This is a genomic window from Fibrella rubiginis, assembly GCF_017353185.1.
Classification (GTDB): Bacteria; Bacteroidota; Bacteroidia; order Cytophagales; family Spirosomataceae; genus Fibrella; species Fibrella rubiginis.
The window spans coordinates 57,672-288,357 of the sequence record NZ_JAFMYV010000010.1; the positions used below are offsets into that span (position 1 = coordinate 57,672).

Genomic DNA, 230,686 nt, shown 5'->3' on the forward strand with positions numbered 1-230,686 from the left:
CGCTCGGTCGACTTTCGCGATAAGCGACTACGCACGTCGGCGCACGTGCAGGTGGCGGGCAAGAGTATTGTCATCGACACCGGGCCAGACTTTCGGCAGCAGGTGTTGCGTCTGGGATTGCTCAACCTCGACGCGGTGCTGTTTACCCATGAACACAAAGACCATACGGCGGGCCTCGACGAGGTGCGGGCCTATAATTTCCGGTCGGGGCTGGACATGCCCATCTACGCCCGCCCCACGGTGCTGGCGCAGCTGGAACGGGAATTTGCCTATATTTTCGCTGAATACAAATACCCCGGCATCCCCCGGATCGTGACGAATGTCATTGATAATGAACCGTTTGATGTAGCCGGTGTTCAGGTCATTCCCATTGAAGTGATGCACCACAAGCTGCCTGTTTATGGCTTTCGCATTGGCGACTTCACCTACCTCACCGACCTGAATTTTATCAGCGACGCCGAACTGCAGAAGGTCTACGGAACGCGCATCCTGATCCTCGACGCCCTCCGGCATGAAGAACATCTGTCGCATTTTGCACTCAGGGAAGCCCTTGCGCTAATTGAGCGCATTCAGCCCGAACGGGCTTATCTTACCCACATCAGCCATCAGATGGGGCTTCACCGCGAAGTAAACCTGACCCTGCCGCCCAACGTACGCCTGGGCTACGACGGTTTGCAGATCGACCTGTAGAAACAAGCACTGGGCGGCAAACACGCTAGCTGATGCCCAGTTGGGAAAACTGCCTTTTCACCAGGGTCCAACGCCGCCGTGCCACCGTCAGACATACGCCATTGCTGAGCTGAACTTCCACTACCCTTACCTTTCGGGTGATCGCTTTGATGTGTTGTACGTTGACCGTACAGTTACGATGCAGCCGCACAAACCCGCTGGTGGGCAGCTTACTCTCGTAATATTTCAGCGTGCGGGGCATCAACAGTCGTTGTCCATTGGTCCAGACCAGCCAGGTATAATTGGCGTTAGACTGGAGTAGTACCAGTTCGCAAACAGGCATACGCTGCTGCCCCATGTTGTGCTGGTAGATCTGTAAAGTGGCCTGCGGGGGCGTGCCGGCGATCTTGGTGGGGCCGGGGGCGGTTTGTGAGGCAGTAGTCATTGTTGCTTCTTGTTATGATTTGTCTGGAAGCAAAGGTTGACACTACCGCCGCAACGGACTTTCGGTTTTGAGACAATCTTGTTTGCTGATCGGTCTGCTGCGTGCCGCACAACCAAACCGCCGCCTATGCTGTTAGCTAGTCAAACAGCTTTCCTGTTATGAGTATCGCAATCAAAACCACGCGGGCATTTTCAAACGACCTGCTGAGTGCCCACCGTCTGCTGGGTGATCCTCCCGCCGATGCGGCCATTGCTGCCGTGGCCGAAGGCGGACGTGAAGCCGTGGGGGCACTCATGCACTGGCTGGGCAATGCCACTGAACTGTCGCCCGCCGAACAACCGCCGGTTATCGGGCAGTTTTTCGCTGATCATGCCCACCTGCCCGCCTGGGCCGACGCGAAGCGGATGCAGCGGGGTATGGCGTTTTTTCAGAAACATATGGGCGTTGTTGGCCTTGCGCTGGGTACCTATTCGCTGCCCTACACCTATTTAGGGGCCAATGGCGTACAATTGCTCTGGCTCACCGAACGCATCCGCACCGACACCGCCCGCCGCCTTCAGGAAACGGGGGAGTGGGTATTTGCCGTCAACGACCCAAAGAACTGGAAGAGCAATAAGGCTATTTACTATACGCTGAAAATCAGATTGATACACGCAGCTGCCCGCTGGTTTGCTTACCAGAGCGGGCGGTGGGATACTGCCTGGGGCGTGCCGGTTTGTCAGGAAGACATGGTGGGTACCATTGGGTCTTTCAGCTACATCGTACTACGGGCGCTCCGTAAAATGGGCATCGCCATGACCGAGCAGGAAGAGGAAGATTACCTGCACCACATCAACGTGGTGGGCTACGTCAACGGCGTGATGGAAGACCTGACGCCGCAAAATCTGCGCGAGGCGTTTCATCTCGACAAACTTATTGCGGGGCGGCAGTTTCGTTCGTCGGAGGCGGGTCGGGGCCTGACCAAAGCGCTGCTCGATACCATTGGCGCGCTGGCGGGTACTGAATCAGCGCGGAACCTGGCGGCGGCACAAATGCGTTTTTTCCTGGGCAATGACCACGCCGACGCCCTGGGTATTCCCGACGTTCCTGCCGAAACCCGGCTCATGAGCGTAGTCAGCCGCCTTCCTATTTTCCCGAAATTGATACCGAGTGTAGTTTAATTCTCCCTTTTGATCCATCAACTCCATCCCATTGCGGCGCTGGCCACCGCCCCCGGCATTGGCGCCATTGCCGTTATCCGCGTATCGGGCGAAGGTGCTATTGCACTGACTGACAAAGCTTTCCGGGGAAAACGGCTGGTCGGTCAGCCCGGTCATACAGCCCATTTCGGTACCTTTCGCCATGCCGACCGTGGCAACGAACCGGGCAGCGTTATTGATGAGGTGCTGGTGACGGTGTTTCGCAGTCCTCATTCATTTACCAAAGAAGACGTGGTCGAGATTTCGTGCCACGGGTCGGAGTATATTGTCCGGCAGATTCTGACGCGCCTCACGGAACTGGGTGCCCAACTGGCTAGGCCGGGCGAGTTCACCCAACGCGCTTTCCTGAACGGGCAGTTCGACCTGGTACAGGCCGAAGCCGTGGCCGACGTGATCGCCGCTGATTCGGCGGCCAGTCACCGTGCCGCACTGAGTCAGCTGCGGGGTGGATTCTCCAAACGCCTGAAAGACCTGCGTCAGCAACTTATTGATTTTGTGGCACTTGTGGAGCTGGAACTGGATTTTGGTGAAGAAGACGTGGAGTTTGCCAAGCGTGACCAGTTGCGCAGGCTGATGACCAACATTCAGGGTGTCATTCGCCCGTTGATCGAGTCGTTTGCGGCGGGTAATGTGATCAAAAACGGCGTGCCCACGGTGATCATTGGTAAGCCCAACGCGGGTAAATCGACCCTGTTGAATGCACTGCTGAACGAAGAAAAGGCCATTGTTTCCGACATTCCCGGCACCACCCGCGACGTGATCGAAGATGAGCTGTTCATTGATGGTGTGCGTTTCCGCCTTATCGACACGGCGGGCCTGCGCGATACCACCGACACCATCGAAGCCATTGGCGTGGCCCGCACCCGGCAGCAAATCGAGAAGGCTGCTTTGGTAGTCTATCTGTTTGATGGTCAGTCAACGACGCCCGAAGAGTTACGGGAAATGATTGCCGAACTGGACGAATCGGGCAAGCCGTATATCCTGGTGGGCAACAAAGCAGATCTGATTACCCTACACCAGCAGGCTGCGGTTACGGACGCCATCACTAAGGCGGGCGGCCGGCCTGACGGCATCCACGAGGTCCCGCCCATCCTCTGGATTTCGGCCAAAAACGCGCAGATCGACGAGTTAAAATCGACCTTGTCGGCGCAGGTTCGTACCAATGGTGCTATGCAAACGGGCAGTGCAGTTGTGACCAACGCCCGTCATCTGCAACACCTTACCGCCACCGACGAGGCCCTGGCCCGCGCCGTGGCCGCCGTAGACGCAGGCACCTCCGCCGACTGGATTGCCATGGACCTCCGCATTGCCCTCCGCGAATTAGGTGAACTGACCGGCGAGGTAACAACGGATGACCTGCTGGAGTCCATCTTCAGCCGGTTTTGTATCGGCAAATAAAAATGGGTTTAGCTCTATTCTTAATAAAATAGCTAACGCTGCCTTTTACTGTTTCCAGTGCAGACCGGCAGTTGCGAAGTGTAGCTCGTCAAGGCTGAGGCCGGGGCACTGCACCCGCATCGTCAACCGCTTAGATGATCGAATCTGCCGGATCAGTTGCTGGTCGTCATCGAAGAAAACGGTGCTGCCGCTGCCATTTTCGGCCGCAATCAGCGTGTACGTGACAGCGCGTGCTCCGTCGAAACGAAGCTGCGCCCGGCCACCCTGAAAGCTACTGGTAAACAGGCCTTTTGACGTGGTCAGGTAAGCGTTTGTCCGCCCATTCCGGTTCCTCAGAATCAGCGACACCCTTGACCCGCCCGCATACGGATACGGGAACTGCACCACGTTGGTGGCCGCCAGAATCGCTTTGTCGACCCTTCCACTAATCTGGTCTGACTTGCTTTCGTACTGCCAGGCTGCTTTTGCTGGACGTGGTTGTTCGGCCGCGATAGGGCGGAGAGGTACAGACCAGGTGGGGGCAAGCCGATAGGGAGCAGTCACCACAGCTAACAGATAAACAAGCCGGAAGGAAAATAGCATAAGAGAATGAGCTAACCGATATTATTAAATGAAAACCAGGTCAGAAAGTAGCCACTTTTGCAACTGTGCAAGCTAATGCAAACCGTGTCTGATGTTATCTCGTCAGAGTGACCATTGGCTGATGATTAAAAATAAGCCTATTCCATGTCTCCGCAACAACCAAACAACCCACTTCACGGCAAAACACTGGCTCAGATTCTGGACGAACTGGTGGCGCATTATGGCTGGGACGAATTGGCCGAACGCATTCCGATCAACTGCTTCAAGAGCAATCCCAGCGTGAGATCGAGCCTCACCTTTCTGCGTAAAACGCCCTGGGCACGCGAGCGGGTAGAAGGGCTATACCTGAAAATGCGGCGACTTAACCCATAATAGCATCCTGTAGGGAAGCTCAAACAGGCCCATACGCGCTGAGAAAGGCGTTTTTAAAACAAAATGATAGTATTACTTTCATTTAAGAAATTAATGCTATTACATTTGCTGTCGAAATAAATTCGACCATGCAAGCACAACCTATTACAGTCGCTTACGGGGATGGAATTGGCCCCGAAATCATGCAGGCCACCCTCGACATTATCCTGGCCGCCGGGGCGCAACTCGCCATCGACACCATTGAGATTGGGGAAGCCGTTTATCTGCGCGGCAACACCGCTGGTATTGACCCCTCAGCCTGGGATTCGCTCCGGCGCACGAAGGTGTTTTTGAAAGCGCCCATCACCACACCGCAGGGGGGCGGGTTTAAAAGCCTCAACGTGACCACCCGCAAAATGCTGGGCCTTTATGCCAATATCCGGCCCTGCGTGTCGTATTCGCCTTATGTGCACACCAAGCACCCGGTCATGGATGTGGTGATCATCCGCGAAAATGAAGAAGACCTTTATGCGGGAATTGAACACCAGCAAACGCCGGAAGTGGTGCAGTGTCTGAAGCTCATTTCCCGGCCCGGCTGCGAAAAAATTGTGCGCTATGCCTTTGAATACGCCCGTCGCTATGGGCGCAAAAAAGTGACCTGCTTCACCAAAGACAACATCATGAAACAGACCGACGGCCTGTTCCACCGGGTGTTTGACGAAGTAGGAGTAGAGTACCCGGAACTGGAAAAAGAACACTGGATCGTTGATATCGGCGCGGCTAAACTAGCCGACACCCCAGAGCTTTTCGACGTGATTGTGATGCCGAATCTGTACGGCGATATTCTGTCGGATGTGGCGGCGCAGATTGCCGGGTCGGTGGGGTTGGCCGGGAGTGCCAACATTGGTGAGGAAGTAGCCATGTTCGAGGCCATACACGGGTCGGCACCACGCCGGGCCGGGCAGAACCTGGCCAACCCGTCGGGGTTATTGCTGGGCGCGGTGATGATGCTGGTGCATATTGGGCAGGGTGCTGTAGCCGAAAAGGTGCACAACGCCTGGCTGAAAACTCTGGAAGACGGGGTGCATACGTACGACATTTTCGAGCCGGGGGTGAGCACCGAAAAAGTAGGCACCCGCGAATTCGCTCAGGCTGTAATCAGTCGGTTAGGGCAGTTGCCCACGCAGTTACGGCCCGTAAGCTACGCCGCTGCCAAAGCCGAACCGATGACAATGAAGCTCAAGCAACAGGCTGATCCCAAGATTGATCTGGTAGGCGTCGACATCTTTTTGCACCATAACGACCGCGACGCCAACCAGCTGGGCAATACACTGAAGGCAACCATACAAAGCAAGATGGACCTGTCGATGATTACCAACCGGGGGGTGAAAGTATGGCCCGGCGGGCTGCCCGAAACGTTTTGCACCGATCACTGGCGTTGCCGGTTCAAAGGCCACGACGGACAGTTTGTCAACTACAACGATGTCATTGCCATTCAACAGCAACTGACTGAAGCAGGCTACAGTATTATCAAAACCGAAAACCTATACCACTTCGACGACGTGCCAATGTTTTCGGCGGGTCAGGGGGCGTAGATTAACCAACGACGACAATGAACAACGAAATCAGTTTCCACTTCATTAACGGGCGGTTTTCGTCTGAAGAAAGTCAGCCAATAATCACGGCCATCGCCGAGGCCAAACGCATGCACCATGCCCGTAAGATGCTGGCCCATGCCACTACGGAAGAAGACATGAAGGCATCAGAAACACGCATTAAGGCCATTGAAGCCGAGAGACGCGCGGTATGTGATTTCCTGAAAGCCGTTGCGCAACGCGGCAATACCGTCGATATCGAAGGATCGCTGGTAGTGCGCGAAATCGAGCGCGGCTAGGTGTAGGGGTGCTGGACGTTGGATGCTGGATTCTGGATTCTGGATGTCAGACAATATCCAACGTCCAGTATCCAACGTCATTGCATAAGAATCCACGAAATAGACGTACCTTTGACCGGCAAATAACACCCCCTGCTTATTTGCCATGAGCTTAGACGCCAGCAAGTTCTTGTACGAAGCGCTCACCTACGACGACGTACTGCTTCTCCCCGCTTACTCTGAGGTACTGCCCAGAGATACCAACACCACCGCCCAGCTTACCCGGTCCATCCGCCTGAACGTTCCGCTCGTGTCAGCCGCCATGGACACCGTCACCGAATCAGAACTGGCCATTGCCATGGCGCAGGAAGGGGGCATCGGTATCATCCACAAGAACATGAGCATCGAAAAGCAGGCCGAGCAGGTCCGCAAGGTGAAACGTTCGGAAAGCGGTATGATCATCGACCCGATCACGCTCTCGCAGTCGGCTAAACTGTCTGATGCTCACCGCATTATGCGGGAATTTAAGATTGGGGGAATTCCGGTAATCGACGAGGCGGGTAAGCTGGTGGGGATTCTCACCAACCGTGATCTGCGTTTCCAGCGCGATCTGGGGCGGCCCGTTACCGACATTATGACCCGCGAGAATTTGATCACGGCCAAAGCGGGCCTCTCGCTCGACGATGCCGAGAGTATTTTGCAGGAATTTAAGATCGAGAAACTGCCCATCGTGGATGATGCCTACAAGCTGGTGGGACTGATTACCTACAAAGACATTCTAAAACGCAAAAGCCACCCCAACGCCTGTAAAGACGAGCTGGGCCGGCTGCGCGTGGGGGCCGCCGTGGGCGTTACACCCGACCTGACCCAACGCATCGAAGCCCTCGTCAAAGCGGGCGTCGACGTAATCAGCGTAGATACAGCGCATGGTCACTCGCGGGGGGTGATTGATGCCGTTCGGAACATAAAAACGCAATTTCCCAAGCTTCAGGTTATTGCGGGCAACGTGGCCACCGGCGAGGGGGCCAAAGCCCTGGCCGATGCCGGTGCCGACGCGGTGAAAGTAGGCGTAGGCCCAGGCAGTATTTGTACCACCCGCATCATTGCCGGTATCGGGATGCCGCAGCTTACGGCCGTGTTTGAAGCCGCCAAAGCGCTGGCTGGTACGGGTGTTCCGGTAGTGGCCGACGGCGGCATCCGCTTCTCGGGCGACATCACGAAAGCTATTGCGGGCGGGGCCAGTACGGTCATGATTGGCTCACTGCTGGCGGGCACTGAAGAGGCCCCCGGCGAGGTGGTCCTGTTTGAAGGTCGCCGGTTCAAAAGCTACCGGGGCATGGGGTCGGTGGAGGCAATGGAAGAAGGATCGAAAGACCGATATTTCCAGGATGCCGAAGACGACATCAAGAAACTGGTGCCCGAAGGCATCGTGGGTCGGGTACCCGTAAAAGGCAAAGTGGCCGAGATCGTGTATCAGATGGTGGGCGGCCTGAAGGCAGGTATGGGCTACTGCGGTGCCGCCGACATTGAGGCTCTCAAGCAAGCCAAGTTCGTGAAGATCACCACGGCAGGTTCCAAAGAAAGCCACCCCCACGATATTCAGATTTCAAAAGAAGCCCCAAACTACAGTTCGCGGTAAAAAAGAACGTCTGGAACGTTGTTCTGCACATCCTTTGCAATTTTCCAGACGTTAACTGACATAAACCACCCGGCTCGTTACGCCGTGCATCGACACGGTGATTTCGCGGAGAGCGGGTGGCGTTTTTACCAGTTCCAGGTCGGGCGTGTATGGGTTGAGCTGGATATAAGTTGACGGAGTGATGAGTATCGACGTGTTACCGCGCAGGGTGGTGGTTTCGGTGTGGTAATGGCCACTGATGACCTGGATGCGGCACGGGAGTTCTTCAGTGGTTTCCACCCACCGCGCCTGTTGCCGGAAGGGGTATTTCGTGTCCATAAACAGCGCATCAGCGGGGAGCACGGGGTGGTGGCAGAACACCAGCGCGTTGTGGTGAATGAGGGCCAGTTCTTCGCCCAGCCACTGCCACTGCGCATCTGAAAACGTGCCTTTCGATGAATCCAGAAATAGCGCCGGGTAGCCTTCCAGGGGTATGGCGCTGTATAGTTCGCCGTTCGTAAGGTGGTGGGTCAGGTGCATTTCTTCGGCCATCATCACCGAGTCATCATGATTGCCGGGAATGGCAAACCACTGGCAGGGCAAGTCGCGCAACTGTTCGCGAATCCACCCATAGATAGCGCGGTCGCCCACGTCGAAACACAGATCGCCACCCAGCACCATACAGTCGGGTTTGGTGGTACGCACATAGTCGAGCGTTTGCAGAAAATTGGCCCGCACGTCGACGCCAGCGGGGTGTTCGCCCTCGGCGGCGATGTGTATGTCGGTGATGAACGCGATTTTCATGCCCTAAAGTAAGGCGAAAAGCGGCATCACTACGCCTAACGACCCGTTTTGTGATGTACTACGCCTCAAGTATGCCTGACGTTTTTTTGGCGAACTTCAGTTTGTACCGCCGTACTGTCAAGCCAATGAACCAGCCTCCAATGAGTGATGGGGCAATCCAATATAGAATTTCCAGCCATTCGGGCGCGTTGGCTGGCGCTAATCGGGGGGCGTTGGTGACCACCGCTGCCGTAAATGTGGCAATGTACGACCCACCCATGCGGATGAAGTGCTGGAAAAACCAATGTTGCTTTTGGGCCGGTTGTCCCAACGTGCGCACGTCTTCCAGGGCAAAGCGGCTGGTTAGCACCCCAAAAAAGGTGAACACAATCGGCATGAATTGCAGGCCGTTGAGCACCAGCAGATAAACGCCAAACGCGATCATGCCCGCCCCAACAACCAGGGTTATGTAGGCCAGTACTTTGTCGAAGGGGGCATAAAGGCCTTTTTTGTTTTTCGTAGCCCGCCACCCGGTCATGCAGAGGTAGAAACTGAACACGGCAATGCCCGCCAGAAAAAGCCGGAACATCTTGAATGGTTGCAGTCCACAAAGCAAAATAGCCGTGATAGCCACGATGATCATGCACCAGACATACACCAGCCCGGTGCGACGGTGCAGGCTATTGCCTTTTTGGGAAAACATAGGCACCAACCCCACAAACAGGGCGACGGTACCAACGGCAATATGAAGGACAAGTAGGGCGGTCAACAGCGTTTTCATAGCGATAGTTTGGTTGCATTCGATAGGGCAAACGTAGACCGGTCAACTACGAAAAATACGCTTTTTGGGGCGTTTGGGAAGGTTTGGGGCGAATGGAAGGGGTTGGGCCACAGAGTTGCATCGGTCCGGCGTTCCGGTGCAACTCTGTGGCCAAAAAAACTTTCAAATTCCTTAAAGTAATTCCGCGACCTGTGCGTCATCCTGGTTGAAGCGGCTGATTAACCCGTTTCCGACAAGACAATGAATCGTATGCCTCGTTTTATTCTGCCCGCCGTTTTGTTTGGCGTGGCGCTCGTGGTCTTCTTCCACTTCTTCGTGAAGCTGGCCCTGTTTCTCTTAATCGTCGGCGGTGCGGCTCGCTTTATCCGTAGCCGGATGTTCGGTGGGTCAACCGGCTGGATGGACCGGGGTGGCTGGCAGAGCCGCCGTCTGGAATTCACCGACAAGATTCGCAACATGAGCGACGAAGAATACGCCGCCTTCAAGCAACCCCGCTGGCTGAACAACCGCAACCAGACCGACGAGTCGTTCGGCCGTCATAGTGAACATTTCGTCTTATAAGAAACAAGAAATGAGAAGCAAGAATCAAGAAATAGGGTACTGACAATCAGTGTCTTGACTCTTGATTCTTAGCTCTTGCCTCTCACCTTAATTAACAACAAACACAATGCATCATCACCAACATGGTCGCCAGCACGGTGGCCCATTCGCCCAGTTTATGCGTCCCTTTTTCAATGGCTTCCGTCGGCCTAAGTACAACGTTCCTATGAACGTGGCCGACCACGGCGACCATTACCAGATTCAGGTCTATGCTGTTAGTTTCGACAAGGCCGATATCACCGTTCGGGTGGTCAATGACCAACTCGTGATCCAGGGTACCCGTGCCCACGATCCGGCTAATGACCCTAATTTCCTGTTGCAGGAATATCCGCTCAAATCGTTCGAGCGGGTACTGCCTCTTAGCAACCGCGTTGATACGACGGGTATTGTGGCTAAACAGGAAAACGGCGTCCTGATCCTGACCGTGCCCAAAAAGCCGGAAGTCGTGGTGGAAGTGGGGTAAGAGGGGTTTAAAGTCTGATGTTCAAGGTTTAACGTTGCTTCGCGCATCACAGTAGAACGCGAAGCAACGTTAAACCTTGAACATCAGACTTTAAACCCCTCTTACCCCCTTCCTAATGTAACGGCAAGCTCTTTACCCGTCCGCCCATGACGTCGTCGACGGGGTACTGGATTAGGAAGGCACCGGCGTCGCTGTCGGTAATAATGCTGCGGAGGTGGCTGATCTCCAGGCGGGTCACGACCACATAGAGTACATCGACGGGGCGTTCGAGGGAGCCGCGCTTGCCGTAGCCCTGTTCACCTTTCAGGATCGTGACCCCCCAGCCCGCCGCCGTCACCCGTTCGCGGATGGACGCGTACTGATCCGACACAATAATAACCGCCGTGTATTCTTCAATGCCATGCACAATGAAGTCGATGGTTTTGGAGGCGGCGAAATAGGTGACCATCGAGTATAGGGCCAGTTCGATGGTGAGAAAGAAAGCCGCCGCTCCGAAGATCAGCACGTTGAGCAACAGAATCACGTCGCTGATTTTGAGCGTCGGCACGTTGCGGCTGATCACCAGTGCGGCCACTTCGGTACCATCCAGCACGGCCCCGCCGCGCATGGACAGGCCGATGCCCGCGCCAATGAAAAAGCCGCCAAATAAGGCCGTTAGCAGCAGATCGGGTGTCACGTCGGGGTAGGGAACGAACGTGATGCAGGCCGACAGTCCGGCAATGCCGAGGGTACTTTTAATGGCAAAATCGCGGCCAATTTGCCGGTAGCCCAGCCAGATAAACGGCAGATTGATTACTACAATGCCCACTGCCAGCGGCACCGGCGTCTGCGACGCCAGCAGCATAGAAATGCCGGTAACCCCTCCGTCGATAAACTGGCTCGACAGCAAAAAGCCTTTCAACCCCAGCCCCACGCTGAGGATGCCAGCAATGATAAAGGCCGCGTCGCGGAAGTAGTGGGTTTTCAAGGGAAGTTCAAGGTTTAATGTCTAACGTCTAAAGTTGCTTCGGGCGGGGAGTTACACCACAGCCCGAAGCAACTTTAGACGTTAGACATTAAACCTTGAACTTCCTCTTTAGTTACTGAAATCCACGTCCGGGCGGTCGGTTTTTCGGTCGTTGCGTTTGCGGCCATCCTGGGGTTTGCCTAGGGGTATTTGCAGGACAACTTTGTAGAAACGCACCTCGCGGCGGCTGGTCGTAGCCTGATAAGCAAGGGGTTGGTCGTAGATAGAAACGAACCGACGTGAGTTAAACACGTCGTTAATGATCAGCGAAACGCTGGCCCGGTTTTGCCAGAAACCTTTCCGCACCGCCGCATCCATACCGTTCACATCCTGCCGGTAGCCCTGCAACGACGCCACCCGGGCGTCGCGGTTGGCCGTCACCTGCGCTGAGATGTTGGCAGGGAATTTATACGTCAGGTTGATCTTGCCATTATACGTCCACGACGAGTTCTGCAACGTGGTGGAGGTAACGCTGAAATTGCGGGCGTTGACGTTGACAAAACCACTTAGATTACGCCCCAGCGCAAATTTCAGCGTCTGCTCCACGCCGTATTGAATCTCGTTGGTGATGTTCTGAAACGTGGTAATCAGCACTGTCGGGTCGGTGGGCGAGGGGCTGGTGATGGGCTTGATCGTGTGGTCTTCCAAGATGTAATAGGCCGTGGCGAGCCAGTTCATCTGCCCCCATGAGGTGCTGTAGTTTAGTTCGGCGGTGTTCACAAATTCAGGTTGAAGCTGCGGATTGCCGATGGTGACATTCTGCCGGTCGTTGGCCTGAATACCCGCAAAAATCTGCCGGAAACCCGGGCGACCCACCTTGCGGCTTAAGCTCAACCCGATTTCGCGGGTGGGACTGAGCGTTTTAGTGAGCGAGAACGACGGGAAAAACGCCTTGATCAGGTTCTCGCCGTTCTTGCCGGGGAAATAATAACCAAAGCTCGTGCCATCGAACCGCGACTGTCCGCTCAGGCTCGACTGCTCCAGCCGAAGGCCCGCCTGCATCCCGAATCCACGGCGTAATCGCTTGGTATACTGTACATAAACGGCATTGACGGTTTCGGTAATGGGGGCATTCTGCGAATAGTTGGTGAGCAGGTTATACGTCTGCGTGGCGTTGTCGAACTGATTGAAAAAATACCGCTGATCGCGCGCGAAGGTGAAGCTCCGCAAACCCACTTCCAGCTTCGACGAATCGCTCAGCGGGTGAACGTAATCGAGTTGGGCCAGGTATTGGTTGCCGGTGGTTTTGCCGTTGATCAGGTCGCGTTCGGGGTAGCCCGGCTGCGTCACGCCCGGTAAGGCACCGCCGTCGGTCAGGAACGAGGTGGTGTACCAGTCGGCGGCGTTGTTGATCTGGTTGTGGTTGAACGACGTGGTCAGGCTCAGTTCGCGAGCTTTCTGGGCGAAACTGTGCTTGTAATCGAACTCCAGACCAAGGTTGGTGAAGTTGTTTTGCGGCACCGTCTGGCGGTCGCCGTAGCCGGCCAGCGTGCGGCTGGCCGAATAGGTGTAATAGGGCTGGGTCGTAACTGTATTAAACGCGCCCGCCGCCAGCGTAGTAGCCACCGAAAATACGTTACGGGCGTTGGCCGTATACTCCGCCGCCAGCCGCCCGTTGTGAAACCGGTTGTCCAGATTGGTGAATGTATTTTGCTCAAAGTAATTCAGCGTGTTACCCGCCGCATCGCGGTTAATGCGCCGTACCGAGCCGGTAACGGGGTTTTGGGTGGCATTGAACGCATACAGGGCCGTCAGGTTCCAGGGGCCGCGCCGCCACTCCACATTGGCCGAGGCATCATAGCGGCTGTTGTTGCCCAGCCCCAGTGTGGCCAGCCCCGAATAGCCTGGTGCGCAGTTTTTCTTCAACACCAGGTTCACGATCCCGCCCGAGGTGGAGGCATCGTACCGGGCCGGCGGGTTGGTGATCACCTCGACCGTTTCGATCTGGTTGGCCGGAATCTGCGCCAGCGTCAGTTGGGTAGGTTTACCGTTGATGTAGATCGTGGTGGCCAGGTTGCGCAGGGTGGCGTTACCGCTTTCATCCACCGAAATAGACGGTACGTTTTTCAGCACGTTTTCGGCCGTACCGCCGATGGTGGTGAGGTTCTTGCCTACATCAAACGTGCGTTTTTCCATGCTCAGCGACACCGTGCCTTTCTCGGCCTTTACCTCTACTTCTTTCAGCTGCTTCGCGTCGGGCAGCACCGAAAGGGTTAGTTTAATGCTACGTTCGCTTTCGGTAACCGCCTTATCCTGAGACGTGTAGCCTACAAACGAAACCCGCAAAATCAGCGGACCGTCGGGTAGTTTATCCACCAAAAAATGACCCTTATCGTCGGTCTGGGCACCACCCACGAGGCTGTCTTTCTCGCTGACGTGCTGGTAGGCGGCCACCGTAGCAAAGGGCAGTGGCTGCCTGGTTGCCTCATCCATCACCTGCCCGCTGATTTTACCCGGTATGGTCTGGGCGAAGGCGGGAAGGGTGAATAGGACGGCGGTTACTAAAAGGATGAAGTGTTTCATGGGGAGTCACCCCACCCCCAGCCCCTCCCCTTAAACCAAGGGGAGGGGAGCCACCCTAGAGCAGCTTCGCCAAGCGGAGCCTACGCCAGAGTAGCCCCCCTCCCCTTGGTTTGAGGGGAGGGGCTGGGGGTGGGGTATTAATGGTGCAACTGATATTTCAGAGCCAAATTCACGATGCGGCCTTCCTGCGGTGCCCAGAGTGGCGCGAAGGAGGGGGTGCGTACGTCGCCGGAATAGACGGGGCCGCTGAGGTTGATCTGCTGGACGTTGAAGAGGTTTTCGGCGTTCAGGATGATGTGCAGCGGACCAAACATGCGCTCCACAGCCAAGGCCCAGAAATAATAATTCGGCACCGGCTGGTTGTTATACAGAAACTGATTCCCTACCCAGCTCGACTCGATACCCATCCGCCACTTGCCCTCGATGTCATAGGCTACCGTCAGCGAAAACTTGTCGCGGGGATTGAATGGTATGTACGTATCGGCACCCGTATCGACGCGGCGGGCTTCGGTGTGGTTGTAGCCCAGGTAGAGGGCCAGCGCGTCATATTCCATCCGCAAATACGTGTCGGTGCCGATGCTGCGGTAGTTGAACGGTGCATTTACCAGCCGGGTGGGCGGGTTAGACGCACTGCTAATGGGGTCTACAAACGCCACAACAGGGCTTTCTACCCGCGTGTAGAAAAACGCCTGATCGAGCTGTACCGAAAAATGTTCGCCGATGTTGCCCCGGTAAGCCACGTCCATATTCAGGCCCAGCGACCGTTCCGACTTCACGCTGGCATCCAGCGGCAGCAGGTAGCGGTAGCGGGTGCTGGCGCGTTGGTCGCCCGCCACCACGTTGGCAAAGGCGTTGGGCGTTTTGTAGCCCGTACCAATGCTCGTGCGGATCGTCCAGTGCTCACTGGGTTTGGTGAGGATAGACAGCCGGGGCAGGAAAAAGTCGCCAAATACGTTATGGTGGTCTAGTCGTAGGCCGCCCTGGAGCGTAATGCCCTTGCTGACAGCGTAATCGTCCTGCACAAACGCGCCGACGGTATTGTAGGTGAAATCGGTGAGCGGTGAGCCATCCGTGAAGCCTTTTGTGAACTGTTCGGTGGTCAGGTTCAGGCCCGTTACCATCGTGTGGGCACCATGCCGCAGGTAATCGCTGGCTTCGGCATAGCCCGAAAACTGACTGGCGTTGAACCGGAAACCCGCGTCGTTCTGCCTGCGGTCAAACGAACTGACGGTACCGCGCAGGGTCAGCGTGTGGTTTTCGCCGAAGGTATGGTCGTAGGTAAGGTCGCCGGTGTGGCGGAGTAGTTTGTTGGTCTGGTAATAGGCTCCGGTGCCGTCGGGAACGGTGCCGATGGCCGAAACAAAGCCGCCGTCGCGCTCTTCGGTCACCAGCGCATAACCCACGTTAACGCGGTTAGTGGTGTTGGGCGTATAGAACAGGCGCGGGTGAATGGTGAACTGCTCAATCACCGGCACGTCCGAGACGCCATCGCCGTTGACGTCTACAGCGGGCTGGTTGGTGTACCCGGCAAAGAGCGTAGCCCCAAACTTCTCGGTAAACTGCTTGCTCCCATACACGTTCAGGTTGCTTTCGCGCAGGGTGCTCCGGTTGGCTACCACGGTCAGTTCGGGTTTGGCACCGGGCCGCCGCGATACCAGGTTGATGAGGCCCCCAATGGCCCCGCCGCCGTAGAGCGTAGACGCTGACCCCTTCACGATTTCGACCTGTTTGAGGTCCAGCGGAGGGATTTGCAGTACGCCGAGGTTACCCGAAAAGCCTTCGTAGAGGGGCAGCCCGTCGCGCAGAATCTGGGTGTACTTGGGGTCGAGGCCCTGCATCCGGATGCCCTGGTTGTTGGTGGCCAGTGACGTACGCTGGATGTGGATGATGGAAATGTCGCCCAGGATGCTGCCCACGTTGCCGGGCACCACGGCGGCTTCTTCGTCCATGTCTTCCTGGCCCAGCACTTCTACTTTGATGGGCAAATCTTCAATGCGCGAATTGGTCCGCGTGGAGGTCACGGTTACTTCTTCCAGGATGTCTTCGGCGGTCACTAAACGCACTACAAGGGCCGAATCGGAGCTGCTGAGGGGGATGGTCAGGTTTATCTGACGGGTGGTGTAGCCTACCAGACTTACCTGCACCGTCTGCGGGCCATTGGGTAAACTAAGCTGGGCATTGCCCGCAAGATCGGTGGCGTTGCCCACTACGGGGGGCGTGGTCGTGCGGACGGTAACGCCCACCAGGGGTTGTTGCGTGAGGCTGTCGAGCACCTGAAATCTGACTGGCGACGACTGAGCAAAACCGACGATGGTTGACCCTGCGAAAAGACAAAGCGTGAAAAGTAATTGCTTGAGCATGACGGCTGATTGTATTCAACCGTAAAGCTACCGCCCGAATATGAAGTAAATCTGAACGGGAAAACATTTCGGGGAAGAGCAGCGAGCAAAGCGCCAAAAGCCCAGCGTGTAGACGAGCTACAGGGAGCGGTAAGCCTGTACGCTGTGCTTTTGGCGCTTTGCTCGCTGCTACAATACTTTCCAGACCTGAATAATCACGCCATTGGCGTTGCGGATACCGCGGGATACGAACACAGCTTTGGAGAGCCACTCGTATTTGCCGGGCGGGGCTTCGAACGTGGGAATGGCCCGGAAATAGTATTCTGAAGCGGGTACCTGTTCGTTGTTGGCTAACCGCTGGGCTACCTCCGGCGTGGCCACCCGAATTCCCTTATTATTAACGTAGATAAGGGTGCCGTCGTCGGTCTGGAGGGTATAGATGGCGTTTAGCTCAACCACCCCTTCTTTGTGGGCCATCTGCCAGTCGGCCCCGCCGCTGAGGATGGTGCCCTTCATGGTGGGGCCGCTAAACGTACCGCCTGTGATGGGAATTACACGCCGGATGCCGTTTGGCGTTTCGCCAATGACCAACGCCGGGGCGATGCTGACACGTAGTTCGAGCGCGAACTCCAGTTGAGGGGCTTCAGGAGCAGTCTGGGCCAACAGCCGGTTCGGCCTGACGCACAACAAGATGCACAAAAGCAGTCCTGCTTTGAGGAGAAGATATGGTTTCATACATGGGTTACGGTAGGTAAACGGCTGACAAAGTGAGGAAAAACACGCATAAAGCCTACCTATGCCTGTATAATTAGTAGATAGGCTATAAATCAGGCCAGTACCTCATTGATTATTGCCCCTTTGGTCAGAAAAACTCTTCTTATTTATTGAGATGAAGGTATATCTACCTGCCTGCTCTAAACCCATCACGCAACTCATAGCGTCACGCTGAAACAGTGCTGCCCATCGGCATAGCTGTACCTAATTTTCAGTCCGTATAGTTGCGCGATTTGCTGCACCAACGACAGGCCGAGGCCCGTAGACTCAGGGTGGGCGGGGTTTTTTACGAATCGTTCAAACAACTGATCCGGCGCAAAGGGTAGGGGCGGGGCGGTGTTTTGAATCATAAACTCGTCCGGCAACAGCCTGATCTGCACAGTGGTATAGGGCGCACTATGCCGGACCGCATTTTGGAGTAGGTTACTGAACAGGACCTCGGCCAGAAACGGGTTCATACGCTTCATTACGTCCGGCGTTTCAGTGTATGCCCAACCCAGATCGTGGTGTTCAGCAAAGTCGGCATAGACCGTTACCAGCCGCCCGATCAGTGTGCTGAGGTCCACCGGCTCGTCGGCAAATTGGTGGCTGTCGATACGGGTCAGTAACAACAGGCTTTTGTTGAGCCGTACCAGCCGCTCAAGGCCCTCCTGCGCCCGCCCGATGGTCTCGATCTGTTCCGCCGAAAGGGGTTCCGTGCCCAGCAGCCGGTCCAACTCGTGGCCCGCGATGGTAAGGGGTGTCTGCATCTCGTGGGCGGCATTGTCGGTAAACTGCCGTTGCGCCATAAACTGGCTGTGCAGGTTGCGGCTCATCTCATTAAGCGCACCGCTCAACTGCCTGAACTCGGTCACGTCACTGTCGGCAAAAGGGGCAACCGGCTGCCCGTTGGCCGGTTTTGGGTCCAGCCGGTAGGCGCGAAGCTGATCGGTGAGCTGGTAGAACGGTTGCCAGAGCCGCCGTAACAGCCAGCCGTTGAGCAGCAGCAGCAGTCCCAGCAGCACCACAAACGTGACGGTTACGCTTACCGACAGCAGTTGGATGATCTCATTGAATTCGCCCATAGGCTGACTGATCGTAACGCGGTATTGCCCTGTTGTGGCGGGTAACGTAGCCGTGATCCGTCGGATTGGTTCAAACTCCCGTTCGCGGGGGTCATAAGCCACGGTGTCGGTGAAGACAGGCTGGTTAGTGGCCGCCTGTGGCCCTGTTTCGGGCGTAATGGCCACGCGGATATTGTTGAGACTTTGTGCCGCGAAACCCGGCTTACCTGCCTGTTGCGTAACAAGCAGCAGATCAGTCCGCAACTGCTCGTCAACCTCCGTGCGAATGTTATCGCGAATCAGCCGCTGCAATACCCATACGCCGCCCACAGCCACCGGAACGGCCACCAACAGCAGGTAGATCAGCCACTTATGGAGAAGTTTCATGGGGAAAATGAGTTTAACGTTTGATGTCTAAGGTTTAACGTTGCTTCGCGCTCTGGGGGCTTCGCGCAATAGGCCCTTCGACAAGCTCAGGGTGACAACGACCTTGTCTCAAGTCAAGAAGTTGAATCCATTCCCTTGTCACCCTGAGCTTGTCGAAGGGCCTATTGCGCGAAGCCCCCAGAGCGCGAAGCCCCCAGAGCGCGAAGCCCCCAGAGCGCGAGGCAACGTTAAACCTTAGACATCAAACGTTAAACTTGTTTCTCACTAAACAGATACCCCACACCGTAGCGCGTTTTCAGGTAATCGGGGCAGCCTTTTTCGAGCAACTTTTTGCGCAGATTTTTGATGTGGGTGTACAGGAAATCGTGCGAATTAGCGAGGTCCATATGGTCGCCCCAGACGTATTCGGCAATGGCCGATTTGGTGAGCAGGCGGTTGGGATTAGCCGCGAAAAACAGCAGCAGTTGATACTCCTTTTCGGTCAGCACTACAGCCTGTGCAGCCACCGTAACCTGGTGCGTATGCGGGTTGATGGTGATGGCGCCGAACTGAATGAGCGTTTGCCCGGCAAAGAGCCGCCGCCGCAAAACCGACTTGATCCGGGCGTTGAGTTCGGGCAGATGAAATGGCTTGGTGAGGTAATCGTCGGCACCCAGTTCCAGCCCCATAAGCTTGTCGGGCAGCGAATCCTTCGCCGACACGATGATGATGCCCGCCCCGGACTGCTCTTTTTTCAACTGCCGCACCACGTCCAGACCACTACCGTCGGGCAAGCCAATATCGACCACTACGCAGTCGTAATCATGGTCATAGGCGGTAGTAAGCGCCTGACGTACAGTGGCCGCGACGGTTACGACATAGCCTTCTGCTTCCAGATACGGCTGCATGGTATTCCGCAGCAGCGGGTCGTCTTCAATCAGGAGGAGCTTCACGACTTATTTTTTTACCAGTACTCCGGCTTCGTCAAACAAAATGTCTTTGCCCGCTACTTCGGCTTCATACATTTTTTTGCCGCTGGCATCTACAATGATAGCGGCTTCGCTGATCTTTTTGCCCGGCATGTTTTTCGCCACGTAGGCACGAACGGCGGCGGGCAACTCGGCCACGGTGATGTCGGTTTCGGTTTCCTTCACCATCCCCTTCGCGTCTATTACCAGCGACATCGACTTGCCGCCGTTTTTGAAACTGGCTTCATAATCACCATCTTCCTTATCCCACTTCACGCCCGTAGCGGCAGGATAGGCCTTTTTCAAGGTTGCTTTTGCCGCTGGCGATTGGGCGAAAACACCGATTATGGAGGTGCCCAGCAGGATTGCCACGGCCAGGATAGTTTGTTTCATTGCCATAAGCTTGATTGTCTAACGGAGCGTTGCTCCGTTTTTTTGAAGTAACAAACGGAGCAACGCTCCGTTAGACAGGTCAAACCTACTGCCCAATTCTGATGCAGGTCTGTAGCCAATCACTTTGGCCGGATTAATTGCACCGGGCCATCATTATTCGTCACCAGAAACCAGTTGGCTGCACCCACGGGCAACGTAGCAATGGCCTTTGCGTCACCGTCGATGGCGAGTCCCGTTCGGGTGGGTGGCACCGCCTGGAACCGGTTGGCCGACGATCCTTTTTGGCCCCTATTCAGCAGCACCACCCCCCGACTCGCATCGTAGCGGCCAGTGTAGGTTTCGGGGCCGTAGAAATTACCCACCAAAATCAGGTCGGGGTAGCCATCGTGGTCAATGTCGGTGGGTTGGATGCCCATTACCGGCGACACCTGTGCGGCCACGGGCAGGGGATGCATGACCAGCTTGCCATCGCCCAGATTCTCCAGCCAGCAACTCTGCAACTCGTTCGCTTCCAGCTTGATAGCGCCCGCAAGCTCATCGTTGTCGAAGGCTTCAGCCACGGATTTGGCGGCGTAAGACTGGTACGTTGGAAACCGTTTGCGCGAGAGCGTGGTCATCTGCTCGTTCAGCGCATCGCGGATGCTGGCCATGTGTTCTTTACCCTGCAAGTAGTAGGTCAGCATGGGATCGGTTTTGCCGTTTTTGTCGAAATCAGCCCCGTAGACCCGCAACGGTTCCGTGGCCGACGCCTTAAACCGGCTGTTCAAACCGAGGTTACCCGCCACGTAATCCATGTCGCCGTCGTGGTCCAGATCCGCCGCCGCCAGCGATGACCAAAGCCCGGCAGCGAGGGGGGCGCTTGTGTCAGATTGCCTGGTGAAATGCCCTTTCTGGTTCCGAAACAAGGTTATGGGCATAAATTCACCGGCCAGCAACAGGTCGGGCCAGGTGTCGTTGTCCACGTCGGTGAAGAGGGCAGCGCAGGTCATGCCGACGAGCCGAAGGCCGGGCGCGAGTTGATCCGTAACGTCGGTGAAGTGGGGCGTCTGGCCTTTCTGCGAATCATTCCGTAACAGATAATTGGCGGGGGGGGTGGGGTAATCACCCACGCAAACGCGCCCACTGCGGAAGACGTCCAGATCACCGTCCTTGTCGAAATCACCCGCCACCACGCACCCACCCGACGAGCGCGTAACGGGCAACGCTCCTGGCGCCCGCGTGAAGTGCCCCGCCCCGTCGTTTAGGTACAGTCGGTCCTGGTAGGCCGCGTCACCGTCGGGATGGCCGCTACCACCGCTGACGACATAAAGGTCCTGATCACCGTCATTGTCGGCATCAAAAAAGGTGCAGCCCATGTCTTCCAGGGCGTTGGCTCCCTGAACGATTTCGGTAAACTGTCCGCCCGGTTTCTGAAGGTACACCTTGCGCGTCTGTCCCGGATCGGCCCCCACAAATACGTCGGCCAGTCCGTCGCCGTTTACGTCGCCCACGGCAATGGCTGGGCTATTGCGCGAGTACTGCTGCGGCAACATGGGCGTGTCCTGGAAGTCATTATAGACCGCTTCTACATGCCTGAACAGCAGGCCGTTACCGGTGGCATCGGCGGTGGTGAAGAGCGAAGCGGGCGTAGGACCCGGGTTATGAGTCGTTGCTGGCGTGCTGGGGTTATACGTGATGGTGTGGAGCTGGTCGGCGGGGAGATTGCCGAGATGCTGCTCGGTGCCGTTGGCCCAGCGGATGGTCACGTCGGCAACGGTCTGTTTGCCCATACCCACCAGCACTGTAGGATCAACCGACGACATATAACCCCGCACCGGATGGGCCTCTACAGACTGCATTTGCCCATTATTGCCTGAAACCAGCACCGTGGCCCCTAGTCCGTGAGCATCAGTAGGGAGGCGCAACCGCAGTGAATGATTGGTGCGTTCTGTAATCCCTTGGCCCGATATCTTGCGGTCCGACGTATTGCGGTCCGACGTATCGGTAGGTTGCCCGGTCTGGATGGTCTCGTTGCGATACAGCCCGGCAGGCGAATCCATATTATTAATTACCAGATCAAGATCACCGTCATTGTCGAAATCGGCGTAGGCGGCCCCGTTCGAGAAGTTGGCTTCGCCCAGACCCCACGCCTCTGATACGTCGGCGAAAACGGGTGGTGTGGCGGGGTCACCATTGGTATTGCGGAAGAAATAGTTGTGCAGCTTTACTTCGGGCAGGTCATAGAGTTTCTTCAGCGTTTCGCGTCGGATGTTCGCGTTTTTAATGCCGAACCCCTGAAACTGCTCGTTGAGGTACATCACGTAGTCCAGATTCGTAATGTCGCGGCGGTAGCCATTGGTAATAAACAGGTCTTTCCGCCCGTCGTTGTCGTAATCCTGCAACAGCGGTGCCCAACTCCAGTCCGTCCGAAACACGCCCGCAAGCTGACCTATTTCGGAAAATTGGCCTCCTGTGTTCAACTGTAACACGTTCCTGACATACTCATCCTGATAACCCTGCTGGCGGGCGAGACGGAAGTAGTCCCAGCTTGTTTTCATGAGCATCATCTTCTGCCGTTCGTTGGCGTCGGGCAGCATGTCGACAACCATCACATCGGGCAAGGCGTCGTTGTTAACATCCTGAATATCAACACCCATGCTGTTAAACGACGTGTGTTTGAACAGGCTGGCGGCCTCGTCGCGAAAGCCGGTGTGTTTGCCGTTTTCGTGCTGATTGATCCAGACCAGATCGTTGGAAACGAAGTCATTGGCGCAGTAAATATCCGGCCATCCGTCGCGGTTAATATCGGCAATGGTCAGCCCCAGCCCATAGCCTTCGGTGGTGATGCCTTCTTTGAGGGAGGAAGAGAGGAAGGGAGCGGTCCGCCGTTGCGGAGGGGAGGAAAGAAATACTGCGGTCTTCCCACCGTTCCGCAACGGCGGACCGCTCCCTTCCTCCCTTCTTTCCTTTCCTCCTTTATTTTCTAACAGCACATCATTACTCGGTCCGGTACCGTCGGTTTTTTTGGGGCGGATGGCGTTGCGGCCCTGCCGTTCGAGGGCGTTGCGCAGCACGTAGCAGTCCAGATCACCGTCGCGGTCGTAGTCGAAAAAAGCGGCCTGGGTGTTCATACCCGCCACGTCGAGGCCATAGGCGTGGGCCTCTTCGCGGAAGGTAGGTACGCCGCCCGGTTTACATTGTTGGTTGATAAACAAGAGGTTACGAAATTTGTCGGGGTTACTTTCCCACTTGTCAACCCCCGGCCCCGACACGCAAACGTAGATGTCGGGCCAGCCATCCTGGTTCACGTCGGCGATACTCACGCCCGTACACCATTTGTGGGTTTGTACGCGGGCGCGGTCGGTGACGTCCTCAAACGTGAAGGCGTTGTTGCCCGGCTTGATCCGGTTCAGATACAGCCGTGAGGTGACGTTGTTGGCGGCGAAGAATACGTCCTGAAGCCCGTCTTGGTTGAAATCGCCGATGCCCACACCCGCGCCGTTGTACATGGGGTCGTAGGTATGCGCGTTGAGCGAGTCGCTCTCAAACCGCTGCATCTCGTTATTAAACGCCATTCCCGACTCACCAATGCCGATCCGGGTAAAGCGGGCATCAGACGGAGTGTTGTTATGGCAGGCCACCAGGGTAAGGCCAATAAAGCAGAGGAAGGCGCGTAGGAACATGGTACTGACCAAAGACAAAAAGGGCGATTTTTGACCCTAGTAGCGAGTTGCTCCAGCGTCTTTTGTCATCTCAGCGCTTTTTGTCATCCCGACGTAGGAGGGATCCACTTTCCTCTAATCGAATTGTATATTAGGAAAGTAGATCCCTCCTACGTCGGGATGACAAAGAACGCCGGAGCAACTCGCTCACAAATCACGTTATCTTAGCGAAGAAATCTACTACTAGCATGGGACTCATCAAGCCGATTGGCACGCTCGAAAAGACCTTATCGAAGACCGGCATCGTGCGCCTTGCTGCTGACCATGCCAAACAGATCATCGACAGTGGGCAGTATGATTTGCTGAAAACCTACGTCGAAATGAAGCGGTATGAGGTTTATATCAAGACGATCATTGCCCAGCTGAAAAACCACAGCGTAGCCCAGGCGCAGGAGTTGCGGGCCATCACGCAGCAGCCCACCGTGGCACCCCTCGGCCCCGCTGCTGAGGCTGGTGAAAGCGGCGTTAGCGATTCGTTTGCCAACCTGCCCGTGCCCACCACTTCGGCCACCTCCCTCGATGACACCGACGATGACGGAGCCGATAACCCCATCGTGCGGCAAAACACCATCAACTACAACAGCGGCAGTGTTCAGATCACCAAACGCACCACCTACGATTTCACGCAGGATGCTGAATGGCAACGGCTTACCACCGAAATTGCCTCCCTGAAACTCCAGCTAAAACAGCGCGAAGAATACCTCAAAACCCAGGAAGACACCCCTGCCTTCACCCAGGAAAACGTGTCGGTGCGGTTGTAGGGATTTACGATGGACGACTTACGATGGACGATTTTTGCTGACGCCGGAGTAGACCTGCGCTGGCGTCAGCAAAAATCGTCCATCGTAAGTCGTCCATCGTAAATCCCTACAGGCTCTTCAAATAAGCGATGCTCTGCGGCACTTGCTGGGCGGCGGCCTGGCTTTCGTCTTCGATGTAGAGGTGTGTGATGCCCGATTTGTTGACGGCTTTCAGGACGGCGGGCCAGTCGAGTTGGCCGGTGCCGAGGACCACTGAGTTTTCGTTGGCGAGTTTGCCCTGATCGTTGCCTGGCACCCCCTTGCGGATGTCTTTGAGGTGCATGAGCCGGAACCGTTTCGGGTATTTGGCCAGCAAGGCGGCGGGGTTTTGGCCCGGCAAAAACGTCCAGGCAATGTCCATTTCAAAGGATACGTAGTCGGGGTTGGTCAGGCGCATTAGTTCGTCGTACATAGTTTCCCCAGTGGATGCTGCGGTGCCGTAGGGGGCAAACTCGTAGCCGTGGTTGTGGTAGCAGAACGTGATGCCCTGCTGCCGGGCCTGCTGACCAAAGGTGTTGAATACTGCCGCGGCCTTCCGCACCATCGTAGTGTCGAACGCACCTTCGTGCGGGATCCAGGCCACGCGCACAAACTGTACGCCCAGCGTCTTGGCGTTTTGCAGCACCTCGGCGGGCTTTTTCTGAATGTCGTCGTAGCTCACGCCGTAGCTGCTGCACTTGATACCCCGCGCATCAAGCCAGGTGCGGAACTCAGGGGCGGTCTTGCCAAAGAGGTTGGAAAGCTCCAGGTCGGTGATACCCAACTGCTTGATATGGTCGAGGGTGGCGGGTACGTCTTTGGCAAATTCATCGCGAAACGTGAAGGATACGATACCTGGATATCGACGGACGAGCTTACCAAACGGCTGGGCTGAAACGGCAAGCGTGTGAGCCAGAAAAAGGAGCAATACCAGTGAAAAGCGGAGCATGGTCAGGAGATTGTTTCACCCAAAAGAACCGCGAACCATGAACATACCCACTACCTGGAATTTGTACAGCAACTGATTGTATGACAACCTCTTATAGGGGTGAAGCAAAAGAAGTCAGGACATTTTGGCATAAGTATTCGTAGTCGGAATTGACTATTTCAAAGCAGAATCAGTTATATTGAATATACATTTGCTCAACACCTCTATGCTCTTTTCCGGCGTGTATAACTACTCTACCGACGCCCTCCTTTGGGACGATTTTCTGGCTGGAAATCAGGCTGCATACGCCTGTATGTATGAGCGTTATGCCAAGGTACTCTACAACTACGGCTACAAAATTGCCCAGAACCGGCAGCTTACCGAAGACTGTCTGCAGGACCTGTTTCTGAGTATTCTGGAGACGCGTAACCGCCTGGGGCGCACCGACTCCATCAAGTTCTACCTCATGCGGTCGCTCCGGCGCGAACTGGTCCGCCGCCTGCAGGCCGAGTCCCGTTTCGACGCCGACCCCGATACCATCGAGTTTCGGGTCGAGTTTCATTATGAACCCACCTGGCTCGATGCCCAGGTATCGGCCGATCAGTCGGCGGCGTTGCTCCGCGAACTGAACCACCTGCCTCCCCGCCAGAAGGAAGCCCTCTTCCTCAAGTATTTCGACAACCTCACCTACGAGGAAATTGCCGGGGTGATGGGTATCGAACAGTCGTCGGCCTACAAGGTGATCTACAAAGCCATCGCCGCTCTCCAAAAACGCGTCGACACGGGCGTGTTGCTGCTGTTGCTAATGGTGCAAGACTACTAACTGGCGTAGGTTTTTGGACAGGATTTGCAGGCTTTCGGCGGACGTCGCGCGGGATTAACGGGATTTTTTTATTGCTCTGAAGCAAGTTAGCAGAGCATGAAAAATCCCGTTAATCCCGCGCGACGTCCGCCGAAAGCCTGCAAATCCTGTCCAAAAACCTACGCCAGTCACCAGTCTATTGCTCTCCTCATTAACACAGAAAAACTTGCATTTGCGGGGGATAAAATTGAACGGTGATCTCTTCTGTGGGAAAGCACCGCTTCTATGCCCCACGATTTACCCACCAACTACGCTCAGTTTACCACCCGCGATTTCGTACTCGACGAGTCATTTCGGCGATGGGTGCTGCAACCCGACGAGGCTACGATGTCGTTCTGGCATACGTTCATGCTGCGGTATCCCGCTCAGCAGGCCCATATAGACGAAGCCGCCACCCTGTTGCTCCACCTGCGCACCAACTACGACGACCTCACCGAGGCGAGCTACGAGCGCATCTGGACCCTGCTTGAACAGGCGCACACTAGCCACTCCGACGACCAAACTGAATTGGACGTACCCGTTATGGCCTTGAACAGTCGCCGCAACTGGCCGAACTGGTTGAGTGGCTGGCGCGTAGCTGTCTCAGCCGTGGGTTTACTGGGCCTATTGGCTACGGGCTGGTACTGGCGTGAACAACAGCACAAACACGTAGCGCACACCACCTTCGGCGAAACCACGACGATTACCCTGCCCGACGGGTCGACGGTGCAGCTTAATGGCAACTCAACCCTGACCTACCGCGACGATTGGGCCGAGGGGCAGGCCCGCGAGGTGTGGCTCGAGGGGGAAGGCTTCTTTATTGTGACGAAAAAGGCCGTTTCGGGCCAGGGCCATGCGGGTGTACCCCGGAACGCCGTACCGGTCAAGTTTACGACCCATACCCCCGGCCTCGACGTGCAGGTGCTGGGTACGCAGTTTAACGTAAACACCCGTCGCGGGCAGACCGACGTGACGTTGGTGGAAGGCAAGGTAAAGCTTATCCGGCCCAACAATGCCCAGGCTAACGTGCTGGAAATGAGACCTGGACAGGTCGCTACGGCCCGGCCGGGCATTGAGGCCGTGGCCCTGCAAAAAGCGGATCCTCAGCCACGTACCGCCTGGACGCAACAGCAATACATTTTTGAGAAAACGCCCCTGCGCGACATTGCCCAGCAACTAAGCGATGCGCAGGGCCTGACGCTGGTCTTCGGCGACGATGCCCTTGCCGACCGCCGGTTTACGGGCAACCTGTCGAGCGAAAACCTGGAAACGCTTCTGACTACCCTGGCCGCCACGTTCGACCTGACGGTTGAGCGCGATAGCAACACCGTGTATTTAAGAAAAAGTAAATAAAGTACGTCCCTGCCGGGGGAGTAGCCCGGCGCAGAAAACCCAACACAAACGTTATTAACAACCAAAACCATGAAGAATCAGTACATAGCTGTTTCGGCGGTGGTAGTAGGGCTGAGCCTTTATTCGCTGCCACAGTTGGCGGCCGCTCAGTTGCTCTCCTGGGCCGAAACGCCCGTCCGCCACGAGATGCAGGCGTATGATACCCGCCCCGCCAAAACACGGTCGCTGAAAAAGGCCCTGACCGAGGTGGAGCGGAAGTATCGCGTCAATTTTGCCTACGACGATCAGCTTATCGAAGGCCGCACGGCCGCCATTGAACTGACCGGCAATGCGCTGGAACAAACCCTCGACAACCTGCTGAGTGGACAGGGGCTGCGGTTCCAGAAAATCAAAGAAAACCTGTTTGTCATTTCGGCAGCATCACCGGCTAAAGCGGCACCGGCCCCTTTAGCCAACCCCGCCACGGGCCGTCTCGACGTGGCGGCGCAGGCTCCGGAAGCCGTCGTGAAGCGGATTACGGGACAGGTGACTGACGAGAACAACCAGGCCCTGCCCGGCGTCAACGTGATTGAAAAAGGCACCAACACTGGCGCCACGACCGATGCCAACGGTGTCTACCAGATCAACGTGAGCGACGGCGCTACGGTGCTGACATTCAGTAGCGTAGGTTACATAAAGCAGGAGGTAATCATTGGCAACCAGAGCGTAATAAACGTGAAGATGGCCGTTGATAACCGCACGCTGGACGAAGTGGTTGTGGTGTCGTATGGTACGCAGAAGAAGGCAAACCTGACCGAGGCCGTGAGCATCGTAAACGTGGCCGAAGCGCAGAAAGTACAGGCTGCCTCGGTGGTCGACCAGATTCAGGGCCGGGCGTCGGGTGTGACTATCGCTTCTACGGGCGGTGCACCAGGCTCAACGCCGAGTATTCGTATTCGTGGCTCAAGCACGTTTAACACAAACCAAGACCCGATTTACGTTATTGACGGGGTGATTATTGGCAGTTCAAGCGCCGACTATAATCCCAGCAACATCGAAACGCTGACGATCCTGAAAGATGCCGCTGCTACGGCTCTCTATGGTTCACGTGGCATGAACGGAGCGGTGATTATTACTACCAAACGAGGTAAGGCAGGTAAGCCGCTAATTGAGTACAACGGCTATTATGGGGTGCAGGAAATTGCCAAACGTTTGCCTCTGGCTGGCCGCGACCTGTACATTAAAACCTGGACAGACGCCTACCGCAACGGCGGATTACCAGTGCCGGACTTCGGCGCGGGCAACTACAATACCGACTGGCAGGCAGCCCTGATCAAGCCGGGTGCTATCACTGATCATAATCTGGCTATTTCGGGTGGTACGGATAATGGTGCCAACAAATCGAACTACCGGATTTCGGCGGGCTATTTCTATCAGGATGGTACCATTGTGGGGCCAAACTTCAAGCGGTATTCCACCCAGATTAATTCGGGTGCCACGCGGGGTAATTTCAGCTTCGGCGAGTCGCTCTACCTGGCTTATCTCGATAATAGAAACGTGAATGGGCAGCCCTTTGACAACGTCATCCGGATGTCGCCGACTATTCCGGTATATGATCCCAATAACCTGAGTGGGTATGGCTTTGGTAATGCCAACAACGCTACGTTTGGCACCAATCCTATTGGACAGCAGCTAAAGGACGATAACACCACCCAACAATACAAAATGCTGGGTAACGTGTTTGGGCAGTACCAGATTTTGCCGTGGTTGAACTACCGCCTCAGCCTGAGCCTGGACTTTTCGTACTTCCAGAACAGCTATTTTGCCCGCCCTGGCGCACTAAGTTACAATAGCCCCAACACGCCCTACGGCATTCTGGATACGTCAAACGACCGGTACTTCAACACCATTGTGGAGAATACGCTGAATGCGGCCAAGAGTTTTGGTAAGCACAACCTGTCTGGTTTGCTGGGCTATACTACGCAACGCAACAACCGCACCAACCTCTACGCGCACACAGAAGGCATCACCGGCGATTTTAAGCAGCAGAACGCGGGTACACTTAACCCTCGTACGGGTGGCTTTGAGGAAACAACGGGTCTGGTGTCTTACCTGGCGCGGGTGGACTACAACTATGATGGCAAGTACCTGATTCAGGGGAACATACGCCGCGATGCGTCGTCGGTGTTTCCCAAAAGCAATCAGGTAGCCTATTTTCCGTCGGTGTCTGTGGGCTGGAACATCAGCCGGGAGAGCTTCATGCAGGAGGTTCCGGCCATTGCTGACCTGAAAATCAGGGCTAGCTACGGTACAGTAGGAAATCAGGCCATTGCCCCGTATCGGCTCGACCCGACCATTGCGCCTAACCTCAACTATGTGCTGGGTGGTGGCGATCAGATTGTGGCGGGTGCCGCCAATACGCAGTTGCAGAACGCTAACCTGAAATGGGAAAGCAAAGAGACCGCCGACGTGGGTATCGACGCCAGCTTCCTGAATGGAAAGCTGCAACTGACCACCGATTATTTCCGGTCATTGTCTAAAAACCTGTTGTTTCAGGTGCCCCTACCCATTTCGGCGGGCAACGCCGGTGCCAACCCGTATGACAACATTGGCTCTATTGAAAACAAAGGATTTGAGCTGAGCCTGACCTATCGCGATAAGAAAGGCGATTTTGGCTATAGCATCAACGGACAGTTAACCAGTATTCGCAACAAGGCGCTGGTGTTAGTGCCAGCCAACGGCAACCAGCCTATCTATGGCTATGGCAACTTCCTCCGCACGGAGGCGGGTGGTCCGCTGGCCGCTTTTTATGTGCTGCGACAGAACGGTATTTTCCAGACTAAAGAAGAGATTGCCGCTGGTCCGAAGCAACCTAACGTTAGCCCCGGCGACGTGCGCTACGTAGATTCTAACGGCGACGGGCAGATCAACAATGACGACCGGCAGGTAATAGGAACGCCCTATCCCAAGCTGGAATATGGAGCTAACATCGGGCTGACGTACAAGAACTTCGACTTTACGATGTACTTCCAGGGCGTGTCGGGCAATCTGCTCTTCAACCGCAGCCTGAACTGGACCAATCGCTTCGACGACGTGCAGAACGTACGCACCGACGTGACCTACTGGACTGGTCCCGGCACGTCGGTCACTACGCCCAAGCCCATCAAAGGCGATCCTACGCTGAACCCGGCTTTCAACTCAGACCGGTGGGTAGAAAGCGGTGCCTATGGCCGCATTCGGACCATGCAACTGGGCTACAACCTGCCTGGTACGCTGCTAAGCCGGTTTAAGCTGACCACCGCCCGCGTATACGTAAACGCCCAAAACCTGCTGACTATCACCAAATATTCGGGCTACAACCCCGACGTGGTGGGTAATGCAGGCCAGGCTGACCTCTACAACCGGGGCGTCGACCAGGGCAATTACCCGGTGGCCCGTGTGATTAGCGGGGGAGTGCAGTTTGGTTTTTAATAGTAAGTCAACACGACAAATTTCGTACGACCATGAATAAGAAAACACTGGTATTGACCAGCCTATTAACCGGGGGTATCCTGTTTAGCTGTAGCGAAAGCAAACTGCTGGATCAGGTGAACCCCAACCAGTCGTCGGCTTCGACGTTCTGGAAAAACCAGAATGACGCCCTCACAGGGCTGAATGCCGCCTACAGCGGCGTACAAGACCGCCGTTGGTCGCTCTGGACGCTGTTTTTGACCGACATGCCGTCAGATGAAGGTTATAGCCAAAGTCCCTGGACAGACCTGTCTAATCTGGGTAAGTTCATCATTACGGACTACAACCTGCCCATGAACTTCGAATCGTTTCAGGCGGCGTATCAGGGGCTGTACCGGGTGCATCAGGTGCTGGAAAACGTACCTAACATCAAGATGGACGCGGCCCTGCAGAAGCGCATTCTGGCCGAGGCCAAGGTGATCCGGGCCTATTACTACTACAGCATGGCCAACATCTGGGGCAACGTGCCGCTGGTGCTGAATTCGCAGGGGCTGGGCGACCGACCCAAGCAGGCTACGCAGGCGCAGGTATTTGAGCAGGTGATCAAAGATGCCACCGAAGCCGCCGCTGATCTGCCCGAAGCCTACACGGGAGTAGACGTGGGGCGGTTCCACAAGTACAGTGCCATTGCGCTGATCGGGAAAGCATACATGCAGCAGCGCAAATGGACCGAAGCCGCCGCGGCACTGAAGCAGATTGTCGACGTAACGCCTGCGCGGTTTGACTTGATGCCCAACTGGCAGGACAACTTTACCACGGCGGCAGAGAACAACAAGGAGTCGATCATGGAGATTCAGTACCACGAAGAAAACCGCCTCGGCTTCCCCAACTACGACGTGGCCGGTGGCTCTGAATCGTGGGAGCGGGCGCAGTTTTTCGGCCTCCGTAACACGCCCGGTTTCAGCGGCGGCGGCTGGTGCGACGGTCAACCCACGAAGTGGCTGGAACTGGAATTTTTGAAAGAGAAAGACAAAGCCGGCAATCAGGACCCCCGTATGGATTACACCCTCTTCTGGGCGGGTAGTAAATTGAAGCCCTATGGAAAAACATACGACGAATTTACCCAAACTGCCAACGGTAAAGATTTTGTACCGGGTCGGGATAGGTTCTGGATCAAGTACACGAACTACTACAAAGCCAACGATAGCTACTTTTCGGGCATCAACAACCGGGTTATTCGTTTGGCCGACATTTACCTGCTCTATGCCGAAGCCCTGAACGAACTGGGCCAAACGCCCGCCGCCATTCCCTTTGCCAACAAGGTACGGGCGCGGGTAAACATGACCCCGCTGGCCCTCACGCTGAGCCAAACGGCTTTTCGTGATCAACTGCGCCATGACCGCGTGGTGGAACTGGCCGGGGAATCGCAACGGTACTGGGACATGAAGCGCTATGGTATTGTAGGCCCCGAAATAGCGGGCTCGGAAACGAAACCCGCCAACGAAGCCAATACTGATACTGAATTCAAGACGTTCGTGAAAGGCAAAAGTGAGTTCTACCCGCTGCCCCTTTACGAAACCGACGCCAACCCCAACCTGAAGCAAAACCCAGGCTGGTAAGAGAGTCTAAAGTCCAATGTTTAAGGTCCAATGTTGCTCCGCCTGCTTCTACTGGCGGAGCAACATTGGACCTTAAACATTGGACTTTAGACCTTTAACCCCCTTTATCCTGCTCAACTATGAAAAACACGCTTTTCTTCCTCGTCCTGCTGGTTCAACTGGGGTGCAAATTGGGAACACCGAACAGCAGTCCGACGCCCACGCCCGTGGTGGTGACCGATACGGCAACCACGTTCAAAAACCCGCTGCTCACCGTTGGCCCTGATCCCTGGGTAGTCTACAGCGATGGGTTTTACTACGTCATGCACACCACCGGTAGCGACCTGCGGATTTATAAGACGGCCAAAATGAGCTTGTTGGGTTCGTCAACGTACAAATCGGTCTGGTCGCCGCCCGCCACACCCGCCACGCGTGACGTGTGGGCACCGGAGCTACACCGGATCAACAACCGATGGTACATCTACTACTCTGCGGTGGTGGCGCCGCGTGTGAATCACAGGATCTGGGTGCTCGAAAACGAATCGCCCGACCCGATGGCGGGTACGTGGGTGCCGCGCGGACAAGTGCAGCTACCCGACGATAGCTGGGCGATTGATGGTACGTCGGTGGTGATCAATGGGCAGCAGTATTTCGCCTGGTCGGGCTGGGAAAACGAGACGACTGATAAAACGCAGAACATCTACCTCTGCGCCATGAAAGACCCCCTGACGCCCACCGGACCCCGCATCCGCCTGTCGCAGCCTACCCTCGACTGGGAGAAAAACGGCTTCCCCGTCAACGAGGGACCGGAGTTTCTGGTCCACAATGACAAGACATTTCTGATCTATTCGGGCAGTTTCTGCGGCACCGACTACTATGCGCTGGGGCAGCTAACGGCCTCATCAACCGCCGATCTGACCAACGCGGCTTCGTGGAAAAAAACACCCACGCCCGTCTTCGGACCCAGCATGGCCAATGGAGTATATGGCCTGGGCCACAACGGCTTTTTCACCACCCCCGACGGCAAGCAAAACTGGATTCTGTACCACGCCAACCCGCAAGCCGGGCAGGGCTGCGGCGATCAGCGGTCCATTCGAATGCAGCCATTTACCTACAACCCCGACGGCACACCTAATTTCGGGCAACCCGTGCCTATCACGCAGTTGCTAAAACGGCCTTCGGGCGAGTAGATGACCAGCTGGTCAGTTGTGGTTTGTAGTCAATGGCTGTCTACTGTTTCGCTGCCAACTGACTCACCCACCGCCGGCGGGGCAACGCCCGGCTCTATGAACATTTGCCTGATGTCGGGCATCTCCGTACGCAGCGTGTTTGAAATCCGGTGGATAGCGTGGCTGATTAAATCGGCGGTGAGGGCCGGGTCAAAGGCCACACGCTGCATCAGCACGATTTCGTTGGGCGACATGTAGATCGTATGCAGAAACAGCACCGACGTCACAGCCGCATCGGCTTCGGTCAGGTCAACAAGCCGGTTTTTGGTCATTTCGTCTACGCCCTCGCCCATGAGCAGGCTCTTGCTTTCCCGCGCCAGCACCACCGAAATACCAACCAGCAACAACCCAATCAGGATAGAGGCGATGCCATCGAAATAGGGATTGTCGAATACCTGTCCCAGCACCACACCCGCCAGCGCGATGAGTAGTCCCAGCACGTCGGCGGCGTCTTCAAACAGCACCGTAAAGGTGGCGGGGTCTTTGCTGTCGATCACCGCCTGCCAGAAGGGCTGCTTACCACGTTGCGTGTTGAAAGCCGTTAGCGCGGTGTAGAGCGAGTAGCCGTCCAGCACCAGTGCCACCCCCAGCACAACGTAGTTCCAGATCGGATTTTCGACCTGCTCCGGATGCTGCAGATGGGTGACTCCCTCATAAAGCGATACACCCCCGCCCACCGCAAAAATGAGTAGCGCCACGATGTAGGACCAGAAAAACAACTCGCGCCCATAGCCGAAAGGACGTTTGGCGTCGGCTGGTTTCTGGCTCCGGTAGATTCCCAGCAGCAGCAGCAATTCATTGCCCGAATCGACCAGCGAATGAATGCCTTCCGAGATCATCGCCGAGCTGCCGGTGATGCTGGCGGCTACAAATTTGGTGGCCGCAATACCCAGGTTGGCGAAGAGGGCAGTGTAGATAGGACCTTTGGCAATAGACATCGTGCGGAGAACAGAAAGAGTATATGTTGCGCTATAAAGCCGGACAGACACCAAATGGTTAGAATAGCCTACCGAACAACAGCCCCCGATTTGATGGCTACCGCCGAGCCATCGGCCAGAAAAACCGAATGTGGTGCCTGCTCGAAAAACGGCGCAAACAGGGGCCCGTATAGTTTGGGAACGTCGCAGTTAACGTCGTAGTCCGTGACGGGGTAGATGGTCCATTGTGGATGCACCACTTCATACTCCGACGTGCGGCCCGGTCCCCGCCCGGTGTAGCCCCAGTAATGTTCGGTGATGAATGCCTCCTCCGTGCCCGGCACCAGCGCATGACCTTCGCGGTTGGCCGTGATCCGGATGTGGTTCCAGTTGCTGCCTACTTTCCATTCATAGCCAATGCGCTGACTATCAGCGTCTACTGATTCGCTGTGCCGCATGGGGTGGGTGGCGTAAGGTTCACCGTACAACGTTCTGGCTACTACCACAATAGCCCGTTTGGGTACAATCTCTTTCACAAAAACAACGCCTCGTTTCCAGCCCGTGTCGGTTTTGCGGCGCACATAGAACCGCAAATTGAATTCTTCGAATTCGGTGTGCAACGGCACCGCCACCCGGCCAAACATGCGCACTTTCTGAAAATAAAACCCGACCAGGCTACCGTAGCAAACGCCCTCAAACTCATCAAGCTCGGTACCATAAGGCACTAGTGGTTCCAGCACCCGACGGTCAATGGCATAATTGGCAAAAATGAGATTGCGCCATTCGGCAGTCAGAAACGTAATAGTCATGTGATAGTAACGACGCCGGCGGGGGATGGTTTTAGCTGCCCGCATCAAACGCACCTGGACTACAAGTTGCTCTTAGGTCGGTTTACTTTAATGCCAAACTTGTGACTCGGTTAGGGCAAATAACTTTTTGTAGAGGGCCGTCAGCCCGTACGTACCCAGTTGACCATAATCGACAATGCGTTTTATCTGACCATTAGCGTAGTTAATTGTAGTGGTACTGGTAGCATGATCTGTTGCTCTTATTTCATAGTTATCGTTAAGATGTGCAAAATCAATATAGTTTACTAGATCATGAATTTCCTTGAGTTTGACAGCATCTAGGGTTGTCTTAAATTTTCCCTCTTTTTTTGAATAATACGATGCGTCATAGTAGGCTGATCTATCCTGATTTATAATCAATTTAAACGTTGGACAGCTTCCTAAACAACCGGTAGCTTGATAAGTAATCGACCTAATATCCTGCTTCGATGGGTTGGGATTATATTCAATAAAATTATCGAACTTATATATCAGATTTTTAGACTCCACATTCTCAAGTGTATCATTATCAATCCAGTTTCTCTCTCGTAGACCAACATAATTTAAGTAAGTTGCTGAGTCCTTTTTTACAACAAACGGAAAAGAGCATTCTCTATATTTTCTTGTCAGTCGCTCTACAGAATAGCCCTTCTCGCCAAAATCCAGTATACAGTAGATATGGTGTCCATACCAATTACTGGTAATCAGCAAATCAGTATATCCGTTGCCATCTACATCCACTTTTTCGTAGGGCTTCACTTTCAATGAGTCTGCAAGGCGTTGGCATTTTTGTTTCTCGAATATTAACGATGTATTGACTTTAAATTGGGTATACTTGTCCTGATAACCAGTATAAGTTCGCTTAAATAGATCAACAACCTGTGCCGCATTCGTAATGCCATCAATTGGAATTGAAACAGTGTTTTCAGTTTGCGCATGTGTCGCATTTGCAAAGGCTACTATGAAGATGATAGCTGATAAATAACGGTTCATGTAGCGTGTAGTTGGTAGGAAGATAGATTTGTGTTAAAGGCTGGATCAATTTGTGGCTGACCCCAGATGATGTACAGCCTAGCCCATCGACTGATAATAAACGTTAAACTGGTGACGAATTGACATAGACAATCAAAACGTGGCGACTAGAAAACCAGCCGCCACGTTGCATTCTTTATCGCTTCCGCTCTTTATTTCACCAATTTCATCACCGTCACGCCCAGCGGGGGAATAGTCAAACTCAATGACTGCTCCTTGCCGTGCAGGGGTTGGTCTTCGGTGGTGAGGGGAGAGGCGTTCAACAGGCCACTACCGTAGAATTCGGTGGCATCGGAGTTGAAAATCTCGCGGTACTGGCCCTTAACGGGTATACCAATGCGGTAGTTCTGGCGTGGTACCGGCGTCATGTTCAGTACCACAACTACTGTCTCCTCGGGGGTATCGCCGCGGCGGGCGTAGCTCAACACGCTGTTTTCGCGGTCGGTGGTGTCGATCCATTCAAAGCCGCTCGCCTCAAAGTTGCGCTGGTACAGGGCCGGTTCGGTGCGATAGAGCTTATTGAGGGCTTTCACGCAGGCCGCCATACCTTTGTGCGGGGCGTAGTCGAGCAGGTGCCAGTCCAGACTTTGGTCGAAATTCCACTCCGTTGTCTGACCAAATTCGCCACCCATAAACAACAGTTTCGTGCCGAAATGGGTGAACATATAGCCAAATAGTAGCCGCAGGTTGGCAAAACGCTGCCACTCGTCGCCCGGCATCTTGCTCACCAGCGAATGCTTGCCATAGACTACTTCGTCGTGGGAGAGGGGCAGACAGAAATTCTCCGAGAAACCGTATACTGTGCTGAATGTCAGCTCGTCCTGATGGTATTTGCGGTTGATGGGTTCACGCTCGAAATACCGGAGTGTATCGTTCATCCAGCCCATCATCCACTTCTGGCCAAAGCCCAGCCCGCCGGTAAATACGGGTCGCGACACACCCGGAAACGCCGTTGACTCCTCAGCAATGGTTTGCACGTCGGGGAAGTCGCGATAGACGGCTTCGTTGATTTCTTTGAAAAGCGAAATGGCATCGAGGTTTTCGCGGCCACCAAACATGTTAGGCTCCCACTCGCCCGCGTTCCGCGAATAGTCGAGGTAGAGCATCGACGCTACGGCGTCAACGCGCAGGCCATCGGCATGGCATCGGTCGAGCCAGAACAGGGCATTGCTGAGTAGAAACGAGCGCACTTCGGGCCGGCCGTAGTTGAAAATATACGATTTCCAGTCGGGGTGGTAGCCTTTGCGGGGGTCGGGGTGCTCATAGAGGTGCGATCCGTCGAACTCATAGAGGCCATTGGCGTCGCCGGGGAAGTGGGCGGGTACCCAGTCCAGAATCACGCCCACGCCCGCCTGGTGCAGTCGTTCCACCAGTTTCATGAAATCCTGCGGCGCACCAAAGCGGCTGCTCGGGGCGTAGTAGCCCGTTACCTGGTAGCCCCACGAGGGCGGGTAGGGGTAGTGCATCACGGGCATGAACTCCACGTGGGTGAAGCCCATATCCTGCACATACGGCACCAGGGCGTCGGCAATTTCGCCGTAGGTAAGCTCCCGCGTGGGGTCAGATGGGTCACGTTTCCACGACGACAAATGCACCTCGTAGATAGACTGTGGAGCATTCAGGGCGTTTTTGGCCCCCCGGTTAGCCATCCAGTCTCCGTCGTTCCATTCGTAGTAGGTATCCCAGACTTTGGTGGCGGTTTGGGGCGGCACTTCCCAGAAGTGGGCGTAGGGATCGCCTTTCTCCATTTCGCGGCCACCTTCATGCACAATAAAATACTTATAGGTCTGTCCGTTGCCGATGCCCGGAATAAAGGTTTCCCAAATCCCCGATGAATCCCAGCGGACGTTCATAGAAGAAGCTCCCCGGTTCCAGCCGTTGAAATCACCGATGACAGCAACGTACCTGGCCGAGGGTGCCCACACGGCAAAATAGGTGCCCTGCACGCCATTGTGTGTCACCACGTGCGAGCCGAATTTGTCGTAGAGTTTACCGTGTTTACCCTCGCGGAAGAGGTGGATATCCAGGTCGGAAAAGCGCGAATAGGCGCCGCCGAATTCGGTTCCGGGGGTAGATTCATAGGCCGTTTCGGGGGCGGCGGGTGGGGTTGGTTCGGTACTTGGGGTGGTGGCATCTGCCACATTAGTCGTCTTGCGCTTGGCCATACATCAATAAATACGTCTCGTAAACGAAACCGCGAAGTGGCCGGAAAGTTAGCAAAATAAAAAGCCCCGTTGTGGCGGGGCTTTTCATAGGGTACTCATTACACCTGTGCTCGTTTGGCGCAGCAGCCAGTGCCGCCGGTGCCTTTTTCGCACTGCTTTTCGCAGTTTTCGGTCCTGGCTTTCTCCTTATCCTTCTTGCTTTTCTTGGTATCACCCGCCTGCGCGGCTGTGGCTAATGTGGCAAGCAGGGCCAGACCCAATAGTGTTTGTTTCATAAGTAGCGGTCGGTTTGGTTCAGGCAGGTAAGCTACAAAAGTCAGGCCAGACTTATGACTTTATCTCCAGATCCCAGGTGATCTCGGCCGTAGGGCGCAGCTGAGCAGTTGCCGAGCAGTATTTGTTCATCGACAGGTCAATGGCGCGGCGCACTTTCGCCTCGTCAAGGTCGCCGGTTAATAGATAAGTAATGTGAATGGATTTGAAGGGAGCAGGGTTAGCACCGGCTTCGCGCTGACCATCTACTTTCAGGCGAAAATCGCGGATGACCTGTTTCTGTTTGTTCAGGATCACGATCACATCAATGGCGCTGCAACTGGCCAGGCCCATCAATAGCATTTCCATGGGCCGTGCGCCCGCATTATGACCCCCAATGGCCAGTGACCCATCAATGTCGAGCGTAACGCCCGATACGCCGGTGGCGGCGAAGTGGAAGGCGTCGTCGACCCGATTCAAATCAACGGTCATGGTGTCGTAAGTAGGTGTTACCGGGGCAGTTGTCATGGCAATTTGGGTGAAAGTGTGTATCTTCACTACTCGTTAGTTAGACAACAGCCATGTCTGAAAAAGTTTCCGGCGATTTATTTGACCTTAAAAACGACCCCCGGTTGAGCATGTATCTCTACCGGGCGGGGTTTGGCTGTTGGCTATTGTATATTATGGCCGGTGCGCCATTTCTGGGCATACTGCGCTATTACCGCACCGATCTGGGCATCCTGTGCTTTTTCATGATGGTAGCGGGGCTCTCAGCCTCAATGGTCTACGACTATTACCACAACGCCTCTCTCTACGAGCAGAAAAAGAAGTGGCTCGCCATTGGCTATGCCGTGCTGGCTGCGCTGATCTATTTCGTGGTGCTCGACCACGCCCCCGCCGAAGTGGTGCGCTGGCTGGCGCATTGAACCGGTAAATCACTGACATACAAATTTAAGACGTTCGCATACGAACCCCTTCGGTTGGCCGATAAAGCGAGTGACATGTCTATCTTAAGTTGACATATCCGTATAGCTTTGACTCATCTACTGAACGAACCTCTTAAACTGTTAACTTCAATGTCAACTGCATCTACTGCTTCATCCGCCCGTGCCAATGCCGAAGAATTACAGAATCTGCGCCTCTACCAACGCGAAGTAGGCCAACAATCTTTCCCGGTAGCTAACCTGGTGTTCCTGCAGTCAGAGACCAACTATACCTGGCTCTACTGGCAAGATGGCAAGCGAATGCTCATGCCCCGTACGCTGAAGTTTTACGAACCTAAACTGCCCAAACAGCATTTCTTCCGGCTGCATCGCAACTGCGTTGTCAACGCACGCTACATCGTTGCTATCGAGCGCGAACAGGGAGGCATTTTTGTGGTACTTACCACCGGCGAACGGCTCGCTATCTCGCGCCGCCGCTGGACTGCCGTGAAGCAGTTCATTCATCAGTATAAGTTGTCGATGGCCAACTAGTGAGCGATACGTTTAACGGCTATTGCCTGAATGGCAACGTTGGCTGACGCTGGAGTACCCATGCGTCAGCCAACGTTGCCATTCAGGCAATAGCCGTTAAACGTATCGCTCACTCTTTCAACACCTTCGTGATCTCATTCAGCCTGTCCATCTTGGCCTGAAAATCACCGGTGAGTTGCTGCCGGATGGCCGTCAGGTTGTCGAGGGTTTCCTGTAACGTATCGGGCAGCATGGCTTCCAGCACCTCGCGGAAGCGTTTGGCAAACGTAGGCGATTTGCCGTTGGTTGAAATGGCGATTTTCAGATCGCCTTTTTTTACCACCGAACTAAGGTAGAAATCGCAGAGTGCCGGGGTGTCGGCTACGTTCACCAGAATCTTGCGGGCTTTGCAATCGGCCTGCACCTGCCGGTTGACGGCCTTGTCGTTGGTACCGACAATAACCAGGTCGTTGCCCGTCAGAAGAGCCGGGTCATACGCCGCCTGTATTAGTTTCACCGACGGGTGCAAAGCGACCAGTTCATGAATTTCCGACCTGATCTCGGGGGCCACCAGCGTCACGGGTGCCTCGGGTGCATTGGCAAGCACAGCAGTAAGCTTCTCCAGCCCTACGTAGCCCCCACCCACAATGAGCGTGTGTAGCTGCTCTAGTTTAACGAAAATCGGGAAGAGAGTATTCATGCAAAACGGGGGGTTAAACATGCAAATCTGCTTGTTTAACCCCCCGTTTTGGTTTTGAGTTTTCGTTGTTTTAATTGTGCTGTTTGTTGTGGTCGGGATGACAGCAAACAGCACAATCAAAACAACGAAAACTCTAAAACTTAACCCCAACGTTTACGCCCAGTACCCGGCGTTGTGTGTTGGCACTGGCGTCTTTAAGTACGTTCTGGAAACCGTAATGATACACAAAATCAAAAAACAGCGGGCCGGCATCGAAACCAATATTAGCCAGGCCATTCAGCGTGGCATTGTTAAAGCCATTGTTGGTGATACCCACAATGTTGGCGTTTTGGCTTAATGGCAACGACAATTCGGCCCCTACCTGTAGCCGAACGCCCGAAATGCCCCGTTCCGACTGTGCTACCTTCACGCCGATATAGGCCGGTACATGAATGTATTGCTGGTCAACGTTGGCCGTGATGTCTTTCAGGCCATTTACCTTACCATCGCCGGGGCGATAAAACTGTGAGCTGGAAGTGAGGTATTCAGCCCCGATCTGTCCATACAGACGACCACCACCCCGGACGAAAAAGCCAAGCTGGTAGCCCAGCCGACCCGACACGTTGGCGGTGTCGATGGTCTCGCCCTGAAAACGGGTTGAGTTGCCACCGGCATAAATACCAAAGGTGAAGTTCTTGTAATTCTCGCGCCGCTCCTGTTTGCCCTGCTTCTGAAATGACTTCTGACCATCATCAAAACCCTCATCATAAGCCTTGCTCAGGTCATCGATGTTGTATTGCCTCGATGAGTTTCTGTTACGAAAATCATTGTCGTACTGTGAGTCGCGCTCTTCTCGGCGGCGCTGATCGCGGCGATTGTCGATTCGCTGGTCTACGTCATCGTTGCGGCGGTCATCACGACGCATCTGCCGGTCATTGCTGCGCATATCATTATACCGGCTGTCGTCATACCGGTTATCCATCCGGTTGTCATCATAGCGTTGCTGGGCTACGGCGGCAGTTGTCGCCATCAGCGACACGGCCATCAACGCTATGGCCCGAATTGAAGTTTTCATGAGTATCGTTGAGATAAAGAATGAGTAGTATGAAAAATCCCGTGGCAGTGCCGGGTATCTGGGCAACACCACGGGATGTACTGAATTCTGGCGGAGGCAGCGATTGCGCTACCCTGCCGTTAGAATTTGAAGCCTAGGCTGGCACTCAGGATGCGGCGCTGTGAACCGGCAAAACCAGTGTTCTGCTCAATCGCGTTCGAGAAGCCGTGGTGATAAGTCAGGTCAAGAAATACCGGACCGGCATCGAAACCAATCTGGCCAAGACCATTGAACGTGCCGCTCTTCAGTTGGAAATTGTTGAGGTTACCAAACTGATTGGCCGTTGAGCCGATCTGATTGGCGTACTCAAGACCTACCTGTACCCGTACTGCCGAAAGACCGCGGTCCGACTGTGTCAGTTTATAACCAATGTAAACGGGAACCTGAATGTATTTGATGTCGATCCTGTCTTTGATGCTGGTAGCAGTTGTGGTACCCGAACCAGGTGAGGTCGTAAAATAGTTAGAGCTTGACGCAAAGTACTCAGCCCCGATCTGACCGTACAGCCGGCCACCGCCCCGTACAAAAAAGCCCAGCTGATAACCCAACCGGCCAGTCAGGCCCGAAGCAGCCCCGTTGGCATCAAACGACTCACCCTTAAACCGGGTGGTGTTCAAACCTGCGTAGATGGCGTACGTGAAGTTTTTGTAGTCTTTGGTCATCCGCGGACTTGTTGTCGTCGTTGTTGCCGTCGAATACGTTGTGTTGGTACTTGTGGTGCCCGCGCTGTTGTAGTTGCCGGTGGTAGACGGTGTAGTCGTAGTAGCACCGTTGGCACCTGTTGTGGTGTTGTAGTTGTTCGTGCCTGATGGCGTCACCGACGTTGAGTTGTTATAAGTACCGTTGGTCGTGTTGCCGGTAGTGCCCATTGTGCTCGAACTATCCGATGATGATCCGGTAGGCTGCGTAGTGCTGCTCATGTCTGTGCTGGTAGTAGACGGCGTAGTGCTGCCCGTACTCATGCTGTTCATGCTACCGGTTCCTGTGCTATTCATGGTACCTGTGCCGTTCATGCTACCCGTACCGCTGGTACTGTTCATGCTACCGCTTCCAGTGGTGCCGTTCATGCTGCCCGTACTCATGCTACCCGACGTGCTTGTGCCGTTGGTGCTGCTGTTCGTGCCTGACGTGGCGTTCTGGCTGTTGTAGTTGTTCGTGTTCGAGTTGTTGTAGCTCGATGTGCTGGTCGTCGTCGACGACATTTTGGTCGTCTTTGCTTTGGTCTGACCTACGGCCACGCCGGCCGACAGGAGGCCGACGAGTAAAAATAACTTGTTCATGTTCATAACGTTTTATGTTGGACACTAAAAAAGGGTGTGACCGAAATCACACCCCATTAACCTATAGATTTATTAGAATGTTTTAGTTTTTTCGCCAAACCTTATACACGTTAATCAGCCCGTTTGTCGAACTATCATGGCTATTCACGGGCGTATCTGCCTCAAGCTCAGGCAAGATTTTGTTGGCTAGTTGCTTACCCAATTCCACGCCCCATTGGTCGAAACTAAAAATATTCCAAATTACGCCCTGCGTGAAAATCTTGTGTTCGTACATGGCAATGAGGCTGCCAAGCGTGTAGGGCGTGATCATTTTCAGCAGAATAGAGTTGGTAGGCCTATTGCCCGAAAAAGCTTTAAAAGGCGCAACCTGCGCGATTTCGGCATCCGATTTCCCGGCCTTCCGCAGCTCGTCGGCGGCTTCCTGTTCGGTTTTACCGTTCATTAGCGCCTCGGTCTGCGCAAAGAAATTAGACAGTAACATCCTGTGATGATCACCCATTGGCCGGTGGCTGATGGCCGGCGCGATGAAGTCGCAGGGAATGAGCTTGGTGCCCTGGTGAATGAGCTGATAGAACGCGTGCTGCCCATTGGTACCTGGCTCGCCCCAGATGATTGGGCCGGTCTGATAAGCTACCGGGTGGCCATCGCGGTCGACCGATTTGCCGTTGCTTTCCATGTCGCCCTGCTGAAAATAAGCCGCAAACCGGTGTAGGTACTGGTCGTAGGGCAGGATCGCTTCCGACTGGGCGCCGTAGAAATTATTGTACCAGATACCCAGCAGCGCCAGCGTGGCCGGGATGTTTTGGTCCAGTGGTGCCGTGCGGAAGTGATTATCCATGGCGTGACCTCCGGCCAGTAGCTCTTCGAAGTTGTCGAAGCCAATGTACAGGGCAATAGACAGACCAATGGCACTCCAAAGCGAATACCGGCCACCCACCCAGTCCCAAAAACCAAACATGTTCTCGGTATCGATCCCAAATTTCTCGACTTCGGCCTTGTTGGTCGAAAGGGCTGCAAAGTGCTTGGCTACGTCGTGCTGTGAGCCGCCGTTATCCAGAAACCACTGCCGGGCCGAGTTGGCGTTGGTCATGGTCTCCTGGGTGGTAAACGTCTTGGATGCTACCAAAAACAGCGTGGTTTCGGGGTTCACGAGTTGCAGCGTCTCGTAAATGTGTACGCCGTCTACGTTCGAAACAAAATGCACCTTCAGCTTATCAGAAGCATAGAACTTCAGCGCCTCTGTCACCATTACCGGTCCCAAGTCAGACCCGCCGATGCCAATGTTGACCACATCCGTAATGGCCTTGCCGCTGTAGCCTTTCCACTCACCCGACCGCACGCGTTCGGTGAACGATTTCATGCGGTCGAGCACAGCGTTTACACTGGGCATCACGTCGGCCCCGTCCACCAGCACGGGCGTGTTGGCGCGGTTGCGCAGTGCGGTGTGTAGCACAGCGCGGCCTTCGGTACCGTTGATTTTGTCGCCGGAAAACATTTTTTCGATAGCGTCTGTCAAACCCGCCTGTTCGGCTAGTTGGCGCAGCAGGGTCATGGTTTCGGCGGTAACGCGGTTCTTCGAAAAGTCGACCAGGATATCATCAAACCGGAGCGAAAACTGCTCGAAACGGTCAGGGTTTTGCGCAAACAGGTCGCGCATGTGCGTCGACTCGGTAGCCTCGAAATGGGCCTTCAGTTGGCCGTAGGCGGGTAGAGTTAAGAAAGCGTGGTTCGTCAGCATGATTGCATTCTAATGATTACGAAGCGGCGAAGTTAATCCAAACAGAGGTCGTTCACTTTATCGGGATCCATCACGAAGGTGTTGAGGTCAACGAAGCCGCGGATTCCGTGCACCCAGCCGCTTTTATTGTGCTGCCAGATATACAGTTTGTCGGCATCATACCGGTCCAGGTCTGACTTCGAATAGTCGGCTATCCAAAGCGGGTACACGTCGAAGTTAGGCTTGATAAAGCGCTTATAAAGACTGGGATTGGTGTATATGATGGGCCGAATGTTGTATTCGGCCTCAATAGCGTCGAGAAAAAGGTGCAGGTCGGCAATGATCTTGTCGTCGGCTACGCCATTGGTCACTTCAAAATCAAGCACGGGGGCCATGTCGCCGGATTTGAGCGACACACGTTTGATAAAGTTGGCCGCCTGCTTGAGGGGGTCGCGGGTAGGATGGTAGAAGTGATAGGCCCCCCGCCGTAAGCCCACCCGCTTTGCTTCACGCCAGTTTTTGGCAAAGGTTGGGTCGCCCAGGGTGGCTCCTTCGGTGGCTTTTATAAACGCAAACTGCATCCTGACGCCGCCCTCGTTCATGGCCACTACCCGGTCCCAGTTGATGTTTCTGTTATGGCGCGACACATCGAGACCATGCAGGGTGTAGCGTGTAGGGAACTTGATGCCGTACCCCTCCACAAACTGCCAGTGCATGGTGTCGGCGGCGGTCCGGCGGCTGGAACCGGTTATCCGCCAGATGAGGAACACCAGCAAAAAAAGGCCTGCGCCCAGCCAAATCAACCGTTTATACTGGCCGTAGATGAACCGGAGCAAGGTAAAGGTTTTCATAAATCAGTTCAACGGAAGAGGTCCGAAGGTTAGACACACTATGCTAAATCCGTCTAAATGGCGAATATGGCATAGCACGCGTAAACTTCGGACCTCGACCACTAAACGATGAACTACTTTTTAGTCCGACCCTTCCAGTTTCACCAGCTTGTTGTATAAGCCGAGAATAAGGATTGGAGCGGCCCACTGACCGATCAACAGGGCTTCGTGACGCTTGCCATTGGCAAAGCTAACTGCAGCGGTGGCTAATGCGCCAAGGCCCCCCCATAAGAAAATATCGGAAGGCAATTTGGCGGTTTGCTGTTCGATTGCCTCGGCTACCGGGCCTTCATCGTGCTGAGGATTCATGTTCTTTGGCATGACGTTGAGAATTTAATTGGTTACGTATGCCTAACGACGAGGGGCAGGAAAGGTTTAAAGCGGAGAGGCTAGAGACAAGAGTCAAGAAACAAGATGGTAAGTTCTAGTTTCCTGGTTTTACTCTCTCATCGCTTATTTCCTGACTCTTATCTCTTGGCTCTCTGCCTACTTATTCGGCTGGGGTGTCTTGCGCAGGTACGGCTTCACGAAGGTGACACCCTTAGGGAATTTTTCCTCCAACTGATCGTTCGGTACGGCAGCCGTCACGATCACATCCTCGCCTTCCTGCCAGTCGGCGGGGGTGGCGACCGAATAGTTGGCCGTTAGCTGCAATGAATCAATTACGCGCAGGATCTCGAAGAAATTGCGGCCCGTGCTGGCGGGGTAGGTTAAAGTCAGCTTTATTTTCTTGTCAGGACCAATAATAAACACCGACCGAACAGTAGCTTTTTCACTGGCGTTGGGGTGAATCATGTCGTAGAGCGTAGCCACCTCGCGGTTTTCGTCGGCAATGAGCGGGAAGTTTACCGTTGTGCTGTTTACCTCGTTAATGTCCTTCACCCATTCGTGGTGCTGGTCGAGCGGGTCAACGCTCACGGCAATTACTTTCACGCCCCGCTTGGTAAACTCGTCGCTGAGTTGCGCTGTGCGGCCCAGTTCGGTGGTGCAAACGGGCGTGAAATCGGCGGGGTGCGAAAAAATCATGCCCCACGAGTTGCCAAGCCATTCGTGGAAATGAATAGGGCCTTCGGTTGTGTTGGCTGTAAAGTCAGGGGCGATGTCGCCAAGGCGGAGTGACATAGGATGAAACGGTTTAATGTTTTTACTCGATTGACTAAATAGGGTAGTGTTAAAAACTGAAAGACCGGCTGTAGACCGGTCTTCTGTTTGTATCTGGATAACGAAAGGCTTCTGAAAAAGGGTTCCTCAGAAAGATGCCGGACGTCGCATATCCTCAATGAGCCGTAGTATCGGCCTTGGCGCGGAACTGAGGAGGGGCGGGAGGGCGAATGCCGCCTATTTTTTGTTGCATTTCGGGCTTTTTGGTTTGGTAGGTGGCCCATTGGTCGGAGGTCAGAATAAGGCGGAGCTTGTCTTCTTTCTCTTCATTATACATCATCATCGCATCTTTCATTTGCTGCGATGCCTCCGGGTTGGTACGCTTACCGTCGGTACCAACAATTTCTTTGATGGCCTCCTGTTGCAGCTTGGCGTATTCGTTGTTGAGGTTTTTTATGTCTTTGGCCTGCTCTTTGGTCATATCGGGCAGGATATCCTTCAACCACTTGGTTTCTTTGGCAGCCATATCACCGGCTACATTAGGAATAGAAGGCTTAAAATTAGCCTGCGGCTGATTCATGCCTCCGCCCATGCCGCCGTAGCCCCGGCCACCATAGCCACCTCCGTACCCCCCGCCATAGCCACCGTATTGGGCAGCGCAGGGCAGCGAAGCAAACAAAATCAGGACAAGTAAACTGAGCCGGGTCGTTTTCATGGAAACAGCGTTACGCGTTAGACCACGAAGTTCGGAAAAGTTGGTCTGTATAGCCAGTCTTCCGGGGGGCATAGCTAAAAAAACGGAGACCTATTGTGCCTTCGCTTTTACGATCAGTTGAACGGTTTTGGGCGTGGGCTCTTTCGTGAAATCAACTGTGCCGCCACTTTTCTTGTCGATAGTAGACAGGGCTATACCACAGGCGAAGGCAACGCCAGCTTCTTCGTCGGTCTGTTTCGCCTTAGACAGGTCCACAGTTATTGTGCCTAGTTCCATGGTGCTACTCGTTAGCGACACAATCTGCCAGCTAGAAGCATCGGCATCGGCATCGGTCAGGGTGAGTGTTTGGTTGTTGTTACTCAACGCCCACTTACCGTTTTTGGTGACCTTATTATCGACGTAAGTGTAGGTGCCGCCCGACAAAATGGTGATCAGGTTGTCGTCGCTGGCTAGCTGAACATTAGTGGGGGGAATCGTATACCGTTTGGCATCGGTCTGCACAAAAATTTCGGAAAAAGCCCATTTGCGGGCTAGTTGGGAAGGTACATCGGCGGGGGAGACGGCATCCGTTGATTTTTTGCAGTTGGCAAGAAAAAGCGAAACGAACAGTAAGGCAATCAGGGTGGACAGGCGGTTCATGATATGTAGTTTGGTTTGATTAACAAGCCAAACCTATCTGCCTTACAGCGAGTAAAGGTGACACCATTGAGCCACTGGTAACAATAGTTGATTTACCGGCAAATACACCTAAACAAATAAGGCAGCGAGGAAAACCATTCCGACGGATGATTTTCATCGCTGCCTTTACAAAGCAGTGTGACGGTAGTGTCTATACTAACTTTTCTTCCACAGCCATGCGCACCAGTTCGGCGGCGTTGCGCACCTGCAGGCGGCGCATCATGTTGGCGCGGTGGTTATCGACCGTGCGCACGCTGAGTTGCAGTTTTTCGGCAATAAGGCGGCTGCTGAGGCCTTCGATGAGGTAGCTCAGGATCTCCTTTTCTTTCTTCGACAGCTTCGAGCGGCGGGCTTTGCCGTTGGTGGCACCCGTATCCTTCCGCATCTGCTGCATGTAGCCGTTCAGGATAATCGTGGCTACGGGCGAGCTGAAGTACTTTTCACCGGTGGCAACGGTCTTAATGGCCTTCATCATCTCATCGCTCGACGAGTCTTTCAGGATGTAGCCAATGGCCCCCGATTCTACCGCCCGCAGGATGTAGTCTTCATTGTTATGCATCGACAGCATCAACACCTTCACCGACTTATAGAGCCGCGTGATATGCTGCGCCGTTTGGATTCCCGACATGCCAGGCAGCGAGATATCAAGCAGCACCACATCGGGGAGGCTGTTGTCTGTGTGATGGGCTTTCAATTTTTCCAAAGCCTCTTCGCCGTCGTTTGCTTCGTCGACAATCTGCAGGCCTTCGCCCTGCTCCAACAATAAACGGACACCATCGCGCACTATGGCGTGGTCGTCAACCAACATTAATTTTATCATAATCGTGAGTTAATTCTTGCGAATGATAGGGTATACTGACCTTGAGTTTAGTGCCTTTACCCGGCACGGAGGTTAATTTGAACGTTCCGTTTACCAATTTTACTCGTTCGTGCATGTTGTGCACGCCCTGTCCGTGTGGCTCTTTACTTAGCCGTTGGGTCTTGAAACCTACGCCATTGTCGGTAATGCTCAGGTGCAGGTAATGATCTTTTTCGAACAAATGAATGCCAATATGAGTGGCTTTGCCGTGCCGAATGGCATTGGTTAATGCTTCCTGCGTTACGCGATACAGCGTAATCTCAACAGGTTGAGCCAGCCGTTCGGCACCAGGGTCCATCAGCCAATGATCGGCCTCCAGCGTAACCATGCCCGGCGCTAACCGGTTATGCTGTTCTGCCAGAACGCGCAAGGCAGGCATAAGCCCAAAGTCACTCAACGCGCTGGGCATTAAATTGTTAGATATGGAGCGTGCTTCCTGAATTGTTTGCGTGATCAGGTTTTTGAGCACCGGCAAATTAGTGTCAGACACACCACTGTTAGCGAGCCGCACATCAAGCCCTTCCACCTGCAACTTAATAGCAGTCAGCATCTGTCCCAGGCCATCGTGCAGTTCACGCGACAACCGCTTGCGTTCTTCTTCCTGCCCCGCCACCAGATAAGCCGTGCGCGATTTCTGCTCATTGATCTGTAACTGAAATTGTTGCTTTGCCGACTCGACCAGTTGTTGCCGGGCTTTGTTCAGCGAACTGTTTACCGACGTGAGCTTGCGGTTGGCTTCTGTGGTACGCTGTTCGGCAGCCACTAGCTGGGCAACCGTAGCGCGCAGACGACGGGCGGCCGGGCGGTACACAAACCAGGCGATGGCGGCCAGTATGGCCAGGGTGAGTATATATAGGTATTGTTCAAACTGCTGAAGGCTGGCTAGCTTATGCCGCAACTCATGGTTAGACCGCTGCACAACGGCGTCAATTCGCTCCAGAAAGGGAGCATCGTTGGCCAGTACGAGTTGTAATCCCTGTTTCCCTACCGAAGAGCTTAATGACGAAGGGCCAGTAAGAGATACCAGCATACGGGTGCCTGCATCCAACCTGTTGAAATAGGGTTCAGCGGCTCGGTAAAGTTGCTGGATGGTGTCACTGATAGGCACTGATGGGCTGTTCTGGGAAAGAACACCTTTTTGGCCCCACACAAAGTGCTGGCGTATCTTGATTTCCAGTTGCCGGAGACTTTCTTGGGTAGCCTTGAACGCATCCAGGTCACGCTGCTCGTGCAACAGAAGGGCTTTTTTGGCTATTTGCTGGCTTTGGTGACGTTGCAGTGCCGTATTGCGGATAAGCAGGATTTCGTCCTGGAACTTATCAAACTGCCACTGCGTAATGAGTTGACCAACGGTCAGCAATACAGCTAGTCCGAGCAGAGTGGCTACGTATAACCGGGTGAGCCGAAGCGGCCCTGTTGTTGAGGAAGCCACGGATGGATTGATAAATTGTCGTTGAGTTGGATTTGGTACGTTAGTGTATTAATTGCTTACGTTCCAGTAAAACTAACGAAGTTTGTAGATTTACTTGTCTATTGTCTAAAAAACTTACTTAAGTATGCAACGTTTGATCCCTCTCTTTTGTCTGCTCAGCGTCGGTTTACTTAGCTTCCGGCCCATCACCCCTGGCGTGGTCAACACCTCTGCAGACCCTGTAAAGCTTTCCTGGGAGTCATTGCGCGATGTTACGTTCAAAAAGAAATGGTACGCTGAAGAATCAGTGTATATGCTGTATCCCACTTTTGGGCAGTCGGTACAAAAGCTTAGTGGTAAACCCGTTGAACTAACCGGTTACGTACTTCCCGTAGATCTGGAATCAAATGTGTACGTACTATCGGCGTTTCCGTTTTCGGCCTGTTTCTTCTGCGGTGGCGCCGGGCCTGAATCAGCAGTGTCGTTGAAGTTCAAGAAGCCGGGCAGGAAGTTCAAAACCGACGAGCGCCGCACCTTCCGGGGCACGCTCAAGCTGAACGCCGACAATATCTACGAGCTAAACTACATCCTGGCCGACGCCGAGATGCTTGATACGCAGTAGTAATTTTGGAAGCCGGGCGCTAGATGCTGTCTATCAATTAGTTGGTTGGATATCCAGCATTCAACGGCCAAAATCCGGCGTCTTTTTCAGCTTACCGCTTGACAGACGTGCCGAAAAAGCCCATCTTTGCAACCGCAATGGGGGATTAGCTCAGCTGGCTAGAGCGCTTGCATGGCATGCAAGAGGTCATCGGTTCGACTCCGATATTCTCCACCCTTCATTGTAAAAGGCCCCATCTGATTCAGATGGGGCCTTTTTGGTTTCAGAATGGCCGCAACGCTTTCACAAACCGGCCTTTGAAATAAGTGGAGTAGAGATTGTCTTCGCGGACACCGCGGGATGAGGAGGCGTGAATGAACCGGATGTCGTTGGGGCCGCGTACTTCTGTGACGATGGCGGCGTGGGAGACGTAGCCTTCTTTACCTGATTCGGGCACGAAAAAGACCAGATCGCCCGGCCGGATCTCTTCCACTTCCACCTCATGCCCCACCTCCGACTGCTGCCATGAGATGCGGGGCATTTTGAGACCCACCGACGAAAACGCGGCACAAATTAGCCCCGAGCAATCAATGCCGTCGTAGGTATTACCGCCCGATACATAGGGGGTTCCGGTATAGGTGCGGGCCTGGTTGATCACCTCGCTCGCATACTGACTGACGTACACATTCGAGTTAACCACCTTCAACGCACTGGCCGTTTTGGTATTGGTGCCGGTTCGGCCACTTGTCCGGCTGGCTGTGGGGCGGCTGACGGTGGTTCGCTTCACGGCGTTACCACCGGTTGGAGCTACGAATTTAGACGGAGCGCACGAGGCGCCGAAGATAATGAAGCTTGCCATCAGGCAGACCTGGATGAGTGGCGTGCGAACGGGATGCCGTTGCATAGGCGATGAGGTAGGTGGGGTACTGGAAGTAACTGACTAGGCTTTGTACTGCAACCTATCCAATTTTCATGGTTAACGCAATACGTTTACGGTTGGTATCTACCTCCAGCACTTTCACCTGAACGGTTTGCTGCACCCGCACTACCTGATTAGGGTCCGAAATGTAGCGGTCGGCCATCTGCGACACGTGAACGAGGCCGTCCTGCTTCACGCCAACGTCCACAAAGGCACCGAAGGCAGTAATGTTGGTCACTACCCCACTCAGCACCATACCCTCGTGGAGGTCGGTGATGGTTTGCACGCGTTTGTCGTACTCAAAAACGGTCAGGGTCTCGCGCGGGTCGCGGCCAGGCTTGGCAAGTTCGGCCAGGATGTCGGTGAGGGTAGGCAGGCCAACCGATGCAGAGACGTAGCGTTCGGGCTTGATTTGCTGGCGCAGGTGCGGCTGCTGCATCAGGTCGGCCACGGTACAGCCCAGGTCGGCGGCTATTTTGGCTACCAGTTCGTAGCGTTCCGGGTGTACCGCCGAATTGTCGAGCGGATTTGACGGCGACGAAATACGCAGGAAACCCGCCGCCTGTTCATAGGCTTTCGGCCCCAGGCGAGGCACTTTTTTCAATTGCTCCCGCGAGGCAAACGCCCCGTGCTGTGCCCGGTAGTCGACCACGTTTTTAGCCAGTTGCGGTCCCAGCCCTGATACGTACTGCAGCAACGATGCACTGGCGGTGTTGAGCGAGACGCCCACCTGGTTCACGCAGCTTTCTACCACGTCGTCGAGGCTCTTTTTCAGGTCGTTCTGATCTACGTCGTGCTGATACTGCCCCACGCCGATTGATTTTGGGTCGATCTTAACCAATTCCGCCAGTGGGTCCATCAGTCGGCGACCAATGCTGACGGCTCCGCGCACGGTCACGTCTTTGTCGGGAAACTCCTGTCGCGCCACCTCCGAAGCCGAATAGATCGACGCGCCCTGTTCACTCACCATCAGCGTGGGAATGCCGAGACTGAGGCTCTGGATGAACGCCTCTGTTTCGCGACCAGCAGTACCGTTGCCAATGGCTATGGCCTCAATCTTATATTGCTTTACCAGTGCGTGTACGGTTTGGGCGGCGCGTTGTTTTTCGCCTTCCGACGCAAACAGGTTCAGGACTGTATGGGTCTGCAAATGGCCCTGCGCGTCCAGACAAACCGTTTTGCAGCCGGTGCGGTAGCCGGGGTCAATGGCCATCACGCGCTTTTGTCCCAACGGCGAACTGAGCAGCAACTGCCGGAGGTTGCCCGCGAAAATGCGGATAGCTTCCTGATCGGCTTTTTCTTTAGAGAGGGCCGCAAATTCGGTTTCCAGGGCGGGCCGGAGCAGCCGTTTGTAGCTGTCCTTGATAGCGAGGCTCATCTGATCCTGACTGGCCACCGTAGCAGCCGCGTAGTTCAGGCCCAGAAACTGCCGGTCGAGTCGTTCCAGCGCGGCGGCTTCGTCAGGGGCGATACCCACGTTCAGTATGCCTTCGGCCTCACCCCGGCGCAGGGCCAGCAGGCGGTGCGAGGGCACCTTCCGGAGCGGTTCGGCAAAATCGAAGTAGTCTTTGTATTTCTGGCCTTCGGTTTCCTTGCCCTTCTTCACCACCGACCGCACGATGGCTTCCCGCTCGAACAACAGGCGGATGCGTTGCCGGGCGTCGGCGTTGTCGCTGATGCGTTCGGCAATGATGTCGCGGGCACCCTGCAGCGCGTCGGCGATGGTGAGGGGAGCCTGCCCCGCCCCGGCGGCGGACAGATGGCGGCGGGCTGTTTGTTCGGGATTAGGATCGCGGAGGCTGAAAATACGGTCGGCGAGGGGTTCCAGTCCACGTTCAATAGCCAGCATAGCGCGGGTTTTGCGCTTCTGTTTATAGGGTAGATACAGATCTTCTAACTCGGCAAGACTGCTGGCCGATGTGAGCTGGCGGCGCAGTTCAGGCGTAAGTTTACCCTGCTCAGCAATGCTGTTTAGGATGGCTTCACGGCGTTTGTCGAGGGCTTGCAGGGCCACGGCCAGATCACGAATGGCGGCAATCTGTACTTCATCCAGCCCGCCGGTGGCTTCTTTGCGATAGCGGGCCATGAAGGGAACAGTGGCCCCTTCGTCGATGAGTTGGAGGGTATTGGCAACAAACCGCCCGGACAAATTCAGGCGGTTGGCAATGGTAGTTTCGTAGAGGTGAGGCATTAAAAAAGTGTACTGTTTTCAGTTTGCCGTTTTCAGTTGCGTTTCGGCCTATTAGCTGACGGGTAGGTTTACATGCTTGATAGAGCCGAATGACCAGGTTACTCACCGGTAAGGATACTTTCCAGCGAGATCACGGTAAGCCCATCAATCGATAAAAAATCGGCGGTATTGTGGGTCACTACGGGCAGGTTATGAATGAGCGCAGTGGCGGCGATAATCGCATCGCCAAGTGAGCGTTTGCGCTGCTGACGGAGCCGGATAGCTAGTTGAATGACATCAGAGGTAATCGAGATAGTCTGCGTATTTGAAAAGAAATCGCTGAAATCTTCTCTGTCACCATCTGCAAGTTTATGATAACCCAGTACCTCGACCTGTGAAATAGCCGATACGCTAAAGGTGACACCTGGCTGTTTTAACCAAGCTATCAGAGAGTCATAGCCGGGTTGATTTGAATAAATAATGATATTGCTGTCCAAAATCATTCTTCCCGACCATCAAGCACCCGATCCCAACTACGTATTTCCCGCTGCCACTCGGAAGCATCGCCAAATGATGAAGCGCCGCCGCGGGCAGCCAACCGTTGCAATGCCGCGAGGGCACGCTGTTTTTTCGCCTCCTGGTCCTCATCTGCCAACGACTTTTGCTGCTCGTCTTTCGCTACCACCCGCCCGTGAACACTAGGTAGCAATTCGATCAACCGTGCTTCGTCTTCGGCTGTTTCCAAGACTATTGTTACAACGACCATAGTTGTCTTTTTTGTGAAGATAACGCTTTTGTCAGCTTGTTGATTACCCCTCTAGTGAAGCTAACCGAATGCTTACGGCGCGTTTGTGGGCTTCCAATGACTCAGCTTCAGCCATTACTTCCACTACCGGGCCAACATGTTTGATTCCTTCTTTGGTGATGTTTTGCACCGTAATTTTTTTGACGAAACTATCCAGCGACACGCCGCTGTAAGCCCGCGCAAAGCCGTTGGTGGGCAGGGTGTGGTTGGTGCCCGAGGCGTAGTCACCCGCCGATTCGGGGGTGTAGTTACCCAGGAAAATAGACCCCGCATTGGTGATCTCGTCAGCCACAGATTCGGCGTTGGCAACGCTGAGAATCAGGTGTTCGGCGGCGTATTGGTTCAGCAGATCAACCGCATCGGCGTGGGTGTCGACCAGGATGGCCTTACTGTTTTCGATGGCTTTGGCGGCCAGCTCGCGGCGGGGCAGCCGGCTCATCTGCGAATCCAAAACGAGGTTCACGGATGCCAGCAACTTCTTGCTTGTCGATACCAAAATCACCTGACTGTCGGCGCCGTGTTCGGCCTGCGAGAGCAGATCGGCAGCTACGAAAGCAGGTACGGCGGTGTCGTCGGCATACACGGCCACTTCACTTGGTCCGGCGGGCATGTCGATGGCCGTGCCTTCTTTCGATACTAGTACCTTGGCGGTAGTAACGTACTGATTACCAGGCCCAAAAATTTTGAATACTTGTGGAATAGTGTCTGTTCCGTAGGCCATTGCGGCAATAGCCTGCGCGCCGCCAATGCGGAAAACCTTGGTGACGCCCACCAGCTTGGCGGCAAAATAGATGGCCGGGTGGTTACTGGGCGAACATAACACCACCTCACGGCAACCAGCCAGCTGCGCCGGGACACCCAGCATCAGCACCGTGCTAAACAACGGAGCCGTACCGCCGGGAATGTAAATACCGACCTTGTCGATAGCCACGCTCTTGCGCCAGCAGGTCACGCCAGGCATGGTCTCGATCTTCTGAACAGGCTGTTGCTGGGCTTCGTGAAACAGCCGGATGTTCCTGTAAGCCTGCCGGATAGCGGCCTTCAGCTCATCGCTGAGTTGTGCTTCGGCGGCGTCGATTTCGTCAGGGGAAACCGCCAGACCTTTGGCCGACAAGTCTACTTTATCGAGGCGGGCGGTGAGCTCAATCAGGGCTGCGTCGCCCCGGGTACGTACCTGTTCCAGAATGGGGGTCACTATACCTTCAATCTGCGCCGATGATTGCATGGGCCGGGCTAATAATCCGTGCCAGTCAGATCGGGCGGGGAAGGGTATTATTTGCATAGATGTAGTTTGTCGTGAGTCAGTAATCGTAGGTCACAAGGGGGCCGTCCTAAAACGGCTTTCCATTAACAGCGCAAGTTGAGCATGAATCGGGCCAGGGCCAAATTCAGCACAGGCGCTGTCGTTGATCAGGCAAAGGCAGAAACTATGGGTTAGGGCCGATCACGCAAGATGCGGCTTCACAGCAGCTTCCAGTTTATGGAGTGGCTGGGCACCCGTTTGCCGCCATACCACTTTGCCGTCTTTGAATAAAATCAAGGTGGGTATGCTCTGAATCTGATACTTATCGGCAGCCGCGCGGCTGCGGTCTATATCAACTTTCACGATTTTGAGCTTATCGCCCGTACGGTCGGCAAGTTGTTTCAGCGTGGGGGCCATCGCTTTGCAGGGGCCGCACCAGTCGGCATAAAAATCAACCAATACGGGTTGACCGCTTTTGATTAGTTCGCTAAAGGGAAGTGGAGCCTTATTCATGTTCGTTGTTTCTAGTAAAACCGGTCCATCCGGGGCAACGTTCATTTTTACGGACCAGGAGTAAAGAGCTAAGAGATGAGAAGCAAGAGGTAAGAAGCAAGAGATGAGAAGTAAGAAACAAGAAGTAAGAAACAAGAAGCAGAAAAGGGTAACCTCTTATCTCTAGCTTCTTGTTTCTTACTTCTCGCTTCTTACTTCTCATCTCTTGCTTCTCATCTCTTCCTTATCCAATTCAACATTTTCTGAAAAATAAACCGACAATGTGCCAACCCTGAAACCTTTTGCGGATCATGATGGTTTACCTGTCATATACCAGCAAGAAGCCCCGGCAGTGACCTGTCGGGGCTTTTTCTATGCTGCATGTTGCGCCCTGCTTTCAACCTAACGCCCGCTGCTCACTTGCGAAGGCTTTCGGTAGCGAACCTGTCTTTTTCTTGAACGCCCGATTGAACGTAGCCTTGGAATTGAACCCACAGTTGAGGGCAATGCCCAACAGACTTAGGTGCTGATTTTGGGGCTTTTTAACCGCCTCCTTAAAGGCTTCAACGCGGTAGCTATTCACAAAATCATTGAAGTTCTGGCCCACGCCCGCGTTGATCACCTGCGAAAGCACCACCGGATTTGTTCGTAACCGCCGGGCCAGGTCAGCCAGCGACAGTTCGGGTTCCAGGTAGGGCTTCTCGATAAGCATGTCGTTCAGCAGCTTTTCATACAGGGGAACCAGCTCAACGGGTAATGCAGTACCACTATCTACCTGGCTATCAGCTAGTTTATTCAGGTAGATGGGCTCCGCTGCAACCGCTAAGACAGGTATGGTTTCGGCTACCACTACGGCTTCTGCGGGGTGAAACAGCAGGTGACGCGTGGTTTGTGGCTGGGCATAGCCTGTGATACTGGCGTAATAAATCAGCACCACCGTGGCCAGGTCGTCCCACCAGTTTTGCCAGTACGACAGGCCATACAACAAACTCAACACAGTCATCAGCAGCGATAATACCGCCGTGACCGTTAGTCCGGTCAGGAAGTTGCGAAACCACCGGAAACTGATAATCTCAGTGTCAGAAAATTGCGTCTTTATCCAGTCCCGATACGCTCTGTATAGCCCCAGGGCCCGGTAGAGGTAGTATAACTGCGAGGCTATACTGGCCACAAACAGCATGTCGCTGATGTAGTAGGGATCATGGACGGTGCGTTCCCAGTAAATGACAAAGTCATGCCCAAACGAAAAGACGACAACCCGGTAGATGGTCTCGATCAGGAAGGGGAGGGCATGGACCAAATCGGCTTTGGTGAAGCGGAAATCGGCATTTACCTGACTTTTGAGGTAGAAATAGCAGAGCGGTGGAAACAGTAATCCCAGCCCGCGGGGCAGGAATTCGAGTTGTCGCCAGAGGATTTCAACGCCACCAAACCCCAGCATATAGTCCCAGATGTTGAAGCAGCAACCTACCAGTACCCACCCCAGCAGGATGTCTGACAGCCGTTCTTCGCGCCGCCCACGTACCCAGAGTAATATGGCGTATACCCACCCCTGCACAAACCCAAATAGCAATGGTACCGAATAGATGTTGAAGTGGAAATCCATGAGGCGGCTTGTTTAGCACGGCGTAACAAGTTAGTCTGCGATGTTGAACGTCTTTCCGGCATCTTCTTTCGTCACGGTAAGAAATGGCTTACCGTTATCGAGACGCTTACCACTCATGACGATATCGACCTGCGCATTGTCGGCCAGGTAAAGTTTGGTGCCTGTCGGAAAATTCTGTCCTGAGTAACCATAAGGTCCCATCATGAAAATGTGGGTGCTGTTGCCTGTTTGGTTGGGTTCGTAAGAAATCAGCGCTACTTTTCTGGGCAGCAGGCTGTTATTGCGCAGCCTGAAGCTAACCATATTGGGGTTGACGGGCTTAACTCGTTCGGTGTACACCGTTTTGCCAGCGTCATTGGCCGTTACCGTCAGGATGTAGCTGTCGTTGGTTTCACCATCGCTGCTGAAATAAAGTTTCGTGCCTACGGGCCAGTTTTTGGGCACCGCCTCGTTGCGGTTCATCGTAAACCCATAGGCAATACCTGGACCGTAGGCCCGGAACATACAATGGCGGCCAGTGGTATTTTTCAACGAAAAAGAAACGCGCTCGGCAGAGGCAGGCAACGGTGGGGGTATCTCAGCCGGTTGGTTTGGTTGTCCCGGCTGAGCCGACGTTGATTGGGCTGGCGCATTGGTGAACAGGGCAAAACACAAGAGTATATTGGCGAGATACAACATGCAGGTTTTCATGGTCTTTGTGCGGTTGGTTTACGTTTAAATCACCGGACAAAGGTGTTTGTCAGAGTGCCACCAGTCGTCGCAAAAGAAAATTGAGACGTATCAGATTATGACGTGAGACGCAAGAAGTAAGACGCAAGAAACAAGAAGGTGTTAGTAATCTACGCTTCTTATCTTACTTCTTGCGTCTCATTTCTATCTATCAAGTGCCTGAATGCGAGCTAGGTAGGCTGTAGGGAGGAGTATACGCTGCACGGCAGATCGAAGCCGGAAGGTATTGGCGAGGCCGTAGAGCCAGAGTGTTTTAGCCAGCAGCGGGCGGGTAGGTAGGTCGAGCAGTTGCCGAACATGGTCGGGTACCAGCAGGGCCTGTGCCTGCCGGAGCAGGTTGTACCGCCAGCCGCCGAGTTCTTCTTCGTAGCGTTGAAACAGCTTGTCGGTGAAGGTGCTGCGGGCTAGATCTGTGTCGAGGTGCCGCGCCCGGTCGGGGAGCCAGTCGGCGTAATTAGTAGGAAGATCGGGTACACCCATACCGAGGCCAACCTGATAAAAGGTGTCGAAGAGTTCGCCGCGTTCGGCGTCGGTGAGGGGGCGGTGTAGCAGTGCGTAGGCCCGCTCCGAATAGTCGATGAGCATATACAGCACGTCGCGGTAGGCCCAGTCGGGAATGGCGTAACCGCGTTTGCTTTCTACCCCGGCATGGATACTAGCCATGCGCCCCACCGCCTGCCGGGCTTCTGCGTCACTCGAAAACACGATCTGCTGCGCGTACTGCACCGTCGAGAAAAGCCGCCCGATGGGGTCTGCGGGTAGTTTTCCGGTGAAAAACAGCCAGTCGACGGCCTTGTTGAGGGCAAACTCCGCCGCCGACCCCGCAAAAATCAGCAGGATGACGTCGGCATCGCCCCAAATACGGCGCACAATGGATTGATGAGGAACGAAGGGTGGCATTGGTGGGGTAGCTTCTTTGTCAAAATAACGCGCCAACTGAATGTGCTGTTACACAGTCGGGTAGTTTTACCAAAAATCTGAATAGGTCTTACCCAATGGGGATAGTCGACTGGTGTTGGTGCCCGGCCTACCGTTGCGGCATGATTGATACTAGCCAACTTCGCCATCTGCTGGCCGTCGTCGGCCTGAGCAGCTTCTTGCTAAGCTGCCGGTCCGAATCCCTCGAACGGGTTGGGGCGCTGGTGCCGCCCACGGCCGACCAGGACCCCTCCCTGCCTCAACTTACGGTGACGGTAGCGGGGCATCGGCGGGCGCTGCATCTGCAAACATTCGGCAGTCCGCAACAGCCCGTTGCTTTCGTACTGCCCGGCGGGCCGGGGGCTGATTTTCGATTATTATTGCCCCTGAAAGCGCTCAGCGACCACTATTACGTGGTGATGTGGGACCCGCGCGGCGCTGGTCTGTCTGAGCGCGTAAGCCGGGCAGAACTGACCATCGACAGCTATGTAGACGAAATCGACGCGGTTAAAAAAGCCCTGTCGCCTGGCCGTCCCGTTACGCTGATTGGCCACTCATTTGGGGCTATGATGTCGTTGCGCTACGCGGCCCGACACCCGCAACAGATTACCCAGCTGGTGCTGATCGAGCCAGGCCCCATCACGGACTCAGGCCGAAAAGCGTATAACGGTGGGAGTGTAAACTGGCTCGACGGACAGGATTTTTTCTGGCAAAATCAACTCCTGACGTCCAGCGACCACGCCACTGCCGACTACAAAGCCATCAGCCTGTTGCCCGGTGCCCTGCGCACGTTCACCTGCACGGGAGACCGGCTAAACGAACCGCTCTGGCGATTTGGGGCCTACCAGTACTACGTGCTCACCCAAACGTCGGCGGGGGCGGGCGATGATGACTGGCTGGCACAGCTGCCGCAGTTCACTGGCCCCGTACTGATTCTGGCGGGTACGTGCGGGGCGGCCCGCACCGACTTTCAGCGGCTATATAACCTGCCCGTGCTGCCTGGCGCAACGCTCGACACCATTCCGGGGGCGGGCCATATCACGCTATTTCTGAATTATAGTGGGCAAACGCTGCAACGCCTTCGTACCGCTTTACTGGCTTACCAATGACACACTACCAGTTATATCGTCTGGCAATTTGCCTCCTGCGCTGGCTTGTAGTTTTGCCAGGGCCAGTTACGGGCTATGCACAAGGCGCGTTCAGCATCGGGTCGGTAACCACCAGACACCAGCTTGGCGTGAGCGCGGGCCTCGAACCTGAATTGACCACGTCTGTAGGATACGCCTATCAGGTGATTGAGACGACCAACTCCCTGCAAATCAGATTGGGGGCGGTCCTTACCGTACCGCCCTATAGGGTCAGCACGGGGAGCGGGCGGCTTAGTGGACTCGTAGCCTTAGACTGGCACCCAACGGGGCCACAATCTGCGTCGCGGTGGGGTGGGCGGCTGGCTCTGATGCCCTATTACGCCCGTAACTGCAACGAAGCTGGTACGCTGGACGGCCTGGGGCTGGAACTCCGGCTGCTGCCATTGCACCGTGGTAAACACAGGACGGGCGGCCTCGATCTGGGCTGGCAGGGAACACTACTGACCTACATCCACCACAGTGACCTGGCAAAAGCGGCCTTCAACGAGCGGTATGTTGGAACAACTGGCCCTGATCTTGCTGGCCCGAAAGATGGCTGGTACCGAAACACGGCTCACCGTTTCAGGCTGGGTTACACGAGCGCGTGGCGACTGGGCAGCAATGCCTACTGGCAGTTGTCGGTGGGTACATTGGTGGCTCTCCAGCGGCAGGGTGTCCTGCTGAGTTTCGCGCATGGGCAGGTACCCGTTTACCTCGAGACGGCCTTCAGCCTGGGCTGGTAAGGGCTATTGACCCTGTTCCTGACCCGTGCGCAATTGGGTTCGGTACTGCGACGGAGTGAGGCCGGTGTGTTTTTTGAAGGCATTGTTGAACGCGGCTTTCGACTCAAATCCGGCGTCGAGGGCCAGCGCAAGAAGGGTTAGATGCTGATTGCGGGCATCGGCCAGCAGTTGTTTGACGGCATCGACCCGGTAGCCGTTTATGTAGTCGTAAAAGGTGACGTTCAATGTCTGATTCAACACCTGCGACAGCGCGTGAGGGGCTATGCTCAGTTTGCTGGCCAGTTGGGGCAGCGTAAGCTGACCATTGCGGTAGGGTTGCTGCTGGCGCATGAGCGTTTCCAGTTGCCCGGCATAGGCCTGGCTTTTGTCGGCTGGTAATTCCGATTTTCCGTACTTTTTGCCCGGTGGTTTTGGCAGCAGTCCGGGCACTTCAGGTACGTCGGTCAGTGTCTCGGTCGGCTCACGGAGGTTAAACAGGCCGGGATTTCGCAACTGCCGGTAGCCGATCAGGTAGACCAGTCCCGTAATGGCAAAGGTCAGCAGGTTTCCTGCCGGGTGCAGTCCCTGAACCGCATAGGTCAGGTAAAACAGACCATAGCAGAGCCCCAGGGCTATAATGAGTTGTCGTAGCCAGGCTAGTCGGAGGGTTTCGGTTACGGAATAGTATGTTTTTAAAGCGGTATCATGTTGGTTGATCAGGCTGAACACGGCTGGCAGGTAGGCTACAAAATGAACGACAGGCAACTGCCCCCACCAGTCCAGATGTGGGTGGGTATAGTGGTCTGAAACGAACGCCTGTTTCTCGGCAAACGGCTTCGCGTAGAACGGAATATGTCCCGGCAACACCAGCCAATATGGCAAACTATGAAGCCAATATACCCGCCGCCAGCGAAACGTTGGCCCAACCACGGCTTTGAGGTAACCGAACAGCAGTGGGCCAAACAGAAACGGTATGGCGGGACCAAGTCCGATCAGGTCGGGTACGTAGGCCAGCCATCGGGCGTCGTGCAGGGCCATCCAGAACAGCAGGGTACAGGCTGCGGCTACTAACAATGCCAGAAACCGGCCCGCCCAGCTTCGCTGGTTTGGGCTGCGTAGCCATACCAGCAGGAGAAATAAGCCCTGAAAGCCTCCCAACGCTTCTATATAAGTAATAGGCGGAACGGTATGCATCGGCGATCCGGCTCTGGTTGACGGCTGCATTAATGGCCCAATGCCCCCTGTAAGTTGACGCAATCAGCCCTCTGCTACCTCAACGAATAGAACGTATTTTACTACACGATTCACCATTAACCAACTGATAACTCATGTCTTTCCAAGCGTACATCGATAATATACGGGCTAAAACAGGGAAAGGCCCGGACGAGTTTGCGCAGCTTGCTCAGGAAAAAGGGCTGCTCAAACCGGGCGTTAAAGCCGGACAGATCACGGCCTGGCTAAAAGAGGAATTTGCGCTGGGCCACGGTCACGCTATGGCTATCGTCAAATATTTCAAGGACACCGGCCAGTTGTAGCCGAGAGGGTGTTGGTATGAACGTAACACAAGAAGCATCATGGCAGCAAATCAGTCAGCGCAGCTATTCGCTCAAAAGCCTGTGACGCTCAGGGCAATATGCTCGATTAGGTGTATGAACTGGATGGCGATTCGCTCACGATATGGGGCGGTCAGCAAGGGTCACCGGCCTATTACAAAGGCAAGTTCAGCGCCGACGGCAATCAATGCGTTGGTCGGTGGGTGTATCCCGGCGGCGGCTACACCTCGACCATAACGAAAGTGAGCTGAACCTGACATTCCAAGTCACGACCACACCACCGTGCAGGTACGGGGCAAATTACTGGCTAGCCAGTAATTTGCCCCGAAGCATACCCTACTTGGCCAGCACAACAAACTCGACGCGGCGGTTCTTGCGCTTGTTTTCCTCTACGTCGTTGGGGGCGGCGGGGCGGGTGCCACCATAGCCATTAGCACGCAGCCGAGTGTCCGGTATTCCCTTCGTAACCAAATAGTTAGCAATTACCTTGGCCCGTTGTTCAGACAGCAATTGATTCAGCCTACGGTCGCCCACGTTGTCGGTATGGCCTGCAATTTCGATGCGCAGGGCAGGGGTAGTCTGCAAGGTCCGGAGGAGTTTGTCCAGCTGTTCAAATGATTCGGAACGCAGGTGATAGCTGCTTTGATCGAAAAACACCTTGTCAAGTTGAATCGCCTGACCTGTCTGGAGGTTCCGAAAAACGGTGTCGGCTTTTTCCATTCGCACGGCGTAGCCATAGTTGGCGCAGGTGTCGCAGGTGACAACCATTACCTCTTCGGCTTCGGTATAGCCGGGTACGTTCACAATCACGTCGAGGGTGTCGGCGCGGGTGAGCAGGAAGGTGTAGTCGGTGCCGGGTTTGCTGGTGCCGATATAGTCTTTCTTTGCCAGGCTCGCTCTGATGGTGAATTTGGCCGACAGTTCGGCCTCCGTTTTATCATCAACGGCTTTAATAGCGAACAGCGTGTTGGTGGGCTTGCTCGATAAGGTAGTTTTCTGGGCTAAAACTATGCCGACGGTGGTTTGCCAGACAAGGAGAAGCAGGAGCAGACGCATAAGAGACTGTTTATGGGGAGAGGTATAGGTAGTCGCTCAAATTTCGGGCCGAACCGTTTTACAAAAAAATGGTCAGGCCGGGAATCAACCCAACCTGACCATGTTCAGTCACGTTACAACTAATCTTTACCGGTTCATTGAAATCAGGAATTCGTCGTTGTTGCGGGTGCCGCGCATCCGGTCGAGCAGGAAATCCATGCTTTCCATGGGGTTCATATCGGCCAGGTGCTTGCGCAGAATCCAGACACGTTGCAGCGTTTCGCGGTCCAGCAGCAGGTCTTCTTTCCGCGTACCCGATGCCATCACGTCGATAGCCGGGTACACGCGCTTGTTCGACAGCTTCCGGTCTAACTGCAATTCCATGTTACCGGTGCCTTTGAATTCTTCAAAGATTACCTCGTCCATTTTCGATCCCGTGTCAATCAGCGCCGTAGCGATGATCGTCAACGAGCCGCCGTTTTCCACGTTACGGGCCGCCCCGAAGAAGCGCTTGGGTTTGTGCAGGGCGTTGGCATCCACACCACCCGACAGAATTTTGCCCGACGAGGGTACCACCGTGTTATAGGCACGGGCCAAACGGGTGATCGAATCGAGCAGAATCACCACATCATGACCACATTCCACCATCCGCTTGGCTTTTTCTAGCACCATGCTCGCCACCTTCACGTGCCGGTCGGCCTGTTCGTCGAAGGTCGATGAGATGACTTCGGCGTTCACGCTGCGGGCCATGTCCGTTACCTCTTCCGGGCGTTCGTCGATGAGCAGGATGATCAGATACACCTCCGGGTGATTTTTGGTCACGGCATTGGCTATCTCCTTCAGCAGCACCGTTTTACCCGTTTTGGGCTGGGCTACAATCATACCACGCTGTCCTTTGCCGATGGGCGCAAACAGGTCGAGTACGCGGGTCGAAAACTGGTCGGGGCGGGTGCTGAGCTTGAGTTGCTCTTCGGGGAAAAGGGGCGTGAGGTACTCAAACGGAATCCGGTCGCGGATCTCTTCGGTCGTCTTGCCGTTGACGGTATGCACTTTCAGCAGGGCAAAATACTTCTCGCCCTCTTTGGGTGGCCGGATCGAGCCGTTGATGGTGTCGCCCGTTTTCAACCCAAAGAGTTTGATCTGCGACGGCGACACGTAAATATCATCGGGGCTGGCGAGGTAATTATAATCGGCAGAGCGCATGAAGCCGTAGCCCCCGTCTGACATGATTTCCAGTACACCCTCATTGTCGATAATTCCGTCGAACTCCTTAACATGCTGATTGTACTGGCGACGAATACGCTGCCCATATTCAATTTGTTCGCGCGTAGGCTGGTGCCGGGCTTCACCCTCAGCATCGGGGTTTTCAACTTCACCCGCCTGCTCAGGAGCCGTGGGGGCCACGTCGGCTTCGCCGCCGCGGGTCATCATCCCCGGTGTTTCGTCACTTACCACGGTTGGCGTAACGAACTCTTCCTCCGGCTCTGTATTGAAATTAGTGGCCGACTCGTCGCGGACAAAGCGGCGGTCGTTTTGGTTGCCCATGCCCTGGTTAGGCCGGGGCGACTGTTGCGGATTCTGCGACCGGTAGTTTTCGCGCAGTTCACGGCGGGTTTGCCCCTGTGCATCGTTGCGCGGATTGTCGCCACGGGGTATATCATTCCGGTTGCCACCGTCGCGGGGAGCGCCGTCATTCCGATTTGGCTGCCGGTTCATGGGTGCATTACCAAACCGATCTGGCCGACCGTTCGGGTCGTTGCGCATACCACCCTGCCGTGGTTCTCCCTGCCGGTTGTCGCGCGGGTTACCATAGCCGTTGTTATCGCGGGGGCGGTCGGGCATCCGGCCGTTGCCGTTGTCTATCCGGTTGCCCCGGTTGTCGGCGTTGCGGTCAACAGAACTGCCGTTTCGGTCGGTGCGGTAGGCGTCGTTTCGGTTTTGGCGGTTGTTGGCGTCGCGCATGCCACCGTCGCGGGGCACATCATTACGTTGGCCTCCATCTCGCTGATTGGGCTGGCGGGGTCCACCCTCGCGGGCGGTGCTGCTGTCTGACCGGGTAGGACGGTTGTCCATCCGCTGACGGGGTTCCCGGTCGCGTTGCTGATCACCACCATCGCCATCAGAAACAGCGGGCTGGTCTGCTGGAGGCGAAACAGCCTGTTCCTGCGTCGCGGGCGCTGTTTCAGCAGCGGGTGCCTGCTCGTTAGCTGAGTCTGCCGGTAGGGCAACGTCGGTAGGGCGTTTAGCCCGCTGACGAGGGCGAACTGCCGTTTCGGGGGTGTCGGAGGCTGGCAAAACAGCCATATCGGTAGGAGCAGTTATTGGTTCAGCAACAGCTGCTGGAGTATCGGGGGTGGCTTTTCGGGCGCGGGTGGGCCGTTTAGGAGCCTCGTCGGCTACGGACACCGTAGCGGCTTCGCCCGGTTCGGGGCGGCGTGATTGTTCGTCGAGCAATTTATAAACAAGATCTTTTTTAGTGTATTTGGTAGCGTTAGTTACGCCAAAGTCTTTGGCAAGACCGTGAAGCTCTGGCAAGAGCTTATGATTCAACTCGTCAATGGTATACATACGTAAGGGTTAGCGCAGGGAGCAAGCTAAAGCCAGGATAAACAGGTAGCAATAGATTAGTGTAATACGACAACTGGCGGGGCCAGTGGGCGGGTGGTAAGCCCGGAGGTGGTCAACAACAGCGTGTTTGAGGGAGTGGTCTACAGACCGGGGCCGGTGCGGTTGCAACGGCCGGATAATCGGTAACGAAAGTGATCGATTGCGGATCGTGCGGCAGGCTAAGAAAAAGCGGTTATTAAACTACCCCGCCTGCCGGGTCAACGATTGACAAATGTAGTACAATCCAATTAATTATCTATGTAACGCTGTTTTGGCAAAAATGTTTCAAGATGATTTCGGATGGGGGATTGCGGATTTCGGATTGTTACCGACACACCAGCCTGCTTTAACGTGAGCTGACCGCACAGGCGACCTGGCGTAAGCAACAATCCGAAATCCGCAATCCCCCATCCGAAATCCCTACACGACAAAGCGCAGGCCCTGTGGACCTGCGCTTGCCGAAACCTATCTCAACAACACAAACTTGTTTATTTGACGGCCAGAATTTTGAATTCCGTTCGTCGGTTTTGCTGATGCTCACTTTCGCTACAGTTTACGCCATCAGTACAGCCGTTCACCACTTCGCTTTCGCCATAACCGTGGGCCGTAAGCCGGTCAGCCGAAATCCCGCGCGAGGCAATGTAGTCGAGGGCGGCCCGCGCCCGGTTTTCCGAGAGCTTCATGTTATACATGTCGCCAGAGCGGGCGTCGGTGTGCGACCGCAGTTCGATCTTCATGTCCGGGTATTCTTTCAGCAACGCTACTACACGGTCTAGCTCGCGGGCGGCGTCGGGACGGATAAAGAACTTGTTGAGGTCGTAATAGATATTTTTCAACTGAAACACGTCACCTTCGCCATACAGGCTGAGTGAGTCAGGGGCAGTACGCTGAATTTTCCTGGCCCCCTTGCTCTTACCATACTGTGCCCTTTTGGTGGCATAGCGGTCTTTTTGAGCCGTAATGGTATAGGGTGCGTTGGATTTCACGGCAAATTCATAGCCACCGTCAGGCCCCGTCACTACCGTTTTTTCCGACTTGTCCTTGTCGTTGCGGAGGGTCACTTTCACGCCCTCGGCAGGCTTCTGGTTCACCTCCGTTTTCACTACACCGCGCACAATGGTGTTTTCGCTCTTTTCCAGGTAGATCGACACGTTTACCTGTGGTCGGTTCGATTGGGTCAGTGTCGAGAATTTGGCTGTGTTGGGGGCATACCCCTCTTTTACAACCTTGAATTCATACTCGGTGTTGGCATCGAGGCAGAGATCCGTCTTGCCTTCGTTACTGGTTACTTTCAGATCCTGGTTGGTGCCGTTGCGTACTATACGTACGTCGGCGGCTTCAAGCGGTGCGCCTGATTTGGCGTCGAACACCAGGATATTCAGCTGCTTGCAAGCCCGGTTGAAGGTGTATATATCGTCATCGCTGATACCCTTGCGGCGGTTGCTGCTGAAATAGCCGCGCGTACGTCCACGGTCGGTGATGAGGCCAAAATCGTCTTTCTCCGAGTTGATGGGATAGCCCACGTTCTGCACGCCCCGGTAGGCCACGCCGTCTTTCAGTTCGGCATAGAAAATATCGAGACCGCCAATGCCCTCGTGTCCATCAGAGGCAAAATAGAGGTTTCCCGTTTCATCGACGTAGGGAAACATCTCGTTGCCTTCCGTATTGATGTCTTTGCCCATATTGACGGGCGTACCCCATTGGCCATTGTTAAATTCGACCACATACAGGTCCGTTCCGCCAAAACCGCCGGGCATGTCCGACACGAAATACAGCTTCTGATCGTCGGGCGAAAAGGCGGGGTGACCTACTGAATACTCTGAGCTATTGAAGGGCAGTTCGGTTACGTCGTGCCACTTGTTGTTGCGGTTTACCGCCGAATATAACTTCAGTTTACGGACGCCGTCGGTGCTTTTGCCGCTCTTGCCTTTGCTGCCGTTGTTGCGGGTGAAGACAATGAAGTTCTGATCTTTGGTAAACGTCACCGGCCCCTCGTGGTACTTGGTGTTTAGGGTGCGGCTAAACTTCTCTGACTTGGAGGTAGGCTTGGTTTCGGCTTCAATCTCGATTGCCTGATCGGCGGCGGGGCCACCGCCGCCCAACACGGCCGTGCCGGGGGGACGAACAACGGGATCGAAACCAGGAATGCGCAGTTGGTTGGTATCGGGAAAGAAATACAGGTCCAGAAACGGGGTTTGGTTCCAGTTGAATACCCGCTTGATCATGCCGCCCTCATCACGCGAGGAGACGAAGACAATCCCTTTTTTGTAATACATCGGGCTAAAATCGGCCTGCCGTGAGTTGATCGGCAGGTTCTGAATCCGGTAGGACGACGAGTCGATATAAAACCGGCTCATGTCCATATAAGATACTGTAAACCGCCGACCCCGAAGGTCGTCGCCTTGTTTTTGCCCAAACTGGCTATACATCTTCTGCGACTCGCGGTGCTTGCCATTGGCGGCGAGTGCCTGCGCATAGTACAGGTATATTTCACTTTCCAGGTCTGGATAGTTGGCAATCAGCTCACCATAAACCCGCTCGGCGTTGCGTGAATCCTGCAGTTTCCGGTAGCACAAGCCTAGCTTGGTGAGGGCCTCACGGGTCTCATTGGCGTCACCAGGTTTGCCGCGCAGGAATTCTTCATACAGGCGCACAGCCGTTATGTAGCTGAAGTTTTCATACTGCTTGTTGGCTGCCCGTAGCCGCCCGCTCTGTGCCTGCAGTGTCAGGGCCGATAAGAAGAGCCCCGCCAGTAAGAGCAGGACCCGTGTAGGTCGGTTCATGAGAGTAAGAGTTTAACTATGGGTCTCCCGGATGAATGTATCAAAATGAGTGCCAAACTGAAAATTCTGGTTTTGCAGCCTACAGTTGATCAGGTGGCGTGATTCACTCGTCAGGCGGGCCACATGAGCCATACGTAGCCCCAGCACCCAACAGATCATCCCAGCGCTTTCCAGTACCCAAACATGCTCACGGTCAGGTAGTGGCATATGTCGTTCCTGTAGCAAATCACTCACCAATTTTGACCCGGTCATACCCAGCGGCCGAAATCGATCGCCTTGTTTCCAGGGGCGAATAAGCCAGGGGAAGGGCAGCATAGCGGCATCGAACAGGGCTTCGTTTGGGCTGTCGGGCCAGGTGCCAGACCAGTTGTCGCGATGCAGCGGCGTGACCGTGAGCTGGCCGGCTTGCCCCAGATCGAGGGGTTCGGCGGGCCAGTCGTTTACGCAAATGAGCGTGTGGGGCGTGGGGTGGCGGGGGCGCAGCCAAAGGCGGTCCTGATGATGCGTCAGTTGGTGTGAGTCTGTACGGAACACTTGCCCTGTTTTGACGGTAGCCGCCCCCCTTTGGTCAACCCCCCGCCAGCACTGCGCCAGCATGTCGGGCGTAAAACCATAGGGACGAAGCCATTGATTTAACCGATAGAGTGGCTCTGGCAGTTGAGCAAGCTGTTGACAGTCAATAGAATAACCAAGGTTATCAGCCTCCGTGCAGGCGGCAAAGGACCAGTCGAGTTCGGCGTTCAGTATTTTCTCGGCCGCCTGAATTTGACTGATGGTGCGCGGCAGTGTCTGGAGCAGACCAGGGTTGATGTGTTCAAGAGCGGGTACCACCTGATGCCGAATCCGGTTGCGGCTATAGGTATCGGAAGCATTGGAGGCATCGTCGCGCCAGGTCAGTTGCTGTTCCTGAGCGTATGCCTCAATGTCGGCGCGGGTAGCAAACCAGAGGGGCCGGATCACGCCCTGATCGGTTTTGACAGGAATGCCATGTAAACCGGCCAGTCCGGTGCCCCGCGTGAGGTTCAGCAGCATGGTTTCGAGCACGTCGTTGAGGTGATGGGCCGTGGCGATGGCCGCGTAGCCATGCTCCTGTCTGAGCGTTTGAAACCAATTGTAGCGCAGGTGCCGGGCCACAAGCTGAATGGACTCGCCCCGTCTGCGGGCTTCAGCGGCTGTATCAAAGCCGATTTCGTGAAACGGAACGCCGTAGGCCGCCGCCTTGTTTTTAACCAGCAAGGCATCTGCATCAGACTCGGTACCCCGCAAACCGAAGTTGACATGAGCCATGGCAAACGTAAACCCACAGCGATGCATCAGGTGAGTAAGCACCATCGAATCGACACCACCACTCACGGCGATCAGCACAGACTGCTGGGTAGAGACAAGTTGGTGTTCGTTAATAAATGCTAAAAAGCCCTGTTCCAGCACACGTTGGCGTAGTTTTGTGTTAAAATCAGTTTTCAGTTTAGACTTGTCCAGGGCACGCGTGTTGCTGACACGTTAGCCGACAGAAAAGAACAAACGGAAAACTTCTCTTTGATGGATTACTTACAAAAATACATTCTTTCCTTGCGTTGGCTGCTAACGGCTCTGTTGCTGGCGGTGGCGCCATGGGCCATGGCACAGGTGGGTCGTCCGCCGATGACGGGCGGCCAACCCGGAACTGGCTCGGGCACTGAACTTGTGCAGCTGCTTCATGCCGACAGCCTCATTGGACTTAATACCCCGGGCGCATCGACCAGACGGGTGGTCAACAACGTTAAGTTCAGCCACAAAGGGGCGTTGCTCTACTGCGATCAAGCTGTTCAAAACAGTAGTAGCAACGTGATTGAAGCCTATGGGCACGTGCGCATTGTGCAGGGTGACACGGTGACGGTCCAGGGCGATACCATGTACTATTATGGCAACACCCGCTCAGCCACCGTGCTGAATCGCGTTATTCTCCGCGACCGTAAGATGACGCTGACTACCGCCCGGCTGGACTACGATATGGCCAACGGCCTGGCGCACTACCCCACCAAAGGCCGGATTGTCGACAAAGAGAATGTGCTCACCAGCGAGGAAGGCTATTATAGTACTCGCACCAAGGAGTTTACGTTTATTCGCAATGTGCGGCTGGTGAATCCCAAAACCACGCTCCTCGCCGACTCGCTACTCTATAACAGTGCTACCAAGATTGCTACGTTTCAGGGGCCAACCAAGATTATCAACAAAGATGGCACCCTGCAGGCCCGCGATGGTACATACAATACTACTACGCGTGTCTCGAATTTTAAGCAGCGCGCTACCGCCTTCACGGATAAATACACCCTTACGGCCGATACGCTGGATTTCGACAATCAGAGCGAGCTGGGCATTGCCAAGGGGAACGTGGTGCTGGTAGCAAAAGAAGACAAAACCACCATTACGGGTAAGCAGGGCCGCTATAACGGTAAGCTGGGCATCACCCGCGTCACGGGCAACGCCGTGGTGCGCACCGTCAGCGCCCCCAAAGATACCCTCTACATGCGGGCCGATACGCTGTTCTCCTACGATACGCCGTCGGGTAGTAAAGAGAAGAAACCGCGTAAGCTGGTGGGAAACAAAAACGTACTCGTCTTCAAAAACGACATGCAGAGCCGTTGTGACTCACTGGTATACACGGCCGTGGATTCGAGCTTCTATTTCTACAAAAAGCCCATTGTCTGGAGCCAGAATTACCAGATGGAAGCCGACACGATTACGGCCCGGCTGAAGAATAATAAGATTAATACGCTGCTGCTCCGCACGCGGTCTTTTGTGGTGTCGCAGGACACAATGAAGTTCTTTAACCAGATAAAAGGGCGGTCGGTAACGGCCTATTTCAAATCGGTGCTCGACACGCTCCGGCCTAAAGTGGTACGGGTGGTGCGGCGCACAAAGAACGCGGCCGGTGCTACCGTGAAGCCGACGGCCAGTACGGGCAACAAACCCGCCCCGTCACAACCTGTTGTCACAACGGCCCTGGTGGGGCCTGGTACAAACGGAAAACCACCTAAGGTAGAAGAGAAAACGCAGCTAGATAAAGTGATAGTGGAGGGCAACGGTCAGAGCATTTATTTCGTAGTGGATGATAAAAATGTTTTCACCGGAATGAATCGCGTTGACTGTAGCAAGATGACTATTGAATTTACTAAAAGCAGGGTAGGGAATATCCGCTTTTATGGTCGTCCCGATGGTACGTTGACGCCTCCCAAACAACTCACCGATGATAAGAAAACACTAGACGGTTTTCGGTGGCGTGTAAATGAAAAACCTACCAAAGCCAATGTGTTGGGCGAAGAGCCTTACGGGCCGCCGACTAAAAAGAACAGTCCACAGCCACCTGCACAGATTATTGCTGACCTGTCAGACCGGATTCCGGCCGTCAAAAAAGAAACCAACAGGCTTGGTTTGCCCGCGTCGGTTAGTTCGGTGATGGCGTCGCCTGCGTTGCCGGCATCGGTCAGTGCCGCCGCCGGGATGCTTAAATCTTTGCCGGTGAGCACATTGGCGAGTACGAGTGCAGTGACGGAGCTAACCAGCGCAACAGTAGCCACCATGATTCCCAGCGTGAAGCTACTGGCCGACAGCATCGCTTCAGATTCGACCACAACAGGCCGGGTAATAAACGCGGTTTTGCCCGCCACAACGAAGTCAGATAGTGCTGTTTCGGCAGAATCCAATTCGGTAATGTCTGTTAAAAAAAATGTAGTTAAAAAATCACTTCCAGCCAGGGTTAGCGTAAAGACTGCCAACGCTCCATCGTCGACGGGTCAGGGTGCGTTCCAAACAAAAGATGTCTCTGGCCTTGAAAAGGAATTAAATAAGGTTCCACTGAATAAAAAGGGCATTAAACTTGATGTGATTTCTAAACCTTCAGCACCTAAATCGGGTCAAAAGGAGTAAATAGCCTGGAGAATTAACAATTTTTCACCCATAACCGCGTTGACTTTGTCTTTTTTCGTAGATACGTTTGCAGGTCGCATGGTCAACGCGTTGATTATCAAGTATGAAGCAAAATTTACTGGCATATGGTCTTTTCATCGGTCTGCTATGGACCACTTCGACGCGGGCGCAGGAACCGGGGCGAAGTCGGCTTGAGCTGGGCCGAAAGAACGGCCCAACTTCGGTAGCGGCAACCAACACCAGGCCCCAACGCCTGCTGATGCCCCGACCCATGCCCATGTCGCCCATGGACCGTCTGCTTACGCAGGGCCGTAACGACATGCTCCGCGACTATTATCGGTCTATTCTGCTGGCTCCTTCGGTGATAAAAACAGGCTCGGTTCGTTCCAGTGCTGCCACTCCTGAAAGCACGGCCACCAGCCTGCCGGTGGTCGACCGTCAGCCGGAAGACGCCGTGCATTCGGAAGAGCAGATGTATAACAGCAGTCGCCTGACGGTCTCAAACATTTACCCTAACCCGGCCCATGAACTGGCTGAGATAGACTATACCATGCACGGTAGTGTGGGCGGCGTCAACATCACACTGCTCAATATTCTGGGTGCACCCGTAGCCGAATATTCGCTGGACCGTAACGAACGGAAAGTGCGGATTCAGACCCGCGATTTGCCAACCGGCTACTACTTCTACCAACTGTCGGTAGAGGGGGTAAAAGTGGCCACCAAGAAACTGCTGGTGAAGCATCAGTAATGGACGGCATTTGGCAACAATTGCCAAACGAACATCGTTTCTGACTACGTAAACAGTACCTTGGCACCTTAAACCACGAGCAACATGGCTAAAGCACAAGACGCCCGATCTGAGAAGAAAAAAGAACCTGCTAAGTCGCCAAAAGAGAAAAAAGCGGCCAAAGCTGAAAAGAAACAGGAAAAAAGCCGCCGTCAGGATTAATGACCGGCGTAGCATAAAAAAGGTCCACCAGCTAGCTGGTGGACCTTTTTTATGCTACGCCGGCTGCCCTCTACTCATCCAGGTACGGCCAACCGTCTTCACTACGTCGGCCACCACCGGGTTTTATACGACGTGCGCTGCTGTTTGCCGGAATTGTATTACCGGGTAGGGCGTTAAACAAGCCATTTCATGGATCAACGTGAAAGGCTTTCATTCAACCCTCAGTACACAGGCACTATGATTCTTGTCACCGGCGCTACGGGCCATCTCGGCTCAGCTACCCTCAGCTTCCTGCTTAACAAAATACCCGCGTCTCAACTGGTTGGCCTTGTCCGCGACGAAAGCAAAGCCACTGATTTAAAAGGAAAAGGCATTACTGTCCGCGTGGGTACGTATGACGACACGGCCTCACTCGGCAACGCCATGCAGGGCATCGATACGGTGCTGCTGATTGCTGGTACGGACGAAGAAAATCGCCTTCGGCAGCATAGCAACGTGGTTGATGCGGACTGACCTACACCCTATTCCAGAATATTCTCTACATGGACACTATACCGCAGTTTGTGGGACCAACCGTTTTTGAGCGGGGTATTTACCTGCCCGCCGGTAACGGAAAAGTTGCCCTGGCGCTCCGGCGTGATATGGGAGAAGCTATGGCCAATGCCCTGGCAGCGGGTGACAGCGGCAATAAACTCTATAAACTCACCGGCAGCGAGTCCTATTCCTTTGCCGATGTTGCGGCGGCGCTGACCGAGCTATCGGGCAAGACGGTGAAGTACATAGCGGCGACGAAAGCGGCCTTCGAAGCGGGCCTGAAAGAACGAGGTCTGCCCGATGTAATGGTGCAACGAATAACCGGTTTCATCACCGACATCAGTAACGGGCAGGAAGATCAGGTAAGCTCTGACCTGGGAACCCTGCTTGGCCGGAAACCGGCTTCGCTGAAGGAAGGGCTAAAGGAGTTGTATCAGCTGTAATAAAGCACGGCCCCGGCCAAGGAGGCTAGGTTGAGCACCCGTTCTGATCAACGTTTCTGTGCGTTGTATTTGGCTAACAGTCGCAGGGTATGTTCCAACGCCCTGGTGTCGGACCAGTCTTCGTGACCGGGTATCACCGTCCGGGCCGTACCAAACTGCCGGATCACCCGGCGGACTGAATTAGCCCACTCACCCAAATTGGCGTCGGCGACGTTTCCCATCCCGAAAGTGGCTACGCTTTTGATCAGACAGCCGCCATGCAGCAGGTGCTGATTGGGCAACCAGACCACAATATTATCACTGGTGTGGCCCTCACCGGGGAAGTAACAGCGTATGGGCACCTGTCCGACTGTAAACGTGGTGTCTGAGGGAAGAATCCCCTCGGGCGACTCGTAACCCAAGCGTATAGACTTCTGGGCGGTTAGCGGCGTGCTGATAACCCGTACTCCCGCCCGGCGCAGGGCAGCTATACCACCCACGCGGTCTTCGTGGGCGTGCGTCACAATACAGAGCCGTACGGTTTGGTGCAGGCTATCAGCTACCCAGCGCAGTAATTGCTCAGTGTTTCCGGTGTCATCTTTGGTATCCCAACCGGTATCAACCAACACCACGCCCCCCTGGGTGCTAATAATCAGGCCGTTGGACGGAACGCTACTTTGCTGGTACACTCCATAGGTAGTATGAACGTATACATGGTTGGTGATGGGGGTGACGACAAGCCTGGGTTTCTGCGGCGTTTGGGCGTGAACGCAGGGAGCAAAAAACAACCAGGCCAGAAGTACTGGTAAGTGACGCATAAGAGCAGGCGATTATGGGGGCGATACAAATGGCAAAGTTAAAATGAGCTGGCTGTATCCTCCTGTTTTCGTGTGAAAGGTGTATGAGCACGCCTCGTGGGGTGGTTTTGCGGTCCGTAAGCTCAGAGAGGTAACGACTATCAGCAGCCGTGCAACCGCCGAGTAATTAAGGCACGATGAATGTGGTAAGCAAAGCATCTTCTGTATTTTGCGCCTATCAACGTTCACCACTATGCTCTCTGAATCAGATCGTCCTCATTATCACCAATTTTCACATTCCCTGCTGTCGCTGGCTATCATCACGGCGGCTATCTATCTGGGGCAGGACATCCTGGTGCCGCTGGCTATGGCGGGACTGCTGGCCGTTTTTCTGCAGCCCATTGAAACCTGGCTCATACGCCGGGGTATGCACAAAGTCATTGCCATTAGCCTGGCCCTGTTGCTGGCTATCATCGTAATCTCGGGCATTGGGGTGCTGTTGTCGATCCAGCTAGCTGACTTCACCGATGATTTGCCCAAGCTCCGGCAGCACCTAAACGAGGTATATGCAGACGTGCGGCGCTGGATACATAATGAGTATAACGTAAGCTACCGACAGCAGGACAAGTATATTCAGAAAGCGCAGGCCGAAACGCTGACGAGTCTGCAGAGTGCTGATACGCTGGGTATTATTTCCGGTCCGTTGGGTACGCTGATTCTGCTGCCCATTTACGTATTCCTGCTGCTCTATTACCGCACCATGCTCATGCACTTTGTGGTGGTGCTCTTTCCGCAACGGCATGCCGACCGCGTCCGCGAGATCCTCTCGGAAGTAAAGGCCGTTGTACAGAGCTATGTAGTGGGGCTGCTGATCGAAACTGCCTGTGTAGCGGGGCTTAACTCCGTTGGTCTGCTGCTGTTGCACGTTCAATACGCTATCCTGCTGGGCATCATGGCCGCTATTTTGAACCTGGTGCCCTACATTGGGGGGCTGGTGGCCACATTTCTGACCGTGCTGGTGACCATGAGCTACCAACCTGATTTGTCGGTGGGGCTGGGCGTTGTGGGCGTGTTTTTGCTTGTGCAGTTCATCGACAACAACCTGCTGGTACCTTTCATTGTAGCGTCGAAAGTGCGTATCAACGCGCTGGTGTCTATTGTTGGTGTGCTCATTGGCGGGGCCTTGGCGGGGGTGTCGGGCATGTTCCTGTCTATTCCGGCCATTGCCATTCTGAAGATTATCTTCGACCGGGTCGACAGTCTGCGGGCGTGGGGCGTGTTGCTGGGCGACCAAACGCCAGAGCAGGAGGGGAGCAAGCTGTTTCGCCTGCCCCGCCGTCGCCGCAAAGCTGTCATTACCGAAAACTGAGCCAATTACGCTTAACCGTGACCACACGAAAAAGCCGCATTCAGGTCCCTGATGCGGCTTTTTCGGTAGGTAGGTTTTCCTGATGATTGTTAGAAAAATGTCAGGGTGAAATCGAGCAGTACGCCCTCACCCGAAAGGGTAGTCAGGTTTGTGATTTCTTCAGGTTCGCGGTCGGGGCGATACACGTAAGCCGTACGCATGTCGGTGTCAATCAGCCAGCCCAGTTGACAACCGTTGTCCATCCAATCGACCATTTTCTGTTTGGCGTCGACCAGCCGGTCAGAAGGCGATTTAAGCTCCAGCACAAAGTCGGGGCAAAGGGGAACAAACTTACGCCGTTGCTGCTCTGTCAATGCCTTCCAACGCGCCCGGCTCACGCCCGCTACATCAGGCGACAGCACCGATCACCGACGTGTCGGGTAGCCGGAATGCCGTTGATGAATCGAAAAAGTATCCCCACTTCGACTGCCGGTTCCAGATAACAAAATCTGCTCCTAGCTCAATATTCCGGTTTCCCGTTTCGCCGCCTGTTAAGCTCATCAGTATGATGTCACCGTTTTTACGGCGCTCAAAACGCAACGAAGGGTTATCCTGGCAAAACCGAACGAACTCGTCGTCGGTAAACCGAATGTCTTCCGCAAAATGCATCAGTACTGTTTCCATAAGGGCTAAAATAAGCGTTTACGCTCAAATCGTAGCGATGGTGCTGTCGGCACCTTCGGTCATATCGGCAGGTATGTCATCGGCGGGGGGCACCATCAGGTCGTCGAAAAGCTGGGCCGTCATCACGTCGGCTTCGGTGACATCGAAAAAGCGTTCCTGGATGTTGAAGGGCTCGCTGTCTACTTCAACGTATCCAGAGCAACTGTGATATTGTTTTCCTGCCCCCGCTTTAAGTCAGTCAAATTTGGCTGAACTTGATCCAAGCTAAAGTCGGCATAGCGGCTACCCAGTTTTACTAGTTTGTAGCAATTGAATGTAGCGTAGCTATCGCTAGGTACTTGGATTGTAGAACTGACATTACCATTCTTGCCAGTATAGCCTAGGTAAAGTTGCGTGGAGACTTTGGGAGGGTTTAAATAGCCTCCCTTTATACCAAATATCTCGACCACACCACTATCAACAGGAAGTCCTGTTTGCTTATACACTATATGAAAAGAGAAGGGAGTAGGCAATAATACAATGGGTTCTTCCTTTTTACAGGCTCCTGCCAGCCCCAGTAGGGCTGGCAGAGCAATTGATGAGACAGTTTTCATTGTTAGTGAGTTTAACGAGTGATAAACACTTTCTGGATCCGTCAAATCGTAGCGATGGTGCTGTCAGCTCCTTCGGTCAGGTCGGCGGTTAATTGTTATCAATTGCCTTTCTTCAGAACAAACTTAAAAATCTGCCGCTGGCCTAAATGTAAATATCCTGGATTGTGATAATCGTTTGAAAGATTCTTAAACTCTGGTAAAACAGCGCCAGATGCATCAACGATTTTGACCTGAACTGTGTCGGCGTAATATGACGTCTTGTCAATAGTGAAATTGGCGGGATAGTCTAACCTATACGATTTAAATTCTAATTCTCCTTTGCTGGTAACCGCATTGTACCGAAATCTCCCCTGACTATCTGTTGTGAAATCTTCTTTGCTTACCAAACTGCCACTTGATCCATATCCCTGACTTACATAAGCACCAATACTAAGCGGATAATTAGCCACCGGTTTTCCATCAGAAAGCTGTACTGTGCCTTCAACGAGCGTAGTGCTTTCGATGGTTTTAAAACAACCAAGTAACCATACAGATAGCAAGAAATACGGGATTAGACGGAACAAGCAGACGGTTTTCATACCTTGAGTTATTGAATCAGTTAACCATTACTTTACAACGTTTTTAAATTAGTACTGGATGGGCAGTATTAAATAAGTTCCAAATAGCTATAAGTACAAATTTTGTGTCCTTTGTCAAAAATAGCTGAGTATTTAAGCAGCAAATCTAGTATTCTGTTCTACAAGGGTATTTTTAATCCAAGAACCGATACGTTAGCCAGTTAGTCAGTTCTTTGAATAAGTCAATTTGTAGTTATGTAGGAGTGTACAAAAAATGGTCCCGCTGTCGTCATTCAGCGCAGCCAAATGACAACAGCGGGACCATACTACGCTATGCTATCTCAAATCGTAGCGATGGTGCTGTCGGCACCTTCGGTCATATCGGCGGGGACGTCGGCAACGGGGGGCGTGATGATTTCGTCGAAAAGTTGGGCCTGCATTACGTCGGCTTCGGTCACGTCGAAGAAGCGTTCCTGAATGTTGAACGGTTCAGCTCCTTCGGCGGGTTCGCACTTTTTGTAGGTGCCGTCTTCCTGTAATTCGTACGCGTTGACGGTGTCGAGCAAGTTGTAGTCCAGAATCAGGATAGCCTGCTGTCGCACCCGTAAATCGGCCAGATAAAACAGCGACTCGATGCGCCGGTCGAAGCTGCGCACCATAATGTCGGCACTACCGCCGTAGATTTTGGGTTCGCCGAGGTTGTGGAAATAGAAAATACGGGTGTGCTCCAGGTAGTCGCCTACTATGGAGCGAATGGTGATGTTTTCGCTCAGCCCCTTCCGGCCCGGACGCAGGCAGCAGATACCCCGCACAATAAGCCGGATAGGTACACCCGCCTGCGAGGCGGCGTACAGTTCGTCGATCACGATTTTGTCTTCCAGCGAATTGATTTTAATGCAAATACCGCTGGTCAGGCCGCGCCGGGCATGGTCTACTTCGGCCCGGATGAGGTCGACCAACTGGTTGCGCATGTCGCGGGGGGCGGTGAGCAGGTATTGGTAGCCGCTGGGCAGCGAATGGCCCGTGATGACGTTGAAAAACTCCGAAATGTCGTTGGTGTAGGTCTCGCTCGTAGTCAGAAGCCCAATGTCGGTATACATCCGGGCGGTGTCTTCGTTGTAATTTCCGCTGGATAGGTGCGCATAGCGGACCACGCGGCTGCCTTCGTTGCGCACCACCAGCAGCAGCTTGGTATGGGTCTTGTAGCGGCTGATGCCGTAGATAACAAAGCAGCCCGCTTTCTGCAGCCGCTGCGCCTCGCGGATGTTGTTTTCTTCGTCAAAACGCGCCTTTACTTCAAACAACACCGATACGTGCTTGCCGTTTTCGGCGGCCTTCAGCAACGCCTCCGTAATCCGCGACCGTTTGGCCAGTCGGTATACGGTGAGCTTGATAGCCAGCACGTTAGGGTCTTCGGCGGCCTGTTCCAGCAGTTGCAGCACCGGCTCGAAGTTGTTGTAGGGATGGTGCATCAGGATGTCGCGCTCCCGGATGGCCTCGAAAATATCCCCGATTTTTTCGCGCTCCAGCCCTACCGGCGGCACCGGCGGGTGCGGCGCGGGCATGTCGTTTTTGAACTCCGGATGGCGGATGATCTGCCACAGACTGGTAAAATCAATCAGCCGCGTCGCCTCAAACAGGTTGGCGTCGTCGATCTCCCAGCGTTTTTTCAGCAGATTAATCATCCACGAAGATGCCGCCGAAGTCATGCTTTCGGCTTCTACCTCCACCCGCACCACGCGCCCCAGCCGCCTATTTTTGATCTTCTGCCTGATCTCGTCGAGGAAATCAACTTCATCGTCGTCCTCACTTTCGTCCAGCGCAAAATCGCCGTTGCGGGTAATCTTAAACAGGTTGACCGACGAAATGCTGACGTTGCGGTAAAGCTTGTGAATGTGTTTGCGAACGATTTCTTCGATGGGCAAAAACACGATGGCCTCGTCGCGTTCGAAAGGCATAAACCGGGGCAGGTTGGCCGGAATCTGCACAAACGAGAGCCGCTGACTGTCGTCTTCGTCGTCATCTTTATCGCGCCGGGCCGAGGTGGTGTTGGGGTTATTAGTAACCACGCCGAAGATGAGCACCCGCGCCAGCAACACCGGGAAGGTGTGCGTGTAGTCGTAGAGCATGGGTGTCAGCGTCGGAAAAATCGTCCGGTCGAAGTAATCGGCGGCCTGCTGTTGTTCAGCCTCGGTGAGGTCGGCATAGTGGGCCAGCACAATGTCGTTTTGGGCGAAGAGCGGCATCAGATCATCCACAAAAACGTGTTGCTGATCCTGGCTAAACTGCTGTGCCGCCCGGAAAAGGGCTTTTTTGAACGGTCCTTCCCGCAGCCCCGAATAGTCGGTGCGCTCTTTATGGTAGTCAAGATAGTTGTAGAGGCTACCAATGCGGATGGTAAAAAACTCGTCGAGGTTCGAGGCCGTGATCGCCAGAAACTTCAAGCGCTCCATGAGCGTCCGGGCGGGGTTGCGGGCCTGGTCGAGTACGCGCTCGTTGAACTTTAGCCAGCTTAGATCACGACTTATGTAATCACTCTGCTCCACGACATTGCTGACGCGGGCGGCGGTCTTCGGGCTGGTGCGGTCGGCTGTATCTGCCGCGCTTGTATCACCTAACCGGTTCGTGAAGCGCGAAACAATGTTACCCAGCAAATTGCGGCTACGATGGTGTTGGTTAGGAGTAGACATAGGCGTAGGGAAAAAAAGCAAGAAGTAAGAGATGAGAAGCAAGAGACAAAAGATGCCCGGCGGCTTACTGACTTTTGTCTCTTGCTTCTTATTTCTTGTTTCTCTGTATTAACAAAAAACCGGGCCTTTCGACCCGGTTTCCGTATTAAGTTATTACTAAACGTCTACTTTGGCATACTTCGCGTTCCGCTCGATAAAATCGCGGCGGGGCGGCACCTCATCGCCCATCAGCATCGAGAACACGTGGTCGGCGTCGGCGGCCGATTCAATGGTCACCTGCTTCAGGCTGCGGCGGTTGGGATCCATGGTCGTTTCCCAGAGTTGCTCGGCGTTCATTTCACCCAGCCCTTTGTAGCGCTGGATGTGTACGTTCTCTTCGCGACCAGACCCGGCCAGTTCACGCACGGCAATTTCGCGTTGTGCTTCTGTCCAGCAGTACCGTTCTTCCTTGCCTTTTTTCACCAGGTAAAACGGTGGCTGGGCAATGTAGAGGTAGCCGTTTTCGATCAGCGCGCGCATGTTGCGGAAGAACAAGGTCAGCAGCAGTGTCCGGATGTGGCTACCGTCAACGTCGGCGTCGGTCATGATGATGATCTTGTGATACCGGAGTTTCTCCAGGTTCATTACCGTCTCGTCGCCCAACTTCTCCAGCCGAACGCCCAGGGCCGTCCAGATATTTTTGATCTCTTCGTTTTCGTAGATCTTATGCTCCAGGGCTTTTTCCACGTTCAGGATCTTACCGCGGAGGGGCAGGATGGCCTGGAAAGCCCGGTTACGGCCCTGCTTGGCCGACCCACCGGCCGAGTCACCTTCCACCAGATACAACTCACACACGCGGGGGTCAGTGTCTGAGCAGTCGGCAAGTTTGCCCGGCAGGCCTGCGCCGCCCATGAAGTCCTTGCGGTCTGTCATGATGCGCGAGTAGGCAAGGTCGGCGGCAATACGGGCCTGGGCCGAAATGAGCACTTTGCGCACAATGGCCTGTGCTTTCTTGGGGTTTTCGTCCAGCCAGCGTTCCAGCATTTCGCCCACGATCTGGCTCACGGCGCTCACCACTTCCTGGTTGCCCAGTTTACCTTTAGTTTGCCCTTCAAACTGCGGCTCGGCTACTTTCACCGATACCACGGCGGTGAGGCCCTTACGGAAGTCGCCGCCTTCAAATTTCACTTTGGTGGCGTTCTTCGGAATCAGGCCGGGGTTACGCTCCAGGTATTTGCCAAACACGCGGGTAATGGCCGACCGGAAGCCCTGCACGTGGGTACCGCCCTCATGGGTGTTGATGTTGTTGACGTATGACTGGACGTTTTCGCCCGCCTCCATATTATACACCATTGCCACCTGCGCAGGGGTGCTGCCTTTTTCGCTCTCCATGTAAATCGGCTCCATGCCGTCGAGGGCGGGGCGCGATTCGTCGAGGTATTTCACAAACTCGCTTAGGCCACCTTCCGAGTGAAAAGCTGTGGTGTTGATCGGGTTGCCCTGTTCGTCGAGTTCGCGCAGGTCGGTGAGCTGAATGCGGATGCCCTTGTTGAGGTACGCCAGTTCACGCAGCCGCCCGGCCACGGTGTCGTAGCGGTAGACGGTTTCGGCAAAAATCGTCTCGTCGGGCTTAAAATGAACGGTAGTGCCCGTATCGTCGGCGGTACCGATCTGACGCACGTTGTATTGCGGCTGGCCAATGTGGTACTCCTGTTCGTAGGCTTTGCCGTCGCGGTGTACTTCCACGCGCAGCATGGTCGAGAGGGCGTTCACGCAGGATACACCCACGCCGTGAAGACCACCCGATACTTTATACGTGTCTTTATCAAACTTACCACCGGCGTGAAGCACGGTCATCACCACTTCGAGCGAATCCCGGCCGGTTTGTTTGTTGAGACCCACCGGAATACCCCGGCCATTGTCTCTAACAGTAATGGAATTGTCGGGGTTAATGGTCACCGAAATGGTGTCGCAGTAACCCGCCATTGCTTCGTCGATAGAGTTATCGACAACTTCCCAGATCAGGTGGTGCAGGCCCTTCACGCCTACGTCACCGATATACATCGACGGGCGCTTCCGAACAGCCTCAAGACCTTCGAGCACCTGGATGTTATCGGACCCATAATTGGCCCGTGAGGGGTCAACTACTTCCTGAATATCTGCGTCAACAACTTCGTTAGTCATGCGGTATTTGTGTATGTGGTTTTTGACGAAAAAAGGTCCCGGGAAAGCCGAAAAACAGGCACACACTGTGCTTGTATCAGATTGTAAAAATACAAAATTAATTGGTCATTTCCGAGCGAAATAGCAAGCGATGTCTTACTATAATGAAGTTTTTGGTCGTAAGGGACTACGCGTTGAACAGCTTAAAAAACAGGCTGATTTGAAGGCTGTTTTGGGGTGAGTGGAGAAAGGTTTTTTGCAGTGTGGCGGGGTAGACCCTCGCTGAAAAACAAAAAAACGAACCAGTTGCCTGGTTCGTTTTTTTTTCATACTACAGAACTGCTCTCCGCAATCACCACCCCTGGTTTTGCGTCAACACTTTGTTGATGTCGAGTTCGCGCTGGGGGATGGGGAAGATGTTGTTGCGGTCGATAAACGTGCGTTGTTCCCGTTTGAACCGCAGGGCGTCGCCGTTGGTGTAGTCGGGAATGTCGTTGAGGTCGCGCTCGGAGCCAGCCGCACCAAACGACGGAATCGGCGCTGGCTTGGCGCGGGCCAGGGGTGCCCCATATACGAAGGTGTTCAGCCCCAGCTTGCCCGTGTTCCAGCGGCGCATGTCGAAGAGGTGAATGCCTTCGTCGGCCAGCTCGACTACTTTTTCGCGCCGCACCAACTGCCGCATTTTTGCCTGGCTAGCCACCAGTTCCGTTGCTACGTTGGGCATACCCGCCCGTTTCCGTACAGCGTTCATGGCCGTGGTCACGCTGGCGTCGATCTGGTTCAACTCAATTTTGGCTTCGGCATAGGTGAGCAGTATTTCGGCGTAACGCATGTAGGCGAATCCTGTTTTCGAGGTAAACATATCCTGTGCATCGTCGAGGGTGTATTTCGCCCATAGCAGCCCCATACCGTTTTTGACGGGGCCAAACGCGTTGGTCAGGTCCACGTTGGTACCGGCGGCGTAGGTGTTGCTGTTGAAATTGAACACGGGCGTGGTGGCGTCGTAGATGTTGAAAACAGCCCGCCGCTTTACGTTGCTGGCTGTAGCCGTAATCGTGTCGCCGTCCATCGAAACCGTGTATTTCAAGCGTGGATCGCGCTTTTCGCGCGGTTTGGCGGGGTCATACACCTTCGATTCGTCGATGCGCTTGCCGTCGATGGCCTCAAACTTGTCGACCAGCGCCTGCAGCGGAAACCGCCCCGACTGTCCGCTCAACGTGCGCGATCCCTGTCCCAGCGCAATGTATGACACGGGGTTGGCCTGGTCGGTGGGGAGCAGAAACTCAAACATGATTTCCTTGCCGGCGTTGGCTTGTTGGCCTGCCAGCGTGAACAGGGCCGCAAAGCTTGGATTCAGCCCATACACGTTGCTGTCAATCACTTTCTTGGCAGCGTCGGCGGCCACCTGATACCGCCCCAGCAACAGCGCCAGCTTGGCCTGAATACCAAACGCTACGCCCCGGTTTACGCGCCCCCGGTCTTTCGAAGCCCAGTCGATTTTGGCACCGGCATCGTCGAGGTCGGCGAGCAGATAATCGGCGATCTTGTTTTTGTCGGTTTTGCCCAGCGCATAAAACTGATCGGTCGTGAGCGGGTCGGTGTAGAACGGCACGTCGCCGAAAAGGCCGATGAGGTGGTAATAGGCCCACGCCCGCAGTATTTTGGCCTCGGCCTGAATGCGGTTGAATGTAGCGGGAGTTACCGCAGCCTTGCCTCGCTCTATGCCCGCGAGCACCACGTTGGCCCGCGCTACGGTCTGGTACATCTGCTGCCAGTAGGTGCCCACAGCGAGGTTGGTAGCATCATAGCTACCCGACGCGATGCCCGGCTGCCGTTCCAGCCCGATGTCAGTATAAAGATCAAAAAACACCTGCGCGGGCACGTTGCCCGTGACCCAGTAGCTGGCGTTGTAGACGCCCGTGAGGGCCAGATTCATTTCGGCCTCATTGTTGAAGTACGTCGCCAGTGAGGGCGTGTCCAGCGGCTGCCGGTCCAGGTATTGGTTGCAGCCACCCAGCGATAGGGCGGTGATGGCAGCGATGAGAAATGTCTTTTTCATGTATGATTGAGTGAATGAGTGGCTCACCGGAACGCCGGACCGTCACTCATTCACAATTAAAACCTTAAGTTGAGTCCAACGGTAGTGGTGCGCATGACGGGGTAGAAATCGCCGTTCTGGTCTTCCTTTTCGGGATCGAAACCCTGGAGGAAGTTGGTAAACGTAGCCAGGTTCTGACCGCTGACGTAGATACGCGCCGACCGGATGTTCAGTTTCTGCGAGACCGAAGCGGGGATGGTGTAGCCCAATTGCACGTTTTTCAGGCGCAGGTAGGCGGCGTTGCGTACCCAGTAATCCGAGTCTTTCCAGTTAAATGTGCCCTGGTCGGTGGTCAGACGTGGGTAGCTGGCACCGGGGTTGGTGGGGGTCCAGGCGTCGCGGTGAATGGCGAAGGCCGACGAGATAAAATCGGCGGAATAGAACGCCCAGGCACCATTGCCGCTGACGTAGGAATCGCGCTGCCCCACGCCCTGCAAAAACACGTTGAGGTCGAACCCTTTCCAGGCCAGGTTGGTGGTCAGGCTGTACGAGTAGCGGGGGAAGGGGTTACCAATAATCGTGCGGTCGAAGCCGTTAATGACGCCGTCGGGTTTGCCGTTGGGGCCGCTGATGTCCTTGTACCGAACGTCGCCGGGAGCGGTGGTGGAGGCAATAAAGGGCGTTTTAGCATCGCCATCCAGCGCATTGTCGGCCGCCACCTGGTCGGCGCTTTGGTAGAGTCCGTCAGACAAATAGCCGTAGTAGGACCGGATTGGCTGGCCCGGTGTGGAAATATTCCGGCCCAGAATTACGTCCTGCCCACCCAGATCGACTACCTTGTTTTTCACGTCCGACAGCAGGCCGGTTACGCTGTAGCGCAGACCACCGGCAGTCTGGTTGCGGTAGCTCAGGCTCAGTTCCCAGCCGTTGTTCTGCATCGACCCGGCGTTGACAAAGGCGGGAGAGAAACCCGTAAAGTTCGGGATGGGCCGTAGCAGCAGCAGGTTACTGATCGTGCGCTGGTAGACGTCGGCAGTAATATTGAAGTTCTTGAACAGGGTCAGGTCAACACCCACGTTGGCCTGCGTGGAGGTCTCCCAGGTGATCTGGTTGTTCACCGCCGCCGTTTGGGCCACGCCAAAATTGAGCACGTTGTTGAAGTAGTAGTTCTGACCCAGATCAAACGTGGCCGAGAAGGGGTAATAGGCGGGCGTGAGGTCGGGGTTTACCAGATTCTGGTTGCCCAACTGCCCGTAGGAAGCCCGTACCTTGGCAAATGTGACGCTGCTGGCCAGCCCGTTCAGGAACTTCTCGCGGCTGATGACCCACCCCGCCGACACGCTGGGGAAGAAACCCCACTGCCGGTTCTGAAGCTGCGAAAACCGCGACGAGCCATCATAGCGGCCGTTTACTTCCAGCAAATACTTGTTGTCGAAGGTGTAGTTGAACCGCCCGAAAAACGCCGCCAGCGCATACTCGTTCACGCTGCTGCTGTTGCTCTGGTTGAGCGTACCCACCACCTGATAGGGCTGGTCGGAGGGCAGGTTCGTACGCGAGGCATTGAGCGTTTCGGTATAAAAATCTTCGGCCTGGAAACCCAATTGCAGTTTTAACTCGTTTAACCCCAGCGTTTTATAGAAATTGGTCTGGAGCAGATAGTTGTTCAGCTGCGACCGGTTGATAGCGTCCGAAATCTGGTTTACCCCCGGGTAGTTCGCCGCAAAGTCGAGGCCATTGGTAGTCAGGTTGGGCCGGAACACCTGGTAGTTTTGCAGAAACCGCTTCTGGATCTGCTCCCGGCTGTTGCTCGAAAATTGCGCCTCCACGTCCATAAACGTAAATGGACGGTAGGTCAGGTTGCCCCGGAAAATGGTGTTGGGGCGATTGATACGGTTAAATCCGCTTGCCTCTACTGTGCCGATGGGGTTACGGAAATTGCTTTGTGCCGCATCGCCGTATTGCCCCGGCCCAAACTTGCCTGGTCCGATGGCCGGGTAGCCAATGGCCTGCCGGATAATGAACTCGGCGGTGCTGCCGCCGGGCTGGGTTTCGGTGGCGTTGGTGTAGATCAGATCACCCTGGAAAGTCAGGTTTTTGGTGAGCTTCACGTCGGTGTTGAACCGCAAATCGAACCGGCGGAAGCTGGTGTTGGGCGTAAGCCCCTGCTGGTTGAGAAACGTGCCCGCCGCAAAGAACTTAATCCGTTCGGAGCCGCCGCTGAGGTTAACGTTATGGTTTTGCATCAGGCCCGTATTGCTCAGCACACTACCCAGCCAGTTGGTGTCGAAATACCGGAAATTGTCGGCGGGGTTGGCGCGGTAGGCATCCACCAGCGTAGTGGCATAGGGTTGCGTGGCTCCCGAATTGGCCGCCGCCTGATTGAACAGCGTCAGGTGCTCCAGTGCCGTAATGCGCTCAGGCAAACGGGTAGCCTGCTGGCTCGATACAAAACCGTTGTAGTCGATCTGAATGCCGTCGGTAGCCCCGCGGCGGGTGCGCACGACAATGACGCCGTTGGCTGCGCGGGCACCGTAAATAGCCGCCGACCCGGCATCTTTCAGCACCGTAATGCTTTCGATATTGTTGGGGTCGATGTTGTTGAGCGTTTCGAGCGAGTTGATGGGTTGCTGCACACCGTCAATCACGAGCAGTGGTGTGGTGCCCGCAAACAGCGACCCCACCCCCCGGATGTTGATGTTAGCCCCATCGGCACCCGGCCGGCCCGACTGTTGGATCACCGTCACGCCCGGTGCCAGGCCCTGCAATAGGTTCGAGGCGGTGGCTACCTGCCGCACCACCAGGTCTTCGCGGCGCAGTTGTGTAACAGCGGCGGTGAGCGTAGCGCGCCTTTGGGTGCCATAACCCACTACAACCACTTCTTCCAGGTTCCGGCTCGACGGTTCGAGAGCCACATTGACGGTCTCGCGGGTGCCCACGGCCACTTCGGTGGAGTTATACCCAATGAAGCTAAAGACCAGTACGTTAGTGTTGTCGGCGTTGAGCGAATACGTGCCGTTAGTGCTGGTGACAGCACCGCGCTGTGTGCCTTTCACCGTCACCGACACCCCCGGCAGTTCCTGTCCATTGCTCTGGTCGGTTACTTTGCCGGTGAGCGTTCGTTGTTGGGCTAAAGCAGCTGAAAAGCAGCAAAATAGGCCCAACAACGTTAGGAGTACGTGTTTCTTCATAAAAGTTGATCCTTGTGTTAAGCGCGAAAATTAGCCCTTTTACCCTGAAAAGCCTACCGAAAACGTACTGCCGGTCGGAGTAATAGGTTGGATGAACGTGAGCTGTTTTCCCCCTGGCTCATATTTAGCAGACTGCGTTAGGCTGGTGCGGTTAGTAGCCTACACGTTTTGGCCTTTCGCCTAACTCTGATGCCTCATACGCCTGCCACCTTTACCAATCCGTTGTTGCCCTACGGTCCCGATCCCTGGGTTGTCTGCCACAATGGGTACTATTATTACACCCATTCTACCCGCACCAACCTGACCATCTGGAAGGTCCGTCAACTGGGTGAGCTACGGCCCGATAAAGGCAAGGTCGTCTGGACAGCCCCCGCTTCCGGCCCGCTGTCGGCCAACGTCTGGGCACCCGAATTGCATTACCTGGACAATGGCAAGGGGGGGCACTGCTGGTATGCCTACCTGTGCGCCGCCGACAAAAAGACGCCCGACAAGGAACGCATGTTTGTGCTCGAAAATAAGGCCGACGATCCCACCCAGGGCGCCTGGACGCTGAAAGGTGAGCTGAAGACCCCCGATGATAAATGGGCTATCGACGCTACCGTGACAGTAGTGGAGGGGCAGTTGTACATGGCCTGGTCGGGCTGGCCGGGTGATGAAAACGGGCAACAAAATATCTATATGTGCCTGATGACCAACCCCTGGACCTGCAAGGGCGAACGGCTATTGCTGTCGGAGCCAACCTATCCCTGGGAATTGCACAATGAAGATGCTGACCCGCAAAGCCCTAGAAACCAGTTGGTTGTCAATGAGGGGCCTGCTTTTTTGCGGCACGGCGATCAGCTATTTCTGGCCTACTCGGCCAGCGGCTGCTGGACGGATGAGTATGCTATAGGCTTGCTAATGGCCCCGCTGAGCAGCAACCTGATGGACATCCGTTCATGGACGAAACGCACTGAACCCGTCTTCAAAACGTCGGTTCATAATGGCGTGTATGGCCCTGGTCATGGCTGTTTTTTTTGTACCGAGAGCGGGCAGACGTGGCTGCTGTACCACGCCAACCCCGGTCCAGGAAAAGGCTGCGAAAACGAACGGTCGCCCCGCCTGCAGCGCATTCACTGGCACCACGATGGCCTGCCCGATTTTGGTATACCAACGGCAGAAGGCAGGGTAGTAGAAATTGACGTGTAAAGCAAACCGGATGGCTCAGGAAAAATGCTACTGGCCCCTGGCAGGGTCAGGACTCGTTATAAATAATCTGCCGGGCCTTTGCCGAAACGTTGCTGGTATTGCTGTGAAAAATGACTCACCTGCAAAAAACCAACCTGGTGCGCTACCTGCTTCACCGATGACACCTGCCGGGTTTCTAACAGCCGACGGGCCTGCCTGAACCGCGCTTCTGACACGTATTGGGCCGGGGTGAGGCCCGTGAGGCGTTTAACCGCCCGGTAAAACGTGCGTCGGCTCATGCTCAGTGCGTCGGCGAGGTCGTCGGCAACCAGACCGGCATGCCCAAGCTGGCTCTCGGTCAATGCCTCCAGTCGTTCCAGCCAGGCCAGGTCGTCTGCTGAAACAACCGGTGCGGCCAAGTCTGGCGGTTGGGAAGTCGTATATGCAGACGGCCCTGGCAACGGCTGGTCTACGGGTTCAACCACCAACTGCCACTGCCGTTCGCGCTGATTGTGGAGCAGGGCCGTCACGCGGGCCGTGAGTTCGGCTTCGTGGAAAGGCTTGAGCAGGTAATCGTCTACACCCAGCCGCAGGGCGCGCAGCTTGTCGGCCATGTCGGTGCGGGCAGTCAGCATCATCACCGGAATAGTGCGGTGGATGGGGTGCTGTTTCAGGGCCTCCAGCAGTTGAAATCCATCCATCACGGGCATCATGATGTCGGCAATGATGAGTGCAGGAGGCGTTGTCAACTCCGCCAGCAGGGTCAGCGCGGCCTGCCCGTGCGCGGCCGTCAGCACCTGCAACGAGGACGACAGCACAGTGGTCAGGTAGGCGCGCAGGTCCACGTTATCTTCTACCAGCAGCACGGTGTCTTCGGCATGCAGCGTAGGCTCGGTGGCGGCATTGCGGGCCGGGTGGGTTAATAAAATGCCTTCAGTAGCCTTCCGGACCAGGCTGGATGGTTGGTTCTGTGCCTGCGCTTCAGCAAGAACATCAACCGGCACCGCCACCGTAAACAGGCTACCCTTCCCCCAGTCGCTTTCTGCCGAGATAGTGCCCTGCATGAGTCGTACCAATTCCTGGCAAAGGGCCAACCCAATGCCCGTGCCCCCTTCCAGCGGCGCGTTGGGCTGGTTGGTCTGGAAATACCGCTCGAATACGTGGGGTAAATCCTGGGGGTGAATGCCGCGCCCGGTGTCCTGCACCTGCCACCGCAAGCGGCCCATTGTGCAGGCTGCTTTTAGCACCACCGTGCCACCCGGCGGGGTAAACTTGCTGGCATTAGACAACAGGTTTTGTACCACCTGCTTCACCTTACCGGCATCTACAACCACCGTCAACGGCTCGTCGAGGGCCAGATCCAGCTTAAACGTGATGCCCAGTTGCTGAGCCTGCAGGTCAAACGGCAACGCACAATCCTGAAAAAACTGCCGCAGCCGAACGGGTTGCGGCTGCAGCAGGAGTTTACCTGCTTCCAGCTTGGTCAGGTCCAGCAATTCATTCACCAGACCCAGCAACTGATGAGCACTCTGGCTGGCAGTCTGAATGAGCTGTTCATCGTGGGCATCTACCTGTTTCCGGTTCATAATACTGCTCAACGGCCCCATTACCAGCGTCAATGGCGTACGCAACTCGTGCGACACGTTGGCGAAAAAGCGCGTCTTGGCCTGATCCAGTTGCTGAAGTTCTTCGGCCTGCCGCTGGCGCAGTGCCAGTTCGTGGCGCTCGCGGGTGCGGGTGGTGCTGAACCGGATGACGCCCACCAGCCCCGATCCCAGCAGCAGCGCATAGAGGGCGTAGGCCCATCCATTGGCCCAAAACGGCGGGTGGATCACCACGCTCAATTCCTTCACCTGCCTGCTCCATTGCCCGGCCGAGTTGGCCGCATTCACCCGGAGTGTATAGGTGCCGGGAGGCAGTTTGGTGTAGCTGGCTGCCGGCTGTCTGCTCACCGTCCAGTCGGTATCATACCCCCGGAGCTGGTAGCGGTACGTTACGCGGTCAGGCTGGTGGTAGTTGAGGGCTGTAAAGGTTACGGTCAGGTAGTTCTGGTCGTGGGTCAGACTCAGTTCGGGCAAGGTGTTGAGGGGTTTCGCCAGTGGGGTATGTGGCCCAAACTGATCAATGACCTGGTTATTGATGGCAAGGCCCGTTAACGCCACAACGGGTTTGGTCGTGTCTGGTTTTATCTGCGCCGGGTCAAACAGTACCCAGCCTTTTACGCCCCCAAATGCCAGCCTGCCGTTGGGCAAACGCAGGTGGTGAAACCGGTTGAATTCGTTGCCCGGCAACCCGTCCGATACGTCGAGCGTGAGCACGTCATGCGTGCGGGGATTGAACCGGCACAGTCCCCGGTTGGTGCTCAGCCAGAGATAGCCCTGTTTATCGGGCATGATGGAATAGACAACGTTGTTGGGCAAACCCTGTGCCGTGGTGAAGATGCGGTACCGATCCGTTCGTTTGTTGAAACAGATCAGCCCGTCGTAGCTGCTGATCCAGAGCAGGTCAGGATCAGTTGGGTCGCCAATGATATCGAGCAGATGCGTCTTCGTTTCCACACCAGATCCGTTGGTGAACCGAATGAACCGGTGTTGCCCGGTTGCCCGGTCGTATCGTAGTAGCCCGTGGCTAATCGTGCTGATCCACAGTGCGTTAAGGTCAGCTAGTAAGTCGTTGGTTATCAACTGATTGCCTGCCGCCGCCGGGTCGTGCAGTAAACCAAAGGGCATTTTCCAGCGATGCGCGAGCGTATCGAGCAACAACGGTATGCCATTGGCCGTGACGGCCCACAGGGCACCGTCTGGCGCAACAGACAGGCCATGTAACTCCCCGCTGTCCCCCAGATGGTACTGGGCGTTGACAGCCACCATGTGCTGAACCGCCCTGGTGCGCGGATTGTAGCGGGCTGCTTCATTGCCCAGACAGAGCCACAGCCTGCCCTGCTGATCGTAGTCGGAACGGAGTAGGTAAGACGACTGGAGCATAGGGTTGTTGAACGACCAGTGAAACAGCCCCGGCAACGAAAGCCCCAGGCCGAGTTTGAGGGCGTCGGCGCAAAAGGTGGTTTCGTAGGCAAAGGGCAGCAGACGCACCGCCGCCAGATCGATCTGATGCAGCCCCTGCGTATTGGCCCCCAGCCAGACCACACCCGACCGCGCCTTGCACAAAGCTGTGCAGCTGAGTTTGTTAATGGGTTGGTCGGTGGGCGGTTCGTAATGCCAGACCGGTACCAAGCCCTGATTGTCGGTGTAGTAGTAGAGCGTTGGGCCAACCTGCACATAGGCTATGCCGTCGCTGCCCCGGCAAAGCCAGGGGTGAACCTCGGGTTGGTCGTTACCGAGTGGAATGGACCGGATGGTGGCCGGATGGTGCGGGTCAACGATGTAGAGATTGCGGCGGTCGTTGAACATCAGGTCGCCGTTATCGCGTAGTACCGTACCCACCCGGCTCCATATCTGTGCGCTTGCCCGCAGATCGGTCATGGGCATGGTGAACCGCGTCGACTGCACCGTTACGTGGCCATTGCCGGTGGGGTAACTTAGCCGGTCGAGTCCCGTTAGTGAGATCGCCCAGATGTTGCCCTCCCGGTCTTCCATCACCGCCCGCGTTGTGTCGTTCAGTAGCCCGGTTGTGGCCCGCCGGTACCGCATAAAGGACTGCCGATGAACGTTATAATGGAAAACCCCCTGATTGGTAATCATACCCCACAGGTTGCCCCGGCGGTCTATATGTAGCGACGCTTTTATGGGCAATCCGGCCAGGGCACGGGTTAGTTTCGGGAAGTGAGTACACTGACCTGTGCGGGTGTTAAGCCGGTCGAACTCGCCGCTGTCATAGCGGAGCCAAATCTCGTTAGGCCCCCCTTTTTCCAGTAAAATAATTGTGTTGCTCAGCGGCGAGGCAGGGTTGTCGGCCCGGTGATAAAACGGCACCATCTGCTGGCCGTCGTAGCGAGCCAATCCCCCCAGGGTAGCTACCCAGATAAAGCCATCATCGTCCTCTACAATGCCGGAAACAAAGGCCTGTGGTAACCCCTGTTCAACATCAATGACTTTATGCGGGTGGCTGCTCAATAGCGCCTCAGCGACCTGCCCATAGACTGGGTTCCACAAATTGAAGAGAAGGCAGCAAAACCATTGAATAAACCGTTGTTGGCCATTACACAATAGCCAAAAAGAACTTCTGATCATGGCTTCATCAATAAGCCCATAATGCTACCTGAATTAAGCATATATATCAACTAGATTTATTAGTTGGCTACGTTAGGGCCAGCCTTGTTGATTGATCGGTGGTTGATTGGCGTGAGTTGGTTATCAAGGTTGCACGATCTGATCTATTTGGTTGATATATTTAGAATTAGAATAATAAGAAATTATATTTTATAAAGAATGTTTGCCAGTAACAAGCTAGTTATTAGCGTTTTACTTTTTTGCGAGTATAATTTTGCACTGTAAACCAAAAACGTAATCAAGATATGGCCATTGCCAAACAGTTTCTGAAAAGTAAGCCTGTTGCCAAAGTAACGTTTGAACTTCCCGCCGAAGCGGTCAATGGTGCGAAGGTTGTTTCGCTTGTTGGCGAGTTCAATAACTGGGACGTAAATGCCCAGCCGCTGAAGAAGCAGAAAGATGGTTCGTTTAAAGCCACCGTCGAATTGCCCATCGGCACCGAGTACCAGTATCGCTTTGTCATCGACGGCACGACCTGGGAAAACGACTGGGCCGCCGACAAATACGTAGCCAGCCCTATCTCGGTAGAAGAGAACTCGGTGGTGGTATTGTAAGCGCTAAGACGTACGAGTCAAGAAACAAGAATGGCTTCGCTGATGCACCAAGTGGTATATCAGCGAAGCCATTCTTGTTTCTTGACTCGTACGTCTTAGCGTTTAAACCGCAAAACTATCCGAATCCAGATACGCCTTGATCAGCGCCATCTCGCCGGCGGTACCAGTCTGTGATTTGCCGTGCTCCATACCGAAAATGAACGATCGGTTGGTGGCTTTGGCTTTGTCGTAGACGTGCTTGAAAATGTTTTTATAGTTAATCTCGCCCGTGGTTGGCTCGTTCCGTCCGGGGTTATCGCCAATCTGGAAATACCCGATCTCATCCCACGCCCAGTCGATGTGCGGGATAATGTGCCCTTCGTTTTTCTGCATGTGGTAGATGTCGAAAAGGCTTTTGCAGGCAGGGCTGTTTACCGCCCGGCAGATTTCATAGGTCTGATCAGACGTGCGCAGGAAGAGATTTGGCGTATCGCTGAGGGCCTCCAGCACCATCACCAGACCCGCCGGAGCCAATATGTCGGCACCCCGACGCAGGGCATCAATGACATTGCCGGTCTGAATGCCAATAGGCAGGTTTCGCTCAAAATCGCCAGGTACAACGGTCATAAATTTGGCGTTGCAGCGCTTGGCTGTGTCAACGGCACGCTTGCAGCCGTTCAGGAAGATGTCGATGTAGTCCTTCTTACCAGCCGCCAGGGTGTTTTGACCGTTACCCCCTTTATCGACCACAAAAACGCCCATCTTGATGCCCAGGCGGGCCATTTCGGCGCCCATCTTTTCCTGTAGCGCCGGGTCGCGGCCCATCATGCCGTTGTCTTCAAAGGCCGTGAAGCCCTGGTCGGCCATGAATTTAAGCTGGTCGATGGGGTCTTTACCCGCGCTGTTCTCGAACATCCCGATATGCGGAGCATAGTCGAGCTTGAACTTGTTTTTGCCGACGGTGACAGGGGCTGCTGAAGCTGGATTAGCCGCCTGCACAGCCGATACACCCGCAAGGGTTGCGCCCGTGGTGGCAAGGGCTGTTTTTAAAAAATCACGACGTTGGGTCATCATGGAGAAGGTTTAGGATGGTTTGGTATTACGTGTTGGCAAGCTGCCGGGCAATAGCTTGTACGTGTTCTACAGACACTTCAGCAACTTCAGCAATTTGCTCATCATTAAGCAGTCCTTTGTGCAGAAGATTTTTAATGAGCAGATCTTTCTCTTCACCTCTGCCCTGCTCAATGCCTCGCTCAATGCCCTGCTTAAAGCGAATATCAGTTTCTAAATCATATACCAGCGCCATCTTTTCGGAAATCTTGATTGTCAGTTCCTGCAAATTACGCAGATTGGAAAGTATTTCGAGTTGCTTGATGTAGCGTTTTAAGCGCAGTGAACGAGGTACCAGTTGCTCTAGCTTTATAACAACAGCCGCTAAGACATAGTCGGCTCTATCCTGCTTAAAATCGCCAAGTACAGTTAGCAGCACTTCTTCTGGAATTGACGAGTTTAGAAACAGATGGTAATCTACTTCAGACGCGTTAATCAGCTCATATCTAAACGAAAGTGTATCATGAAAGAGATGTGATCTCATCATTGACATCCCCTCGCCAATGTAGAATACGTACTGCTTTACGGGCAGGTGATATTTCCTGTAAAGCATGGCATAGTATTCCAACATCCGCTCCTGCATTTCGTCATCATCCTTTGTCTGAAACTCAAAGTGTAAGATATAATTGTCCGCTTCGTTTGGATGAATCACCTTTTTGAGAAAGTCCGGTTTACGCTCGATAGTCTGATGCAGGTCATCGGGAATTTCTTCCAAAGCTGGGATAGTCAGGTTAAGCAGTCGGTTGGCCAATGGCACAACCAACTGCTCGATGTTTTCTCGAAAAATCCGGTCATAGGACTTGGTCTTCCTCGCCATGCAACCTATTTTTTCTTCAACGTGCTCAGGTATTCGACCAGATCTACCAATTCGGGGGTGGTCATGGCTTCCTGGAGGCCCGATGGCATCATAGAGGATTCTATCTTTTTCGTCGACACCACGTTAGCGGTTTTGTAATTCTGCACCAAGCCACCGGGAAATTTCATTTGCAGGTCGGTCTCGGTTTTGCTGGAAATAATGCCCGTCATGGTGCTGCCATCTTTGAACTTCACCTCATAGCCTTCGTAGCCGAAGCTAATGCCTGCATCGGGGTGAATGATGGCCAGATATTGCCCGTCTTTACCCAGTTTTGAGCCAATTTCGGATAATTTCGGGCCGAAATCCATGCCTTCGCCGTTGACCTGGTGGCAAACTGAGCAGTTGTTTTTATAGACCAACTGCCCCCGCTTGGCATCACCGTTCATGGCAAGCAGTTCAGTCACGCTAGGTAGTTTTTTCGCCGCCGCTGTAGGGGCTACATCGAGGTATTTGGCGGCTTCGGTTTTCACGCTCTTCCGCCAGGCGTAAGCCACGCCCTGGTTGGCTGCCACTTTCAATTCGCCTTTTAGCTGGCCGGACTTAAGCAGTTCGAGCACCATGTCTTCCCCATCCTGACTGCCACCTAGCGATCGGGTAGCCTCGCGCCGGATAGCCATGGGCCGATTTTCGTCCAGGGCTACCGATTTTAGGATAGCCAGCGAGGCGGCACTACCCACCCGGCGCAGAGCCGCAATCATGTTCATGGCCGCGTCGGCGTTAGCCGAGGCATCGGACCGTCCGTTGATCGTTTCCATAACTAGATCGGCTCCTTTCTGCTGCATCAACAGTTTGGCCGCCTCGCGGCCAATGTTGTCGTTGGGCTTAAGAATGGCCAGTTGCCGCAGCCGCGTGTTTTCTGTGGCGGGTTCGTAGCGTTGCACAAGCTCGATGTATTCAGCAGTGCCGTATGACTGGTCAAGCAACTGTTGCAGCGCCTGCGTAGCAGAGGGACTGCTTTTAACAAATGCCGGGTCGAGGTGGCGCAGTGCGAGTTTTGTAATGGCCTCATTATGCTGTTGGCTAATGAGTTGCAGCAGGGCATTCGACTTCTCGACGCCGCCGGGGTTAAAATCAAAGGCCCGAAAATACCGGAGCCGGTCGTCCAGTGGCACCGTTGTTTCGCCCGCCAGTTTGGCCAATAGGGGTACCGAGGCGGCAGTACGCGCCCGCCAAACCACATCGCGCCCACCAGCGTTGGCGAGGGGGTCGTTGTTCACCTGCTTGAGATAAGCGGCATAATAGGCATCCCACTGATTGTCGGCACCAATGCCCAGAGCCTCCAGATACCAGCGGTCTTTGCCGTCATGCTGTGCAGCCAACTGCGCCCACAGGCCCGGTGCCTCCGGCGACGTGTTGCGGCGAAGAGCAATGGCACATTCCCGACGTACCTGCGGATCTTTGTCATTAACCAATTGCTTCACCGCTCCGATCACCTCGCCTTTATTCTCGCGGATAGCCCGAAGCGCCGTGATCCGAATATCGGGGTTGGCATCTTTTAAGGCCATATCGGTGTATTTTTTGCCCCCGCCTGGCAGTTGGCTCAGCAGCCACAACGCGCGGGCTTTCATGCGTGGCGATCCGGCGTTCTGGTTGGTGGCTGACTCATAAAGTTTGGCTAATGGCTTCTCGGCCTTATCGCCCAGGTTATGCAGGGCCGTCCAGCCCATATAGCGCACCGACATGTTGGGACTTTGCAGCGCCGAGATGGCCCCATCGACCGTAGAGACGTCGGTTTTGGGCACCGACCAGGCGGCGTTTTGTGGGGCAAGCCGGAAGATTCGACCCCGATCCTGATCCCCCGCCTGATGCCCTCCCACGCCGGGGTCATACCAGTCGGCCACCATCAGTGACCCGTCTGGTGCCACGCACACGTCTGACGGACGGAACCACTGATCGCGCACCCCTTCCACCAGGTTATTGATCGTGGCCGTGTAGCCCGCGCCTGATTTCTCCACCGGGTACGACCGCACCACGTTTGGCCCGGCGTCGCAGTGGATAATCTGATTCTGGTAACGGGCGGGCAGCAAATTGCCTTCATAGACGATGATGCCCGTGGGCGACCCGGCTCCCGTTTGCAACAGGTTAGGTACTACGCCGGGGTCGTTCAGGTGCCAGTGGCGCAGGGGAATGGTTTTCTCCATGTTGGTTCGGTTGGCGCTCCAGCCCGCGCCGGTCATCTCATCGGTGTAGCCATAATTGCCATACTCCATCACGTAGTTGATGCGTACGCCCTTGTTGCCGTCGTCGTCGTTGTCGCTTTGCCAGAGGGTGCCGTAGGAGTCAATGGCTACCTCGAAATTATTGCGGAAATTCTGGCCCAGCACCTCCATCTCACTGCCGTCGGGGTTACAGCGGAACACCATGCCCTGCCGGTAGCTGTTCTTGTCGATGGCCTTGCCCGTGTTGCGGTCGAAGATGGGCTTGCCGTTTTTGTCCTGAATTTGCCGACCCTCGTTGCCAAAGTTAAAATACCACTTACCGTCGGGACCAAACACAAAAGCGTGCATGCCGTGGTCGTGCTGATCGCCACTGAGACCGGTAAACAGGATCTCTTTTTTATCGGCCTTATCGTCGCCGTCGGTATCCGTAAACACCCAGACATTGGGGCTGTCGGAGATAATGACTTTGTTGCCCTGCACCCAGATGCCCAGCGGCGATTGCAGTTCGGGACCCTGATAAAATACCTTGCTCACGTCGGCTTTACCGTCGCCGTTTTGGTCTTCCAGAATCACCACACGGTCGCCTTCGGTGTGGGTAGGATTACCGTTGACGGCGGGGCGATAGTTATACGCCTCGCACACCCATACTCGCCCCCGCGCGTCAACATCGATGTTGGTGGGGTTCTTAAGCATCGGCTCAGCCGCAAACAGCGACGCCTGCAAATCGGGGGCTACCTGAAGACTGGCTACGGCGTTTTTAGGGTCGTGCTTGTCGTCGTCGGAGAGGGTGGCGAAAAAGCGATTCAGAAACGGAGCCGACGCCCGGCCAAGGTCGCGGTTGAGATAGGCCCCCATAAACAGGCTACCCGTAAGGACGCCAGCGGTAAGGACGGCGACGGTACGGTGTCTGATAGTCCGTTTCATTCGTGACTGAGTCATAGCTGTGAAAGACAGTGTGTTTAATGGCTAAAGGGCATGACGGGGCAATTTTAACTGGCAACAAGTTAAATCTGTCTGCACGGCCCTACTGGCGCTGGCCATAATGCCATGATCAGGTAGCCAAAACGCAATGTGCGTTGTAACTACCAACTCAGCGGTTGGTGGCTACAACGCACATTGCAGAAAAGCAGTATGTGTTAAGCGGGCAATGCTTGCCGGATTAGTGCCTTGCGCACTTTATCGGCCGCCATCAGGTCGGATAAGGTCACGCCCAGGCGTTTACGCAGCGTAGGCGAGGTTTCCAGCATTTCGCTGGCCAACTGAATGAGCAGGGCTGCCGTGGCGGCTCCGTCTGCCTTATGCCGTTTTGAGGGCGCTGTAGCGGTGGCATCATGCCCCGTTGTCTGGAGTAATCTGACTGATTCCACGTTGTGTCGAGTAGGTTGTTTATACGCTACAATAAGAACAAAAATTAGTCAGTTTTCAGCACAAAATACAGGGCTAACTAGCCTCTTTTTGTGCGAATTATGTCGCATTATGTGTCATCTCACAATCCTAAATGACTTTACCGTTTTACGCGCCCAAATTATTAAGTCCACCGTTTCATTAATCAGTAGCTCCCTGCCGCAGCACGGTGGCTTGGTTACAATCCAGTATGGTGTTTATGTCATGTTTCTTTGTGAAAAGCTACTTTCGGGCTACTTCCACAGGACTGATAACCGCCGCGTCGGTGTTACTCACGAAGGCCACGCGCTTACTGTCGGGCGACCATGAAGGGGTGTTGATCGACCCCTGACCGCCATAGAGGTAAGCAATTACTTTGGGCTGGCCACCCGTTACGGGCATAAGCCGGATGTAAACGTGCTTATAGGGAGGGTGGTCGCCGGGTTTAACTTCATCTTTCAGGAACGACAAAAACACCAGCCATTTGCCGTCGGGCGAAACGTGGGCAAACCAGTCGTGCAAATCACCATTGGTAACAGCCTCCTGCCCGGAGCCATCAGGTTTCATGCGCCAGATTTGCATGGTGCCCGTGCGGTTGGAGTTGAAATAAATGTATTTGCCATCGGGCGAATATTCCGGGCCATCGTCCAGTCCTTTGGCATCCGTCAGGCGCGTTTCGGGACCACCCGCTGCCGGTACCTTATAGACGTCGTACTCGTCGTTGCGCGACCCGCAAAACACCAGGTCTTTGCCGTCCGGCGACCAGCCATGCAGGTAGGAGGGACCTTTGGGCGTAACCTGTTTGGGCTGCCCGCCCGATACCGGAACGGTGTAGATGATCGACCCGCCGAGCGCCGTAACGCCGCTGCTGAGGCCGAGGGTCTTGCCGTCGAAGGCCAGCACGTGGTCGTTATTGTTGTTTTTTACGTCACCAGTGTTCAGAACGGTGGGCTTCCGGGTGGTGGTATTGAAGGCATAAATTAAGCCTTCGCTGTTGTAAATCAGTTTGTTGTCGCGCGTCCAGTTGGGGGCCTGGATAGAGTTGGGGGCGGTATAGACTACCTCCCGGTTGCCGTTGGCAATGTTCAGGATCTCCAGTCGGCTACCGATTTTCATGCTGCCGTTGTTGAGCTTGTCGGGAATGCTGATACGCACATCGCGGAACGTACCCGTTTCGGTCACGTCTTTGTTGTGCGACCCAATAAACAGGCCCACGTATACCTCGTCGCCGAGGTTGACGTCGGCCACGTCGCGCACCTCAAACGGCTGGCCAAATTTGGCTACCCGCATCGTGAAGGTGTTGCCTTTGCGTTCGAGCTGAATGACATCGGCACCGGTCATGGTGGCGCGGTTTTCTTCGGTGATGCCCCCGGTGGTTTTGCGGAACTGCAGCGAGGTGAGGCCATCGCCATGAACCGCAGCGTTCACCTGCGCCGAATTGCCCTCCAGGCTGGTGCGGGCCATCCAGCCTATTTTGCGGTGCGGGTCAACACCTTTGCCCACCAGGTTACCCCGCGTATAGACGATGAAGTCGCCTTTGAGTCGTTTCCATAGAAAATGAAACTCGTCGGACGTGCCCCAGATATTGGTGCCTGAGCCGCTGAGGGTGTATTCCTGCGTAGCGGGTGCGTAGACACTTTTCCCCGCATGAAGCACGGTGCCCACGTCGTTTTGTCCGTCGAATACGCCCACGGGTTTTGATTGTGACCAAACGGGCTGGCTAAGGCTGGTCAGCAGACCAGCCCAGGTAAGCAATGTTGTAATGTGATGACGCATGGTTTAGGAAGTGGTAAAGGGTACAAGTGCATTGATTAATATTACTGGCTTCGCGCTCTAAGCCCTTCGACTGGGCGTCCCCGACAAGCTCAGGGTGACAACGACCTTAAATCAACTCAAGAGAATTGTTCTATTTTCCTGTCACCCTGAGCTTGTCGGGGACGCCCAGTCGAAGGGCCCGCGGCGCGAAGCTAGGCTTAGTACAAAGCACGACTAAAATCGGATCGAAGCGGGCAATTGCGTTATTTGCTGAACGCCAATGTTCCGGTAAAATACTTCGGCTCCTTCCGACTGCAATTGAACTTTGCCTCTGGTGAGCGGTACGGCCTGCCCGCCAACGAGGTGCCGGGTGTTGGTGAGGACCATGTTTATGGTGCCGTTCATAACGTGCACACAGGTGTCGCCCACACAATATAAATCAACCACGTTCCACTGGCCCGATGGTTTTTCGGCGTTCGGGTTTTTAATGCACGTTCGGCCATTATTGGTTTTATCCTGAAATGTAATTGACTCACCATCAGGCTGATAGACGTATTTGCCTTTGTCGTTTTTGCGGGCGCGAATGTCGGTCAGCACGTCCATAACACCCCAGTAATCGCCGCAGTCGCCTTCCTGAATCTGAAATTCAAACGATTCCATCCAGAGCATGGATGTGCCGTGATTGCCCACACTGTGGTAGAGCAGGCCACTATCACGCGGTTGACCAAGTTTGGGTGGCCATTGGAGCGTGCCCCATTTAAACTCCAGCCGGAGGTGGTAATTCTCGAAGTCGGTCAGGGTGTTGATGCCGCCGTAGGTCTCGCCCGACACCCGGATGGCGGGTTTGCCGTCGACCGTGACAACGGAAAAAACGTGCCTGGGGTCGTTATTTAGTCCCAGCGGCGCGGGTTTAGTGGCCTGTTTGTCGGCCGTATAGGGGCTATCAAGGTAGGTTTCCCAACCAGACAGATTCCTGCCGTTGAACAGCGACTGCCAGCCCGCCTGTTGTCGCGCCGACTGCGCCGAACCAGGGGTGAGGGTGCATAGGTACAGCCCCATAATGAACCACGGCAATTTCATAGGAAGACAAATCCGGTTAGGTTGCATCAGTAAGCTAGCCGGACACCTATTTTACTTTTACTAACATGCCTGCAGGGGTACTCAAGGAAAAAAGGCTACCCTAAACGGCCGGCAGACATGCAGTCACCGGTCGTTTAGGGTAGCCTTTTTTCGCCTAGATGACTCTAAAACCCGTATCGGATTCCCAGCTGAATCTGGAAAGGATCGCCGGAGGGCGTCACCACTCCCGCCGTGTTGACCCGGTACACGAACCGCTGGTTTACTTTGTCGAAATTGGCTACGGCGGGTGTGGTAGCCGTGGCCGGAATGCCCAGTGCATACAGGGCCTGTGTGCCCAGCGACTGGTTGGTGCCGCCGGTCCGGCTCAGCAGGTTAGCCAGATTAAACACGTCCACAGACAGGTCGATGCTGTGGGTTTTGTAGAGCTGGAACCGCTTGCTGGCCCTTAGGTCGAAAACGCCGTAGAAGCCGTTGATGCCGCCATTTCGCTCGGCAATTTTACCCGAATACTGGGTGATGTAGTCTTTGATACTCTGGCTGGCGTTGGGGTTGTCGAGGATGGCCTGCAAACCCGTTTTTACGTTGGCCGGCACACTCTCGGCGTTTTTGTCGAAAACAAAGGCCAGGTCGTTGGTGCCCGATACGAAGTCGGCGTTGCTGTTGGCGCCCGACAGCAGCGAATAGCGTGTGCCGCCAATGCCCGAGAACCGGAAGCCTACTGTGACACCATAAAACGTGGGTAACGTGCCAAAAACGACCACTTTATGGCGAAACTGGTTGTCGGAATACGACAGGCTGCTCAGGTTGCGCGGGTCATCTTTCACCGGCAGCGAGAGAGTAGCCGTATTGGCCACGTTGCCGTTGTAGGACGTGTTGTCGCGGGTGTCGTTCCAGGTGTAGCTCGCCGAGATTTCGCCGTCACGGAAATACTGGTACGTGGCATCGAGCACCACGGCAAACTGGTTTACCTTTCCATCGCTGTTCAACTCCAGCACCCGCCCCAGCTTCTGGCTGATACGGCCCTGCAGCCAGTCGCCGGCGCCGTTGGTGGGCATGGTGCTGAGGGGTACATACACCCCGCGGTTGTCTTCGTTGGCCAGGCGGAAATAAGGGTCGACGACCATGTTACGGTCTACGTACATGTAGTTATTGCGCGCCAGCGAAGCATACCCGGCAACACCCACTTTCAGCCTGTCGGTGAGGTAGCGGCTATATGACAGGTTGGCTTTGTAGAGCACCGGTACCTGCGCATTGGGGCCGGTCATGTTGATGGTGGGTAGCTGAAACGCCGCCAGCGACGGTATGCTGGCGTAATTGCTGCGGTAGGCCGCGAAATCGGGCGTGGGTACGTTGGCGCCCCGCACGTCGACGGTGGCCAGGTGCTTACCATCGAAAGTGAGGTTGTTGATGATGGCGTAGTTGTTGATATCCGACGCAAAAATGCCCGCCCCAAACCGGATGTAATCGGTGTGGTGGTCGCCGATGTCCCAGGTAAGTTGCAGGCGGGGCTGGGCCACGAATGATTTTAGCTGATTGTCGGTGCGCAGTTTCAATTCATCATACACCAGTTGGTTGAACGGCGACGATGGGTAGTGCGCGTAGTCGAACCGCAGTCCTCCCGTTACTTCCAGCCCAGGGGCCAGTTTGGTGGTCATCTGGCCATAGATACCTGCATTGAATGTGTGGCCCACCACACTGGGATCGGCCACCAGCGGTACCTCGCGGTAATAGCGGTAGGGCTGTAGTTTCTCGAATTTATCCAGGGCCGTCTGCGTCCCATCTACGGTGTAGTGGAAACGGCCGTTTACTTCACTGCCGTAGAGCGAGTGCGCCCGCGTGTACATGAGGTCAACGCCAAACGTGTACTGCACCTTGTCGGTATTGTAATAGGCGTTGTTGATCAGTTGAAGCACGTTGTTGTCGAACCCCTCCTGAGCAAAGCGGTGGCCCCCCATCTGAATATTGGTCGACCGGTTGGCACCGTCGATGGTCGACGATACGTTTTCGACGATGTTGCGGGGAATGTTGGCCTCCGGCAGCTGATCGCCGGGGCTGCTTTTCTGGTAGGTGTACAGGTGCTGAAGTTTCAGTTCGTTCGTAAATCGTGAACTCACCGACGTCCGTAGCGTGGCCAGAAAGCTGTTGTCTACGTTGTAATCGTTGCCATACGACTCGAAAATATTGATGGCCGTATTGTCGGCCAGGCCCAGCTTGTTGCGGTCGCTGGTGTAGTTGTCGCGGATCGTGAGCAGGTTCTTGGCGTTGAGCTGCCAGTCGATGCGGGCAAAGGCGGCATCAGACCCGCGGACCTTGTCAAACGAACCATATTGCGGGGAATTGGCCGTGCCGTACTGCGCACGGGCAATACCCACAAACCGGTCGAGCGTGGCGCGGGTAACGTTGAACCGGGTTTCGTCGGCGGGCGATTGCACGTCGGCAATGAGCAGCGGGCGCGAATCCTGCTGATGGTCCCAGACCACGAAAAAGTGTAGCCTGTCCTTAATGATTGGCCCGCCCAGCGAAAACCCGAACTGATTGGTCGAGAACGGTGCCACGCGTTTGTTACCCCGAATGTCGTAGGAACTCGACAGCCAGTTGGCGCGGGTGTAGTTGAAGGCGCTGCCCGTAAGCCGGTTGGTGCCCGCCTTGGTTACGGCACTCACAATGCCCCCACCGCTGCGGCCATAGATCACGTCATACTGGTTCGTAACCACTTTAAACTCCCGGACGGCTTCAATAGAAATGGAGTAAGGCGCCCCGCTACGGCTGGTTGTTGCCCCTGCCGACGTTGGGTTTTTGGCCGTCATGCCGTCGATAGTGTAGTTGGTGGATGAGCCAAGCTGCCCCGAAATACTACCGCCCCGGCTCAATGGCGACAAGTCGGTGAGAGACGTGAAGTTGCGGCCATTAACGGGCAGGGCGGCAATGGATTTGGCCGAAATAGCCGTGGCCGCGCCGAGGTTATCTACCTTGTTTTTCAGGCCCGACGCCATCACCTGCACCACGTCGAGCGTCTGGCCATTTTCTTCCATGCTGAGGTTCACCCGGATGGCATCGCCCTGGTTGAGCATGTATCCGTTGCGGGTTTGCTCGCCATAGCCCACAAACGTAACCTGCACGCTGTATGGCCCGCCAAGGGGTAATTCTTTGAAGGCATATTCGCCCTGTGCGTTGGTCACCGTGCCGGTGCTAAACCCCGTTGATTCGTTCCTTACCCGAACGGTAGCTCCTGGCAGGGGTGTTTTCCCCTTTTCTGAAATAACGCCCAAAATCGAGGCCTGCGTGGTCTGAGCGACCGTTTTGCCTCCAAACAGGCAGATGAACAGAATGAGTAACGGAGCGAAAAGTAAGGTTTTCTTCATGGAGTAGTGCGCTGCTTGTTGAAACCGCAAAGAGAGTGGAACTGATCTACTAGGGTATTATGTGAGTGTTACCATATTGTAGTCAGTATAATTTTTAGGTCTGTTTAAAGCAGACAGAAAGGCCGAAAAAAGTAAATTTGACAGAATCAGAATCTGGTAATGAGCCTTTTACGTAAGCAATACCCGGTGTTATTTCCCCTTTGATACATGTGCTGGCTCAACCGACGACTGCGTGGCGGACTCTTACTGATTGGTCTGCTTGGCAGCACAATCGGTTGGGGGCAGACTGTCCGGTCGGTATTGCAAACGGGACAGTGGCTTAAAATTGGCGTGACGGAAACGGGTATTGTCCGGCTCGATTATGCTACACTTACCAAAGCTAATCCCGCCTTCGCCACCGCCGACCCACGCCTGTTTCGGCTCTATGGTAACGGCGGCGCGGCGCTTCCCCAACCCAACGCCACCGCGCGCCCCGTTGATTTGCTCGAAAACGCCGTGCAGGTAACGGGCGAGTCCGATGGCCGTTTCGATCCAGCCGATGCGCTATTGTTTTTCGGGCAGGGCAGCACCAAAATCACCGTTGACGCGGCCGGGAAACCGGTCTCGCACCAACTCAATCCCTACGCCGACACGACGTTTTATTTTCTGACCATCGGTCCGTCAGCAGCGGTCCCACGTCTGGGGATGCGCGTGGCGAATCGGGCGGCGGGCAACACGATCACGGGTACGCCCATCACGACCTATACCGATTATGTTTTTCACGAAGCCGAACGGGTGAAGCCGCTGGCATCGGGCCGGTACTGGCTGGGCGAAGCGTTTCAGGGTGAATTGTCTCAACGGCTGACGGTTACGCTCAACACGCCGGGCCGAATTGCCAACACGTCTGTCCTGGTTCGGTCGGCGGTGATGGCTTCATCGACGGCACAGACCACGTATTTTTTGCAGGTCAACGGCAGCGACATCGGGAGCCAGACTGTAGAACCCGTAGCCGATGCGCTCACGCGCTATACCACGCGGGGTATGCTGAACACCAGCACCTTCACCACCACGCCGACGGGGGCGGGCGAGGGGCTTTCTATCCAGTTGACATCCAGCCGGAAGGGTGGGGCGGGGTCGTCGGGCTACCTCGATTTTTTGTCCGCCCAGTACCAGCGTGAGCTTCGCCAATATGACCAGCCAACCCTTGTGCGTAGCACGGCCGGCCGGTTCGTGGCGAAACAGGCCACGGCGGCGTTGCGCATCTGGGACGTGACCAACCCGCTACGGCCCGCCCAGCAAGCCTATAGCCTGACGGGTTTGGCCGCAACGTGGTCGTCAGACAGTCTGGCCCGGCACGAGTATATGCTCTTTACGGATGCCACAACCGGGTTGCCTGCTTCCATCAACGTTATCGCCAACCAGGACATACGCGGTCAGCAAGCGCCTAACCTGCTGATTGTGACGCCCCTGGCCTGGCGGGCTGAAGCCGACCGTTTAGCGCAGTATCGGAGAACCAATGACAGCCTGTCGGTGCTGGTGGTGACCACGCAGCAGGTGTATAATGAGTTCAGTTCGGGGCAGCCCGACCCCACGGCCATTCGTGATATGTGCCGGTATTTCTACCAGTATGGCCAATCCGGGTCACCATCCGCCGGGCTGCGTTACCTGCTGCTGTTTGGTGATGCAACCTACGATTACCGCAATATCGACCAGTTTCTGTCGCCCACAGAACAGGCCAGCATGGTGCCGGTCTACGAAAGCCGCGAGTCGTTGCACCCACTGCTAAGCTTTTCGTCGGATGATTATTTTGGGTTTCTCAAAGACACGGATGGCGAGTGGACGGAAGATTTTACGGGCGACCAGCGGCTCGATATTGGGGTAGGTCGGTTGCCCGTGAAATCACTTGACGAGGCTAAAACGGTGGTCGACAAACTCATCCGCTACGCCACCGATAAAACAACGGGCAACTGGCGGTCGCAACTGCTGATCGTGGCCGACGATGGCGACGATAATATCCATCAGCGCGACGCCGATCAGCTGGCCACATACGTAGAAACCCACGCCCCGGCCTATCACCCCGACCGCCTGTTCATCGACCTCTTTCCCCGAACGGCCGACACCGTGGGCACGCAGGTGGTGCCAAAATCGCTGCCCGTTAACGCCCGTATCCGGCAGGCTATGCAGGACGGGCGGCTCATCATTAACTACACCGGACACGGGGGCATTCGGGAATGGGCGCAGGAGCAGATTCTCACCCTAAAAGACATCCTGACTACGCCCGTTCCGCGCCTGCCTCTGTTCGTCACCGCCACCTGCGAGTTTGGCCGCTACGACGACCCGACGAGTAGTTCGGGAGCCGAAATAGCCCTCCTGAACCCCACGGGGGGTGGAATTGGCCTGCTGACCACCACCCGGCCCGTTTTCGCGGATAAGAACCTGTTGCTGAATCAGGCATTTTACCGAACCGTTTTTCAGCCCAGGGCAGGCCGGATGCCCCGGCTGGGCGACGTGATCCGGGCCACCAAAGACAGCAGCCTGGCGGGGGTGCAAAACCGGAATTTCACCCTCCTCGGCGACCCATCCATGCGGCTGGCCTACCCCCGCGCCGAGGTGGTGCTCACCGGGCTGAATGGCCATGCACTAACGGTTCCCGACACGTTGCGGGCCTTGCAACAGGTGACACTCACGGGCGAGGTTCGTTTGCCGGGCATGGCGCAGGCGCTGGCCAATTTTTCGGGCACGGCGCAGCTTACGCTCTACGATAAACCAACCAGCCTGACTACGCTGGGTCTGGAGGGCAACCCGAAGATGGCTTTTCGTTCCTATACCAATCGCCTCTATTCCGGGCAGGTGCGGGTGCAGAACGGGCAGTTTCAGGCGCAGTTTACCCTCCCCAAAGACCTTGACCTGACCGTTGGGCCGGGCCGCCTCTACGCCTACGCCCTGCGCGACGATGGGCTGACGGATGCGGGTGGAGCCACCGATTTACCCCTTGGTGGTGTTGCTCGTACGCCTCCGGTAGCCGACGTGCAGCCACCCGTTATCCGCCTGTCGCTGGCCGATACCCTGGCTACCGTGCCGTACCTGACCGTTGCCGGGCCGACCGTTACGCTGTTAGTTGATCTGTCTGATAATGAAGGAATCAACTTGTCGCAGGCTGTAAAAGACCATGCGTTGACCCTGCAACTCGACGGGCGCGACCCCGTGCTGCTGAGCACCTATTACACCGCCACCACCGCCGACGGACGGCAGGGGCGCGTTCGCTATTCTATTACCGGGTTAACCAATGGAACGTATACTGCCCACGTTAGGGCCTATGACCTGAGCAATAATGCCGCCGACGCCACACTGACGTTTGTGGTGACCGATAAACCCCCATTGTCACTGCGGCCGATGACGGCATTTCCCAACCCGTTTTCGGACAAAACTACCATCACCGCTACCCACAACCGCCCCGGCGACAACCTCGACTGGTCACTGGTAGTGTTCGACGCAACGGGAAAGCTACTAAGCGAGCAACAGGGGCAGTGCCCTGGCTGTCCGAGTCCCTTGGTCATCAGCGGCTGGGATGGCCGTGAAAGTAGTGGGCTTAGCCTCGTTAATGGTCTTTATATCTACAAGTTACAGGTTCATTCGGTAAGCGACGGGTCTACTGCTACGGGCAGCGGAACGTTGTTGTTGATGCGGTAGAGACGGTCTGCCGCTACGGTGGGGCGTTGATGCGGTGGACGGGTTGTCATCGGACGAGGCGCTGACCCACCCCCGACAACAACCTGCCATCCACATTAAAATTTATAGAAGTTATATAAACGAAAACAGCCCCAGTGCTATCAAGAAGGGCATAAATCTAGTTTCTGAACCCCCCACGGACATACCTAATAAAAAATAAATAAGCACTTCTACAATTTCTTACATCCGGCCACTTGTTAAAAGCGTACATACAGTATGTCTGATAAATGGTTGAATTTCAGATAGTTGCGTTATTACTTACTATATTTTTAACCAAACAATAGTCACTTATGAAAAAGACCGCTACTCTAGGGTGGGCGTTAGTTTCGGTTCTGCTGGTAGGATTTCTAACCGGCTGCACCGACCACCGAAATGCCTCACCGTCGGTGCTGGCGCAAATTGCCCGGTCGTTTACATTACGATCCGTCGATGAAAACGGCGTGACCGTCTACACGCGGGGCAGCGCCAACAACATCAGGCCCGGCTACAGCAAGTTTCTGCTCGACCTGAGCAAGCCGCCCATGGCTACGTACCGCGAATTTGACGCCAACACGTTCATTGCGAGCAACTGGCAGGTTATTGACGATAAGCGACTGATCCTTAGTGGCCTTACACCACAACCGTCGGGATCGAACGGAACGCTTGAATTTACGATCAACTCCATTTCGGCTACCGAACTGGTGCTCACTACAGCCACGGTCAGCCAGAAAACGGGTGGCCTTACCAACCGGTATACCCTGACGGCTCAATAGAGCGTCTTTGTTGTTTTTCAACTCATTCAACTTCGTTTGCTCATGAACCGAATATACCTATCACCAAGAGGACTGTTTGTGTTGGTCCTCCTGCTGTGCATGGCTAACCTCAGCTATGCGTCGAGCCACCGGGAAGCCCCCCTGATCTCCAACGATCCCCTGGCCGACAACACCGACGTCTACGCCTTCAAAAGCCCGGATGATCCGAACATGATCACCCTGATTGCGAACTACATCCCGTTCGAACTGCCCGAGGGTGGCCCCAACTACTACAGCTTCGGGCCAAACATCCGCTACGAAATTCACATCAAAAACAGGACAACAACTACCGGCGACGACATTACGTACCGGTTTACGTTCTCGAACACCAACGAAGACCCAACCACGTTTTTTAATATCCGGCTGGGTAAGCAGAACCTGAAAACCACCTACGTCTGCGAAAAAAGCACCGACGGTGGCGTCTCGTTCACCACCATCGTGGCTACGGGTGTGGTACCCCCGGCCAACATCGGGCCGCGCTCTATTGAAGACCCTACGCTGGGACTGAAAGCCGCCTCGTATGATGCCCTCGCGCAGGCCGCCATTGCCACGGCAACAAGTGGTGAGAAAGTGTTTTGCGGCCCGTCCGACGACCCCTTCTTTGTGGACCTCGCCGGTGCGTTCGACGTAGGCAACTTCCGTCCGGAGGGTAACGTGACCAACGCCCCCAAAGACGGGCTGGCGCGGTATAACGTGCATTCGATCGCCTTGAAAATTCCGGTAAACCTCCTGCAAAAAGACGGCAAAACCGTGTCGCAGGCGGCTAACATCCTCGACGGCGATTTTGTCATCGGCGTGTGGGCGTCGGCGAGCCGGCGGCAGATCAAAACGCTGGATGGCAACGGTGCCGCCCAGTTTTCGGGCAATTGGGTGCAGGTTTCGCGGTTAGGAATGCCCCTGGTCAACGAGGCTATTATTCCCGTAGGCATGAAAGACAAGTGGAATGCCACCACACCCAACAACGATCTTCAGTTTGCGTCGTATTTCACCAACCCCGAACTGGCGCTGTACATGGACGATTCGCAGTTTGGTGGCGCCGTGCCCTCGATGAAGGCCCTGCGCATTCAGCAGAACTCGCTGGGTTCGTTCGATTTCCGGAATCAGAAAGCAGGCTTGTTTGGCCTCAAAGGCTCGGCGGCAGTAGCCGGTACGGCCCTGGCCGAAGCGGCTTTTGGCGGGGTGTTGCTCCCCAACGGAACCAGCCCCCGCGCGGTAGATATTCTGCCCATTTTCTACACGGGTGTGCCCAATCTGGCTCCGTATCAACTGGCTACGGGTAAGAACAATAACCCGCTGGCCGCTGGTAAGCCGTTCATCAACAACTTCCTGCCCACGCTGGGCGATATGCTGCGGCTAAACATGGCTGTACCCGCTACCCCCCGCAACGACCCCAAGTTCAGTTCGCTGGGTCTGGTGGGTGCGGCGGTGCTGGGCCTGACCGATCCGGCCTACAACGGGTCGACTTCGCTCCAGATGATCCCGAACATGGATGGTTTTCCGAATGGTCGTCGGCTGGAAGATGATGTGACAACCATCGAGTTGCAGGCCGTATCGGGTGTGGTGCTGGCGGCTATCGGACTCTTCTACGACGACGCCACAACGCTGAAGCCGGTGTCGCCGAAGCTGGTTAATGTGCTGAGCTTCAACGCCGGACCGACAAAAAATGACACCACCTTCAGGGCTGGTTTCCCCTACGTACAAATTCCGTGGAGGGGTACCAACTACACGAAAAAAGCCAGATTCTGATCCCTCACTGTTACAATTATGAACAAGATGAACCGTCTTTTATACCTGATGGCAGTGGTGGCAATTGGTTGCCTGCGGCCGTCAACAACCCTGGCGTCGAGCCACCGCGAAGCGCCCCTGATTTCCAACGATCCCCTGGCCGATAATACCGACGTCTACGCCTTCAAAAGCCCCGTCAATGCGGAAAACATCGTGCTCATTGCCAACTACATTCCGTTTGAACACCCGGCGGGTGGCCCAAACTGGTACACGTTCGGTGAGAACATCCGCTACGAAATCCACGTCGATAACAACACTGCCACCAAAGGCGACGACATTATCTACCGGTTTACGTTTACGACAACCAACCAGGACCCAACCACGTTTTTCAATATCCGGCTGGGTAAGCAAAACCAGAAGACCACGTATACCTGCGAACGGAGCACCAACGGGGGCAACACCTTCACCGCCATCATTTCCAACGGTGTAGTACCGGCCAATAACATTGGCCCCCGCTCGATTGAGAACAAGACAGTGGGTCTGGGTGCGGCGTCGTATGATGCCCTGGCGCAACAGGCGATCACCACGGCCAGCACGGGCGAGAAAATCTTCTGCGGCCCGTCCGACGATCCATTTTTCGTTGACCTCGGCGGTGCCTTCGACGTGGGTGGTTTCCGTTCGGCAGCAACAGCTCGTGACGGACTGGCAAAATACAACTGCCACTCTATCGTGATCGAAGTGCCTACGGCAACGCTCCAGAAGTCGGGCAAGACTGTGGCGCAGGCCGCCAACATCCTGGATGCCGACTACGTGATTGGCGTGTGGGCCTCGGCCAGTCGCCCGGCCATTACTACGCTCAGCACCGACGGCACGGCCTCGCTGGTGTCGGGCAACTGGATTCAGGTGTCGCGGTTGGGTATGCCCCTGGTCAACGAAGCCATTATTCCCATTGGCATGAAAGACAAGTGGAACGCCTCGTACCCGTATGACGACGTGCAGTTTGCCCAGTATTTCAGCAATCCCGAACTGGCCCTGTACATGGACGATTCGCAGTTTGGTGGCGCCGTACCGGGCCTATCGGCCCTACGCGTTCAGACTAACTCGCTCGGCTCGTTCGACTTCCGGAACACAAAGTCAGGCCTGTTTTCGCTGAAAGGCACATCGGGCGTGACTGGTACGGCCCTAGATGATGCCGTCTTTGGCACTATTTTGCTGCCTAACGCTACCAGCCCCCGTGCGGTAGACATTCTGCCGATCTTTTATACAGGCGTGCCTAACCTGCGGCCCTACCAATTAGCAACGGGCAAAAACGGTAATCCACTAGCCGCCGGTAAGCCGTTCATCAACAACTTCCTGCCCACCCTGGGCGACATGCTGCGGTTGAACATGGCCGTGCCTGCTACCCCCCGCAACGATCCCAAGTTTAGTTCATTGGGTATTGTGCAGGCAGCGGTGCTGGGGCTGACTGATCCGCTCTACAACGGGTCGACGACGCTTCAGATGATTCCGAACATGGACGGTTTTCCGAATGGTCGTCGGCTGGAAGATGACGTAACAACCATCGAATTGCAGGCCGTGGGTGGTGTCGCGTTGGCAGCTATCGGGCTGTTTTATGATGACTACACAAGCGCATCACCCAGCCCGGTTACGCCGAAGCTGGTGAGTACGCTGACGTTCAATGGTGGCGTGACCAAAAACGACACGACGTTCAAGGCGAACTTCCCGTACCTGCAAAGCCCTTGGCGCGGTTTCAACGGCCCCGGCTACGAAGGTCCGTCGGTGATTACAGCGGTGGAACCAACGATCCTGAAAGCACCGGAAGCCGTAATGGTGGCCGGCCCTAATCCGTTCCAGTCGTCGGTGTCGCTGCGTTACAAACTGACCATCGACGGCAACGTGGTGATCAAGCTGGTAGGTGGCAATGGCCGACAAATCGACCTGCTCGATCAGGGCTACCAGACCGCCGGCAGCTACACCGTGCATTGGAACGGCAGCTATCTGGCTCCCCAACTGTGCCTGGCCACGCTGTCGGTTAATGACAAGCCGTATACAACGGTGAAGCTGTTGAAGCATTAGAAAAAGAGGTTAGCGGTTTGAGGTAGTGTGAGGCTCAACACTACCTCAAACCGCTAAAATTTACCTTTCCCCCATGAAACACATTATCCTCTTACTAGCCATAACCATTTGTTTGTCAGGCTGTAATCAGAAAAAAGACACTGCGGCGCAGGCTACCCACAGCTACGACATGCCCCCGCTGTTTGAGCGTACGGGTGAACTGGCAGCAGCGATTGAGTGGCCGCGCACGAAAGAGAAAGTTGCCGAGCTGACAAAGAAGATTAAAAAAGACCCCAGCGACGTGAAGTCCCGGTTGCAGATGGTGGTGATCTATTTGACCGAAGCCCGTATCACCGGCGAACACCCGTACTACTACCCCGCCATCCTGAGTATGCTGGACAAGGTGCTGGCCATCGACCCGAAAAACTTTGAGGCAACGACGTTCAAAGCATCCGTGAAAATGTCGCAGCATCAGTTTGCCGAAGCGCGGACCATTGCCATGGCAGCGCAGAAAATCAATCCGGCCAACGCGTATGTGTATGGTGTACTGGTCGACGCCAACGTGGAATTGGGTAACTACGAAGAGGCCGTGGCGATGTCGGACAAGATGCAGGTGCTGAAGCCTTCGCTGGAGTCGTATTCGCGGGCTTCGTACCTCCGCGAAATCTACGGCGATTACCCCGGCTCCATTGCGGCTATGAAGCTGGCGGTGCAGGCGGGTTTGCCCAGTTCAGAACCCCAGTGCTGGAGCAAAAACACGCTGGGCCACCTCTACGAAACCACGGGTCAACTTGCCAAAGCCGACGAGCAGTACACCGGTATCCTAAGCATGCGACCCAGCTACGCCTTTGCGCTGAGGGGCAAAGCACAGGTATACAAAGAGCAGAAACAGTATGACAAGGCGCTGGCCGAACTGGACAAAGCGGCTAAGATTATGCCCGAATTTTCATTCCACGAGGAGATGGCCGACATCTATACCCTACAGGGTAAGGCCGAAAAAGCCAAAGCCAAATACGCCGACGTGGTGAAGATGCTGGGCGATGATGCCCGGTCAGGCCATGTAGTGGACCTGGAAATGTGCAAGCTCTATACCAAAACGGGTCAGCTTGATTCGGCACTGGTGTATGGCCTGCGTGAATATGCCAAACGCCCCAAAAACATCGATGTGAACCATGCGCTGGCCTGGGTGTATTTCAACCAGAAGAACGTGCAGAAAGCCGAGCAACACATGCAGGTTGCCCTGCGTACGGGCCTGAAAGACCCCGAACTTCTCCAGCGCGCCGGGGCTATTGAACTGGCTCTGGGCAACGCGAACCAGGGAAATAAGCTGATTGCCGAAGCCCGCAAAACGAACCCCAGGTTTGTGTTGTAAGGTGGGGTATTTGGCGTGCTTGTTTATTGGCTTGGTTAGTTTTTTTGTCATCCCGACGTCAGGAGGGATCTACTTCCCCAGTGCACAATTCACTTGTAGGGAAGTAGATCCCTCCTGACGTCGGGATGACAAAAACGCGTCGGGATGACAAAAAAACTAAACAACTGCCTCTGAGTCAAGGTCTTGTTACGGTCTATCAACACCGGTATGAAACTACTTTTCCTGTTCTTTTTGCTGATCAGCACTAGTGCCTTTGCGCACCTTGGCAAGTTGTCGGGTACGGTTCAGGACCCGGTTACCCGGTTACCGCTGGTGGGGGTAACCGTGCAACTAACCGAACTCGGCAGAGCAACCCATACCAATGAACTGGGGCAATATTACTTCGATAAGCTCATCACCGGGTCGTATCACCTCACGCTGTCGCACGTAGGTTTTGCCACGCAAACAGTAGTTGTTTCCATTCACGACGACCAGACTACTACCGTCAGTACGTTGCTTACCAGTACTCCCCTGGAACTAAGCGAAGTGGTGGTGTCGTCGGCGCGGGCGCACGATCAGCAACTCATTAGCAGCCTCGATATTAAGGTCCGACCCATCACCAATTCGCAGGAGATTTTGCGGCTCGTGCCAGGGTTGTTCATTGGGCAACACGCGGGTGGGGGCAAGGCTGAACAGATTTTCCTGCGCGGTTTCGACCTCGACCACGGCACCGACATTCGCCTGACCGTCGATGGTATGCCGGTCAATATGGTGTCGCATGCGCATGGGCAGGGCTACGCCGACCTGCACTTTGTCATTCCTGAACTGGTAGAGGGCGTGGACTTCAAAAAAGGGCCATACCGGACCGATAAGGGCAATTTGGCCACGGCCGGCTGGGTCGATTTTCGCACCCGTACGGCCCTCGACAAGAGTTTTGTGAAGCTCGAAACGGGGCAGTACAACACCTACCGGGCCGTTGCGGGTATTGACCTGCTGGGCGAAAAAGGCCGGAATAATAACCAGTCGGCCTACCTGGCGTCGGAATATTCCTACACCAATTCGTATTTCGACAACCCGCAGCATTTCAGGCGGTTGAACGTGGTAGGCAAGTACCACGGGCACGTGGGCACCAACACCAATCTGACCCTGACCGGCTCCACGTTCTACAGCCAATGGAACCACTCCGGCCAAATCCCCGACCGGGCCGTGGCAGCGGGCCTGACCGATTTCTTTGGCTCCATCGACCCCACCGAAGGCGGCGAAACGAGCCGCACCAACCTGAATGCCCAACTCGTGACTGTGACGCCCCGTAACCGTGTGATGAAGCACCAGTTGTTCTACAGTAATTACAACTTCGAGCTGTATTCCAACTTCACGTTTTTCAAAGAAGATACCCTCAACGGCGACCAGATTCGGCAGAAAGAAGAGCGGAACCTATTTGGCTATACCGGCAGCTATGCTACCCAGACCACCGTAGGCCGCAGCACCTGGACGACCACCGTGGGCGTGCAGTATCGGCAGGACATTACCCACGGCACCGAACTGTCGCACACCAAAGACCGGGTGATTACGCTGGAGCGGAAAAATTACGGCAACATCAACGAAATCAACGCCGCCGCCTACGCCGATGAACTGGTGCAGCTCTCGGAGCGCGTCACGATCAACGCCGGGGTACGGGTCGATTATTTCCGGAGTCAATATGAAGATCTGCTGGCCCAGCCCCTGACCAAACAGCACGCCACGGCGGCCATCGTGTCGCCTAAACTGAACCTCTACTACACGGCCAGTCCCCGTTTGCAACTGTACCTCAACACCGGCAAAGGTTTCCATTCCAACGATGCGCGGGTGGTGGTGCCGCAGGGTGGCAAAGAGATTCTGCCTGCGGCCTATGGCTCTGATCTGGGCCTCATTGTGAAGCCGTCACCCAAACTGCTTATCAACGCTGCCGCCTGGTATTTGTGGCTGGCACAGGAATTTGTTTTCGTTGGCGATGAGAACGTGGTGGAGCCCAGCGGCCGGTCGCGGCGGTACGGTCTCGATCTGTCGGCGCGGTATCAACTCACTCACCACCTCTATGCCGACCTTGATGTGAATACGGCTACGCCCCGCGCCATTGGCGTGGAAGCGGGCAAGAGCTACCTCCCGCTGGCTCCAACCTTCACCTCTACGGGCGGGCTTTCGTTGCGAACCGAAACCGGATTCAGCGGCTCACTGCGCTACCGGTATATTGCCGACCGACCCGCCAACGAAGACAATTCTATTGTGGCGAAAGGCTATTTCGTGAACGACTTGCAGGCCAATTATAGCCGGAAAGCCTATACCCTGGGCCTGTCGGTGCAGAACCTGTTCAACGTGCGCTGGAAAGAAACCCAGTTTGCCACCGAAAGCCGGTTGCGGGGCGAAGCAGCCCCCATTACGGAAATATGCTTCACACCCGGCACCCCGTTTTTCGCCCGGCTGAGCCTGACGTATTCGTTCTGAATTGGCGCGTGTTGTCGTTCTGGCCTGATTGGGAATTGGGCCGCAGATTGATACTACGCTTCTACTTTCACGCCCTTCCAGAAAGCGACGTGGTCTTTGATCTGGCTGGCGGCGTCCTTTGGATCGGGATAGTACCAGGCGGCGTCGGGGTTGGTTTTGCCGTCGACGGTCAGCGAATAGTAGGAGGCAAGGCCTTTCCAGGGGCAGGTGGTATGGGTGCTGCTGTCGGTGAGGTATTCGGCCTTCACCGATTCTTTGGGAAAATAATGGTTGTTTTCAACCACAACGGTATTGTTGCTTTCGGCAATGGTTTGGCCGTTCCAGATCGCTTTCATCGTGCGTTTTGTTTGCGTTATCAGATAACTCTGTCCGGTGCAGTTTCGTTATAATGGCCCGATGGCAGGTCAGTAACCTTTCGGGCTACAAAGCGTTAGGTTTGCTGACACCTTTGTTTGTTCCATCATCACCTGCCATGCACATTCGTCCCGGTTATCTGTTTGCTTTTGTCCTGATTTGCCTGCTCATCTGCCGCACTACCTCGTCAACGCTGGCCCTTAGTTTCACCAGCCACCGCACCAGAAACATACCCTACCTGCCTGCCACCGCGCCCGGCTTTGATCCTGTCCGGCATCTGCTCGACGTGTATAGCCCCAACCGCGACAAAGCCACGACCAAGCCCGTCGTGGTGTTTATTCACGGGGGTAACTGGAACAGCGGCAACAAAAACATCTACTGGTTTATTGGTCGGCGGCTGGCTAAACAGGGCGTTGTGGCCGTGGTCATCAACTACCGCCTCGCGCCCAATGTGCAGGTGCCCGCCATGAGCAACGATTGCGCCCGCGCCGTGCAGTGGATCTCGCAGCACATCGCAGACTATGGCGGCGACCCCAACCGTATCTACGTCATGGGCCACTCGGCCGGGGGTGGACTGGCGGCGTTGCTGGCTACTGACGATGCCCTGTTTACGACATTGGGGATGCCAAAGAACCCCGTAAAAGGCGCCATCCTGGACGACCCCGCCGGGATTGATATGTACGATTTCCTGAAAGAAACCAAGAACCCTGCCGATAAGCAGTACCTCGTTTCATTCGGCACCGACCCTGAGGGCTGGCGGGCTGCATCGCCGCTGTTCAAGGTGCGGGCGGGCCTGCCGCCAATGCTGCTCTTTGCTGGTGGCGAGACGTACCCCAGCATTGCCGCCGGGACCAAAGCGTTTCACGAAAAGCTTGATGCTGTGGGCGTTATGAACAAATACCAGGTGTTGCCGGGTAAAAAACACGTACCCATGGTGAAGCAACTGTTCTGGAAACACAACATCATCTACCGCGACCTGCTGACGCTGGTAAAAGGGTAAAGTCATTCTGGTAGTTGCTACGCGTAGTCAACCTACCGCAATACCAGCCGCAACACACGACCCGGATTTTCAACCGACACGTAGATACTGCCGTCGGGGGCCTGCTTCACATTGCGGACGCGGTTGCCATCCAGCAGCTTCGACTCCCGAACCACCTTGTTGCCGTCCAGTTCCAGTCGGCTCAGGTAATTAAGGGCCAGACCGCCCACCAGCAGATTACCTTTCCAGCTTTTAAGCGAATCGCTGGTGACGAACGCCAGACCGCAGGGGCCGATAGACGGTGTCCAGGTGTGGATGGGGTTTTCGACACCCGCCATCGTGGGGCTGGCCGAGATCGTGGTGCCGTCGTAATTGATGCCATACGATACCAGCGGCCAGCCGTAGTTACTACCTTTTTTCAGGATATTCACTTCATCGCCACCCTTGGCGCTGTGTTCACTCTCCCACATGTCGCCGGTTAACGGGTTAGTAATCAGTCCCTGTGGGTTGCGGTGACCATACGAAAACACAGTAGTAGGGGCTGTGTTGCCGGGCAGGATGGGGTTGTCGGCAGGTATGGCACCACTATCGGTCATGCGGTGCACTTTGCCCCATTCGGTCTGCACATTCTGCGCGTTTTTGTTGGGCGAATTGACCCCGCCGTAGGTGCTGGGTCCGCCTTCGCCGATGCTCAGGTACAGCAGGCCGCTTTTGTCGAATTCGATCCGGCTGCCGTAGTGGCCTTTCCACTGGTTGGTGGCCGAGGCACGAAAGATCGTTTGCAGGTCGGTTAGGCGATTTTCGGTCAGTTTAAAACGAACCAGGTTGAGCTGCGTATTGGTGGTGCCTGCTGCTGAGGCAGCATAGCTGGCATAAATCCAGCCGTTGGCGGCGTAATTGGGATGAACGCGAATATCGAGCAAACCACCCTGCCCGCTAGTGTTGATATCGGTAGGCAGGCCCGTCAATTCCGTGACGGTCTCGCCTGACCGGCGGTACATACGGCCGCGCTTTTCACCGAAGATCAGGTCGCCGTTGGGCAAAAAATCCATCCCCCAGATGATCTCGTAACCCGTGAGCAGGGTTTTTGTCTGTACCGTTGGCGTGGTGGTCGTTGGGGGCGTAGGGGCATTGACCGGGTCGACGGTGCGGGTACAGGCCCACATGCCCAGGCAGCAGGTAATCAGTAGCAGGGAATTTTTCATGTGTTGAGTCGCATTGATATGCAGCTACTATAGTTTTTATGTATAACGCGTTTTCCGGTTAAACATATGAGGCCTTCCAGACCTTATACGATTGAAAACGATTAGTTAACCATGGCAGATCATATCAGAACGGCCCTTATCACGGGCGGCTCAAAAGGCATTGGCTACGGCGTGGCCGAAGCACTCATTAAAAGTGGCGTGAAAGTGGCTATTACCAGCCGGTCGCAGCAGGCAGCCGACGAAGCCGCCGCAAACTTGAATCAGCTTCACGAAGGCTACGCATTCGGCATGGCCGCCGACGTGCGCGATCTGGCCTCGCAGCAACGGGTTGTCGACGAAGTAGTTAAGCGGTGGGAACGATTGGATTACGTCATTGCCAACGCGGGCATAGGACACTTTGCACCCATCCAGGAGCTAACCCCGGAGCAGTGGCACGAAACCATCGACATCAACCTGACGGGGGCCTTCAACACGGCTAAAGCGACCCTTGCCGAATTGAAAAAGACGGAAGGCTATTACATCAGTATTGCCAGCCTAGCGGGCACGAACTTCTTCGAAAAAGGATCAGCCTACAATGCCAGTAAGTTCGGCTTGGTGGGCTTCACGCAGGCCATCATGCTCGATCTGCGCGCTGAGGGCATCAAAGTATCCACGATCATGCCCGGCTCGGTAGCCACTGAATTCGCCGACCACACGCCCAGCGACGCCGACGCCTGGAAAATCCAGCCCGAAGACATCGGCAAACTCGTGATCGACCTGCTGAGTATGCACCCCCGCACCCTGCCCAGCAAGATTGAAGTCCGGCCCACGATTCCGGGAGGAAAGAAATGATTTACGAGCGGTCCGCCGCTGCGGTTACGAGGTACGATTTACGATTTTTGCTGACGCTGCCTCAGTCTGCTAGTCTGCTCTGGTGTCAGCAAAAATCGTAAATCGTACCTCGTAATTCATAAATCAAACCATGCGTCACGTCGTCATTATTGGAAATGGGATTGCCGGGATCACCGCCGCGCGCGAGGTGCGGAAAGGGGCCGATGATAAAATCACCGTTATCTCGTCGGAAACGGATCATTTCTTCTCGCGCACAGCCCTCATGTACATCTACATGGGCCACATGACCTACGCGCATACGAAGCCGTATGAAGACTTTTTCTGGGCTAAGAACCGCATCGATCTTTTGCGGGCGCACGTGAACCGGATCGATTTTGAACAAAAAAAGCTCACCACCGACAATGGCACCGTTTTGACCTACGACGTACTGGTGCTGGCCCTGGGGTCGAAACCAAACCGGCCCGGTAGCCTCGGTACCAGCCTGCGCGGGGTGCAGGGCCTCTATGGCAAGCCCGACCTCGATCAGATGGAGCAGCTTACCGCCGAGGGCATCCAAAAGGCCGTAGTGGTAGGCGGGGGGCTAATTGGCATTGAACTCTGCGAAATGCTGCTCTCGCGCCACATACCCGTGTCGTTTCTGGTGCGCGAACCCAGCTTCTGGCGGTCGGTGCTGCCCGAAGAGGAGTCGCAGCTGGTGACGCGGCACATTCGGGCCCATCACGTAGACCTGCATCTGAACACAGAGGTGACCGAGCTGCATGACGACGGCAGCGGGCGGGTAGGGGCCGTAACGACCAAAGCAGGAAACCGCCTCGACGCGCAGTTTGTGGGCGTATCGGTGGGTGTATCAGCCAATATCGACTGGCTTCGGAATGGGCCTTTGGACGTTGACAGGGGCATTTTGGTAGACGAGATGCTTCAAACCAACCTCCCCGACGTCTATGCCATCGGCGACTGTGTGCAGCACCGCAACCCGCCCCGCAGCACCAACGGGGCCGTGCGCAGACCCACCGAACAGATCTGGTATACGGGCCGCATCATGGGCGAAACGCTGGCCAAAACCCTGCTGGGCAAACCGACGGTATACAACCCCGGTGTGTTTTTCAACTCCGCCAAATTCTTCGACATCGAGTACCAAACCTACGGCGACGTCCCGGCCAACCTTCCCGACGATGGTTCGCTGAAAACAGTCTATTGGGAACACCCCAACGGCGAAATTGGCATGCGGATCAACTGCCGCGCCGACAGTGGGGCCGTGACGGGCATGAACGCCCTTGGCATCCGTCAGCGCCAGGATGTCTGGACCAACTGGATTGAGCAAAGCCGCCCCATTCAGCACGTCCTGGAGCACCTCCCCCAGGCCAACTTCGACCCTGAATTCTTCCGCCAACATGAAGCCACTATCCTGGCCAAGTTCAACGCCGAAAACCCCGGCATGGGGGTTGAGCTGAAAGCAAAGAAAGGCTTATTCCAGCGGCTGTTTGCGTAGGTTAGCGTGTTATTCGGATCTGAAAAAACTACTTTTGATCGTATCAAATGATACTATCATGAACCCGCCCTACAGCATCACCACCTCTATACTGAAAGCAGTAGCAACCATCTCCGAGAAAATAGGTGAAGTAAACGCGAATTTTTTGACCAAACAGTCGCCGGAGCTTAGAAAACAGAATCGTATTCAGACTATCCAAGCCTCGCTGGGAATTGAAGGTAATACACTCTCAACCGATCAGATCACGGCCATCTTGGAAAACAAACGGGTCTTGGGACCCTGGAAAGACATCCAGGAAGTGATGAACGCCATTGCCGTTTACGACCGGCTAAGCGACTATAAGCCTGCTGATGAAAAAAGCTTTCTGGCTGCGCATAAACAACTCATGGCTAAGTTGTTGCCTGATGCTGGTGCCTACCGCAGACAAGGGGTTGGTATAATCAAAAGTGGACAGGTTGAGCACGTTGCACCACCTCGGCGACATATACAAAGAGCAACAAATAACTTGTTCGTGTAACAGTTAACCAACCCAACGGATGGTCACGGCCTGCTCCAGATCGGGGTGGAGGCTGATGGCTACGGGGCAGGTCTGGGCAATGCGTTCCAGCTTGGTTTTCTGGGCGTCGGTGAGGGGTTCGCCAGAGCCGGTTTGGGCGCGAAGGGTGATGTCGATCTCGATTCTGGCGATGCGGCGCGGGGGTTCGGTGCTCATGATTTTGGTCACCTCGGCGCTACTTTCAGCCAGTTCAATGCCGTCGCGACGGGCAAAAATGGCCATCGTGGTCAGAATACAGGTGCCCAGGGCGTTGGCAACCAGATCAGTAGGGGAGAAGGCCTCACCCCGACCCTGATTGTCGCTGGGGGCATCGGTATGGATGCGCGTGCCCGATTGGAGGTGGAGGTCTTCGGTGCGGAGGTCGCCGAGGTAATTGATCTGGATGGTTGCCATATAAGCAGTTGCTTTGTAAACGGCAAAAGTAAGAGAAAACAGTGGGTCGGGCGCGTTACAAACGCGCTGTTAAAGACTTCCGGCTTGAAAATCCGGAAGAGCAAACATCTGCTGGAATCTAGTTAGTTTTGTTGCTCAAGCGCCTTTTCGGGCCAATAAAAAATTCCTTTCTGTTGCCTTAACCAAATCTTAACGCACATGGTGAATGAACCTGTTGCCTCGTCGGGCCAACCCCTTGTCAAGCAGTCCGACAACCAGTCGGCTCTGTACACGCTCATGACCGTCTGGTTCTTCTGGAGCTTCGTGGCGGCCTCAAATGGTATCCTGATTCCTCTTTTCAAAGATAAATTTCACCTGACCCAAACCCAGGCGCAGTATATCGACTTTGCCTTCTACGCGGCCTATTTCGTGGGGTCTATTCTGTACCTGCTGGTGTCGGCATCCATGAAAACCGACGTGCTCAACCGGATCGGCTACAAAAACGGGATCGTGTATGGCCTGTTGATTTCGGCGGTGGGTACGTTGCTGTTTTACCCGGCTGCGCAAACGCAATCGTATGCCCTGTTGCTGTCAGGTCTGTTTATTGTGGGCCTTGGTTTTTCGCTGCAACAAACTGCTACCCAGCCATTCATGATTGCGCTGGGGCCACCCGAAACGGGTGCGCAACGGATCAACCTGGGTGGAGCAGTCAACAACCTCGGTGGTACTATCGGCCCCGTATTGGTTTCTTTTGCCATTTTCGGTTCCATTTCGCCCGAAGCCGCCAAAGCTGCCACTGTTGAGTCGGTAAAAGTGCCTTATCTGATTCTGGGTGGCCTTTTTCTGGCCCTGGCTGCTTTTTTCAAGCTTTCGAAGCTGCCTCACATCACCAACGATGAGAAGGTGGAAGTGGGTACGGGCGTGCTGAAATATCCGCAGCTGGTGCTGGGCATGACTGCCATCTTTGTGTATGTTGGCGTGGAGGTAACGATTGGCTCAAACCTGGGCGAATACCTGAAAAAAGTAGAGCACCTCGAAGCCTCTCAGGTGTCGAAATATGTATCGCTATTCTGGGGCAGCATGATGATCGGGCGCTGGACGGCCTCTATCGGTAACTTTAACCCGTCGGCTGCCATGAAGCGCGTTCTGGTGTTTGTGGTGCCCTTTGTGGCCTTTGCCATTGTGTTGGGTGTTAACGCCATCTACAGCGGCGACGTTACCGACTTGCTACCCTACGCTATCTGCGTGGTGGTAATGATTGCCACCTTCCTGGCCGCCCGCGAAAAGCCCGTTACTATCCTGCTTTATTTCACAGCGGTGGGCGCTATCCTGGCTTTAATCGGCGTGTTTACCACGGGCAAAATCGCCTTGTTTTCACTTATCAGCGGGGGTTTGTTCTGCTCAATCCTATGGCCAAGTATTTTCTCATTGGGCACGGCCGGCCTGGGTAAATACACCAATCAGGGTGCTGCATTCCTGATCATGATGATTCTGGGTGGGGCCATTATTCCGGTTGTGCAGGGCAAATTTGCCGACGTGGTGGGTATTCAGCAGTCCTACCTGGTGGCGGTGGCCTGCTTTGCCTACCTGTTCTTCTTTGGCATCCGCGTACAAACCGTACTCCGCAAACAAGGCATCGACTTCGACCAGGCCGTTGCAAGCAAGGGAGGGCACTAGGATTTAATGAGTGATTGAGTGAATGGGCTGGCGCCGGAGCAACCCCTTGCGTCAGCCCATTCACTCAATCACTCATTCGCTCAATCACTCAATAAAACAACCACCCTGACCTGCGCGTTTTTACTGAAAAACAGTAACTTTCATATTCAGAAGATAATCGCTATGCGCTCTATATATACAGTTGGGTTGGTAAGCCTCGCTAGCTTGTGGTTGGCGGCGGGTAGTGCGCTGGCGCAAACAACGCCAAGGGAAACTCCTTTGCGGACGCGGCCGTCGGTGGGCGCAGCCAACAATAACGCAACAGCCAAACGCACAAGGTCCCTGGCTCAACCAAAACCGGCCGCCGACAATGGCGATGAGGATGACTACCAAACGGTTACCACCTTCGGCATCACCACCAACACCAACGCCGGTTTGCTGGGTGGTTTTGTGTTCCGGCAGTCGCAGCGGCTGGATGGCGACCTGTTTGGCAAACCGCAATACCGTTATCTGAGTCTCGAGCTGGTCAATGTAAAAAGTCCGCGTGAGTACTCACCCCAGAATAATTTCGGTACCTCATCGATTACGCCAGGTAAAGAGAACTACCTGTTTGTGCTCCGGCCTCAGTATGGCCGCGAACTTGCCCTGTTCCGCCGCAATGCCGACGAGGGTATCTCCGTCAACGCCATCTTCGCCGCGGGTCCTTCGTTGGGCATCATTAAGCCCTACTACGTCGAAGTATCGTCGGGTAACACCACCCGCCAGATTCCGTACGCGCAGGCCTACAGCGCCGCTGAAAACATTGTAGGGTCGGGTAGTTTTTTCAAGGGCCTGGGCGAATCGACGCTGACGGTGGGTATTCACGCCAAGGCGGCTATCAGCTTTGAGTTGAGTGCATTCCGTAACAACACTACTGGCGTAGAGATCGGGTTTTTATCGGAAATATTCCCCAAAACCATCGTCATCATCCCCAATCTGGACCCTACAGCGGGTGGCCGCGAAGTGGGTAACCGGAATTTTTTCACCTCCGGCTACGTCACGCTGTTCTTCGGGTCGAAAAAGTAGTTGTAATGAACAATGTATAATGTACAATGAACAATGGGCTGGCGCGTCTGTACTGTTGACGCGCCAGCCCATTGTTCATTGTACATTATACATTGTTCATTACAACAGAACTTTACCCCGCTCAAACGCATTTTTCATGAAACGAGTGGAGATATACCATGATTGATTTACCGGTAATTCCGTCCCAGCAGCAGCGTGCAAAGAGGCCCGACTGGCTACGGGTGAAACTGCCCATTGGCCCCGAATATGCCAGCGTACGGAAGTTGGTAGATACCTATAAACTGCATACGATCTGCGAAAGCGGTAACTGCCCCAACATGGGCGAGTGCTGGGGCGCAGGCACGGCCACGTTCATGATTCTGGGCAACGTCTGCACCCGAAGCTGCACGTTTTGTGCCGTGGCCACAGGTCGTCCCAACGAATACGACACCGACGAACCGCGCCGTGTGGCCGAGGCCATTTTGCTCATGAAAGTGAAGCATGCCGTGATCACCTCGGTAAATCGCGATGAGCTGAAAGACCGGGGTGCCGAAATCTGGTATCAGACGGTGAGAGCGGTGAAAGAAGCGTCGCCCACCACGACCATCGAAACGCTCATTCCCGATACCAAAGGCAATTGGGATGCGTTAATCCGGATGATTGAAGGTGGACAGGAGGTAGTGTCGCACAATATGGAAACCGTGGAGCGGCTCTATCGGCGTGTTCGTCCGCAGGCGCGGTATGAACGTAGTCTGGAGCAGATACGGCGCACCAAAGACTACGGCCAGCGCACCAAAACCGGCATTATGCTCGGCTTGGGCGAAACCCAGGACGAAGTGCTCAAAGCAATGGATGATTTAGTCGAAAACGGCTGCGATATTCTCACCCTGGGCCAATACCTGCAGCCCACTAAAATGCACCACGAAGTAATCGAGTGGATTCACCCCGACACGTTTGCCATGTATAAAGAGCAGGGTGAGCAACGTGGCCTCAAATACGTAGAAGCTGGCCCACTGGTTCGGTCAAGCTACCATGCCGAACGCCATGTGCATGTATAGTGACGTTTGATTTAGCTCACCTGTCATAAGGTTATCATGGTCATCAACGACTAACCAACCAAAGAATCAATTTAATCCAGGCCCGGTAATTACCGGGCTTTTTTTGTGAAGAAATAATATAATTCCAATAAGCTGTATGGTCAATCCGCTTAGTAGCTGTATGCGTATTTATACTATGTAGCGGAAGAAAAGCTTTGGTTAGTGCGACTTTACAATCGCCCCGGCTGAAGCCGTCTTTCAGTTGCTCTTCATCTACTCAACAAACTAATGAAACACCAATCGCCTGCTGGCCCCAAGGCCTGTCGACGGGCTATTCCCTTTTATGAATCATGTAGGTTTTTCTTAACGTTTTTGCTTTGCTGGTGCCTGAGCCTCGTGTCTTTGGCAGGCATGGCACAGGTAACCTATTACGTATCAACAACGGGAAACGACAACAACACAGGCCGGTCGGCATCGCAGGCGTATCAGAGTCTGAGCAAAGTAAGTTCGCTGACACTACAGGCGGGTGACTCAGTATTGTTTAAACGGGGCGATACCTTCCGGGGAACGTTGCAGATCAGTCAGTCGGGGGCGGCGGGGCGGCCCATTGTGTTTGCGGCTTATGACAGAGGTAACAAGCCCGTACTGAGTGGCTCAATCCCCGTAACCGGCTGGACACGGTCAAGCTTTAATGCCAACATCTGGCAAGTCAACTGTTCGGCTTGTGGCGACCGCCTAACGGGCGTATACCGAAGCGAAGTAGCCCTGCCGCTGGGCCGGTATCCCAACCCCACCGCACCCAACAAAGGGTATCTGACCATCAACAGTCACGACCAGAAATACCGGATTGTGAGCCTGGAAACCCTGCCGCTGGGCTTTGCCGGGGGTGAAGTAGCCATGCGCCCAACGCAGTGGATCATTGACCGGGCTGTAATTAGTGCTCAATACAAAGACACCCTCAACTTAATCAATAACTCAACCTATTTCCCGGCCGACGGGTGGGGGTTCTTTATCCAGAACCATCCCAAAACGCTTGATCAGCAGGGGGAGTGGTGCTATACGGGTTCGTCGAAAACCATATCGCTGTTCGATTCGCTGGCTAACCCAAACAGCCAGACCATTACGGCCGCGGTGAGTCAGAAGGGTATCGACGCGTCAAATGCGTCGAACGTAGTACTGCGTAATCTGCAGGTAGCCGAGAGTCTGGCCACAGCCGTGGCGGTGAGCAATTCATCCAGTTTTTCGTTCGTCAGCGTCGATCTGGTTAACTCAGGCGAAGACGGGATTACAATTACCGGTAGTGGCCGCGATCTACTAATAGATGGTTGCAAGTTATTGAACACCAACAACAACGGTATTCTTATCGAGAGTAATTACCGCGATGTCATCCTGCGTAACAATACTATCCGTAAGGTGGGAGCTTTACCGGGGCGGGGTAAAAGCGGCGATGGGCAGTACAACGGCATTCAGTCGAAAGCAGAGTTTGTGTTGATGGAAAACAACACCATCGACAGTGTGGGCTACAACGGCATTACGTTCTGGAACAATACCACCATTCGGCAGAATGTGATCTCGAATTTTTGCATGACCAAAAGCGACGGCGGGGCGCTCTACGTCTGGAATGGCGGCAAGCAGCCGATGACCAATGTCAAGTTGACCTCCAACATCATCTACAACGGATTGGGGGCGCCTGAGGGCTCATTTCAAAAAGAATATTCGGGGGCAAACGGCATTTTTCTGGACAACTGCGTGGAGCAGGTTGACATCAGCGACAACACAATTTTCAAGACGCACCAGTGGGGCATCTATCTCCATGCCACAAGCAATGTGCAGGTGCGAGGCAATACGTCGTTCAACAACGGGATGTCACAGTTCACCATGTACCATGACGCCGGTATTTGTGTGATGCGGGGGCATACCGTGCAGAACAACATCTTTGTAGGGCGCGAGGCAGTGCAGATCGCCGCCCAAATAGAATCAAATGCCGACGATTTACAGCAGTACGGCTTTTTTGATTACAACTATTACGCATCGCCGTTTATCAACATCAATAATATTCAGGCCGTGATCAACAGCTACGGCTACAGCCGCATTCCGCTGGAAACCTGGCAGGCACGTTTTGGCCACGATGTGCACTCGCGAACCGAACCGATGCATTATCCCGAATACTTACCTTCAGGCGGCGATGGCTACACCATCTTTTCAAGCTTCTTCAACGCTTCGGTCGACAATTGGTATACCTACAGCCCGTATGGCAACGGGCGGGTAAGCTGGAATCCGTCGGGTCAACTGGACGGAGGTAGTTTAAAAATTCATTTCCCGACACCCTCCGGCAAAGCCGATTCGTACCAGATCGCCACGGTTGAACTGGGGACACTGACCAAGGCCGAGAGTTATGGCCTTTCGTTTGATGCCATCGCGCCAGCCGGGCCAAAATCGGTAGAGGTGTACCTGCGGCAGAAATTTTCGCCCTACCAGGACCTCAGCCAACGGTATACCGTATCGATAAGTACCACGCGGTCCGCATACAAGCTCAATTTTGTGGCCAACAACAGCGAACAGCAGGCCATCATTGTCATTCAGATGCCGGAAGACCCCAACCCGATCTATGTCGATAACGTCCGCCTGAACCAGGGAAACTACAAACGGCTGCCACCCGACGAGTACGTCAGGATTGTGTATAATCCCACTCTGCGCGACAGCGTCGTAAGCCTAACAGGCACTTACAGGGATGTGAAAAATCAATACTATAAAGGGTCGTTGCGCCTATCACCGTTTAAGTCGGTGGTGCTGATCAAAGACACGCTGCCCCCTGCCGATCTGCGGTTGATGATGAAAACAAACCGCCGGTATGTGCCCCTCAATGGTGACGTACTAGTGACCGTAAAGGCCGAAAACCAGACCCCCACTGCCCCCCTGATATATACCCAATGGACATGTAAGCTGCCGCCCAACCTGCAATTGATAGAAGCGCCCCCAGGCGTGACTATCGATCCGGGTGGATTTTCGGCCTTTATTGAGCATATGGGTATCGACTCGTCCTTTACTATCCGGCTGCGGCCCACCGCCAGTGGTCAGTATAACGTGGCGGCGCAGATCAAGCTTGGCCTGAATACCGACCCCGACAGCCGACCCGATTCGGGTACGGGCGACGGCGAAGATGATACGGCTATGATCTCATTCAGGGTAGGCGATCCGGCCAGTACGGCTGTCTTTAATTCACCCAATGTCAATCAGTTACCCTTGCCCGCCGTGCAATTGAATCAGCCGACAGCTGACCCCAACAAGACTGATCTACAACTACAACTCTCGCTGAGCCGACGCATAGTGGCAACAAACGATACCCTCACGGGCTACGTGACCCTGGCCAACGCGGGCGGCGTTGCGGCTTCGGCGGTAGGGATACAGCTGCAGTTGCCTGCAGGCGTTTCGTTTCTGAGTGGATTGGGCTGGAGCAGCAACGGTGCGCTGCTGACGGCCAGTCCCGTGGCGGTGCCGGTGGGCGGGCGCGTGACACTAACCGTTAAGCTCAAAACGGGCACCACCACAAATCAGCCTGTCTATTTGTTACGGGGACAGGTGCTTAGCAGCGACAAGGCCGACGCTGATTCCCGGCCCGGCAACGGGTTTACCAATGGTGAAGACGACGAGGCACAGGCTGATCTGCGACTGAGGCAAAGTCAGTAGACTGATAAGGCCTCTGTAGCCGTTCATTGCAAACAATTCGGCCATGTACGTACTTAGTGGAATACAGCTAGTTGGTATGATCAACACAAGCTGTTTTTGGGAGGAGTATGAAAAAATACGATTTTATTATTGCCGGTGGCGGTATGGCTGGTCTGAGTTTAGCCTACCACCTCACCCACTCGCCCCTGAAAGACCGGTCAATATTGATTATTGATAAAGAAATTAAGAATAAGAATGACCGCACGTGGTGCTTTTGGGAGCGTGGTAATGGCCCGTTCGAGTCTATCCTGTTTCGCACCTGGAACACAGTCGACTTCTTTGGAACGACCTTGTCTGGGCCGCTCAACATCGGCGACTACCAATACAAAATGCTGCGGGGCATCGACTTCTACGAATATGTTCAGGCCCACTTAGCTAAATTTCCCAACGTTGAACGGCGACAGGGAACGATCAACCGCCTGAAAGACACGCCCGACGGCGCTTTCCTGATTGTTGACGATGAGCCGGTTATGGCTAACTACGTTTTTGACAGTACCTACGCGCTGAACCTCACCAAGCCCGAACGCCATAACCTGTTACAGCATTTTAAAGGCTGGGTAATTACCACCGAAAAGCCCTGCTTCGACGTAAATCACCCCCGGATCATGGACTTCCGGGTAGCACAGGAGGGCGACTGCCGGTTTTTGTATGTGCTGCCATTTGACGAAAAAACGGCGATGGTTGAATATACCATCTTCAATGACCACTTGCTGGAGGCCGCCGATTATGAGGCTGCACTGCGTACCTACATCGCCACCCACCTCGACGCCGGCGCGTACCAGATCAGCGAAACCGAATTTGGCGTCATTCCCATGTCTGATGAACCCGCTCCCGAAAACCCCGCCGAACACATCGTGCGGATTGGCACGTCGGGTGGATATACCAAACCGTCTACCGGCTATACCTTTCAACGTACCCAGCGCTACCTCCGCGAACTGGTCGACCTGTTGGCCGCTACGGGCAGACCCGAACGGCGCAAATCGTGGTTTACCAAGCCCTTTAAAGGTTGGTTAGACAGCGTGTTGCTAAACGTATTACAAAACAACCGCCACCCCGCCGACGACATTTTTACGCACCTTTACCAGCGCAACCCACCCGAAGATATTCTCCGGTTCCTGGACGAAGACACCAGTTTCTGGGAAGATATCCGCATCATGAACAGCGTACCCATTGCGCCATTTATCGCCGGAGCGATCGATGTGATGCGGAAGAAGATCTTTTGAAGGGTAGAGGCAAGCGATAAGAAGCAAGAAGTAAGAGACGAGAAGTAAGAGATAAGAAGCAAGAAGTAAGAGGCAAGAAGCAAGAAGCAGGAAGTAAGATATAAGCGCGAGAAGCAAGTGTGTTCTTGGTTCTTGCCTCTTGGTTCTTATCTCTTGTCTCTTACTTCTTGCTTCTTGCTTCTTATCGCTTGCCTCCCCACAATAGCAACCGCCCTCTGTTTCTTTTTGCTTAGTTTTGCACCTTCAACCAAGTCCCAACGGAGTCGCAATGCCTTATCTATTTACGTCCGAGTCAGTTTCTGAAGGACACCCCGACAAAGTCGCCGATCAGATCTCCGACGCCCTTATCGATAACTTTCTAGCCTTTGATCCGTCGAGTAAAGTAGCCTGCGAAACGCTGGTAACGACCGGGCAGGTGGTGCTGGCGGGCGAAATCAAGACCGAGACATACCTGGACGTGCAGAAAATCACGCGCGAAGTGATCCGCAAGATTGGCTACACCAAGAGCGAATACATGTTCGAGGCCAACTCATGCGGTATTTTCTCGGCCCTGCATGACCAGTCGGCTGATATTAATCAGGGCGTTGACCGGGCTGCTGCAGCCGACGATTTTGAATCGAAAGCTAATGCACAGGGGGCTGGTGATCAGGGCATGATGTTTGGCTACGCCACCAACGAAACCGACAACTACATGCCCCTGCCGCTGGATTTAGCCCACGCTATCCTGCGCGAAATGTCGTTGATCCGCAACACCGAGCCTGGCCTCATTGGCTACCTCCGCCCCGACGCCAAATCGCAGGTGACAATTGAATATTCTGACGATGACCGGCCTATCCGCATTGATACCATCGTGGTCTCAACGCAGCATGATGACTTCGACGCCGACGAGGCCATGCTGGCTAAAATCCGTGAAGACATCATCAATCTGGTGATTCCCCGCGTGAAGGCGAAACTAAAACCTGAGCTACAGGGCCTTTTCAACGACGACATCACGTACTATATCAACCCAACGGGCAAGTTTGTTATCGGTGGCCCTCACGGTGATACGGGGCTCACGGGCCGAAAAATCATTGTGGATACTTACGGCGGTAAGGGTGCCCACGGCGGCGGGGCGTTTTCGGGCAAAGACCCCTCGAAAGTAGACCGGTCGGCGGCGTATGCTACGCGGCACATTGCCAAAAATATGGTGGCGGCGGGCCTGTGCAGTCAGGTGCTGGTGCAGGTGTCGTATGCCATTGGCGTGGCCAAACCCTGTGGTCTATACGTCAACACCTACGGCACGGCCAAAACCGACCTCCACGACGGGGCTATCGCCGAAGCCATCGGCAGCATTTTCGATATGCGCCCCTACGCCATTGAGCAGCGCCTGAAACTGCGCAACCCAATCTATTCGGAAACGGCTGCCTATGGGCATATGGGTCGCAAGAATGAAGTCGTTACAAAAACGTTCGGCGGCAACGGCCACACCAAAACCATGGAAGTGGAACTGTTCACCTGGGAGAAGCTGGACTTCGTTGATCAGATCAAAGCAGCGTTTGGGATTTGAATGTACAATGCATAATGTACAATGCACAATGGGGCTGACGCGTCTTACTCTTGCGTCAGCCCCATTGTGCATTGTACATTATGCATTGTACATTAATCAATACTCATCCTGCTCAACAGCTTCCTGCTCCTGCTGGTCTTGGGCCTGCACAATAGCGGGGCTGGAGAAATCGGTACGTTTTTCTTTACAGCGGACGAGCTTATCTTTCATCACGTCCATGAGGTGCTCAACGGCGCCCTCAAATGATTTGTTACGTTCAGTAACGAAGAGTTCTTTTCCGGGGATATTGAGCCGCACCTCGACAATTTTGTCTTTCACTTTGGCGGTTTCGGCTCCGTCGAGTCGTAAAAACACCTCCGCGCTCACAATGCGGTCATGGAAGGTGTCTAATTTGTTGAGTTTCTTCTGGATGAAATCCAGTAGTGATTGATCGGCCGTGAAGCGCACGGCGTGCATCTGTACTCTCATATGGTCCAAGCGGTTATAAAGTGAAACATATACCAATGGACTATCTAAGTTTGTTCTTCTGCCTATACAAGTCAAGCCTTCCGGCGAAATGTGCAATCGTGTTTCACGCACTTGTTCATATAAAGATCACATTGGGCCTTACTGACACCTATATACGTCGTTTCGTGGAACGTTGAACAAATGCATATTCTTTATATAGTCTAAAATGCGCCTGTAGCATGTGCCCGGAAAACGCAAAAAAGCCAGATTCACCAACAGGGCGAATCTGGCTTTTTTGTACGGGGTACACCTATAAATCGGCAACAGACTTGTGAATTTCGTCTTTCGTCTTGCCTGTTTTCTCTTTCACCCGGCCCCACATTTCGTCTTCCTTACCGTCTTCGTAGGTTAGATCGTCGTCGGTCAGGTCGGCGTAAGCCTGCTTTATTTTTCCTTTCATTTGGTCCCAAAGACCACTGGCGGTTGTCTCGTTCATGACGTTGACTGGTTTAGTTGAGTAATGAATGTTGGCTCACCCTGAGCCATATGAATAGAACGATGTTGAGAAAAAATTGTTTAGCGCTTGCTTCCCAGTACTCACTCCCAGATGATTACTTCGTCATTTTCATACCAGGGTTGTAGCTGGGCGTCATAACGCGCTTCAATAACGTTTCGCTTTATTTTCATCGTGGGTGTCATCAGGTTGTTATCTACCGTCCATGGGTCACGCACGATCACCACTTTTCGCACCCGTTCGTAGTTGTGCAGCTTTGGATTCAGCGCGTTGATGGTGTCTTCCAGGCTTCGTTCCACGGCGATGCGTTCGGCCTGACGACCCATGTCCGACAGTACGATAAGCGCCAGAGGCTGCGGCAGATGCTGACCAGCTACGCAGATCTGTTCGACAAACATATTGTCGGCAAAGCCAAACTCAATCTGCGACGGGGCAATGTATTCGCCCTTGGCCGTTTTGTACATCTCCTTCACCCGGCCCGTGATGGTCAGGTAACCATCTTTATCGAGGGTCCCTACGTCGCCGGTGGCCAGCCAACCGTCCTGCAAGACGCTGGCAGTGAGGGTTGGTTCCTTATAATAGCCCCGCATAAGCCAGCCTGATTTGGTCAGAATTTCGCCCGTTTGCGGATCTATTTTCACGGCCATGCCGGGGTATACCTTGCCCACCGACCCATCGCGAATGTCATTGGTAGGCATCATGCTGACGGCGCCCAGGTTTTCGGTCATGCCATAGGCCTCCTGAATGATGATGCCCAGGCGCCGAAACCAGAGAATCAGCGATTTGGGCATGGGTGCGGCTCCCGTCAGAATGAGCACAGCTTCGTTTAGGCCCAGCCCCTCGCGAATTTTCTTTTTCACGATGCCCGACAGGATCGGAATTTTCAGGAACAGATCGAGCTTTTTCTGGGGCATTTTGGCCAGAATACCCAACTGGAACTTTGTCCAGATGCGGGGCACCGCCAGGAAGTGGGTAGGCTTAGCTACGGCCAGGTTTTTGGCGAATGTCTCCAGCGATTCGGCGAAATAGACAGTACCACCCGTAGCCAGGCTCGTGGCCTGCACCACGTTGCGCTCGGCCACGTGACAGAGCGGCAGGTAGGAAAAGAAGCGGGCATTGGGCGTGTTGTGCTTCATAATCACCGACGTATGGCTGACTGCCTCAGCCACAGCCCGATAGTCGATCATGACGCCCTTGGGGTTGCCGGTTGTACCAGAGGTGTAAATGATGGTATACAGGTCGTCGGGTTGGGGTTGGTAAACGGCCTGTAGGGGATCACAGGTAGCCATAATGTGGTCCCAGGGCACCAGGTCGGCATCATTTATGGCAGCGTAGTCGGGGAAACCGATCAGGTTGACGCCTGCTGGCACACCCGGTTTCATGCCAGCCCACCGATTCGGGTTGTCGTCGAGCTTACCCACAAAGAGGGCCTGGCAGCCGCTATGTTCCATTACCTGCTGAATCTGACCGGCGTTAAGCGTGGCGTAGAAGGGCACCGATACATGGCCGCTGAAAAAAATGGCTAAATCGGCAATGAGCCAGTGGGCGCAGTTTTTCGAAACCAGCCCAATGTTGCTGCCATGGGGTAGCCCCAGCGATTGCAGGTAGGTGGCCATGCGGCGAGCCTGCTGACCTACTTCGGCCCAGGTGTAGTCGATAAAGGCATCGCCAACCGGCTGGCGCAGGTAGATCTTTTCAGGCTGCGATTTTTCCCACTTCAGAAAAAAATCGGTTAGCGTAGCAGGGGCAGTTTGGGTAGCGGGCGACGTAGCTAGGTTCATGATAGTGAGGCTCATTTAGCTTTCGAGTACAATTTAATAGGGAAAAAATCATACACATAAAGAGGCGAACAAAATAGTAGCTAATGGGTTTAGCTGTGACGTTATCTGGCAGGATTTGCCGAGGGCGTTTTACTCAACGAACACTTATTACGATGGCAACAGCAACCAAAAAGAAAGCAGACGGCACCACCGACAAACGCACAACGGGTGCCAAATCAACTACGGCCAAAAAGGAGGGCAGCGCCGCAACGAAAACAGCGGAAAAGAAACCCGCCGCCAAAAAAACAGCAGAGAAAAAGCCTGCTGCCAAAAAAACATCGGCCAAGAAGGACGACAACTACACGGACCCTGAGCTTCGTGAAAAGTTGAAGAACGAAATCAAGGAAGGAGAAAAGGGTGGCAAAGCGGGCCAGTGGAGTGCCCGGAAGGCACAGTTACTCTCTCATGAATATGAAAAGCAGGGTGGGGGCTACAAAGACGATAAAAAAACCGATTCGCAGAAGCACTTAGAAAAGTGGACCGACGAGGATTGGAAAACGTCGGATGGCAAACCCGCCGACCGTGAAGGTGGCACTACGCGTTATTTGCCCAAAGAAGCCTGGGATAAACTTTCGCCAAGCGAAAAGAAGGCTACCAACGCCAAAAAAGTAGCCGGTTCCAAAGCCGGTAAGCAGAATGTTGCCAATACCGAAAAAGCGAAGAAAGCAAAATAGCTGAGGAACTGTAGTGGTGTATGCCACTACATAACCAGGTTGAATGATGGTGTGGGGGCCAAGGAAGCTTCCTTGGCCCCCACACCATCATTCAACCTGCTAGTAAATTCCTTGCCATTCCAGCTTCCGTAGCCGTACTAAACGCTACCGGAAGATTATGAAAAATGCCTTTCTTAGCCTCGTCTGCTGCTTTTTTGCCCTTACTACCCATGCCCAGCGCTCTGCTGGATTTGATGGGCTGGACATGAACCTCGGTAATCTGTCGCGGTTGTCGGACGCCAAAACGAGATCGATCAGTCCCGAAAATTTTACCGGTGGAAAGGGGCAGGGTGCCATGGCTGATCCCGTGGCGCAGAAGGGGCAGCGCAACGTAGCCAACGCCGCCAACGAAGCCCGCGACCTGGGGCGTGGCTGGAAAGTAAACCCGTTTATTATTGTCGACAAGGGCGAAACCATCACCATTGCCGAGATGGAAGGGCCGGGCGCGATTCAGCAGATCTGGATGACCCCCACCGGCAACTGGCGCTACTCGATCCTGCGTTTTTACTGGGACGACGAAAAAGAGCCGTCTATCGAGGTGCCCGTGGGCGACTTCTTCGGCATGGGCTGGGGCGAATATGCGCACCTGAACTCATTGCCCGTGACGGTGAACCCCGGCAGCGCATTTAACTGCTACTGGAAAATGCCGTTTCGCAAACGCTGTAAGGTCACCCTGGAGAATCTCAACAGAGACGAGCAGATGCGGCTCTACTACCAGATCAACTATACGCTGACCCCGGTGGCCGAAGACGAGGCTTACTTTCATGCGCAGTTCCGCCGGTCGAACCCCACGAAGGGAGCTTTGCACACAATTCTGGACGGGGTGCAGGGAAAAGGGCAGTACGTGGGCACCTACATGGCTATCGGCGTGAACAACAACGGCTGGTGGGGTGAGGGCGAAATCAAATTCTTCCTCGACGGCGACACTACCTTCCCGACCATTGCGGGTACGGGCACGGAAGACTATTTCTGCGGTTCTTACAACTTCGACCGGGGCGGGCAGTACGTGCCGTTTTCAACCCCTTACGCCGGGCTGCATCAGGTGATCAAACCCGACGGTACCTATAAATCGCAGCAGGCGTTTGGCATGTATCGCTGGCATATCATGGATCCGATCCGGTTTGAGAAAGACTTGAAAATCAATATTCAGGACCTGGGCTGGCGTAGTGGCGGGCGGTACTACCCGCAGCAATCTGACATTGCCACAGTGGCCTACTGGTATCAGCGCGAACCCCACGCCCGGTTCCCCAAGCTACCCACCAAAGACGAGTTGGAGGTGCCACGATAAACTAGATCTTGATCAATCTATTTTGCTAGGACGAATTAATACATTTGGGGTAATCAAACTAACCCAACTATGAACAACCGGCTTCTTTTGCTATGTCTTTTACTGCCCCTCTTTACCGAAGCACAAACCCTGAAAACGGTCAAGAAACGGTCGAAATACCTGCTGGAGCAATTTGAAGTGCTTACCGACAATGACACTATGCGGGCGGGCAACTATAAGAAAATGCTTATTGGTAACAAGCAACTGTTGGAAGAGGGCCGCTATGAAACTGGTCGCCGCGTGGGGCCGTGGACGTTCTACAACCAGAAAGGAGAAACCGAACTGGTATATGACTATACCACTAGACAAGTAGTGACGCTGAACCGCCCTCAGAAGCTGGCTTCGCTAGCGCAGGTGCAGCAGGGCGACACAATAGCCAGCGTTTACCTCGATGCCGCCCCGGTTTACCTGGCCAGTACGGCTCAACTGTATACGATCATGGGGCGAGAAGTCCGTTTTCCGGTTCAGTTACTGCGGTCAGGAATAACAGAACTGTCGTACAAAGTGGTAGCTACCGTATCGCCAATGGGGACCAGCTACCGGGTCATAGCGTCGAATCCGGCTGATGAATTTAAAAAATCGGCTCGCGATGCGATGAACATGGCGTTTAAGGGGGTCGAATGGGTGCCGGTGGTATATCAGGATAAGCCGGTGCCCACCGTTTTTTTGTTTGAAAGCATTGTGCTGACCGGCTTTGCCATTGAACGACCGCCGGTGATTACTACGCAGATGGTAGGCCGACCCCGTTAATCTATTTTTATAATGACCGCTCCGCCCCCCTGGACCCTGCACGGCGATGGCCTTGTGCTGGTGGCTCACTTCCCCGAAGCCTTCGTGCGCCAACACGGTTTCCTGGCCGATTTTCAGCAAGCGGGCTACCGGGGTTGGCTAGGCACGGTGATGCTGGTCGACTATAAAACGTCGAACGTGGGGCCGTACCGGGAGCTGCTGTTCATTCCGGGGCTGTTTTCCATTGGCGGCAACACCACGTTTTCTATTTCGAAAATCTACGTTTCCACCCAGGTCAGCGTTGACAACGGCATCGAAAACTGGGGTATCCCAAAAGAACAGGCCGATTTCGACATTACCCACGAACCCGACGGCTCAACGACGTATGTGGTCAGTCGGCAGGGAAAGCCGTTCTTCTCGGTGCGGGCTACATCGGGTGGATTGTCGTTTCCGGTAAGCACCAGGCTGTTACCTGGTTTTCAGGTGACGCAACAGCGCCGGAACGCAACGTTGTTAACTGCGCCCAAGGCTACCGGTAAAGGCCAGCTTGCCCGTCTTCATAACCTCCAGATCGACCCCGCTTTTTTCCCCGACATTACCCAGGGTATACGGTTGGCAACCATTGCAGTAAAGGATTTTACGATGGTATTTCCGGTACCGGAGAAACAGTGAACGAGTGGCTGGGCGGTCGTTGTGAGTCGTTGTCGCGCGGTCGTTGTCGCGCGGTCGTTGTCGCTTGGCTCCAGCCGAGTGACTAGTATTTGAGGGCCTCCGGCCCGTAATGCGACGTTGAGTCATACAGGCCAAACTATTCTAAAGTCTAAGTACGGGCCGGAGGCCCTCAGATAGAGGTCACTCGGCAGGAGCCAAGCGACAACGACCGCGCGACAACGACCAGCCGCCACTCATTCACTCCTTACATCCGCTGCATCAACCGCACAACCATCTCATTTTTCCACGACACGAAATCGCCCGCTGCGATATGTTGCCGGGCCTGCCTGACGAGCCAGAGGTAGAAGGTGAGGTTGTGGAGGCTGGCGATTTGTCCGGCCAGAAGTTCTTCGGCTTTGAAGAGGTGGCGCAGGTAGGCTTTGCTGTAGAACGTGCTGGCGTAGCCACCGAGCGTGGCGTCGATGGGGCTGAAATCGCGGCTCCATTTCTCGTTGCGCATGTTCATAATGCCCTCCGTGGTGAATAACAAACCGTGGCGCGCGTTGCGGGTGGGCATCACACAGTCGAACATATCGACGCCTAACCCGATGGCTTCCAGAATGTTGGCGGGTGTGCCCACGCCCATCAGGTAGCGCGGTTTGTCCTTGGGCAGAATCTCGTTGACAATGTCGATGGTCTTGTACATTTCCTCGGCGGGTTCGCCTACGGCCAGGCCACCAATAGCGTTGCCCGTCCGTTCTTTGCTCGCAATCACCTCCGCCGACTGTCGCCGCAGGTCGGGGTAGGTGCTGCCCTGCACAATGGGAAACAGGTATTGGGTGTAGCCGTAGTGACCCTCGGTTTCGTCGAAACGGGTAATGCACCGGTCGAGCCAGCGGTGAGTCATCTCCATCGAGGCGCGGGCGTAGGGGTAGTCGCAGGGGTAGGGGGTACACTCGTCGAACGCCATGATAATGTCGGCCCCGATGGTACGCTGAATGTCCATCACCCCCTCCGGCGAGAACGTGTGTTTCGACCCGTCGATATGCGATTTGAACGTGACACCCTCTTCTTTGATCTTCCGTGTGTTGGACAGCGAATAGACCTGATACCCCCCGGAATCGGTCAGGATAGGCCGTTTCCAGCCGTTGAAGGCGTGTAGCCCGCCTGCCTGCCGCATCACGTCGAGGCCGGGGCGGAGGTAGAGGTGGTAGGTGTTGCCAAGAATGATGTCGGCCTTGATGTCGGTTTCCAGTTCACGCTGATGAACTGCTTTCACTGTTCCCGCCGTGCCGACGGGCATAAATATGGGCGTCTGAATTACGCCGTGATCCGTAGTCAGCGATCCCGTCCGGGCCTGCGACTGCGGGTCGTTTTGCTCAATGGTAAATGTCATGAAAGAACGGAGAAAAGGAGGAATGGAGGAACGGTAGGAAAGGAGTTGAAGGGGGCGTGCAAGCTTGTTTGCGTCACAAATCCCCGTTCCTCCTTTCCTACCGTTCCTCCATTCCCCCTTTCACAAAGGTACGATGCCGCCGTTTGTGTCTATCTTTGCGGACTGCTACATCGGCTTACTTATTCGATAAAACTGCTACCGTTCTGTTGATTCTCATCCTTCTGGCAAGCTGGCTGTTCGTGCTGGTGGTTCAGCTTTTTTGCCTTCTCTTTCTCTTTTCGCGGTTGGCCTTTCGGCCTGTTTCTGCCCCCAAAAGTGCCACTGTGGCTCCGGTGATGGGTGTTACGGTGGTGGTATGTGCCCACAACGAGCACGACAACCTCTATGCGTTGCTGCCCCTGCTGACGGCACAAAATTACCCACTCTACGAAGTGCTGGTGATGGACGACCGCTCTACCGACCTCTCCGACGTGCTGCTGGAGGAAATGGTGCACCTGCTGCCTAACCTCCGCACAATCCGCATCGACGTGGAGCCAGACCATGTGACGCCCAAAAAATACGCCCTGACCATTGCCCTCAAAAAGGCCCTGTACCCCACCGTACTCCTTACCGACGCCGACTGCCGCCCCGCCTCCGACGCCTGGCTCACGGGCATGGTGGAGCCGCTGCAACAACCCGGTACCGAAATTGTGCTGGGGGTATCGCCCTACGAGCGGAAGCCAGGTTTCCTGAACTTCCTGATCCGGTCCGAAACCCTGTTTACGGCCGTGCAATACCTGTCGCTGGCCTTGGTAGGGCGGGCCTACATGGGGGTAGGGCGCAACCTGCTCTACCGCCGCGAGGTCTTTTTCCGTCACAAAGGGTTTTATAGCCACATGCGCGTCTGGGGCGGCGACGACGACCTGTTTGTGAACGAGGCCGCCACCCCCCACAACGTGGCCGTATCTCTGCACCCCGACACCTTCACGACCTCGGCCCCGAAAGAGACCTGGGCCGACTGGCAACGGCAGAAACAGCGGCACCTGGCCGTGGGCAAGCGCTATAAAGCTGTTGATAAAGCCTGGCTGGGCATTATCACCGCCTCGCACGTGCTCACGTGGGTACTGGGTCTCGCCGTGGGTTTCTACGTGCTGTATCTGGTCTTGTCGGGGCAGACAATGGCTTTGCTGAATCCACTGCTGCTGACGGCTACGGGTCTGTTTGTGGTTCGTTTTGGCTTATTTTGGGGCATCATCGGCCGCATCAGCAACCGGCTGGGAAAACAGATCGGCTCCTTCGCTATCCCTCTCACCGACCTCACGCTGGCCATCTATTATTGCCTGTCGTCCCTGCGCGTAGCCCTCACCTGGCGACGGAAACAGGGGGGCTGGTGAAATTTAGTTCAACGTTTAAAGTTTAATGTCTAAAGTTTGCCTGCTTCAGAGTGACTTTTGACTTTGAGTATTAGGCATTGAACGTTAAACCCTGGACTTTGAACGTTAAACTCCCCTTGGAACAACTCCTCACTTACTTCCCCGACCTTACCGATGAGCAGCGGGCGCAGTTTGCGGCGCTCGACGGGCTGTATCGCGACTGGAACGCCAAGATCAACGTGATCTCGCGGCAGGACATCGACGCGCTCTACGAAAAGCACGTCTTGCATTCGCTGGGTATTGCCAAAGTGATTCAGTTTAAGCCCGGCACCGAAATTCTGGACGTGGGCACGGGCGGGGGATTTCCCGGCATCCCGCTGGCTATTCTGTTTCCGCAGGTGAAATTTCACCTTGTCGACAGCATTGGGAAGAAAATCAAGGTAGTGCAGGAAGTGACCACCGCGCTGGGGCTGCAAAACGTGCGGGCCGAGCAGGCGCGGGTTGAGCAGATTAAGGGTACCTACGACTTTGTGGTGAGCCGGGCCGTCACGCGCTTACAGCCGTTTATGGGCTGGGTGCGCTACAAGATCACCAAACGCGGCAACAACGACCTCAACAACGGTGTTCTATACCTCAAGGGCGGCGACGTCACCGAGGAACTCGCCGAGATTCCCGAAAAACACCGCCTCTACAACCTCTCGGACTACTTCGAGGGCGAATTCTTTGAAACGAAAAAAGTAGTGTACGTTAAAAAATAGGTTTAAGGTTTAATGCTCAATGTTTAAAGTTGCTTCGCGCCCAGCTTCTGCGAACGTGAAGCAACTTTAAACATTGAGCATTAAACCTTGAACTCTCCTTACCATGAACGAGAAATTTAGCAGCAGCAGTTTTAAGGACCCGATCCGGCAGGACGTGATCGAGTTCAATGACAAGGGCGTAACCTTCCGGGCCAAAAAGCTCATTGGCGGCGTTGATAACTTCGTTTTCTACTCCGACATATCGGGTGTGGAGATCGACAACGGGTTGTTTTTCGCCACCATCCGCGTCATCCCCCGCGCCCGGCCTGAGATCGTGCTGAACAACTTCACCAAAGGCGACGCCCGCCGCGTGAAGGAGCTGATCCTGCAAAACGTCCCTGACCACCGTCCCGACACCTTTGGACGTTAGTGTTTGGCGGAGTGGTACCGGGCGGCGTTTGGCCGTTGAGCTAAGGCGTGGCAGGCCGTAGCAAAAGTTTTCTGCTACACCACCATCGATCAGGCTATCCTTAGTCATTGGCAGTCACCAGGTTCTGCGCGCAAATAGCCCAATCGCTATTGGCAGCAGGGCTAAAAAGCCAAATTTTTCGTCCAAACACTTGCGCAGGATGCCCGCAGGCCCTACTTTTGCACCACGATTTCAGAACAACGAAGTCGTCCGGCGCCTTCCCGAATAGCTCAGCCGGTTAGAGCATCTGACTGTTAATCAGAGGGTCGCTGGTTCGAGCCCAGCTTCGGGAGCATTGATAATCAAGCAGTTACGTTTATTCGTGACTGCTTTTTTTATGACAGTTGCAATACAACTTGCAATACATCTTAGCATGTGTGTAAGTGCCTATAAACAACAAAGGGGCTATAAAAAGCCCCTTTTGTGGTAGAGTTAAGTTTTAGCAATCGTAAGTGTTAATAGAGGTCAGCAACACCTTCGGGGCCTGTCCGGTTTTTGACAACCTGCACATGGGTTGGTGCTGTCGGAGATTGCTCCAGCTGTGCAAAAGAGCGGTAGCAAAGCATCACGACGTCGGCGTGCATATATAGAGGATCACAATTACCAAAGTCGTCAATAGAAGGCCAATTTGCCCGATCACTTCCTTCGACAGTTTCGCTTAGCTCAGCTACCACTACTACAGGTATTTTCAACTCGTAAACAAGCCTTTTGAGTTTTACAGCTATACTATTGATCTCCTTACCTTGAGCCTGGGAAACTTCAAACTCATCTAAGCTTAGGCTATCAATAAATAATATGTCAAGCATGCCCTGGTACTTAAGTGCTTTGGCCTTCTGGATAAGTTGTTCAACAGAGAACTGCGACATATTGTGGATGGTCAAGCGTGAATCGGTTGTCGGCATTTGCACCTGCATAGCCTTGTAGGGGTTGCCGTTGATAGCACCTATCGTGCATATGCACACAGCATGACCATCGTCTAAGGCTTTTAGCGTTTCACTGACCACAAGCTTCGTCATACCCATCTGAGCATGCCCTGCAACTACATAAAGCTTGCTCGAACCGTAACATCTAATTAGTTGACCTAACTGTGAGCAGGATGAATGAATTTGCTTTATAACGCCATTATGCAAATCTTCTAAAGATTTAACAGTTTTACTTAACTGCTGGGCAAAGTTAGGTTCGGGATAGTCTATCATATTAAATGTGAGTAAGGGTGTTGTTTATTGATGCATTTGCACTGAGAAATCAATTACCAAGAATTTTGCTACGTTGTGCTTCATACTCAGCAGACGAAAGCAATCCTTCATCAGCTAACTGCTTGAGCTTACGTAGCTCATCGCTCACTGATGGGCGTACGAAGCTACCTTGTTGCATGGTTTGAAGCTGTTTATGATGAAGGTCCAGCGTTCGCTGCTCAAACGCTTCCTGGCTTTGTGATTTAGACACTATTGTGAAAATCAGACCAAGCAGTGGACTCAAAAACAGTGAGAGAAAAAAAGCAGACCAAAAGCCAATTTTTCTACTTGAGCCAATAAGGCCAACAAAAAGGCTTAAAATGAACCAGGTGACTATAGTGCCAAGCATAACTACATCAGATGTCTAGAAGGTTGGAAAGAATAGCCTAATCCTAGCTCATCGGAATTGCTTCCTTGTGTAGTACCTCGTGAGGTATATCTAAAGCCAAATTCGGTGGTTGAGCGATTGTACAGGGACGATGTACCTGAACCTGTAAAATATGTTTTCATGTGTTGAGTGACGCCCTCAACAGACACAAAAAAATAGCGCGGGGGTTGCAATCATTCCGCCGTCGAGGTTCTGGTAAACCTTTGTACAAGAATGAAGCAAACACCCCGCGCCATGACGCGGGGCATTTAACCTCACTCCCCTGCACTAAAATTTACCAGATTTCGACGGCAGGAAGTGTCGTTAAACGCTACTATGTATGTCTTTTGAAGTCTTTTGCTATAGTTGAACTGATTGGTCTATTACAAACATAAGTAAAAATGAAACAGATGATAGACCGTAGAATCAGACTTTAATAAGTACAACTCATATCCATTACTCGATGCGAAATATGGTCCAACTAGCGTTGGTTCATCCTCTGTGGCGTGGTGACGGGTCATTCCCACACGCGTAGGGAATAGTTACAGATCATGAAGCCGCGGCCATCGCCTGAGTTCGGTTCATCCCCACACATGTAGGGAATAGATCCAGGACGCCGGATGCTTGGGCGGCTTGATCGGTTCATCCCCACACATGTAGGGAATAGGAGGTAGCGAAGCAACGAATTAGCATTAAGGCCGGTTCATCCCCACACATGTAGGGAATAGGAAGATAACCGGCGCGTTTGCGGCACTGGTATCCGGTTCATCCCCACACATGTAGGGAATAGCGTATAGCGCACAGCGTTATGCGGGCTTTTGTCGGTTCATCCCCACACATGTAGGGAATAGCGAAAACCCAGGAGCCAAATCGGCCAGTAGACCGGTTCATCCCCACACATGTAGGGAATAGGTTAACACTCTACAACTATGTCAAAACAACGCCGGTTCATCCCCACACATGTAGGGAATAGTTTCAATCGCGCCGATGGTGACGTAACCCTTGCGGTTCATCCCCACACATGTAGGAAATAGGTGTCGGTCGGCAGGGGGCTATCATACGTATCCGGTTCATCCCCACACATGTAGGGAATAGTTCTTCTCGATGTCCCGCTTGGTATCCTGAAACGGTTCATCCCCACACATGTAGGGAATAGGCTGCCGGGCGGCGTGGTGACGGGCGTCGATTCGGTTCATCCCCACACATGTAGGGAATAGTGCCGTTCGCCCTCTTTGGCGTTCCGTATCATCGGTTCATCCCCACACATGTAGGGAATAGGCGGGCCTGTTCCTCCTTCATCTGCCGGTAGTGCGGTTCATCCCCACACATGTAGGGAATAGTGCATAGGTAACGCGCGGGCGGGGCGGGGCAACGGTTCATCCCCACACATGTAGGGAATAGCTACAAAGGCCCCGGCATTAACGGTATGTCGGGCGGTTCATCCCCACACATGTAGGGAATAGCAGATAGCCATTCGTCTTCCTCGATTTCCCTGCGGTTCATCCCCACACATGTAGGGAATAGTTCTGCTGGGCGAGAACATCACCCCGCAGTGCCGGTTCATCCCCACACATGTAGGGAATAGAAACAGTGTGACGGGCTGCCCCTGCTGATACACGGTTCATCCCCACACATGTAGGGAATAGTCGCCTCCTTGCTGCGTGAACTGTATCCAACCCGGTTCATCCCCACACATGTAGGGAATAGACACCCCAATAAGCAGCAATATCACGAATGTCGGTTCATCCCCACACATGTAGGGAATAGCGGAATAATCAACGGGAGAGGATCAGTGTTCACGGTTCATCCCCACACATGTAGGGAATAGGGCGGTGGCGAATTGTCACTACCCCCGGTCAGCGGTTCATCCCCACACATGTAGGGAATAGGGTAGCTGGAAGCTGCACTGCAAAGACCGGGCCGGTTCATCCCCACACATGTAGGGAATAGGTATGACAAAAAGGTAAAAGCAGAAGGGGCGGTCGGTTCATCCCCACACATGTAGGGAATAGGCATCCGACCGAAAAAATATGCCCGACAGGTGCGGTTCATCCCCACACATGTAGGGAATAGCAGTACGCCAACATGGTTCGCGTCTACACCAACGGTTCATCCCCACACATGTAGGGAATAGTTAAGCAGCCTGTTTACCTTCTCCCTGCCCGACGGTTCATCCCCACACATGTAGGGAATAGTTTCTGGACTTTTAACAACAGTTTGGCCGCATCCGGTTCATCCCCACACATGTAGGGAATAGGGGTATGAATTTCTTAACAAATATCCACCCGCCGGTTCATCCCCACACATGTAGGGAATAGGTCACGGGGTCGGGCGGGCTTTGCGCGGGCTTCGGTTCATCCCCACACATGTAGGGAATAGCCAGAGATTGATTTCTCTGCCGGTTACTAACTCGGTTCATCCCCACACATGTAGGGAATAGTCTATTGCCTGTCCCTGCATGTGTTGGGACTTCGGTTCATCCCCACACATGTAGGGAATAGTAAGTCATTTAGCATAACAAAATCTTCGTGTTCGGTTCATCCCCACACATGTAGGGAATAGAAATAGAGCAACACAAAAGCAAAGTTTTTGAGCGGTTCATCCCCACACATGTAGGGAATAGAATGGATAATACAGGTTATTGATTCAGGTGGACGGTTCATCCCCACACATGTAGGGAATAGTAGAACCCAATAAGGCCGCGTAAACGGCCCATCGGTTCATCCCCACACATGTAGGGAATAGAACATCCATTGTTGAATCTATTGCTGCCATTGCGGTTCATCCCCACACATGTAGGGAATAGGGGCTGGCTACGTGTTTGTAGTTTGTGCTGGCCTGGTTCATCCCCACACATGTAGGGAATAGTTGCCCCACGTTTGGCGGCGGCGTAATGTCTACGGTTCATCCCCACACATGTAGGGAATAGAATGCCGTGGATCACGCCCGGCTTTAGGGGGTCGGTTCATCCCCACACATGTAGGGAATAGCTGCTTGTCGGTCGGCATCAGCAGTTTGTGGCCGGTTCATCCCCACACATGTAGGGAATAGGGTAGCCTGCTAATTGCCTGTCACGATTTGGGCGGTTCATCCCCACACATGTAGGGAATAGACCACGGCGGGCTTTAACAAGACGTGGTTCTGCGGTTCATCCCCACACATGTAGGGAATAGAAGACCGATCAGCAGGTAGATAACTTCGATGCCGGTTCATCCCCACACATGTAGGGAATAGGCCCCCAACGGGTCCATTGGCACGAATGGAGACGGTTCATCCCCACACATGTAGGGAATAGCCCTACGATACCGTCGTTCCCAACGACGTCACCGGTTCATCCCCACACATGTAGGGAATAGCACTCCACCACCCAACCCCGACTAACCGGGGGCGGTTCATCCCCACACATGTAGGGAATAGTGAGATTACTACCGTCTACATAGCTGGCGTAGCGGTTCATCCCCACACATGTAGGGAATAGTGATTCTGATTGATGAGCGCCGAGGCCAGGTTCGGTTCATCCCCACACATGTAGGGAATAGTACGAGCCGTCGAAAAGTACCAACTCCGCAAACGGTTCATCCCCACACATGTAGGGAATAGGCCGATGGTACGCCCGTGGAGGCGCAGCACCGCGGTTCATCCCCACACATGTAGGGAATAGACACCGATAACGGTCGGTTTTCGTGGAGCAATCGGTTCATCCCCACACATGTAGGGAATAGGTCTACGGTTTCTTCCGTCCGAACCCCTAGTTCGGTTCATCCCCACACATGTAGGGAATAGATCATGGAGGGGGCCGTGGGTACGCTGAACGCGGTTCATCCCCACACATGTAGGGAATAGGACCGGGTGGAGGTACGCAAGGGACTGCTGTACGGTTCATCCCCACACATGTAGGGAATAGTCCGGCTTCGTAGTTGTCTTTCGCCCGCTGAACGGTTCATCCCCACACATGTAGGGAATAGCACGACCGGGCCACAACAACACGCAGCATGAACGGTTCATCCCCACACATGTAGGGAATAGTTAGAGGCAAGGCCCGTCAAGCTTTTGGCCTGCGGTTCATCCCCACACATGTAGGGAATAGACTGGAAATTTACATGGAAACGAGGATTTTTTGATAAAATCATCCTGTATGTGTTGACGCAGGATGGCGGGTTAACCACAGTCCTTCAACATTGATTGGCACATACTGCTTGGGTTGCCACGAACGCATATCAAAGCCTTGCTCGTTGTTGGTCCGCCAAAGTAGTAGTACTGTCCCATCGTCGGCGCGGTTGGTGGCTCGTTCCCAAAGTGCCTCGCGTACAACTTCACTAACACGTCCTACAAAAACGCCTGCCTGTAATTCCACAAGCCAGCGGCTGAGATCGCCCCGTAAGGAAGGTGACACACACTCAACAATTAAAATTGTCATGATTTTTGTGTTTTAGGGTTGCTCCACCATGGCGTTGGTAAGGCCGGGTCTTCGTCAGGATCGAAGCCGTCGGGAGTTTCGGGCTCTACATCCAGCCGCAGTAGACGATCCACATCAGGCACGATACGCTGCAATAAGCGCAGGTTTGTAAACGCGTCGCGGCACCGCTTACGCACTTGCGTTTCGAGGTTGGGTAGCCCCTCCGCCACTGCCGCAAAAGCCACCGGTACCGTAAGCTGTACCTTATAGAGGTCGGCCACATCATAGACAAATGATAGCTGTTTGCCTTGATGGATGAACCCCAAGGCTGGGCAGTAGCCCGACGACAGTAATGCCACGTGAACCAGACCGTGCAAACAGGCATTGGCCGACGATAAAGCGCGATTTAAGGGGTCAGAGTCGGCCCATGAGTTGCGGTTGTAATTGCGTCCGTTCCAGCCAACGCCGTACTTCTGTGCAGCTTCAGCGTAGGCAGCTCGCACCCGAATGCCTTCACGGCCACGAATCTGCTCCAATTTCAAACCAGCAGGCAAGGGGTCAGGAAAACGCGCCCTGTACATGCGTTCAATCACCTGCAACCGCTGTTCAGGAGAGGCTGATAGTTCGGCTTGTTTCATAAGTCGATAAGCCTTGTGTGTTTCGCCTACTCCTTGTGCATAACACCGTACACCACCCTCGCCGCACCAAACTACTGAGCAGCCTGCTTCGGCCAGCGTTCGGATGGCGGCATGTGTTACCGACGTACCCGGCCCCAACAACAGCGCACTTAAACTGGCAACGGGTAGCGGGATGCTACCCTGCTTGTTGACGAACTCGACACCGAGCTTTGATTGCTCGATGTGTCCATACTCGAAGTACAAAAAAGACAGCGAATCCCGAATCTTCGGTAAGTCGCGCATTGCGTGTTTGTGTTTCATTACTTTTAACCGATTTTGGGAAAAGGTAGGAATGGCTGTCATCCAGACCGGACAAATAATGTCCGCTTTAGCCCTGCCTCGCTCCTTATTTCACAGCTCAAAACAGCCAATTCCAACCCGTTCATGCCCAAAATGACTTCTATTGAATACCTGCGTCGACTGCTCGACAGTGGTGCTGAACTCACCTCACAACACTTACAGGATCAACTAAACCTCAGTGAACGGCATGTACGTCGGCTCATTGGGCAACTACGCGATGAAGGCCTGCCAATTCTGGAACGGCCTGAGGGCAATCGTAAAGTATATGCGTTGCCCACTGAACGGCAGCAGTCGGCCGTTTCTGATCTCCGTTTCGATAGCGCTGAACTTCGGGCTTTGGCCATAGCCGCCAAAGCAAGCCGGTCGGTGCTGACGGGGACACCTCATGCAGTTGCCTTGAACCGGGCTTTTGAGAAGCTTCTCGACAAAGCGCGGCCAGTTTCTTACGTCTTTGATCTCGACGATTCGATGCAGGAATGGCAGTTTGATGATAACGCCACTGACCAGATCGCACTCGATCTGTTTAGCAGTATTGAGACGGCAATGGACAACCGGCAGTGCATCCGCATCAATTATTTTACTGCTCAAGACCAGCGTAATTCAACAGCCCGCAAGATTGATCCATATGGCTTTCATAAGCGTGGGCGAGCCTGGCTGCTGGTTGCCTGGTGCCACGAACGCAACGCCCTCCGTAACTTTTCGCTGACCCGCATCAGTAGGGTAGATGCCTGCTCTGAAGAATACTTCGACATTCCCGATGACTTCATCCCGGAAGACTATTTCCGGGCATCTTTAGGGGCTATCAACTCTGGGGCTTGTGAGGAACTACGCCTGTTGATTGAACCCGACAAAGCCATTTATTTCCGCGAACGGCTCTATCACCCAACACAGCAGATTGAAGAAGACCGCCCCGATGGACGTCTCGTGGTGTCGTACGAACTGGAAGGCTTTGAAGAGATGCGCTCATTTTGCCAGGGTTGGGGCGTAGGCATCACCGTACTCGAACCTGAAACGCTCCGCCAACGACTGCGAGAGGAAGCCGAAGCGCTAGTCAAACGCTATCAGGCGTAGAGGTTCTGTGTAGAGGTCATATACGGACACGAAATGTCCGGTCTCGCTTACCCATTGCCTTACCTTTCGGCCCTTACTCAGATAGAGTAGCAAACACATCAATACATGGAAGCATGGCGGCTTTTCTGGGCCAAAACCAACCGGGAAAAAATAGAGGGCCTTTCCGAAGACTGGACCCACCCGCTGTGGGCACACCTCATCGACGTAGGTAGTGCTGCACAGGTGCTTTGGGATCAGTTTCTACCAGCATCCCTTAAGCAAAACATGGCTGAGGGTATTGGCATGAACCTTACTGATGCTGGAAAATTCCTCAGTGTCTGGATTGGTTTACATGATCTTGGCAAAGCTATTCCAAGCTTCCAGGGTATACCGGGTGCTGCGCCGCGTGTAGTGGCTGAATTGGCCAAGGCTGGTTTGGTGATTGACCCAAATGCCAACCGGTTGCACCACGGTCACGCCTCCATCGCCATTGCCCTTCGGTGGCTGCACTCCGATTTAGACACCCAGCGCCCTGAAAGCCCAAAAAGCTACCTGCTCGATGCACTAGCGGCCTGCGTAGGTATTCACCACGGTAAGTTGGCGAAACAAATCTGCTGGGTCAACGTAGCCCGCGATATCAACCGTTCTCAGGCTGTGTTGGGCAACGCTCAGTGGCGACAAGCACAGCAGGACTTAGCTAATGCCGTATTTGCGGCCTGGGGAACTGAGTGGCCCGCCGACCGCCACCGTCGGGCTGCCAACCCGCGTCTGGGCAAAGGATGGCCCGACTGGCTAATGGCGTTTGCCGGCTGGGCCACACTCGCCGATTGGCTGGGGTCGATGCAGGGCTGTTTCAGTACGGCTACCCAACCCAGCGACGACCTGCGGGCGTACCTTGACAGTAGCCATATCGGTGCAAAAAAGGCTTTCGTCTTGGCCGGATTAGACCAACAAGCCCGACTCAGGCAGCTAACCTTTCAGGAATATTTCAAAAACGATCCCCGCCCACTACAGGAGATTGCCCGCGATATATCCCTGCACCCGACCGAGCCGAATCTGCTAATTATGGAGGCTCCCACCGGTGAAGGCAAAACCGAAGCTGCCTTTTATTTAGCTGCTCGGTTTAGGGGAGGTATCTATGCCGCTATGCCCTCTCAAGCTACCTCGAATGGCATCTTCCCCCGGCTTTGCACGTTCGTCGGGGGCGACACTGAACGAGGGTTAGCAGCGGCTCACGACGGTCCAATAGCCGCCCTGCGCTTGGTACATGGCAACGATTTGCTACGCGAAGACGCACTCACGCTGCTGAAAATTGATGAACGCCCGCCCGCCATCGACGATGACGACGAAATTCGTAAATCCACGTCAGGGGCAGCGGGGCGTATGTTGTCGTGGTTCATGCCGAAAAAAAGGGCCTTGCTGGTGCCCTATGGCGTTGGTACCGTCGATCAGTTGTTTCTAGGAGTGCTATATGCCAAACACTTCTTTCTAAGGTTGTTCTCCCTTTGCGGCAAGACGGTCATTTTTGATGAGGTTCACGCCTACGATACATACATGAACACCATCTTCGAGCGGTTGCTGGCCTGGTTGCGGGCATTGAACGTGAACGTGGTGGTACTATCGGCTACACTACCTGCCGAGACCCGTCAGCGAATGCTAACCGCGTGGGGTGGCAATCTACTCGCTGACAAAGCGTCCGCTCCTTACCCCATAGCGTGGCATGTAGCAGGTGGGCACGTAACGGCTCACGACTTTCTGCCTGACCCTAACCGTAAGCAACAGCTACGCTTCGACTGGTGTGACCCCAACACCGGCGTGTTGGCTAAAAAAATCTGTGATCTATTGGCGAATGGGGCAACCGTTATTGTGATCTGTAACAAGGTAGAGCGGGCGCAGGACTTGTTTGCTCTGCTAGACAAGGATGAGTTGTTACATGCCGACGACCGGATTTTGCTCCACGCCCGGATGCCGCAGGCATGGCGACAGATACGAGAAGACGCAGCCCTGACCCGCTTCGGTAAAGACCGCCCAAACCGACCTGGTTTGCTGGTGGGTACGCAGGTGATTGAACAGAGCTTGGACCTCGATGCCGACGCCATGATCACCGACCTCGCCCCGGTCGATTTGTTGCTACAACGGGCCGGGCGGCTGCATCGGCACAATCGCGATGATCAACGTCCGACGGACTTCAAAAAGCCAATGCTGCTGATTGCCTGCCCCGAAGCCGACTCCGGCGAGTTGCCAAACGTAGATGAGTTATCGGGCGGAGGTAAGATTTATGCCCGCAAACTGCTTTGGCAAACCTATAACGTAATGAAACGCTACGGAGGCTGGGCCTTGCCATGTGGGCATGAACAATTGCCCGGATACCGTCAACTAATTGACGATGTATATACCACTACGTTTTCGTTCGACCCGCCGCTTTCGACTGAATGCCAACGTCACTACGATGAAGCAGACCGGGCATTGACCGATAAAGAAGATGACCAGGAGAAGGAAGCGCGCCAGAGGTTAGTACCGAAGCCGAACGCATTGCAGGAGCTGTTTACGTCCGATGATCCTGAATTGGCCGAAGAAGACGAGACTAGCAATGGCAAACTTCCCAAACACCTGCAAGCTTTTACCCGCAACCCCGACGGCCTGAACGCCGAGGTGCTGTTGCTACATCGAACCGTCGATGGCTGGAGCCAGCATCCCAACGGCGAAACACTCATCTGGCGCGGCAAAATTACCTACCTGACCCCCGAACGCCTCCAGGCGGTCTTCGGCTCGGCGGTGCGCATTAGCCATGCGGGTATCGTATCGACGCTGTTTAAGGAACCCAACCCAGAATGGCAGTGGCAGCAGGATCAATCACGCATACTGAAACGCTTTCACTTGATCGAATTAACCAACTACGCCGCAACCATTGGTACTACCCGCTTAATACTCGATGATCGGCTGGGAGTATGTTATCCGAAACAGATGTAAATCTGTCAAAAAGAGAGGCATAATTACTTGTAAAACAAGTAATTATGCCTCTAGAGCCTCCCCACCAATGTGGGGAAAAATAGTGTAATTGTGAGCTTCTCACGGATCATGCCCACCAGCGTAGGCACATACAAACTAACAGCTTTTTTCATAAAATCATTGATTTAGGTAGGGTCCATATATGTCATGTTCAGCCTTTAACCCGAAAATATTATTCCGATCACCTATTGTACTAGGCTATCTCTTGAATGGGTCGATTGTTCACCATTACATTTGTTGAGAAGTAAAGACAGTGATATTTATAAGCTTCTCACTTAAAACTATGACCAGACTCGATGAGTTAGCCCATTTAGCAGCCATTCTCCTTAAAGGACATTGGTTGCCAGTAACTGAACTTTCTGACAAACTGAATGTCTGCCCGCGCCGCACTCAGGATGTTGTCAGGCATCTTCATGATTCAGGATACACGCTTTTGAGTCAATACCGTAAAGGCAGGAAGTTTTTATGCATATCAAGGGAAGATACTAACGGGCGGTTGGCTGAAATCCTGCACCCAAAAGAGCAAAAAATAGTACAAGACTTAATGAGTCGTTCGGGCAAGCGCGCTGAACGAGTTATACTTAAACTCATTCAAGCCGCAACTACAAAGCATTAACTGATTTTTCACACACCCCAATGCACAATTACAATTTACTTTACGAACCCTGGCTGCCAGTGCGGTGGTGCAGTGGTGCCCCACCCTCGACGGTGGGGCTGCGCGAAACCCTCATTAGGGCGCACGAAATTACGGAACTGGCAACAGATAACCCGCTGGAAACCATCGCGTTGAACCGGCTATTGGCCGCACTCATTGCTTCGGCTTTCCCCAGTATGGCTACCCCTGAAGGGTGGTTTGCGGTCTGGGACCGGGCGCAATTTGACCCCACCGTGCTCGATACGTACCTAGCCAATTACGCAGACAAGTTCGATCTACTGTCGCCCACCCGCCCGTTCTACAGTGACCCAAACACCGAGACGCAGGCACTGTCGCCCATGGCGCGGTTGCAACACGCTGCCACCAGCGGTAATAACGCCCTGCTGTTCAGCCATGATCTCGACAGTGTGCCGTTGGCTCTGCCGTTGGCCGAGGCGGCGCGGGCATTGGTTTGTACACAGGCAGCGGCGTTGGGTGGCGGGGTAGCTAAACCGTTTAACCTCTGCCACGGCCCGCTGGTGGGCGGGGCGTTCTTCTGGCTGCGGGGGCTGGCAGGTGGGGACACGTCGGCGGGCGACGTGTCGCTGTTCCGGGCATTACTGCTTAATCTGCCGCCCACGGAAGCAGTTTGGGGCAACCAACAAAAAGACAGAGGCGCAACCTGGGAAACCGACAAGCCTCCCGTAGCTGAAAAGCGGTGGGTCCACGGCATCCGTGATCTATTTACGTTCCAGAGTCGCCGTCTCCACTTAGTGCTCGACAGCGAACAACGAGCCGTAGGGGTGTTTTACAACCAGGGCAGTAAAATCGACGACCGTCAATTCGATGACCCACATCTGGCTCAGGTTGAAGGGAAAGACGGTTTTTACCCGCTCCGATTCCGTACTGACCGCGCTCTGTGGCAGGACTCGACTATTTATCTGATGACCAAAGAAGGCACGGCTGGCAAGCCCCCCGCTACGTTCGACTGGCTGTCGCGTCCTGATAATTTAGCCGAATTGGGACAGGGAATAACCGGGCAGTCGCGCTTCTCGGCAGACGTATTTGGAATGGTCAACGATCAGGCGAAGGTGGAGTTGTGGCGCCATGAACGCGTCACGGTATATCCTGACATTATTCAGGAGCCAGGCCGGTGGGATGTATTGAATAAGTTAATTAAAGAAGCGGATTTTCGAGCCGACCGGCTCCGCGAAGCCACCCGTGCCTATGCCATGCGGGTACGTCTCAACAAGTCCTACGGCACTCGACTGGGCGATGTTGAACGCGCTGACCGTGATAATCTTGTGCAAATGTTGGGCACTACTAGCCGCTATTGGGTCGGGCTGGGGCAACAGTTTGAGCCGTTTCTAGCCCAAATCGCGCAGGCTAATCAGGAAATGCTAGGGGATACCCTGACCGCTTGGAAAAAAGCAGCCTGGCGATTGGCCCGCAAGGCCCTTCAGGACAGTATTGAATCACTTGCTACCGATGCCCGCGCATTTCAAGCTGTGATCGAAGCCGAAACCGTCCTGAGCCGGGGAACACTATCAACCAAAACAACCAAACCTGAACTTGCATGAACCCCACTATCGACAACAGAAAAGACCTGATCGGCTTTTTATATCGCCAAAAAGACGCCAAAGGCCGTGCCACGCTAGCTGAACTCCGCCGGGCCGCCGCTGATCCACGAAACAACTTGCGCTTGTTTAGCCTGATTGGTCAGTGCCTGCCCGACCCCAGCGGCCCCGCTGATGAGGACGATTGGGTTGTTGAAGCCCATTTGCTGGTGGCTATGCTCTTCGCCGTTCATGGGGCCACCCGCTGGACTAAAGCCAACCGGCTGGATATGCCCGCTTTTCCTGAAGGTGAAAACCGACGGTCATTCGGAGCCTCATTGCGTCTACTCAAATATCAGTTGGGCACCGGCGAAAACAGCCTTGACTTACGCGTAGGTGCCCTGCTAGACACCAACGCCGAAGACATCGCCGTGCCGTTGCGAAACCTGGTGCAGCGTATTGCCACAGCCCCCAAAAGGCCAATACCCATTGATTACTATAAACTCCTGAACGACTTGATCAATTGGCAGCAGACACATACCCGTCTCCGTTGGGCGCGTGACTATTGGCAACCCAACACCTCTGATGAAGATATAGACACCGCGCCTATGGTCAGCGACCCAAATAGCAACAACCAATAACTTTTTTCAACACCCAATTTTACAAGATTATGAAAACGATTGAGTTTCACATCCTCCAAAATTTTCCACCATCGAATCTGAACCGCGACGACAGCGGCGCACCCAAAGACTGTGATTTCGGCGGCTACCGGCGGCAGCGCATTTCTTCGCAGTGCCTGAAACGGTCGGTGCGGCAGTCGGATGTATTTCGCCAGCAAATGACCGACCGGTTGGGTATTCGCACCAAACGCGCCCCTCAAAAAGTAGCTGAAGTCTTGGTGGGCATGGGCCTCGCCGACGTACAGGCAAAGGCAATGGCCCTGGAGTTTTTTGAAGCACTGTATGGTGTAAATGACAAAGGCACCACCGATTACTTGCTCTATGTGGGTGAAGAAGAGTTGAAACGAGCAGCCACTATGCTCTATAACGCTGGTGCCGAATTGCGCACAAAAGCCGAGGTAATCACTCAGTTGCGGATAGAGGAAGCTATGCTGGCTAAGAAGGAAAAGGAAGTTAAAACCAAAGAAATAACCGAGGCGGCGAAGCTGTTCAATGCCCTAGCCGAGCAGTATAAGGCTACCTACCCCAAACACGTGCGGGCGGTCGATGTTGCTTTGTTTGGGCGGATGCTGGCTGATAATCCCACCGAAAACGTAGATGCTGCCTGCCAAGTTAGCCATGCTATTTCGGTTAACAGAATGAACATGGAGTTTGACTACTTCACGGCAGTTGATGACATACCAGCGCCTGACGATAATGCTGGCGCGGCAATGTTAGGCACAGTGGGCTTTGCTTCGTCGTGTTTCTATCGCTTTGCATGTCTCGACTTAGACCAACTCACGCGTAACCTCGGCGGCGACAGCAAGGCGGCGCACGAAGGTGTGATGGCTTTTGCCGAAGCGTTCATTCAGGCGCGGCCTTCAGGCAAGCAAAATACCTTCGCAGCTCATTCATTACCAGCTTTCATGCTACTGGTGGTGCGCGAAAACGGCCAGCCTGTTTCGCTCGCCAATGCATTTGAGAAGCCTATTTCGCCCACTAAATCACAGAGTCTCACCAGTGGTGCCATTACTGCTTTGGCCAGACACTACACCAATCTCCAGAAAGTCTATGGCCTGAACGGACAGGCGTTTGGCGTACAACTAGACGCCGAAGATGGCCTAACCAACGCGCCATTTGCCCTCATCGACAACGTACCTGCCATGCTGAGTACGCTTAAGCAAACCCTTCACACCTAATCTTGGTCTGTTATGCCATATACACTATTGATGCGGCTGGCCGGACCCATGCAGTCGTGGGGCGTGAGCAGCCGTTTCTCAATACGCGAAACCCTTACCGAACCCTCAAAGAGTGGTGTGGTTGGGTTACTTTGCGCGGCATTGGGTTGGGATCGGGCCGCACCCACGCACCCCATCGCAGGAAGTGAACGCCCCCTGGCTACACTGGCTAATTTGCCCATGGCAGTGCGGGTGTTGCGCGAGGGTACCATCCGCCGTGACTATCACACAGCGCAAAACGTGCTGCGGGCTAAAGCTAAACTGCGCCCCGGTAAACCCACTGCGGCGGGTGATTTGCAGGGAACCGTCCTGTCAGAACGTTTTTACCTCAGCGATGCCCATTTTCTAGTAGGCCTTGAAAGCGATGACCTGCCATTCTTAGAAGCATTGGATGCAGCTCTGGCTGCGCCGTTCTGGCCCCTAAGCCTGGGGCGCAAGGCCTTTGCGCCCACTGCACCTGTCCGGTTTGCTAACACTCTTCCTGACTTAACCACCACGAGCATTGCTGCTCTGCCTATGATGGAGGCATTACTAACGGCCATCGACCCGTTTTTTATGTCGAGACGGCGCGAAACAGAAAATCCTATGCTCCGGCTTGTTGCCGATAGTGGTGTCTACCCCGCTCTTGCATTGGGATATGTGGGCACAAGCCGCGCCCAACGTACTGACGTGCCACTATCGTTTGCCTCCCGCCAGTTTGCCCCCCGCGAAGTGACCATTTTCACCCCCAAGCTCAATGATGCACCTATCTAAACTCGTTTTGAACCCGCGTAGGCGCGACGTTTGGCGTGACCTGCGTTCGCCTTATGACCTTCACCGCACTTTGGCTCATGCTTTCCCAACCGAACCGGGTATTAACTACCGCGCCCAGCACGGCGTTTTGTTTCGGTTAGAACCCATGACCACCCCTAACGCGATGCCAACTGTGCTGGTGCAGTCGGCATCGCCCCCTGAATGGAGCTGTTTACCCGAAGGCTATTGTCTACAACAGCAGTCGGCTCCTTACGACCCAACCTTCGCGGCGGGGCAATCATTAGTGTTCAGGTTAGTAGCCAACCCTACCAAAAAACAGAAGATTAACGGCCGGGAGCAGGGTAAACGTGTAGCTCTGCACGACCTGCCCGATCCCGACGCTGCTGATCCCGATACACCTACGCCCGCCCGACTATGGCTAACGCGCAAAGCGGAGCAACACGGTTTTCGGGTGGTTTATACCCTAACTGATGGATTCTGGTTAGGTGAACCCAATGGAGATGGAGCACGTGGTAAACCGCAATTACCTCATTATGGCGTTCGTTATGACGGATTATTGCAGGTAACAAACCCAGATACACTGACTAAGGCATTAACAACAGGCATTGGTCCAGCCAAAGCATTTGGATTCGGTTTATTGTCCGTGGCTCGTCCTCAATAGTACTGCTAGTTAAACATATACATGCCCCGGCAGGACGTACTGACCTCCTGCCGGGTCACTTGTGTTGTGCCAAAATGCACCGACACTAAACCGTTCATTGACATCTAAAAACCGCGTTTCTGCGTAAATTTCCAGTCTATTCCCCACAAGCGTGGGGATGAACCGCTGTGAGCATGCCTGGGCTGATGAGGACTTATCTATTCCCCACAAGCGTGGGGATGAACCGTTCCTATGAACATAGATCGGATTTTGTACCCCCTATTCCCCACAAGCGTGGGGATGAACCGGAGGCCGAATTAGCCGAACAGCGGCTAGACATCTATTCCCCACAAGCGTGGGGATGAACCGGATGGGCAACAATCTGTCTTTTAACAAAAAAGCTATTCCCCACAAGCGTGGGGATGAACCGATAGGCCCGCAAACGGTCGGCGCGACGAACAACTATTCCCCACAAGCGTGGGGATGAACCGATGTACCCAAGTACTGCGCGATGCCCTGAGTACTATTCCCCACAAGCGTGGGGATGAACCGCGTGAGGATCTGCTCGGCAATCGTGCCACTCGCTATTCCCCACAAGCGTGGGGATGAACCGACAGAAATCGAGTTTGGCGAGGAGGCGGATTACTATTCCCCACAAGCGTGGGGATGAACCGACAGGCGACAAGCCAGCAGATTGTTTTATCACCTATTCCCCACAAGCGTGGGGATGAACCGCCCATTTGCGGGCGGCGGGCTCGAGGGAGATTCTATTCCCCACAAGCGTGGGGATGAACCGCATTTGCATTCGCCACGACGCCACCGATGAGCCTATTCCCCACAAGCGTGGGGATGAACCGTCGGGTCATACCGTTGAACAAAATCTTGCCACCTATTCCCCACAAGCGTGGGGATGAACCGTGCCGCATCCGCATGGCGGGCTCAGCCACCGACTATTCCCCACAAGCGTGGGGATGAACCGGCGTTGGGCATCGGCCTAATCATTACTGCTATCTATTCCCCACAAGCGTGGGGATGAACCGCAATTGTGATAGACTAGGACCTGAAACGGAATCTATTCCCCACAAGCGTGGGGATGAACCGCTCTACGAAAGGCTTTGGGCAACTCCGTACGCCTATTCCCCACAAGCGTGGGGATGAACCGCAGCTGCTGGCCCACCCCACCTACAGTCAGGCCTATTCCCCACAAGCGTGGGGATGAACCGCCCTGAGCCGTGCCAAACCAAGCCACCCAAGCCTATTCCCCACAAGCGTGGGGATGAACCGGTGGTTGGTTGTCCTGGTACGGCCTTGTTGTTCTATTCCCCACAAGCGTGGGGATGAACCGTAACCCTGGAAGACGGCACGGCCGGGCTGGTGCTATTCCCCACAAGCGTGGGGATGAACCGTCCGATCAGCAAAAGCAAATCGGTAATGCAAACTATTCCCCACAAGCGTGGGGATGAACCGCAATCGCTCCCTGTTTTTTTGAATAAAATCCACTATTCCCCACAAGCGTGGGGATGAACCGATTACAGGACAAAATACCACACATGAGCGCAACTATTCCCCACAAGCGTGGGGATTAACCGCATTACACGGCCTGTAGGCCAATACGTTACACCTATTCCCCACAAGCGTGGGGATGAACCGAACGAATCGAACACAGTGTCTTCTTTCCAGTACTATTCCCCACAAGCGTGGGGATGAACCGCGGTGCAGGGCCATGTGGCAAGCTGGTGACCCCTATTCCCCACAAGCGTGGGGATGAACCGACAGTCCATTTCGAGAGTTTAGGTTTCGTTCACTATTCCCCACAAGCGTGGGGATGAACCGCCACGACGGGCATTAAAAACGCCTTTGAAAACCTATTCCCCACAAGCGTGGGGATGAACCGCTGGGATAAAATCGTGGGGGCCGACCGCTACCTATTCCCCACAAGCGTGGGGATGAACCGAGCCAATACCGCAAGCCATTTTAACGGCTGCACTATTCCCCACAAGCGTGGGGATGAACCGAATTCATTCCTGTAGCTGTTCCGATACAGCCTCTATTCCCCACAAGCGTGGGGATGAACCGGTGAGCGTGCTGTTTAAAAAAGGGCTTAAACCCTATTCCCCACAAACGTGGGGATGAACCGATCACATATAACCCTAGTGTTTATGACGAAATCTATTCCCCACAAGCGTGGGGATGAACCGAATGGTGGTAGCCCGTTTGCCGATGGTTTTGTCTATTCCCCACAAGCGTGGGGATGAACCGTTGTCGATCTGTTGATCGACGTGGATTATGTGCTATTCCCCACAAGCGTGGGGATGAACCGACAGCCGTCAGCAGCAGCTGCGCCAGGCGGGCCTATTCCCCACAAGCGTGGGGATGAACCGCCGCCATCTACCGGGCCATCGCCTTGGCATGGCTATTCCCCACAAGCGTGGGGATGAACCGGCATACGAAGATTAGCCACCAACTAACCACCCCTATCCCCCACAAGCGTGGGGATGAACCGGCGATGTCGCTCCCGGCAATGCCCGAGGTGTCCTATTCCCCACAAGCGTGGGGATGAACCGCAGATCGCGTACTTGGCCCCCACGGCGGTAATCTATTCCCCACAAGCGTGGGGATGAACCGACTGTAGTTTATTGGGTTGCGTCAAGTCGTTACTATTCCCCACAAGCGTGGGGATGAACCGCACAAAGCCGCCCACGTGGCCTCCATCAAGGACTATTCCCCACAAGCGTGGGGATGAACCGAGCCAGCAGGAACTAGACAACCTTACCAAAGGCTATTCCCCACAAGCGTGGGGATGAACCGGCCGTGGCTAAAAATGCGAAGGTGGTGGCCGTCTATTCCCCACAAGCGTGGGGATGAACCGTTGCCCGGCTTTTCAGCGACGAAGGGCAGGACCTATTCCCCACAAGCGTGGGGATGAACCGACCTCTGTAGGGTCTAATTTGCCCGTCATTATCTATTCCCCACAAGCGTGGGGATGAACCGACGATATTTTGGCTTAAGGTTATCGGTAGAAACTATTCCCCACAAGCGTGGGGATGAACCGACTACCCAAGGCGCGGAAAGTCTTTCCAGTGCCTATTCCCCACAAGCGTGGGGATGAACCGGAGGTAGCCAGCCAGATATTTCCGACACCGCCCTATTCCCCACAAGCGTGGGGATGAACCGTCAATGCCGAGCGTTCCGCCAATAGTCCGAGCCTATTCCCCACAAGCGTGGGGATGAACCGTTCTTTAGTGTTCCTTGTGAAAATCCGGTTTGCTATTCCCCACAAGCGTGGGGATGAACCGGTCATTGTCTTCCATGAACTGGGCAATAGCGGCTATTCCCCACAAGCGTGGGGATGAACCGGCTTGGACTTGCCAGCAGTTGATGCCGTGTTGCTATTCCCCACAAGCGTGGGGATGAACCGATCAGTAGCGCCCTGGCTGATTTTGACGTGGCCTATTCCCCACAAGCGTGGGGATGAACCGGCGTAAAGATGCTGGAAGACTTGAAAGACCACCTATTCCCCACAAGCGTGGGGATGAACCGGCCTAAGCGCCTCGACCGAAGGTACGCTTATCCTATTCCCCACAAGTGTGGGGATGAACCGCCGCGCTTCGTTTTCTTTTCCAGATTGTAATACTATTCCCCACAAGCATGGGGATGAACCGGATACAAGGCCAATCTTCACCGCGAACCCGCTCTATTCCCCACAAGCGTGGGGATGAACCGCCCTCCGGCACATCGACCAGCCCTCCGGTGCCCTATTCCCCACAAGCGTGGGGATGAACCGACGCCAACCGCCTGCTGGGTTGACGTGGCGACCTATTCCCCACAAGCGTGGGGATGAACCGGCGCGGGCGCAACCCCCGAAAACAGGGGTGGTCTATTCCCCACAAGCGTGGGGATGAACCGTGGGCATTAACCAGTCGCAAACAGATTGCGTGCTATTCCCCACAAGCGTGGGGATGAACCGAACTCGGTCTCTTCGTCGTCGGCCTGCGTTAGCTATTCCCCACAAGCGTGGGGATGAACCGGATAGCCAGTATTTGCGGGCGGGTTTGGCTGACTATTCCCCACGAGCGTGGGGATGAACCGTGTAACTGTGACCTTTGGGCCTAACTATCAGACTATTCCCCACGAGCGTGGGGATGAACCGATAGCGGACTGGGACGCGGAAGGGCTAGACGACTATTCCCCACGAGCGTGGGGATGAACCGGTCTTCCGGGCAATTTTCGTCGATAAGTTATACTATTCCTCACGCTTGTGGGGATGAACCGCAGGAGATGGAGTACGTTTACGCCAAGGGTAACTTACTCTCCACGCGTGTGGAGATGAACTGGACGGTTCGCCCCAAGGTTGCCGAAATTAGCCATACGCTATTATGCTTGAACGGCGTATTATGTCTGTCGTCGCAATTACCCCTTCGACTGACTTTCGGTTTGTAGATTATCTGTTATTTAGTCTTCAGACGTTTGATCGTCCTGTCCCTTCAATTCTTTCTGAATTTCAGCGATTAATTGCTCTTCAGTCGGCAGGTGCAACTGGTACTTGCTGGCAAACAGTTGTGTGTTGTGTTCAGGCAGGGTGTAGCGCACGACTGCATCGTTCTTGTCGGCACATAGTAATACGCCAATGGTTGGATTCTCGTGAGGCTCTCGAATGGCCCGGTCGTAGTAGTTGACATACATCTGAAGTTGACCCAGATCCTGATGGGTGATCTTGTCCATCTTGAGGTCTAGCAAGACGAAGCATTGTAGGAGCCGATTATAAAATACCAGATCAATTTTGAACTCATCGCTCTCAATGAAAAGTCGCTTTTGGCGGGCAACGAAGGAAAAGCCGTTGCCCAGTTCCAGCAAAAATTCCTGAATGTGGGTGATGATGGCATTTTCAAGATCGTGTTCGTAGTAGCTCGCCTGAGGCTTTAGGCCCAAAAACTCCAGCACCATCGGGTCTTTAATGAGTTGGCTGGGCTGGGTAGGCTTTTCCTTGGCCTGGGCAATGGCTAGTACACTTTCTTTGTCCTGACTCAGCAGCAACCGTTCATAGAGTAGGCTGTTGACCTGCCGTTCCAACTGGCGAACCGTCCAGGCATTCTTTTCGGCTTCGGCGAGGTAGAACGCCCGTTTGGTGGCGTCATCCAACCGGATAAGGACTTTATAATGGGTCCAGGTCAATTGTGAACTCAACGAGTTCACAATTGGAAACGCCAAGTAAAACTGTCGGCTCAACTGTAGGTTGCGCGAGGAGAAATTTTCACCATAATCAGCTACAAGTTGAGCCGACAGGTTTTTAATGAGCGCTTTGCCGTAGACGGCCCGTTCAGCCCCCTGCTGTTCGTCCTCTACGATGAGGCGGCCAATCTGCCAATACATGAGGGTGAGGGCGTGATTGACGGAGCGGGCTGCGCTTTCCCGCGATTGGTGAATGATGAGCCGTAGGTCCGCGAGAAGCTTGTCCATAGGAGTTGTCAACGACGAATGCGAATGGGTTAAATCTGGATGAACGAAGATACAAGTGGATCACGGGTTCGACAGCGTCTCTCACTTTTGTCGTTGATGCCACCCCAAAAGGACAAAGTTTGTCGACAGCCCCAGCGAGAGCTACCAATAGTTGAGAAACCATGATTTTATATGCGTAACTGGCTTTTGGGTCACAAAAACCCTTCTTTTTATTATCGTCCATTTTGTCCAGTACACTCAAATAGTAGAGTAATATCGTTATCGCTAAGCGTGATTCTCATTGATTACATGCTCCGGTAAGCTTTATGGTTACAAGATGTTTCCCCTTTTTATCATTGTCTAATTTGTCTAATAGACTAAAACAGTAGAGTGATTTAAGATTACTGTTGAACATAACCGGAGTTATCTGGTAAATAGGTGACCAAAAGATATGGCAGGCACATTAAGGGAAAGAAAATCTTTTTTCAAGCCCGCAGACGCATAGATACCACCCCTATCATCAGGCAGCTCTCATCAATTATTTGATTCGGGGTTCCATTCTGAGATTATAGCCCTAGCTGCTGTTCACCTCAGTTATAGCAGATAAAGAGATTATTTTGTCGAGGCTGATACCGGTTACACTTACAGTTGAACTATGAAGTACGTCTGTACGCCTTATTCCATCTTCCCAGAAGTGAATCCGTACGTACTGATTGTTTCCCTGAGCCTTCAGAATCAGGTTCTTTTTTGACCGTCTCTGGTTACTCATAATGTTGCGGCACCGTCTGGCAGCGGCTCTACCATTGTATTTCTCCGAGCAAAACCGCGACGAGGACAACTGACTAGTTAAAGTCTTGCCACAGGAGACACAAACTCGATCAGGAGCCAATTCAAGAACAGAACTGGTAGTTTCTATAAGATTGGGGGGCGGTTCAATAATAGAGTTAGCTGTTTGTATAGACGGAGACACCGTCTGGGGGAAAACTACGTTTACACCTAGATAGTCAAGTGGTGTAAACGTAGCTGCTTCATGTGCTTCACCTCTGCCTTGGCTGATTTCTGTAACCGTGTCAATGGCTGTATGAACATGGGCTAGTCGTGATTGATCGACAAGGCTATTCCATTCAATGATAATACGCCGTATCAAGTCGTTTTTAAAGTCAAAGGCTTCGCATTTGTCCAGGATGTAAACAAGCCGTTCCCGGTTGTCCTGCCGTTGCCATCGTGTCGAAGCAACGTCTTTCTCGAATACCGCGCTTCTTTTCCGTTTCCAGGCGTGTGGGCGTTGGAGCCGGTAAAAATCGACACGTTCAGCATCTGTTAACAAATCGAGACGTGAAGGTTGTAGGTCCACAAACTCGATGCGCTCTATAGCTTCTACCAGCTTGGCTACAAGTGGAACGACGTTAACAGGATTACGAAGGTCATCAAGCGTCTGTACATTGTACTCTTTCAGAAAGCGCATTTTCCTTACTCTCACCTCAACTCGAAGCTGGTTTTTGTCAGAGTAGCCAAACAGTCGGCCTTTGTCATAAATTTTTACTTCATGATCATCAAAAGCCCATGCTAAGCCTAAGCCGGGCCTTTTTTCGTCTACCTGTCGGCTATAGGGCTTATTACTGCATACAACCATTGAATCAATGACTTTAGTAGGGGAATAGGGCAGCGAAAGATTTATACCAATTTCCAGCGTCTGAATCAACGTACTCGTAGGGTCAATACTGAAGCGTTCTGTTAAGTCATCAATGGCGGTAATAAGATCCTGAATGAAAAACTGGTTGCAGTTGTCGCCGCCCTTGTTGTAGTAACGGTGCAATGATCCAGTCACTATGTGCTTCTGCGCGCCTGTTTTCTGTGAGGTTGTCGAGGTGAAGGTTAGTCCGTGGTAAGTTGCTTTTCTTTGCACTACTTCTGCAGTGCTGCTTGGTACTGACAGCATAGCATTAGTTATCTCAGGAACATTATCCCAGCGATTAACCACCACATTTGGGCATAGTAATTTCAGGCCATCAATCATGGCGAAACACACTAAGTAGTAAGTGATAGATAGGGGAGGGGGTCGACTAGCCCACGGCGCGTTTTATGTCCACCAAGACATGTGGGTGCCCCTGTCGAAAAGGAACTGTATAGGCTGTAGATAGCCAGAACAGTTGGCGACTAACCACCTTATTACCCGTCAGTAACCGCCTAGATCGAATCAGACCTATTAAGGGAGAACACTACCAGTAGTAAGGCGATTGTTTATGGAAAGTGGAGCGGCGATTGCCACCGCTCAGTTCCTGTTTTGTACCCCAGCTTCCAGATAGGCGATTAACTCACTCTTCAAAAAATAGAGCCGCCCGAACCGCTTCCTATGCGGTATCTTTTTAATATTCTGGTAGACGGTCTGTTCTGATATATCCAGAAACTCCGCTGCCTTGGCCACGTTTAGAGGCTTTTCCTCATCCGGTCCAGTCCGATGTTCTGTCTGGAGAGCTGTGTTACCAGATTGATTGCTTATTGCCTCACGAACAGCATTCTGGATCAGATTGCTTAACTCTGTACTCTCTATTTGAATGATCACCATGACATTTGTGTCTGTTTATTGATAGTGCAAATGTCAAATGCTAATACTTTCATGTGTATATACTCTGTATATAGTCATTATTGTCTTCTATCATTTTGCTTATTATCTAGCTGTTTTTTAACAATCTCTTTCATTTCGCTAAACACCCTCAGATTGACTGTTTCTGATTGCCTGTGAGCCTGCTGTAAGACTTGATGATAACTCTTTTCATCAATGCCCAAAAGGCCGCCTACTCGCTGTACAAACACCTTCTTTGTTGGTAAATCACCATTTTGTTCTGTAACAAGTCGTAGATCATACAGAACATTTAGGATGCGAATTAGATCTGACCTTGCCCCGGTCCTGTCGGATAGTTTAAACGAACTTTCAGACTCAGTAGTCCGCTCCTCGGAACTGGTCACATAAATCGTAAGTACACTTTCGTAAAGTTTAGCGATTCTAATAGCATGAGTTACATAGCCATTGAGTCCATTGAATAAGTTGAGCCAGTCAGTATTTGCATCCAAGTCTGAAAAATCAGCAGGCACTTTACCCGCAAAATCGGTCAAGGCTTCGATCACCATCTGTAATGTACTCTTATAATGATCTAGAAACTTAAGTGCCTTCCCATTGGTCTCCAGCATACTTACCTCACTCTTAAAGGCAGTTAGCTCCCGTTGAAGCACCTCAATCCGATCTCTGAATAACCACTGCCAAACATTAGGCGAAGTTTGCCCTAATGCCCGCAACCTCTCAAAGACTATGCTAGCAGGTAGTTGAGGCAAGGATGGCATATCAACAGAGGCATACTTTATGCTTAAATCGACAATGGCATGCTCATCACCTCGGAGTAAAGAAAGACCATCATGCGGGTTACGTCCAAATGCAGTATACAGCAGAGCAATTTCCTCAAACAAAGTTTGGGTCTTGTTTACGATGTCAAAATTCACAATTGTATTCAGTTAACAATCAGTCTGGTTTAAAGAGCACTTAGGAACTCTTTGGCCTCGTCGTCATCGAAGGACCCTAGGTAGCTCTCCGTTGTCTTGATGTTGGTATGGCCCAATGATTTGGAAATGAAGGCGAGCGAGGCATTTCCTTTCAACAAATTGGTAGCGAATGAGTGACGGGCTGAGTAAGTGTTTACGTCTCCTTCAATCCCTAACTGTTCAGCAATCTTCTTCATCCATTTGTTTGTCATTTTTACGGTTTGGTGTACTGCCTGCCTCTTCTGATGATCAGTCATCGCTGTGTTAAGAAACGGGAACACGTATCCGTTCGCATGCCTAATCGAAGTACCCCAGCGCTCAATAATGGCAATAGTTTCAGGACGTAGGTGAGCTACAACAGGCGTTTGATTCTGCTTCTTACTTCGAGCAGTCTTCTGCCGTATAAACGTTAGTTTCTTGCCTTTGAGATCAACCCGTCCCCAAGTGAGGTGACAAAGGTCAGTTAGGTTAGCACCATTGCAGAAATAGGAGAATAGCCATAGATCATGACTACGGTGTTCCATAGTGCCTAATATGGGCTTGTATGCTTTAATCTGCTCAATGGCGGCTTTGGGTAACGCTTTCTTCACGTTAGCCCCGGCTGGTATTACGTAGCGGTTGCGCCCAAACGGATAGGTTTCATGGCTCATTATCCCAGCTTGTATGGCATCATTTACCACGGCCCGAACATGCCGCAAATAGATTCCTACAGTGGTGAGGCTCGCTCCCGTTGCTGATTTCAGTTTGCTTTGTGGAGCTTTACCACAGCTTAACATCCATTGCTCATACGTTGCAAGAAAATGGGATGTCAGATGGCTAAATTGTAAAGATGCGGCTGGGCGTGGCTGACTTAATCGGCGGGGCACTGGAATGCCTAAGAACTCTTTACGTTCCTCATCGGTGAAGGAGTCGACAAACCGGCGCAACGATTTTGCCGCCAGTTCGTAGTTGATCGCATTACCGAGACGCCCGCTATTGATCATGCTGGTAGCTTTGGCAAATAGGGAGGCTATAAGGTCAGTTTGTTCGACGGGCTTGCTTTCTTCTTTACCCCAGTTTGTGAGAGCTTCAACAAATGCATCAAATGTAAAACGGTCGCCTAGCTGACCAATGACTAGTTGCGCCCGTTTCAGATAGCTAGTATGAGTTTTGCCAAAATCGTCTAGATAGGTATCTCCATAACATTCATGCCAGAGTCGAATTTTGTTTTCATCCTTAATCCTGTTGTCGAGCTTGTTTTTGCTGTCTTGCAGGAAAGCCCATTCAGAAAGGGTTATCTTACGACCAGTTGAGAACAGGCGTTGTTTTCTGTCTTGACAGATAAGCCATTTGATCACCCCTTCACCTTCTTTACTGGCCCTTTTGTCAAAAAACAGACTGAACGTTACCTTGATCATAACGGTTAATTGTGGGTAGAATTTGCTGTTAGTTGCAATACAACTTGCAATACAAATCTACATAATCAACGCTAAAAAGCGATAACACAGCGTTTGAAATATTGAACTAACTTGCTGTTTATCAATATAGTTGAATAACAGCGATAAGCTTACGGGGAGGGGCTAAAAAGCCTTCGACTACGACTGTTAATCAGAGGGTCGCTGGTTCGAGCCCAGCTTCGGGAGCAAAACCCCCAAATCAGTCTGATTTGGGGGTTTTTATGTTACATCACACTGTATAAGTCCTTTATTGAATGGACAAGGGATAAGTTCGCTTCTCAAGTAATCATTACTTCCTTGCACGTTGCTAGGACGTTAGGCATTAGGGATATTAATGAAGAATTCGAGGAGAACAAGGATATAGATGTTAGCGACCTGAAATTGACCGATTTTAAGTTTACGGATGATGAATTGAAAATTATAGGAGATTATCTTTTCAGCTACGAAGCAACAGATTTTTTGCTGAATGAATTTATAGCAACATCTGGATTTGTTACAGATAAATGGTTTATCGATGCCTACAAACGTAAATCAAGGGAAAGAAAAGAAAAAATTTCTCTTGCAGAAGCTAGAAATTGGGTAAATGGAGTTTTTGAATTTTTAGAAGAAGAATAACTAATTTATTGTCAGAATTAATGTATTCCACACAAATCCTGACAATAAACTGAACTAAATTACAACATCTTCAAGAACTTGAACATTATTCTTTGTCCAAGAATTTTTACTGATTAAATATTTAAGAACACTACCGAAGTTTTTTAACTCTCTTTTTTCTAAATTTTCTCGTTCTCGATCAGTGCCAATTTGTGAAGAAGGATAATATAGCTTTAAAGCCTCTAAAATTGTATTTAGAGTTGTGGGAACATCATACAATTTGGCGTCAATCGATCCCGATAAGTCTTGTCCTGGAGGGTCTATCTTGAAGTGAAAAGGATATCCTCTTTTTGTTGGATTAATTTCGACCGTAGATGCTGGTTCTAAATCGCGAGATATATTAAAATTCTCCTTAAAGCTATCTACACCGCTTTCATCTAAATCGTCTGGTATAATTACATACAATTGAAAAGAGTTTATGGATACATTATTTCTTTCAACTGTCACCCTTTTTTGCCTACTAATCTCTTCACAAGTTCGTTTTACAAAACTATGAAAGTAACCAATTGCCAAAGCAGTTGAAGGTACAAAACCAAGCTCTCCAATACCGTTCATTTGATTTACAATCGACAATATCTCATCGCATTTTTTTTGAAAATAGTTGTATTTAGTCGAATCAGTAGAAAAATTTAAGACACTTACTCCAAGCATGTCTGAGGGTAAATCAATTCCTTCTTCAGCTAGTAGAAAAGCTCTATTTAAACTAGTTGCCCCTAAAAATAAGCCAAATTCAAAAATAACATTGTCACGAGCTGTTTGCTTCGTTATTCCTCTTGATGGAATGTCAACTATATCGTCTTTAGTTGCTATTAGTATTGAGAAATCAGAGAGCTTTGTTTGCTTTACTAAACTTTCTAAAGTTCCTTTGTTCGGAGAAAAGACATCTTTGTGCGTCCAAGCTACTACATCAACATGTGGTTCGATGTATAACTTTACTTCATTCAAAAAGGCGATACTCTCACTTGATGAGCCGATAAATAGCCTAGGTTTCATGGGTTTCAGATTAATATGTGAGAGAATAAAAGTAAGGTGCTTGGTTTAAGACTTTATAAGACTCATTCAAATTAGCATTATTTTCAATCAAAATGTCTCCTTTCTGAAGTTCTTGTTTATCTAAAAAAGGATATACTTCTTTGAAATCATCTGCTAAATCAGCAATTGTAATATCAAGTTCACGTTTTAGTTTTATAATTTCTAATACAACAGTTTGATTTTTGCTTGTAAACAGTAGTTCTTTTCCATTTGGAGAGATCAGGCTTTTTCTAAATGCTTCCTGTTCTAAAATTTTTGTCAAATGTAAACTTGCGTTTACAAGTAACTGATGTAATCGTATGTTGTCAACATTGTAATACTGCTCATCCATGTTGTACATAATGCTAGTAATAAGGAAACTTGATATTTCAATATTCAGGTTTGAATCTGCCTTAATATTTTTTAACAACCTTATCATTCTTTTTAGATTTCCACGAACCTTCAACGAGTTATTCTTTTCATTTACTTTATATATATGATAAAAGGGGTGGTCTTCTTGAAAATCCTCCAATTCATTATCGTATAGTTTGATAGCTCTCAGGTGATCTTGCCTTGAACTTACGTATTCTAGCGTATTGTATCTACTACAGACAAGAATGTCAAATTTACGCTTTAGTGAACCCCCAGATATTTGTATTGCTTTAGCCTTATCATTGCGGACTTTAGCTTTATAAAATGTACTAGTAAGCCTATTGTAGATATTTGTTCTCATCTCTTTCATCTCTTTTATTGGATCTCCCGTGTAAGGTATAAATGGAGAAGTAAGTGAAACGCCATGATAAAATACATCATGTATCACTAGTATGTCAAGATCACTGTGTATCTTAATGTGCGTGTCAGTGGGTACAGAACCTTGATAGTCGTAAATCACATCTTGAATAACTCCTTTGGCGGAAATTAAACCAGCGGTAATTTGGCTCTGAACACGTTCCGCTTCTTCATATGTTTTTTTTGTGTAATCATTATCTACTGATTCCATAGATTCATACACGTACTTTATAGTTTCAGGTATATCCGCTTTTTCAAAAGACTGAGTTAAAATTGAATTTTCTAATCTACCGTTTGAGTCATACTCTGTTCTGCGATTACGTATATTAGTCAAAAGCTGATTATAATTTTTTCTCTTTACTGAGGCCACAGTGATGATATGTTAAGATTTATTTTAAAGGAGTAGCTCACTCTTAATTGCCAATTATTAGATCAAACATACTAAGAACTTTTAAATATAGTCTATTCTCATCACAAATTACTACATAAGTGAACCTATAATTAATAAAAGTTTACTTAAAGATGACCTTTTATACTCTTGTAGTAACATATTATGATGCGTAGGTATGCATAGTAAAGAAGTTGTCTGGTAACAAACTCAAGTACATTCTCAAAATCTAGTTACACAAAAACTATTGACTATCAAGAAGATACGTTAAGTTGTAAGTCCAAATGGCTCTGACTTCTGTGCAGATAATGTGAGTTTACTTATTCAGCGGTTGTAATGTGCTCATTATCAGCACATAAATTTATCTTAGTGCCCCCAGCTTCGGGAGCATTGGAAATTAAGCAGTTGCGTTAATTCGTGACTGCTTTTTTTGTGCCACTTGCAATACATCTCAGCCTGTTCAGGTTCGTTTCCCGGTAGTACAGCAGTAAAAGAGGTGAACCCGACCATTTTGCAGGGTGATGGCTACAGCGTAAGCTGAAGCCGTGGTGCCGGGATGTCGATGCCCGTTTGCCAACCAAAACACCTGGCTCCGGTTGGTGATGACACCGGTGCTTATGATCTCAACCCCATGAAAAAGAGACACCTGCTGTTACCGATGCTGGCCGTAGGCGCGTTGGCCGTTTCCCTTACCAGTCGTCCCGATACCATGTCGCCGGGCATTGGCGCTGCCGCAGACGGTCCCCCCAACATCATTTTTATCCTGGCCGATGATCTGGGCTACGGCGATCTGGGCTGTTATCGACCCGCCAGCGCCGGCATAAACATCATCAGAACGCCCAATCTCGACCGGCTGGCGGCCCAGGGCATGCGGTTCACCGACTTCTACGCGGGCAATACCGTGTGCGCTCCTTCACGTTGCGCCCTGATGACCGGCATGCACATGGGCCATGCACAGATTCGGGGTAATGGCGAAAAGCCCCTCCGTCGGGAAGATGTCATCATTCCGGAGGTGCTTAAAAAAGCCGGATACGCAACGGGGATGTTTGGCAAGTGGGGACTCGGTATGCCCGACACGGAGGGTGCCCCGCACCGCAAAGGATGGGACGAGTTTTATGGTCATGTGAACCACGTAGAGGCCCACTTTCAGCAGCATCCGTTTTTATGGGAGATCAGCAAGGGCGAAACCGTGAAGGTAGACCAGCCTGCCGGTTCCTATAACAACGAGGCCTTCACGCAGAAAGCCCTGTCGTTTTTGGCCCGTCATAAAGCCCAGCCTTTTCTGCTGTATCTGGCGTTTACGATTCCCCATGCCGAACTGCACACGCCGGCCAAATACCTTAATCAATACAAGCATAAAAACGGCCAGAGTCGGTTCCAGCCCGAAATTCCTTTTCCGGCGGGTAATCACTACGGGGAGCAGGCCACGCCCAAAGCAGCCTACGCCGCCATGGTGACACAGCTTGATGATTATGTGGGGCAGGTCCTGAAAAAACTCGACGCGCTGGGTATCGCCAACAACACGATGGTGCTGTTTGCTTCTGACAACGGGACGCATATAGAAGGTGGCCGTAGCCTGGACGACGTGGCGCTGATGGGCAGTTCGGGGCCGTTGCGGGGCATTAAACGCGACCTGTTCGACGGGGGAATCCGGACACCGTTTATTGTTCGCTGGCCCGGGCGGGTGAAGGCAGGCGCCGTTAATGGGTTTATCGGGGCATTCTATGATGTGCTGCCCACCCTGAGCAGCGTAGCGGGAGCAACGCTCCCCAACCCGGTAGATGGTATTTCCTTTCTGCCGACGCTGCTGGACCAGAAAAACCAGTCGGTGCATCCCTACCTGTATTGGGAGTTCTATGAACGGGGGTTCAGCCGGGCCGTGCGGAGTGGTCAGTGGAAAGCCGTTAGCCTGGCGCCCAAGGCGGGCAGCGAAACGGTTTACCTCTTTGATCTGGACAAAGACCCCGGCGAGCGCACGAACGTGGCTTCCCAGCACACCGATATAGTGGCCCGGATGAAGGCGTACATGGCCGAAGCACATACGCCTTCCCCCTTGTTTTCGCCACAATACCGTCCGTAACGGCTCCCGGCCCGCCGGGTGTTAGTGGCTACTTAAACTTCACTTTTTCGCTGAAAGTCCCGTTCAGCGACTGCATGCGCAAAATGCCCACCTGTACGGCATCCGTTTTATGAATGTAGAGCCAAATGCGGTTATCGACATGGTCCAGCACCGACGTCACCAGGGTGCGGCCGGTCAGGTCAGTGAAGCTGAAACGGGGTTCGGCCACGTCGGTAATGACCAGAACACGCCCATCGGCCTCGGCAGGGTTGACTACAACAAACGTCTTGTTATCCGTCGAGTAGTGCACCGAAACGATCTTGGATAACTGGCTGCTGCCGTCACGGTCGACCGCACGGAGCTGGTAGTACGTAATGCCCGAAAGCGGGTTGCTGTCTATCCAGTTGTAGGCATTCACCGGGTTGGTGCCTCCTGTTGCTGTCACGTGTGCTATTGACTCAAACGACCGCGCGTCGGTGCTGTGCAGCAACTCGAAGTGGGAGGCGTTGATCTCTTCGGTGGTGGCCCAGTTGAGTACCACCGTTTTCTCTACCTGTTGCCCCGCGAAACGAACCAGCCGCACAGGCAGGGCGGCACTGCATTGCACGGCTACGGTTGAGGTGGCCTGGCAACCGTCTTTTGTCACAGTCAGGCTGTAGGTCCCGTTCTGGTTAGCCGAGGTGTAGGCAAAGGTGCTGGTGATGCTGGTTTCCGACGCCGTGTACCCCAATGGGCCTGTCCAGGCGTAGACGGCTCCGTCGCCTGCGTCGGCAGCTACGAGTTCAATCAGGGCGTCGTTGGGGCCGGTACCGGTGCAGCCCCCGCTGGCTCCGGCTACGGGCGTGGCGTTGAAACTAACGTTGGTGGCTGCTGTACAGCCGTTTAGGTCGCGGGCGGTGAGGGTATAGGTGCCGGGGTTGATGCCGCTGTAGTTCTTGGTGGCGTTGGCTCCGTTGCTGACATAATTACCTTCGCCCAGTTTAAACTCCCAGGGCGACGACCCGCCCGACACCGTGGCGTTGATCTGCCCCTGACCCGCTACAATGCAGGCCGCGTTACCAGCCGCCAGCAGGCTCATGTTCACTTGTGCCGCCACCGTAACACTGCCCGTAGCCACGCAGCCTTTGGCGTCGGTAGCCGTGACGGTGTAGTTACCCGCGCTTAAGCCCGCAAACTCGCTTGCTTCCTGCCCGGCGCCGCCGTTGATGGCAAACTGGAACCCCGGCGAACCGCCCGTGGTGGCGGCCAGCACCCGCCCGTTGCTCGCTGCGTTGCAGGGTGGAATGGTGGCGAGCGTCAGTGTAGCGGTAGGGTTCACCGTGGCAAATACCGGAAGGCGGTCACTTTCGCAGCCGTTCTGGGTTTGGCTTACGTAGAACGGGGTGGTGCCTGCCGCCCCTGTAGCGATGCTTTGCGTGGATACGCCCGCCCCGCCCGTAGAGGCTGTGTACCAGAGCAGGCTCGTTCCCGTAGCTGAGAGCGTACCCGTGCCGGGTGCCTGACAAAAATTCTGTGGATTGGCCGCTACCGTGGGCGGAGCCGGTTTGGCATTGATCGTGACCGACGTGGTGTTTAAACAACCCCGCGAATCGCGCACGCCCAGTGTATAACTGCCCGCCGAAAGACCCGAAAAGGCACTGCCGGGCTGGTAGCTGCCGCTGTTGATCTGGTATTCGTAGGCAGGGGTTCCATTGCTGGCTGTGAGGTTAATAATGCCCTGCCCGGCGGGTGTGCAGGCACTATAGGAGGCTACCGTCACGGCCAGTGCCTGCACGTTGGGCACTGTAGCCGTGGCCGACAGCACACAGCCGTTGGCATCTTTCAGGCTGATGGTATGCGCACCGGGTGTGACCAGATTAAACGTCGACGTTGCCTGGTAGCCCGTGCCATCGATGTCGAACTGGTAGCCGGGGGTGCCGCCGCCGGCTTCTGCCGAAACCAGCCCGTTGTTGCCCGTGAGGTTGCAGTTGGTGCCCGCTTTAAGCGAAAGGGCCAGTGGATTCGGTGCGGCAATGGTGGTGCTGGCCGATGAGGTACAGCCTTTGGTATCGGTAGCGACAACGTTGTAGGCTCCCGCCGCCAGATTGTTGAATGCCCCCGTACTGACTGCCGCCCCGCCGTTGAGCGAATACGTATACCCCGGCGTTCCGCCCGACACCGACGCCAACAATGACCCCGCCGAACCGATGCTGCAACCCACCGTGGAGGCACTCAGCACCAGCGTAGGTTTAGGGTTGATCGTCACGTTGAGCGTTGACCGCGGGCCTTCACAACCGTTGACGATCTGGCTCACGTAATAGGCCGTAGTACCCACTGCACTGGCCGATGGCGTTGGCGCCGTGCCACTACCCGAACCACCCGCAGGGGCCGTATACCACAGCAAACCGCTACCCGTAGCCGACAGCTGGCTGGGGCTGGCATTAAGGCAATAGCTCATCTGATTTACAGCAGGAGCAACTGGCAGGGCATTGACTACCAGTGAAATAACATTGGACGCGATCCGGCATTTGGTGTTGGCAATATTGCCCGATTCAGACGAGAGCAGCCGGTAATAACGGGTGCCCGATGCTGGCGGCGTGTTGGTGAGTGAAGCCGAGGTGGCACCGGCAATGTCGGTAAACGTAACATTGTCGGTGCTTTGCTGCCACTGATACATTGGTGAGGTATAGCCCGCCGTGATACTCGACGTCAGGTTGACCGACTGCCCAAAACAGATAGGGTTGTTGCCCGCCCCGGCGTTGCCCGAAATTGTCAGCGACGGACCACACGCCCGGAATTGAATATCGTCGAGGGCGAGGTCGTTACCGCAGCCGCCGGGCGCGTTATTGATGAGCTTCAGCACCACCGAACTGACACCCGCCGGGGTGGTGAAAAACGTGGCGTAGCGACTCCAGGCTGGTGTTGCATTGCCGACGCCCGTTGTCGGTACGTTGCCTGTTGAGAAACTCTGGATCAGGTTACCGGTAGTGGTTTCAATGCGAAACGTGATGTTCGGAAACCGGCTGGCGTTGCTGGTGCAGGCGGTCGATTTAAGCAGGTTGATGATCCAACTCGAGAACTCGTAGGTGGTGCCGCCACAGAGGCCCGTTACGGTCTGGTTATAAAATTGCCCTGCCGTGTAGGAGGCGTTGATAATCATCATGTAGCCGTTACCATCGCCGGTATGATCGCTGGTGAGGGCGTGCCAGCTGTTGCTGAAACAGCCTGCCGTCGACGATGTCGGCGTTGTATACGTACTATTCCGAAGGGTGTAATAGCCGTCGCCGGGGCAACCGCTGCTTACGTATGTATAGTTGGTCAGGCTGGCAATGGCCGGGCCGGGGTTGCTGCCATTGCCAAACGTCATGTTCAGAATGGGATCGCCCAAGGTACCGGAGCAAGCCTGGGCACATGCGTTATACGAACATAACGTTATAAACGCACTGACTGCCAATAGAATAGACCGCTGCCTGAAGGGCGGTAAGCTGGGTAAATGAAAGTTCATGGTTACGGTGGTAATATGCCACTGAGTAGCAGCAGGTGGTAGGCAGATAAGACGTAAAACTTGCCGAAAGGTACAGCCAGAAATAGGAATATATGAGCAATTATTCTGTAAATTATACTCAATAAATACTTAATCAGGCTGTGTTGGTAGGTTTCGTTGGCAGGGATAGCCAGCGTACGCCATTTGGTCAGCAGTTCGTCAGCCAAACAGCCCTTCTATAAAACTCTGATTGCGCTTTCAATGCAGAAGCACTTGTATAGCTTGCCAAACAGGCCATTGCCCACTACTCTCCCAGTTAAAACGTATGGAATCACAGCTAGCCAGCTTACCGACAGGCAACACGGTTAAGCATACACGTATTCAGGTAGTCGACGCACTGCGGGGCTTTGCGTTGCTCGGCATCCTGGTTGCACACCTGTCGGTCTGGTTCGATGGTGGGCCGTTGCCGGGGTCGGTGTATCAGGTCAACGGGCAGGGAGTGGCCAACGCTATTGTGAGCAACCTGGTGGGCATCTTCGTGAGTGGCAAATTCTACACGTTTTTCTCCTTTCTCTTCGGGCTCAGCTTTGCCCTGATGCTTACCCGCTCATCCGAATCGTCGGGGGTGTTTCTGCGTCGTTTTGCCTGGCGACTGCTTATTTTGGGTGGCATCGGATTTCTGCATCACCTGCATTGGCGGGGTGACATCCTCAGCATTTACGCCATGCTGGGTTTTCCACTGTTATTGTTCCGTAATGCACCCCCCCGGCTGGTGCTGGTAGTCGCTCTTTTGCTGGTACTGAATGTGCCCGCCAAACTGCGCGATGCCTATCAGGCCTATGCCGTTGCACCACCGTCGATGGCGCAGCAAGATGTCGCGCAAAAGGCCGACGAAAAACTGGTAGCCGCTAATTATGAAGTAATTAAGCACGGTACCTACGCGCAAATGATTCGGGTAAATCTGAGTGAATTCAAAACAAAAATGGATTTCCAGATCAACAGTGGCCGCCTCTACATCACGCTGGGGTTCTTCCTGCTGGGGCTGTATGCGGGCCGTAAGCGTCTGTTTCAACAACTGGCCGACCATCGTGCTCTTTTCGGAAAGCTGACCCGTTATACTGGCTTCACCGTGTTGGGCATCATCGCTTTGTTTGCCGCGGCCATTGCCATCATTGGGCAAAACAACCAGCCTCCGAAGGCGGTAGAGCTTATTTTCTCAGCGCTGTTCGACCTTGGCAACAGCGCCCTGACGGTGTTTTACATCACGAGCCTAACCCTGTTATTCAGCCGGGTGAGCTGGCAGTGGGTAGCGTCTCCACTGGCATCGGTGGGTAAAATGGCCCTGACCAACTACGTGGGTCAGTCGGTCATTGGCACGTTACTTTTTTACGGGTATGGCTTGGGGCTGATCGGTGAGATCGGCACCGCCAAAGCCGTACTCTTAACCGTCCCCATTTTTCTGGTGCAGATCCTGTTTAGCCGACTCTGGCTATCAAGGTTCCAGTATGGTCCTCTGGAATGGTTATGGCGGTCCCTGACGTATTTGAAGTTTCAGTAACCAGGGGTTTGGGGGTAAATAGCTACGCGCTCTGGGTGCTGGCGCACGGCCCTTCGACAAGCTTAGGGTGACAACGACCTTGGATCCACTCAAGAAGCAGAATCCATTTCCCTGTCACCCTGAGCTTGTCGAAGGGCCAGCCCCCAGAGCGCGTAGCTATTTACGCTTGGTCCCGGCTAACTTCTACGCCGTGTCGCCCGTAGTACGAATCAGGCTAATGCCGGTGAAAAAGAAGATGCCACCCAAAACAAGGTAGACAATAGAGGCCTGCGCTACGCCGCCGCTCATCAGATCCTTACCGCCCATAATGAGACCAACAAGGCCCAGAAGGGTCAGGATTACGCCAAATACGCGCTTGATATTCATACGTTGAGTGAGTTATGTGAATGTTTATATGAACTGGAGACAGAACACAAACCAAGTAAAGGTGTTTAAAATAGACCGTAGCTTCTTACCCAATGACCCGGCCAACGGCCAAAACACTGGGGTCGGAGAAAGGAAGATTCACTACTTTTGCGGCTACTTTTTTGTATCGTTTTCAATCGTTTATACCTGTCAAAATGGAAAAAATTAAAGTGGCAAATCCGGTTGTCGAACTGGACGGCGACGAAATGACCCGCATCATCTGGAAGTTTATCAAAGACAAGCTGATTCTGCCCTACGTTGATGTTGATATTAAATACTATGACCTTGGCATTGAATACCGCGACGAAACCAACGATCAGGTAACCATCGACGCCGCTCATGCTATTCAGCAGTACGGTGTCGGTATTAAATGCGCTACCATCACCCCCGACGAGCAGCGCGTTAAAGAGTTCAACCTCAAGCAGATGTGGAAGTCGCCCAACGGCACGATCCGCAATATCCTGGACGGCACCGTCTTCCGCGAACCGATCGTGATGCAGAACGTGCCCCGCCTCGTTACCAACTGGACAGCCCCCATTATTATTGGCCGTCACGCCTTCGGCGATCAGTACCGTGCCACCGATTTTGTGGTGCCGGGCAAAGGCAAGCTGACCATGAAATTTGAAGGTGAAGATGGCCAGGTGATGGATTTTGAGGTGTATAACTTCAAAGGCCCCGGCGTAGCCATGGGTATGTATAACGTCGATGAGTCGATTCGTGGTTTTGCCCGCGCCTGCATGAACGTGGCCCTCGACAAAGGTTGGCCGCTGTACCTGTCGACCAAAAACACGATCCTGAAAAAGTATGACGGCCGGTTCAAAGACATTTTTCAGGAGGTATACGATGCAGAGTTCGCCGGAAAGATCGAATACGAACACCGCCTCATCGACGATATGGTGGCCTCGGCCCTGAAGTGGAACGGCAATTTTGTGTGGGCCTGCAAAAACTACGACGGCGATGTGCAGTCGGACACCGTTGCGCAGGGTTTTGGCTCACTTGGCCTGATGACCTCGGTGCTGCTTACGCCCGATGGCAACGTGATGGAGGCCGAAGCCGCCCACGGCACCGTAACGCGCCACTACCGCGAATACCAGAAGGGCAACAAAACCAGTACCAACCCCATCGCCTCGATCTACGCCTGGACTCGTGGCCTGGCGTTCCGGGGTAAACTGGATGGTAATCAGCCTCTTATCGACTTCGCTAATGCGCTGGAGGCGGTATGCGTAGAGGTGGTGGAAAGCGGTAAAATGACCAAAGACCTGGCCCTGTCGGTATACCCACAAGGCACGAAGCTAATGGCCAATGAGCACTACCTGAACACCGAAGATTTCCTCGACGCCCTCGATCAGGCGTTGCAAGCCAAACTGGCGTAGTTAATAAACCAACGGACCGCTCCTGTCGTCGGGATGACAAAAAAGCCGCCCAATCCGCGGTCCCCTTTTGACCCTTAATTCTCATGAAAAAAATTCTGACGTTACTCACAATCACCCTGGCATTATTGGCACAACCACTGCTGGCCAACGTACCCAATCCACCCAAAAAACAAGCTGCTAAAGGTATGGTCAAGCACATTGTTCTGTTTAAGTTCAAACCTGAAACCACGCCCGAAAAGCTGAACGAGATCCTAGCCGCGTTTGAAGCACTACCGTCGAAAATTAGTCAGATCAAAGGCTTTGAGTGGGGTACCAACAACAGTCCCGAAAAGCACGACAAGGGCCTTACCCACGCCTTCATCCTGACCTTCGCCAACGAAAAAGACCGCGACGCCTACCTGCCGCACCCCGCCCATAAAGCCTTCGGTGGCATTGTAGGCCCCTGGCTCGCCGACGTAACCGTAGTTGATTTTACGGATAAGGCGAAATAAAGGAGGAACGGAGGAGGGAAGAAAGGAGGAAGGGGTGGCTGACGCACGATGATGCTTGCGTCAGCTACCCCTTCCTCCTTTCTTCCCTCCTCCGTTCCTCCTTTATTTCTCGTGGTACTGTTGAATAATCTTGTACAACGCCTTTTGCTTTTCCAGTTCGGGGAAGAATTCGAATAGCTGCACGTGGGTATCGTAGTCGAGGGTGAGGGCTGTTTCCAGGTTTAGCAGGGCATCGCGATAGTTGCCGCCATAAATTTGGTAAACCACGGCCCGGTAATACAGGTCAGCTTCCTGCGGCAATTCAACCAGGCCCATCTGAATGATGCCATACGCTTTTTCGTAATCCCCCTGATCAAACGGAATCAGCGACCACATCAGGTAGACGTCGGCGTTGGAGGGATCCACTTCCGCCGCCTTCTCGAATGCTTCCACGCTCGACACGACGTTGCCGATCTTGTATTCGGTTTCGGCCAGAATAACGTAGTAGTCTGCGTTGTTGTCGTTGAGCTTAATGGCCTTTTGCAAAAACGGTATAGCCTCGTACCATTTGCCCAACTCACTCATACACACCCCGATACCATACCAGGCCTCATCCCAGAGGGCATCAATCTTGGTGGCTTCGCGGTATTCTTTGATGGCTTCGGGCAGGCGGTCCTGCCGCTCCAGGCTCGCGCCCAGGTGGGTGTAGGTGTCGGCGGTGGGCTCTTCGTATTTCAGCGTCAGGCGGTACGACGTTTCAGCCTTGTCGAACTGCCCCAGGTTCATGTACGTGTTGCCCAGGTTGAAATGCGCCGACGCAAAATCGTCCTTGATCAGGATGGCGTAATCATACGCTTCCGCCGCCTCGGCATACTTGGTCAGTTTGCTGTAGGCGATGCCCAGGTTATACCATGCATTGAACGAGTACGGATCTTTATCGATCAGCCCCTCGTAATACGGAATATTGGCTTCAAGGTCGCCGTTGATGTCGAGGCAGAACGACAATTCGTAGAGAGCGCTTTCGTTGTTGGGATTCAGGTCAATGGCCTTCTTGTAGTAGGCCACGGCCTCGTCGAATTTACCCCAGTTCTGATAGCTCTGGGCCATCTGAAAATACACGTCGTCTTTGTCGTCGGTGCGGTCCAGCATGTCTTCGAGCACCTCGATAGACTCTTCAAACCGGCCTGCCATATTGAGCACCGTGCCGCGCATATACTGCACGTCGAGGTCGCCGGGGTTAAATAAACCCGCTTTATCGAGTTGGTCTAAGCTTTCGTCGAAACGTTGATAGTTGGCCAGGATCTGCGCCCGGTCAAGCATCAGTTCAAGGGCGTAGGGAAAATTGGCTAAACCCGATTCGGCGGCTTGAAAGGCCCGGTCGAGGTCGGCCTCGTTGAGATAATGTTCAACCAGACGCTCATATACGTCCAGGTCGAAGTAAAAATTTTCTTCGCTGGCGAGCATCTGCTCAAAGCGCTGAATGCTCTCTTTGATGTCGCCAGCCCGTTCGTCAAACTCTTGCTCCATGTAGCTGTGTCGATTCACGAGCAACCGCTCACGATTTGCCTAAAAGCGGAATGCGTAAGCCGTTGTCGTACCGCACGGGATAGGGGACGCGCCACCGACGCGATTTATCCGATGTTGTTATGAAATATACACAGAAAAACGCAATCCCAAGCAAGGGGGTTCAAATTGTTTTTGAAGGAGCATAGGGGTTAGAGACAAGAAACAAGAGGTGAGAAACAAGATTGCTTGCTAGTATCATAGCTGGCCTCTTGTTTCTTATCTCTCACCTCTCTGCTTTCACCCCTAGGCTCATCGCCACCCGCTGCAATGTCTCGTTTAGCGCACGGTACTGAAAATCAATTACCTGCGTAATGCGGTCGCCGGGGTAGCTGTAGTGGTGGCTGGCACCACGGGCGGTCTCCAGGGTAATCAGTGGGGTAGTGCCCGTCAGCCACGACCGTACGGACTCAACGCGGGCCAATACACTCGCCAGTCCCGGCGGAACCCGAATGGTAGGTGGCCGCTTGCCCAATGCCTGCGCCAGTTGGGTCAGAAAGTCATGATAGGGGAGGGTGCCCGCGTTCAGGATGAAGCGCTCATTGACAATCTCGCTATGCAGTAACTTCACAATAGCTTCGGCCACGTCGAGCACATCGACATAATTAATGTCGCCTTCGGTGTAAAATGGCTTTTCGTCGTAGGCATATTTAATCAGTTGGGTGCTGCTACGGGTCCAGTCGCCCTCACCAAGTACCACCGTGGGGTTCACCATAACCACCGGCAGACCTTCGGCACTGCCCCGCCATACCTCCAGTTCGGCCCGGTATTTGGTCTTGGCATAAGCCGAGTTCAGGGGCGATTCTTCCCATTTTTGGTCTTCGGTGAGTACCGTAACGCCTTTGCCGTCAACGTGTTTACTGTCGGGCCGACCCAGCGCAGCCACTGAGCTGAGGTAGGCCAGCTTGCGTACACCTGCCTGCAAACACACGTTAACGAGGTTGGCCGTGCCCTCTACATTGACTTGCTCCATCCGCGCTCGATCTTTCGGCACAAACGATACAATAGCGGCGCAATGAATGATATCGCAACCGGGGTTAATGGCGTCTTCCAGCGACGGAATGTCGAGCAAATCACCCTCGTGCCAGGTCAGTTGATCGGCCACGTCGGCCAGCAAACCAGGCCCGTTTTCCGACCGGTACAACGCCGACACCGACTTTCCCAGCGCCAGCAGGTAGCGCACCACGTGCGAGCCGATCAGCCCCGTTGCCCCGGTCACGAGGGTTGTATTAGGTAGTGATGAGGTCATTCAATAGGCGTTCAAGCGTGAGGATACCAGGAGCTTGTTTAGCGTGTAAATCAGCAAGCAGGCGGAGGTAATCGGGATTTGAACCAATGGCAGATGTTTTTAACACCTTACCAAGCGTCTTTACTTCGTCAGGAAAACCGTAGTCGATTATATTTATAGAAACCTGTGCAGCATTCCACAATAAAAACGACTCGATGGCTTTATCAATAACGATCAAATAATGTGGCAGACTATTCTTGCGCTTGAAACAGACTTTATTCGTTTCATGAACAGTATCAAACGTCAATAAATAAGGTGGGGTACGTTTGTCTTTATCGACAACACCAATAAATCGACCTGGCTTGTTAAAGTCATTCGCTTCTTTCAATTCTTTCGCCACGTTTGGTATACCGTAGATATGAACAACATCGAGCGGATTGGTAATAAGAAATTGAATCAATGCCGTGTCAGCGTAGCATTCAGGATACACTTGCAGCATTGGATGTTGGAATAAAACGATCTAAATTGAAAAACACGTCGGTGCTGTATTCCTGCACAAAACTCAATTCCTCAGTTGTCAGGGATTTTACCTTCGTTTCGTAATTCTCATAATAAGTAACGAACACGGAAAGCTGATCATCCCCTAAGCTTTCGACCAATGTTTGCAACAAATAGGGGCTGTGCGTAGAAACAAAGAACTGATTAGTCTCACTGTAAATCATCCGATAGGCTACGTCCTGCGTATAAGGCGGGAACGAATGAACCTCTGGTTCCTCGAAAACAATAACTGAGTTTGCATTCGACTCAATTGCCGTTATATAGAATATAAATCGCCGAAAGGTATCAGCTATTGAAAAGTATGGATATAAATAAATTTGCCCTTTCACTTTTTTTTGGAGGACAAACGTTTGTTCAGCCATAGACAATACAAATTCTAATCCTTGCTCAGAAAATAATCTTGAAAATTCATTCCATAGTGTAGTATTTTTTAGTAATATTACAAATAAATTACTTCCATGTGGCGCCAATAGTGAGGTGCTATTTTGATTATTAAAGACAAGTAAGTCTTTAAAATCATACTTTCTTATTGATTTTATTATTGAATTAGGCTTTTTAGGTTTTATCTTTTTTCCATCCTCTCCCACATTGTACGTAATGTTTATTGTTGGCGCTTCCTGAGAAGATGAAGGAAATTGTTCGATTTTCAGATCATATCTGTAAATCTCTGAATAGTCATTTTCTTCAACTGATAATTTAATATCTGTACCATCAGTTTTGATTTCTATTTTGTTGTTTATATCTGAGTCATAAAATAAATTTTTCAATTTACTATACCGAATATATCCTTCGAATAACTTTGATGGATTGTAGTTAATCTGCGCTCCCAACATACCTAGCGCCTCCAGAATATTGGACTTACCAACGTTGGGTTTGCCGATGAAGATGTTGACCCGCTTGCAGTCGAGGCGGAGGTCTTTGATGGACTTGAAATTTTTGATCTCAACCCAGTCTAAGAAGTTGCTGGTATCGGGGGTGTTGGGTTCCATAGCTCTGTCGTTGGTCGTAAACTTAACAACAATCGCCCCTGAATGGCTAATTTTGCGGAGAACATACAGTTCAAAGTCTAGTGTCTAACGTCCAAAGTTGCTTCGCGCACTACCCGGCTGAATGCGAAGCAACATTATACGTTAGACATTGAACTTTAAACTTCACCCCCATGCTCGAAAATCCACAACGCTACACCGTTACGGCGGCGCTTATCTACGCCAACGGTCCTATTCATATTGGTCACTTAGCCGGCTGTTACCTCCCTGCCGATATTTACGTGCGCTACCTCCAGGGTACGGGCCGCGATGTGGCTTTTATCTCCGGCACCGACGAACACGGCGTACCCATCACTATCAAAGCCAAAAAGGAGGGTATCACGCCGCAACAGGTCGTCGACAAGTATTATACGCAGATAAAGGACTCGTTTGAGCAGTTTGGTATCTCGTTCGATATCTACTCGCGGACGTCGAACAAGGTGCATCACGAGACTTCGCAGCAATTTTTTACCACGCTGTATGACAAAGGCTATTTCGATGAGGAAGTGACCGAGCAGTATTTTGACGAGGTGGCCAATCAGTTTCTGGCTGACCGCTACATCGTAGGTACATGTCCCGTCTGCGCCAACCCCAATGCCTACGGCGATCAGTGTGAACGCTGTGGTACGGCCCTCAGCCCCAACGAGTTAATTCAGCCGCATTCGACCTTGTCGGGGTCTCAGCCCGTGAAGCGGCAGACCAAAAACTGGAATTTGCCGCTCGATAAGCTGCAACCGCAGATTGAGGCCTATGTGAATAGCCATACCGAGTGGAAAACCAACGTGTTTGGGCAGTGTCAGTCGTGGTTGAAAGAAGGGCTGCGTCCCCGCGCCATGACCCGTGACCTCGACTGGGGCATCAGCGTACCTCTGCCCGACGCCGAGGGGAAGGTGCTCTACGTCTGGTTCGACGCGCCCATTGGCTACATCTCGATGACAAAAGAGTGGGCTGAGCAACAGGGTCGCGACTGGGAGCTGTATTGGAAAGACGACAAGACCAAACTGGTGCATTTCATCGGCAAGGACAACATCGTGTTTCACTGCATCATCTTCCCCGCTATGCTCATGGCCGAGGGTAGTTTAATCCTGGCCGACAACGTACCCGCTAATGAGTTTATGAACCTCGAAGGCGACAAGATCAGCACGTCGCGCAACTGGGCCGTTTGGTTGCATGAATACCTGGAGGAGTTGCCCGGCAAAGAAGACGTACTGCGGTATGTGCTCACGGCCAATGCGCCCGAAACGAAGGATTCGGAGTTTACGTGGAAAGATTTCCAGACGCGCAACAACTCCGAACTGGTGGGCATCTTCGGTAACTTCGTGAACCGCGCTGTGGTGCTAACCGAGAAGTTCAACGACGGCCTGGTGCCGGGTACGTGCACACCTGATGACGAGACGCAACTAGCGCTCGATCAAGCCTTAAAAGACGAACTGGCGCAGTATCCCGATCGTATCGGGCAGGCCATTGAGCAATACCGTTTCCGCGAAGCGCTGACCTTGTTGATGGACGTGGCCCGGCTGGGCAACAAGTATTTTGCCGAAACCGAGCCGTGGAAAGTGGTGAAGACCAACCCGCAGCGGGCGCATACGATCCTGAATCACGCCTTACAGGTAGCGGCGAATCTGGCCATCCTGTGTGAGCCATTTCTGCCCTTCACCGCCCAGAAACTCCACGACCAACTCGGCCTGACCACCAAGCTGGACTGGACCAACGCGGGCCGCACTGACCTGCTGGTAGAAGGCCATCAACTGGCCCCCGCTACCCTGCTTTTCGCCAAGCTGGACGATGACTTTATTCAGATTCAAATTGACAAACTGAACAAAACCAAAGAGATGAATAATGCTGAAAATATGGGCGCACCTGCCGCCGCTGCTGAAACCACCAACGGTACGCCCGAAGCCCTGGAAGAAGCCGCGCTAAAGACCGTGGCCCCCATCAAAGACACGATTACCTACGACGATTTTGCCAAGCTCGATATCCGCATCGGCACCATCACCGAAGCTGAGCGCGTGCCAAAAAGCGACAAGCTGCTGAAACTCCGCGTAGATGATGGCCTGGGTGGTCGGCAGATTTTGAGCGGCATTGCCAAACACTTCACCCCCGAAGAGCTGATTGGCAAGCAGGTTACGTTCCTGGCCAACCTCGCCCCCCGCAAGATGATGGGCCACGAATCGCAGGGCATGATCCTGATGGCCGAAGATGCCGATGGTGCCCTCGCCATGCTGCCGCCCAGCAAACCCGTCTGGAATGGGGGAGGGGTTTCGTAAAAAAAGGTTCAAGGTTTAACGTTTAACGTCCAAAGTTGCTCCGCACATCACACAGAGCGCGGAGCAACTTTGGACGTTAAACGTTAAACCTTGAACCCTTTTTTACGCCTTCTTCTTGCCTTTGCCTTTCATAGAAGGGGTAGCAACGGGCATTTTGGCCTGCATGTCGGCAACGCCTTTGGCAATGGCATCTTTGAAGAAGGGGAACGCGGCGTCGCCAGAAGTTTCGCCAATGGTCAGGGCTTTCTGTGCCAGGGGCAGCGCTTCGGCCGTTTTGCCCATCTTACCCAGAATCTGCGCCTTCAGCCAGAGGTTACGGAAGGTCTCTTTCGTCGCAATCGCCTTGTCGACATACGACAATGACTGCTCCATGTTACGGCCTTTCGAGAAGTTGTAGCTGGCGGCGGCCATCAGCGTATTGGCGTCGTCGGGCTTTTCCATCACGGCTTTGTCGACATTGGCCATGGTGATGGCGCTGGTATTTACGGCTAGGTTAGCAGACGCTTTCACATCGGCCCACATGATGTCCATGGTGGCAGTGCTGTCGGTCACGTTGTTGATGCCGATGGTGAACGTTTCGGCTTTATCGGCGGTCTTGGCGGGCGTCAGGTCTACGCGCAGTACGTCGTCTTCGGGTTTGTAGCTCTGTTCAGTCACCGTGTTGTTTTTGCTGAAAATCAGCGTCCACTTATCAGCAGCGGGCATCGACATAATGGCGTAGGTACCGGCGGCCAGCGCCTTTCCGTTCACCATCATATCCGTCGACGTTGTAAAAGCGGTGGCGCCGTTGGCACCCGTACGCCATACTTTACCATAAGGCACAAAATCACCCGTGAAAGGCGTGCGGCCTTTCAGACTGGGACGTGAATATTTTACGGTTACGTCAGTTACGCCGATGGTTTGCATGACCGTAGCACTGGGGCTGGGCGAAGGCAGTTTCACCTGAGCCGTAGCGAGTTGCGCAACCAGCACCAGCCCAACGGCCGAAAGCATTATTTTTTTCATGGTACAAAAATGGTTTACTAGATTGTTTCGGTGCGAAATTGGACCAAACCTGTAAGGTTTCCAAAACCTTATGGGTTTAGAAGACAGAATCCCCATGCACCGACAATCCCTGCTTACCCTCCTCCGAAACCACACCCCAGCCGACGCCAATGAGGCGGCTATGACGGCACAAACCATTGCTTTTGTCGAGGCCAACCCCACCTGTTTTGAGCGGTCGCTTGCCGAAGGGCATGTAACTGGGTCGGCCTGGATTACCTCGCCCAGCGGCTCGCCCAACGAGCAACGGGTAGTGCTCATTCACCACCGAAAGCTGGACCGCTGGTTTCAGCCGGGTGGTCATGCCGATGGTGATCCCGACGTGGCGGCCGTGGCGCTGCGCGAAGCACAGGAAGAAACCGGACTGCCCGATCTTGAACTTGTCAGCCCCGCTATTTTCGACGTCGACGTGCATTCGATTCCAGCCAGGGGTGAGGTGGGAGCGCATCTGCACTACGACATACGCTTCAGATTAAAATCTGATGAAAAAATTATTATTGGCGAAAACAGCGAGGTGAAGGAGATTCGATGGTTAAATCTGGATCAGGCCGAAGCATTGTCTGATTCAGAATCCGTTGGCCGAATGGTACGAAAGACCCGCCAGACGGGCCAGTAATCCTTATGTTCGTTTTAGCGTTCTGGGAGTACTGAATGGACAAAACGCTATGAAACAGATACTGAACTTACTGGCGGGCATTACCCTGTTTGCCGTTAGTTTGGCGGCAAATGCCCAAAGTGCCGTAGGAGACGAAACGGTTAAGCTTCGAAACGATCCAACCTATTCTACGCGCAACTACAAGCAGGCAAACAAAGCGGCTACGGCCCGTAGTTGGGAAGGCAGCAGCGGCCTGGAGGTACGCCCGCCCTACGCCCCCGCTAACCGGCTGAGTAGCTATAAAAATCAGTCACCGGGCCAGATACCGTCGGGTGGAATCACTGTAGAACACACGCCAAACGAAAAGCTGGCCAACCGAAACTACAAAGCTCAGCAAGGGGCGCCGGTATCTGAAGCGACGACCACTACCGCCCGGAAGCGCACAAAGAGTAACGCGCCCGACAACACAACCGCCGAATAAACAAGTCAGAACGCTGCCCAACGGGTGGCGTTTTTGTTTACAGCGTAATTGACCAAAAACAATCGCTATGAATCGCTTACAGGGAAAACGCGCCGTGATCACGGGCGGCTCAGGGGGTATTGGTATGGCTACTGCCCGCCTGTTTCTGGATGAAGGAGCTAGTGTTATGCTAGTGGATCTCGACGAAGCCAAACTGAAACAAGCTGCCGACCAGTTGGGCGGAAACATCGCCTATTGTAAAGCTGACGTTACGCAGGCCACCGAGGTTGACGCCTACGTGAAGGCAGCACAGGAAAAACTGGGTGGCATCGACGTGTTCTTCAACAATGCGGGTATTGAAGGCAAGGTGATGCCCCTAACTGAATACCCCGAAGAGCTATTCCGTAAAGTTCTCGACGTCAACGTGATGGGCGTTTGGTTTGGACTGAAATACGTGATGCCGGTAATGGAGAAAAACGGCGGCGGCAGCATTGTCATCACCTCGTCGGTGGCGGGGTTGAGTGGTACACCCAATGTGTCGGCCTACGTGACCAGCAAGCACGGCGTGGTGGGGCTGATGAAAGTTGCCGCGCTGGAAGGAGCCGCCCACAACATCCGGGTGAACACGATACATCCCTCGCCGGTAGACAATCGGATGATGCGGTCACTGGAAGAGGGGTTTGCACCGGGCCAGTCAGCTGCCGCTCAGAAGCAGTTTGCCGCCGCCATTCCGCTGAAACGATACGCTAAAGAGGCCGACGTGGCCAACATAGCCCTGTTTCTGGCATCAGACGATGCCTCGTTTATTACCGGCGGTCAGTATACCGTCGACGGGGGCATGTCAGCGCAGTAGCGACAAGGCCCGTTCATAGAGCGCAAAATTTTCGGAATCGAAGCAGGCAAAGACAATTCGTTTCAGCGCAGAATCTCCACCCACAAAGCCTGTTACGGCGGCTACGGCAGTCTGGCAGGCTTTGTCTTTTGGGTAGCCATAAATACCCGTACTAATGTTTGGGAAAGCAATGCTCGTCAGGCTCGCCTCCGTTACCAGGGTAAGTGACCGCTGGTAGCAGCTAGCCAGCAAGGCAGGTTCGTTCTGCTGACCCCCATGCCAGACTGGACCCACCGCATGGATCACATGCCGGGCGGGTAGCCGGTAGCCTTTGGTCATCTTGGCGTCGCCGGTTTTGCAGCCCTGCAGTAGTCTGCATTCTTGCAGTAGTTCGGGACCTGCCGCCCGGTGGATAGCGCCGTCAACGCCCCCGCCGCCCAGTAAACTGCTGTTGGCGGCATTCACGATGGCATCTACGTCGAGTTTGGTAATATCGCCCTGAACTAGCTCCAGCGTAACATTTTGGTAGGGAAAAGACGTCATGGCAAGGCCGGTTGAAGGGGCTTTTTGTAGACGTAATACGTTTTTGAATGTGATGGTTCGTCGAACGTTTTCAACCGGTCGTAGGGTAGTGGCAACTCGGTAACCAGGTAATCATACTGACCTGTTTTAAAATCAGCAAGGGCCTGTTTTTTGTCGATGAAGTAGTTGGTGAACCCGCTCACGTCGGCCATTAGGAAGAAATCGGGGAAGCGGTTAGGCGGGGTTTGCTGCGCCTGCACCTGCCGTTGTAGCATGGTTAGCCGGTCGTCTTCCAGCAGGGTCGTTTGCATGGAAACAGGTACGTTCAGACTAGTCTGACTGCCAAACTGCCGGGCAAATTTTTGCTGGGTGAGCGTTGGGTCCTGTAAGGCCTGAAGTTCGCGCAGGGCCGTTTTCCGGCTGCGGGCCAGGGTATTGTCGAAAGTAGCGTCGATCAGCACGCGGGCATTGGCGGGCAGGGCGTTGGCATAGGAGGTGGCGTGCATGAGGTTGGAAGGCTGTAACAGCTCTTTTTCCAGTAACACACTCTCGGCCAGATTGCTAAGTGCAATCAGGCCAGTAGCGCCATACAGCACCCATGCCCGGCTGCCCAGCCAGCGGTAGAGGCCGTAGGCACCGTAGGCCAGCAGCAGCACGCTCAGCGTACGCAGGGGCAGGGTGTGCGTGATGTAAATGACCGATGAATGAAAAATGGAAATAGTTAGCAACAGCAGGTTACCCGTTAGCAATGCCGCAATGATGCGGTTGGGGTAGAACCTCCAGAACGCCGCCCCGCCCAGCAACGTCAGCAGGGGTAGCCAGGCGGTGGGAGCGGGGAGCACCATCGTATGCACATAGTCCCAGTTGAAAAAAGACGCCTGCGCACCGCCGTTTACTTTCATGAGTAACCCGCCGAAAAATGATTTCAGCAGTACCAGCGTGTCGGTTACCAAAAACGGCATGGTCAGCAGTAAACAGGCCAGTAGCCCAACCACAATGCGCGTAGCCTGACGCCAGTTCAGGCCTGTTCGTACCAGCATCGAACCCAGAATAAACGGCATGGTAAACACAAACAGCAGCCGCTGACTAAGCAACAGGGCCGTCAGGATCAGCAGGATCGTTCGCCAGCCTCGCTGTGTCTGGCTACCAAATAGCAGTTGCACAGCCAGACAGGTAAACAAGGCGTAGGCCAACCCCTCGGGCCGGATGGCGGGTGGCCAGACCAGACAGTCGTATTGCAGGCAAAGGATAATGGCCAGTGGTAAGCGCAATACGGGTGGAAGACGCAGTGAATCAGCGCGATAGATCGTACGGATGGTGTTGACCAGCAGCCACGCCACCAGCACCAGCTGCACCAGACGCCCCGCCCGGATCAGGGGTATCCGGTCGAGCAGGTAGGCGTTGGCCGTTTGGTCGATGATGCCAAAAACGCCCACCGCCGACAGTCCGCCGTGGCCCGCCGCACTGATGATGTTGAGCGCTGATTGCCCAAGCCCAAGCAGGTAAAAGACCACCACCATTGGAATGCCGGGCCAGTCGAGACAGCGGGGGGTAGCCCCGTAGAGCATAAACACACCCGAATCGGCGATAAACTGTTCATCGGTCGTGAAATAGCCACCATCGGGGGGGTGAATAACCGTAACGAACAGGTGGAAACCGAAGACCAGCGCGATGCACAGATAGGCCCAAATAACGGGTGGGAAACGCGATTCGATGGGTGAATGGCTATGTACGAGGGGAGGAGATTGCTGCATGAAAACGGCGAAACACGGTGAGTGAATAGGCCACCAAAACCGCCCGCAAACTTACGGCACTATTGTTTCAATACGCGAATGGTTCGTTGCTGGTTGCCCGCCGATAGGGTCAGCAAATACAGTCCCGCCTGCAGGTTGAGGGGGTGCGATGACAGCGAGAGGCTTTGCCCGGGGCCAAATCGCTGTTGTGTCAGCACGCGTCCGCTTAAATCAGTCAGGCGGATGTCTACGGGTGTATTGTTGGAGACTTCCTGCCACTGAATCTGTAGCCGGTCCGCACTGGTAAACGGGTTTGGATAGACCGAAAAGGCCAGTTGCCCGGTCATAATCTGGGCCGCTTTAGTGAACGATGGTATTCCATAGCCAAACTGATTATCGGGCCGGTCGGCCTGCGAACCCGACTGCCGCAGGAGGTCGCGCACCTGACTGGCCGTAAGGCGTGGAAACGCCTGCCAGAAGCCTGTGGCCAGCCCCGCCACCAGCGGCGACGAAAAGGAAGTACCATTGCCGCGGGTAATGGCGCCATTGGGTACGCCCAATACCGTGCTTACCCCAAGGGCAACCAGGTCGGGTTTGATGCGGCCGTCGGCGGTAGGGCCAATAGAACTAAACCGGGCCAGCGCCCCAGCCTGATCAATAGCACCGATGCTTAGAATGGCTGGCGAATCGGCGGGAGCAGCTATATAATTCCAGATGCTGCCGCCTTCGTTTCCTGCCGAATTGACCACCACCATGCCCGTTTCTGCTGCCCAGGTTGCCGCCCGGCTGACCAGGGTTTTGGTTCCTGTCAGATCGGCGACGGTGTGGTTGTCGGCGGGATTGTCGAACGTGGTGTAGCCCAGGGATGAGTTAATGACGTCGGCACCGGTGCTGTCGGCATATTCGGCTCCCAGCAGCCAGTAAGCCTCTTCAACGGGGTTTTCGCTGGCCGCCACTTCCGTGCGCAGCAGCACATATGAGGCCTTGTAAGCCGGGCCGTAAAGTTGATTGGGTACGTCGGCAGCCATGATCGACAGCACGTTTAGCCCGTGGCTGTCGTCATCGTACACATCGGCTTCGCGGTCGGCAAAATCATAGGTGCTGATGATCCGTTTGTCGGTAAACAGCGATTGCAGAAAAGGTACTTTGTCGGCTTTCAGGAAACCTGCATCCAGAATCGCCACCAGCATGCCTTCGCCCCGAAACCCCTGTGCGTGCATCTGGTCGACGCCCAGCGCCGTAAGCTGCGCCGCTGCCGGTCCGTAGGCCGGTATCGCATCGGTCTGGCCAAACTTGCTTGTGGTCTGCTGCGTCCCGGCTTCTGCACCAATGCGGACGTTGTTAAGCACCCGGTTGGTCTCCAGGCCAGCAACATAGGGCAGCGCCAGTAACGGAGCCAGCCTAGTAGTGGCCACCTCGACAAGGGCCGCGTTGAGCCACCGCGAGGTGTAGACCACGTTGGCGCCGGCCTGTTGCAGCCCCCGTACGTAGGCGGGATTCACCGGTAAGTCGCGTTCTGTGATGGCAATACCCTGCCGCTGCCGCCGACTGATAGCCCGCGCCGACAGGAACCGTTCTGGCTGATCGGTACGAAAGGGTGTGCCCGTTTTATCGCGAAAGCGCAGTAAATACAAACCCGGCCGTTGCGCCCATGCTGATTCTGCGGACCAGACGCCTATTAGTAAAAGGCAGATAATGAGCCAGTTATTCTTTGCCATAGCTTGCTAGTCGCACATACCGCCGCACACCGAAATCAATTTGCCCCTTGCCTACGCACGTGCCCGACGAGCAGAACTGAAGTTGAACCACTTCGCGGTAGATCATACCTATCTGTTTGGCATAGACTTCCAGCCGTTTATCCTGCGCTACCAGATTCGAATCGCTGTGCTGCACCACTGTGGCTGTTTCAGCAAACGTTTGCGTGCCTACCGTGTAGGGTTTGCGTACCTGACGCAGCGTGTAGATGTCTTTCTGAAACTGGTTATAAGCATTGCCATTCCACTCGGCACGCTCTGTTAGGGGGAATATGAGCTTAACGAAATCGGCTCCGTTTTCGGTACGGATGGCCGCCTGTGTATTGCTTCGCGCCGTCCAGAGCGAGTCGGTCTGCCACGCTGCCTGTGCGTTGGCCCGCCGGTACCGCTGTAGCCGGTAGGCGGGTTGCCCTGTGACGTCGGTATATGGGCTACCGATTGTTTCCTTTAGCTGATAGGTAGTCGTGGCGGGCGGGGCCGTGAGAGAATAACGTTGTTCGGTGACGTCATAAATGATAAACCGGCCCGTTTCCAGCGGGGCATAATCCGTACCAGGGTCAGTGACCGTTACGTCAGCTTGTTGGCAGGAAAACAGGAGTGTCCACAAAAAGCAGGTCAGCAGCGAAAACAGGCGAAGCATAAAACGGTAGGTTTGCGCAAAGGTCTGAAGAAAGGGGGAGTTTAAGGTTTAAAGTCTAATGTCCAAAGTCTAAAGTTGCTTCGCGCACTAAATAGGTAATGCGCGAAGCAACTTTAGACTTTGGACATTAGACTTTAAACCTTAAACTCCCCTTTACACCAGGTCATTCTTAAACGCGTAGGCCACCATGCCCGCCGTGTTTTTTGTGCCGGTTTTTTCCAGAATGCGCAGCCGGTGGCCTTCTACAGTGCGGGGGCTGAGGAATATTTTGTCGCTGATTTCGGCGGTTGAAAGTCCCTCGCAGATAAGTTTGAGCACCTCCTTTTCCCGTTCCGACAGCAGGATCTTGCTGTTATACAGGGCAGGTTGCTTCACCACGGTTGTTTTGTTGGTCATCTTCCGAAGCATGGCCCTTGACACAAACTCGTTTAGGTAAACGCCTTCGTCCATTACCTTCCGAATGGCCCGTTCCACTTCGTCGGGGTCCGAATCTTTGAGTAAGTATCCACTCACCCCCTTTTCCAGCAGGTGCAGCACCATCCGGTCTTCGTCGTGCATGGTCAGCACAATAATCTTGATCAGGGGGTAATGTTCGCGGAGATAGTCTGCCGTAGCGGTGCCGTCGAGCACGGGCATCTGGAGGTCCAGCAGCACCACGTCGGGCATTTTCCGCGGAATTTTGTCAATAAATTCCTGGCCGTTACTGGCCTCGAGCACCAGGTCAAAGTCGGCCACCTGCCCCAGAATGGAGGCAATGCCCCGCCGAAACAGGTTGTGGTCGTCTACTAAGGCTAATTTTATCTTTATCATGGCAGGATCGATTTAGGCGGGTATGTGCAGTTCTTCGTTCACTACTTCGGTCAACTGGGTCTGCACATGGATCCGCGATCCACGACCGGGTGCAACATCAAACGTTACATGACCATCTACCACTGTCAGGCGGCTTTCAATATTTCGTAGCCCCAGCCCACTCCGCCGATCTTTCACCGCTTCGTCATAATCGAATCCCTGCCCATTGTCTTCTACCGACATGCGGATGGCATCCTGAAAGTAGACAAACTGCACGTTTACCTGTGAGGCCGCCGCATGTTTGATGGCATTGTTGAGTAGTTCCTGGGCAATGCGGTAAAACAGCAACTGTGTGGACGCGGGCAGCCGGTCTACCATGTCGGGGCATTCAAGCGTAACCACTACGTCGCCGGTGGTAGCTTTTTCGGTTAGTTCTTCCATCGCCGCCAGCAGGCCAAACCGTTCGAGCGTGGTAGGTACCAGATCCCGACTGATGCGCCGCACGTTGCTCATGGTTTCGTCGAGCAGCGCGCGGGTTTTTTGCACCAGCAGCAGGGCACCGGTATGAACATCGGGAATTTTTCGATCCAGTTGGTTGACGTTCAATTTGGTGACAGACAGCATTGTGCCGATCTCATCGTGCAGGTCACGGGCCAAACGGCGGCGCTCCTGCTCCTGACCCTGAAACGTTGCCGCCATCAGTTCTTTACGGTAAGCTTCGCGTAGGGCGTTAAGTGCCAGCAGATGCTGCGCCTGCCGGTGTTGGTAAAAGGCCACGAAGAGAATGATGAACAGGGTCATCATCAATAACATCACCGACCCAACGGCAATGTATAACTTCATGTACAGATCCAAATGTAGGTGGTGTCTAGTAATCTGCTAAAAATAAAAAACCGCCCAAAAGATCACAACTTTGGGGCGGTCACAGAGCGTATTCGGTCAAAATAGCGTGTAAACGGTCGGTTTTGTCACCGTCAAATCTACACGGCGAAGCTTTCACCACAGCCGCATGTACGGCTGGCGTTGGGATTTTTGAACTGAAAACCCTTGCCGTTCAGACCGTCAGAAAAGTCTAGTTCGGTGCCGGCCAAGTACAGCAGGCTTTTCTTGTCGACGTAAATACGAATGCCTTTGTCCTCGACAATGTGGTCGGTTGGTTGCTGAGCCGTATCGAACTGAAGGTCATACATCAACCCCGAACAGCCGCCACCTTGCACCGCCACCCGGATGGCAAATGCATCGTTGAGGCCATCTTTCTGGCGCAGCTCAATAATCTTGTCTTTCGCTTTTTCTGTTACCGTAACCATATCCTTATCAAAGAATGCCCAAAGGCACATGCTGCACGTTTGCTAACAAAACGGGTGTACTGCCGGGAAAAGTTCAGTTGTGAGTTTGAGTCCCAACGATCATGATTTGCGGTTACCAGGCTACTTTCGCCTAAACAGATAATTAAACGTAGAACACAACTATGTTCACTAACATTGAACACATCGGTATTGCCGTGCGCGACCTGGCCGCTTCTTCCGAGCTTTTTGCCACCCTGCTCAACCGGGAATCCTACAAGTCGGAAGAAGTAGCCTCAGAGGGGGTACTGACGGCGTTTTTTCTGGTCAATCAAACTAAAATTGAGTTGCTGGCAGCTACTCGCCCTGATAGTGCCATTGCCACTTTTATTGAGAAACGGGGTGAGGGTACCCATCATATCGCCTTCGAGGTCGATGATATTGTAGCCGAGATGGCACGACTGAAAGAGGCTGGCTTCACCTTGCTTAATGAAGTACCTAAACGGGGTGCCGACAATAAGCTGGTTTGCTTTGTTCACCCCAAAACAGCCAATGGCGTTCTGGTAGAACTATGCCAGGAGATGAAACGAGTTCAAGGTTCAACGTCTAAAGTCTAAAGCTGCTCCGCGTTCGGACTCACCCATGCGGAGCAGCTTTAGACTTTAGACGTTGAACCTTGAACCTATTTGTATAGACACAAAAAAGCCAAGCGAGACACCCCCTTGGCTTTCTGATTTACTCAACGTTATGAAAAACTTTTCTTTTCGATACAAGTATAAAGCATTTTGCCATATAAAATGTTCTACACTGTGAAAAAAAATTCACAGTGTAGAGTAACTTGCTCATAATCAGATACAACATGCCTCAAAAAAATACTCATCAACCGATTCAGTACCTAGTTAGTATTCGGTTGACTTATGTAGTTATTCTCTGAGTACTACTTACCGACAAGGAGCAAAGTGACTCGTTGAGCCTACTCCGCCATTTTGATTTGTCCGTCAAGTAATGTAATCGTGCGGTCGGCCAGTGCCGCGAGGGCTTCGTTATGGGTGACTATAATAAACGTCTGGCCAAACTCGTCGCGCAGGTCGAAGAAGAGCTGATGGAGTTCTTCGGCATTACGCGAGTCGAGGTTGCCGCTGGGTTCGTCGGCGAAAACCACGGCGGGCTGATTAACCAGCGCCCGCGCCACGGCCACCCGTTGCTGCTCTCCTCCCGATAGCTGAGAAGGAAAATGAGCTGCCCGGTCAGCGAGGCCAAGCCGGTTTAGTAACTCGGCGGCACGCTGTCGTACATCGCGCTCAGGCCGGTTGGCAATGAAGCCGGGCATGCACACGTTTTCGAGGGCCGTAAATTCAGGCAGCAGATTATGAAACTGGAAGACAAAACCTATTTTCTCATTCCGAAAGCGGGCCAACCCTTTATCGTCGAGCGAGAAAACGTCCTGACCAGCCAGCGAGACAGCCCCGCCGTCGGGCCGGTCGAGCGTACCAAGAATGTGGAGCAGGGTGCTCTTGCCGGCCCCGGATGCGCCCACGATAGAAACCACTTCGCCTGCCTGGATGGCTAAACTGATGTCTTTTAAAACAGGTAAAGGCCCGTAGGCCCGGCGGAGATTGGTAGCGGTGAGGAGCATGAACGAGTGGCAGGAGGCAGTAGCAGTTGGCAGAGGTAGCTTGTAAGGCAGGTGCATGGGGTAGTTTTTTGTGCCTACTGCTCACTGCTACTGCCAACTGGTGTTAACTTGCGGCGGTAAAATTAACGCTGTTGCTGTCTGTATGAACATCCACGAATATCAGGGTAAAGAAATATTGAAACGCTACGGCGTTCGCATTCAGGAAGGCATCGTGGCCGAATCGCCCGAAAAGGCGGTGGAGGCGGCTAAGCTGATCATGGCCCAAACCAACTCGAAGTTTGTGGTGGTGAAATCGCAAATCCACGCCGGTGGCCGTGGCAAAGGCCAGATCAAAGGAGGTACCCAACGCGGTGTAGCCCTTGCCAAATCGGTCGATGACGTGCGTGACATTGCCAAAAACCTGATCGGCAACGTGCTGGTAACGATTCAGACCGGCCCTGAAGGTAAAAAAGTGAATAAGGTGCTGGTAGCGCAGGACGTGTATTACCCCGGCGAAAGTGAGGTGAAAGAGATGTACATCGGTATTCTGCTCGACCGTGCCAAGGCCTGCAATGTAATCATGGCCAGCACCGAAGGGGGCATGGACATTGAAGAGGTAGCGGAGCACACGCCTGAAAAAATCGTGAAAGAGTGGATCGACCCTGCCGTGGGATTGCAGCCGTTCCAGGCCCGCAAGATCGCTTTCGGCCTGGGCATGACCGGCGAGGCATTCAAGGAGATGGTCAAATTCGTGACCAATCTCTATAAAGCCTATGTGGAAACCGACGCCTCGATGTTTGAGATTAACCCGGTCTTGAAAACGTCGGATAACAAAATCATGGCCGTCGACGCGAAGGTGAACATTGATGACAATGCCCTTTACCGCCACGCCGATCTGGCCAACTACCGCGACGTTACGGAAGAAGATCCCCTCGAAGTGGAAGCATCGGCGAATGACCTCAACTATGTGAAACTCGACGGTAACGTGGGTTGCATGGTGAATGGGGCTGGTCTGGCCATGGCCACGATGGATATCATCAAACTGTCGGGTGGTGAACCGGCCAACTTCCTCGATGTTGGGGGTGGAGCCAATGCCAAAACCGTAGAAGCAGGTTTCCGCATCATCCTGAAAGACCCGAACGTGAAAGCCATTCTGATCAACATTTTCGGGGGTATTGTGCGCTGCGACCGTGTAGCCACGGGTGTGGTAGAGGCCTATAAGGCCATCGGCAACATCCCGGTACCGATCATCGTACGTCTGCAGGGTACCAACGCCGCCGAAGGTGCCCGCATCATTGACGAATCAGGGCTGAAGGTGCAGTCGGCGGTGGCGCTATCAGAAGCTGCTGAAAAAGTGCGGGCGGTGGTGGCGGCTTTGTAACGTACTTGCGTCACAAATTTAAAAATGCTCCGCCAGATCGCTGGTGGAGCATTTTTTTGTACATAATAGAAGTCAAACTATTGACTATGTTTTGTGTAGAGATACAAAAACTTAACGAATTTTATTCGCCAATTAATATAGATCCACGATTTCCATTAGCCAGTTCAAACGACAATGAATAAACGTTGTACATATTCTTGAAATTTTTAACGTAAATAAATTTATTTTCAAATTTTATAAACATATCGCCAGATTTAGAGATTTCCAAATCAGAATTCTCAACCCCTGTAATCTCCCCGACGGATTTTTTATCAAATTTATAAGAATTGGTGAGTAACTGCTCAAGTATGTGATGGTTACGCTTTTGCAATTCCACATCGTATTCGTAATGAGTGATAGATATCATGAGGGATATTTCTTCCAAATCAACATCTGTACCGGATGCAGATGCCTGAGTCTCAGCCTAAGTATAATAATGAGGATATTTTTTGTAGTACTCATCAGTAGTATATGGGAATGATAAAACTTCTATCAGACCGGATTTGTGATTACAAATAGTCCTACAAATACATTTAAAGCATTTTTCAGGATTGATTGAATTAACATCAAAAGGGATAGCTGTTTCAGATCTTAAACTGTCGAATGAATCAAGTATTGATATGAATTTATCTTTTATAGATGCTGATACATCCACTTCATAAATTCTAAAACTGCGCCTACTAGGAACGTAGGATGCAGCCCCTTTGTGCCAATAAATTACGTAAGCTTTGGAAATGCTAAGTTCAGCGAAGAGATGTATGTACGCCCAAACCTGAACTTGGTGATTATGCCAAATTGCTTCTGGTAATTTATCGTTAAAAGTATTTTTTTCAACCACTAGTATTTGTTCTCCCGAACTACCTTTAAAAATTAAGTGCGGCTTGCCAGATATGTTATATGGTACATTATAAAAAGGTTTATTTTCATCATAACCATTATAAGTTAGTAAGCTATCAAGCAAATACTTAATATTTCTGTTATTGCTTAAGTATTCATCTTGATCATTACTATTCATCTTTCTAAGATAAGAAAAAAGTTGAAGAAGATAACTTTCTGATTCTAACTCTTCCTCATCTTCCTCGAAATCATCATCTTGTTTTTTACTGAATTCAATTTTAAAAGACTCTTTTACAGAATAACTTGCAGGACAAAAAGCAAATTGCGTTAAATCTTGAACAGTTGAAAGGGCATAGAATTTTACCCAATACTCTGGGTATTTTCTCTTTTTATTCTCGTCTAAAAGACCCTCAATCAATTTAGATGCATATACTACATTAGCATCTTCAAGGTGAATTCTATTAATGAAGTATTCTTTAAAAGGTGAATCTTTGTATCCTAATTGATCAATTAGAGATTTAATAAATTTTTCCTGTTTTTCACTCATTGGCGGTGTTCTCATCGGTATTTGGGTTAGGAGGGGTATTTCTGTTAGTAGAGAGGAATAAGGCTTACTATTTATTGCTGCGACTACTTTGAAACGTGATGATCTCTATCTGTTTCCGCTCGTCATTTACTCGGTAATACAAAATGACCTGCCGGTTCACAATGCACTCACGACAGCCGGATAAGTAGTCCGACGCCCGGTACATGTACGGCATGGTAGACAGCAGTTGAATTTTGTCTGATACCACCGACAAGAAATCAGTTTTGGTCTGCTGCGACCAATGCTTAGCCAAATAGTCGACTATGCCATCTAGTTTAGTTATTGCCCGCTCAGAGAAAACGACTTCATAAGCCTCTTCCATTATTGGTAACGAGCAAAAACAGCCTTGGCTGGTTGGATGCGCCCGGCATCTAAATCCGCTAATCCAGCCTGAATATCAGCTTGTTGCGCAGGCGAAAGGTCATGCCAGAAATCGCGTTCTACGCTTGCCTGATTGTCTAGCAGAGTATAAACAGCCGTTAACAAATGCTCATCTGCCACAACATCTACTAAGCGATGTAAACCCGATTTTAAGTCTGTAACACTCATATCTTTTTTTACACAAGTTACGGAGCGTACTCAATGTTCGCAACTGCCGATCATCGTACGCCTCTAGGGAACCAACGCCGCCGAAGGTGCTCGCATCATTGACGAATCAGGAATAAAGGTGCAGTCGGCGGTGGCGCTATCAGAAGCTGCTGAAAAGGTACGGCAGGTGGTAGCCGCTTTATAAAACGATAAGTGCTAAACGGTGAGCGGTGAGTTTGCTGACGCGCTTTTACATGCGTCAGCAAACTCACCGCTCACCGTTTAGCACTTATCGTTTACTGTTATCCCCTTGCTGCCTTGGCGTACTTCATGGCTTCGGGCAACTCTGATTTAAGGTCAGCAATGCGGCGTTGATCCGATGGGTGATCAGACAGGAACTCGGCGGGCGCTTTGCCAGCACTTGCCTGGGCCATACGGCTCCAAAACGTGATGGCTTCGTTAGGGTCATATCCGGCCATCGACATGAAAATTAATCCCAGGTGATCCGCCTCCGACTCCTGGCGACGGCTGTGGGGGAGACCCACGCCAAACTGGTAGGCAAGCGGCCCTACCACACCTACAGCTTGCTGGAAAATAGCCTGCGTTTGGCGGGTTTTATTCGACAAAGCAATCCCAGTGGCTATCTGCCCGGCTTGCAATAAGCCATTGGCTACCAGGCTTTCGCTCATACGTTCGTTGCCGTGCTGAGCAATCGCATGCGATATCTCGTGGGCTAAAACGGTAGCCAAACCTGCTTCATTCTGCGTGTAGGGCAGAATGCCCGAATACACCACAATCTTACCACCAGGCATACACCAGGCGTTTACCTGTTTATCCTGCACAAGGTGATATTCCCAGTTGAAACCCTGCAGGCGGGCGGCATAGCCGTTCTGATTCATGTACGTTTCTACGGCCTGACGCAGGCGGTTACCCACCCGATTGACCATGGCCGCATCGGCATCATTATTAATGACACGACTGGTATCCAGAAACTGCTTGTACTGAGTTGAACTTAGCGCAAGCATCTGGTCATTGGGTACCAGCAAAATCTGGTTGCGGCCCGTGAGGGGAACTTTAGAACAGGCAAAAGCAATGGCGCAGATGGATACGCCCAGAATGAGTTTTCTCATGGTTATTATAGTTCTGAAAGATGACTACTGGTTGTCTGGAACGGCAGTGATTAATTTTCTGTGCTGGTCAATAGGTCATGTCAATACGTAAAAGCAATAAGTATTGTCATGCATTCGTCAATCAGCATCACCACGGCTTAGTACTCATGAGGCGGAGCTTTTGTTTGTGGCATTTACCGTGCTCAACTGGTTGGCCCGCGCTTATAGCTTAGATTTGTAGCGCCCTATCAGGTTTAATGGCTGTTCCAAAGTAGCCGCCTGACCAGGAGTATTACGCGTTTCTACTATCTGCTGAGTCCATGAAAATCATTGCCGTTGGCCGCAACTATGTTGACCATATTCAGGAGCTTAACAATGAACAACCCGATGACCCGGTCATTTTTCTGAAGCCGGAAACGGCCATTTTGTACCGAAATGCCCCTTTTTTCTACCCTGATTTCTCCACCGACGTACACCATGAAGTAGAGGTGCTGGTGAAGATCAACCGGGTGGGGAAAAACATTGAGCCGCGGTTTGCCCATAAATATTACGACCAGATTGGCCTGGGCATAGACTTCACAGCCCGCGACTTGCAGAGTAAGCTGAAGGCAAAAGGGCTACCCTGGGAACTAGCCAAAGCATTTAACGGCTCAGCCCCGGTATCGGAGTTTGTAGCCAAGAGCGAGTTCACCGATTTGCAGCATTTGAACTTCGCCCTGACCGTCAATGGCGAGACGCGGCAGCAGGGTAACACCAGCCTGATGTTATTCAAAATAGACTACCTCATCGCGTTTATATCGCGCTTCTTTTTACTCCAAAAAGGCGACATCATTTTCACGGGTACACCCAAGGGCGTTGGTCCCGTTCAGATCGGCGACCAGCTGGTAGCCACGCTGGAAGGCCGTGAGATGCTCAATTTTGGGGTTAGGTAAGCATGCTATCCTGAAATGACCATCGTCATACGTTGAAGCTGCTGTATAACGGTTATTGATGCCAGCATCCGTTACTTCTTATTATGAACCAGATGTCTGTGCCTGCATTTAGCCTATCAACGACCTACAACGGTCCACCCAGAAGCCTGCAAATGTGGGTGCTGATCGGTCTTTACAGCTTATTCACAGGAATTTTTATTAGTAGGCATGAACCTTGGCGTGATGAACTTCATACCTGGCTCATCGTTTTACAAAGCCATTCGGTTGGCGAATTACACCTCAACAAAGTGTATGAGGGTCACCCAGATCTTTGGTATCTGCTGCTTTTTGCCATCAAGCAGTTCACCAGCAATTTTGTGTATGTGCAGCTAGCTCATTGGTTATTGAGCATAGGTGCCATGATCATCCTGGTGCGGTTCGCCCCCTTCCCATTATACATAAAAGCACTCTTGCTGTTTGGTTACTTTTTTGGCTTTGAATATGCTATTATCAGCCGTAACTACGCTATTGGGGTTCTTTTGCTTTTCTTGTGTTGTAGCCTGGTACCCTATCGAAGCACCCCCTGGGGTTATATAGGCCTAAGCCTTACGCTTGCCCTCTTATGTCAGGCGTCGGCATTAGCCGCCTTGTTGGGCTGTGCACTGTTTGGGATCGTATTGCTTGATTTGTTGCTACACGACGCTGCCAGCTTAGCAGCCCGATGGCCTCGCTATGTGCTTGGTTCTCTGATTGTACTGGGCGGTTTGGCTCTATGCTACTTATCGATCCACCCACCCACCGATGGAACGGTCGGTTTAACAGGCGCTAAACCAACCATAAACGATTTTCTCAAAAGTACCTCGGCTTTGTGGAATGCGTTTGTACCGGTGCCAACACTAACGCCTTTTTTCTGGAATGCCAACCTGCTCGACTTTATTGCTGATTCTTATAAACAGTCTCTGTTGAAATCGGTGTTGTCTGTTGGTATTGTTGTGTTTCTGATCTTGCCGCTATTGCGAAGCCGGCTCGCGCTGATTGGCTGGAGTGGTGCCAGTATGCTAATGCTAACCCTGTTTTTCACGCAGTACTTAGGTGTATTGCGGCATCATGGGCACTTTTTCTTAGGCTTTGTCTGCTTTCTCTGGATACAACCTTCGCTGGGTGATTACAATGTAAATCGCCCAGGACGATTGGTTCGGATAGCCGTCCTGGCCTGGCCGGTGGTGCTTACTGTGCAACTGTCAACTTTTCTGTATGCAGCTTACCAGGATATTCGCCGTCCGTTCACAATGACTCGTCAAGTGGCTGATTTTTTGCTGTCGCCGGCTTATCGAAACTGGTTTCGGGCAGGTGCTCCCGATTCATCGGTTGAGGGGGTTGCCAGCTACCTGCCAGCCAATCGGATGTACTATCCCTGTTCGGCCCGGCAGGGTGGTTTTGTAAAATGGAATAACAACTACTCGTCTTTATCACTGCCCCAAATGGTCGATTCGATACGAAAACATCAGGTTGGCCCTGCGGTACTGTTATTGGCCTACAAGCCGCATGGACACGAAGTTGATTCACTTGGCCTGGTTCCCATGCGAGTGTTCACAGGTAGCATTGTGTTTGACGAACAGTTCTGGCTTTATCAAGTGAAGTAAAGCAGTATCCCTATCTTCGACTAGTGTTTTATGATGTTTCTCACGCCGTTGCCAAGCGGCTGTCAGTATATTGCCTGAATGATTAAAGTGATCCGTTTTCTCGTTTTTGTCAGTTCTTTTTTGTGTTTATTACTCCCTAGTTGGGGCCAGACCAGGCGACCGTTCAGCTCTGTTATACAGCCCGGTTATCTACTATTTCCCATTAATCCAGGTCAGGCGGGGTCGCTGTCAGGGGGAATGGGCGATTTGCGGGGTAATCACTTCCATGCGGGTCTCGACATCCGCACGGGTGGGGTGGAGGGCTTACCCGTTCACGCCGCCGCCGATGGGTACGTGTCGCGGATTGCGGTGTTTACGGGAGGCTATGGCAACGTGCTTTTTCTGAAACACCCCAACGGCCTTACCACCGTTTATGGCCACTTAAAAGTGCTTAACGATACCCTGGGGCGCTATCTACGAAAGGCACAGTACGCCAAACAAACGTTTGAGATTGACCTGCCACTTACCCCAAATCAGTTTCCGGTGGCTAAAGGCGATATCATTGCGCTGTCGGGTAACACGGGTGGTTCGGGTGGGCCGCACCTGCATTTCGAAGTGCGAGACAGTCAGGATAACCTGCTGAATCCATTGCTCTACGCATTTCCGGAACTCTCGGACGATGTACCGCCCTATTTCGAGCGCATCGCCATCCGAACGCTCTCGCCCACGTCGCGGCTCAACGGTGAGTTTCAACGGCAAACTTTCGCGCCCACGCGCCGACCCGACGGTTCGTATACCATCAGTCAACCCATTTCGGCGTCGGGATTGCTGGGGCTGGAACTGCTGGCCTATGACAAAGCCAACGGATCGCCGTACCGAAATGGCCTTAACTGTGTAGAGATCAGACTCGACGGGGCCGAAGTGTTTGCCTATAGCATGAACTCGTTTCCGCATGAACAGACGCGGTTCATCAACGTCCACATGAACTACGAGGCCGAACAGCTTTCAGGCCAGCGTTACCACCGCGGCTACGTGGCCGATGGCAATCTGCTTACGCTGTATCATACCAACGCCTACCGGGGAAAACTGCTCCTTACGGATGGTAAGCCCCATGAGGTTACGATCACGCTGTTTGATAGCTACGAACATGCCGCTGTGCTGCGTTTCACACTCCTGCCCGAAACAACACCAACGGTACCCACTGCCGTGCCAACAGAACCAGATAACGCCGCCACCATAACAGCGCCCGACGTGGCTGGTGTGCCATCGGCTACAGTTACGCCCGACGATAACGTACTGAAACTGGCTATTCGTGGCTTGCCCAGCACACCACCCAACGCGATCCTGTTCACCGGCAAAAAGACCACCGAACTACCCGTAGCCTATGTGCGCGGCGGCCGGGCCGTGTATCTCCTTGACCTCAATAAAACCCTGCCCGATTCGGTGCAGGTAGGCCGGGGACGGGTGCCGCTTAACTTCAGACAACGGGTATTGCCTGGCCGCACCGAAACCGTTGATGCCGGGGCCGTCAGTCTGCGGTTCAACCCGGCTTCGCTGTTTGATACGCTCTATCTGGCAACGCGTGTATCGCCAACAAACGGTCTGGAAATCAACCAGAATACCATTCCACTCAACGATTATGTTGACGTTCGATTTACCCCGCCTTACCCGGCTGGCATCGACACCATGCGTACGAAGATGTATGCGCTTAACAATGGCCGCGAAACGTTTCTGGGTGGCCGCTGGACCAAAAATCGGATCGAATTTCGCACGCGGGTGCTGGGTAAATTTGGTCTGCTTACCGACGTAACGCCCCCAGCCATCAGGGTGCTAAGCGCCACGCCAAACGGTATTTCAGCCCGCATCTCCGACGAGCGGTCGGGTATCGATAAGTTTCGGGCGTTTGTAAACGGCGAATGGGTGCTGATGCAGTACGACTACAAACGCGCCCTGATCTGGTCGGACAAGCTGGACCCGACAGCCTTGTTTGAGCCTGGTCAGGAAGTGAAAATTCAAGTGCGTGACCAGGCGGGTAACGTAGCCGAGGTGATCACAACCATTGCTGCCCCGCCTGCCCCCCGTCCGGCACGTAGTTCGGCAAGGAAGAGGCGGTAGTTTCGAGGCTCAAAACGTATGTTTGCAGTAAATTCCTGACTATGACGCTCTCCGTTGGCGACCCCGCCCCCGATTTCGCTACCACCGATCAGCATGGACAGCCGTTGCGGCTGGCCGATTTTAGGGGTAAAAAAGTGGTCCTCTATTTTTATCCGAAAGACGATACCCCCGGCTGTACGGCGCAGGCCTGTAGCCTCCGTGACAACTACACTGACTTAAAAAAGGCGGGTTACGAGGTGTTAGGCGTGAGCGTTGACGACGAAAAATCGCATCAGAAGTTCATCAAAAAATATGATCTGCCCTTTGCCCTGGCTGCTGATACGGATAAATCGGTGGTAGAAGCCTATGGCGTGTGGCAGGAAAAATCGATGTACGGCCGGACCTACATGGGCACGGTACGCACCACGTTTCTGATTGATGAGAACGGCATCATCACCGACATTATTGAAAAAATAGACACCAAAAATCACGCACAACAGGTTTTAAAATGAATGTACAATGTATAATGAACAATGTACAATGGCTTCGCACTGGGGCTACTCTTGCGAAGCCATTGTACATTGTTCATTATACATTGTACATTCTTACACTTTATGGAAATACAACAACTTGAACAAATCGCCTCGCAGGTGCGGCGCGACATATTGCGGATGGTTTCGGCGGTCAATTCGGGTCACCCCGGCGGTTCACTGGGCTGCACCGACTTGTTTGTGGCCCTCTATTTTGAGGTGATGCGCAAGAAACTGGATGCCGATGGCAAACCCGTTTTCAGCATGGACGGAAAAGACGAAGACCTCTTCTTTTTGTCGAACGGCCACATCTCGCCTGTTTTCTATTCGGTACTGGCCCGGTCGGGCTATTTCCCGGTAGCTGAACTGGCTACGTTTCGTAAGTTGGACAGCCGGTTACAGGGCCATCCTACCACCGCCGAACACCTGCCGGGTGTGCGCATCGCGTCGGGGTCGCTGGGGCAGGGGCTATCGGTAGCCGCGGGTGCTGCCTTTGCCAAGCGTCTGAACAAGGACGACAAGCAAGTGTACGTACTCATGGGCGATGGTGAGCAGCAGGAAGGGCAGGTTTGGGAAGCGGCGCAATTCATTCCAAACAAAAAGCTCGGCAACGTTACGGCCATCATCGACTACAACCTCGCGCAGATTGATGGTACCACTACCGGCGTAAACGACAACCGCGATCTGGCCGCCAAATACCGCGCATTTGGCTGGGACGTAAAAGAGATGCAAGGCAACGACATGGCCGATATCATCAAAACCCTGAAAGACGCCAAATACGATCATGATGTGCCGACCTTGATCTTGATGCATACTCTGATGGGCTATGGCGTGGATTTTATGGCGGGTAACTACAAGTGGCACGGCACCGCCCTCAACCCCGAACAAATGGCCAACGCCCTCGGCCAACTGCCTGTCTATGCAGGCATGGAAGACTATTAGAGGAAAACGTCATTAGGCTTCGCCGTCATTTAATTGTCATTCGTAGTCATTTATTGTATTTCTCATGAATGACTACGAATGACAATTAAATGACGGCGAAGCCTAATAATCCTTTCACTATGAACATCAAACGCCTCGTCATCGAAAATTTCAAGTCCATTGAACGGATCGAGCTTATTGAGCCGAATCCGTTCACGGTCTTTGTCGGACCCAACGGTTCCGGCAAATCGAATATTTTTGAGGCGTTGGAGTTTGGGAATCGTTTGTCGAAATCTGGTTATGATTATACTGAAGCATTTAGATTATTTGGCGGTACTGATCTATTAGTAAGGCGAGGGGAAAAATCTAGTCCAAATTTTCGGATTGCTTTTGAGTATGACGAAGAACCTTGGCAATTGGAGCAAGCTTTTAATTTACTGCCGATTGAGGAATCCAAAGTAATAATAAATAAAGATGATCAGCCTAGACTTAGATATATTGGAGAAGCAACATATACCTATACTGTGCCAGATGATCAATTTTTACAAGGATTTAGTAGAATTGCTATTTACGAAAAAAAACCTCGTATTGACTTTCAAGATGGTTCTACTCTTAATACAGCAGCGACTAATCTTGAGCCAGTTTTGAAGAGAGTTCTTTCAAATAATCTTTTAAAAGAAGAGGTGTTTGAGTGGCTGAATTTATTTATTTCTGAATTTAAATCAGTTGATGTTGTTACTAATTCCTTTGACGGTAGTGATACGCTCTTGTGGTATGAGCGTTTTACGGAAAAACCTTTCACGAAAAGGTTGATCTCTGACGGTACAAAGAATATTCTCACCCTTTTGGCGGCTGTATACCAGTCTGACGAACCCCAATTTCTTTGTATTGAAGAGCCGGAGAACGGTTTACATCCGCAGGTAATGATGTCGTTGGTAGAATTCTTTCGCAAAATCTGCGAAGAAAAAGGGCATTATATTTGGTTGAATACTCATTCAGAAGCTATAGTCCGAAAGCTTACTACAGATGAGATTGTCTTGGTTAATAAAATAAACGGAGTTACTCAGGTTAAACAAATCAAAGGACGGAACATTTATGATATTCCAACTGATGAGGCTTGGTTAACTGGAGCTTTGGGAGGAGGCCTGCCGTGGTGAAAATTGGGATCATTGTTGAAGGTGATTGTGAGCGTATTGTGTTAAAATCAATTGCGTTTTATCGTTATTTAGAAATGCATCAAATTCAACTTGTTGATGATGTGATCAATATTGGTGGTAAAGGTAATTTGAAGCAAAGCAGCAAGCGGATGCCAAGTCAGGTGCAGGCGCTACGCGATCTGGGTGCTGAACATGTTGTTGTCTTGCGTGATTTAGACGAAGCAGAAAGCTTGGAGTCAGTAGATCGAATAAAAGCAGAAGTGTATCAAGCAGGGGATGTATCAACCTGTCTGGCTATTCAAGAACTGGAAGCTTGGTTTCTGGCTGACTCCGTTACTTTATCGTTACTATTTAATGCTTCATTCTATTGTGAACAGCCACAGGTTATTAATAAGCCTGCGAACTATTTAAGTGCATTACGAACAAACTATACAGGCAGAGGTATTTCTGACAAAAAAGGATTTGCCAGCGCAATGATTAACAACGGCTTCACCATTGAACGCGCTGCCGAGCATCCGAACTGCCCGTCGGCGCGGTATTTTTTGACTAAGTTGCAGACCATCGCTTCGGCGACATTTCTATAAGCATGAAAAAATTCGACTACACAGACAAGAAAGATACCCGGTCGGGGTTTGGCGCGGGGATGCACGAACTGGGCAAAACCAACCCGAATGTGGTGGCCCTCACCGCCGACTTGGCCGGATCGCTCAAACTCGATGCCTTCATCAAGGACTTTCCGGACCGGTTCATCCAGTGCGGTATTGCCGAGGCCAATATGATCGGCGTGTCGGCGGGGTTGACCATTGGTGGGCACATCCCGTTTGCCACCACGTTTGCCAACTTCGCCACGGGGCGGGTGTACGACCAGATCCGACAGTCGGTGGCCTATTCGGAGAAGAACGTGAAAATCTGCGCGTCGCACTCTGGCCTTACGCTGGGCGAAGACGGGGCCACGCACCAGATTCTGGAAGACCTGGGCATGATGAAGATGCTGCCCAACATGACGGTCATCTGCACCTGCGACTATAATCAAACAAAAGCCGCCACTCTTGCTATTGCTGAACACGTAGGCCCGGTGTACCTGCGTTTTGGCCGTCCAGTGCTGCCCGTATTCACCCCCGCCGACCAGAAATTCGAGATCGGAAAGGCCTGGCACATGAACGAAGGCGATGCCTGCTCGGTGTTTGTAACGGGCAACCTGGTATGGGAAGCTGTGCTGGCGGGCGAGCAACTGGCCGCCGAAGGCATCGAAATCGACCTGATTAACATTCACACGATCAAGCCGCTGGATTCGGAGGCGATTTTGAATTCGGTCAAGAAAACGGGCTGCGCTGTTTCTGTGGAAGAACACAATATTCTGGGTGGGCTTGGCGAGAGTATCGCTCACGTATTGGCGCAAAATTTGCCGCGTCCTCAGGAGTTCGTGGGCACGAAAGACACTTTCGGCGAGAGCGGCACCCCCGACCAGCTACTCGAAAAATACGGCCTCAAAGCCGCCAATATTGTTGAAGCCGTTAAGAAGGTGATGGCAAGGAAATAAGTGGTGAGTGGTAAGTGCTAAGTGGTGAGTTGGCTGACGCAAAGCACTTACCACTTAGCACTTACCACTCACCACTCTTACAAATGACTGACAAGGAATTACTCGAAAAATACCGCGATCCGTCGAGCCGGAATTATGCCTTCAATCTGCTGGTCAAAATGTATCAGCAGAAGATCTATTGGCATATCCGTAAGATGGTAATCGACCACGACGATGCCGACGACCTGGTGCAGGATACGTTTGTGAAGGTGTGGGCGAGCCTGGAACACTTTCGGGGTGACAGTCAGTTGTATACGTGGATATATCGCATTGCTACCAACGAATGCCTTAACTTCCTAAATAAGAAACGTCGCCGCTTTTTTCTGCCCATCGGCGATGTAGAAGGAGAGTTAATGGAGAAGCTGGAAAGCAACTCCGATTACGTAACCAGTGGAGATGACCCCAGCGGTGAGGAGGTGCAACTGGCGCTACAAAAGGCTCTGCTGAAACTGCCCGACAAACAACGATTGGTGTTTAACATGAAATATTTCGACGACATGAAGTACGAAGAGATTTCAGAGATCACCGGCACGTCGGTGGGGGCGTTGAAGGCATCGTACCACCTGGCGGTTAAAAAAATAGAGGATTTTTTAACCAACCGTTAAACTTCGACATGGCCTGAACATCCAATAGTTATGAATACGAAACCACCATTCCGGCTTGATGAACTAGACGCGGGGCACCCGTTGCGGCAGCATCCCTTTGAGGCAACAGGGCAGGGCGTACCTGAACATTATTTTGATTCGCTGGCCTCGCGGGTGCAGGCTCGTATTGCCGATCAGCGTCGTCATGAAGAGGTGCATGCCGGTCCGTTGTTAAGCTGGTCGTGGGGACGCACCATGGCAAGCCTGGCTGGAGCAGGCCTCGTAGCAGCATTGGTCTACGTGACATGGCCTCAGCGGCAGGATTCTATCGGGCGTGAAACGCTGAGTGGCGTAAGTGACGCGGCTATCGTGGCCTACCTCGACGAGCAGGGTCTTAATCCCGACGACCTGGCGACTACCCCTTCCGCCGACGCTTCGATGACCGACGATTCGACTACGATTAAGTACCTTGAGTTGAAACCCGACGCTATCCGGCAGTACCTTGACATGCAAAATGTTGATCATGAACAGCTTACTACCGATTCATGAGCTAATTTTTACAACCTACACTTATGAAGCATCTATTAGTTAGCCTATTGCTGCTGACCACTTTATCGACGGGGCGCGTGTTTGCTCAAAACGACAACCAGCGAATTGAGTCGGCAAAGATTGGGTATATCACCAACCGGCTGAACCTAACCACCGAACAGGCTCCCCAGTTTTGGGCTATTTATAACGACTACAACGGCAAGAAGAAGGAGCTGAATCGGAAAATTCGCCAGTTGATGGGCGAAAATTCGAAGCAGGGAGCTGTAAACCTAAATGATTCTGATGTACTTGGTAAGCTAAAGGACATCAATGGGTTAAAGCAGAAAATCGGTGAACTTGATGATGAGTATATGTCCCGTTTTCTGAAAGTGATAAGCCCCACGCAACTACAGGAACTCTACAAAGCCGAGCGTGACTTCAATCGCCGATTGCTGGAGAAGCTCAATACCAATCAGGATTGAGGAAGGGGTTCAACGTTTAAAGTCTAACGTTTAATGTTGCTTCGCGCACCACCCAACTGAGTGCGGAGCAACGTTAAACGTTAGACTTTAAACATTAAACCCCTTTTTTCACAACCACTTTCCCAACGCTCGCAAACTCGCCACGTTATGTACGGCGGCGAAGCCATCGAGTAGAGGCATAGCGGCCTGCATAGCGGCGGTTGTTGGCTGAAAGGTAGGACTACCGGCAAGGGGATTCAACCAGATCAACTTTTTGGCTTTAGCCTTGATGCGTATCAGGCTGTCGGTTAGGCGTTGCGGATCATCGGTATCCCAGCCGTCGCTCAGAATAAGCACGAGCGTATGGTTGTTTACCAGCGCTAGGTGCTCATCCACAAATTGTTCCAGTGAGGCTCCAATGCGGGTGCCACCACCCCAGCCCGGCGCGGTGTCGGCCACGTGCTGCAGGGCATCGGCAAAGGGGCGGCTTTTCAGTGCCGATGTAATGCGGTGCAGTTCGGTACTGAACACAAACGTGTCGATGCGCCGATACACTGACTGGAACGCGTACATAAACTGGATCAAAAACGTACTGTACAAATCCATCGACTGGCTCACATCGGCCAGAATGACTACGTTAAGGCGGTTTTTTTGCGGCTTCTGATAGGCTAAGTCAATCAACTCGCCCCCCCGTCTGAGGTTCTTGCGGAGGGTACGGGGCAGGTCGAACTGGTGAGACGACGTGGTTTTTCGGTGACGGCGGTTAGCGCGGCGGGCCAGCGTAAGCGATAGTTCGCGGATGTATTGCATCACCGCCTGTAGGTCGTCGGCGCTGATGGTGGCGAAGTCCCGCTGCGACAGGTTCTGTTGCGTGGAATAAGTGATGAGACTGGTTTCTTCGGTGGGTTTGTTGCCGTAGAGCCACGATTTCAACTGGTTAAAATCAGGACCCTGCTTAGGTTGATTCCGCTGCTTCTGCTTCGGATCATCCTTCCGTTTTGAATCAACGGCCTTTTCCAATTCTTTCCAGTACTGCGCAAACAACTCATCGAAGGCGTCCATATCCGATGCTCGTCGACACAGCACCGTCCGCAGCGCCAGCCGAAACCCTTCCCGATCACCCATGTCGATACTCGCCAACGCCAGTAACGCTGAAGCTTCTTCATCCGGCCCAACGCCCATCCCATTCGCCCGCAAAAACCGACAAAACGCCACGATATTATGGGAAAGAGATGTGCGGCGGGTGATCATAAATTAATTATTCAGGCTTAATTTTTGAATTTTTTAGTGTGGGTTTACATCTTTTCATTGAAGGGCATGAATTATTATTATGAATAACATAAGAGCACCAATAGCATAGAGAATCCATAACATCTTATCATTGGCTTCTTCAATGTATTGTGATTCTTTCGCTTTGTTAGGAATACTGTCCACTCTCGGCTCATTTTCTATTTTATTTTTAAAATACTGATATAATTTTTCGTAAGTTTCATTCTTTAAATTTACCACAGACCGTATATATCTATTAATTGCTGAGTTTTCAGCAGTTAACTCTACAGTGAGCAAAGGGTTTTGAAAATCTTTAATCTTGTATGTTTTCTGGCCAATCGGTGGAACAGGTCCGAACGGCTTCAGGCTAACTTTATCGGCGTTGATAGTCTTCCAGCTAAACGTTATTTCCTCGTCATATTCAAATGAAGCTTTACTTGCTCTAAAAAACTCTATTTCTGGTGTGAAATTGCTCCCCTGCCCAGCATAAACCTGTTTTATGTTGGTATACCTGCTTCGTTCGCTATCGTATTTAGCCCGTTTTGATGGATTGATCAAGGTTTCATAAGCCGCCTGTATTTCTTTAAATCGCTCACTGAAGAACTCATCACCCTCATTCTTATCAGGATGAAATTTCATTGACAACTTTTTGTGTGCTTTCTTAATTTCTTCGACAGAAGAATCTGAGTGCACACCCAGAATATAATAAAAATCTTTCATTTGACTTATTAATAATTACGATCTCTCGAGGAGATCTAGTAATTGAATATGCTCAAAATGTTTTCTATTTAGCGTATCTAGTGTTAGCTTATTCGCAACTGCTATTGCTGCAATAAACAGATCAGCCGTGTCGATTGATTTACGCAGCTTCTTTAAGTCGTTTCTTATTTGCACAGCCACACGAGCAGCGTTGCTATCAAATGATAAAATATCAAACTCTGAAAACAAATTTGTCCAGTATCGTTGTTGATCTGGTGTGGCTCCGCTGAAAATCTCAAATTAGGTCACTGTTGAAACTGCCAATCTATCGTACTGTGCTGCTAGCCTGACTAATCTTGAATTGGCCTTGTCCGTTTTTCGAAAATGATCAATCAGCAGTCCGGTATCAATCATTAGGATCTTGTCCGCCATTGGTTGATAGATTGTCTGGTTTCTTCCAACGTTGTAAGCTGTTCGTCGGTCAGCGTAGGGCCGGTTAACAGGAGGTTGGTTAGCTTATTGTCCCTAGCGTTGGGCTGAGATTCCGTCGATAATTCGTTTTGGAGCATAGCTTTCTCCGCTGGACTGAGTTGCCTGACAAGAATGAGCAACTCCTGAAAAGGGATATTCAATTTGATTTCCATAGCTTATCATCAAGATTATACAGGCGTTTAATCTGCTAAGGCAGATGGTATATAAACATACAAATTTCACAAACTGTCCCACTTCGAGACGATGCCTGTTTTGTCGTATAGTTCGCTGAGGGAGAGCTGCACGTGGCGGACGTCTTTCCAGTCTTTGAGGATTACGCCGAGGGTTTGTTCGATGATGTCTTTCTCGAGGTGATCAATGTGGAGGGCGGCGAGGGCCATTGCCCAGTCGAGAGTTTCGGCGATACCGGGTGTTTTTTCAAGGCGTAACGGGCGCAGTGCCTGCATAAAGAGGCAAATTTGTTTGGCCAGGGTGGTGTCGATATCGGGGACTTTAGCCAGCACAATGGCCAGTTCTTTATCGTAGTCTGGGTAGTCTATGTAGAGGTAGAGGCAGCGACGACGCAGGGCCTCCGACAGTTCGCGGACGCGGTTGCCCGTTACTACTACATACGGAATGTGTGTGGCCTGGATGGTGCCAATTTCGGGAATCGTGATTTGCCAGTCGGACAGGACTTCTAGCAGGAAACTTTCAAACTCTTCGTCGGCGCGGTCAATCTCGTCGATCAGCAGAACGGGCGATTTATGATGCGTAATGGCTTGGAGCAGAGGCCGTTTTAGGAGAAATTTATCAGAGAAAAGGGTTTCCTCGTAGTGTGTGTTAATGCCAGCGATGCTATCAGACTGACCGCCCGCCTTAGTGATGGCATCGCTGGCATTAACACGCTCACCAATCTCCAGCATTTTCAAGTGCAGGAGTTGCCGTTGGTAATTCCATTCGTAGAGGGCGTGGCTAGCGTCAAGACCTTCGTAGCCTTGCAGCCGAATCAGGTCCGTATTGAGGGCCAGCGCCATCACTTTGGCAATCTCGGTTTTACCCACACCGGCAGGGCCTTCGATGAGTAGCGGTTTTTTGAGTTGCAGGGCCAGAAACACCGACATTACCACCTGTGGGTCCGTCTGGTAGCCTTGATTTTCGAGTAACGCCTGAATGGATTCGCGGGTGTGTTGGATCATGAAAGGGTTGTTTGTCTGTTTGTGGGTTTGTCTGTTTGGTTGTTAACCAACGTTTTATTTCGTCAATTAATAATGACACAGACAACCAACAAACAGATCAACGAACAAACAGACAAACCTTTTTTACGCTACCGCCGCCAGCGCCCGGTTTAAATACACGTTGGCCAGGTGCTTGCGGTATTCTTCAGAGGCATAATGATCAGACAGGATGGACATGCCTGCGGCGGCTTCGGCGGGTTGGCCGCTGCTAAGTTGCTCTTCGGCCTTTTTGTCGCGGAAGGGAGCCTCCGATACGCCCGAAAAGGCTACGCGCAGCTTACCATCGGCGCTTTTCACAACGGCACAGCCTACAATGGCGTAGCGCGAGGCGGGCTGCGAAAACTTCTGGTAGGTCATTTTGGCCCCGTCGTGGAGTGGCACCCGAATCTGGGTAATCAGCTCATTTTCATGCAACGCCGTGCTGAACAGACCCGTAAAAAACTGCTCTGCCTTTACTTTACGGGTGCCCGATGGCCCCTGCATGACAATGGTGGCGTCGGCGGCGATGATCATGGCGGGCCAGTCGGCGGAGGGGTCAGCGTGGGCAATGGACCCACCAATGGTACCCCGGTTGCGCACCGACGGGTCGCCGATTTGGCTCGCGCCCGTGGCAAACATGGGCAGGTGCTTTTTGACCAGGTCCGAAGCGGCTATGGCCCCGTGGGTAACACCCGCGCCGATCACGAGTTCGCTGCCATCGACAGAGATACCTTTGAGTTCAGGCAAGCGACCTACGTCAACAAGCACGTCGGGCGCGTTGAGGCGCAGTTTCATGGTCGGAATCAGGCTGTGGCCGCCGCTGAGGGCTTTACCACCATCGGCCAGCATACCGACTGCATCGGCTACGCTGCTGGCGCGTTTATATTGGAAAGGGTAGGTTATCAAGGGGATTTAACGTTTAAGGTTTAACGTCTAAAGTTGCTCCGCATGGGTGAGTCCGAATGCGAAGCAACTTTAGACCTTGAACATTGGACATGTAACTCAGTTATTCATTGCCCGCCACACACGCTCTGGTGTCATGGGCATGAGGATGTCTTTCACCTGGTGACCGCCGCTCCAGAGGGCGTCGATGACGGCGTTGACTACGGCGGGGGTAGAACCGATGGCCCCGGCCTCACCGGCCCCTTTCACACCCAGCGGATTGTGGGGGCAGGGCGTGGTGCGGCGGTCGGTCTCAAACAGGGGCAGGTCGTCGGCGCGGGGCATGCAATAGTCCATGTAGGTGCCGTTGGTGAGCTGCGCGTTTTCGTCGTAGATCGTGCCCTCGAACATGGCCTGCCCGATACCCTGCGCCAGTCCGCCGTGAATCTGCCCGTCAACAATCATGGGGTTGATCACGTTGCCCACGTCATCTACGGCAATCATGCGTTTCAGCGTTGTTTTGCCCGTTTCCTTATCCACTTCCACCACCGCAATGTGGCAGCCGAAGGGATACGTAAAGTTGGCGGGGTCATAGAAGCTGGAGAAATCGAGGCCGGGTTCGAGGCCGGCGGGGTATACGTGCGGTACGTAGGCAGTGAGGGCCACGTCGCCGAAACCGATAGACTTGTCGGTGCCTTTTACGGTCCATTTACCTTCATCATAGGTCAGGTCACCTTCGGCGCATTCCAGTTTATGGGCGGCGATCTTGGCACCTTTTTCCAGCACTTTGTCAATGCTTTTCATAATGGCCGAACCGCCCACTGCCAGCGAACGTGAGCCGTAGGTGCCCATGCCAAACGCGACCGTGTCGGAGTCGCCGTGAACGAGTTCAACGTCTTCCATCGGAATGCCCAGCTTGTCGGCCACGACCTGCACAAAGGTGGTCTCGTGTCCCTGCCCATGCGAGTGTGAGCCAGTGAATACGCTCACCTTGCCCGTGGGCTGGACCCGTACCTGCGCTGACTCATACAGACCGGCGCGGGCACCCAGCGCACCCACCACCGCTGAGGGGGCAATACCGCAGGCTTCTACGTAGGTGGAGAAGCCCACGCCAAGCAATTTGTTGGTTTTAGCGGCTTCCTGCTGCGCCGCGCGGAAATCATTGTAGCCTAACATCTCCAGGCCGCGTTCCAGCACGGGGGCATAGTCGCCGGAGTCGTATTGTAAGGCCACCTGCGTTTGGTAGCCCGGCTCGTTTACCCCGTCGAATTTGGGAATGAAGTTTTTGAAGCGCAGTTCGGCGGGGTCCATGCCCATTTCGAGCGCGGCGAGGTCCATGAGGCGCTCCAGCAGGTACGTCGCTTCGGGCCGACCAGCACCGCGGTAGGCATCAACGGCAACCGTGTGCGTGAAGACGCAGGTCATGTCGATGTTGATTTTCGGCGTCACGTACAGGCCCTGTAACAGCGTGCCATGCAGATAGGTAGGCACTGCCGGGGCAAAGGTTGACAGGTAGGCGCCCATGTTGGCCACGGTTTTGATCCGCAGGCCCATCACGTTGCCGTCGGCGTCGAAACCCATTTCGGCTTTGGTCACGTGGTCGCGGCCGTGAGCATCCAGCAGGAACGCCTCTGACCGGTCGGAGGTCCACTTTACGGGCTGACCGATCTGTTTTGAGGCCCAGGTTACCAAGGCCTCTTCCGTATAGTGGTAGATTTTCGACCCAAAACCGCCCCCCACATCGGGGCCCACTACGCGTACTTTGTGTTCGGGGATGCCCAGCACGAAAGCGCACATGAGCAGCCGAATCAGGTGCGGGTTCTGCGTTGAGGTGTAGAGCGTGTACTTGTCGGCCATCTCGTCGTAGGCACCGATGTAAGCCCGTGGCTCCATCGCGTTGGGTACAACCCGCTGATTGACAAACTCCAACGTAGTCACGTGCGCGGCAGCGGCCATGGCGGCGTCTACTTCCTCAATGGGGTTGCCCAGCGACCAGTCGAACGCCGTGTTATCGGGAAACTGCTCGTGCACTTTGGGTGCGCCGGGTTTAAGGGCCTCGGCGGGATTGGCTACCGCGGGTAGTTCGTCCCACTCCACCATCACGCTTTCGGCAGCGTCGGTGGCGATGGCTTTGGTTTCGGCAATGACAATGGCTACGGCATCACCGGCATGTTTGGCGGTGCTGCCCGTAGGGATCAGCATGGGGTGCTTGGGTTCGCGCATGGTCTCGCCATTGCGGAAATTCACCTGCCAGCCGCAGGGAACCCCGTTGATGTCGGCCACATCGTCGCCGGTATAAATGGCGATTACGCCGGGCATTGCTTTCGCCTCGGTCATGTCGATACTTACCACGCGGGCGTGGGCGTAGGGGCTGCGGACAAAGTGGGCATGGAGCATGCCGGGCAGCACAATATCGTCGGTATAACGGCCTTTTCCGGTGATAAAACGCTTGTCTTCAACGCGCTTTATAGACTGGCCAATGAATTTGTTGCTCATTTTTTGAAGGAAGAGGGTTCAAGGTTTGATGTCTAAGGTTTAACGTTGCTTCGCGATGGTTGTACTTCGCGAAGCAACGTTAAACCTTAGACATTAAACCTTGAACTAGTTTCTAAACTGCCGCAGGCTCTGTGGTGGGTTCGTTGGTCCAGACGTGGTGATCGGCGAGGAGGGGCGCAGGGGTATGGTCGGCGGCCCATTGAATGGCTTTCACGATGTTGTGATAGCCCGTGCAGCGGCAGATGTTTCCTTCTAGTGCCTCCCGGATATCGTGTTCCGAGGGGTTGCGTTGACGGCTGAGCAGGTCGGCGGCGGTCATGATCATGCCGGGGGTGCAGAAGCCGCATTGCAGACCGTGGCACTCTTTGAAGCCTTCCTGAAGCGGGTGTAGCTGCCCGATGGTGCCGTTGGCATTAAACTGCGCGAGGCCCTCGATGGTGGTCACGGTGCAGCCATCGGCCTGGGCGGCGAGCAGGGTGCAGGACTTTACCGCCACGCCATCGACATGAACGGTGCAGGACCCGCACGAGGAAGTATCGCAGCCCACGTGGGTGCCGGTGAGGCGTAGGTTGTCGCGGAGGAAATCGACCAAAAGGGTCCGGTCCTCCAGGTCCGCTTGTCGGACTTTGCCGTTTACTGTGAGGTTAACTTGCATAGGGGGAGAAAGGGGTTATGAATGCGTAGTAGGGTCTGCCGCTAGTTCGTTTTCGACATTGGCGAAGAACTGCTTGGTCAGGGTAGTGGCCACGCCCGAAATGACGCGCTGCCCCGTGCGGGCCAACAGGCCTGACAGGCGGGCGTTGCCGTCGAAGGAGATCTCGGTTTGGGCATCGCTCAACGGTTTTAGTGCGATGCTGACGGTGGCGTCGGCGTTACCGATTTTGCTGTTTTGCTTAACGTGCAGCGTATAGCCCTCGTTTTCGCGGATGTCAGACAGCGACAACGTGCCGGTGAAGGCACCACTGACGGGACCAAGCTTGATCTCGGCAATGGCGAGGTATTCGTTCTCGGCTGTTTTTTCGAGCCTGGTCACCCCCGGCACCACACGGGCCAGTGTGTCGGTGTCCATGAGCATGGTCCAGATAGTGGACACAGGTGCATCGAGGGTATGCGAACCGGTTAATTCCATAGGATAAAAGGAAAGGGAAGGCTCCGCAACAGGGTGTTGTACGGGCTATAAATATGCGTACAAAAAATTACATTTTTCGATGTGGATCTATTTTTAACGGATTGGTAATCTGACAATAGGGATGGTGTTTACTTTTACCCGTCAAACCCAATTGCTAATGAAATTCTACCCTATCGCTTTCTCCTGCCTGAGCAGCTTAGCCGCGGTTGCCCAGCCTAAAACCCAGCCCGTTTCGCAACCGTTGGTGTCGAACATCTACACCGCCGATCCCTCCGCGCATGTCTTCAATGGAAAGTTGTATATCTATCCCTCACATGATATCGAATCCGGGGTGAAGGAAGATGATAACGGCGCCCATTTCGATATGCGCGACTACCATGTGCTCTCGATGGATTCGCCCGGCGTGGATTCGCCCGCGGGCAAGGTGACAGACCATGGCGTGGCCCTTTCTGTAAAAGACATTCCGTGGGCGGGGCGGCAACTTTGGGCACCCGACGCGGCGGTTAAAAACGGGACCTACTACCTGTACTTTCCGTTAAAAGACAAAGAGGATGTTTTCAGGATAGGCGTGGCGACGAGCAAGCATCCTGAAGGACCGTTTACTCCCGAAAAAGCGCCCATGGCGGGTACATACAGCATTGACCCCTGCGTTTTCGCCGATGTTAATGGCGAGTATTACATGTACTTCGGCGGGATTTGGGGCGGTCAGTTGCAACGCTGGAACAACAACCACTACACGGCTGATGCCAAACTGCGTACCCCCGACGAAGCGGCTATTTTGCCCCGCGTTGCCCGGCTGGCTGCCGACATGAAACACCTGGCCGAAGCACCTAGAGAAGTGCAGTTGCTCGACGAAACAGGTAAGCCATTTTTGGAAAAAGACAACGCCAAGCGCTTTTTTGAAGCGGCCTGGGTGCATCGCTACAAGGGCAAATACTACTTCTCGTATTCGACCGGCGACACCCACAACATCGCCTACGCCATCGGAGACAGCCCCTACGGCCCGTTTACCTACAAAGGTGTAGTGCTACCTCCTGTGCAAGGCTGGACAAACCATCATTCTATTGTTGAGTTCAAGGGTAAGTGGTACCTGTTTTATCACGATGTACAACTGTCGGGCAAGACCCATTTGCGCAACGTTAAAGTCGCAAAGTTGACGTATAATCCCGACGGGACGATTGTGCCGGTTTCGGCGTACAGGTAGGGGCAGCAGAGCGCGTAGCCGCCAAAGCACCAAGCTATTTAAGAAGGCTCACACTCCTCTGCTCTACCACACTGATTACATGCTGAATTGCCTTATCAATATCGGCCTCTGTCGTATGGCGGCCCAGGCTGAAGCGGACGGAGGCGTAGGCCAGATCGTCGGAGAGGCCAAGGGCTTTGAGCACGTGCGAGGGGTCGGTGGAGGCGGCGGTGCAGGCAGAGCCGTTAGACACGGCAATCTCGTTCAGGCTCATCAACAACGCTTCGCCGTCGACGTTCGGGAAAGCCAGATTCGTGGTGTTGGGCAAGCGGTGCATCTGGCTGCCATTTATACGTACATCAGGAAAATGGGCCAAAATACCCCTTTCGAGGCGATCCCGGAGGACCGCCAAGCGCGGGGCTTCGGTAGCCATGGCTGCCTGAGCTAGTTCGGCGGCTTTTCCCAGCGCCACGATGCCCGGCACGTTCAACGTACCTGACCGGCGACCGCGTTCATGCCGACCCCCATCCTGCTGGGCTATCAAAGGCGTCTTTTTGCGGACATACAAGGCTCCGATGCCTTTGGGCGCATACAATTTATGGCCCGACAAACTCAACAAATCAATCTTGGTTTGGCCCAGGTCGATGGGCAGTTTACCCACAGCCTGGGTGGCGTCGGTGTGGAAGAGTGCGCCCTGGTCATGTACCCGTTCGGCAATGGCTGCAATGGGTTGAATGGTACCGGTTTCGTTGTTGGCCCACATCACCGACACCAGTACGGTGGCGGGGGTCATAGCGGCAGTAACCTGTTCGGGCGTGATGAGGCCATCGGCGTCGGGCTGGAGGTAGGTGATGTCGGCGCCAAGCTGGGCCAGGTGTTCGCACACGTCGAGTACAGCCTTGTGTTCGGTCTGGACCGTAATGATGTGATTGCCCCGGTGCTGGTTGGCCTCGAAAACGCCTTTCAGAGCCAGATTAATGCTTTCGGTAGCCCCACCCGTGAACACAAGCTCGACGGGAGACGCTCCCAGCAGATCGGCCAGTTGCTGGCGGGCGTGGGCCACGGCATCTTCCGCTTTCAGGCCAAACACGTGCGTTCGCGAGGCCGCGTTGCCGAAGTGTTGGGTGAAATAAGGCAACATCGTTTCCAGCACCCGTGGGTCAACGGGCGTCGTGGCGTTATGATCGAGATAGATGGGGTACTGCATAGACAAGGGCTATGACGATGGCACTACTTTTTTGTGCGCAACTGCCTCCGAAGATAGAACGCGCAGGAGACAGATAGGCCATAAACACCGCGTTTTTTTGATCTGACGACTCAATTTGACGCTGTTGATTCACAGCAACAAGTTTGTTTTCAGTCACTAAGCGAACTACTGTATATGTTCACTTATATTGACTCACTTTTAAGTAGCACAAATCTCACCATGGCCTATTTATGACTAGACTCCTTTACCTGCTTTTGTTTGCTTCTACCTTTTTGTATGCCACCAACACCAAAGCTGCTGGATGGACCGGCAAGGCTGATTCGTATACCCTCGCTACGTCGTCTATATCAGGTACGTCTGCCGAACTGAGCTGGTCGGGTAGTGGCCCGGCTACCCGGTTCGATCTTCGATGGCGCAAACAGGGGGCTGCCCAGTGGATTACTACGTCAGATATTCAGGCAACCAGTTTTCTGCTGACTGACCTGGAAGCAGGGCAATCCTATGAGTGGCAGTTGCTACCGGCAGGAGCAACGGTCTGGCTAGGCGGCCCCGCCACGTTCACAACCACCTACACCTGCCCGGTGCTATATACATATAGCCCGGTCAGCCTTTCGGCCACGGCGGCGCAGCTGTCGTGGTCATCGCCGTATCCGTCTACGCCAACCGACGTGTCTACCGTTGAATTCAGGCCTACGGGCGTCACGTCCTGGTCGAGCGTTACGTTTGCCACACCCTATTATTACAGCGGCTACCTGACCAATCTTACGCCCTCAACGACGTATGAATGGCGGGTACGTGCCACCTGTTCACCGTTTTCGAGCGTGGCCACCTTCACAACGCCTGCCTGCTCAATGGTGGATACTCAGGTAGCCCCATTGGCCACGACGGCCCAGTTTCGCTGGCAAACGGTTAACGGGGCCACGGCTACGTTCCGTTGGCGCCCGCAGGGCGGAACCTGGTCGACGGTGACGAACCCCGTGGGTAATTACCCGGCGCAGTACCAGCTAAGCGGCCTTACGCCCAATGCCGTCTACGAGTACCAGGTGCAGCCCGTCTGTGGCACCGTTGTGGGTACGCCGTCGGCACCGGTCGCGTTCACCGCCTCGTGCAACGCCCCAAACTCCCTGAGCCTGGGCGCTATTACGGCAACCAATGCCACCATTACCTGGCGAGGAAACTACAAGGGCTTCTACGATTTTTCGTATGCAGTTCAGTACCGGCCAATAACGTCGCCCGTCAGTTCGTGGTCAGCAGGAAACAATTATTCGAATACGGCTACTAACGCCGCTTATGATTTCTATACCTCGATTGGTGGCCTGAATGCGGACACACCCTACGAGGTACGGGTGCAGACAACCTGCCCCGGTCCAACAACGTCGGCATTTACCGACCCGCCGGTTAGTTTCAGCACGACCGGCTGCGTCAGTACGGCCTCGAATCTCTATAGCTCCATTCAGTCGGTCAACGCCGTAAGTTTCAACTGGTCTGGCAGCTATGAGAATTACTACGCCGTTCAGTACCGGGTTGCTGGTACCTTGCCCTGGACTCAGGTTGGTCCGCCCAGCTATCCAGGCAATACCTCGGCCTATATACAGGGGCTACAACCAGGTACGAAGTATGAGTGGCAGGTGGTCACGTACTGTTCGCCCACCCAGGCAGCGTTGCCCACGGCTATCCAGTCGTTTACGACAGCGGCCTGCTCTAGTAGCCGCCTTGCCAACTTCAGCACCACCCCCGACCATAACACGGCTTCGGTTAGCTGGACGGAACAATACCCCGCTACCTACCAGTATGTTGTGCGTTATCGGCTGGCTGGTGCCGGCTCCTATACCACGCTTTCGGCCCAATCCAGTCAGATGGCTACCCTGACGGGCCTGACCAACAATACCGCCTACGAATGGCAGGTAGCTCCGGTATGTAGCGGCACGGCCACGTCGCTCTCCTTCACCGCCCCACAACCGTTTACCACCACCTGCCGACAGGCGGCCTACTCGTTGTCGACCAATGGCAATCGGGGCACTGCCCGGCAATTGACGTGGTATAGCAACGCCTCAGACTATAACCAGACGTATCTT

At 53.5% G+C, this 230,686-nt stretch carries 192 protein-coding genes, 2 tRNA genes, 1 pseudogene and 2 CRISPR repeat arrays (2 of these 197 only partly in view); of the genes and pseudogenes, 87 read left to right on the forward strand and 108 right to left on the reverse strand.

Going from position 1 to position 230,686, the window contains the following annotated elements; translation table 11 throughout:
- Positions 1-690: the 3' portion of an MBL fold metallo-hydrolase gene (locus J2I47_RS18595; RefSeq protein ID WP_207366108.1), read on the forward strand. It extends 72 nt beyond the left edge of the window; only the last 690 of its 762 coding nucleotides appear in the window; its start codon lies off the left edge, out of view; its stop codon occupies positions 688-690.
- Positions 691-715: 25 nt separating this feature from the next.
- Here the strand turns inward: J2I47_RS18595 and J2I47_RS18600 are convergent, their stop codons facing one another.
- Positions 716-1,114, reverse strand: a complete 399-nt coding sequence (locus J2I47_RS18600) for a LytR/AlgR family response regulator transcription factor (protein ID WP_207366109.1) — start codon at positions 1,112-1,114, stop codon at positions 716-718.
- A gap of 158 nt (positions 1,115-1,272) precedes the next feature.
- Between J2I47_RS18600 and J2I47_RS18605 the strand changes: the two genes are divergently transcribed.
- Both J2I47_RS18605 and mnmE read left to right on the forward strand, forming a co-directional pair.
- Positions 1,273-2,274 (forward strand): oxygenase MpaB family protein, encoded by a 1,002-nt coding sequence (locus J2I47_RS18605; RefSeq protein ID WP_207366110.1) that lies wholly within the window; start codon positions 1,273-1,275, stop codon positions 2,272-2,274.
- Between the two features lie 12 nt (positions 2,275-2,286).
- A complete protein-coding gene (gene mnmE, locus J2I47_RS18610; RefSeq protein WP_207366300.1) occupies positions 2,287-3,711 on the forward strand; it encodes a tRNA uridine-5-carboxymethylaminomethyl(34) synthesis GTPase MnmE in 1,425 nt (474 codons plus the stop codon).
- Positions 3,712-3,756: 45 nt separating this feature from the next.
- Here the strand turns inward: mnmE and J2I47_RS18615 are convergent, their stop codons facing one another.
- Positions 3,757-4,293: a hypothetical protein gene (locus J2I47_RS18615; protein ID WP_207366111.1), complete on the reverse strand. Its 537-nt coding sequence runs from the start codon at positions 4,291-4,293 to the stop codon at positions 3,757-3,759.
- A gap of 144 nt (positions 4,294-4,437) precedes the next feature.
- Here J2I47_RS18615 and J2I47_RS18620 point away from each other — a divergent pair, with 144 nt between their 5' ends.
- From J2I47_RS18620 to guaB, 4 genes are all read left to right on the forward strand, one after another.
- The gene (locus J2I47_RS18620; RefSeq protein ID WP_207366112.1) at positions 4,438-4,665 is read left to right on the forward strand and encodes a VF530 family protein; all 228 of its coding nucleotides are present in this window, start codon (positions 4,438-4,440) and stop codon (positions 4,663-4,665) included.
- 128 nt (positions 4,666-4,793) lie between these two features.
- Entirely contained in the window at positions 4,794-6,239 is a 1,446-nt protein-coding gene (locus J2I47_RS18625) for an NADP-dependent isocitrate dehydrogenase (RefSeq protein WP_207366113.1), read from the forward strand.
- Between the two features lie 17 nt (positions 6,240-6,256).
- Positions 6,257-6,538, forward strand: coding sequence for a hypothetical protein (locus tag J2I47_RS18630; RefSeq protein WP_207366114.1), 282 nt, complete (start codon positions 6,257-6,259; stop codon positions 6,536-6,538).
- 145 nt (positions 6,539-6,683) lie between these two features.
- Entirely contained in the window at positions 6,684-8,156 is a 1,473-nt protein-coding gene (guaB, locus tag J2I47_RS18635) for an IMP dehydrogenase (protein ID WP_207366115.1), read from the forward strand.
- Between the two features lie 51 nt (positions 8,157-8,207).
- On the opposite strand, the gene J2I47_RS18640 is transcribed toward guaB, so the two are convergent.
- A complete protein-coding gene (locus J2I47_RS18640) occupies positions 8,208-8,939 on the reverse strand; it encodes a metallophosphoesterase family protein (RefSeq protein WP_207366116.1) in 732 nt (243 codons plus the stop codon).
- A gap of 58 nt (positions 8,940-8,997) precedes the next feature.
- Positions 8,998-9,699 (reverse strand): DUF2306 domain-containing protein, encoded by a 702-nt coding sequence (locus J2I47_RS18645; RefSeq protein WP_207366117.1) that lies wholly within the window; start codon positions 9,697-9,699, stop codon positions 8,998-9,000.
- 240 nt (positions 9,700-9,939) lie between these two features.
- Between J2I47_RS18645 and J2I47_RS18650 the strand changes: the two genes are divergently transcribed.
- Positions 9,940-10,260: a hypothetical protein gene (locus tag J2I47_RS18650; RefSeq protein ID WP_207366118.1), complete on the forward strand. Its 321-nt coding sequence runs from the start codon at positions 9,940-9,942 to the stop codon at positions 10,258-10,260.
- 106 nt (positions 10,261-10,366) lie between these two features.
- Positions 10,367-10,762: an Hsp20/alpha crystallin family protein gene (locus tag J2I47_RS18655; protein WP_207366119.1), complete on the forward strand. Its 396-nt coding sequence runs from the start codon at positions 10,367-10,369 to the stop codon at positions 10,760-10,762.
- 112 nt (positions 10,763-10,874) lie between these two features.
- Here the strand turns inward: J2I47_RS18655 and J2I47_RS18660 are convergent, their stop codons facing one another.
- The 8 genes from J2I47_RS18660 to J2I47_RS18695 form a co-directional block, all read right to left on the reverse strand.
- Positions 10,875-11,729, reverse strand: a complete 855-nt coding sequence (locus J2I47_RS18660) for a YitT family protein (protein WP_207366120.1) — start codon at positions 11,727-11,729, stop codon at positions 10,875-10,877.
- 108 nt (positions 11,730-11,837) lie between these two features.
- On the reverse strand, positions 11,838-14,291 hold the full coding sequence (locus J2I47_RS18665; protein WP_207366121.1) for a TonB-dependent receptor: 2,454 nt from the start codon (positions 14,289-14,291) through the stop codon (positions 11,838-11,840).
- Between the two features lie 137 nt (positions 14,292-14,428).
- The gene (locus J2I47_RS18670) at positions 14,429-16,651 is read right to left on the reverse strand and encodes a TonB-dependent receptor (protein ID WP_207366122.1); all 2,223 of its coding nucleotides are present in this window, start codon (positions 16,649-16,651) and stop codon (positions 14,429-14,431) included.
- Between the two features lie 168 nt (positions 16,652-16,819).
- Entirely contained in the window at positions 16,820-17,365 is a 546-nt protein-coding gene (locus tag J2I47_RS18675) for a DUF3237 domain-containing protein (RefSeq protein ID WP_207366123.1), read from the reverse strand.
- 197 nt (positions 17,366-17,562) lie between these two features.
- Positions 17,563-18,834, reverse strand: coding sequence for a sensor histidine kinase (locus tag J2I47_RS18680; RefSeq protein ID WP_207366124.1), 1,272 nt, complete (start codon positions 18,832-18,834; stop codon positions 17,563-17,565).
- A gap of 248 nt (positions 18,835-19,082) precedes the next feature.
- Positions 19,083-19,766 carry a response regulator transcription factor gene (locus tag J2I47_RS18685; protein ID WP_207366125.1) on the reverse strand — a complete coding sequence of 228 codons (684 nt, stop codon included), beginning with the start codon at positions 19,764-19,766 and terminating at the stop codon, positions 19,083-19,085.
- 3 nt (positions 19,767-19,769) lie between these two features.
- Positions 19,770-20,174: a PepSY-like domain-containing protein gene (locus J2I47_RS18690; protein ID WP_207366126.1), complete on the reverse strand. Its 405-nt coding sequence runs from the start codon at positions 20,172-20,174 to the stop codon at positions 19,770-19,772.
- Between the two features lie 119 nt (positions 20,175-20,293).
- Positions 20,294-23,836 (reverse strand): VCBS repeat-containing protein, encoded by a 3,543-nt coding sequence (locus J2I47_RS18695; protein ID WP_207366127.1) that lies wholly within the window; start codon positions 23,834-23,836, stop codon positions 20,294-20,296.
- 227 nt (positions 23,837-24,063) lie between these two features.
- Between J2I47_RS18695 and J2I47_RS18700 the strand changes: the two genes are divergently transcribed.
- Positions 24,064-24,636 (forward strand): hypothetical protein, encoded by a 573-nt coding sequence (locus J2I47_RS18700; protein WP_207366128.1) that lies wholly within the window; start codon positions 24,064-24,066, stop codon positions 24,634-24,636.
- A 106-nt stretch (positions 24,637-24,742) separates the two neighbouring features.
- On the opposite strand, the gene J2I47_RS18705 is transcribed toward J2I47_RS18700, so the two are convergent.
- The gene (locus tag J2I47_RS18705) at positions 24,743-25,603 is read right to left on the reverse strand and encodes a sugar phosphate isomerase/epimerase family protein (protein ID WP_207366129.1); all 861 of its coding nucleotides are present in this window, start codon (positions 25,601-25,603) and stop codon (positions 24,743-24,745) included.
- A 205-nt stretch (positions 25,604-25,808) separates the two neighbouring features.
- On the opposite strand from J2I47_RS18705, the gene J2I47_RS18710 reads away from it, so the two are divergent.
- The 5 genes from J2I47_RS18710 to J2I47_RS18730 all read left to right on the forward strand — a co-directional run bounded on the left by J2I47_RS18710 (position 25,809) and on the right by J2I47_RS18730 (position 33,993).
- The gene (locus J2I47_RS18710; protein WP_207366130.1) at positions 25,809-26,405 is read left to right on the forward strand and encodes an RNA polymerase sigma factor; all 597 of its coding nucleotides are present in this window, start codon (positions 25,809-25,811) and stop codon (positions 26,403-26,405) included.
- A gap of 264 nt (positions 26,406-26,669) precedes the next feature.
- Entirely contained in the window at positions 26,670-27,776 is a 1,107-nt protein-coding gene (locus tag J2I47_RS18715) for a FecR family protein (protein ID WP_207366131.1), read from the forward strand.
- Positions 27,777-27,845: 69 nt separating this feature from the next.
- A complete protein-coding gene (locus tag J2I47_RS18720; protein WP_207366132.1) occupies positions 27,846-31,226 on the forward strand; it encodes a SusC/RagA family TonB-linked outer membrane protein in 3,381 nt (1,126 codons plus the stop codon).
- Between the two features lie 32 nt (positions 31,227-31,258).
- Positions 31,259-32,824, forward strand: coding sequence for a RagB/SusD family nutrient uptake outer membrane protein (locus J2I47_RS18725; protein ID WP_207366133.1), 1,566 nt, complete (start codon positions 31,259-31,261; stop codon positions 32,822-32,824).
- Between the two features lie 119 nt (positions 32,825-32,943).
- Positions 32,944-33,993: a glycoside hydrolase family 43 protein gene (locus J2I47_RS18730; RefSeq protein ID WP_207366134.1), complete on the forward strand. Its 1,050-nt coding sequence runs from the start codon at positions 32,944-32,946 to the stop codon at positions 33,991-33,993.
- Positions 33,994-34,022: 29 nt separating this feature from the next.
- Here J2I47_RS18730 and J2I47_RS18735 read toward each other — a convergent pair whose 3' ends face one another.
- The 6 genes from J2I47_RS18735 to J2I47_RS18760 all read right to left on the reverse strand — a co-directional run bounded on the left by J2I47_RS18735 (position 34,023) and on the right by J2I47_RS18760 (position 39,753).
- On the reverse strand, positions 34,023-34,970 hold the full coding sequence (locus J2I47_RS18735) for a cation diffusion facilitator family transporter (protein ID WP_207366135.1): 948 nt from the start codon (positions 34,968-34,970) through the stop codon (positions 34,023-34,025).
- Positions 34,971-35,038: 68 nt separating this feature from the next.
- A complete protein-coding gene (locus J2I47_RS18740) occupies positions 35,039-35,758 on the reverse strand; it encodes a YqjF family protein (protein ID WP_207366136.1) in 720 nt (239 codons plus the stop codon).
- 87 nt (positions 35,759-35,845) lie between these two features.
- Positions 35,846-36,769 (reverse strand): DUF6438 domain-containing protein, encoded by a 924-nt coding sequence (locus tag J2I47_RS18745; protein ID WP_207366137.1) that lies wholly within the window; start codon positions 36,767-36,769, stop codon positions 35,846-35,848.
- Positions 36,770-36,960: 191 nt separating this feature from the next.
- Positions 36,961-38,973, reverse strand: coding sequence for a 1,4-alpha-glucan branching protein GlgB (glgB, locus tag J2I47_RS18750; RefSeq protein ID WP_207366138.1), 2,013 nt, complete (start codon positions 38,971-38,973; stop codon positions 36,961-36,963).
- Positions 38,974-39,071: 98 nt separating this feature from the next.
- A complete protein-coding gene (locus J2I47_RS18755) occupies positions 39,072-39,248 on the reverse strand; it encodes a hypothetical protein (RefSeq protein ID WP_207366139.1) in 177 nt (58 codons plus the stop codon).
- A gap of 52 nt (positions 39,249-39,300) precedes the next feature.
- Entirely contained in the window at positions 39,301-39,753 is a 453-nt protein-coding gene (locus J2I47_RS18760) for an OsmC family protein (protein ID WP_229374757.1), read from the reverse strand.
- Between the two features lie 53 nt (positions 39,754-39,806).
- On the opposite strand from J2I47_RS18760, the gene J2I47_RS18765 reads away from it, so the two are divergent.
- Together J2I47_RS18765 and J2I47_RS18770 are read left to right on the forward strand one after the other, a co-directional pair.
- Positions 39,807-40,151, forward strand: coding sequence for a hypothetical protein (locus tag J2I47_RS18765; RefSeq protein WP_207366140.1), 345 nt, complete (start codon positions 39,807-39,809; stop codon positions 40,149-40,151).
- A 150-nt stretch (positions 40,152-40,301) separates the two neighbouring features.
- Positions 40,302-40,700, forward strand: coding sequence for a LytR/AlgR family response regulator transcription factor (locus tag J2I47_RS18770; RefSeq protein ID WP_207366141.1), 399 nt, complete (start codon positions 40,302-40,304; stop codon positions 40,698-40,700).
- Positions 40,701-40,809: 109 nt separating this feature from the next.
- Here J2I47_RS18770 and J2I47_RS18775 read toward each other — a convergent pair whose 3' ends face one another.
- The 11 genes from J2I47_RS18775 to J2I47_RS18825 form a co-directional block, all read right to left on the reverse strand.
- The gene (locus J2I47_RS18775) at positions 40,810-41,379 is read right to left on the reverse strand and encodes a precorrin-2 dehydrogenase/sirohydrochlorin ferrochelatase family protein (RefSeq protein WP_207366142.1); all 570 of its coding nucleotides are present in this window, start codon (positions 41,377-41,379) and stop codon (positions 40,810-40,812) included.
- 133 nt (positions 41,380-41,512) lie between these two features.
- Positions 41,513-42,433: a hypothetical protein gene (locus J2I47_RS18780; RefSeq protein WP_207366143.1), complete on the reverse strand. Its 921-nt coding sequence runs from the start codon at positions 42,431-42,433 to the stop codon at positions 41,513-41,515.
- Between the two features lie 119 nt (positions 42,434-42,552).
- Complete coding sequence (locus J2I47_RS18785; protein WP_229374759.1) at positions 42,553-43,752, reverse strand: PorT family protein; 1,200 nt, start codon at positions 43,750-43,752, stop codon at positions 42,553-42,555.
- An 82-nt stretch (positions 43,753-43,834) separates the two neighbouring features.
- Positions 43,835-45,490: a glucose-6-phosphate isomerase gene (pgi, locus tag J2I47_RS18790; RefSeq protein ID WP_207366144.1), complete on the reverse strand. Its 1,656-nt coding sequence runs from the start codon at positions 45,488-45,490 to the stop codon at positions 43,835-43,837.
- 32 nt (positions 45,491-45,522) lie between these two features.
- The gene (locus J2I47_RS18795) at positions 45,523-46,320 is read right to left on the reverse strand and encodes a glycoside hydrolase family 25 protein (protein WP_207366145.1); all 798 of its coding nucleotides are present in this window, start codon (positions 46,318-46,320) and stop codon (positions 45,523-45,525) included.
- A 120-nt stretch (positions 46,321-46,440) separates the two neighbouring features.
- Positions 46,441-46,680, reverse strand: a complete 240-nt coding sequence (locus tag J2I47_RS18800) for a hypothetical protein (RefSeq protein WP_207366146.1) — start codon at positions 46,678-46,680, stop codon at positions 46,441-46,443.
- A gap of 165 nt (positions 46,681-46,845) precedes the next feature.
- Entirely contained in the window at positions 46,846-47,481 is a 636-nt protein-coding gene (locus tag J2I47_RS18805; RefSeq protein ID WP_207366147.1) for a peroxiredoxin, read from the reverse strand.
- 154 nt (positions 47,482-47,635) lie between these two features.
- The gene (locus J2I47_RS18810; RefSeq protein WP_207366148.1) at positions 47,636-48,175 is read right to left on the reverse strand and encodes a hypothetical protein; all 540 of its coding nucleotides are present in this window, start codon (positions 48,173-48,175) and stop codon (positions 47,636-47,638) included.
- Between the two features lie 90 nt (positions 48,176-48,265).
- Entirely contained in the window at positions 48,266-48,814 is a 549-nt protein-coding gene (locus tag J2I47_RS18815; RefSeq protein WP_207366149.1) for a lipocalin family protein, read from the reverse strand.
- 190 nt (positions 48,815-49,004) lie between these two features.
- Positions 49,005-49,673: a response regulator transcription factor gene (locus J2I47_RS18820; RefSeq protein ID WP_510186177.1), complete on the reverse strand. Its 669-nt coding sequence runs from the start codon at positions 49,671-49,673 to the stop codon at positions 49,005-49,007.
- The gene (locus J2I47_RS18825; protein WP_310587692.1) at positions 49,651-51,144 is read right to left on the reverse strand and encodes a sensor histidine kinase; all 1,494 of its coding nucleotides are present in this window, start codon (positions 51,142-51,144) and stop codon (positions 49,651-49,653) included. Before J2I47_RS18825 ends, J2I47_RS18820 begins: the two co-directional genes overlap by 23 nt.
- 124 nt (positions 51,145-51,268) lie before the next feature.
- Between J2I47_RS18825 and J2I47_RS18830 the strand changes: the two genes are divergently transcribed.
- A complete protein-coding gene (locus tag J2I47_RS18830) occupies positions 51,269-51,745 on the forward strand; it encodes a DUF3299 domain-containing protein (RefSeq protein ID WP_207366150.1) in 477 nt (158 codons plus the stop codon).
- A 139-nt stretch (positions 51,746-51,884) separates the two neighbouring features.
- Positions 51,885-51,958: transfer RNA gene (locus J2I47_RS18835), tRNA-Ala, on the forward strand.
- A gap of 49 nt (positions 51,959-52,007) precedes the next feature.
- On the opposite strand, the gene J2I47_RS18840 is transcribed toward J2I47_RS18835, so the two are convergent.
- The 9 genes from J2I47_RS18840 to J2I47_RS18880 form a co-directional block, all read right to left on the reverse strand.
- On the reverse strand, positions 52,008-52,628 hold the full coding sequence (locus J2I47_RS18840) for a C40 family peptidase (protein WP_229374761.1): 621 nt from the start codon (positions 52,626-52,628) through the stop codon (positions 52,008-52,010).
- Positions 52,629-52,683: 55 nt separating this feature from the next.
- Positions 52,684-54,834: a Tex family protein gene (locus tag J2I47_RS18845; protein WP_207366151.1), complete on the reverse strand. Its 2,151-nt coding sequence runs from the start codon at positions 54,832-54,834 to the stop codon at positions 52,684-52,686.
- Positions 54,835-54,932: 98 nt separating this feature from the next.
- Positions 54,933-55,310, reverse strand: a complete 378-nt coding sequence (locus tag J2I47_RS18850) for a type II toxin-antitoxin system VapC family toxin (protein ID WP_207366152.1) — start codon at positions 55,308-55,310, stop codon at positions 54,933-54,935.
- A 2-nt stretch (positions 55,311-55,312) separates the two neighbouring features.
- Positions 55,313-55,558, reverse strand: a complete 246-nt coding sequence (locus J2I47_RS18855) for a hypothetical protein (RefSeq protein WP_207366153.1) — start codon at positions 55,556-55,558, stop codon at positions 55,313-55,315.
- 64 nt (positions 55,559-55,622) lie between these two features.
- Positions 55,623-56,900, reverse strand: coding sequence for a histidinol dehydrogenase (hisD, locus tag J2I47_RS18860; protein WP_207366154.1), 1,278 nt, complete (start codon positions 56,898-56,900; stop codon positions 55,623-55,625).
- A 162-nt stretch (positions 56,901-57,062) separates the two neighbouring features.
- Positions 57,063-57,374 carry a thioredoxin gene (gene trxA / locus J2I47_RS18865; protein ID WP_207366155.1) on the reverse strand — a complete coding sequence of 104 codons (312 nt, stop codon included), beginning with the start codon at positions 57,372-57,374 and terminating at the stop codon, positions 57,063-57,065.
- A gap of 376 nt (positions 57,375-57,750) precedes the next feature.
- A complete protein-coding gene (locus J2I47_RS18870) occupies positions 57,751-58,959 on the reverse strand; it encodes a helix-turn-helix domain-containing protein (RefSeq protein ID WP_207366156.1) in 1,209 nt (402 codons plus the stop codon).
- 30 nt (positions 58,960-58,989) lie between these two features.
- Positions 58,990-59,649, reverse strand: a complete 660-nt coding sequence (locus tag J2I47_RS18875) for a hypothetical protein (protein WP_207366157.1) — start codon at positions 59,647-59,649, stop codon at positions 58,990-58,992.
- A gap of 183 nt (positions 59,650-59,832) precedes the next feature.
- Positions 59,833-60,588 (reverse strand): oxygenase MpaB family protein, encoded by a 756-nt coding sequence (locus J2I47_RS18880; RefSeq protein WP_207366158.1) that lies wholly within the window; start codon positions 60,586-60,588, stop codon positions 59,833-59,835.
- Positions 60,589-60,728: 140 nt separating this feature from the next.
- Here J2I47_RS18880 and J2I47_RS18885 point away from each other — a divergent pair, with 140 nt between their 5' ends.
- Complete coding sequence (locus tag J2I47_RS18885) at positions 60,729-61,715, forward strand: alpha/beta fold hydrolase (protein ID WP_207366159.1); 987 nt, start codon at positions 60,729-60,731, stop codon at positions 61,713-61,715.
- Positions 61,712-62,476: a hypothetical protein gene (locus tag J2I47_RS18890; protein ID WP_207366160.1), complete on the forward strand. Its 765-nt coding sequence runs from the start codon at positions 61,712-61,714 to the stop codon at positions 62,474-62,476. Before J2I47_RS18885 ends, J2I47_RS18890 begins: the two co-directional genes overlap by 4 nt.
- A 3-nt stretch (positions 62,477-62,479) precedes the next feature.
- On the opposite strand, the gene J2I47_RS18895 is transcribed toward J2I47_RS18890, so the two are convergent.
- On the reverse strand, positions 62,480-63,649 hold the full coding sequence (locus J2I47_RS18895) for a helix-turn-helix domain-containing protein (RefSeq protein WP_207366161.1): 1,170 nt from the start codon (positions 63,647-63,649) through the stop codon (positions 62,480-62,482).
- A gap of 134 nt (positions 63,650-63,783) precedes the next feature.
- Here J2I47_RS18895 and J2I47_RS18900 point away from each other — a divergent pair, with 134 nt between their 5' ends.
- On the forward strand, positions 63,784-63,990 hold the full coding sequence (locus J2I47_RS18900; RefSeq protein WP_207366162.1) for a DUF4287 domain-containing protein: 207 nt from the start codon (positions 63,784-63,786) through the stop codon (positions 63,988-63,990).
- A gap of 110 nt (positions 63,991-64,100) precedes the next feature.
- Entirely contained in the window at positions 64,101-64,259 is a 159-nt protein-coding gene (locus tag J2I47_RS18905; RefSeq protein ID WP_207366163.1) for a hypothetical protein, read from the forward strand.
- Between the two features lie 85 nt (positions 64,260-64,344).
- Here J2I47_RS18905 and J2I47_RS18910 read toward each other — a convergent pair whose 3' ends face one another.
- The 4 genes from J2I47_RS18910 to tilS all read right to left on the reverse strand — a co-directional run bounded on the left by J2I47_RS18910 (position 64,345) and on the right by tilS (position 71,861).
- Positions 64,345-65,064, reverse strand: coding sequence for an OmpA family protein (locus J2I47_RS18910; protein WP_207366164.1), 720 nt, complete (start codon positions 65,062-65,064; stop codon positions 64,345-64,347).
- 126 nt (positions 65,065-65,190) lie between these two features.
- Complete coding sequence (gene rho, locus J2I47_RS18915) at positions 65,191-67,611, reverse strand: transcription termination factor Rho (protein WP_207366165.1); 2,421 nt, start codon at positions 67,609-67,611, stop codon at positions 65,191-65,193.
- Positions 67,612-68,138: 527 nt separating this feature from the next.
- A complete protein-coding gene (locus tag J2I47_RS18920; protein WP_207366166.1) occupies positions 68,139-70,433 on the reverse strand; it encodes a carboxypeptidase regulatory-like domain-containing protein in 2,295 nt (764 codons plus the stop codon).
- A 12-nt stretch (positions 70,434-70,445) separates the two neighbouring features.
- Positions 70,446-71,861 carry a tRNA lysidine(34) synthetase TilS gene (gene tilS / locus J2I47_RS18925; RefSeq protein ID WP_207366167.1) on the reverse strand — a complete coding sequence of 472 codons (1,416 nt, stop codon included), beginning with the start codon at positions 71,859-71,861 and terminating at the stop codon, positions 70,446-70,448.
- Positions 71,862-71,972: 111 nt separating this feature from the next.
- Between tilS and J2I47_RS18930 the strand changes: the two genes are divergently transcribed.
- The 4 genes from J2I47_RS18930 to J2I47_RS26635 all read left to right on the forward strand — a co-directional run bounded on the left by J2I47_RS18930 (position 71,973) and on the right by J2I47_RS26635 (position 76,265).
- Positions 71,973-74,339 carry an OstA-like protein gene (locus J2I47_RS18930; RefSeq protein WP_229374763.1) on the forward strand — a complete coding sequence of 789 codons (2,367 nt, stop codon included), beginning with the start codon at positions 71,973-71,975 and terminating at the stop codon, positions 74,337-74,339.
- A gap of 103 nt (positions 74,340-74,442) precedes the next feature.
- Entirely contained in the window at positions 74,443-75,087 is a 645-nt protein-coding gene (locus J2I47_RS18935; protein ID WP_207366168.1) for a T9SS type A sorting domain-containing protein, read from the forward strand.
- 438 nt (positions 75,088-75,525) lie between these two features.
- Positions 75,526-75,801, forward strand: coding sequence for an NAD(P)H-binding protein (locus tag J2I47_RS26630; protein ID WP_229374765.1), 276 nt, complete (start codon positions 75,526-75,528; stop codon positions 75,799-75,801).
- Between the two features lie 29 nt (positions 75,802-75,830).
- Positions 75,831-76,265: a Rossmann-fold NAD(P)-binding domain-containing protein gene (locus tag J2I47_RS26635; RefSeq protein WP_229374767.1), complete on the forward strand. Its 435-nt coding sequence runs from the start codon at positions 75,831-75,833 to the stop codon at positions 76,263-76,265.
- Between the two features lie 47 nt (positions 76,266-76,312).
- On the opposite strand, the gene bla is transcribed toward J2I47_RS26635, so the two are convergent.
- Positions 76,313-77,062 carry a subclass B1 metallo-beta-lactamase gene (gene bla, locus J2I47_RS18945; RefSeq protein WP_207366169.1) on the reverse strand — a complete coding sequence of 250 codons (750 nt, stop codon included), beginning with the start codon at positions 77,060-77,062 and terminating at the stop codon, positions 76,313-76,315.
- 232 nt (positions 77,063-77,294) lie between these two features.
- On the opposite strand from bla, the gene J2I47_RS18950 reads away from it, so the two are divergent.
- Entirely contained in the window at positions 77,295-78,410 is a 1,116-nt protein-coding gene (locus J2I47_RS18950) for an AI-2E family transporter (RefSeq protein ID WP_207366170.1), read from the forward strand.
- A gap of 89 nt (positions 78,411-78,499) precedes the next feature.
- On the opposite strand, the gene J2I47_RS18955 is transcribed toward J2I47_RS18950, so the two are convergent.
- The 8 genes from J2I47_RS18955 to J2I47_RS18990 all read right to left on the reverse strand — a co-directional run bounded on the left by J2I47_RS18955 (position 78,500) and on the right by J2I47_RS18990 (position 90,281).
- A complete protein-coding gene (locus J2I47_RS18955) occupies positions 78,500-78,811 on the reverse strand; it encodes a Uma2 family endonuclease (RefSeq protein WP_207366171.1) in 312 nt (103 codons plus the stop codon).
- Positions 78,798-79,073 carry a Uma2 family endonuclease gene (locus J2I47_RS18960; RefSeq protein ID WP_207366172.1) on the reverse strand — a complete coding sequence of 92 codons (276 nt, stop codon included), beginning with the start codon at positions 79,071-79,073 and terminating at the stop codon, positions 78,798-78,800. Before J2I47_RS18960 ends, J2I47_RS18955 begins: the two co-directional genes overlap by 14 nt.
- Positions 79,074-79,252: 179 nt before the next feature.
- A complete protein-coding gene (locus J2I47_RS18965) occupies positions 79,253-79,666 on the reverse strand; it encodes a hypothetical protein (protein ID WP_207366173.1) in 414 nt (137 codons plus the stop codon).
- A gap of 98 nt (positions 79,667-79,764) precedes the next feature.
- The gene (locus J2I47_RS18970; protein ID WP_207366174.1) at positions 79,765-80,244 is read right to left on the reverse strand and encodes a transthyretin-like family protein; all 480 of its coding nucleotides are present in this window, start codon (positions 80,242-80,244) and stop codon (positions 79,765-79,767) included.
- Positions 80,245-80,564: 320 nt separating this feature from the next.
- Positions 80,565-82,913, reverse strand: coding sequence for a polyphosphate kinase 1 (gene ppk1, locus J2I47_RS18975; RefSeq protein WP_207366175.1), 2,349 nt, complete (start codon positions 82,911-82,913; stop codon positions 80,565-80,567).
- 156 nt (positions 82,914-83,069) lie between these two features.
- Positions 83,070-85,076: a DNA topoisomerase (ATP-hydrolyzing) subunit B gene (gyrB, locus tag J2I47_RS18980; protein WP_207366176.1), complete on the reverse strand. Its 2,007-nt coding sequence runs from the start codon at positions 85,074-85,076 to the stop codon at positions 83,070-83,072.
- A gap of 331 nt (positions 85,077-85,407) precedes the next feature.
- A complete protein-coding gene (locus tag J2I47_RS18985; protein ID WP_207366177.1) occupies positions 85,408-87,114 on the reverse strand; it encodes a RagB/SusD family nutrient uptake outer membrane protein in 1,707 nt (568 codons plus the stop codon).
- Between the two features lie 56 nt (positions 87,115-87,170).
- Positions 87,171-90,281, reverse strand: a complete 3,111-nt coding sequence (locus J2I47_RS18990) for a SusC/RagA family TonB-linked outer membrane protein (RefSeq protein ID WP_207366178.1) — start codon at positions 90,279-90,281, stop codon at positions 87,171-87,173.
- Positions 90,282-90,470: 189 nt separating this feature from the next.
- Here J2I47_RS18990 and J2I47_RS18995 point away from each other — a divergent pair, with 189 nt between their 5' ends.
- Entirely contained in the window at positions 90,471-91,469 is a 999-nt protein-coding gene (locus J2I47_RS18995; RefSeq protein WP_207366179.1) for a glycoside hydrolase family 43 protein, read from the forward strand.
- A 56-nt stretch (positions 91,470-91,525) separates the two neighbouring features.
- Here the strand turns inward: J2I47_RS18995 and J2I47_RS19000 are convergent, their stop codons facing one another.
- Positions 91,526-95,560: an ATP-binding protein gene (locus tag J2I47_RS19000; protein ID WP_207366180.1), complete on the reverse strand. Its 4,035-nt coding sequence runs from the start codon at positions 95,558-95,560 to the stop codon at positions 91,526-91,528.
- A gap of 362 nt (positions 95,561-95,922) precedes the next feature.
- Here J2I47_RS19000 and J2I47_RS19005 point away from each other — a divergent pair, with 362 nt between their 5' ends.
- Positions 95,923-96,231 carry an isoamylase early set domain-containing protein gene (locus tag J2I47_RS19005; RefSeq protein ID WP_207366181.1) on the forward strand — a complete coding sequence of 103 codons (309 nt, stop codon included), beginning with the start codon at positions 95,923-95,925 and terminating at the stop codon, positions 96,229-96,231.
- Positions 96,232-96,333: 102 nt separating this feature from the next.
- Here the strand turns inward: J2I47_RS19005 and J2I47_RS19010 are convergent, their stop codons facing one another.
- From J2I47_RS19010 to J2I47_RS19040, 7 genes are all read right to left on the reverse strand, one after another.
- Positions 96,334-97,281: a hydroxypyruvate isomerase family protein gene (locus J2I47_RS19010; protein WP_207366307.1), complete on the reverse strand. Its 948-nt coding sequence runs from the start codon at positions 97,279-97,281 to the stop codon at positions 96,334-96,336.
- A gap of 28 nt (positions 97,282-97,309) precedes the next feature.
- Positions 97,310-98,137 carry an RpnC/YadD family protein gene (locus J2I47_RS19015; protein WP_207366182.1) on the reverse strand — a complete coding sequence of 276 codons (828 nt, stop codon included), beginning with the start codon at positions 98,135-98,137 and terminating at the stop codon, positions 97,310-97,312.
- A 5-nt stretch (positions 98,138-98,142) separates the two neighbouring features.
- Positions 98,143-101,274: a PVC-type heme-binding CxxCH protein gene (locus J2I47_RS19020; protein WP_207366183.1), complete on the reverse strand. Its 3,132-nt coding sequence runs from the start codon at positions 101,272-101,274 to the stop codon at positions 98,143-98,145.
- A gap of 197 nt (positions 101,275-101,471) precedes the next feature.
- Positions 101,472-101,702, reverse strand: coding sequence for a hypothetical protein (locus J2I47_RS19025; protein ID WP_207366184.1), 231 nt, complete (start codon positions 101,700-101,702; stop codon positions 101,472-101,474).
- 259 nt (positions 101,703-101,961) lie between these two features.
- A complete protein-coding gene (locus tag J2I47_RS19030) occupies positions 101,962-103,494 on the reverse strand; it encodes a TolB family protein (RefSeq protein ID WP_207366185.1) in 1,533 nt (510 codons plus the stop codon).
- A 213-nt stretch (positions 103,495-103,707) separates the two neighbouring features.
- On the reverse strand, positions 103,708-104,553 hold the full coding sequence (locus J2I47_RS19035; protein WP_207366186.1) for a 3-keto-disaccharide hydrolase: 846 nt from the start codon (positions 104,551-104,553) through the stop codon (positions 103,708-103,710).
- Between the two features lie 164 nt (positions 104,554-104,717).
- Positions 104,718-107,915: a TonB-dependent receptor gene (locus tag J2I47_RS19040; RefSeq protein WP_207366187.1), complete on the reverse strand. Its 3,198-nt coding sequence runs from the start codon at positions 107,913-107,915 to the stop codon at positions 104,718-104,720.
- Positions 107,916-108,122: 207 nt separating this feature from the next.
- Between J2I47_RS19040 and porU the strand changes: the two genes are divergently transcribed.
- The 6 genes from porU to J2I47_RS19070 all read left to right on the forward strand — a co-directional run bounded on the left by porU (position 108,123) and on the right by J2I47_RS19070 (position 120,026).
- Positions 108,123-111,584 carry a type IX secretion system sortase PorU gene (gene porU, locus J2I47_RS19045; protein WP_207366188.1) on the forward strand — a complete coding sequence of 1,154 codons (3,462 nt, stop codon included), beginning with the start codon at positions 108,123-108,125 and terminating at the stop codon, positions 111,582-111,584.
- Between the two features lie 329 nt (positions 111,585-111,913).
- Positions 111,914-112,375: a hypothetical protein gene (locus tag J2I47_RS19050; RefSeq protein WP_229374769.1), complete on the forward strand. Its 462-nt coding sequence runs from the start codon at positions 111,914-111,916 to the stop codon at positions 112,373-112,375.
- Between the two features lie 42 nt (positions 112,376-112,417).
- Positions 112,418-114,160 (forward strand): DUF4331 domain-containing protein, encoded by a 1,743-nt coding sequence (locus J2I47_RS19055; protein ID WP_207366189.1) that lies wholly within the window; start codon positions 112,418-112,420, stop codon positions 114,158-114,160.
- A gap of 27 nt (positions 114,161-114,187) precedes the next feature.
- On the forward strand, positions 114,188-116,215 hold the full coding sequence (locus tag J2I47_RS19060; RefSeq protein WP_207366190.1) for a DUF4331 domain-containing protein: 2,028 nt from the start codon (positions 114,188-114,190) through the stop codon (positions 116,213-116,215).
- Positions 116,216-116,288: 73 nt separating this feature from the next.
- Positions 116,289-117,566, forward strand: coding sequence for a tetratricopeptide repeat protein (locus J2I47_RS19065; RefSeq protein WP_207366191.1), 1,278 nt, complete (start codon positions 116,289-116,291; stop codon positions 117,564-117,566).
- Positions 117,567-117,773: 207 nt separating this feature from the next.
- Positions 117,774-120,026, forward strand: a complete 2,253-nt coding sequence (locus J2I47_RS19070; RefSeq protein ID WP_207366192.1) for a TonB-dependent receptor — start codon at positions 117,774-117,776, stop codon at positions 120,024-120,026.
- Positions 120,027-120,079: 53 nt separating this feature from the next.
- On the opposite strand, the gene J2I47_RS19075 is transcribed toward J2I47_RS19070, so the two are convergent.
- The gene (locus J2I47_RS19075) at positions 120,080-120,382 is read right to left on the reverse strand and encodes a DUF427 domain-containing protein (protein ID WP_510186178.1); all 303 of its coding nucleotides are present in this window, start codon (positions 120,380-120,382) and stop codon (positions 120,080-120,082) included.
- Between the two features lie 116 nt (positions 120,383-120,498).
- Here J2I47_RS19075 and J2I47_RS19080 point away from each other — a divergent pair, with 116 nt between their 5' ends.
- Entirely contained in the window at positions 120,499-121,380 is an 882-nt protein-coding gene (locus tag J2I47_RS19080) for an alpha/beta hydrolase (protein ID WP_207366194.1), read from the forward strand.
- A 32-nt stretch (positions 121,381-121,412) separates the two neighbouring features.
- On the opposite strand, the gene J2I47_RS19085 is transcribed toward J2I47_RS19080, so the two are convergent.
- On the reverse strand, positions 121,413-122,564 hold the full coding sequence (locus tag J2I47_RS19085) for a PQQ-dependent sugar dehydrogenase (RefSeq protein ID WP_207366195.1): 1,152 nt from the start codon (positions 122,562-122,564) through the stop codon (positions 121,413-121,415).
- A gap of 111 nt (positions 122,565-122,675) precedes the next feature.
- On the opposite strand from J2I47_RS19085, the gene J2I47_RS19090 reads away from it, so the two are divergent.
- From J2I47_RS19090 to J2I47_RS19100, 3 genes are all read left to right on the forward strand, one after another.
- Positions 122,676-123,395 carry an SDR family oxidoreductase gene (locus J2I47_RS19090; RefSeq protein WP_207366196.1) on the forward strand — a complete coding sequence of 240 codons (720 nt, stop codon included), beginning with the start codon at positions 122,676-122,678 and terminating at the stop codon, positions 123,393-123,395.
- A gap of 130 nt (positions 123,396-123,525) precedes the next feature.
- Positions 123,526-124,884, forward strand: coding sequence for an NAD(P)/FAD-dependent oxidoreductase (locus J2I47_RS19095; RefSeq protein WP_207366197.1), 1,359 nt, complete (start codon positions 123,526-123,528; stop codon positions 124,882-124,884).
- 58 nt (positions 124,885-124,942) lie between these two features.
- Positions 124,943-125,401 (forward strand): hypothetical protein, encoded by a 459-nt coding sequence (locus J2I47_RS19100; protein ID WP_207366198.1) that lies wholly within the window; start codon positions 124,943-124,945, stop codon positions 125,399-125,401.
- A 3-nt stretch (positions 125,402-125,404) separates the two neighbouring features.
- On the opposite strand, the gene J2I47_RS19105 is transcribed toward J2I47_RS19100, so the two are convergent.
- Positions 125,405-125,833 carry an OsmC family protein gene (locus J2I47_RS19105; RefSeq protein ID WP_207366199.1) on the reverse strand — a complete coding sequence of 143 codons (429 nt, stop codon included), beginning with the start codon at positions 125,831-125,833 and terminating at the stop codon, positions 125,405-125,407.
- A gap of 198 nt (positions 125,834-126,031) precedes the next feature.
- Between J2I47_RS19105 and J2I47_RS19110 the strand changes: the two genes are divergently transcribed.
- The 6 genes from J2I47_RS19110 to metK all read left to right on the forward strand — a co-directional run bounded on the left by J2I47_RS19110 (position 126,032) and on the right by metK (position 136,044).
- Positions 126,032-127,489 (forward strand): sugar MFS transporter, encoded by a 1,458-nt coding sequence (locus J2I47_RS19110; RefSeq protein ID WP_207366200.1) that lies wholly within the window; start codon positions 126,032-126,034, stop codon positions 127,487-127,489.
- A 162-nt stretch (positions 127,490-127,651) separates the two neighbouring features.
- Positions 127,652-128,533, forward strand: a complete 882-nt coding sequence (locus J2I47_RS19115) for a hypothetical protein (protein ID WP_207366201.1) — start codon at positions 127,652-127,654, stop codon at positions 128,531-128,533.
- A gap of 158 nt (positions 128,534-128,691) precedes the next feature.
- Positions 128,692-129,570, forward strand: a complete 879-nt coding sequence (lipA, locus tag J2I47_RS19120) for a lipoyl synthase (protein WP_207366202.1) — start codon at positions 128,692-128,694, stop codon at positions 129,568-129,570.
- Positions 129,571-129,960: 390 nt separating this feature from the next.
- On the forward strand, positions 129,961-133,236 hold the full coding sequence (locus J2I47_RS19125; RefSeq protein WP_207366203.1) for a right-handed parallel beta-helix repeat-containing protein: 3,276 nt from the start codon (positions 129,961-129,963) through the stop codon (positions 133,234-133,236).
- A gap of 107 nt (positions 133,237-133,343) precedes the next feature.
- A complete protein-coding gene (locus tag J2I47_RS19130) occupies positions 133,344-134,498 on the forward strand; it encodes a lycopene cyclase family protein (RefSeq protein ID WP_207366204.1) in 1,155 nt (384 codons plus the stop codon).
- A 268-nt stretch (positions 134,499-134,766) separates the two neighbouring features.
- Complete coding sequence (gene metK / locus J2I47_RS19135; RefSeq protein ID WP_207366205.1) at positions 134,767-136,044, forward strand: methionine adenosyltransferase; 1,278 nt, start codon at positions 134,767-134,769, stop codon at positions 136,042-136,044.
- A gap of 96 nt (positions 136,045-136,140) precedes the next feature.
- Here the strand turns inward: metK and J2I47_RS19140 are convergent, their stop codons facing one another.
- The 3 genes from J2I47_RS19140 to J2I47_RS19150 form a co-directional block, all read right to left on the reverse strand.
- On the reverse strand, positions 136,141-136,512 hold the full coding sequence (locus tag J2I47_RS19140; RefSeq protein WP_207366206.1) for an HPF/RaiA family ribosome-associated protein: 372 nt from the start codon (positions 136,510-136,512) through the stop codon (positions 136,141-136,143).
- Between the two features lie 289 nt (positions 136,513-136,801).
- Positions 136,802-136,987, reverse strand: coding sequence for a CsbD family protein (locus J2I47_RS19145; RefSeq protein ID WP_207366207.1), 186 nt, complete (start codon positions 136,985-136,987; stop codon positions 136,802-136,804).
- Positions 136,988-137,088: 101 nt separating this feature from the next.
- Positions 137,089-138,786, reverse strand: coding sequence for an AMP-binding protein (locus tag J2I47_RS19150; RefSeq protein ID WP_207366208.1), 1,698 nt, complete (start codon positions 138,784-138,786; stop codon positions 137,089-137,091).
- Positions 138,787-138,938: 152 nt separating this feature from the next.
- On the opposite strand from J2I47_RS19150, the gene J2I47_RS19155 reads away from it, so the two are divergent.
- The 4 genes from J2I47_RS19155 (at position 138,939) to J2I47_RS19170 (ending at position 142,266) form a co-directional block, all read left to right on the forward strand.
- Positions 138,939-139,499 (forward strand): hypothetical protein, encoded by a 561-nt coding sequence (locus tag J2I47_RS19155; protein WP_207366209.1) that lies wholly within the window; start codon positions 138,939-138,941, stop codon positions 139,497-139,499.
- A 157-nt stretch (positions 139,500-139,656) separates the two neighbouring features.
- Positions 139,657-140,826 (forward strand): glycoside hydrolase family 172 protein, encoded by a 1,170-nt coding sequence (locus J2I47_RS19160; RefSeq protein WP_207366210.1) that lies wholly within the window; start codon positions 139,657-139,659, stop codon positions 140,824-140,826.
- A 69-nt stretch (positions 140,827-140,895) separates the two neighbouring features.
- Positions 140,896-141,615 carry a toxin-antitoxin system YwqK family antitoxin gene (locus J2I47_RS19165; protein WP_207366211.1) on the forward strand — a complete coding sequence of 240 codons (720 nt, stop codon included), beginning with the start codon at positions 140,896-140,898 and terminating at the stop codon, positions 141,613-141,615.
- 12 nt (positions 141,616-141,627) lie between these two features.
- The gene (locus tag J2I47_RS19170; RefSeq protein WP_207366212.1) at positions 141,628-142,266 is read left to right on the forward strand and encodes an acetoacetate decarboxylase family protein; all 639 of its coding nucleotides are present in this window, start codon (positions 141,628-141,630) and stop codon (positions 142,264-142,266) included.
- Between the two features lie 244 nt (positions 142,267-142,510).
- Here the strand turns inward: J2I47_RS19170 and tgt are convergent, their stop codons facing one another.
- On the reverse strand, positions 142,511-143,641 hold the full coding sequence (gene tgt / locus J2I47_RS19175; protein ID WP_207366213.1) for a tRNA guanosine(34) transglycosylase Tgt: 1,131 nt from the start codon (positions 143,639-143,641) through the stop codon (positions 142,511-142,513).
- 206 nt (positions 143,642-143,847) lie between these two features.
- Here tgt and J2I47_RS19180 point away from each other — a divergent pair, with 206 nt between their 5' ends.
- The 4 genes from J2I47_RS19180 to J2I47_RS19195 all read left to right on the forward strand — a co-directional run bounded on the left by J2I47_RS19180 (position 143,848) and on the right by J2I47_RS19195 (position 146,492).
- Positions 143,848-145,014, forward strand: coding sequence for a glycosyltransferase (locus J2I47_RS19180; protein WP_207366214.1), 1,167 nt, complete (start codon positions 143,848-143,850; stop codon positions 145,012-145,014).
- 116 nt (positions 145,015-145,130) lie between these two features.
- Positions 145,131-145,751, forward strand: coding sequence for a 16S rRNA (guanine(527)-N(7))-methyltransferase RsmG (gene rsmG / locus J2I47_RS19185; RefSeq protein ID WP_207366215.1), 621 nt, complete (start codon positions 145,131-145,133; stop codon positions 145,749-145,751).
- A gap of 103 nt (positions 145,752-145,854) precedes the next feature.
- Positions 145,855-146,160, forward strand: coding sequence for a hypothetical protein (locus tag J2I47_RS19190; protein ID WP_207366216.1), 306 nt, complete (start codon positions 145,855-145,857; stop codon positions 146,158-146,160).
- Positions 146,161-146,418: 258 nt separating this feature from the next.
- Positions 146,419-146,492: transfer RNA gene (locus J2I47_RS19195), tRNA-Asn, on the forward strand.
- Positions 146,493-146,654: 162 nt separating this feature from the next.
- Here the strand turns inward: J2I47_RS19195 and J2I47_RS19200 are convergent.
- From J2I47_RS19200 to cas1e, 4 genes are all read right to left on the reverse strand, one after another.
- Positions 146,655-147,395, reverse strand: coding sequence for a DnaB-like helicase C-terminal domain-containing protein (locus tag J2I47_RS19200; protein WP_207366217.1), 741 nt, complete (start codon positions 147,393-147,395; stop codon positions 146,655-146,657).
- Between the two features lie 49 nt (positions 147,396-147,444).
- On the reverse strand, positions 147,445-147,783 hold the full coding sequence (locus J2I47_RS19205) for an SHOCT domain-containing protein (RefSeq protein WP_207366218.1): 339 nt from the start codon (positions 147,781-147,783) through the stop codon (positions 147,445-147,447).
- Between the two features lie 531 nt (positions 147,784-148,314).
- Positions 148,315-151,888: direct repeats of the CRISPR family, unit length 29 nt; unit sequence CGGTTCATCCCCACACATGTAGGGAATAG.
- A 39-nt stretch (positions 151,889-151,927) separates the two neighbouring features.
- Positions 151,928-152,218 carry a type I-E CRISPR-associated endoribonuclease Cas2e gene (gene cas2e / locus J2I47_RS19210; RefSeq protein ID WP_207366219.1) on the reverse strand — a complete coding sequence of 97 codons (291 nt, stop codon included), beginning with the start codon at positions 152,216-152,218 and terminating at the stop codon, positions 151,928-151,930.
- On the reverse strand, positions 152,215-153,117 hold the full coding sequence (gene cas1e, locus J2I47_RS19215; RefSeq protein ID WP_229374771.1) for a type I-E CRISPR-associated endonuclease Cas1e: 903 nt from the start codon (positions 153,115-153,117) through the stop codon (positions 152,215-152,217). Before cas1e ends, cas2e begins: the two co-directional genes overlap by 4 nt.
- A 150-nt stretch (positions 153,118-153,267) precedes the next feature.
- On the opposite strand from cas1e, the gene J2I47_RS19220 reads away from it, so the two are divergent.
- From J2I47_RS19220 to cas6e, 8 genes are all read left to right on the forward strand, one after another.
- Entirely contained in the window at positions 153,268-154,245 is a 978-nt protein-coding gene (locus J2I47_RS19220) for a helix-turn-helix transcriptional regulator (protein ID WP_229374772.1), read from the forward strand.
- A gap of 105 nt (positions 154,246-154,350) precedes the next feature.
- Positions 154,351-157,194, forward strand: a complete 2,844-nt coding sequence (cas3, locus tag J2I47_RS19225) for a CRISPR-associated helicase Cas3' (RefSeq protein ID WP_207366222.1) — start codon at positions 154,351-154,353, stop codon at positions 157,192-157,194.
- A gap of 322 nt (positions 157,195-157,516) precedes the next feature.
- Positions 157,517-157,849, forward strand: a complete 333-nt coding sequence (locus J2I47_RS19230) for a hypothetical protein (RefSeq protein ID WP_207366223.1) — start codon at positions 157,517-157,519, stop codon at positions 157,847-157,849.
- 20 nt (positions 157,850-157,869) lie between these two features.
- On the forward strand, positions 157,870-159,447 hold the full coding sequence (gene casA / locus J2I47_RS19235; RefSeq protein WP_207366224.1) for a type I-E CRISPR-associated protein Cse1/CasA: 1,578 nt from the start codon (positions 157,870-157,872) through the stop codon (positions 159,445-159,447).
- Entirely contained in the window at positions 159,444-160,064 is a 621-nt protein-coding gene (gene casB, locus J2I47_RS19240) for a type I-E CRISPR-associated protein Cse2/CasB (protein ID WP_207366225.1), read from the forward strand. The genes casA and casB overlap by 4 nt, the downstream gene beginning before the upstream one ends.
- Before the next feature lie 29 nt (positions 160,065-160,093).
- Positions 160,094-161,281 (forward strand): type I-E CRISPR-associated protein Cas7/Cse4/CasC, encoded by a 1,188-nt coding sequence (cas7e, locus tag J2I47_RS19245; protein ID WP_207366226.1) that lies wholly within the window; start codon positions 160,094-160,096, stop codon positions 161,279-161,281.
- Between the two features lie 12 nt (positions 161,282-161,293).
- Positions 161,294-162,073 (forward strand): type I-E CRISPR-associated protein Cas5/CasD, encoded by a 780-nt coding sequence (cas5e, locus tag J2I47_RS19250; protein ID WP_229374773.1) that lies wholly within the window; start codon positions 161,294-161,296, stop codon positions 162,071-162,073.
- A complete protein-coding gene (gene cas6e, locus J2I47_RS19255) occupies positions 162,057-162,734 on the forward strand; it encodes a type I-E CRISPR-associated protein Cas6/Cse3/CasE (RefSeq protein ID WP_229374775.1) in 678 nt (225 codons plus the stop codon). Before cas5e ends, cas6e begins: the two co-directional genes overlap by 17 nt.
- 136 nt (positions 162,735-162,870) lie before the next feature.
- Positions 162,871-166,985: a CRISPR direct-repeat array (repeat unit 29 nt; unit sequence CTATTCCCCACAAGCGTGGGGATGAACCG).
- A 180-nt stretch (positions 166,986-167,165) separates the two neighbouring features.
- Here cas6e and J2I47_RS19260 read toward each other — a convergent pair.
- From J2I47_RS19260 to J2I47_RS19280, 5 genes are all read right to left on the reverse strand, one after another.
- Positions 167,166-168,170: a PDDEXK nuclease domain-containing protein gene (locus J2I47_RS19260; RefSeq protein WP_207366227.1), complete on the reverse strand. Its 1,005-nt coding sequence runs from the start codon at positions 168,168-168,170 to the stop codon at positions 167,166-167,168.
- 553 nt (positions 168,171-168,723) lie between these two features.
- The gene (locus J2I47_RS19265) at positions 168,724-170,166 is read right to left on the reverse strand and encodes a hypothetical protein (protein WP_207366228.1); all 1,443 of its coding nucleotides are present in this window, start codon (positions 170,164-170,166) and stop codon (positions 168,724-168,726) included.
- A 255-nt stretch (positions 170,167-170,421) separates the two neighbouring features.
- Positions 170,422-170,715: a helix-turn-helix domain-containing protein gene (locus J2I47_RS19270; RefSeq protein ID WP_207366229.1), complete on the reverse strand. Its 294-nt coding sequence runs from the start codon at positions 170,713-170,715 to the stop codon at positions 170,422-170,424.
- Between the two features lie 77 nt (positions 170,716-170,792).
- Complete coding sequence (locus tag J2I47_RS19275; RefSeq protein ID WP_207366230.1) at positions 170,793-171,644, reverse strand: hypothetical protein; 852 nt, start codon at positions 171,642-171,644, stop codon at positions 170,793-170,795.
- Between the two features lie 29 nt (positions 171,645-171,673).
- Positions 171,674-173,080 (reverse strand): tyrosine-type recombinase/integrase, encoded by a 1,407-nt coding sequence (locus J2I47_RS19280; RefSeq protein ID WP_207366231.1) that lies wholly within the window; start codon positions 173,078-173,080, stop codon positions 171,674-171,676.
- A gap of 336 nt (positions 173,081-173,416) precedes the next feature.
- On the opposite strand from J2I47_RS19280, the gene J2I47_RS19285 reads away from it, so the two are divergent.
- Entirely contained in the window at positions 173,417-173,734 is a 318-nt protein-coding gene (locus J2I47_RS19285) for a hypothetical protein (protein WP_207366232.1), read from the forward strand.
- A gap of 54 nt (positions 173,735-173,788) precedes the next feature.
- Here the strand turns inward: J2I47_RS19285 and J2I47_RS19290 are convergent, their stop codons facing one another.
- Together J2I47_RS19290 and J2I47_RS19295 are read right to left on the reverse strand one after the other, a co-directional pair.
- Positions 173,789-174,766, reverse strand: coding sequence for an STING domain-containing protein (locus J2I47_RS19290; RefSeq protein ID WP_207366233.1), 978 nt, complete (start codon positions 174,764-174,766; stop codon positions 173,789-173,791).
- Between the two features lie 10 nt (positions 174,767-174,776).
- Positions 174,777-175,943, reverse strand: a complete 1,167-nt coding sequence (locus J2I47_RS19295; protein WP_207366234.1) for a nucleotidyltransferase-like protein — start codon at positions 175,941-175,943, stop codon at positions 174,777-174,779.
- A gap of 649 nt (positions 175,944-176,592) precedes the next feature.
- Between J2I47_RS19295 and J2I47_RS19300 the strand changes: the two genes are divergently transcribed.
- Positions 176,593-178,041, forward strand: coding sequence for an arylsulfatase (locus J2I47_RS19300; RefSeq protein ID WP_229374778.1), 1,449 nt, complete (start codon positions 176,593-176,595; stop codon positions 178,039-178,041).
- Positions 178,042-178,069: 28 nt separating this feature from the next.
- On the opposite strand, the gene J2I47_RS19305 is transcribed toward J2I47_RS19300, so the two are convergent.
- Complete coding sequence (locus tag J2I47_RS19305; RefSeq protein WP_207366235.1) at positions 178,070-181,504, reverse strand: Ig-like domain-containing protein; 3,435 nt, start codon at positions 181,502-181,504, stop codon at positions 178,070-178,072.
- A 304-nt stretch (positions 181,505-181,808) separates the two neighbouring features.
- On the opposite strand from J2I47_RS19305, the gene J2I47_RS19310 reads away from it, so the two are divergent.
- Positions 181,809-183,041 carry a DUF418 domain-containing protein gene (locus tag J2I47_RS19310; RefSeq protein WP_207366236.1) on the forward strand — a complete coding sequence of 411 codons (1,233 nt, stop codon included), beginning with the start codon at positions 181,809-181,811 and terminating at the stop codon, positions 183,039-183,041.
- 183 nt (positions 183,042-183,224) lie between these two features.
- Here the strand turns inward: J2I47_RS19310 and J2I47_RS19315 are convergent, their stop codons facing one another.
- The gene (locus J2I47_RS19315) at positions 183,225-183,407 is read right to left on the reverse strand and encodes a hypothetical protein (RefSeq protein ID WP_207335261.1); all 183 of its coding nucleotides are present in this window, start codon (positions 183,405-183,407) and stop codon (positions 183,225-183,227) included.
- Between the two features lie 194 nt (positions 183,408-183,601).
- On the opposite strand from J2I47_RS19315, the gene J2I47_RS19320 reads away from it, so the two are divergent.
- Both J2I47_RS19320 and J2I47_RS19325 read left to right on the forward strand, forming a co-directional pair.
- A complete protein-coding gene (locus J2I47_RS19320) occupies positions 183,602-184,819 on the forward strand; it encodes an NADP-dependent isocitrate dehydrogenase (RefSeq protein WP_207366237.1) in 1,218 nt (405 codons plus the stop codon).
- A gap of 83 nt (positions 184,820-184,902) precedes the next feature.
- Entirely contained in the window at positions 184,903-185,310 is a 408-nt protein-coding gene (locus tag J2I47_RS19325) for a Dabb family protein (protein ID WP_207366238.1), read from the forward strand.
- Positions 185,311-185,412: 102 nt separating this feature from the next.
- On the opposite strand, the gene J2I47_RS19330 is transcribed toward J2I47_RS19325, so the two are convergent.
- From J2I47_RS19330 to J2I47_RS19345, 4 genes are all read right to left on the reverse strand, one after another.
- Positions 185,413-186,816 (reverse strand): tetratricopeptide repeat protein, encoded by a 1,404-nt coding sequence (locus J2I47_RS19330; RefSeq protein WP_207366239.1) that lies wholly within the window; start codon positions 186,814-186,816, stop codon positions 185,413-185,415.
- Positions 186,817-187,078: 262 nt separating this feature from the next.
- Positions 187,079-188,101: an NAD-dependent epimerase/dehydratase family protein gene (locus J2I47_RS19335; protein ID WP_207366240.1), complete on the reverse strand. Its 1,023-nt coding sequence runs from the start codon at positions 188,099-188,101 to the stop codon at positions 187,079-187,081.
- The gene (locus J2I47_RS19340) at positions 188,082-188,579 is read right to left on the reverse strand and encodes a hypothetical protein (protein WP_207366241.1); all 498 of its coding nucleotides are present in this window, start codon (positions 188,577-188,579) and stop codon (positions 188,082-188,084) included. Before J2I47_RS19340 ends, J2I47_RS19335 begins: the two co-directional genes overlap by 20 nt.
- On the reverse strand, positions 188,560-189,627 hold the full coding sequence (locus tag J2I47_RS19345; protein WP_207366242.1) for an AAA family ATPase: 1,068 nt from the start codon (positions 189,625-189,627) through the stop codon (positions 188,560-188,562). The genes J2I47_RS19340 and J2I47_RS19345 overlap by 20 nt, the downstream gene beginning before the upstream one ends.
- Positions 189,628-189,797: 170 nt before the next feature.
- Here J2I47_RS19345 and metG point away from each other — a divergent pair, with 170 nt between their 5' ends.
- The gene (metG, locus tag J2I47_RS19350; protein ID WP_207366243.1) at positions 189,798-191,930 is read left to right on the forward strand and encodes a methionine--tRNA ligase; all 2,133 of its coding nucleotides are present in this window, start codon (positions 189,798-189,800) and stop codon (positions 191,928-191,930) included.
- 102 nt (positions 191,931-192,032) lie between these two features.
- On the opposite strand, the gene J2I47_RS19355 is transcribed toward metG, so the two are convergent.
- Positions 192,033-192,935: a DUF2911 domain-containing protein gene (locus tag J2I47_RS19355; RefSeq protein WP_207366244.1), complete on the reverse strand. Its 903-nt coding sequence runs from the start codon at positions 192,933-192,935 to the stop codon at positions 192,033-192,035.
- Positions 192,936-193,029: 94 nt separating this feature from the next.
- On the opposite strand from J2I47_RS19355, the gene J2I47_RS19360 reads away from it, so the two are divergent.
- The 3 genes from J2I47_RS19360 to J2I47_RS19370 all read left to right on the forward strand — a co-directional run bounded on the left by J2I47_RS19360 (position 193,030) and on the right by J2I47_RS19370 (position 194,879).
- Positions 193,030-193,587, forward strand: coding sequence for an NUDIX hydrolase (locus J2I47_RS19360; RefSeq protein WP_207366245.1), 558 nt, complete (start codon positions 193,030-193,032; stop codon positions 193,585-193,587).
- Between the two features lie 49 nt (positions 193,588-193,636).
- Positions 193,637-194,047 carry a hypothetical protein gene (locus J2I47_RS19365; RefSeq protein WP_207366246.1) on the forward strand — a complete coding sequence of 137 codons (411 nt, stop codon included), beginning with the start codon at positions 193,637-193,639 and terminating at the stop codon, positions 194,045-194,047.
- 67 nt (positions 194,048-194,114) lie between these two features.
- A complete protein-coding gene (locus tag J2I47_RS19370) occupies positions 194,115-194,879 on the forward strand; it encodes an SDR family NAD(P)-dependent oxidoreductase (protein WP_207366247.1) in 765 nt (254 codons plus the stop codon).
- On the opposite strand, the gene J2I47_RS19375 is transcribed toward J2I47_RS19370, so the two are convergent.
- The 7 genes from J2I47_RS19375 to J2I47_RS19405 all read right to left on the reverse strand — a co-directional run bounded on the left by J2I47_RS19375 (position 194,868) and on the right by J2I47_RS19405 (position 201,603).
- On the reverse strand, positions 194,868-195,401 hold the full coding sequence (locus J2I47_RS19375; RefSeq protein ID WP_207366248.1) for an O-acetyl-ADP-ribose deacetylase: 534 nt from the start codon (positions 195,399-195,401) through the stop codon (positions 194,868-194,870). The genes J2I47_RS19370 and J2I47_RS19375 overlap by 12 nt on opposite strands.
- Positions 195,398-197,134: a hypothetical protein gene (locus tag J2I47_RS19380; RefSeq protein ID WP_207366249.1), complete on the reverse strand. Its 1,737-nt coding sequence runs from the start codon at positions 197,132-197,134 to the stop codon at positions 195,398-195,400. The genes J2I47_RS19375 and J2I47_RS19380 overlap by 4 nt, the downstream gene beginning before the upstream one ends.
- Positions 197,135-197,193: 59 nt before the next feature.
- A complete protein-coding gene (locus J2I47_RS19385; RefSeq protein ID WP_207366250.1) occupies positions 197,194-198,831 on the reverse strand; it encodes a S8 family serine peptidase in 1,638 nt (545 codons plus the stop codon).
- Complete coding sequence (locus J2I47_RS19390) at positions 198,818-199,507, reverse strand: hypothetical protein (protein WP_207366251.1); 690 nt, start codon at positions 199,505-199,507, stop codon at positions 198,818-198,820. The genes J2I47_RS19385 and J2I47_RS19390 overlap by 14 nt, the downstream gene beginning before the upstream one ends.
- A 153-nt stretch (positions 199,508-199,660) precedes the next feature.
- On the reverse strand, positions 199,661-200,317 hold the full coding sequence (locus tag J2I47_RS19395; protein WP_207366252.1) for a response regulator transcription factor: 657 nt from the start codon (positions 200,315-200,317) through the stop codon (positions 199,661-199,663).
- Positions 200,318-200,329: 12 nt separating this feature from the next.
- Positions 200,330-201,139 (reverse strand): sensor histidine kinase, encoded by an 810-nt coding sequence (locus J2I47_RS19400; RefSeq protein ID WP_207366253.1) that lies wholly within the window; start codon positions 201,137-201,139, stop codon positions 200,330-200,332.
- 137 nt (positions 201,140-201,276) lie between these two features.
- The gene (locus J2I47_RS19405; RefSeq protein ID WP_207366254.1) at positions 201,277-201,603 is read right to left on the reverse strand and encodes a HesB/IscA family protein; all 327 of its coding nucleotides are present in this window, start codon (positions 201,601-201,603) and stop codon (positions 201,277-201,279) included.
- Positions 201,604-201,764: 161 nt separating this feature from the next.
- Between J2I47_RS19405 and mce the strand changes: the two genes are divergently transcribed.
- Entirely contained in the window at positions 201,765-202,196 is a 432-nt protein-coding gene (gene mce / locus J2I47_RS19410) for a methylmalonyl-CoA epimerase (RefSeq protein ID WP_207366255.1), read from the forward strand.
- 356 nt (positions 202,197-202,552) lie between these two features.
- Here the strand turns inward: mce and J2I47_RS19415 are convergent, their stop codons facing one another.
- Positions 202,553-203,215: an ABC transporter ATP-binding protein gene (locus tag J2I47_RS19415; protein WP_207366312.1), complete on the reverse strand. Its 663-nt coding sequence runs from the start codon at positions 203,213-203,215 to the stop codon at positions 202,553-202,555.
- A 142-nt stretch (positions 203,216-203,357) separates the two neighbouring features.
- On the opposite strand from J2I47_RS19415, the gene sucC (J2I47_RS19420) reads away from it, so the two are divergent.
- Positions 203,358-204,575 carry an ADP-forming succinate--CoA ligase subunit beta gene (sucC, locus tag J2I47_RS19420; RefSeq protein ID WP_207366256.1) on the forward strand — a complete coding sequence of 406 codons (1,218 nt, stop codon included), beginning with the start codon at positions 203,358-203,360 and terminating at the stop codon, positions 204,573-204,575.
- A gap of 121 nt (positions 204,576-204,696) precedes the next feature.
- Here sucC (J2I47_RS19420) and J2I47_RS19425 read toward each other — a convergent pair whose 3' ends face one another.
- Genes J2I47_RS19425 through J2I47_RS19440 form a run of 4 tightly spaced genes read right to left on the reverse strand, consistent with a single transcriptional unit; the run spans position 204,697 to position 206,586 of the window.
- A complete protein-coding gene (locus J2I47_RS19425) occupies positions 204,697-204,981 on the reverse strand; it encodes a hypothetical protein (RefSeq protein ID WP_207366257.1) in 285 nt (94 codons plus the stop codon).
- A gap of 57 nt (positions 204,982-205,038) precedes the next feature.
- The gene (locus J2I47_RS19430) at positions 205,039-206,013 is read right to left on the reverse strand and encodes a hypothetical protein (protein ID WP_207366258.1); all 975 of its coding nucleotides are present in this window, start codon (positions 206,011-206,013) and stop codon (positions 205,039-205,041) included.
- Positions 206,014-206,065: 52 nt separating this feature from the next.
- Positions 206,066-206,359, reverse strand: coding sequence for a type II toxin-antitoxin system RelE/ParE family toxin (locus tag J2I47_RS19435; RefSeq protein WP_207366259.1), 294 nt, complete (start codon positions 206,357-206,359; stop codon positions 206,066-206,068).
- Positions 206,359-206,586: a hypothetical protein gene (locus J2I47_RS19440; RefSeq protein ID WP_207366260.1), complete on the reverse strand. Its 228-nt coding sequence runs from the start codon at positions 206,584-206,586 to the stop codon at positions 206,359-206,361. Before J2I47_RS19440 ends, J2I47_RS19435 begins: the two co-directional genes overlap by 1 nt.
- Positions 206,587-206,629: 43 nt before the next feature.
- Here J2I47_RS19440 and sucC (J2I47_RS26640) point away from each other — a divergent pair.
- Positions 206,630-206,770: pseudogene (sucC, locus tag J2I47_RS26640) on the forward strand (succinate--CoA ligase subunit beta); the annotation flags it as partial.
- Between the two features lie 97 nt (positions 206,771-206,867).
- Here sucC (J2I47_RS26640) and J2I47_RS19445 read toward each other — a convergent pair.
- Positions 206,868-207,695, reverse strand: a complete 828-nt coding sequence (locus J2I47_RS19445) for a M48 family metallopeptidase (RefSeq protein ID WP_207366261.1) — start codon at positions 207,693-207,695, stop codon at positions 206,868-206,870.
- Between the two features lie 299 nt (positions 207,696-207,994).
- Here J2I47_RS19445 and J2I47_RS19450 point away from each other — a divergent pair, with 299 nt between their 5' ends.
- The 11 genes from J2I47_RS19450 to J2I47_RS19500 all read left to right on the forward strand — a co-directional run bounded on the left by J2I47_RS19450 (position 207,995) and on the right by J2I47_RS19500 (position 218,082).
- Positions 207,995-208,606 carry a fumarylacetoacetate hydrolase family protein gene (locus J2I47_RS19450; RefSeq protein WP_207366262.1) on the forward strand — a complete coding sequence of 204 codons (612 nt, stop codon included), beginning with the start codon at positions 207,995-207,997 and terminating at the stop codon, positions 208,604-208,606.
- Positions 208,607-208,689: 83 nt separating this feature from the next.
- Positions 208,690-210,228: a hypothetical protein gene (locus tag J2I47_RS19455; RefSeq protein ID WP_207366263.1), complete on the forward strand. Its 1,539-nt coding sequence runs from the start codon at positions 208,690-208,692 to the stop codon at positions 210,226-210,228.
- Between the two features lie 120 nt (positions 210,229-210,348).
- Positions 210,349-212,322 (forward strand): M23 family metallopeptidase, encoded by a 1,974-nt coding sequence (locus J2I47_RS19460; RefSeq protein WP_310587694.1) that lies wholly within the window; start codon positions 210,349-210,351, stop codon positions 212,320-212,322.
- Between the two features lie 41 nt (positions 212,323-212,363).
- On the forward strand, positions 212,364-212,813 hold the full coding sequence (bcp, locus tag J2I47_RS19465; RefSeq protein WP_207366265.1) for a thioredoxin-dependent thiol peroxidase: 450 nt from the start codon (positions 212,364-212,366) through the stop codon (positions 212,811-212,813).
- A 102-nt stretch (positions 212,814-212,915) separates the two neighbouring features.
- Positions 212,916-213,773 carry a transketolase gene (locus J2I47_RS19470; RefSeq protein WP_207366266.1) on the forward strand — a complete coding sequence of 286 codons (858 nt, stop codon included), beginning with the start codon at positions 212,916-212,918 and terminating at the stop codon, positions 213,771-213,773.
- A gap of 119 nt (positions 213,774-213,892) precedes the next feature.
- The gene (locus J2I47_RS19475; RefSeq protein ID WP_207366267.1) at positions 213,893-214,909 is read left to right on the forward strand and encodes an AAA family ATPase; all 1,017 of its coding nucleotides are present in this window, start codon (positions 213,893-213,895) and stop codon (positions 214,907-214,909) included.
- Positions 214,906-215,493 carry a DUF4276 family protein gene (locus J2I47_RS19480; protein WP_310587695.1) on the forward strand — a complete coding sequence of 196 codons (588 nt, stop codon included), beginning with the start codon at positions 214,906-214,908 and terminating at the stop codon, positions 215,491-215,493. Before J2I47_RS19475 ends, J2I47_RS19480 begins: the two co-directional genes overlap by 4 nt.
- A gap of 2 nt (positions 215,494-215,495) precedes the next feature.
- Positions 215,496-216,449 carry a transketolase family protein gene (locus J2I47_RS19485; protein WP_207366268.1) on the forward strand — a complete coding sequence of 318 codons (954 nt, stop codon included), beginning with the start codon at positions 215,496-215,498 and terminating at the stop codon, positions 216,447-216,449.
- Positions 216,450-216,532: 83 nt separating this feature from the next.
- Complete coding sequence (locus J2I47_RS19490; protein ID WP_207366269.1) at positions 216,533-217,093, forward strand: RNA polymerase sigma factor; 561 nt, start codon at positions 216,533-216,535, stop codon at positions 217,091-217,093.
- Positions 217,094-217,123: 30 nt separating this feature from the next.
- Positions 217,124-217,621 (forward strand): hypothetical protein, encoded by a 498-nt coding sequence (locus J2I47_RS19495; protein ID WP_207366270.1) that lies wholly within the window; start codon positions 217,124-217,126, stop codon positions 217,619-217,621.
- A gap of 23 nt (positions 217,622-217,644) precedes the next feature.
- Positions 217,645-218,082: a hypothetical protein gene (locus J2I47_RS19500; RefSeq protein WP_207366271.1), complete on the forward strand. Its 438-nt coding sequence runs from the start codon at positions 217,645-217,647 to the stop codon at positions 218,080-218,082.
- A gap of 108 nt (positions 218,083-218,190) precedes the next feature.
- Here the strand turns inward: J2I47_RS19500 and J2I47_RS19505 are convergent, their stop codons facing one another.
- The 8 genes from J2I47_RS19505 to J2I47_RS19535 form a co-directional block, all read right to left on the reverse strand.
- The gene (locus J2I47_RS19505) at positions 218,191-219,312 is read right to left on the reverse strand and encodes a vWA domain-containing protein (protein ID WP_207366272.1); all 1,122 of its coding nucleotides are present in this window, start codon (positions 219,310-219,312) and stop codon (positions 218,191-218,193) included.
- Positions 219,313-219,366: 54 nt separating this feature from the next.
- Entirely contained in the window at positions 219,367-220,050 is a 684-nt protein-coding gene (locus tag J2I47_RS19510) for a DnaJ domain-containing protein (protein ID WP_207366273.1), read from the reverse strand.
- 15 nt (positions 220,051-220,065) lie between these two features.
- Positions 220,066-220,323 (reverse strand): type II toxin-antitoxin system VapC family toxin, encoded by a 258-nt coding sequence (locus J2I47_RS27040; RefSeq protein WP_374759920.1) that lies wholly within the window; start codon positions 220,321-220,323, stop codon positions 220,066-220,068.
- 416 nt (positions 220,324-220,739) lie between these two features.
- The gene (locus J2I47_RS19515; protein WP_207366274.1) at positions 220,740-221,696 is read right to left on the reverse strand and encodes an AAA family ATPase; all 957 of its coding nucleotides are present in this window, start codon (positions 221,694-221,696) and stop codon (positions 220,740-220,742) included.
- Between the two features lie 123 nt (positions 221,697-221,819).
- On the reverse strand, positions 221,820-222,620 hold the full coding sequence (locus tag J2I47_RS19520; RefSeq protein WP_207366275.1) for an FAD binding domain-containing protein: 801 nt from the start codon (positions 222,618-222,620) through the stop codon (positions 221,820-221,822).
- A 96-nt stretch (positions 222,621-222,716) separates the two neighbouring features.
- Positions 222,717-225,092 carry a xanthine dehydrogenase family protein molybdopterin-binding subunit gene (locus J2I47_RS19525; protein WP_207366276.1) on the reverse strand — a complete coding sequence of 792 codons (2,376 nt, stop codon included), beginning with the start codon at positions 225,090-225,092 and terminating at the stop codon, positions 222,717-222,719.
- A gap of 112 nt (positions 225,093-225,204) precedes the next feature.
- Positions 225,205-225,747 (reverse strand): (2Fe-2S)-binding protein, encoded by a 543-nt coding sequence (locus J2I47_RS19530; protein WP_207366277.1) that lies wholly within the window; start codon positions 225,745-225,747, stop codon positions 225,205-225,207.
- Between the two features lie 15 nt (positions 225,748-225,762).
- A complete protein-coding gene (locus tag J2I47_RS19535) occupies positions 225,763-226,221 on the reverse strand; it encodes an SRPBCC family protein (protein WP_207366278.1) in 459 nt (152 codons plus the stop codon).
- Between the two features lie 157 nt (positions 226,222-226,378).
- Here J2I47_RS19535 and J2I47_RS19540 point away from each other — a divergent pair, with 157 nt between their 5' ends.
- On the forward strand, positions 226,379-227,425 hold the full coding sequence (locus tag J2I47_RS19540; RefSeq protein ID WP_207366279.1) for a glycoside hydrolase family 43 protein: 1,047 nt from the start codon (positions 226,379-226,381) through the stop codon (positions 227,423-227,425).
- Positions 227,426-227,459: 34 nt separating this feature from the next.
- On the opposite strand, the gene J2I47_RS19545 is transcribed toward J2I47_RS19540, so the two are convergent.
- On the reverse strand, positions 227,460-228,611 hold the full coding sequence (locus tag J2I47_RS19545; protein WP_207366280.1) for a cysteine desulfurase family protein: 1,152 nt from the start codon (positions 228,609-228,611) through the stop codon (positions 227,460-227,462).
- A 230-nt stretch (positions 228,612-228,841) separates the two neighbouring features.
- On the opposite strand from J2I47_RS19545, the gene J2I47_RS19550 reads away from it, so the two are divergent.
- Positions 228,842-230,686, forward strand: partial view of a fibronectin type III domain-containing protein gene (locus J2I47_RS19550; protein ID WP_207366281.1) — the 5' end (the start) only. 3,084 nt of this gene lie beyond the right edge of the window; 1,845 of the gene's 4,929 nt are visible here — the first part of the coding sequence; its start codon is at positions 228,842-228,844; its stop codon lies off the right edge, out of view.

Coding starts and splice junctions, on each gene's coding strand:
- J2I47_RS18605 (WP_207366110.1), top strand. CDS start 1,273: ATGAGTATCGCAATCAAAACCACGCGGGCATTTTCAAACGACCTGCTG.
- J2I47_RS19090 (WP_207366196.1), top strand. CDS start 122,676: ATGGCAGATCATATCAGAACGGCCCTTATCACGGGCGGCTCAAAAGGC.
- J2I47_RS18735 (WP_207366135.1), bottom strand. CDS start 34,970: ATGTCTATTGCCAAAGGTCCTATCTACACTGCCCTCTTCGCCAACCTG.
- J2I47_RS19310 (WP_207366236.1), top strand. CDS start 181,809: ATGGAATCACAGCTAGCCAGCTTACCGACAGGCAACACGGTTAAGCAT.
- J2I47_RS19490 (WP_207366269.1), top strand. CDS start 216,533: ATGACTGACAAGGAATTACTCGAAAAATACCGCGATCCGTCGAGCCGG.
- J2I47_RS19145 (WP_207366207.1), bottom strand. CDS start 136,987: ATGAACGAGACAACCGCCAGTGGTCTTTGGGACCAAATGAAAGGAAAA.
- J2I47_RS19365 (WP_207366246.1), top strand. CDS start 193,637: ATGAAACAGATACTGAACTTACTGGCGGGCATTACCCTGTTTGCCGTT.
- J2I47_RS19040 (WP_207366187.1), bottom strand. CDS start 107,915: ATGAAGAAAACCTTACTTTTCGCTCCGTTACTCATTCTGTTCATCTGC.
- J2I47_RS19330 (WP_207366239.1), bottom strand. CDS start 186,816: ATGGAGCAAGAGTTTGACGAACGGGCTGGCGACATCAAAGAGAGCATT.
- J2I47_RS19430 (WP_207366258.1), bottom strand. CDS start 206,013: ATGAGAACACCGCCAATGAGTGAAAAACAGGAAAAATTTATTAAATCT.
- cas7e (WP_207366226.1), top strand. CDS start 160,094: ATGAAAACGATTGAGTTTCACATCCTCCAAAATTTTCCACCATCGAAT.
- J2I47_RS19170 (WP_207366212.1), top strand. CDS start 141,628: ATGACCGCTCCGCCCCCCTGGACCCTGCACGGCGATGGCCTTGTGCTG.
- J2I47_RS19540 (WP_207366279.1), top strand. CDS start 226,379: ATGAAATTCTACCCTATCGCTTTCTCCTGCCTGAGCAGCTTAGCCGCG.
- J2I47_RS18640 (WP_207366116.1), bottom strand. CDS start 8,939: ATGAAAATCGCGTTCATCACCGACATACACATCGCCGCCGAGGGCGAA.
- J2I47_RS18785 (WP_229374759.1), bottom strand. CDS start 43,752: ATGAACAAGTTATTTTTACTCGTCGGCCTCCTGTCGGCCGGCGTGGCC.
- J2I47_RS19495 (WP_207366270.1), top strand. CDS start 217,124: ATGAATACGAAACCACCATTCCGGCTTGATGAACTAGACGCGGGGCAC.
- pgi (WP_207366144.1), bottom strand. CDS start 45,490: ATGCTGACGAACCACGCTTTCTTAACTCTACCCGCCTACGGCCAACTG.
- J2I47_RS19335 (WP_207366240.1), bottom strand. CDS start 188,101: ATGACCTCATCACTACCTAATACAACCCTCGTGACCGGGGCAACGGGG.
- J2I47_RS18815 (WP_207366149.1), bottom strand. CDS start 48,814: ATGAACCGCCTGTCCACCCTGATTGCCTTACTGTTCGTTTCGCTTTTT.
- lipA (WP_207366202.1), top strand. CDS start 128,692: ATGATTGATTTACCGGTAATTCCGTCCCAGCAGCAGCGTGCAAAGAGG.
- J2I47_RS18795 (WP_207366145.1), bottom strand. CDS start 46,320: ATGAAAACCTTTACCTTGCTCCGGTTCATCTACGGCCAGTATAAACGG.
- J2I47_RS26630 (WP_229374765.1), top strand. CDS start 75,526: ATGATTCTTGTCACCGGCGCTACGGGCCATCTCGGCTCAGCTACCCTC.
- J2I47_RS19035 (WP_207366186.1), bottom strand. CDS start 104,553: ATGAAATTGCCGTGGTTCATTATGGGGCTGTACCTATGCACCCTCACC.
- cas2e (WP_207366219.1), bottom strand. CDS start 152,218: ATGACAATTTTAATTGTTGAGTGTGTGTCACCTTCCTTACGGGGCGAT.
- J2I47_RS19470 (WP_207366266.1), top strand. CDS start 212,916: ATGGAAATACAACAACTTGAACAAATCGCCTCGCAGGTGCGGCGCGAC.
- metK (WP_207366205.1), top strand. CDS start 134,767: ATGCCTTATCTATTTACGTCCGAGTCAGTTTCTGAAGGACACCCCGAC.
- J2I47_RS18705 (WP_207366129.1), bottom strand. CDS start 25,603: ATGCTCCGCTTTTCACTGGTATTGCTCCTTTTTCTGGCTCACACGCTT.
- J2I47_RS18695 (WP_207366127.1), bottom strand. CDS start 23,836: ATGTTCCTACGCGCCTTCCTCTGCTTTATTGGCCTTACCCTGGTGGCC.
- sucC (WP_207366256.1), top strand. CDS start 203,358: ATGAACATCCACGAATATCAGGGTAAAGAAATATTGAAACGCTACGGC.
- J2I47_RS19450 (WP_207366262.1), top strand. CDS start 207,995: ATGAAAATCATTGCCGTTGGCCGCAACTATGTTGACCATATTCAGGAG.
- J2I47_RS18745 (WP_207366137.1), bottom strand. CDS start 36,769: ATGAACCGTTATTTATCAGCTATCATCTTCATAGTAGCCTTTGCAAAT.
- J2I47_RS19160 (WP_207366210.1), top strand. CDS start 139,657: ATGAAAAATGCCTTTCTTAGCCTCGTCTGCTGCTTTTTTGCCCTTACT.
- J2I47_RS18840 (WP_229374761.1), bottom strand. CDS start 52,628: ATGCAACGGCATCCCGTTCGCACGCCACTCATCCAGGTCTGCCTGATG.
- J2I47_RS19315 (WP_207335261.1), bottom strand. CDS start 183,407: ATGAATATCAAGCGCGTATTTGGCGTAATCCTGACCCTTCTGGGCCTT.
- J2I47_RS19020 (WP_207366183.1), bottom strand. CDS start 101,274: ATGACTCAGTCACGAATGAAACGGACTATCAGACACCGTACCGTCGCC.
- J2I47_RS19485 (WP_207366268.1), top strand. CDS start 215,496: ATGAAAAAATTCGACTACACAGACAAGAAAGATACCCGGTCGGGGTTT.
- J2I47_RS19340 (WP_207366241.1), bottom strand. CDS start 188,579: ATGCTGCAAGTGTATCCTGAATGCTACGCTGACACGGCATTGATTCAA.
- J2I47_RS19070 (WP_207366192.1), top strand. CDS start 117,774: ATGAAACTACTTTTCCTGTTCTTTTTGCTGATCAGCACTAGTGCCTTT.
- J2I47_RS19385 (WP_207366250.1), bottom strand. CDS start 198,831: ATGGCAAAGAATAACTGGCTCATTATCTGCCTTTTACTAATAGGCGTC.
- ppk1 (WP_207366175.1), bottom strand. CDS start 82,913: ATGTCTACTCCTAACCAACACCATCGTAGCCGCAATTTGCTGGGTAAC.
- J2I47_RS18615 (WP_207366111.1), bottom strand. CDS start 4,293: ATGCTATTTTCCTTCCGGCTTGTTTATCTGTTAGCTGTGGTGACTGCT.
- J2I47_RS19370 (WP_207366247.1), top strand. CDS start 194,115: ATGAATCGCTTACAGGGAAAACGCGCCGTGATCACGGGCGGCTCAGGG.
- J2I47_RS18950 (WP_207366170.1), top strand. CDS start 77,295: ATGCTCTCTGAATCAGATCGTCCTCATTATCACCAATTTTCACATTCC.
- J2I47_RS19375 (WP_207366248.1), bottom strand. CDS start 195,401: ATGACGTCTTTTCCCTACCAAAATGTTACGCTGGAGCTAGTTCAGGGC.
- J2I47_RS19425 (WP_207366257.1), bottom strand. CDS start 204,981: ATGATATCTATCACTCATTACGAATACGATGTGGAATTGCAAAAGCGT.
- J2I47_RS19065 (WP_207366191.1), top strand. CDS start 116,289: ATGAAACACATTATCCTCTTACTAGCCATAACCATTTGTTTGTCAGGC.
- J2I47_RS19545 (WP_207366280.1), bottom strand. CDS start 228,611: ATGCAGTACCCCATCTATCTCGATCATAACGCCACGACGCCCGTTGAC.
- J2I47_RS18875 (WP_207366157.1), bottom strand. CDS start 59,649: ATGAAAACCTGCATGTTGTATCTCGCCAATATACTCTTGTGTTTTGCC.
- J2I47_RS19015 (WP_207366182.1), bottom strand. CDS start 98,137: ATGGCGAGGAAGACCAAGTCCTATGACCGGATTTTTCGAGAAAACATC.
- J2I47_RS19125 (WP_207366203.1), top strand. CDS start 129,961: ATGGCACAGGTAACCTATTACGTATCAACAACGGGAAACGACAACAAC.
- J2I47_RS18880 (WP_207366158.1), bottom strand. CDS start 60,588: ATGCCACCCTTCGTTCCTCATCAATCCATTGTGCGCCGTATTTGGGGC.
- J2I47_RS19515 (WP_207366274.1), bottom strand. CDS start 221,696: ATGATCCAACACACCCGCGAATCCATTCAGGCGTTACTCGAAAATCAA.
- J2I47_RS18890 (WP_207366160.1), top strand. CDS start 61,712: ATGACACACTACCAGTTATATCGTCTGGCAATTTGCCTCCTGCGCTGG.
- J2I47_RS19140 (WP_207366206.1), bottom strand. CDS start 136,512: ATGAGAGTACAGATGCACGCCGTGCGCTTCACGGCCGATCAATCACTA.
- J2I47_RS19345 (WP_207366242.1), bottom strand. CDS start 189,627: ATGGAACCCAACACCCCCGATACCAGCAACTTCTTAGACTGGGTTGAG.
- J2I47_RS18690 (WP_207366126.1), bottom strand. CDS start 20,174: ATGAAACAAACTATCCTGGCCGTGGCAATCCTGCTGGGCACCTCCATA.
- J2I47_RS19325 (WP_207366238.1), top strand. CDS start 184,903: ATGAAAAAAATTCTGACGTTACTCACAATCACCCTGGCATTATTGGCA.
- J2I47_RS19530 (WP_207366277.1), bottom strand. CDS start 225,747: ATGCAAGTTAACCTCACAGTAAACGGCAAAGTCCGACAAGCGGACCTG.
- J2I47_RS18780 (WP_207366143.1), bottom strand. CDS start 42,433: ATGAAAACTTCAATTCGGGCCATAGCGTTGATGGCCGTGTCGCTGATG.
- J2I47_RS18760 (WP_229374757.1), bottom strand. CDS start 39,753: ATGACAACTGCCCCGGTAACACCTACTTACGACACCATGACCGTTGAT.
- J2I47_RS18650 (WP_207366118.1), top strand. CDS start 9,940: ATGAATCGTATGCCTCGTTTTATTCTGCCCGCCGTTTTGTTTGGCGTG.
- trxA (WP_207366155.1), bottom strand. CDS start 57,374: ATGAATAAGGCTCCACTTCCCTTTAGCGAACTAATCAAAAGCGGTCAA.
- J2I47_RS18935 (WP_207366168.1), top strand. CDS start 74,443: ATGAAGCAAAATTTACTGGCATATGGTCTTTTCATCGGTCTGCTATGG.
- J2I47_RS18625 (WP_207366113.1), top strand. CDS start 4,794: ATGCAAGCACAACCTATTACAGTCGCTTACGGGGATGGAATTGGCCCC.
- J2I47_RS18655 (WP_207366119.1), top strand. CDS start 10,367: ATGCATCATCACCAACATGGTCGCCAGCACGGTGGCCCATTCGCCCAG.
- J2I47_RS18990 (WP_207366178.1), bottom strand. CDS start 90,281: ATGAAGAAACACGTACTCCTAACGTTGTTGGGCCTATTTTGCTGCTTT.
- J2I47_RS18730 (WP_207366134.1), top strand. CDS start 32,944: ATGAAAAACACGCTTTTCTTCCTCGTCCTGCTGGTTCAACTGGGGTGC.
- J2I47_RS18665 (WP_207366121.1), bottom strand. CDS start 14,291: ATGAAACACTTCATCCTTTTAGTAACCGCCGTCCTATTCACCCTTCCC.
- J2I47_RS18885 (WP_207366159.1), top strand. CDS start 60,729: ATGATTGATACTAGCCAACTTCGCCATCTGCTGGCCGTCGTCGGCCTG.
- J2I47_RS18845 (WP_207366151.1), bottom strand. CDS start 54,834: ATGCCTCACCTCTACGAAACTACCATTGCCAACCGCCTGAATTTGTCC.
- J2I47_RS19415 (WP_207366312.1), bottom strand. CDS start 203,215: ATGCTCCTCACCGCTACCAATCTCCGCCGGGCCTACGGGCCTTTACCT.
- J2I47_RS19455 (WP_207366263.1), top strand. CDS start 208,690: ATGAACCAGATGTCTGTGCCTGCATTTAGCCTATCAACGACCTACAAC.
- cas5e (WP_229374773.1), top strand. CDS start 161,294: ATGCCATATACACTATTGATGCGGCTGGCCGGACCCATGCAGTCGTGG.
- J2I47_RS18820 (WP_510186177.1), bottom strand. CDS start 49,673: ATGATAAAATTAATGTTGGTTGACGACCACGCCATAGTGCGCGATGGT.
- tgt (WP_207366213.1), bottom strand. CDS start 143,641: ATGACATTTACCATTGAGCAAAACGACCCGCAGTCGCAGGCCCGGACG.
- J2I47_RS19260 (WP_207366227.1), bottom strand. CDS start 168,170: ATGGACAAGCTTCTCGCGGACCTACGGCTCATCATTCACCAATCGCGG.
- J2I47_RS18680 (WP_207366124.1), bottom strand. CDS start 18,834: ATGAAACTTCTCCATAAGTGGCTGATCTACCTGCTGTTGGTGGCCGTT.
- J2I47_RS19380 (WP_207366249.1), bottom strand. CDS start 197,134: ATGCAGCAATCTCCTCCCCTCGTACATAGCCATTCACCCATCGAATCG.
- J2I47_RS19060 (WP_207366190.1), top strand. CDS start 114,188: ATGAACCGTCTTTTATACCTGATGGCAGTGGTGGCAATTGGTTGCCTG.
- J2I47_RS19305 (WP_207366235.1), bottom strand. CDS start 181,504: ATGAACTTTCATTTACCCAGCTTACCGCCCTTCAGGCAGCGGTCTATT.
- guaB (WP_207366115.1), top strand. CDS start 6,684: ATGAGCTTAGACGCCAGCAAGTTCTTGTACGAAGCGCTCACCTACGAC.
- J2I47_RS18960 (WP_207366172.1), bottom strand. CDS start 79,073: ATGGAAACAGTACTGATGCATTTTGCGGAAGACATTCGGTTTACCGAC.
- J2I47_RS19220 (WP_229374772.1), top strand. CDS start 153,268: ATGACTTCTATTGAATACCTGCGTCGACTGCTCGACAGTGGTGCTGAA.
- J2I47_RS19500 (WP_207366271.1), top strand. CDS start 217,645: ATGAAGCATCTATTAGTTAGCCTATTGCTGCTGACCACTTTATCGACG.
- J2I47_RS18930 (WP_229374763.1), top strand. CDS start 71,973: ATGGATTACTTACAAAAATACATTCTTTCCTTGCGTTGGCTGCTAACG.
- J2I47_RS18755 (WP_207366139.1), bottom strand. CDS start 39,248: ATGAAACAAACACTATTGGGTCTGGCCCTGCTTGCCACATTAGCCACA.
- J2I47_RS18910 (WP_207366164.1), bottom strand. CDS start 65,064: ATGCGTCTGCTCCTGCTTCTCCTTGTCTGGCAAACCACCGTCGGCATA.
- cas1e (WP_229374771.1), bottom strand. CDS start 153,117: ATGCGCGACTTACCGAAGATTCGGGATTCGCTGTCTTTTTTGTACTTC.
- J2I47_RS18800 (WP_207366146.1), bottom strand. CDS start 46,680: ATGCCAAAGAACATGAATCCTCAGCACGATGAAGGCCCGGTAGCCGAG.
- J2I47_RS19270 (WP_207366229.1), bottom strand. CDS start 170,715: ATGGTGATCATTCAAATAGAGAGTACAGAGTTAAGCAATCTGATCCAG.
- J2I47_RS18630 (WP_207366114.1), top strand. CDS start 6,257: ATGAACAACGAAATCAGTTTCCACTTCATTAACGGGCGGTTTTCGTCT.
- J2I47_RS19080 (WP_207366194.1), top strand. CDS start 120,499: ATGCACATTCGTCCCGGTTATCTGTTTGCTTTTGTCCTGATTTGCCTG.
- J2I47_RS19265 (WP_207366228.1), bottom strand. CDS start 170,166: ATGATTGATGGCCTGAAATTACTATGCCCAAATGTGGTGGTTAATCGC.
- J2I47_RS19525 (WP_207366276.1), bottom strand. CDS start 225,092: ATGAGCAACAAATTCATTGGCCAGTCTATAAAGCGCGTTGAAGACAAG.
- J2I47_RS19030 (WP_207366185.1), bottom strand. CDS start 103,494: ATGCGTCATCACATTACAACATTGCTTACCTGGGCTGGTCTGCTGACC.
- J2I47_RS19510 (WP_207366273.1), bottom strand. CDS start 220,050: ATGAAAGATTTTTATTATATTCTGGGTGTGCACTCAGATTCTTCTGTC.
- J2I47_RS19445 (WP_207366261.1), bottom strand. CDS start 207,695: ATGAGAAAACTCATTCTGGGCGTATCCATCTGCGCCATTGCTTTTGCC.
- J2I47_RS18600 (WP_207366109.1), bottom strand. CDS start 1,114: ATGACTACTGCCTCACAAACCGCCCCCGGCCCCACCAAGATCGCCGGC.
- J2I47_RS19005 (WP_207366181.1), top strand. CDS start 95,923: ATGGCCATTGCCAAACAGTTTCTGAAAAGTAAGCCTGTTGCCAAAGTA.
- J2I47_RS19050 (WP_229374769.1), top strand. CDS start 111,914: ATGAAAAAGACCGCTACTCTAGGGTGGGCGTTAGTTTCGGTTCTGCTG.
- J2I47_RS19505 (WP_207366272.1), bottom strand. CDS start 219,312: ATGATCACCCGCCGCACATCTCTTTCCCATAATATCGTGGCGTTTTGT.
- J2I47_RS19085 (WP_207366195.1), bottom strand. CDS start 122,564: ATGAAAAATTCCCTGCTACTGATTACCTGCTGCCTGGGCATGTGGGCC.
- casB (WP_207366225.1), top strand. CDS start 159,444: ATGAACCCCACTATCGACAACAGAAAAGACCTGATCGGCTTTTTATAT.
- J2I47_RS19155 (WP_207366209.1), top strand. CDS start 138,939: ATGGCAACAGCAACCAAAAAGAAAGCAGACGGCACCACCGACAAACGC.
- J2I47_RS18895 (WP_207366161.1), bottom strand. CDS start 63,649: ATGCATACCGTTCCGCCTATTACTTATATAGAAGCGTTGGGAGGCTTT.
- J2I47_RS19400 (WP_207366253.1), bottom strand. CDS start 201,139: ATGAAGTTATACATTGCCGTTGGGTCGGTGATGTTATTGATGATGACC.
- J2I47_RS19320 (WP_207366237.1), top strand. CDS start 183,602: ATGGAAAAAATTAAAGTGGCAAATCCGGTTGTCGAACTGGACGGCGAC.
- rho (WP_207366165.1), bottom strand. CDS start 67,611: ATGTATACCATTGACGAGTTGAATCATAAGCTCTTGCCAGAGCTTCAC.
- J2I47_RS18670 (WP_207366122.1), bottom strand. CDS start 16,651: ATGCTCAAGCAATTACTTTTCACGCTTTGTCTTTTCGCAGGGTCAACC.
- J2I47_RS19130 (WP_207366204.1), top strand. CDS start 133,344: ATGAAAAAATACGATTTTATTATTGCCGGTGGCGGTATGGCTGGTCTG.
- porU (WP_207366188.1), top strand. CDS start 108,123: ATGTGCTGGCTCAACCGACGACTGCGTGGCGGACTCTTACTGATTGGT.
- glgB (WP_207366138.1), bottom strand. CDS start 38,973: ATGGCCAAGCGCAAGACGACTAATGTGGCAGATGCCACCACCCCAAGT.
- J2I47_RS19010 (WP_207366307.1), bottom strand. CDS start 97,281: ATGACCCAACGTCGTGATTTTTTAAAAACAGCCCTTGCCACCACGGGC.
- J2I47_RS19280 (WP_207366231.1), bottom strand. CDS start 173,080: ATGATCAAGGTAACGTTCAGTCTGTTTTTTGACAAAAGGGCCAGTAAA.
- metG (WP_207366243.1), top strand. CDS start 189,798: ATGCTCGAAAATCCACAACGCTACACCGTTACGGCGGCGCTTATCTAC.
- J2I47_RS18830 (WP_207366150.1), top strand. CDS start 51,269: ATGCAACGTTTGATCCCTCTCTTTTGTCTGCTCAGCGTCGGTTTACTT.
- J2I47_RS18920 (WP_207366166.1), bottom strand. CDS start 70,433: ATGAACCGACCTACACGGGTCCTGCTCTTACTGGCGGGGCTCTTCTTA.
- J2I47_RS19100 (WP_207366198.1), top strand. CDS start 124,943: ATGAACCCGCCCTACAGCATCACCACCTCTATACTGAAAGCAGTAGCA.
- J2I47_RS18740 (WP_207366136.1), bottom strand. CDS start 35,758: ATGACTATTACGTTTCTGACTGCCGAATGGCGCAATCTCATTTTTGCC.
- J2I47_RS18725 (WP_207366133.1), top strand. CDS start 31,259: ATGAATAAGAAAACACTGGTATTGACCAGCCTATTAACCGGGGGTATC.
- cas6e (WP_229374775.1), top strand. CDS start 162,057: ATGATGCACCTATCTAAACTCGTTTTGAACCCGCGTAGGCGCGACGTT.
- J2I47_RS19290 (WP_207366233.1), bottom strand. CDS start 174,766: ATGAAACCTAGGCTATTTATCGGCTCATCAAGTGAGAGTATCGCCTTT.
- J2I47_RS18810 (WP_207366148.1), bottom strand. CDS start 48,175: ATGAAAACGACCCGGCTCAGTTTACTTGTCCTGATTTTGTTTGCTTCG.
- J2I47_RS19110 (WP_207366200.1), top strand. CDS start 126,032: ATGGTGAATGAACCTGTTGCCTCGTCGGGCCAACCCCTTGTCAAGCAG.
- bla (WP_207366169.1), bottom strand. CDS start 77,062: ATGCGTCACTTACCAGTACTTCTGGCCTGGTTGTTTTTTGCTCCCTGC.
- J2I47_RS19095 (WP_207366197.1), top strand. CDS start 123,526: ATGCGTCACGTCGTCATTATTGGAAATGGGATTGCCGGGATCACCGCC.
- J2I47_RS18900 (WP_207366162.1), top strand. CDS start 63,784: ATGTCTTTCCAAGCGTACATCGATAATATACGGGCTAAAACAGGGAAA.
- J2I47_RS18970 (WP_207366174.1), bottom strand. CDS start 80,244: ATGAAAACCGTCTGCTTGTTCCGTCTAATCCCGTATTTCTTGCTATCT.
- J2I47_RS18870 (WP_207366156.1), bottom strand. CDS start 58,959: ATGGATTTCCACTTCAACATCTATTCGGTACCATTGCTATTTGGGTTT.
- J2I47_RS19055 (WP_207366189.1), top strand. CDS start 112,418: ATGAACCGAATATACCTATCACCAAGAGGACTGTTTGTGTTGGTCCTC.
- casA (WP_207366224.1), top strand. CDS start 157,870: ATGCACAATTACAATTTACTTTACGAACCCTGGCTGCCAGTGCGGTGG.
- J2I47_RS18995 (WP_207366179.1), top strand. CDS start 90,471: ATGCCTCATACGCCTGCCACCTTTACCAATCCGTTGTTGCCCTACGGT.
- J2I47_RS18775 (WP_207366142.1), bottom strand. CDS start 41,379: ATGAATACTCTCTTCCCGATTTTCGTTAAACTAGAGCAGCTACACACG.
- J2I47_RS19435 (WP_207366259.1), bottom strand. CDS start 206,359: ATGGAAGAGGCTTATGAAGTCGTTTTCTCTGAGCGGGCAATAACTAAA.
- J2I47_RS18620 (WP_207366112.1), top strand. CDS start 4,438: ATGTCTCCGCAACAACCAAACAACCCACTTCACGGCAAAACACTGGCT.
- J2I47_RS18645 (WP_207366117.1), bottom strand. CDS start 9,699: ATGAAAACGCTGTTGACCGCCCTACTTGTCCTTCATATTGCCGTTGGT.
- J2I47_RS19190 (WP_207366216.1), top strand. CDS start 145,855: ATGAACGAGAAATTTAGCAGCAGCAGTTTTAAGGACCCGATCCGGCAG.
- J2I47_RS19405 (WP_207366254.1), bottom strand. CDS start 201,603: ATGGTTACGGTAACAGAAAAAGCGAAAGACAAGATTATTGAGCTGCGC.
- J2I47_RS19395 (WP_207366252.1), bottom strand. CDS start 200,317: ATGATAAAGATAAAATTAGCCTTAGTAGACGACCACAACCTGTTTCGG.
- J2I47_RS18710 (WP_207366130.1), top strand. CDS start 25,809: ATGCTCTTTTCCGGCGTGTATAACTACTCTACCGACGCCCTCCTTTGG.
- J2I47_RS19150 (WP_207366208.1), bottom strand. CDS start 138,786: ATGAACCTAGCTACGTCGCCCGCTACCCAAACTGCCCCTGCTACGCTA.
- J2I47_RS18720 (WP_207366132.1), top strand. CDS start 27,846: ATGAAGAATCAGTACATAGCTGTTTCGGCGGTGGTAGTAGGGCTGAGC.
- J2I47_RS18805 (WP_207366147.1), bottom strand. CDS start 47,481: ATGTCACTCCGCCTTGGCGACATCGCCCCTGACTTTACAGCCAACACA.
- J2I47_RS18985 (WP_207366177.1), bottom strand. CDS start 87,114: ATGAAAAAGACATTTCTCATCGCTGCCATCACCGCCCTATCGCTGGGT.
- hisD (WP_207366154.1), bottom strand. CDS start 56,900: ATGCAAATAATACCCTTCCCCGCCCGATCTGACTGGCACGGATTATTA.
- J2I47_RS19230 (WP_207366223.1), top strand. CDS start 157,517: ATGACCAGACTCGATGAGTTAGCCCATTTAGCAGCCATTCTCCTTAAA.
- J2I47_RS19360 (WP_207366245.1), top strand. CDS start 193,030: ATGCACCGACAATCCCTGCTTACCCTCCTCCGAAACCACACCCCAGCC.
- J2I47_RS18700 (WP_207366128.1), top strand. CDS start 24,064: ATGGGACTCATCAAGCCGATTGGCACGCTCGAAAAGACCTTATCGAAG.
- J2I47_RS19115 (WP_207366201.1), top strand. CDS start 127,652: ATGCGCTCTATATATACAGTTGGGTTGGTAAGCCTCGCTAGCTTGTGG.
- cas3 (WP_207366222.1), top strand. CDS start 154,351: ATGGAAGCATGGCGGCTTTTCTGGGCCAAAACCAACCGGGAAAAAATA.
- J2I47_RS19105 (WP_207366199.1), bottom strand. CDS start 125,833: ATGGCAACCATCCAGATCAATTACCTCGGCGACCTCCGCACCGAAGAC.
- J2I47_RS18770 (WP_207366141.1), top strand. CDS start 40,302: ATGTCAACTGCATCTACTGCTTCATCCGCCCGTGCCAATGCCGAAGAA.
- J2I47_RS26635 (WP_229374767.1), top strand. CDS start 75,831: ATGGACACTATACCGCAGTTTGTGGGACCAACCGTTTTTGAGCGGGGT.
- J2I47_RS19475 (WP_207366267.1), top strand. CDS start 213,893: ATGAACATCAAACGCCTCGTCATCGAAAATTTCAAGTCCATTGAACGG.
- J2I47_RS19165 (WP_207366211.1), top strand. CDS start 140,896: ATGAACAACCGGCTTCTTTTGCTATGTCTTTTACTGCCCCTCTTTACC.
- mce (WP_207366255.1), top strand. CDS start 201,765: ATGTTCACTAACATTGAACACATCGGTATTGCCGTGCGCGACCTGGCC.
- J2I47_RS18715 (WP_207366131.1), top strand. CDS start 26,670: ATGCCCCACGATTTACCCACCAACTACGCTCAGTTTACCACCCGCGAT.
- J2I47_RS19200 (WP_207366217.1), bottom strand. CDS start 147,395: ATGATAGACTATCCCGAACCTAACTTTGCCCAGCAGTTAAGTAAAACT.
- bcp (WP_207366265.1), top strand. CDS start 212,364: ATGACGCTCTCCGTTGGCGACCCCGCCCCCGATTTCGCTACCACCGAT.
- J2I47_RS19390 (WP_207366251.1), bottom strand. CDS start 199,507: ATGCTTCGCCTGTTTTCGCTGCTGACCTGCTTTTTGTGGACACTCCTG.
- J2I47_RS18965 (WP_207366173.1), bottom strand. CDS start 79,666: ATGAAAACTGTCTCATCAATTGCTCTGCCAGCCCTACTGGGGCTGGCA.
- gyrB (WP_207366176.1), bottom strand. CDS start 85,076: ATGACTAACGAAGTTGTTGACGCAGATATTCAGGAAGTAGTTGACCCC.
- J2I47_RS19205 (WP_207366218.1), bottom strand. CDS start 147,783: ATGCTTGGCACTATAGTCACCTGGTTCATTTTAAGCCTTTTTGTTGGC.
- J2I47_RS19300 (WP_229374778.1), top strand. CDS start 176,593: ATGAAAAAGAGACACCTGCTGTTACCGATGCTGGCCGTAGGCGCGTTG.
- J2I47_RS18675 (WP_207366123.1), bottom strand. CDS start 17,365: ATGAAACCATATCTTCTCCTCAAAGCAGGACTGCTTTTGTGCATCTTG.
- J2I47_RS18765 (WP_207366140.1), top strand. CDS start 39,807: ATGTCTGAAAAAGTTTCCGGCGATTTATTTGACCTTAAAAACGACCCC.
- J2I47_RS19355 (WP_207366244.1), bottom strand. CDS start 192,935: ATGAAAAAAATAATGCTTTCGGCCGTTGGGCTGGTGCTGGTTGCGCAA.
- J2I47_RS19535 (WP_207366278.1), bottom strand. CDS start 226,221: ATGGAATTAACCGGTTCGCATACCCTCGATGCACCTGTGTCCACTATC.
- J2I47_RS19440 (WP_207366260.1), bottom strand. CDS start 206,586: ATGAGTGTTACAGACTTAAAATCGGGTTTACATCGCTTAGTAGATGTT.